This is a genomic window from Roseomonas sp. USHLN139, from assembly GCF_037145735.1.
Lineage (GTDB): Bacteria > Pseudomonadota > Alphaproteobacteria > Acetobacterales > Acetobacteraceae > Pseudoroseomonas.
Window position 1 is genome coordinate 168,822 of sequence record NZ_JBBCWY010000005.1, and the last position, 221,761, is coordinate 390,582.

The following is a 221,761-nucleotide window of genomic DNA, read 5'->3' on the forward strand; positions in this document are numbered from 1 at the left end:
AGGTGATCGCCCGGCTCCGCTGACTGTCCGTTCACGAAATCGCAATCTTGCGGAAAGCCAGGGAATAGCCGCGCCCCTCGCCGCGTAGGTGGGGGGTGCAGCGCCACCCTCGCCGCCGGACCGTCAAGACGGCCCGGCCCCCCGCTCCCGAACCGGCCGACCCTTCCAGTCGGGCGGCAGCGGGGCGGCGGCGTGTGCGCCGCCCCCTGCTGGAGCACCGTTAAGAAACATGGAATGGATCGCCGACCCGACCGCCTGGTTGGGCCTGGGGACGTTGATCGTGCTGGAGCTCGTGCTCGGCATCGACAACCTGATCTTCATCGCCATCCTGGCCGACAAGCTGCCGCCCGAGCAGCGCAACAGGGCGCGCCTGATCGGCCTATCGCTGGCGCTGCTGATGCGGCTGGCCCTGCTGGCCGGCATCGCCTGGATCGTCGGCCTGACCGCGCCGCTGTTCACCGTCGCGGGCATGGACATCACCGGCCGCGGGCTGATCCTGGTCGGCGGCGGCCTGTTCCTGCTGTTCAAGGCCACCACCGAGCTGCATGAGCGGCTGGAAGGCGCCGCGGCCGCCACCGACCGTCCCCGCGTCTGGGCCAGCTTCTGGCAGGTGGTGGCGCAGATCGTCGTGCTCGACGCCGTCTTCTCGCTGGATTCCGTGATCACCGCGGTCGGCATGGTCCAGCACCTGTCGATCATGTACATCGCCGTCGTCACCGCCATGGTGGTGATGCTGGCGGCGTCGCGGCCGATGATGCGCTTCGTCTCGGCGCATCCGACGGTGGTGATCCTCTGCCTGGGCTTCCTGCTGATGATCGGCTTCAACCTGATCGCGGAAGGCCTCGGCCTGCCGATCCCGAAGGGCTATCTCTACGCCGCCATCGGCTTCTCGGTGCTGATCGAGGCTTGCAACCAGCTGGCCCGCCGCAACCAGGCGAAGCGGCAGAATCTGGGCGACCGCCGCCAGCGCACCGCGACCGCGGTGTTGCGGCTGCTGGGCGGCCGCGAGGATTATTCTGCCGGTGCCGAGCCTGGCCCGGCGGCCGAGCCGGCCGTGGCGGAGCCGGCGCCCATCTTCGGCCCGGCCGAGCGCGCCATGGTGCAGGGGGTCATGGCGCTGGGCCAGCGCAGCCTGCGCTCGATCATGACGCCGCGCGCCGAGATCGACTGGCTGGAGATCGACCTGCCCCCCGGGGAGCAGCGCCGCCGGATTCTCGAAAGCGGCCATTCGCGCTTCATCCTGGCGCGCGGCGGCATCGAGGCGGTGGTCGGCGTCGCCCTGGCGCGTGATCTTCTCCGTGACCTGCTCGACCACCAGCGGATCGACGTGGAGAAAAGCGTCCGCCCGGCGCTGCTGGTGCCCGACCGCATGGGCGTGCTGGTGCTGATGGAGAAGCTGCGCGCCGCGCCGGTGCAGCTCGCCGTCGTGGTCGACGAGTTCGGCGGGCTGGAGGGCATCGTGACGCCCACCGACATCCTGGAGGCCATCGCCGGCGGCTTCCAGGAGGGCGGCGCGTTGTCGCCGCTGCTGGTGGCCGAGGGCGAGGATGCCTGGCTGGCCGACGGCCAGATCGACCTGCACAGCCTGGACCAGCAGATCGGCACGCAGCTGGCCGGCCAGGCCGGGCGCTACACCACGCTGGCCGGCTTCGTCATGGGGCGGCTGGGCCGGCTGCCGGTGGCCGGCGACCGCTTCCAGGACGGCCGCCTGGTCTTCACGGTCGAGGAACTGGTCGGCCGCCGCCCGGGCCGCACCCGCCTGCAGCGCGTCGCCGAGGAGGCGGTGGGCGCCGGCTGAGCAGAAAACGCCGGGGCCGTGTCACAGCGGCCCCGGCTGTTCCGTCATGGGTCCGAAGCCTGCATGGTGCAGGCCCGGAGCAGAGACCATGACCCCGCGCATCGCCACCCCCTACAAGCACATCCCCGAAGGCCTCAAGGCCATGATCGCGCTCGAAGCCAGCTTCAGGAGCTCGACCCTCGAGCATTCGCTGCAGGAGCTGGTGAAGCTGCGCGCCTCGCAGATCAATGGCTGCGCCTTCTGCCTGCACATGCATGCCAGCGACGCCCGCGCGCATGGCGAGACCGAGCTGCGGATCTACATGCTGAACGCCTGGCGGGAATCGCCGCTCTACACCCCGCGCGAGCGCGCCGCCCTGGCCTGGACCGAGGCGCTGACCCATGTCGCCGGGACCGGCGCCCCGGATGCCGATTATGCGGCCGTGGAAGAGGAATTCAGCGAGACCGAGCGGGTGCAGCTGACCCTGCTGATCGGCGCCATCAACCTGTGGAACCGCCTGGCGATCGGCCTGCGCTACCAGCATCCGCTCGAGCTGGCGCATGCCGCCGCCTGACGCGGCCATGGAAGCCTTCGCGCGGCAGCGGCCACGGCTGCTGCGCCTGGCCTATCGCATGCTGGGGTCTTCCGCCGAGGCGGAAGACATCCTGCAGGAGGCCTGGATCCGCTGGCAGGGTGCCGACCGCGCGGCGGTGCAGAGCCCGCCCGCCTTCCTGACCCGGGTGGTGACGCGGCTCTGCCTGGACCAGCTCGGCTCCGCCCGCGCCCGGCGGGAGAGCTATGTCGGCAGCTGGCTGCCCGAACCGCTCTACGAGCCGGAGCCGGACGAGATGCGCGCCGACGAGATTACTCTGACCTTGATGCTGGCCCTCGAACGCCTCTCGCCGCTGGAGCGCGCCGCCTTCCTGCTGCACGACGTCTTCGAGGTGCCGCTGCCCGATGTGGCGGCCGCGCTGGGGCGCGACCCGGCGGCGGCGCGGCAGCTGGCGGCGCGCGCCCGGGCGCATGTGAAACAGGCCCGCCCGCGCTACAGCGTCGCGCCGGCCGAGGGCGAGCGCATCGCCGCCGCCTTCTTCCGCGCCTCCAGCACCGGCGATGTCGCGACGCTGCGCGGGCTGCTAGCCGAGGGCGTGGTGCTGCAGGCCGATGGCGGCGGCAAGGTGGCCGCCTTCCTGAACCCGATCCTGGGCCTGGAGAAGGCGCTGCGGCTGTTCGCCGGCCTGGCGCGCAAGCCGCGGCATGAGCCCGCCGAATTCCTCCGCGCCTGCCGCATCGACGGGCTGCCCGGCTATGTCAGCCGCGAGCGCGGCGGGGTGCTGCAGACCACGGCCCTGGCCATCGAGGAGGGCCGCATCACCGCCATCTACATCACCCGCAACCCGGAGAAGCTGCGCCAGGTGGCGGCCGCCCTGGCCGCGACGCCACCTGACGGCCCCTTGAGCTAGCCGCGCTTTACCCCGATCGCCGCCGGGTCGAAGGGCGTGGTCTGGTAGATCTGGTTGATCCAGTTGCCGAAGAGCAGATGCGCGTGGCTGCGCCAGCGGTTCTCCGGCTTCGCCGCCGGGTCGTCCTTCGGGAAGTAGTGGCGCGGCTTGGCGACCGGCGTGCCGGCGGCCAGGTCGCGGAAATACTCTTCCGCCAGCGAGCTGGAATCATATTCGATGTGGTTGAACATGTGCAGCGCGCCGTGCTTCGGGTCGTCCAGCAGGCAGAGGCCGGTCTCCTCCGATTCCATCAGCACGCTCATGCCGCTGTCGGCCGGGATGTCGGCGCGGCGCACCTCGGTCCAGCGCGAGACGGGGATGGAGAAATCGTCGGAGAAGCCGCGCAGATAGGGCGAGGCCGGGGCCAGGTTGCGGTGCCGGTAGACGCCAAAGGCCTTCTCCGCCAGCGGATGCTTCGGCATGCCGTGGAAATGATGCGCCGCCGCCTGCGCCCCCCAGCAGATGGTGAAGAGTCCGTGCACATGGCGCTGCGTCCAGTCGAGGATGCGGCGCAGCTCGTCCCAATAGGTCACCGCTTCGAAGGGCAGGGTCTCCACCGGAGCGCCGGTGATGATGAACCCGTCGAAACGCTCGCGGCGGACGCTTTCCCAGTCGCTATAGAAAGAGAAAATATGCTCGCTCGGGGTGTTGCGGGCGACGTGGTGGGTCATCCGCACCAGGGTCAGCTCGACCTGCAGCGGCGTCGCGCCCAGCAGGCGGGCGATCTGCGTCTCGGTGCGCACCTTGTTCGGCATCAGGTTGAGCAGGCCGATCTTCAGCGGGCGGATATCCTGCCGCACCGCATCCGCCTCGCGCATCAGCATGACCCCTTCGGCGGCGAGCGTCGCGGCGGCGGGCAGGTCGTCGGGGATCTTGATCGGCATGGCGCGGGGCCTCGGCTGGTGGGGGAGCCGGACGGACGCGCTGTGGCAGGGACCCGAATGATTGCCGGTTCGGCCACATCCCCCCTGGCAAACCAGGGAGCGCCACCTTGCCCGGGCGGGCAGGTTGGCGTCGGGCGTCGGCCCAACTCTTGATGTCGCTTCCCTTCTAGGCAGCCGGGCGCGGCTTGGCAATGCCGTGCCCGCCGCCCGGCCGGCCGGGCAGCGTTGCCCCGCCTCGATCCCGGCAGTATTGAGAATGCGTCTCATCTTCATGAAGCGCGCACCCTGGTCTGCCCGGGCGCGCGCACCACATGCCAGCGGAGCAGGGCGCCGGGCGCGCCCATCCAGGACGGAGGATCGCATGCAGAAGCTGCCCATCGGGACGAATGCCACCGGAAGCCGCACTGAGAGCGATTCCATGGGCCAGATCGAGGTGCCCGCCGCGCATTACTGGGGCGCCCAGACCCAGCGCAGCCTGCTGCATTTCTCGATCGGCACCGCGGCCGACCGCATGCCCGCCGGCATCCCGCAGGCCTTCGGCTATGTGAAGAAGGCCGCCGCCCTGGTGAATGCCCGCGCCGGCCGGCTGGACCAGGCCAAGGCCGAGGCGATCGCCGCCGCCGCCGAGGAGGTGATCAGCGGCGCCCTTGACGACGAGTTCCCGCTCTTCGTCTGGCAGACCGGCTCCGGCACCCAGACCAACATGAACGCCAACGAGGTGATCGCCAACCGCGCTTCGCAGCTGATGGGCGGCAGGATCGGCACCGGCCGGCTGGTGCACCCCAACGACGACGTCAACATGGCGCAGTCGTCGAACGACACCTTTCCCACCGCAATGCATGTCGCCGCGGTGCTGGAACTGCGGCATCGCGCCATCCCGAGCCTGGAGGCGCTGGCCGGCGCCATCGAGGATAAGGCGCGGCTCTGGGCGGACGTGGTGAAGATCGGGCGGACCCATCTGCAGGACGCGGTGCCGCTGACCGTCGGCCAGGAATGGTCGGGCTGGGCGCGGCAGATGCGCGACGCGCTGGCCAATCTGGAGCGCAGCATCGACGGGCTGCTGGAGCTTGCCGCCGGCGGCACCGCCGTCGGCACCGGGCTGAACGCGCCGGCCGGCTTCGCCGAGGCGATCGCCGCCGAGATCGCCCGGCTGACCGGCCAGCCCTTCCGCACCGCGCCGAACAAGTTCGCGGCGCTGGGCGGGCTGGATGCGATGGTGGCGGGGATGGCCGGGCTGCGCGGCGTCGCCGTGGCGCTGCTGAAGATCGCCAACGACATCCGCTGGCTGGCCTCCGGGCCCCGCTGCGGCCTGGGCGAGCTGACCCTGCCGGAGAACGAGCCAGGCTCCTCGATCATGCCGGGCAAGGTCAATCCGACGCAGTGCGAGGCCATGGTCATGGTCTGCACCCAGGTCCTGGGCGAGGATGCGGCGGTGGCCTTCGCCGGCAGCCAGGGCCAGCTGAACCTGAATGTCATGCGCCCGGTGATCATCATGAACTTCCTGCGCTCGGCGCGGATCCTGGGCGATGCGGCCGGCACCTTCCGCCGCTACACCATCGAGGGGACCGAGCTGAACCGCACCCGCATCGCCGAGCTGCTGGACCGTTCGCTGATGCTGGTGACCGCGCTGGCGCCGGTGATCGGCTACGACAAGGCGGCGAAGATCGCGCACAAGGCGCATGTCGAGGGCTCGACCCTGCGCGAGGCGGCGCTGGCCAGCGGCTGGATCGACGGCCCGGCCTTCGACGCGGCGGTGCGGCCGGAGCAGATGGTGGGCGAGATGCCGGCCATCTGATCGGAGACCGGGCGGGCCTTCGCAGGCCCGCCCGGCTGTCAGTCAGTCGGCTTCAGGCGGGATGACGTTGGTCGACAGGCCATCCAGCAGAACGTCGCGCATGGTCTCGGCACCCTTCACCCGGATGTCGAGCAGCGATTCCGGCGCGTGGAAGGCGCTGTGCGGCGTGATGATCAGCCGGCCGCGCAGCCATTCCTCCCGCGCCCGATAGGCCTGCAGCAGCGGCGGCTCGGGCAGGGGGACCGGCTCGACCGGCAGCACGTCGAGGCCGGCGCCGGCGAGGTGCCCGCTGCGCAGATTGGCCTCGACCGCGTCGAGGTCCAGCACCGGACCGCGGGCGGTGTTGATCAGCACGGCATCCTTCGGCAGCTGCGCCAGTTCGGCGGCGCCGATCAGGCCGCGCGTCTCCTTCGTCAGCAGGCAGTGCAGCGACAGCACGTCCGACTGGGGAAGCAGCTCCGCCAGGCTGCGGCAGCGGTTGATGCCAAGCGCCCGATCCACCCCGTTGGGCAGCTTCGGATCATAGAAGAAGACCTTGAAGCCCAGCGCCTTGGCGCGCAGCGCGACCGCGGTGCCGATGCGCCCCAGCCCGACGATGCCGAAATTCTGCACGTTGAGCCGGCGGATCACCGGCGCGTCCAGGTAGTTCCAGGCCGCCGGCGGGTCGCTGCGCTGCACGTCATGGTGCAGCAGCAGCCCGCGGCGCAGCGCCAGGGTCATGGCGATGGCGTGGTCGGCGATCTCCGAGGTGCCGTAGTCGGGCACGTTGCAGACCTTGATGCCGCGCGCCGCGCAGGCGGCGCGGTCGACGCGGTCATAGCCGACGCCGAGGCGCACCACGACCTTCAGCTTGGGAAAGCGCTTCAGGTCGTCCGCGGTCAGCCAGTTGCGAAAGACGAAGAGGCCTTCCGCCTGCTCGGCCAGCGCCGGCGGCAGCGCGTCATAGCTGCCGAGCCCACCGCCCCGATGCAGAGAAACGCGCCCGCCGAAGATCGGCGTCTCGAAGGTGTCGTCAGGATAGAGCGCTTCCGGCTCCAGGACGGTGATCGGCGCCATGGTCAGCCCAGCTTGCCGGCGCGCGGGTCGTGCTTCGCCACGCGGGACAGCAGGTACTCGACCTCGGCCTTCGCCTTGGCGGTGAGCGCCGCGCCCGGCTTGCGCTGCGCGTCGGAGGCGATGATGCCGCGGCGGGCCATGACATACTTGCGCACGGCGAGACCCGTCGGGCCCTGCTGCTGCTCGTAGCGGAGCAGGGGGAGGTGGCCGTCGAACAGGTCATGCGCCTCGTCGCGCTTGCCCTCGGCCTGCAGGCGGACGATGTCGCAGAGCATGTCCGGGAAGGCATAGCCGGTCATCGCGCCATCGGCGCCGCGCTCGACCTCGAAGTCGAGGAACAACCCGCCATTGCCGCAGAGGATCGAGATCGGCTTCATCGAGCCATCCGCCTGGAAGCCGCGCAGCGTCGAGATCTTCTCGAGGCCGGGCCAGTCCTCGTGCTTCAGCATCACACACGCAGAATTATCCTGGACGATGCGGCGGATGACGCCGGGCGTCATGACGACGGAGAAGGTCTGCGGGAAGTCCTGGATGACGAAGGGGATCTCCTCGCCGATCGCCTCGCTGGCCTGGCGGTAATAGGTGACGATCTGGTCGTCAGTGCGCAGCGTGTTGGGCGGCGCGATCATCACGCCGGCGGCACCCTTGTCCATCGCCGCGCGGGCGAGGGTCCGCATGGCGGCGAAGCCCGGGGCGGAGACGCCGACGATGACGGGGATGCCCTTGGCGCGGGCGATGAAGCGGGTGGCGAGTTCCAGCGCCTCGGCGCCGTCCAGCTTCGGGGCCTCGCCCATCACGCCCAGCACGGTCATGCCGGTGCTGCCGCATGCCAGGTAGAAGTCGGTCATCCGGTCGACCGAGGCATAGTCGATCCGCCCCTCGGCATCGAAGGGGGTGGGGGCGATGGGGTAGACCCCCTTGGCGGTGTGGTCGAGCATGGCGTGTCTCCTGCCTGGCGTTTTCCGGGCGCGATCCTGGCCAAGGCGGCATCGCGGGTAAACCCCCCTCGGCACCGTCTTCACCGGACGGATTTTCCGTCATCCGGCCTGGACGAGGGGCCTTCCGCATGGCAGCGGGGCGGCATGAACACCCGCTTCCTGGCCACCCTCTGCACCGTCGCCGAGGCCGGCTCGCTGGCCGCCGCCGCCCGGCGCCTCGGCCTTGCCCATGCGACGGTGGCCGAGCAGGTGGCGGCGCTGGAGCGCGAGCTGGGCGCGCCGCTGCTGACCCGCCGCGGCCGCAGCCTGGTGCTGACCGAGGCCGGCCAGGCGATCCTGGAGCCGGCCGCCGAGATCCTGGCCCGCGTCGAGGCGCTGCGCACCCGGGTGCAGCTCGGCGAGCTGCGTGGCCAGCTGCGCGTCGGCGCGATCTCGACCGCGCTGATCAGCCTGGTGCCGCCGGCGCTGAAGCGCATGGCCGAGCGGCACCCTCGCATGGAGATCAAGGTGCTGCCCGGCACCTCGGCGCTGCTCTACCGCATGCTGGAGGCGGGCGAGCTGGATTGCGCGCTGATCGTCGAGCCGCATTTCTCTCTTCCCAAGAGCCTCGACTGGCATCCGGTGCGGCGGGAGCCGATGACGCTGATCGCGCCCGCTTCCATGCCCGGCCGCACGGCGGCCGAGCTGCTCGCCGCCGCGCCGCTGATCCGCATGGACCGCGCCGCCTGGAGCGGGCGGCTGGTCAACCGGGCGCTGCGCGACCTGGCGCTGCCGCTGCGCGAGCTGTTCGAGCTGGATGCGCAGGAGGCGATCGTCATCCTGGTGGCGCAGGGCCTCGGCGTCTCGCTGCTGCCCGACTGGGGCATCAAGCCGCCGGCCGGCCAGCCGATCCGCCGCATCGCGGTGGGGGATGGCGCCTATGACCGCGTCGTCGGCCTGGTGCTGGCGCGCGGCGCGCGCGAGAAGCTGGCGCGCAGCCTGGCGGCGGCGCTGGCGGAGGCCGGACGCGACATCGCCACGGCCGGCGGCCCGACCGGAAACCTGCCGGGGGGCTTGCCGCCGGCCGCCGCCCAGGCTCCGATAACCGCCTGACGCCGCCGGATCCGCCCATGCTGCCACCCAACCCCGCGCCCCGCATCATCTGCCTGGGGCATGCGACGCTCGACCGCTCCTATGTCATCGAGCGCTTCCCGCCCGGCCCCCGCAAGGTCAAGGCGTTGGCCGCTTTCGCCAATGGCGGCGGCATGGCCTCCTCCGCCGCGGTGGCCGCGGCGCGGCTGGGGGCGCGGGTGTCGCTCTGGGGCCGGGTCGGCGACGACGCGCCGGGCGCGGAGATCCGTGCCAGCCTGGAAGCCGAGGGCGTCGCGACCGATGGGCTGCGCTGCGTCGCCGGCGCGGTCTCGGCGACATCCGCGGTGATCATCGACGCCGCCGGCGAGCGGCTGCTGGCGCATCACGATGGCGACCGGCTGGACGCCGATCCCGCTTTCCTTCCCATCGGGCAGGTGGCGGGCGCCGATGCCGTGCTGGCCGATCTGCGCTGGATCGAGGGGGCGATGGCGCTGTTCGCGGCGGCCAGGGCGGCCGGGGTGGCGACCATCCTGGACGCCGATGTCTCCGACATCGCCGACCTGCGCCCGCTGCTGGCCCTGACCGACTACGCCCTGTTTTCCGAGGGCGGGCTGGCGGAGTTCAACGCCGCCCCGGTGGAGGTCGCGCTGGCGGCGGTGCGGGCGGCTGGGCCGCGCCATGCCGGGGTGACGCGGGGCGCCGCGGGCTACGCCTGGCAGGAGGGCGAGGGCGGGCTCCGGCACCAGCCGGGCTTCGCGGTCGAGGTGGTGGACACCAACGGCGCCGGCGACGCCTTCCATGGCGGCTTCGCCTGGGCGCTGGCCGGCGGGCTGGCGGCAGAGGCCGCGCTGCGCCTGGCGACGGCCGCGGCGGCGCTGAAATGCCGCCAGCCGGGCGCCCGGGCCGGCCTGCCGCGCCGGGCCGAGCTTCTTTCCTTCATTGAGGAAGCCGCGATAGACACCTGATCCTGCAGCTTTTCTTCAGCGCGACCAGGCGAGGAAAAGATCGTCGCGCGGAGGCTGGCGGGGCAGCGCCGGGTCGGGCAGCTCGGCGCGGCGGAGATGCTGCAGCAGGCGCCAGGGGCGGGGCGGCGGTGCCTCCCAGGCAGCGGCGAGGTCCAGCGCCAGGGCGTCGAGCGCCACCGGCTCGGTGCCCTCCAGCAGCAGCAGCGTCTCCACCCCCGGCGGCGGCGCGTCGGGGAAGACCGGATAGGCCGCGCCCGGCGCCGTGCTGCCACCCAGCACCACCCCGGTCAGCGTGCCGGCCTCCAGCAGCGCCTGCAGCCGGGGCAGCAGCGCCTGGAACTCGGCGAGCGGCCGGGCGAAGCGCAGCATCGCCATGGCGCCGCCCTGGCTGCGGCGCGCCACCAGCAGGCCGGTGGCCGGCAGGCGGCGGAAGCCGGTCAGATGCGGCCGCATCCGCGCCGACCAGCGGGTCGGCTCGGCCATCAGCGCGGCGTATGCCGGGGTCTTCAGCGCCGCCAGGCTGTCCAGCGTGTAGAGCGTGAAGAAGTCGGTGCCCTGCTCGGCGCGGTAGCGATGCGCGCCGAGGAAGCCCGGGGCGCCGAGCCGCTCCGGCATGTGCTCGGTGCTGTGCCAGGCCTCGTATTCGGCCATGCGCTCGGGCCGCACGCCATTCCACAGCGCCAGGAAGTCGCTCATGGCCGCAGGATGACCTTGCTGCCCTCGCGGGCGCGCAGCAGGTCGAAGCCTTCTGTCGCGCGCTCCAGCGGCAGCCGGTGGGTGATCATCTTCCGCGCCGTCTCAGCGTGGCGCGACAGCAGGGAGAGCACGCGCGGCCAGTCGGCGATCGGCGCGCGATAGGCGCCGAACAGCGTCTGCTCCATTCGCACCAGCCGGGTCAGGTCGAGCGGCGCCGGGCGGGCATGGATGCCGGCCACCACGAAGCGCCCGCCGCGGCGCAGCCGGGCCAGCCCCTCGGTCACCGCCGCGGCGACGCCGGCAGCCTCGATCACCACGTCGAAGCCCTGCTCGCCGAGCGAGCCCTCGGCCAGGTCGATGGTCGCGATGCCGCCGAGCGAGCGCGCCAGCGCCAGCCGCGGCGCGTCCCGCACCCCGGCCAGGGTGACCTCCGCCCCGGCGAGGGCGGCAAAGAAGGCAATCCCGAGGCCGATCGGGCCGGGGCCGAGGACGAGCACCCGCTCGCCCGGCCGGATCGCCGGCAGTTCGGCGGCATGCAGCGAGACACTCAGCGGCTCGGTCATCGCCGCCAGCTCGGCATCCAGCCCCTCGGGCAGGGCGACGCAGTTCAGCGAGGGCACCCGGACATGGCTGGCGAAGGCGCCGTCGCGGCCGATGCCGATGCCGCGGCGCTGGGTGCAGCCATCCGGGTCGCCGCCGCGGCAGGCGGCGCAGTGGCCGCAGACGGTGGAGGGCCGCACCGTCACCCGCTGGCCGGCCGTCCAGCCGGACACCCCCTCCCCGAGGGCGGCGATGACACCGGCGAATTCATGGCCGATGGTCACCGGCATGGCCGCCGTCATGCTCTCATAGCCGGCGGTCCAGTCGGCGATGTGCAGGTCGGTGCCGCAGATGCCGGCCGCCTCGACGGCGACCAGCACCTCGCCGGCGGCGGGCTCGGGCCGCGCCAGGGTGGCGAAGTCGAGCCCCGGGGCAGCGGCGGTCTTGCGCAGCGCCAGCATCAGTCGATCCGCACCTTGGCGTCGGTGATCACCTGCGCCCAGAGCTTCGCCTCGGCCTCCATGAAGGCGCCGAACTCGGCCGGGCCCATCGCGGCGGGGACGGCGCCGAGCAGCCCGAGCCGCTCCTTCACCGCGCCCTCCTGCAGGGCGGCGGCGAAGGCGCTGTCGAGCTTCGCCACCGGCTCGGCCGGCAGGTCCTTCGGCCCGGCCAGCCCGACCCAGGCGGAGACGTCGTAGCCGGCGAGGCCCTGCTCGGCGACGGTCGGCACCTCGGGCAGGCTGGGCACGCGCTGCGCCACGGTGACGGCCAGCGCCCGCAGCGCGCCGCTCTGGATCTGCCCGGCGGCCGAGGCCAGGGTGCAGAACATCACCTCCAGCGTGCCGGCCAGGGTGTCGGTCAGCGCCGGCGCCTCGCCGCGATAGGGCACGTGCTGGGTCGGCACCTGGGCGCGCAGGCCGAAGAACTCGCCGGCCAGATGCGCCACCGTGCCGCTGCCGCCGGAGCCGAAGGTCAGCGGCTCGCCCGACTTGCGCACAAACTCGGCCAGCTCCGGCATGGTCTTCACCGGGGAGGCGGCGCGCGTCACCACGACGAAGGGCAGCTTGGCCAGCAGGGCGACCGGCGTCAGCTCGCGCCGCCAGTCATAGGGCAGGTCGGTGCGGAAGGCCGGGTTGATCACCGTGGTGGTCGGCACCGCCAGCAGGGTGTAGCCGTCGGGGGCGGCGCGGACCACCGCCTGGGTGGCCGGGATGGTGCTGCCGCCGCCGCGGTTCTCGATCACCGGGCGGCGGCCGAGCGGGGTGCCAGCGGCCTCGGCAATGGTGCGGGTGGCGACGTCGACGCCGCCGCCGGCCGCGAAGGGGACGATGATGCTGGGCGGGCGGGCCGGCCAGGCGCCCTGCGCCAGGGCAGGGGCGGCGAGCGTCGCAAGCGGAAGCGCGGGGGCAAGGGCCAGCGTGGCGCGGCGGGTGAGCATGGGCGTAATTCCTCCGGAGGCAGCAGGGTCTGGGGGCCGGGTTTTTCCGGCTGATTGCGCCGCGCCACCACCCCGCGCAACGGCCAAAGCGGGCAGGGGGTATGCCCTCAGGGCAGAGGCAGCCGGGCCTCGACGGCGCGGATGCCCTCCGCCAGCAGCGCCTCGAAATCCGGCAGCAGCCGGGCCTGCAACCGGTCCAGCACGCGGTGCAGATAGACGTCGAAGCGCGCCGCGGCGGTGGTCGGCCGCACCGCCACCAGTTCAGGGCGGATGGCCATGGCGCTGAAGGCATCGATCAGCGCGATGGCGATGCCGGCCTCGGCCAGGGCGGCGGCGGATTCGGCGAAGCGCACCAGGTGCCGCGTCCCCGGCGCCACCGCGCCCAGGAAGCCGTCGACCATCCGGCCATGCACCGCCTGCGGGTCGAAGACGGCGAGCGGCTGGCCGGCGAGATCCTCCGGCGCCAGCCGCGCCCGCCCGGCCAGCGGCCAGCCGCGCGGCACCAGCGCCACCAGCCGGCCCTGGCCGATGTGCTGGCTGTGGATGCCGGCCTGCCGGACGGGGAAGAGGGTGACCGCGACCTCGCCGGTGCCCTCGGTCAGATAGGGCCCGACCTGGCTGACCGAGAGCACGTCGAGCCGCAGCGCCAGCCCCGGCGCCGCCCGCGACAGCCCGGCCAGGGCTTCCGGCACCAGGGCGCGGCCGAGGCTGGGCGAGACGCCGACCTCGAAGCGCTCGCCGCCCAGCCGGGCGCGCCGCGCCGCGTCGTCGACCGCCCGGCGCAGCGCGTCATAGGCACGGTCGATCTCGCCCAGCATGCGGCGCGCCTCGGCGGTCGGGTGCAGCCGGCCGCCGCGGCGGTCGAACAGCGCCAGGCCGAGCACATCCTCCATCCGCCGGACGATGCGGGTCACCGTCGGCTGGGCGATGCCGAGCCCGCGCGCCGCGCCGGCGAGCGAGCCCGCCTGCAGCACCGCGCGCAGCACCTCGATCTGGCGGAGCGTCAACATCGGCCGGTTATGGGCTCAGCGCAGCAGCGACGCCACCCGGCCCGCACGAGACCGGCCGGCTTAGGATCGGCCGGCGCGGCTCAGCGATCCGGCGCGGCGTCCAGCAGCCGCAGCGCATGCGCCGCCACGTCGCCCGGCCAGGCGGCCATCCTCTCTTCCAGCGCCTCGCGGTCATGGGCGAAGAGGGCGCGGCTGGCCTCCTCGAAGCCGGGCAGGTCGCCGGCGATGGCCGAGAGGAAGCGATAGGCCGCCTCCTGCGCCGCGCGCCGCTGCTGGACCGGATCGCGCCGGGCCTGCTCGACCAGCTTGCGCAGGGTCACCGAGGCGCCGCCGGGCTGCGCCGCCAGCCAGTCCCAGTGCCGTGGCAGCAGTGTCACCTCCCGCGAGGTCACGCCGAGCTTCGGCCGGCCCTTGCCGCGCGGCGCTTCCAGCCGGGCGCGGAGCTCCGCCGGCGTGCCGCGCAGGTCGAGGTCGATGACCCGGCCGCTGGCCTCCTCGAAGACCAGCAGGGGCGCCGCGGCCCCGGCGGCGGCGGCCTGGACGGCGAGCGCGACCTCGGCCAGCGGCCCTTCGGCAAGCTTGCGGGTTCCGAGGAAGGCGGCGCAGCGGCGGTCGCTCATGATCAGCACATCCCTATTTACACCCGGGTATAAATACCTCTAGGAGATTTACCAGGGTAAAAATGAGGAGCATAGCCTTGGACCAGGCAGCAAGACGGGCCGCCGTGGCGGCCTGGAAGGAGCGGAAGGTGGTGGGCGGCGTCTATCGCCTGCATTGCGCCGCGACCGGCGAAAGCTGGGTCGGCCACTGGCCGGACCTGGCGACGGTGCGCAACCGGCTGGCCTTCACCCTCGACCGCGGCACGCATCCCGATCCCGGGCTGCAGCGCGCCTGGGCCGCGCGCGGCGGCGCGGCCTTCGCCTTCGAGGTGCTGGAGGCGGTCGAGGAGGGCGAGGGTCCGCTCGCCAGGCGGCCGCGCGAGGAGCGCGCCGCCGCCTGGCGGGAGCAGCTTCGCGCCGGGCGGCTCTAGCTCCCCATCAGCGCCCAGACCCGCGGCGGCGTCAGCGGCATCTGCAGCGTGTCGGCCGCTTCGCGCTTCCCGGCCCGCGCCAGGGCATCGGCCACCGCGTTGACCAGGGCAGGGGTCGCGCCGATGGTGCCGAGCTCGCCCACCCCCTTCACGCCGAGCGGGTTGGTGCGGCAGGGCACCGACTGGTCGAGCGCGGTGACATAGCCCGCCACCAGCCCGGCCCGCGGCATGGCATAGTCCATGAAGCTGGCCGAGAGCGGCTGGCCGGTCTCCGGGTCGTAGACCACCTGCTCGCACAGCGCCTGGCCGAGGCCCTGCAGCGCGCCGCCGGCGATCTGCCCCTCGACGATCATCGGATTGACCACCCGGCCGGCATCATTGACCGAGACATAGGACAGGATGGCGACGTCGCCGGTCTCGGCATCGACCTCCACCTCGCAGATGTGGCAGCCATTCGGCCAGGTGGGGCCGGAGACGCTGCTGGTGCTGTCGATGAAGATGCGGCCCTCCGGCTGGCGCGCCGCCAGCTCGAACAGGTCGATGCCGCGGTCGGTGCCGGCCAGCTGGATGCGGCCCTGCTGGTATTCCAGGTCGCCGGCCGAGACCTCCAGCGCCTCCGAGGCCAGCTCCTTCGCCTTGTCGACCGTCCGGTCGGCGGCGACCTTCACGGCCGAGCCGGCGGTGAACAGCGAGCGCGAGCCGGCGCTGCCGAAGCCGCTGCCGCGGTCGCTGTCGCCGAAGACCACGCGGATCTTCTCCAGCGGCACGCCGAAGACGTCGACGGCGAGCTGGGCGTAGCTGGTGGCGATGCCCTGGCCCATCGCCTGGGTGGTGGCATAGATCTCGATGGCGCCGTCGCCCTGCACCGCGACCGTCACCCGCTCCTCGAAGACATTGCCGCCGGTCCATTCCAGGAAGGTGGCGATGCCGCGGCCGCGTTTCTTTCCGTTGGCCGCCGAGGCGCGGGCACGCGCCTCGAAGCCGTCCCAGTCCGCCAGCGTCAGCCCCTGGTCCAGCATCTTCTCGAAGGCGCCGCTGTCATAGGTCTGGCCCATGGCATTCTTGTAGGGCATCAGCTCGGGGCGGATCATGTTGCGGCGGCGGAGCTCCGCCGGATCAATCCCCATGCGGCGGGCGGCGACATCCATCAGCCGCTCGATCAGGTAGATCGCCTCCGGCCTTCCGGCGCCGCGATAGGGGCCGGTCGGCGCCGTGTTGGTCATCACCGCGGTGAAGCGGAAATCGACCACGCCGATGTCATAGATGCTGGTCGAGACCCAGGGGCCGATCAGCAGCTGGATGGCGATGCCGGAATTGCGCGGATAGGCGCCCATATCGGCCAGCGTCCGCACCCGGAAGCCCAGCACTTTTCCCTGCGCGTCCAGGGCCAGCTCGGCATGGCTCTCGGTATCCCGGCCATGCAGGGCGGCCAGGAAATCCTCCATCCGGGTGGCGGCCCATTTCACCGGGCGGCCGACCTGGCGCGCGGCGAAGGCGACCACCGCATCCTCCGGATAGAGGCCGGTCTTCATGCCGAAGCCGCCACCGACATCGCCGACCAGCACGCGCACGCTGCCCTCGGGCAGGTTCAGCAGGTCGCGGATGGCATCCCGCGCGCCGGAGGGCATCTGGCTGCTCATCGTCACGGTGACCCGGCCGGTCGCCGCGTCATGCGCGGCCAGCACCACGCGCGGCTCCATCGAGACCGGCGCCAGCCGCTGGTTCACCAGATCGAGCGAGACGACATGGGCGGCGCCGGCAAAGGCCGCCGCGGTCGCCGCGGCATCGCCATACTGGGTCTCGGCGACGATGTTGCCGCCCTCCCACAGGGCGGGTGCGTCCGCGGCGGCGGCGCGGGACAGGCCGATGGCGGCCGGCAGGTCCTCGTACTCGACCTCGATCGCCTCGGCGGCATCGCGCGCCAGGGCGGGCGTCTCGGCGATGACGGCGGCGACCGCGTCGCCGACGAAGCGCACCGTGCCGCGCGCCAGCAGCGGCTGTGCCGGCGCCCCCAGCGGCGCGCCGCCCGGCCGCTTGAAGGGCAGGGTGACGGCCATCGGCTTGACGCCGGCCGCCGCCAGGTCGTCGCCGGTGATCACTGCCAGCACGCCGGGCATGGCCAGGGCCGGCGCCGCATCGATCGCCACGATCCGCGCATGGGCATGCGGCGAGCGCAGGAAATACAGATGCGCCTGGCGCTCCGGCGCCAGGTCGCCGGTGAAACGGCCGAGGCCTTCCAGCAGCGCCTTGTCCTCGATCCGCCGCACCTTCTGGCCGCTGCCGAAACGCCCGTAGCCGTTGCCATCCGCCATGCCGTCTCTCCCTCGCGATATCCCGCCGGACCAGCCTAGCCAGCGCGCGCCGGGCCGGACAAGCCGACCAGGCCAGCGGGGTGGGCAAAGGCCAGGCTTCCGGCCACAAGCTGTTCACGATTTCGTGACGATACTGATCCGACCCGTTTTCCTGGTGGGATCGATCGCCGGATGTTCAGTCTCTTCTCGCGCTTCTGCCCCGAGCGTGCCCTGCTGGAGGCAGCGGGCCGCTCCCAGGCGATCATCGAATTCGCCCTCGACGGCACCATCCGCCGCGCCAACGACAATTTCCTCAAGGCGATGGGCTACACGCCGGCCGAGATCCGCGGCCAGCACCACCGCCTCTTCGTCGACCCGCGCGAGGCGCAGTCGGCGGCCTATCGCGATTTCTGGGACGCGCTGCGCCGCGGCGAGCACCGCAATGCCGAGTTCCGCCGCCTGGCCAAGGGCGGCCGCGAGGTCTGGATCCAGGCCAGCTACACGCCGATCCTGAACCGCCGCGGCCGGCCGGTCGGCGTGGCGAAGTTCGCCACCGACGTGACCGAGGCGAAGCGCCGCTCGATCGCCGATGGCGCCCAGGTGGCCTCGGTCCACCGCTCCCAGGCGGTGATCCATTTCCGCATGGACGGCACGATCACCCAGGCCAATGACATCTTCCTGCAGATGATGGGCTATTCGCTGCAGGAGGTGGTCGGCCAGAACCACCGGATGTGCGTGACGCCGGAGCAGGCCAGCAGCGGCGAATACGATGCCTTCTGGGCCCGGCTGCGGCGCGGCGAATTCCAGCGCGCCGAGTACAAGCGGCTGGGCAAGGGCGGGCGCGAGGTCTGGATCCTGGCCACCTACACCCCGGTGCTGGGCCTGGACGGCACGCCGGTGGAGGTGATCAAGTTCGCCACCGACATCACCGAAAGCAAGCTGCGCACAGCCGATTTCGAGGGCCAGATCGACGCCATCAACAAGTCGCAGGCGGTGATCCAGTTCGACATGGCAGGCCAGGTGCTGCAGGCCAACCACAACTTCCTGCAGGCCATGGGCTATGCCGAGGCCGAGGTGGTCGGCCGCCACCACAGCCTGTTCGTCGAGCCCGGCCTGGCGGAGAGCCAGGACTACCAGGAATTCTGGTCGAAGCTGCGGCGCGGCGAATTCCACTCGGCGGTCTACAAGCGGATCGGCCAGGGCGGCCGCGTGGTCTGGATCAGCGCCACCTACAACCCGATCCTCGACCTCAACGGCCGGCCCTGGAAGGTGGTGAAATACGCCTCCGACATCACCGCCCGCATGCAGTCGCGCGCCCAGGCCATCACCTTCGCCGGGCAGACGCTGAGCAACGTGCAGTCGGTGGCCGCGGCGGTGGAGCAGATGAGCGCCTCCGCCGCGCAGATCTCGGAGACCATGCGGCGCTCGCAGACGGTGGTGCAGGACATCACCCGCAAGGCCACCGATGCCGACCAGGCGACGCGCCGGCTGCAAGCGGCGGCGGCGGCGATGGACCGGGTGGTGCAGCTGATCCGCGCCATCGCCTCGCAGATCAGCCTGCTGTCGCTGAACGCCACCATCGAATCCGCCCGCGCCGGCGAGGCGGGCCGCGGCTTCGCCGTGGTCGCGCACGAGGTGAAGCAGCTCGCCAACCAGACGACGGCCGCGACCCAGCAGGTGGCGGAGAATATCGAGGCGATGCAGTCGGTCTCGGCCGAGGTCGGCACGGCGCTGCAGGCCATCGCCGGCTCGGTGGACTCGCTGCTCGACTATGTCGGCGCCGCGGTCGGCGCGGTGGAGGAGCAGGGCAACGCCACCCAGGAGATTTCCTCCAACATGCAGGCGGCCTCGGTCGATGTCGCCGGCATCACCCGCAGCCTGAGCGCCGGCATGGAGGTGGCCGCCTGACGCAGGGCGTCAGGCGGCCGGTTCCGGGCAGCAAGGGGGGAGGAGGGGGGAAGGCCGGTCAGACGGTCCGCGAGGCGGGCCGGGCCCGGCCCGGGGCCTGGGTGCCCTGGGGCTGCGGGGCCGGGGCCCAGGGCAGGTGGACGATCGCCATGGTGAGGTCGGAGAAGGACATGACAGGCAGCTCCTGAAAGGTCGGGGCAGGATGCCTCGGCGTCTGCAGCAGAGACTGGGCCTGGCCGCGCCGCCTGCCCAATTCCCGCTGCTGATGCCGGCTATTCGCCGCCACCCGCGCGCCGCGTCCATCTTCCGGCCATGCCGCAGCCAGGATCAGCCGAGCCCCGGCCCGACCGCCGCGACTTCCTCGGCCACGATCCCCGCCACCGCCTCCAGCCCCGAGGCCGGGTAGAGCACGTGGTAGTCGAGCCGCGGCATCGGCGGCGTGGTCTCGATGATGCGCAGCTGGCCCGAGGCGACTTTCGGCAGGAACTGCGTCCGCGGCATCAGCGCGATGCCGAGCCCGGCGATGGTCATGCCCGACAGCGCGGTCAGGCTGTTGCAGGCCAGGATCAGCTGCGGCCGCTGGCCGTTCTCCAGCAGCCACTCATTGACCACCGCCTGCAGGCCGGAGCGCTGGGTCTGCGCCAGCAGCGGGAAGCGCGCCAGGGCGGCGGCCGGCAGCGGCCCGGGCGGCAGCGGCCCGAGGCTGGCGCCGGCCATCCAGGCCAGCTCCAGGCTGGCCACCTTGCGCGCATGCAGCAGCCCGCCCGGCGGCGGCCCCGGCGCGATCGCCATGTCGCTGCGCCGGTCCAGCAAATCCTGGTGCAGGTCCTCGGCCAGCTTCACCTCGGTGCGCAGGCGGATATGCGGCAGCCGCGCGCGGATCCGGCCGATCAGCGCCGGCAGCACAGTCAGCGCCACCAGCTCGGTGATGCCGATGCGGAACTGGCCGGCATATTCCGCCGGATCGTCCAGCGTCGCGCGCATCCGCGTCCTGAGCGCCAGCATCTCGGCGCAGAGCGGCAGCAGGGCATGCCCATGCCGCGTCAGCTGCGGCGGCCGCGCGCTGCGGTCGAACAGCGGAAAGCCCAGATCGGCTTCCAGCTCGACGATGCGCTTGGAGATCGCCGGCTGCGTGGTGCCGAGCGCCGTGGCCGCGGCGGCGAAGCTGCCGGCCTCGACGATGGCATGGAAGGCTTCGACCTGGCGCAGCGAGACCATGGCTTTCATGCCGGAAAGTTATCGCCAGCGATGAATATATATGACTTTCCAGCAGGGCAAGCCCGGTTAGGATTGGCGGCAACGAGACCATCCACGAGGAAACCGAACAGAATGCTGACCCGCAGGCGTCTTGGCGCCACTGCCCTGGCGGGCGTGCTCGCCGCCCCAGCCATCTCCCGCGCCGACGACGCCTGGCCCGCCGCCCGGCCGATCGAGGTGATCGTGCCCTATCCGCCGGCCGGCGGCATCGACCTGATGGCGCGGCTGGCGGTGAAGTACCTGCCGAAGCACCTGCCGCAGGCGCGCTTCGTGGTGACCAACCGGCCCGGCGCCGGCGGCCAGACCGGCAACGAGGCGATCTTTTCCGCGCGGCCCGACGGCTTCACCATCGGCGCCATCGCCAGCCTGGCGCTGAGCTCGATCCCGCTCGAGCGCCGGGTGCGCTGGAACATTGCCGAGTATTCCTACATCGCCAATGCGGTGGACGATCCCGGCGCCTTCTGGGTGCGCGCGGACTCGCCGATCAAGGACCTGGCCGATCTGCGCGCCCGCGCGGCGGCGAAGCCGGAGGCGGTCTCGATCGGCACCGCGGCCGGCATCGGCTCGGACGACCACCAGCTGCTGCTCGCCTTCGAGGAGGCGACCGGCGTCAAGGCGCTGAATTCCCCCTACAACGGCACGGCGCCCTGCATCCGCGACCTGCTGGGCGGGCAGATCGACGCCGCCAGCTACAACAACAGCGAGGGGCTGGCGCTGCTGCGCGAGGGCCGCACCCGCTGCCTGGGCCAGGCCGCGCCGGCGCGCTGGCAGGCCATGGCCGATGTGCCGACCTTCCGCGAGCAGGGGATGGATGTGCTGGGCGGCTCGGCGCGCGGCTTCATCGCCCCGCCCGGCCTGCCGCAGCCGGTCCTCGACCAGCTGGTCGCCGGTTTCGGCAAGCTGCTGGCCGATCCGGAATTCCTGGCGGAGGCGCAGACGCTCAATCTCCCGCTGCGTCCCATCATCGGCGATGACTACAGAAAGTTCGTCCTCGCCGAGGCCGAGACCGTGAAGGGCCTGTTCGCCCGCCGCCCCTGGAGCCATGGCTGATCCGATGCGCAAGGTCCTCGTCCTGAACCCGATCCATCCCGACGGCCTGGCGCGGCTGGCGGCCGACCCTGGGGTGGAGCTCGTCGGCCCCGGCGACATCACGCCGGAAAACCTGCCCGGCCACCTGGCCGGCGCCGAGGCCATCATCGTCCGCGGCACCGCCATCGATCGGCCGCTGCTGGCCCAGGCGCAGCGGCTGCGCCTCGTCGTCCGCCACGGCGTCGGCTATGATTCCGTCGATGTCCCGGCGCTGCAGGAGCGCGGCATCACGCTCGCCATCACGCCCGAGGCCAATGCGCTGTCGGTCGCCGAGCACACGCTGATGCTGATGCTGTCGCTGTCCCGCCAGATCGCGCGCTTCAATGCCAGCGTGCGCAGCGGCGCCTGGGTGGTACCCGGCCAGTCGCCGACCCGCGACCTGTTCGGCCAGACCGTGCTGCTGCTGGGCTTCGGCCGCATCGGCACGCGGGTGGCGAAGCTCTGCGCCGGCTTCGGCATGCGCGTGCTGGTGCATGACCCGGCGATCCCGGCCAACACCATCCGCGGCCTTGGCTTCCTGCCCGCGCCCGACCGCGCCGCCGCGCTGGCGGAAGCCGAGATCGTCTCGCTGCACTGCCCGTCCAATGCGCTGACCCGCAACATGGTGGACGATGCCTTCCTGGCGCAGATGCGGCCCGACGCGCTGCTGATCAATGCCGCCCGCGGCACGCTGGTCGACGAGGCGGCGCTGGAGCGGGCGCTGGCGCGCGGCCATCTGCGCGGCGTCGGCATCGACGTCATCGCCGAGGAGCCGATGCGCGAAGTCCCCGCCTTCCTGGCGCATGAGCGGGTGCTGGTCACCCCGCATGTCGCCGCCAGCACCGCCGAGGGGCTGCACCGCATGGCGCTGGCCTCGGCCGACAACGTGCTGCAGTTCTTCGCCGGGGCGCTGTCGCCGGAGGCCATCGTCACCGCCTGACCCGGCGCGCCCATCCTTGTGACCGACGGCCGCGTTGACAGCGCGGCCGGGCAGGGCGGTAGCTGGTGTCCGGATCGACGAGGCATTGGCGGACGGCGGATGGACCTGACGGGGCTGCTGGTGATCCTGGGCGCGCTGCTGACCGGCGGCGCGATGCTGGCGGTGCTGGGGCTCTGCGGCCTCTCGGCCCTCGCCCTGCGGCTGCGCCAGAGGCCGCGGCCGCTGGCGCTCTACCAGGCCATGGCAGGATCCTTCGCCGCCGCCCTGCCGGCGGGGCTGGTGCTGCTGGTGCTCTTCGCCACCGACGGCCACGACACGATGCGGCCGCTGCTCGGCGCGGTCGAGGCGGTCTGGCCGCTCAGCCTGCTGCTCTGGCTTGGCCTGCTGGTTCTGGTTTGGTGGGCCGGCGCGCGGCTGCTGCGCCGCGCCCTCCTGCGGGCGGCGTGACGCCATGCGGATCCGCGCCGCCCTCGATCGCGACGCCGCCGCGATCAGCGCGGTGGTGGTGGCGGCGCTGCGGCAGAGCAACGCCCGCGACTATCCGCCCGCGGTGATCGAGGCGGTGGCCGCAGCCTTCGCCCCCGAGGCGGTGCGCGGCCAGATCGCCCGCCGCCGCGTCTTCCTGGCCGAGGCGGATGGCGTGGTCATTGGCACCGCCGCGCTGGAAGGCGATGTGGTGCGCAGCGTCTTCGTCGCCCCCGACCACCAGGGCCAGGGCATCGGCCGCGCCCTGATGGCGATGCTGGAGGACACGGCGCGGGCCGCCGGCGAGACGGCGCTGCGCGTCCCGGCCTCGGTCACGGCCGAGGGTTTCTACGCGCGGCTCGGCTACACCCGGCAGCGCGAGGTGGTGCAGGGGGCGGAGCGGACCATCGTCATGGCGCGGGCGCTGACCGGCTGAATGCAAAGGCCTGGCAGCCCGACGGTCACAATGATATCACTTCGCAACGGTAAGGCGCGCCTGCCTGATTCTCTCTGGATACCTCCCGACCGATGGCCTCGCTGCAAGGAACTGCTGGTGCCGATCTCCTGGTGGGGAGCAATGGCAGCGACCGTCTGACCGGTCTGGCGGGCGATGACGTCCTGCAGGGTGGGGCTGGCGACGACATCCTGGAAGGCGGCCTCGGCCAGGACGTGTTGACCGGCGGCAGCGGCAATGACCGCTTTGTGTATCGGAGCCTGGCCGATCTGGACGGCGATACCATCGCGGATTTCGCCCTGGGCGACCTGCTCGACCTCTCGGCCATCAAGGGGCTGAAGTTCCATTACGGCGAGCCCGCCAATTCCATCGATGGCGGCGCGCATCTCTGGCTGACGTCGGACGAGTACCACGCGTCACTGGAGTATCGTGTGGGCTTGAGCCAGTACGGCCTGCTGCGCTTCGCCGCGGGCATGGCGCTGGAGGAGACCGCCGCCGGCAGCGGCATCCTGCGCATGGCCGTGGGCCGCGACCTGATCGGTAACAGGCACAGCGAGACGCTGACCGGCGGGGGCGGCAACGACACCCTCCAGGGGGGCGGCGGCAACGACACGTTGCGGGGCCTGGCCGGCAACGACGTGCTGGATGGTGGCGCAGGCAATGATCGGCTGGAGGGGGGCGCCGGGGCCGACCGCCTGACCGGCGGCGCCGGCAACGACCGCTTCGTCTACACCCGCCTGGCCGATCTCAGCGATGACACCCTCGAGGATTTCTCGATGGGCGACTTGCTGGACCTGTCGGCCATCAAGGGGTTGCGCTTCTTTCTCAGCGAGCCTGAAACCTATGGCGGAGGGCCGATCGCCTGGCTCGAAGCGCGTGACAGCTATGCCACGCTTTATGTCGAGGATGGCTGGAACGATCGTGTCTGGCTGCACTTCTCCAACGGCGTGGCACTGGAGGAGACTGCGCCCGGCAGCGGCATCCTGCGCATGGCCGCTTCCCGCGACCTCACCGGCACGGCGGCGGCCGAGACGCTGACCGGCGGCGCCGGCAACGACAGGCTGGTCGGCCTCGGTGGCAATGACGTGCTGCTGGGCCTTTCGGGCAATGACCGGCTGGAGGGCGGCGCCGGTCGCGACAAGCTGGAAGGCGGGCTGGGCGCCGATACGCTGTCGGGCGGCGCGGGCAATGACCGCTTCTATTATCGTCAGCTCGCCGAGATGACCGACGACGTCATCCTGGACTTCGCCCCCGGCGACACCCTCGACTTCACCGCCATCAAGGGGCTGCGCTTCTTCCACAGCCGCCCGGACAATATCTGGGATGGCGGGCCGGTGCTGTGGGTGGAGGGCTATGGCAACGACATCCAGCTCCGCTACCAGAATGGCAACAACGACGATGGCTGGATGCAGATCGTCGGCCAGATCGCGCTTGAGGAGACCGCCCCCGGTAGCCGCATCCTGCGCGTCGCGACCCCGGTCCGGCTCGAGGGCACGGCGAAGGCCGACACACTGGTCGGCGGTGCCGGGCATGACCGGCTGACCGGGCTGGCCGGCAATGACGTGCTGCGCGGCGAAGCCGGCAACGACGTCCTGGACGGCGGCGACGGCAACGACCGCCTGGAGGCCGGGGCGGGCGCCGATACCCTGAGCGGCGGCGCCGGCAATGACCGTTTTGTCTACAACGTGCTGAACCACTTGGCCGACGATGTCATCCTGGATTTCACCCGTGGCGACCTGCTGGATCTCAGCGGCATCCCCCAGTTCCTGTTCTCCCATGACCGTCCGGAGAACACCTGGGAGACCAAGAACGGTCCGCTGCTCTGGATCGAGCAGGGCTCCGATCGGACCATGGTGGAATACCAGTACGGCCCGAACGTCTATGGCACTCTGACCCTGATGGGTCGCCTGGCCCTGGAGGAGACCGCGCCCGGCAGCCACGTCCTGCGGCTGGCGAGCCCCGTGGTGAGCAACGGCACGGCCGCAGCCGAGACCCTCACCGGAGGCCTGGCCAATGATCGGCTGAGCGGCGGCGGCGGCGATGACCGGCTGTTCGGCCTCGCCGGCGACGACCGCCTGGATGGCGGCGAGGGGCGGGACGAGATGCAGGGCAGGCAGGGCGACGACCTCTATATCGTCGACAATGCCCGCGACCGGGTGATCGAGGCGGCGGGGGCCGGCGACGACACCGTGCAGGCCTCGGTGTCCTATGTTCTGCCCTCCGAGGTCGAGGCGCTAACGCTGACTGGCACGGCGGCAATCAACGGCACCGGCAATGCGCTGGACAACGAGATCACCGGCAATGCAGCGGCCAACAGGCTGGATGGCAGCATCGGCGCGGATCGGATGGCCGGGGGCGCCGGCAACGACACTTACATCGTCGACAACGATGGCGACTGGGTGGTGGAGCAGGCCGGTGAGGGCATCGACACCGTCTTCGCCAGCCTCTCCTACGTGCTGGGCGCCAATGTCGAGCGCCTGACCTTGACCGGCTCGGCATGGAGCGGCATCGGCAACGAGATGGCCAATCTGCTGACCGGAAACGACCGCGACAACCTGCTCTGGGGCGGCGCCGGCAATGACACCCTGCTCGGCGGCGGCGGCGGCGACATGCTGCATGGCGGTAGTGGACGCGACACGCTGACCGGCGGCGCCGGAGCGGACAGCTTCGTCTTCGACACCGCGCTCGGCAGCAGCAACATCGATGTCATCCGCGACTTCGATCCGGCCGAGGATGTCATCCTGCTGTCGCGGGCGGTCTTCGCCGCCCTGCCGCAGGGCCGGCTGCGCGATGGCGCCTTTGCGACGGGCAGCCGCGCCGGCGAGGCGGATGACCGCATCCTCTATGACGCCGCCAGCGGCGCGCTGCGCTATGATGCCGACGGTACCGGCGCCCAGTCCGCGGTGCAGTTCGCCACGCTGGCCAAGGGCCTGGCTCTGACCGCCGCCGACTTTCTCGTGATCGCCTGAGGTCTTTCAAGCGGGTCCTCCGCCATCCTGGCACCATTGCGGCGGCCGCTGCGACGGGCCAGACTGCCACAACGGCCTCGGCGAGAAGGCCCCAGGGAGGAGGATACCATGCTGTCACGCAGGCAAAGCCTGGTTCTGGCCGGCGCTGGAGGCGTCGCTGCCGCCACCGGCCTGGCGCGCGGTGCGGCGGCGCAGGGCGCGGCGCCCAGCGCCACCCCCACCGTGCGCACGCCGGTGAATTTCGAGGTGCCCCCCGGTGCCTGCGACTGCCACACCCATGTCTTTCCCGACCCGCAGAAATTCCCCTTCTGGAGCGGCCGGGTCTATACGCCGCCGATCGCGACGGCCGACGACCTGCTGAACCTGCAGCGCGCGCTGCATCTCGACCGCGTCGTCATCGTCCAGCCCAGCGTCTATGGCACCGACAATGCCGCGACCCTGGACGGGCTGCGCCAGCTCGGGCCACAGCGGGCGAGGGGGGTCGCGGTGATCGGCCCGCAGACCACGGCGCAGGAGCTCGACCGCATGCAGGCGGCCGGCATCCGCGGCATCCGCGTCAATCTGGAGACCGGCGGCATCACCGATCCGGCGCGCGCCGGCCAGGTGCTGGAGGCGGCGCTGGCGCAGATCCAGGGCCGGCCCTGGCACCTGCAGGTCTATGCCCGGCTGCCGCTGATCGAGGCGCTGCAGGACCGGCTCTCCGGCCTGCCCATGCCGGTGGTCTTCGACCATTTCGCCGGCGCCCAGGCGGCGGCGGGCGTCGAGCAGCCGGGCTTCGCCGCGGTGCTGACGCTGGTGCGCTCGGGCCGGGCCTATGTGAAGATCTCCGGCGCCTACCGCGCCTCGGAGGAGGCGCCGGACTACCCGAAGGTGGCGCCGCTGGCCCAGGCCCTGATCGAGGCCAATCCCGACCGCATCGTCTGGGGCACCGACTGGCCGCATCCGGACAGCGCCGTGCTCGCCGGGCGCGCGGCGACCGACATCGCCGCGCCGGTGCCGGTGGATGACGGGCGGGTGCTGAACCTGCTGACCGACTGGGCCCCGGACGCCGCGGTGCGCCGGCGCATCCTGGTGGACAACCCGGCCCGGCTCTACGGATTCTGATCGGCCGACCGGCGGCGGGCGGGTTGCCCCGCCCCCGCCTCGGGACCAAGCTCGGGGGGTGATCCGCCGCCCGCGAGGAGCCCGCATGTCCCATCCGCTGACCGTTGCCGCCCTCTATGCCGGACGCAAGGCGCGGCGCGACGCCGAAATGGCGCAGCTGCACCAGGCCGATCAGGAGGCGGTGAAACAGCGGGATGCCGAGCATCGCGCCTTCCTGGCCCGCGCCCTGACCGAGGCCGATGCCGCCGAGATCCAGCACCGCATCCTGCGGGCCTTCGGCCGGCACGAGCGGGAAGTGCAGGTGCTGTCCTTCCCCTCGGATTATTGTGACGATGGCGGGCGGCGCATCAACCACGCGCTGCCCGGCTGGGAGGAGCAGCTGCCCGGCTTCGCGCATGCCGTCTATGCCTACTGGTCGCAGACGCTGAAGCCGGGCGGCTTCGGGCTGCAGGCGCGCATCGTCAGCATGGAGGACGGCATGCCCGGGGATGTCGGCCTCTTCGTCACCTGGCCGGACGAAGTCGCCTTCGAGGGCGGCGCCTAGGCGACGACCTGGTCGCGGCCCTGCGCCTTGGCGCGGTAGAGCAGCGAATCGGCCCGCGCCATGCCGATCTCGAGGCCCGGCGCGCCGGCGCCGACCGCGGCCAGGCCCAGGCTGATGGTATAGGGCGGCTGCCCGGGCACGGGCTGCGCCACCGCCGCGCGCATCCGCTGCGCCAGGGCGGCGGCCTGGGCCTCGCTGGTGCGCGGCAGCAGCACCAGGAATTCGTCGCCGCCCAGCCGGAACAGCTCGCCGGCGCGCTCGCTGGCCAGGGCCGCCATGCGCGGGGCGAAGCCGGCCAGCACGGTGTCGCCCGCCGCATGGCCGTGCCGGTCGTTCACCGCCTTGAAGTGATCGATGTCGAGCAGCAGCAGCGTGCCGCCGCGGACGAGGAAGCCGCGCTGCCGCGCCGCCAGGCCGGCGCGGTTCCAGGCGCCGGTCAGCGGGTCGCGCAGGGCCGCCTCGCGCAGGGCGGCACGGTCGCGCTCGCCCGGCACCGCCAGCAGGCCGAGATAGAGCACCGGCAGCAGCAGCTGGTCGGACAGGATCGGCAGCAGCGCGGCGAAATTGGTCGCCGGCACCGCCTGGGTGTCGAGCGCGATGGCGATGCAGTAGCCCGGGATGTAGCCGAGCGTGGCGCAGCCGGCGAGAACGCGGCCGGCACCGCCCGGCGCCGGGCCGCGCCGCGGCGGGCGCAGCAGCACCAGGCCGACCACCAGCGCGTTCAGCAGCAGGCCAAGGCTGCCGGCGATGCGGCGGCCGGTGAAGGGCGGCAGGCCGGCGAACCCGGCCAGCGCCTCGCCGGCCCAGGCGGCCAGGCCCAGCAGCAGCACCGCCAGCATCCAGCCACGCCAGGGCCGGCGGCCATCCGACAGGCGCAGGCCGGTGACCAGCAGCAGGTTGCTGGCGACGATGCCGGTCAGCAACAGGCAGACCGCCGGCAGCGACGGCTCGCCGGCCGGCGCCGTGGCATCGGCCATCACTTCCAGCCCGACCAGCGCCGCGCCATAGGCCACGGCGCTGCTCGACCAGTGCAGCAGATAGCGATCCTCGCGGCGGCCGATCCACAGCAGCAGGAAGACGAGGCAGAAGGCCGCGGTCAGCAGCACGGCGCAGAGGCGCAGCGTGCTCAGGTCGGGCATGGTGATCAGGGGCATGGCGCGGGGGAAGTCGGATCCGATGAGCACGGGCAGCGGCGCTGCTCTTAGCACGTCTCACGGCTTCGTGTGGAAGAATGCAGTGTTCTGCATCCTCTGCTGTGCACGCATGGAACCAATTTCAGCGGCTCTCACGAACAACCATTTTCCTTCCATATTTTACATAACTTCCCTTATGGAACTTATGGTGACGGGTCTCCGGGACGACCCTGGATTGGCGACGGCGATGTGACCGCGCCTCACCGGAAGCTCGCTTGCCCTCGGCCCATGCCTTGGCCAGAGCGGAAGCGCCCATCTGTCCGGAGGCCGTGTGCCGCAGTCCCGCTCCCCTTTCCCTGCCGCCGATCCCGCGGAAGCCTCTTTCTCGCGCTCCTCGGCCGCGGCCATTGCCGGGCTGGCGCTGGTCGCCTTGCAGGGCAGCCTCGCCGCCATGCTGCTGCCGCTGCTCGCCGCCCCCCTGGCGCTGAGCAGCACCGAGCTGGGCTGGCTGTTCAGCGCGCAGCTGGCCGGGATGGTGCTCGGCCTGCTGCCGATGGCCTCGCTGGTGCCCTTGGCCGGGCCGCGCGGCGCCTTCCGCCTCAGCCTGCTGATGGTGCTGGGAACGGCGCTGCTGGCGGCGCTGCCGCTGGGCTACGCGCCGACGCTGGCGCTGCGGCTGCTGCAGGGCATCGCCACCGCCCTGCTGCTGCCGGCCAGCCTGTCGCTGCTGCGGCTCAGCGCGGCCGGCGGACGGCTCGGCCTGGCGGTCGGCGCCGGCGGCCTGGCCGCGGCCCTGTCGCTCTATTTGCCCTCGCTGGCCTGGCTGCTGCTCAACGCGCTCAACCTGCTGCCCACCGGGCTGGCCGCCGCCGTGCTGGCGCCGGTGGCGCTGGCAGGCTGGGCGCTGTCCAGCGCCGCGCCGGCGGCGCGGCAGCTGCCCGGAGGCTTCGATCCGCTGGGCATGCTGCTGTCGGTGGCTACCCTGGCGCTGCTGCTGGTCGGCATTCCCGGCCTGCTGCTGCTGCGCAACCCGCTGCTCGGCGCGCTGCTGCTGGGCGGGCTGGTGCTGCTGGGGCTGTGGATCTGGCAGCAGCGCGGGCGCGAGGCGCCGCTGCTGCCCGGCGACCTGCTGGCCCGGCCGCGCTTCACCGGCGCGCTGCTGGCCCGGCTGCTGGCCACCGCGGCGCTGGCCCTGGCCGAGCTGGTGCTGATCAACCACGTCGTCCGCGGCTGGGGCATTGGTCCGGCGGTGCTGGCGGTGCCCCTTGGCCTGGCCGGACTGCTGGCCGGCGCCGCGGCGCTGGCGGCCGGCTGGCTGCTCGACCGCCGGCCGGCGGCGCCGCTGCTGCCGCTGGCGGCGGTGCTGCTGGGCGCCGGCTATACGCTGTTCGCCGCGCTGCCGCCGGGCGAGGCCGCCGGCCTGCTGCTGCTCGGCCTCCTCGCCCTGGCGGCGGGGCGCGGCCTGCTCGAGGCCAGCATCACCATCCGGCTGCTGCGCAGCGCGCCACCCGGCCGCTCGCCGGCGGCGGCAGCGGCGGCGGCGCTGGTCGACGGCCTCGCCCGGCTGGCAGCCCCGCTGATGCTGGCGCTCGCCCTGGCGCTGCCGACCCTGACCGGCGGCGAGGCGGTGCAGGCGCTCGGCCTGGCGGCGCTCCTGGCCCTGCTGGCCGCCCTGGCCGGCTGCCTGGGCCAGGCCGGGGACGAGGATCTGCAGGGCTCGCAGGAGCCGGATACCCGGGTCTTCTCCGACCAGGAGGACTGACGCGGGGGATCGGGTGTCCTCGGCCGCCTCTCAGGCCCGGCGCGGCGCGCGCAGCGCCAGCAGGAAGCCGAGCTGGCTCAGCACCCCGGCGCTGACCAGGATCAGGCCGACGGCCAGCGCATGGTCGCGGCTGGCGCCCGACAGCGCGGTGCAGACCGCGCCGATCGCCATCTGCGCGAAGCCGTAGAGCCCGCTGGCCGAGCCCGCCACCTGCGGATTGACGCTGAGCGCCTCGGCCAGCGCCGGCGGCCCGGCCAGCCCGGCGCCGAAGGTGAACAGCGCCATGCTGATCACGGTGATCGCCACGCCGAGCGTCCCCGTCAGCACGGCGGCCAGGAACAGCGAGGCGCCGAACAGGCTGACCAGGTTGCCGCGCACCATCAGCCTCGCCAGCCGCACCCGCCGCGCCAGCCGGCTGGCGCAGGCGCTGCCCAGCCAGATGCCGAAGACGACGATGGCCAAATAGAGGCCGACCTCGCCCGAGGACCGGCCGAGCTCCCCGGTGATGATGAAGGGCGCCGCGGCGATGAAGGCGTACATGGAGGTCGTCGCGCAGCCGCCGCCCAGCGCGTAGCCCAGGAAGGCCGGCGAGCGCAGCAGCCGCAGGTAGCTGCGCAGCACCTGGCCGCTATCCTGCCGGCTGGCCGGCGCGACCCCCGCCGGGATCCAGCGCCAGGCCAGCAGCGCGTTCAGCACGCCGAGGCCGCAGAGCGACCACAGCACCGCCCGCCACCCCGCCGCCGCCGTCAGCGCCGTGCCCAGCAGCGGCGCCAGCCCCGGGCCCAGCGCCACCATCAGGTTCATCGTCGCCAGCCGCTGCGCCGCCTCCGACAGCGCCGCCCCGTCGCGCACGATGGCGCGTCCCAGCACCAGCCCGGCGCAGCCGCCCAGCGCCTGGAACAGCCGCGCCGCGATCAGCGAGGCGGCGTCCGGCGCCAGCGCCGCGGCCAGGCCGGCCGTGGTGTAGAGGAAAAGCCCGGCCAGCAGCACCGGGCGGCGGCCATAGCGGTCCGAGAGCGGGCCATAGACCAGCTGCCCGACCGCCAGCCCGGCGATGTAGAAGCTGATGGTCAGCTGCAGCGAGCCGGGGCTCGCCCCCAGCGCCGCCGCCGCCTGCGGCAGGGCGGGCACGAAGACATGCATGGCCAGCGTGCCGCTGAAGGTGATCAGCGCCAGCAGCCAGAGCGGCGCGCGGCGCGGCTCGGGCAGCGGCGTGTCGCTCACGCCTCCCGCTCCGCCAGCGCGGCCAGGATGTTTTCCAGCACCCCCTCGGCGGCTGCCAGCGCGGCGTCGTCGACGCCGGCCAGCACGGCGCCGCGCACCTCGGCCGAGGCTTCCTCGACCTGCGCCACCAGCGCCTGGCCGGCCGCGGTCAGGAAGATCGCCTTGGCGCGGCGGTCATCGGGGTCCTCGCGCCGCTCGATCAGCCCGGCCGCCTGCAGCGCGTCCAGCAACCGCACCACGGTCGAGCTGTCCAGCGCCAGCGAGGCCGCCAGCGCCTTCTGCCGCATCGGCTGCGGCGCACGCGCCAGATGCAACATCGGCAGCCAGGTCGCCTCGGTCAGGCCATAGGCCTGCAGCCGCTGGTCCACCGCCCGCCGCCATTGCCGCGCCACCTGCCCGACCAGCCGGCCGAACCCTTCCCGGCGTTGCGCCGCCTCCGCCATCTGCCCCTCCGCCTGCGGAAAGATGCATCAGCATTAATTTGCAATGCACCTATTGTCGAGCGTCTGCCGCCGCCTCCTCCAGCAGCCAGGCGCGCAGCGCGGCGATCGCCGGCTCCTGCGCCCGGCTGCCCGGAAACAGGAAGAAATAGTCGCCGGCGCTGGGGATGCGGGCGGTGCTGGCGGCGACCAGCGCGTCACCGGAGGGCAGCAGCACCTCCGGCACCAGCGCCACCCCCTGGCCGCGCCGCGCCGCCTCCAGCGCCATGAAGAAATGCCCGAAGCTCGGCTGGCCGGGGGCCGGCGCGCCGCCCCGCACCCCCTGGGCGCGCAGCCAGTCCGGCCAGGCATGCCGCCGCGTCGAGGTATGGATCAGCGGCATCCTGGCGAGCTCCGCCGCCGCCACCGGCGCGCCGCCCGGCAGCAGCTCGGCGCGGCACACCGGCACCAGCACATCGGGGAACAGCGGCTCGGCCACCAGCCCGGTCCAGTCGGCCACCATCTGCAGCTCGATCCGCGGGGCGCGCGCCGGATAGCGCCGCCCCGGCAGCGGCCCGACGCGGATGGCGACATCCATCTCCCCCGGCGCCAGCGCCGCCGGCGCGATCGAGGAGAGCAGCCGCAGCTCCAGCTCCGGATACCGCTTGGCGAAGCGGTCCAGCCGCGGCATCAGCCAGGCCGAGGTGATGGTGGGCAGCGCCCCCAGCACCAGCGGCCGCGGCCCGGCACCGCGCAGCCGCGCCGACCCTTCCTCCAAGGTCGAGAAGACCTCGTCGGCCAGCCGGGCCAGGGCCTGCCCGGCCTCGGTCAGCTCTACCCGGCGCGTCAGACGGCGAAACACCGGCCGACCCAGCCAGTCCTCCAGCACGCGGATCTGCCGGCTGACGGCGCCCTGGGTGACGCCGAGCTCGCCCGCCGCCGCGCTGAAGGAAGACAGCCGCGCCGCCGCCTCGAAGCCGCGCAGCGCATGCAGGGGGGGCAGGTGTCGCCGGGCCATGCATGATCCTAGCTCATGCATCGGCGGCATGGAATTAGGTTGTCGGGCGCGCTGTCCCCCGCTTCCATCGCGGCCATGCCGAAGCAGAACCGCCCGCCCCTCCGCATCGCCATCGCCGGTCTCGGCGCCGTGGGCCTCGCCGTCGCCCGCGCCCTCGACGCCGGCATCCCCGGCTGCCAGCTGGTCGCCGTCTCCGCCCGCGACCGCGAGGCCGCCGCTGCGCGCCTGGCCGGGCTGAAAAGCCCTGTCCCGGTCGTCGCCATCGAGGCGCTCGAGCCGCTGGCCGACCTGGTCATCGAATGCGCCCCCGCCGCGCTGCTGCCCGCCATCGCCGAGCCCTTCCTGCGCGCCGGCAAGACGGTGATGGTGCTCAGCGCCGGCGCCCTGCTGCGCCATGAGCACCTGGTCGCGCTGGCACGCGAGGAAGAGGGCCAGATCATCGTGCCCACCGGCGCCCTGCTCGGCCTGGACGCCGTGGTGGCGGCCGCGGAAGGAGAGATCACCGCCGTCCGCATGATCACCCGCAAGCCGGTGCGCGGCCTGGTCGGCGCCCCCTACCTGGTCGAGAACAACATCGCCATCGAGGATATCCGTGAGCCGCTGCGCATCTTCCAGGGCACGCCGCGCGATGCCGCGGTCGGCTTCCCGGCCAATCTGAACGTCGCCGTGGCGCTGTCGCTGGCCGGCATCGGGCCGGACCGCACCACGCTGGAAATCTGGGCCGATCCGGCACTGACCCGCAACACCCACCGGATCGAGGTGGAATCGGACTCGGCCTTCCTCTCCATGGCGATCGAGAACATCCCGTCCGAGAACCCCAAGACAGGACGGATCACGGCGCTCTCGGTCATCGCCTGCCTGCGCAAGCTCAGGGCGCCGCTGCGCGTCGGGACATGAAAACCCGGGGGGAATGAATTCCCCCCGGACCCCCCTTCTTTTCTTTCTGCACGTTCACGGGCGGGCCTGCGGCCGCGCCCCACCCAAAAAAAACGACGCCGTCACGGCCACACCGAACGAAGGCCGGAACAACAACATGCTTCGCAGAACACTGATCGCCGCGACCCTCGCCGCCCCCGCCATCGCCCGCGCCCAGTCCTGGCCGACCGCGCCCGTCCGCCTGCTGGTGCCCTTCTCCGCTGGCGGCCCGACCGACCTGCCCGCGCGGCTGATCGCCGATGAACTGTCAAAGAGCTTCGGCCAGCGCTTCGTCGTCGAGAACCGCACCGGCTCCGGCGTCATCGTCGCCAGCGACGCGGTGGCCAAGGCGCCGAAGGACGGCCAGACCCTGCTCTACACCACGGTCGGCCACGCGGTCGCCCGCGCCCTCTTCCCGCACCTGCCCTTCGACCCCATCGCCGACTTCCAGCCGGTCGCCCATATCGGCCGCATCCACAACGTCGTCATGGTCAACAAGGACGTCCCGGCGAAGACCCTGCCCGAGCTGCTGGCGCTGTTCCGCGCCAATCCGGGCAAGTTCAACTACGCCAGCAACGGCAATGGCGGCTCGATCCACCTGGCGACCGAGCTGCTGCTCGCCATGGCCGGCGGTCTGGACGTGACGCATGTCGCCTATCGCGGCTCCACCGCCGCCATGCCCGACCTGCTGAGCGGCCACGTCGCCATGATGCTCGACGTCATCTCCAGCGGCATGCCCTTCATCCAGAAGGGAGAAACCCGCGGCCTGGCGATCACCGCGGCGCAGCGCTCGCCGCTGTTCCCGGACCTGCCGACGGTCGCCGAGACCATCCCGGGCTATGAGAGCTTCACCTGGCACATGGTGCTGGCCCCGGCCGGCACGCCGCCGGCCACGGTCGCCCTGCTGAACGCCGCGATCAACAAGGTGGTCGCCGATCCGCGCCACAGGGCGACGCTGCAGGGCCAGGGCATGGAGGTGGTGAGCGACAGCACCCCCGCCAGCAGCGCCGCCTTCCTGCAGGCCGAGATCACCAAATGGGAAGCGGTGATCCAGAAGGCGGGCATCAAGGCGAGCTGAGCGCCGCAGGAACGCGGCGTTATCGCCGGACAGGCAGCCGGCCCCGCTTCCGGGGCCGGCTGAGACCGCGAAGGCGGCCCGCGCCTTATGGCGCGAAAGCCCAGCGCGCGGAGGCGCGCGCCGGCGCCTGAGGCAAGAAAATCACCGCATCGGCAGGGGGTAGTGCAGGCCGCCCTTGGTCCACAGCTCGTTGATCCCGCGCGCCAGGCCGATCGCGGTCTGCGGCCCCATGTGGCGCTCGTAGATCTCGCCGTAATTGCCGACCGCCTTGACGACATTCACCACCCAGGTCGGAGAGATCTTCAGCGCCTGGCCCAGCTCCGGCGTCACGCCCAGCAGGCGGCGGGTGTCGGGATTGGTGCTCTGCTTCCCCATCTGCTCGGCATTCGCCGAGGTGACGCCGCGCTCCTCCGCCTCGAACAGCGCGTTCACGTACCAGCGCACCAGGTCGAACCACTCGTCGTCGCCGCGCCGCACATAGGGGCCATAGGGCTCCTTCGAGAAGCGCTCCGGCAGGATGGTCCAGTCCGCCGGGGTCTGCATCGACGACCGCGCCGCCGCCAGCTGCGAGGCGTCGGTGCCGAAGCTGTCGCAGCGCCCGGCCTGCAGCGCCGCCATCGCCTGGTCGGTGCGCTCGAACAGGATCGGCGTGAAGGGCAGGTTCTGCGTGCGGAAGTAGTCGGCCGTCACCAGCTCGTTGGTGGTGCCGCTGACCAGGCAGATCGTGGCGCCGCCCATCTCGGAAGCCTTGGTGACGCCGCCACTGGCCTTCACCATGAAGCCGTGCCCGTCGTAGAAATACGGCGTGATGGCGCGCAGCCCCAGCGTCACGTCGCGCATCATCGTGTGCGTGCTGGTGCGGAACAGCACGTCGATCTCGCCCGAGCCCAGCGCGGTGAAGCGCGTCGACGAGCTCAGCGGCTGGAACCGCACCTTCGAGGCGTCGTTGAACAGCGCGACCGCCAGCCCGCGGCACATGTCGACATCCAGCCCCTGCCAGCTGCCGCGCGCATCCGGCAGGGCGAAGCCGGCGATGCCGGTATGGATGCCGCAGACCAGCGTGCCGCGCGCCTTGATGGCGTCCAGCGTGGCGCCGGCCTGCGCCGGGGCAGCGGCGCCGAACCAGGTGGCCACCGCCGCGACGGTGGCCAGGATGGTGCGCTTCAGCATGATGAGCTTCCCTGTCGCGTTTTTCTCACGCAAAGGTGCGGACTCGCAACGTTGCCCGTCAAGCCTGCCCGCCCCGGCTTTTTCGCGCTGCGCCGCAGCAGGCCGCGCGAAACGCAGGCAGCCTGCCCAGCCGGCGGTCGTTTCCGACCCGGTGGCGCCCCGCCGTCCGCCGGGGCATGCTGTCAACGACCCGACCGCCAGGACCCCCGCCATGCCGACCCGCCTCGCCCAGCTCATGACCCCTGCCCTGGTCCTCGACGAGGCGCGCATGCTGCGCAACGTCACCCGGCTGGAGCGGCAGCTGCAGCCGCACGGCGTCACCATCCGCCCGCATCTGAAGACGGTGAAATCGGTCGACGCCGCCCGCCGCATCCTCGGCAGCAGCCGGGGCCCGGCCACCGTCTCCACCCTGAAGGAGGCGGAGGAATTCGCCGCCGCCGGCATCACCGACCTGCTCTATGGCGTCGGCATCGCGCCGGCGAAGCTGCCGCGCGTGCTGGCGCTGCGGGCGGCCGGCTGCGACCTGGCGCTGGTCCTCGACAGCCTCGGCCAGGCCGAGGCGGTGGCCGCCGCCGCGCGCCAGGCCGGCGACGCCATCCCGGTGCTGATCGAGATCGATTCCGACGGCCACCGCTCCGGCCTCGACCCGGCCGATCCGCGCCTGGTCGAGATCGGCCGCCGCCTGCACGAGGGCGGCGCCACCCTGCGCGGCGTCGTCACCCATGCCGGCGAGAGCTACGGCGTCTCGGGCGCCGAGGCGCTGGCCGCCTTCGCCGAGCGCGAGCGCCTGGCCGCGGTCACCGCCGCCGAGCGCCTGCGCCAGGCCGGCCTGCCCTGCCCGGTGGTCAGCGTCGGCTCGACGCCCACCGCGCATTTCGCCCGCGACCTGACCGGGGTCACCGAGGTGCGCGCCGGCGTCTATGTCTTCTTCGACCTGGTCATGGCCGGCATCGGCGTCTGCACGCCGGACGACATCGCGCTCTCGGTCCTGACCACGGTCATCGGCCACCAGAAGGAGCGCGGCTGGATCATGGTCGATGCGGGCTGGATGGCGATGTCGCGCGACCGCGGCACCGCGGTGCAGGCGGTCGACCAGTTCTATGGCCTGGTCTGCGACATCGACGGCCGCCCCTATCCCGACCTGGTGCTGAAGGCGGCCAACCAGGAGCACGGCATCGTCGCGCTGCGCCCCGGCAGCACGGCCGCCCTGCCCGAGTTGCCGCTCGGCGCCGTGCTGCGCATCCTGCCCAACCATGCCTGCGCCACCGCAGCGCAGTTCGACGGCTACGAGGTGCTGCCCGCCGACGGCACCCCCCTGACCCACTGGCCCCGCTTCCGCGGCTGGTGATTTTTTCCCGGTTGTTCCGGCCCCCCTTTGCATCGGGGCGGGCCGGAACGGGCGGCTCGATTGGCCAAGCTTGCAGGCGGCAGCGTCCAGGCGCTTGATACCGGGATCCTCCTGGGAGACATCGCCATGCTGCCACTCACCCGCCGCGCCCTGCTGGGCGGCGCCGCGCTGCTGGCCCTTGCCGCCTCGCCGCTGGGCCGGCTCCTGGCGCAGCAGCCGGCCCCCGCCGCGGGCACGCCCACCCGCCTGCGCGGCCGCATCACCGGCCTCGACGGCGCCACGCTGCGCATCGCCACCCGCGAGGGCGGCACCGCCGAGGTGACGCTGGCCGAGAATGCGACCGTCTCCGCGCTGCGCCGCGTGGCGCTGGCCGACATCACCGCCGGCACCTCGGTCGGCGCGGTGGCCGAGCCGCTCGACGGCCCGGGCGCCGAGGGCGCGCTGAAGGCCGTCGCCATCACCGTCCTGCCGCCCGGCATGCGCATCACCGAGCGCCAGGTGGCCTGGGACCTGGCGCCCGGCACCTCGATGAATGACGGCCCGGTCGAGGCGGTGGTCGAGAGCGCCGGCGGCCGCGATCTGCGCCTGTCGATCCATGGCAAGCCGGTGCTGCTGCGGGTCACCCCGGAAACCCCACTGCTGATGCCGATCCCCGCCAGCCGAGCCGATCTGGTCGCGGGTGCCGCCGTCTTCATCAATGCGATGCAGGGCGCCGATGGCCGCCTCTCCGCCGCCCGCGTCATCGTCGGCAAGGACGGGGTGGATCCGGCGATCTAGGACCGGGCGGCAGGCCCGTGCCGCCACGACGGCACGGGCCTGCCGCGTGCCTTGCCGGATCGGCGCGATCAGGGAAGCGGCCGGGGCCGGCGCGCTTCCTCCACAAGCCACGCGTCATCAGTCGCCGCCGTCAACCATCCTTCATGGAATCGGTTTCATGATTGATGACGGCACGATTTTTACGTCGAAGCGGGGGCAGCTTGTCGCCGTGGTGATCCTGTCGCCCCGGCGGCGTCCTTCCCGCCCTGCGGGCCTGGCGGCACCCTCTCGATGCACGGCGCGAAAGCCCGGCGTAAACGGTCGTGCAGGCGGCTCCGCGGCCAGTGCTGACCGCCAGGTTTATGCTTCCTGGCAGCCCGCCATACCCGACCGGGACGGCCAAGCTTGAGCATGACAGCGGCCAAGCCTGGACTTGGGCGTTCGCCGGGATTGTAGATGCCAGGCCGCAAGTCGCCCGATCCGCCGTGATGCAGGGTCCGGGCGGGCATGGCGGGAGGGCTTTCTGGAATTGGTCACACCGAAACATGGCAATGCCTGCCACGAATCTGCCGCACTGCCCGCCGACGGTGCCACCTGGGACAGCGGTGGCCCTTCCCTGCGCGACGCCATGATGGGTGTCTGGCACAGGGGTTTTCGCCGACCGATGTCCAGAGAACCGCGCGCGGCGACCGCCGCCCGTCAGCAAACTCCGTGAATATCGCAGCTTTGCGCTCGCCAGCAGCGGCGCGATTCGCTAGGTTGATGGCCGCGACGGCCACCAGGGGTTTTGGCGGAATCGCACAGGGCTCGGCCCGGTGCTTCGCCCCCTCCCACAGGAAACGGCCGACAGGAACCTTTAGGCATCATGAGCGACAGTCCCGCGGCCCTCCCCAGCCGGTCCGCCCCGTTCGGCGCGGCTGACCCGACCGGGTGTGACCGCGAGCCGATCCATATCCCCGGCGCGATCCAGCCCTACGGCCTGCTGCTGGTGGCCGACACCGCCAGCCTGACCGTCGTCGCCGGCGCCGGCGCGCTGGAGCAGCGGCTGGCCGGCGAATGGCTGGGCCGCAACCTGTCCGAGTTGCTCGGGCAGGACCTGACGGCGCTGCTGGGCGAGGTGCAGCCCGGCCCCGGCGGCATCCTGCACGGCGCCCAGGTGCAGGGGGTGGGCGAACGCTTCGACCTGCATCTGCATCGCCTGAGCGGGCTGATCATGGCCGAGCTCGAGCCCGCCGCGCACAGCCCGATGTCGGCGGCGCAGACCCTGGTGGCGCTGAACAATGCCGGGCTGGCCTTCGACCGTACCGCCAACCTGCAGACGCTCTGCGACCACGCGGCGGTGGTGTTCCGCCAGATCACCGGCTTCGACCGGGTGCTGATCTACCGCTTCCTCGACGACGGCGCCGGCGCGGTGCTGGCCGAGGCGCGCGATCCGGCGCTGCCCTCCTTCCTGAACCACCGCTTCCCGGCCAGCGACGTGCCGGCCCAGGCGCGCCGGCTCTATATCCGCAACCTGGTCCGCGTCATCCCCGACATCCACTACAGCCCGGCGCCGCTGCGGCCGGCCGCCTTCGACCAGGCGCAGCCGGCGCTCGACATGAGCGATCTGGTGCTGCGCAGCGTCTCGCCGGTGCATCTGCAGTACATGCGCAACATGGGCGTCGACGCCTCGGCCTCGATCTCCATCGTCCAGGATGGCCGGCTGTGGGGCCTGGTCGCCTGCCACAACCGCACGCCGCGCGGCATGACCTACGAGGCGCGCGCCGCCTGCTCCACCCTGGCCAGCGGCCTGGCACGGCAGATCCGCGCCAAGGAGGAGGCGGAGGACTACCGCGACCGGCTGCGCATGCGCGGCGTCGAGGACAGCATCCTGGCGCGGCTGCAGGAGCAGGGCTTCGAGCCGGCGGCGCTGGCCGATGCGGCGGAGGAACTGCGCCAGACCATCCGCGCCGACGGCTTCGCCATCGTCAACGGCCATGTCGCGGCCCGCGCCGGCCAGGTGCCGCCGGAGGGCGCGCTGCTCGGCCTGGCCGACTGGGCGCGCCAGCGCGCGGTGGCGGAGCCCTTCCGCAGCCATGCCCTTTCCGCCGTGCTGCCGGCCGCCGCGGCCTATCGCGACCTCGGCAGCGGGCTGCTGGCCGCCCTGCCGCCGGGCGGCAGCGAGGTGCTGCTGCTCTGGTTCCGCGCCGAGAAGCTCGAGGTGGTGAACTGGGCCGGCAATCCGCACAAGGCGGTGCCGCTGGAGCCCGGCGCCACCCTCAATCCGCGCACCTCCTTCGAGGCCTGGAGCGAGACGGTGCGCGGCCAGTCCGAGCCCTGGAGCCTGGCCGACCTGGCCTCGGCCCGGCGGCTGGCCGCCGGCATCGCCACCGGCCGCCAGCAGGAGAAGCTGCGCCGGCTGAACCGCGAGCTGGACGCCGCCCTCGCCGACCGCGAGACCCTGCTGCGGCAGAAGGACTTCCTGATGAAGGAGGTCAACCACCGGGTGCAGAACAGCCTGCAGCTGGTCTCCTCCTATCTCGGCCTGCAGGCGCGCGATTCCGGCGACGAGCGGCTGGCCGACTATGTCGCCGAGGCGCAGCGCCGGCTGGCCGCCGTCTCGCTGGTGCATCGCCGGCTCTACCGCGACGAGCATCTGGAGACGATCGACCTCGGCCGCTACCTCGAGGAGCTCTGCGCCGACCTGCTGGTTTCGCTGGGCGAGGCGTGGAAGCAGCAGATGCGGCTCGACCTGGCGCCCATGCTGATCTCGGCCGATCGCGCCATCAGCCTGGGCCTGGTGGTCACCGAGCTGCTGATCAATGCCGGCAAGCATGCCTATGGCGGCGCCGCCGGCCCGCTCAGCCTGTCGCTGGAGCAGCATGGCGGCACCGCGCGGCTGGTGGTGGCCGACCGCGGCACCGGCAATTTCCGCCAGGGCCGCGGCTTCGGCAGCATGATGATGCGCGCCATGCTGGAGAAGCTGGAAGGCAGCATCGATTACGCCGACGGCGGCCCCGGCCTGCGCGCCTATGTGAGCCTGCCCGTGGAAGGCTGAGGCGCGGCCCGGCCGGCCGTTTTTTTGCGGCACTGCCGGCGTGGCGCGGCGCTTGGTGGCCGGCAAAGGGCTTTGCTAGCGTCTCCGGCGTGATCGGCGAAGGTGCCGGTGCGCCGGCTGGAGGGGCGCCAGGGCGCTTGCCCCATCGTGGCGGCCGCCAGGGCCAGCACGGTTCTTTCTCCTTGTTCCAGCGTGCGCCCGTCGCCGGCGCTTCCACGAGGCATCGATGGCCGTGCACACGCTTCCCCACCGCTTCGACGCCAGGCTGGTCCCCGGCGGCGCCTTCCCCGAGGCGGAGCAGGATGCCGCCTGGATGGCCCTGCTCGCCGCCTCGGAGCGCCTGGCCGCCGCCCGCAGCCTGGATGCCATCATCGCGATCCTGCGGGAGACGGCGCGGCAGATCACCGGCGCCATGGGCATCGCGGTCGTCATCCGCGAGGGGGACCACTGCTTCTACGCCGCCGAGGACGCCGCCCTGCCGCTCTGGGCGGGACAGCGCTTCGCGGCCGACAGCTGCATCTCCGGCTGGTCCATGGTGCACCGGCAGACGGTGCAGATCGCCGACGTCACCGGCGATCCGCGGCTGCCCCATGCGCTCTACGCGGCGGCCCGCGTGCATGCCCTGGTGATGGTGCCGATCGGCGTGCCGGAGCCTTTCGCGGCCCTCGGCGCCTATTGGCAGCGCGGGCAGCGGGTCGATCCGGGCGCGGCGCGGCGGCTGGAGGCGCTGGCCCGCTCCGCCGCCCTCGCCTTCGAGAATCTCCGCCTGCTGCAGGCCGCCCAGCACAGCGACCGGCTGCAGCGCATGGCGGTCGCCGCCGGCCGCCTGGGGGTCTGGACGCTGGACCTGCAGAGCGGCGAGCTGGCCAGCTCGGCGACCTGCCGGGAGAATTTCGGCCGCGACCCGGCTGCCGACTTCTCCTATGCCGCGCTGCGCGAGGCGATCCACCCCGAGGACCGCCCCCGGGTCGAGGCGGCCATCGCCGAAAGCCTCCGCGCCGGCAGCGACTACGACATCGAGTACCGGGTGCTGACCCCCGGCGGCGAGACGCGCTGGATCGGCATCCGCGGCCAGCCCGCCTATGCGGCGGATGGCGCCGCCGTCTCGCTCTCCGGCGTCTCGATCGACATCACCGCGCGCCGCCAGCTCGAGGCGCAACGCGAGGCGCTGGCGCGGCGGCTGGAAAGCCGCGCCCAGGCCACCACGGCCGAGCGCGACAACCTGTGGAATGCCAGCGAGGATTTGCTGGCCATCACCCGGCCGGACGGCACCCTGCTGCGCTGCAGCCCGGGCTGGGAGCGGCTGCTGGGCCTCGCCCCGGCGGCGCTGCAAGGTGCCGGCCTGGCCGGCCTGGCCCTGGCCGAGGATGCGCCCGTCCTGGAGGCGGCGCTGGCGCGGCTGCGGACGGAACACCAGCCGGTCCGCTGCGAGGCCCGGCTGGCCCATGCGGAGGGCGGTTCCCGCCGCTTCGCCTGGACGCTGGTGACGCTGCCGGGCGCGCCGGGGGACGAGGCGGCCGAGCCGCAGCGCTTCGCCGTCGGCCGCGACGTCACCGCCGAGCACACCGCCGCCGAGACCCGCCGGCATCTGGAGGAGCAGCTGCGGCAGAGCCAGAAGATGGAGGCGGTCGGCCAGCTGACCGGCGGGCTGGCGCATGACTTCAACAACCTGCTGACCGGCATCTCCGGCAATCTGGAGCTGCTGGCCCTGCGGGTGGAACAGGGCCAGGTCGACAATCTCGGCCGCTATCTCGACCGTGCCCGCACCGCCGCCACCCGCGCCGCGGCGCTGACCCACCGGCTGCTGGCCTTCTCCCGCCGGCAGACGCTGGATCCCCGGCCGACCGAGGTGAACCGCCTGGTGACCGACATGGCCGACCTGCTGTGCAACACCGCCGGCCCGGCGATCAGCCTCGACTGGCGGCTGGACCCGGCGCTGCGGCCGGTGCTGGTCGATCCCAGCCAGCTGGAGAACGCGCTGCTCAACCTCTGCATCAATGCCCGCGACGCCATGCCCGAGGGCGGGCAGATCGCCATTGCCACCTGCAACGCCGGCGAGGCGGTGGTGCTCGAGGTCGCCGATACCGGCAGCGGCATGACGCCCGAGGTGCTGGCCCGCGCCTTCGATCCCTTCTTCACCACCAAGCCGCTCGGCCAGGGCACGGGGCTCGGCCTGTCGATGATCTACGGCTTCGTCCGCCAGTCGGGTGGCGACATCCGCATCACCTCGAGCCCCGGCCAGGGCACGACGGTCCGGCTGGAGCTGCCCTGCCACCACCCGGCGCCGCCATCGCTGCCGCCGCCGGCGCCGCAAGAACCCTTGCACCAGACGGCGCCCGGTCGCACCATCCTGGTGGTCGACGACGAGGCGGTGGTGCGCGGCATGGTGGTCGAGGTGCTGCAGGAACAGGGCTGCCGACCGCTGGAGGCCGAGGACGGCGCCAGCGCGCTGGAGATCCTGCGCGGGCCGGCAGGGATCGACCTGCTGCTGACCGATGTCGGCCTGCCCGGCGGCATGAACGGCCGCCAGCTGGCGGATGCCGCGCGGCAGCTGCGCCCCGGGCTGAAGGTGCTGTTCATCACCGGCTATGCCGAGAATGCCGCGCTCGACGGCAGCCAGATCGAACCCGGCATGGAGGTGCTGACCAAGCCCTTCAGCGTCGAGCGGCTGGCCGGCCGCGTGCAGGCCCTGCTGGTTTGACCGCGCAGGGCCCGGCGCGCTGCCGCGGCCCTCTCGTTACGCGGAAGGAAATTCTTCGCCCCCGGGCAACCCGCGGGCGTCTCTGCGGCTTGGCTCGGCCATGACGGAAGGGTCGCAGCAGGATCCGGGCTGGCCTGCCATTCCGGGCGAGATGGCGACGCTGATCCGCGCGCAGGACTGGTCGCGGACGCCGCTGGGCCCGCTCTCCGCCTGGCCGCAGAGCCTGCGCACCGCGATCGACCTGCTGCTGGGCAGCGGCTTCCCCACCGCCCTGCAATGGGGCGCCGAGGGCTATCTCATCTACAATGATGCGGCGCGGCCGCTGCTGGGCGACAAGCATCCGCGCGCCCTCGCCCGGCCGGTCTTCGAGAGCCTGCCGGAAACCCGGGAGAGCTGGGCCCCGGTGCTGGCGGCGGTGCTCTCGGGCCGCACCATCACGCTGGAGGATCAGCCCTATCTGCTGAAGCGCGACGGCGCCGTCGAGCAGGCCTGGTTCACCCATTCCTGCAGCCCGCTGCGCGACGCGGCCGGCAGGGTGGTGGCGCTCTGGGCCGTCTATATCGAGACCACCACCCGGCTGCGCGCCGAATGGCGGCGCGACCAGGTCGAGGCCGCGCTGCGCGCCGGCGAGGAGCAGCAGGCCTTCCTGCTGCGGCTGTCCGATGCGCTGCGGCCGCTCGGCGATCCGAATGCGGTGCAGGCCACCGCCGCCCGGCTGCTCGGCGAGCATCTCGAGGCCAGCCGCGTGGTCTTCGTCGACATCCTCGACGAGCGCGAGGCGGAGATCCGCCTCGACTATGCCCGCGGCGTGCCCTCGCTGGCCGGGCGCTGGAAGGCCGATGTCTTCGGCGAGGCGGTGACGCGGCAGCTGCGGCAGAGCCAGCTGCTGGTGATCGACGATGCGCGGCACGATCCGCTGCTGCCCGAGGCCGGCCGCGCGCGCTTCGCCGCGCTGCAGATCGGCGCCACCATTGCCATGAGCCTGGTCAAGGAGGGCCGCTGGGTCGCCCTCTTCGCCGTGCAGAACGCGACGCCGCGGGTCTGGCGCCCGGCCGAGATCGCGCTGACCGAGGAGACCGCCGAGCGCATCTGGGCCGCGCTGGAGCAGGCCCGGGCCGAGCAGGCGCTGCGCCGGCGCGAGGCGGAGCTGGCGCGCATCCAGCGGATCGGCGGCATCGGCGGCTTCGACATCGACCTGCGCCAGGGGCTGGAAGGGCCGCATCTGGTCAGCGAGCATTCGCCGGAATACCGCGCCGTGCACGGGCTGGAGGCCGCCTGGCTGCAGGAGCATCACGACACCTGGCTGCGCCGTCTGCATCCCGAGGACCGCGAGCCCGCCACCGCGGCGCTGCGGGCGGCGCTGGCCGGCGACGGGCTGACCTACGAGAACGAGTACCGCATCGTCCGCCCCTCGGACGGCGCCTCGCGCTGGATCCTGGCCCGCGCCGATATCGAGCGCGACGCGGCCGGCCGCGCCATCCGGCTGATCGGCGCGCATATCGACGTGACGCGGCAGAAGCAGGCGGAAGCCGCGCGGCGCGAGAGCGAGGAGCGGCTGCGGCAGTTCGGCGAGGCCTCGTCCGACGTGCTCTGGATCCGCGACGCCGGCACGCTGCGGCTCGACTACCTGACGCCCGCTTTCGAGCGGATCTATGGCCTGCCGCGCGAGGGCGGCCTCGGCGAGCACGACTTCCAGGGCTGGGCCGCGACCATCCTGGAGGTCGACCGCAGCCGGGCGCTGTCGCATATCGCCCGCGTCCGCGGCGGCGAGGCGGTGACCTTCGAATACCGCATCTGCCGCCCCGACGGCGAGATCCGCTGGCTGCGCAACAGCGACTTCCCGATCCGCGACGGCACCGGCCGGGTGCGCTGGATCGGCGGCATCGGCAAGGACGTGACCGAGGAGAAGCGCGCCGCCGCCCGGCAGGAGGTGCTGGTGGCCGAACTGCAGCACCGCTCGCGCAACCTGCTGGCGGTGATCCGCGCCGTCGCCTGCAAGACGCTCGGCCGCAGCGGCTCGGTCGCCGCCTTCGACCAGCGGCTGGCGGCGCTCAGCCGGGCGCAGGGGCTGCTGAGCCGCTTCGGCAGCGACACCGTCGAGCTCGGCGCCCTGGTGCGCGCCGAGCTCGAGGCGCATGCCGAGCTGGAGCCGCCGCGCATCGACATCCAGGGCCCCGAGGTCAGCCTCTCGGTCGAGCAGGTGCAGACCTTCGCCCTCGCCCTGCACGAGCTGGCGACCAATGCGGTGAAATACGGCGCGCTGCGCGACGACCGGCCGGGGCAGCTGTCGGTGCGCTGGCAGGTCCATGCGGCGGGCGAGGAGCAGCGGCTGCCGCCGCCGCGGGTGCCGGGCCGGCCGTCGCGCCCGGTGCTGCGCTGGGTGCAGCTGGAATGGCGCGAGGTGGGCATCGTGCTGCCGGCCGCCGCGCCGGAGGACAGCCGGCCGCGCGGCTATGGCCGCGAGCTGATCGAGGAGGCGCTGCCCTATTCGCTGGGCGCCCGCACCGACTACGCGCTGCAGGCGGGCGGGCTGCGCTGCCGCATCGCCCTGCCGCTGCGCTGACCACGCCGCCTTCACCCCTGGCCCCGGGAGGTCCCATGTGCCCATCCGCCGCGCCGCTTGCCGGCTTCCGCCTGCTGGTCGTCGAGGATGACTACCACATCGCCTCCGAGCTCGGCCTGGTGCTCGGGCAGGCCGGGGCCGTGGTGATCGGCCCGCATCCGGATGCGGAGAGCGCCCTCGCCGCGCTGGCCCGGGAGCGGCCGGATGGCGCCGTGCTGGACATCCACCTGGGCCCGGGCATCACCGCCTATCCGGTGGCCGACCGGCTGGAGCAGATGGGCGTCCCCTACCTCTTCGCGACCGGCAATGTGCTGCGGCCGCAGGACCCGATGCTGCGCGGCCGGCCCTATCTGGAGAAGCCGGTCTCCGACCGCCTGCTGGTGCGCAGCCTGGCGCAGCTGCTGGCGGCGGGGGAGGCGGTGCCGCCCGGCCGCTGAAAGCCCTGGCGCCGCTGGCCTCGGCCGGGTGACGCGGGAGGCCGTCGCCGATCCCTCGGGCGGTCAGCCGCCACCGCCGGCCGGGTCCGCCAGCACGCCGGCGACCGCCCCCGCCGGCGGCGGCCCTCCCCCGGCGGCGCGCTGCAGCGGCAGCTCCAGCTGGCAGAGCAGCCCGCCTTCCGCCCAGTCCAGGGCCAGGGCGCCGCCGAGCTGGCCGCGCAGCGTCGCCTCCATCACCCGCGCGCCGAAGCCGCGCCGCGCCGGCGGCCCCGGCAGGCGTGGGCCGCCATGCTCCTGCCAGCGCAGGTGCAGCCGCCGCTCGGTGCTGTCGTCGACGCTCCAGGCGATCGCCACCTCGCCCTGCGGCACCGACAGGGCGCCGTGCTTGGTGGCATTGGTCGCCAGCTCGTGCATCGCCATGGCCAGCGGCTGCGCCGCGGCCGCCGGCAGCAGCACCGCCGGCCCCGCCAGCCGCAGCGCCTGGGCGCGGCCGGCCAGGAAGGGCTCGATCTCGCCGCGCAGCAGGGCGGCGAGATCGGCGCCTGCCCAGCGATCCTCGGCCAGCAGCGTCTGGGCCCGCGCCAGCGCCGCCACCCGCCCCTCCACCGCGCGGCGGTAGAGCGGCAGGGTCTCGGCCCGGGTCAGCCGCAGCGCCGCCTGCACCACCGCCAGCGCGTTCTTGGCGCGGTGGTCGACCTCCCGCGTCAGCAGCGCCTGGCGCTCCTCGGCCAGCTTCCGCTCGGTGCAGTCCTGCGCCACGCCGGCGATGCGGCAGGGCCGGCCCGCGGCGTCGCGCTCGGCCACCGCCCCATGCGAGCTGATCCAGATCCAGGCGGAGCCGGCCATCCCCTGCTGGATTTCGCCCGGCTCGCCTTCCGCCCCGCAAGACGCCGCCCCGCAGGCCGCCGCCCCGCCCACCGCCGCACCGGGGCGGCGCACCCGGAACTCGGCGCGGAACTCCTCGCGCTCGTCGCGGGCCAGGGCCTCGAAGCCGGCCTGCACCGCGGCGCGGTCCTCGGGATGGATCGGCGCCAGCCATTCGGCCAGGTCGAAGCCCTCCGCTGCCACCTGGGGCAGCGCCTCGGCCAGCGGGCCGGCGCGGCGGCCGCGGCCGGCGGCGAGGTCGAATTCCCAGGTGCCGAGCCGCCCGGCCTGCAGCGCCAGCCGCAGCCGCGCCTCGCTCTGCCGCAGCGCCGCCTCGGCCGCCTTGCGGTCGGTGATGTCGACATGCGCGCCATAGGTGATGCCGCGCCCGCCGAGCTGCAGCCCATGCACCCGCACCAGCACGTCGCGCACCCGCCCGGCGCGGTCGCGATGCTGCGCCTCGAACTGCTGCACGCCGGGGCGGAGCGTGAAGCCGCGGGCATGGGCGCGGATCGCCTCCGGCTCGCGGCGGGTGTCGATGTCGCCGATGCGCAGCCGCAGGAATTCCTCCCGCGTGTAGCCGTAGCTCTCGCAGGCATTCTCGTTGACGTCGAGCACGGCATGGGTCGCCGTGTCGATGATGATGATGGCGAAGGGGCAGGCGTCGAACAGGGTGCGGTAGCGCTGCTCGCTCTCCTGCAGCGCCGCCTCCATCCGGGCCCGGCGCAGCGCCGCGGCCAGCCGCGCGGCGAATTCGGCCGCCAGCGCCAGCTCGCGCCGCCGCCAGGCGCGCGGCGCCGGCGCCTCGGCCAGCAGCAGCCCGGACAGCCGGCCATCCTCCAGCCGCGGTGCCGCCAGGAGCGCGGGCGCCCCGTCGGGCAGCCGCGCATCCGCCGCCTCGCCGGACAGCGCCAGCGGCTGGCCCTCGGCCACCGCCGCCAGCAGCGCCGGCGGCAGGGCGGGCGGCGCGACCGGCCCTGCCGGGCTCCAGCCGGCGGCGAGGCCCTCCGGCGTCAGCTCGGTGAAGGAGACCCGCGCCAGGCCCAGCGCCTCGCCCAACATAGCGGCCGCCGCCGCCATGGCCTCGGTGCCGCCCAGCCCCTGCAGCCGCTTCTCCAGCCGCAGCAGCAGGGCGTGGCCGGGCGGCGCCGGCTCCGGCGCGGCGGCCAGCAGCCGCAGTGCCGCCTCCAGCACCGCCTCGGCATCGGCATAGCCGCCCGCCGCCAGACGCGCCTGGACCAGGGCGTCCAGCGCCGGGGGAAGCCGCAGCGGGCTGCTGGGGGGGGATGACATGGGCGGAATCGACCGAACGGCGTGGCCTCTGTCAAATGCGGGGATCAGCCGGGCGCGACAAGAGCCGGCGCGCCCGGACCTCCGCCGCGCCGGGCTACTGTCCCGGTGCCCCCGCCTCGCCGAGATCGAAGAACACCCCCGCCATCATCGCCAGCGCCTGCCGGGTCAGCGGCACCAGGATATGCTCGTCCGGCGCGTGCTGCGAGCAGGCGGCATAGGAATGCGGGATCCAGACCGTCGGCAGGCCGAGGATCTCGGCGAAGACGTGGTTGGGCAGGGTGCCGCCGATATTGGGCAGGATGGCGGGCGCCTGGCCGGTGGTGCGCTGGATGGACTCCGCCGCCCAGACCACCCAGGGGCTCTCCGGGTCCAGGCGCGTCGCCGGCGACGGGTCCTGGCGGCGGCTGATCACCTGGATGTCGCCGAAGCCGCGGGCGGCCAGGTGCTCCTGGATCGCCGGCACGATGCGGGTCGGGTCGGTGCCGACGACGAAGCGCAGCTGCACCACCGCCATCGCCGAGGGCGGCACGGCATTGACCGGCGCGGCCGGGTTGCCGGCGCCCATCGCCAGCACCTCCAGCGTGTTCCAGGCGAAGAGCCGCTCGGCCGGGGACAGGCCGGGCTCGCCCCAGCCGGCATCGATCTCGGGGTCGGAGGAGCCGCCGCCGATGGTGATGTCGGCCAGCGCCGCGCGCACCGAATTGCCGATGCCGCGCGGGCGCAGCTCCTCGACCAGCAGCCGGCCCTGGGCATCGACCAGGCTGGCAATGGCGCTGGACAGGATGGTGGCCGGGTTGCGGATGACGCCGCCCCAGTTGCCCGAGTGGAAGCCGCGTTGCCGGGCATCGAGGCGCAGCTCGACATTGAAGGCGCCGCGCGAGCCGAGGAAGATGGTCGGCCGCTCGGCCGAGAGGCGCGGCCCGTCGGAGGCGATCAGCACATCGGCTGAGAGCCTGTCGCGCTGCTGCTCGCAGAAGGCGGCGAGGCCGGGGGAGCCGGTCTCCTCGCCCATTTCCAGCAGCAGCTTGACGTTGAAGCCGAGCTTGCCACCGCGGCCGGCGATGACCTGCTCGAGCGCGGCCAGGTTGATGCTGTGCTGGCCCTTGTTGTCGGCGGTGCCGCGGCCGTACCAGCGGTCGCCTTCCTCGGTGATGCGCCAGGGCGCCAGGCCCTCGCGCCATTCGGCATCCTGGCCGCGCACCGTGTCGCCATGGCCATAGACCAGCACGGTGGGCCGGGCTGGGTCCTCCAGGCGGGAGGCGATCAGGAAGGGCGCCTGGTCGGGCGAGGGGTTCGGCAGGATCTCGGAGGAAAAGCCCATGGCCGCGAGGGCGGGCACCATCTCCTCCTGGAGATAGGCCAGCAGCACCGGCGCGCGCTCGGGATTCTGGCTTTCGGTGGGATAGGCCACCCGGCGCTCGAGCAGGGCGCGGAAGGCGCCATTGTTCATCAGCCCGGCGGCCGCGGCCACCACGTCGTCACGTTGCATCACTCGGTCCATCCCCTCAGTAAGCCGCGGCCCAGCCATCCCGCCGGGGATCGCTGCCCGCCATGCGCACGCCGTTCTCCAGCACGCGGATGCATTCGATGCTGCACGGGCCTTCGAGCGGCGGCACGAATTTCAGCTGATGCCCGCGCGCCTTCAGCCCTTCCACCGTCGCGGCCGGAAAGCCCTCTTCCAGCGTCAGCGCCTCGTTGCCGCCATGCGGCCAGTTGGCTTCCTGGCCGGGCTGGCTGCTGCTCCAGCGCGGCGCCTCGGCGACCAGCTGCGGGTCGAGGCCGAGATCGACCAGGCTGACCACGGTCTGCAGGTTGATCTGCACCTGGTTGTCGGCGCCCGGCGTGCCGAGCACCGCCCAGACCTTGCCGTCCTTCAGGATCATCGGCGCGTTCATGGTGTGGCGCACCCGCTTGCCGGGGACCATCGCATTGGGATGCGCCGGGTCCAGGTGCCAGGTGGTCAGGCGGTTGTTCAGCAGGATGCCGGTCTCCGGCGCCTGCACGCCCGAGCCGAAGGGGCTGTTCAGGCTCTGGATCGCCGAGACGGCGTTTCCTTCCTCGTCGACCACGCAGAAATAGGTGGTGTTGCCGTCATTGGGCATTGCGTGGCGCAGCGGGATGCTGGCGGCGCGCTGCGGGTCGATCCGGGCCGCCAGCGTCGCCGCGTAACCGTCCGACAGCAGGCGGTCGAGCGGCAACGGGTTCGCCTCGGGGTCGCTGGCATGGCGCTCGCGGTCGAGGAAGGCGAGCTTCTTCGCCTCGACCAGGATGTGCAGCAGTTCGGCCGAGCCTTCCGTCATCCCGGCCAGGTCGAAGCGCTCGACGATCTTCAGCTCCTGCAGCAGCACGAAGCCCATCGAGTTGGGCGGCGACTGGCGGATCTCGTAGCCGCGATAGGCAATGCTGATCGGCGCGCTGGCGTCGCCGACCGTCGCGGCCAGGTCCGCGGCGGTGGTGATGGCGCCGACGGCGGCGAGATCGGCCGCCAGCCGGGCGGCCAGGGCGCCGCGATAGAAGGCGTCGACGCCGCCCTCGGCCACCGCCTCCAGCGTCGCGGCCAGGCGCGGCTGGGTGATCAGCGTGCCGAGCGCCGGCACATCGCCATCGCGCAGATAGGTGGCGGCGCTGTTGGCATCGGCGCGCAGCCGGCCGAGCGCGGCCCTGGCGAAGCGGCGGTAGCTATGGGTGGCGGCGAAGCCGTCGCGGGCCAGCGCGATCGCCGGCTGCACCACCGCGGCCCAGGGCAGCCGGCCATGGGCGCGCTGCATCGCATGGATGCCGGCCAGGCACCCCGGCGTCGAGACGGCGCCCGGCCCGGCCTCGGCCAGCCCCTCGGGATAGCGGTCGGCGGTGGCCGCCGCCGGCGCCGCGCCGGAGCCGTTGTAGCAATGGCCCGGACCAGGATCGCCGGCGATGAAGACGGTCGAAAAGCCGTCGCCGCCGAGGCCGGACATGTGCGGCTCGGCGACGCCCAGCGCCAGGCTGATGGCGGCGGCGGCATCGGCGGCATTGCCGCCCTGGCGCAGCATGGCCATGCCGGCCGCGGTCGCCTCCGGATGGTTGGTGGCGATGGCGGCGCGGCGGCCCATGATCAGGGGGCGCCAGGCGCGACGGTCGGGGTTCATGGGCGGGGTTCCAGGCCAGCGGGTGTCGCTGTCCTACGCCCAGCCCGGCAGCAGGGCAAACCGCCGGCGCGGACCCGGTACGGTTAGGCCTTCAGCGGCCGCTGGCGCATCTGCTCGGCCTGCAGCTGGCAGTGGTGGCGATGCGCCAGGGCCTGGTGCAGCGCCTCCGCCTTGGCCTCGAACCGTGCCGCCTGGGCGGGGCCGTCGCGGCCGGCGCTGAGGGCGAATTTGGCGCGCGCATAGTCCTTCATCATCTGCTGCACCGCGCCATCCCATTTCTGGACGCAGGACAAGGCTTCCTGCGCGGAGGCAGGCGGGTGGGGACAGGAGCAGAGCTTGGACGCCACGGCCAGTTCCTGGCAAGGTGACGAGCCTGCCAACAGCTTCCCGCCGGACTGCGGGATGTCGGCAGGCTTAACCTTCGCCGTCCGGACGGGTTGCGCCCGTATCGCCGTTTTTTTGCGGATTATCGCAGCCGGCCGGCCCCCCGGCCAGAGCCGGACCAGGGCCGCCGTTCCGGCCGGCAAGAAACAGCGGCGGATAGCCCCGGCCGGTGCTCCTCGGCGCCTCCACCCCCCGCATCCCCCGCTTGCCTCAGGCGAAATATATAGAATTTTTCATTAAGTACGGCTCATGTTTCTCAAGGAATTACGCCGTATTTTCTTGTAATGTCCAATCGAATACTGAATTGACAACACACCTTCTCGTGAGATCCTGCTCGACAGGAATGATAGAGCTTTGCCGTTACATGGGCAGGTCTATGCTGTTCCTCGCTTTCCCCCTTTCGGGGCCATCCGGCCTTCTCCCTGACCGCAGGATGTCCCCCCGCCTGCAAAGGACAGCCATATGCCTGTCGTCCTGGTCCCCAGCGCCTTGCGCCAATATACCGGGCAGCAAGCCCGGGTATCGGTGCCCGGCCAGACCATCGCCGCCATCCTGGACAGCCTGACGGCCGAGACGCCGGAGATGCGCCGCCATCTCTTCGCCGCCGGCACGCTGCGCCATTTCGTCGTGGTCTCGAAGAACGGCCAGGACATCCGCCTGCTGCAGGGGCTGGCCACGCCGGTCGCCGGCACGGACGAGATCCGCATCCTGGCCAGCATCGCGGGCGGGTAAGGCGCGATGCCCGATACCCTGCCCCCGCTGAGCGCCGCCGAGCTGCGCCGCTTCGGCCGCCATCTGGTGATGCCTGAATTCGGCCAGGCGGCGCAGCGCCGGCTGAAGGCCGGCAGCGTGCTGCTGGTCGGCTGCGGCGGCCTGGGCAGCCCGGCCGCGCTCTATCTCGCCGCCGCCGGCGTCGGCCGCATCGGCCTGGTCGATCCCGACCATGTCGAGGAGACCAATCTGCAGCGGCAGATCGCGCATGGCCATGCGACGCTGGGCCGGCCGAAGACCGAGAGCGCCGCCGCCCGCATGCGCGACCTCAATCCGGAGATCGCCATCGAGCGGCACGACGTCTTCCTGACCGAGGAGAATGCGCTGGATCTCGTCGGCGCCTATGACATCGTCATCGACGGCACCGACAACTTCCCGACGCGCTACCTGGTCAATGATGCCTGCGTGCGGCTGGGCAAGCCCAATGTCTTCGGCGGCGTGCTGCGCTTCGACGGCCAGCTCAGCGTCTTCGATGCGCGCTCCGGCCCCTGCTACCGCTGCCTCTTCCCGGCGCCGCCGCCGCTGGAGCTGGCGCCGAACTGCGCCGAGGCCGGCGTGCTGGGCGTGCTGCCCGGCATCATCGGCACGCTGCAGGCGACCGAGGCCATCAAGCTGCTGACCGGCATCGGTACGCCGATGATCGGCCGGATGCTGATCTATGACGGCCTGACGCTCAGCTTCGACAGCATCGACCTGGCCAAGGACCCGGCCTGCCCCTGCTGCAGCCTGCCGCGCGAGGCGATCGTGCTGCGCAGCGAGCGGATGGTCTGCGCCGCCCCGCCCCCGGGCCGCAGCATGACCGCCGCGGCGCTGGAAGCCGGCCTCGCCGCTGGCCAGTCGTTCCGGCTGTGCGACGTGCGCAACCCGGCCGAATGGGCGGATGGCGTCATCCCCGGCGCGCATCTGCTGACGCAGCCGGCGATCGAGGCGGCGCTGCGCGGGCACCCGCCCGGCGCGCCGCTGCCGGAGCCCTTCGCCGGGCATGACACCGTGGTGGTCTATTGCCAGGCCGGGCTGCGCAGCGCCGCGGTGATCCGCGCGCTGGTCGCCGCCGGGCACGATCCGGACCGGCTGGTGAACCTGGAGGGCGGCTTCGGCGCCTGGCACGGCCCGCGCGCCGCGGCCTGCCCTGCCACCGGATAGCCTCCGCCGCCGCCCTGGCTCTGCCCTGCCTGGCTCTGCCCTGCCTGGCTCTGCCCTGCCTGGCCCTGCCCTGCCTGGCCCTGCCCTGCCTGGCCCTGCCCTGCCTGGCCCTGCCCTGCCTGGCCCCTCGTCGACGCCTTCTCCAGAATCCCCGATCAGGGAACCTTTTGCCATGCCCCCTGCCAGCAGCGCCCTGCTGATCCGCCGCCTCGCCGAACTCTGCCCCCCCGGCACGCCCGCTCCCCTGCCGCCCGGCACACTGGCCGCGCTGCAGGCCACCACCGCCGCGCTGGTCGAGGCCGTGCAGGCCGAGGGCCGGCTGCAGGAGGATCCGCTGGCGCTCGCCCTGTCGCGCAGCGTCACGCTGCAGACGGAGGCGGTGGCGCGGCGGCTGCGCGGGCGGCGCGTGCTGGTGACCGGCGGCTCGGGCTGCGTCGGCACCCGGCTGCGGCAGCTGATCGCCGGTTTCCAGCCGGCCGCCCTGGTCAACCTCGACCGCGTGCCGCACCAGGGCGAGGGCCTCTGGGCGCGCGGCGACATCCGCAGCCCTGACGATCTGGCGGAAATCTTCTCCGCCCACCGGCCGGAGGTGGTCTTCCACCTGGCCAGCATCCGCGAGCCCGGCATGGCGGAACGCATCGTCCGCGAGGCGGTCGAGACCAATGTCTTCGGCACGCGCAACGTCCTCGAGGCCTGCCGCCGCGCCGGCGTGGCGCAGGCGGTCTATTCCTCGACCGGCAAGTGCTATGCCTACCTGACCGATCACGTCTACACGGCGACCAAGAAGCTGGCCGAGGCGCAGTGGATGGCCGCCGCCCGCGAGGCGGGGCCGACGCTCTTCGCCATGACGCGCTTCACCCATGTGCTGGAGAATGGCGTCGTCGCGCGCGAGATCACCGGGGGCATCGCCGCCGGGCTGGTCGGGCTGCACGGGCCGGACCGGCATTTCAACGTGCAGAACCTGCGCCAGGCGACGCATCTGCTGCTGAACGCGCTGGCGCTCGCCGGCGAGCAGGCGCCCGACAGCTTCTGGAGCGCGGCCGATCTGGGCTGGCCGGTCAACACGCTGGAGCTCGCCCTGCACCAGATCGCCGCCAGCGGCCGGCCGGTGGGGCTGCGCTTCCTCGGCGTCCCCTGCGGCTATGACGAAAGCTTCTTCCGCGGCCAGTTCGACTGGAGCGAGCGGTACGATTACCACCCGCTGGTCAATGCGCTGGAGGCGCCGACGCAGTTCGCCGATCGCAGCGGCACCATGATCGGCGCGCGCGTCGCAGCCTGCCCGCCGGCGGCGCTGCAGGCCGCGCTCGGCCGGCTGGGCGAAGCGCTGGCCGCGACGCGGGAGGACCCGCTGGCCAAGCGCGCGCTGCTGCAGGCGGTGCGCGAGGTCGCCGCGGCGAGCCTGGCCGGCTTCTGCCCGCACCGGCTGCTGGAGATCCTCTGGTGGGGCGCGGCGCCGGAATGGGCCGGCGACAGCGCGCAGATGCAGCGCTTCCGGCCGATCATGACGCTCTTCGCCGAGGCGCTGCTGCCGGCCCTGGAGGCCGCGCCACTCCCGCCGGAGGCGGCGCTGCAGGCGCGCATGGCCGAGCTGGCCGGCAGCCTCGCCGCCATTTCCGGCATGGAGGCGCTGGCCGGCCGCTTCGCCGCCGCGCGGCGCGCCCTGCAGGCCGCCTAGAGGTCCGCTCCGCGCATATCTCGCGCCCCTCCGGCGGCGGTGGCGACCCCCCTCTGTCCCGGCGCATCGCTGCACCGCGGGGCGATTCGGTACGGCGCGGCATGCCAATTCTGGCAGCGGCCCTGCCCTGCCGCCGCGGCGTGACCGGCGCTCGCGCAAACTTCAGGAGGTGCATTGTGCTGCAGCGCAGCACGCGGCGCTCAAATCCTGCAGGATTCATTACTCCGGGCGTAAATATTTATACTACCTGCGCCCGGTTTTGACGGTGGTTTACCTCTCGGGTTAACCAAAAAATCCTTTGTTTTCAATTGACAGTCTTCGGCTCTTCGCAAGTATTATTGCCGCGCCGGTCTGGCTTCCCCCGAAGCCCGGGCGGCGTTCGACGGCTCTGCCTCTGATCGGGAGCTCAGCGTATGACGGAAGCCAGCCTGGCCGCTCAAACCTCGCCCATCCGGGGCGAGGGCCATTTCCCCTTGGCAGGGATGTCCGCCCCCGCGGCATCCAAGGCGGCCAGGCCGCGCTCCTGGCAGCATGCCGGGAAGCGCGGTCTCGATATCCTGCTGGCCTCTGGCCTGCTGCTGGCGCTGCTGCCGGTGATGCTGGTCATCACCCTGCTGGTGCTGAGCGACGGCAAGGGCGCCTTCTTCAGCCATCGGCGCGTCGGGCGCCACGGCCGCAGCTTTGGCTGCCTGAAGTTCCGCAGCATGGTGCCCGATGCCGAGGCGGCGCTGGCCCGGCTGCTGGCCGAGGATGCCGAGGCGGCCGAGCTGTGGCGCACCAGCCGCAAGTTGAAGCGCGACCCGCGCATCACCCGCATCGGCCGCGTGCTGCGCGCCACCTCACTCGACGAGCTGCCGCAGCTGTTCAACGTGCTGCGCGGCGAGATGAGCCTGGTCGGCCCCCGCCCCGTGGTGCAGGCGGAACTGACCGAGCATTACGGCCCGCATGCCTCGCATTACCTGGCCGTGCGGCCGGGCATCACCGGCCTGTGGCAGATCAGCGGCCGCAGCGACACCAGCTATGCCGAGCGCATCGCCCTCGACGTCCGCTATGTCGAGCGCTTCTCGCTGTGGTTCGACCTGGTGATCCTGGCCAAGACGGTGCCCGCCGTGCTGGTCCGCCGCGGCGCCTGCTGAGGCGCGCCCGCCGCCCTTCCCCGGCCCGGACCATGACCACCGTTTCCGCCCTTCCCGTCCCGCCCGCCCCGGATTGCCGCGGCCCCCGCGCTGTGAAATTCTCGCAGCCCGTGCAGCCTTGCCCCGCGCCGCGCGCGGTGGCGGGGCATGGGACAGGAACCGCCGCGTGCCCGACCGCGCCCCCTCTCGCCTGGCCCGCTGGCTGCGGCGCCGCCGCCCGCCCGCCGGGCCCGCTGCCCGCGCGGCGCCGGAGCCGGAAGGCCTGCCAGGCGGCCGGGGTCCGGCCTTCGGCATCCTGCTCGGCCTCGTCCTGGCGCTGCTGCTGTGGGGCCTGCTCGCCGCGGTGCTGCTGCGCTGACGCGCCTGCCGAATCGCCGGTGCCGGACCGGCCTGCCCTTGCCACCGATCCGCGGCACGACCGGCCCCAGACGATAAATCGCAGCGCCACGGCACCGGTCCCGGCCGTGGCAGAGGGCGATCATGCGAGCGCCGTCGCGCATCACGTGCAAGACGGCTTGCGCGTGACGCAAATCTGGCGTGCCGCACGCCGCCCCGGGCGGGAAAATCGCAAGATTGGTTTCATGCCAAGCAAACTGTGCGAAATCAACGAAGAAGGCTGGCCGCGCGGCGAGCTGCGCCGTATCTTTCTCGCAATGACGACGCGCACGCCCCTTCGCCGCCGCCCTGGCCTCCGCTCCATGCCGCACCGCCTGGCCTGGATCGCCGGTCTTCCTGCCCTGTTGCTCGGCGCCGCCGAGGGCAGCGCCCAATCCTCCTTCTCGCCCGAGGCCACGGCGCGCGGCGTGACGGTGATGACGCGGCAGCGGCCGGATTACGATCCGGCGGGCATCCGCGCCGGCAATGTCCGGCTCGATGCCGCGCTCGAGGGCGGCGTCGGCTATGACAGCAACCTGGTGCCCGGCATCAGCAACCAGCGTTCCGGCGCCTTCGCCGAGGAGACGCTGAGCCTCGGCGCGCAGACCACCTGGACGCGCCATGCCCTCGGCCTCTCGGCCAGCCAGGCGACCCGGCAGTATTTCCAGGACAGCGACCTCAACTGGAACGACTGGAGCGTCGGCGGCGGCGGCCGCTACGACATCGGCCGCGCCTCCAACATCCGGCTGCGCTACGACCATGTCCGCAGCCATATCGACGTCGACAATTACGACCTGCAGGACGGCAACAGCGGCCGCGTGCCGGTGCCGGTCGATACCGACATCGTCCAGCTCGCCGGCACCGCCGCCTTCAACCGGCTGGAGCTTGGCAGTTCGGTCGAGTATCGCCGCATCCGCTACCAGGACGTGACGGTCAACGGCCAGCGGGACACCGTCTCGAGCAACGACTACAGCACGGTGCTGGGCGAGTTCACCGCCGATTACAGCCTGCTGCCCGGCCGCTCGGTGATCGGCCTGGTCCGGCTGCAGGACATCACCTACGAGCGCAGCGAGCAGCGCGGCCGCGACAGCTTCACCTGGGAGGCGCAGGGCGGTGTCCGCTACGACGCCAACGGGCTGGTGCGCGTCCGCCTGCTGGTCGGCTACCGCAACCGCGACTACGACGAGCCGGGGCTGAAGTCGCTCTCCGGCCCCGCCTTCGAGGGCGAGGTCAGCTGGGCGGTGACGCAGCTGACCACGCTGACCTTCACGGCGCAGCGCAGCATCGAGGAATCGATCCGCGAGAGCAGCGTCAGCTACACCCGCACCGCGGCGCGGGCGCGGGTCGATCACGAGCTGCTGCGCAACGTCATCCTCAGCGGCGAGGTCCGCGCCGAGCGCCGCAAGTATCCGCAGGAGGGCGGCACGGTCAGCGACGGCATCGCGCTGGCCGAGGCGCGCTACCTGATCAACCGCAACCTGGCGCTGGTCGCCACCTACCAGCACACCGAGCGGCTGGAGGCGCCGGAAGGCATCCGCGAATACGGCCGCGACCAGGTGATGCTGCGGCTGCGCATGGCGCTCTAGCGCCACCTCCGGGGGCGCGGCCGCGAGGCCGCGCCGCCCGCCACGACAAGAATTGCCGGGAGGGCGGGTCCGTGCAGGCGCTGCGCGGTGCTGACGGCGCTCGTCCTCCTGGCCGCGGCCGCGGCCCCCTGCCGCGCGCCCTTCGTTCCCCCCGGGCCGCGCGCCGCCAAGGCGCCAGGTCCCCGACGCCAGGAGCCACCATGAGCACCCTTCCCCACCATCCGCTCCCCCGTCTCGCGCAGCGTGCCCGGAAGCTGGCGACCGCCGCCCTCGCCGGCGTGACGCTGACCCTGCTGGCCGCCTGCGGCACGCCGGGCGCCGACCTGGCGCCGCTGCCCGCCCGCGCGCCCGCCGCCTACCAGCTCGGCGTCGGCGACCAGCTGCGCGTCACCGTCTTCAACGACCCGCGGCTGACCGGTGAGTTCCGCATTACCGACACCGGCAACATCGCCCTGCCGCTGGTCGGCGCCATCCCCGCCGTCGGCCGCAGCACCACCGAGCTCGAGCGCTCGGTCGAGGCGGCGCTGAAGGCGCGCAACCTGTTCAACGACCCGGCCGTCGCCATCGAGGTCGCCGAGTACCGCCCGGTCTTCGTCCTCGGCATGGTCGAGCGCGGCGGCCAGACCCCCTACCAGCCGGGCATGAGCGTGCTCTCGGCGGTGGCGATCTCCGGCGGCTTCAACTACCGCGCCGTCACCGACCGCGTCTCGATCACCCGCATCGATGCCGATGGCAAGGCGCGCGAGTATCTCGGCGACCGCCAGTCGCTGCTGCTGCCGGGCGACGTGGTCAATGTCTATGAGCGGGGCCTGTAAGCAGCGGCGGGCGGCGCGCCGGGTCCTCGGCGCCGCCATCGCCCTGTCTGTCACCGGGGGGGCCGCGGCGGCGACGCCGCTGCCCTCGCCGGGCGCGCTCTGCCGCGCCGCCGTGCAGGCGGCCGAGCGCGAGGCCGGCCTGCCGCCGCAGCTGCTGGCGGCCATCGCCCTGGTCGAGAGCGCCCGCCCCGACCCGGGCACCGGCCGCCCCGCCCCCTGGCCCTGGACGATCAATGCCGAGGGCGCCGGGCAGTATTTCGACAACCAGCCGGCCGCGGTGGCCGCGGCGCGCGAGCTGCAGGCACGCGGCGTGCGGCTGATCGATGTCGGCTGCCTGCAGGTCAACCTGCACCACCACCCGACCGCCTTCGGCAGCCTGGAGGCCGCCTTCGACCCGATGGCCAATGCGCGCTACGCCGCCGCCTTCCTGCGCCGGCTGCAGGCGGTCTCGGGCGACTGGGTGACGGCGGCGGGACTTTATCACTCCGGCACCGCCGAGCGCGCCGAGGCCTATCGCCTGCGCGTGCTGGCCGCCTGGCCGGCCGGCGGCGGGCCGGCCCTGGCGCAGCGCCGCCGCCTCCTGCCGCTGCCGCCGCTCGACCCGATGGCGGCGCAGCGCGAGGCGCTGGCCCAGGCCTGGCAGGGGCTGCGGCCCGTGGCCGCGCCGCCCGGGCGCGGCGCCGCGGCGACGCGGCCGGTCGAGGCCATGGCCTCGGCCTGGGGCAGCAGCCAGGCCGGGCTGCGTCCCGCCCTGGCGCTGCAGCCGGCCGCCACGCCGCTGCTCCGCCGCTAGAACCCGCACGACAGAAGAAACCCCGGGCGCCGCGAGGCGCCCGAGGTTTCTTCTGTGCGGTTCTTCGTGTCGAGGCCGCTGCGCCCGGGGGCGCAGCGGCGGGTCATGGGCTCAGTTGGTGGGGGCGGGCAGCCGCGGCAGCGCCCGGCCGCCACCGCTGCGGGCATAGCCGGCATAGTAGCTCAGCGGATCCAGCTTGCCCGGGCTGACGCGGGTCAGCACGGTGGCGGCGCGGCTGCGCACCTCCTCCGGCAGGCGGCGGATCGCCTCGGCCACCATGTCGGCCGGGGTGCGCTCCCAGGCGACGGCCATCAGCACCACGTCGCATTGCGGCGACAGCAGCACGGCATCGGCCACCCGCATGATCGGCGGGCTGTCCAGGATCACCAGCTGGTAGTCCTGGCGGGCGCGCTCCAGCAGGCTGCGGAAGGCCGGCGCCTCCAGCAGCTGCTGCGGGTTGGCCGCGCTGCGGTCGGAGAGCAGGCAGTGCAGCCCCGAGCGCTCGTCGACATGCACGGCGTCGTCGAGGTCGATATTGCCGGCCAGCACCGCCTCGATGCTGCTGTGCCAGCGGTTGTGGCCCAGCGTGTCGGCGATCTTCGGCCGGCGCATGTCGGTCTCGAGCAGCAGCACCTTCATGCCGTCGGCGGCGCAGAGCCGGGCCAGCGCCACCGCCAGCGTCGTCTTGCCGTCGCCGACCGAGGGCGAGGTGATCAGCACGGTATTGGCCAGCCCGTCCGGATTGACCCGGCGCAGGTTGAGCCGCAGCGCGCGCAGCGTCTCGGCGATATGCGAATCGCCCTTGTCGAGCACCAGGTTCGGCATGCCGTTGCGGCGGCCGCTGCCGAGGCGCGGCAGGCTGCCCACGGTCTGCACGCCGGTGATCATGGCGAGCTCGCCGGCGCCGGTGACGGTGCGGCGGCGGCTGTTGCGCAGCACGATGACGGCGGCGGCCAGCAGCAGGCCGACCAGCGCGCTGAAGGCGGCGATCACGCCGTTCGACGGGCCGATCGGGCGGAACGGCACGGCGGCCGGCGAGATCACCCGGGCCATCGGGAACTGCGCGGTGGACAGGCGGGTCTGCTCGGTGCGCACCAGGAAGGACTGGTAGACGGTGCGGCGGGCCTCGGCGTCACGGGTTAGCTGGGCCAGCGTCACGCCGGCCTCGGCGCCGCCGCGAGCGGCGTTGCGCGAGGTCTCCAGCGCGGCCTGCGCATTCTGCAGCCGGGTGCGCGCCGCCTCGACATCGCCGCGCAGCGCGCCGCCCAGGCGGGCAACCTCGGCGCCGATCTCGGCGCGCAGGCCGCGCAGCTCGGATTCCACCGCGACGCGGTCGGGATGGTTGGCGCCGAGCTGGCGGGTCAGCGGCGCGGCGCGCTGCACCAGCTCCGCCTCGCGCGTCCGCAGCGACTGCAGCACCGGGGAGGCCATCGCCTCCGAGGTGGCGCCACGGCTGCCGGTGCGGGTCGAATTCTCCAGCGCCGCCATGGCCCGCGTCAGGTCCTGGCGGGCCAGGGCGACGCGGGTCTGCTCCTCGGTCAGCTGCACCGTGCTGGTGGTGCCGGCCGAGGTCTCCAGCAGGCCGGAGGCACGGCGGAAGGCCTGGATGCGCTGGTCGGCCGCCTCGACCTCCTCGCGCAGCGCGGCCAGCCGCTCGGTCAGCCAGACATTGGCCTGGCCGGTGGCGTCGCGCTTCGCCGCGATGTCGCTGGCGATGTAGCGGTCCATCAGCGTGTTGACGACGCCGGCGGCAATGACCGGCGCGGTGGAGACGAAGCGCACGGCGACGACATTGCTGTTGTCGGTGGTGCGGATGTCGAGATGCTGCTGCATCGCCTCGACCTGCAGCTGCGCCGGGTCGAGGGTGACGGGCGCGGGCGCCGGCGGCGCGGTGTCGACCGGCATGCCGAGGCGGGCGCGCGCCAGGTCGATCCAGCCGCGCACCCGGTCCATCGCCAGGCGCGGCAGCTGGCCGAGCAGGCCGGGCTCCTCGGCGGGCAGGATCGGCGTGCGCTGCGCCACCTCCTCGGCCAGGCGGCGCGAGCGCAGCACATCGGCCTCGGTGCGGATCCGCTGGTTCGGCGGCGCCTGGGCCGGCACGAACTGGTTCAGCTCCGGGATCGGCGCCTGCGGCGCGTCGAAGAGCAGCAGCCCTTCCGCGACATAGCGGCCAGGGGTCGCCTTGGCCGCCAGGAAGCCGAAGGCCCCGGCGGTGAAGGCGACCAGCAGCAGCAGCAACTTGCGCCGCCAGAACAGCGCCAGGATCTCGGTCAACGGCATCTCACTTCACCTTGCCTCGCAAAACTCTGCGGCTGCGCGGCGCCGGGGCCCCGCATGGTCGAGGGGGCCGCACGCGGCGCGGCAATCCGCCCCAGGGGCAGCATACCGGGGAGCGGTCGAGAACAAGAACAATATTATTTCTCGCCACATCACAATTGATCGCGGATTTTGGTCGGGATATCCGACTATGATTACCGACATCGACGAGTTTTTTCATTTCTTATTGAAATACGGGAAATATTTACAGGAGTTTTTACATGAATTGCAAAAAATCGGCCCGGCTTCGCTCCGCATGATGCGCGTCTCCCCCCTCCCCCGCGGCGCGATGCCGACAAATTCGCCAGCGATTCCGCCCGGTTTTGCCGCCGGCCTGCCGCTGGGCAGCTGGCCGCCAGCCGAGGCGCTGCCATTGCCGCCACGGCCGATTCCCGCCGATGCCAGCCAGCTCGCGCACCGGCTGACCGTGGTGCTGCTGCTCTTCGCCACCGTGCTGCAGAAGATCGCCATTCCCGGTACCGGCGGCAGCGAGACGGCGCTGCCGATCAGCCTGCTGCTGCTGCCGCTGCTGATGCTGACCGGCATCGGCTCGGGCGTGATGCTGGTCGACGGCCGGCGGCTGGCCGCCTACCTGGTCTTCATGGCCTGCTCGGCGGTGAGCTTCCTGCTGTCGGAAAGCCTGCGGCTGTCGATGACCGGCTGGATCTTCGTCGCGGTCATGCAGGCCTGCTTCGTCTTCCGCTTCGCCCCCGGCCGCTTCGACTTCGCCCGGACGCTGCGGCTGCTCTCCAGCCTGGCGGTCGCCTTCTCGGTGATCGGCGTCGGCCAGTTCTTCGCCCAGTTCGTGGTCGGCCGCGAGCTGGCCTTCTTCATGGAGCACTACCTGCCGCCCGGCATGCTGATGAGCGGCTACAACTTCATGATCCCGCTGGTCTGGGATTCGCCGGTGCTGAAGAGCAACGGGGTGTTCTTCGCCGAGCCCTCCTTCTTCTGCCAGTTCCTGGCGATCGGCCTGATCGGCGAGCTGCTGCGCGCCGCGCGGCCCTGGCGGCTGGCGGTGATCGGCCTCGGCCTGATCACCAGCTATTCCGGCACCGGGCTGATGACGCTGGCGCTCTTCCTGCCCTGGTACATCGTCGACCGCCGCCGCTACGACCTGATCCTGCTCGGCCTGGTGGGCCTGGCGGTGCTGGCGACGCAGGCGGACTTCCTGCAGCTCTCCGCCATCACCGACCGCACGGCGGAGTTCTCCAACCCCAATTCCAGCGCCTTCGGCCGCTTCTTCTCGATCTTCATGGTGCTGCAGGACTACATCCTGACCGACCTGCCGACGCTGCTCTTCGGCCGCGGCCCGGGCTCGGTGATGGAGTTCTTCAGCCAGCTGCACTACGGCGCCTTCGACCCGACCTGGGGCAAGATCTTCTACGAATACGGCCTGGTCGGCTTCATCGCCTATTTCACCTTCTTCACCATCAGCTTCATGATGGCGCGGCGGGAGCTGCGGGTGCCGCTGGCCTTCACCTATCTGTTCCTGGGCGGCTACCTGGTGAACATCAGCATCCTCAGCCTGCTGCTGGCCCTCGTCAGCCTGCCCGCCCTGCAGCGGGCGGCACCGGGCAGGGGGCCGCGCGCATGACCCGCGCCGCCCCCCTCCTGACCCCAGTGCCGGGCCTTGCCGCCCGGCTGCGCGGCCTGGCCGTCTTCGCCCCCTATGTCGCCGGCGGCGGCCGGCTCGGCGAATACGAGCGCTGGCTGGGACGCCCGGTGCGCGGCGTCGTCGACAATGCCGACGAGATGCATGGCTGGGAGGAGATGGTGCAGAGCGTCACCTTCCTGGCGCGCTCCTATGCCGGCAAGCCGGCGCATCCGATCCTCGGCGTCCCGATGCTGGTGGCCGGCGAGCGCGGCAGCCTGGCGCGCGGCGCCGCCGGCGACTACGACCCCTGGATGCAGCGCGTCGCCCAGCTGCTGGTGCAGCAGGGCCTGGGCGACTGCACCATCCGGCTGGGCTGGGAATTCAACGGCAGCTGGATGCCCTGGTTCGCCGGCAACGACCCGCGCGCCTTCCAGCGCTACTGGCGGCGCACGGTCGACCTGTTCCGCCGCCATTCGGCGGATTTCCGCTTCGACTGGTGCCCGACCCTCGGGCACAAGGACATGGTGACCGAGGCCGCCTGGCCGGGCGCCGACCATGTCGATGTGATCGGCGCCGATGTCTACAACGAGTGGTGGAACCCGCGCTCGCGCGACGATCTCGACGCCCGCTGGCACGACGAGTATCTCTGGACCCGCTTCGGGCTGCAGTGGCACATCGGCTTCGCCCGCGACACCGGTAAGAAGATCTCCTTCCCGGAATGGGGCACGCGGCCGCTCTCGGCGCATGGCGGGCATGGCGGCGGCGACGACCCGCACTTCATCATGCGCATGGCGGCCTGGTTCGATGCCGCTGAGGACATGCTGGCCTATCACGCCTATTTCGAGCGGATCGACGTCGCGCTGAAGGGCGATGCCTATCCGCAGAGTGCCGCCACCTTCCGGCGCCTGTTCGGCGCCTGAAGGCCGCGGCCCGCCTCAGGCGGCGGGCAGCGAGCGGAAGGGACGGCGCATCGCCCGGCCGATACGCCGCGCCGCGTTGAAGACATGCCGCCCCTGCTGCCGGGTGTGCAGCCCGGTGCGCTGCCACGCACCCAGCGGCACGGTGACCGGCGACAGCGTGACCAGCGGCCCGCGCCGCTCGCCGCGGCGCCAGCGGGCCACCTCTTCCAGCGCGGCGCCGAGGTCGAAGCTGACCAGGCTGCGGCCATCCTCGCCGATCGCCGAGGGGGCGTGCAGCGCCAGGCCCAGCCCCTGCGCCAGCAGGTCGCGCAGATTGTCCATGCGGTCGTCGATGAAGGCGGCCTGCTCGCGCGGCACGCCGAAGCGCTCCTCGGCCAGCGGCAGCACCCAGCTCTTCTGCAGCCCGTGGCGGATCAGCCCGAGCGGCCCGCCATGCTTCCAGCCGGCGCGGAACAGCTCCTCCGCCGCCAGCAGCCCGGCGAGCCGCGCGGGGTCGAGGCCGGCCGCCTCCAGGATGCGGCGCGCCTCGGCGCCCGAGCGATGCGTCAGCACCGCGACCTGGCCCGGCAGCGCCTGCAGCAGCGGTCCCAGCCCGGCATGCAGCCGCAGGATCTCCTGCTGCGGCAGCAGCGGCGCGCCGGTCTCGAAGACGACGACGCCATCGAGGTCGAGGAAGAGCAGGGCGCGGGTCATGTCCAGAGCTCCAGGCCCCGGGCGCGCAGCCAGGCCTCGTAGGCGGTGAGATAGGGGCTGCTGCCCGACCAGGGATAGAAATGCACGTCGCGGTGCAGGTAGACGTCGGGCGTCACGGCATGCGCCGGGTCGATCGCCTTGGCGTCGTCCGACCAGCAGATCACGCCGGTGGTGACGCTGGCCGCACCCGCGGCGTGCAGACGGTCCAGCACGTAGCGCAGCGAGCCGCCGCTGACGATGCAGTCGTCGATCAGCAGGACATGCAGCCCGGCGACCGGCACCTCGAAGGAGCTTTCCGACTTCTCGAGCTTGTTGTAGCGCTTCTGGAACCAGTACCAGAACAGGCCGACGGGCCCCCAGCTCAGCAGGCGGGTGGGCACCGGCACCAGCTTGCGGATCGCCTGCAGCCGCTGGATCCAGCGGCTGCCCTGGCGGCGCACCTTGACCATGTGGAAGGGGATGCCGAGCTGGTCCGCCACCACCTGGGTCGGCAGCAGCGCGCCATTGGCCAGGCCGATGATCACGTCATAGGGCGTGCCGCGCGCCGCCAGCTCCACGGCCAGATGGCGCGACAGCTGCTCGGCCTCGACCAGCGTCATGTTGCGCTTGGCCTGGTGCGTCGCATAGCGGTGATGCGTCGCGGCATCCGCGGCGGCGATCGCGTCGCCGGCGGGAGGGCGCGACAAGGCGGCTTGCAGGGTCATGACCGGGACTCCTCGGGCGCGGGGTTCATGCGGGCTGCGCCGCCGGCGAGGCGGCGCGGAGCCCGCGCAGCGTCTTCAGCATCAGCAGGAAATAGGAGGTCGCCTGGCAGGCGTAGATGAGCACGTAGCCGGTGACGAAGGTGTCGATGGTCCAGCCGTTGAGGCCCGAGACGGCGGCGAAGACCAGCATGGCGGCCAGCGCCGTGGTGGCGCGGCGGGCCAGCGGCCGCAGCTCGCCGATGCCGGCGAGGACGGCGCCGCTGACCGCCTTGATCATCATGAAGACCAGCATGAAGCAGATGGCGAGCTGCATCTGGCCGGAGACGATGTCGGGATGGCCGAGCAGCGTGCCGAAGATATGGTCGCCCCAGACATAGATCAGCGTCGAGGCCACCAGGCAGGGCACGGCGCAGAGCGCGAAGGCGCCGCCCATCAGCTTCGTCAGCGTCGCCGTGTCGCCGTCGTGATAGGCCCGCGTCTGGTGCGGCAGCATGGTCTCGGTCACCGTGAAGAAGGCGGTGCCGCCGAAGCGGGTGACCTTGTAGAACATGTCGAAGGCGATCAGCGCCGTGGCGCCGGCCTTGGCCGCCAGCAGGGCGTAATAGGGAAAGATGTAGATCAGGAAGTCGGAGAGCGAGAGGCTGGCGGAGCCGGCGATCTCGCGCCCGTCCTCGCGCAGCACCTGCCAGCCGCGGCGGATGCTGGTGCCGGTGAACAGGCCGAAGCGGTGCTGCGCCAGCCGCGCCAGCACCGCCAGCGCGGCCAGCCAGAGCAGCACGAAGCCGATGCTGTAGTCGAGCAGCGGCAGGCCGAAGGCGAGACCGCCGGTCAACAGCAGCAGCAGCGCGCGGCGGCTGAAATCGATCGCCTCGGTGATGACATACTGGTCGTTGGCATTGGCGGCGATGCGCAGCACCATCCAGGGCAGCGGCAGCACCGAGCCGCCGAAGAACAGGATGATGGCCAGGCCATGCGCCATCGGGCCGAGATCCCAGATCTCCAGCACCAGGGTGAAGATCAGCGTGGCCAGCAGCGCCGCCAGCGAATAGCCGATCAGCGCGGTGACCGCGGCGCTGCGCAGGTCGTCGCGGTCGCCCTTGCTCGGATCGACGAAATTCTGCCGCATCCGGCCGAACAGCCGCACCGAGATGCCGAGATCGGCCTGCAGCACCAGCGAGGCGAAGGCGATCACCGCCGCCAGGAAGGCATAGTCCTGCAGCCCGATCTGCCGCACCAGCGTGTAGGTGAGAAGGAAGCTCCAGACCGTCGCCAGCCCCGTGCTGCCGATGCGCAGGGCGAAGAACAGCAGTGATCGACGCATCCGGTTATCCTTCGGCCTGGTCGTGGGGGAGAAGGCGTGGTGTCACGCCGCGTCGCGCCCGGGCCGGGCGGCCCGATGGGCGAGCAGCGCATCGCGCAGCGCCTGGCCGCGCTCGCGCCAGTCGAAGGCGCCCTCGGCGGCGGCGAAGGCGCCGCGCTGCAGCGCGTCCAGCCGCGGCGCGTCGTCGATCGCGCCCTGCACCTGGCGCAGCAGCCCGTCGAGCTCCGGCGCCAGCAGCATCTGCTGCCGCACCGCCTGCGGCAGGCCGGCGGCGCAGACCTCGAGGGCAGCGACGGGGACGCGGTTGAAGATGTATTCCAGCAGCTTCATCTTGAAGCCGCCGCCGATCGGCTCGGCCACCACCGCCAGCCGCGCCGAGGCGAGATAGGGCGCCGGGTCGTCGACGAAGCCGGTGAACTCGGCGGCGCGGTACTTCTTCGACAGCTCCTGGCGCAGGTCGTCGGGCATGTCGCCGACCACCCGGATGGCGATCCCCGCCTTGGCCAGCACCGGATCGGCCTGGTCGAGGAAGATGCGCAGATTGGCCTGCTTGGCCGACCAGCGGTAGGAGCCGAACAGCACCACGGCGCGCGGCCGCGTCTCGGCCGGGTCGCGCGCCGCCAGCCGGGCGCCGTCATAGCCGGGCAGCAGCGGCAGGATCCAGCGTCCCGGCGCCTGGGTGGCGAACAGATCGGCATCGGCGCGGGTGATGGTGGTGACGACATCGGCGCGGCGGCTGATCCAGCGCTCGAAGCGCGTGGTCTTCAGGTGGTTCTGCAGCAGCGCCAGCCGCTTCGGCAGCTTCTCCCCCCTGTCCTGCCACTGCATCTTGGTCACGCTCTCCTCGTGGTCATGCGTGACGAAGACGACCTGCGGCTTGCCGGCCATCAGCCCCGCATGGTGCAGCACCCAGCCCATCCCGTACTGGTCGACCACGATGGCATCCCAGGGGCCCTCGGCGGCCAGCCGGTCCAGCGCCGCGCGATAGGCCGCCGTCGCATGCCGCGCCGCGACCAGCGGCATGGTGCTGGCCAGCGACAGCAGCTTGTGCCGCTGCGCGCCGGGGATGATGTGCCAGGTGATGCCCGGCACCGGCGGCGGCGGCGCCTCGCCGCCGAGGCCGACGAAGGTCAGGTCGACACCGGCGCCGGCGAAGGCCTCGGCCAGCTTGGCGCTGTAGATGCGGTCGCCCGCCGTCGCCGGGAAGGGCATGCCGCGCGCCAGCCAGAGGCAGCGCAGCGGCGGCGCCTTGGGCGTGGCCATGTCAGCGCGCGCGAGGGGGGGCAGTTCCTGCTGCTCGATCATGCCGCAGCCTCCGTCAGGCCCTGTGCCGTCGCGGTGGCCGCCGTCGCGCGCAGATGCGCGGCCAGGCGCAGCGCCAGCGCCACCACGGTCAGGGTCGGGTTGGCATGGCCGCAGCTCGGGAAGACCGAGGCGCTGGCCACGAAAAGATTGGGCGCGCCATGCACGGCGCAATCGGCGTCGACCACCCCCTCGCGCGGCGAGCTCGCCATGCGGGTGGTGCCGATGTGATGGCCGCCGACCGGGGTCGAGGCCGCGACCGCCTGCTCCAGCGTCGCCGTGTCGAGCTCCAGCGTGGCGCAGCCCGACTGGGCAAAGGCATCGCGGATCAGCAGCATGCTGCGGGTCAGGCTGTCGATATCGGCGCGCTTCAGCCGCCAGTCGACCGAGAGCCGCGGCATGCCATGCGCGTCGCGCTGGTCGGTCAGCGTCACGCGGTTGTCGGCATCCGGCACCTGCTCGGCATTGATGTCGAGCGGATAGGCGCCGGCGCGGCTCGGCATGACGACGAAGGGCAGCTTGCGGCTGGCGAGGATCCGGCGGCGAATCCAGTCCTGGCCGAAATGCGCGACACCGGGCGCGTCGCGCAGCAGGTTGCCCAGATGCCGCGCCCAGAAGCCGGCATCGCGGGTCATGCGGCCGCGCTCGGCGCGCTCCACCGCCGCCAGCTTGCGGCGGTATTCCGGGATGATCAGGTCCTTCACCAGATACATCGCCGAGAGCACGCCGCTGCCATGCGAGGGATCGGCGATCAGCGGGTAATGCAGGCGGAAGATCGTGTTCATCAGCCCCTCGCGCCGCTGCGCCTCGGCGGCGACGGCGAAGCGGCGACGGACATAGATGCCCTCGGCCGTCGTCTCGAAATGCAGCGCGACCGGCCGCTTCACCGGGTCGAAGCGCAGCAGGCCGAGCGTGTTCTCGACATGGCACATGTAGAAGCGGCCAAGCGCGCCGCCCTCGTTGCCGAGGCCGCCGCGGCGCGAGCCGTCGGAGGCCATCAGCAGCCGCGGCACCTCCAGCCCGCCACCCGCCAGCACGTAGCGGCGGGCGCGGATGGTGAAGGAGCGGCCGGGGGCCGAGGCGGCCTCGAGGCGCTCCACCGGGCCGCGCGGCGCCACCAGCTTCAGCGCCTGGGCATGCAGCAACAGCTGCACCTCCGGCGCCGCCGCCAGCCGGTCATGCGCGGCGCGGCCGAAATCGGTCGGCCGGCTGAAGCGCTCCAGCCCGTCCGAGAGGATGTCGGGATGGGCGAAGCCGGCGATGCTGGGCGGCGCGGCCTCGCCCAGCGCCTCGGCCACCGTCGGGCCCCAGGAACCGGCATCGCAGGCCGCCAGCGCCGCCGGGTAGTGGCGCTGCAGCTCTTCCCAGCCGATCGGCCAGCCGCTGTTCTCGACCCAGGCGCGGCGCTCCAGGTCGATCGGGTCCAGCGGCACGCAGCGCCCGCCCCAGATCGAGGTGGCGCCGCCCAGCATGCGGCGGCGGTAGAGGTCGGGCGTCGGATGCGGCGAGCCTTCCGCCACCGCGCCCTGCAGCCCTTCCTGCGCCGCCGGCTCGAAGCGCCGGCCACCGGCCTCCAGCACGATGATCGACAGGCCGGAACCGAGCAGCGACTGCGCCACCGTCAGCCCGGCCGCGCCGCCACCGACGATGCAGAGATCGGCCTGCAGCACCTGCCCCTGCGGCAGGCTGCGTGCGTCGATGATCATGCCGACCTCCTGTGCCAGCCGGCCGTGGCGGCATGGCCCAGCGCCTCGTCCAGATGCTGCGCCGAGGTGGTGCCGATCAGCGCGGTCGCCCCGGGCCAGGCGAGCGCCGCGCCGATCGCGGCCTCGCGCTGCGCCGACCCCGGCGCCTGGCCGGCGAAGAGCTCGCGCAGCAGCAGCCGGCCGCCCCGGCCGGTGAAGGCAGCGATCTCGGGCTGCAGCGCCGGGGCCAGGGCCAGCGGGATCTGCAGCCCGGCCAGGCCCGCCAGGCGCAGCGCGGCGCGGCCGGCCTCGACATCATCGACCGAGATGCCCCAGCCGCCGAGCTTGCCGGCCTGGCGCAGCCCTTCGAGCAGGCCGAATCCCTGCCCCGCCGCGATCGCCGCGGCATCCGGGCTGTGCAGCAGGAAGAGGTCGATGCGCTCGGTGCGCAACCGCTTCAGGCTGCCCTCGATGGCGCGCTGCAGATGCTGCGCCGAATAGTCGCGCGGCAGCGGCGCGGCGCGGCGCGCGGCGATCCCCCGCTTCAGCCCCGGCAGGCTGCGGGCCAGCAGGCCGAGCGGCCGCTTGACCAGCGTCACCGCGCGCTGCGCCCGGGTGAAGCGCTGCCCGGCCTTGGTGACGAGGGTGACGCGGTCGCGATCGGCGGCAAAGGCAGCGCCGATCAGCCGCTCGCTCTCGCCCTGGCCATAGATATCGGCGGTGTCGAAAAGCGTCACGCCGCGCTCCAGCGCATGGCGCAGCAGGCGGATGGCGGCATCGCCGCGCGCGCCGCCCAGAGTGGAGCCGAGGCGCGAGCAGCCGAGCCCGATATCGGCATTGGCGGCGGCCTGGGGCGGCTGCTCAGCGAGCTGCGCGCTCATGAGCGCACCCGCGCCGCGGCGCCGCCGCGGATCGACTGTGCTGGCGCCCAGGTCTGGAAGCGCTCCCCCTTCAGCGAGCGCAGGATGCCCAGCGCCGTCGCGCAGAAGGCCAGCCAGACCTCCCAGAGCTTCTGCGCCGGACCGATGCGGAGCCGGATGGCGGCGGCAGCACCGGCCAGGCCGAGGCCGGTGGCGCCCAGCACCAGCCAGGCCGGCAGCTGCTGCAGCGCCGCGCCCAGGAAGCAGAGCGCCGCCAGCACCAGCAGCGGCGCCACCAGCCAGCGCAGCAGCTTGTGCGAGACATAGCCGTAGAGCGGCAGCGCCGGCAGCCGCTTCAGCCGCGGCCAGAGCAGGCGGTGCACGTTGAAGGCCTGGCAGGAGATGCGCACCTTGCGCCGGAACTCTTCCTTCCTGTCCACCACCGATTCCTCATGGGCCAGCACGTCGGGCGCGCGGATGACGCGGTGGCCGTCACACAGGATGCTGAGCGAGACGAAGAAATCATCGATGATGTCGTCCGGCACCGGCGGGTTCAGCGCGCGGCGCACGGCGAAGAGGGAGCCGTCGGCGCCGATCACCATGCCATGCTCGGATTCGGCCTGCTTGATGCGCTCCTCCAGGCTCCAATAGGCGGAGTTCACCGCGCTGGTGTCGGACACCACCTGGTTGCCGTAGAGCAGATGGCCGCAGACGCAGCCGACGCGCGGATCGGCGAAATGCCGGCGCAGCGCATTCAGCGCCTGGGCGTCGATCATCACATTGGCATCGGTGAAGACCAGCAGCTCGCCGCGCGCCAGGCCGGCAAGGTGGCGCATGCCATGGCTCTTGCCATGCCGCTCGGGCGCGGCGACCACGGTGATGCGGTCGGCGAAAGGCTCGAGCAGCGCGGCGGTCGCATCGGTCTGGCCATCGACATAGACCAGCAGTTGCACATCGCCCGGCGTGGCATCGGCCAGCGCGATCAGGTTGCGCGCCTTGGCCTCGATCACCGCCGCCTCGTTATAGGCGCACATGCAGACGGTGACGCTGGGCAGCGCGCCATCGGCCGGCGGCAGCGGCGCGGCCGGCGGACGGCGCAGCAGCCGCAGCGACAGCGGATAGGTCGTGAAGGGATGCAGCGCCAGCCCGGTCAACAGGGCTCCCGTCAGCAGCAGCATTGCGCCTGTCCTCCTCGGGGCCGCGGCGCAACGCCGGGCCGGAATGCGGTAGCGGGATGGGTCACCGCCGCGCCACGGGCGCGGCGGCGGGGGCCAGCGGCGGCATCGCCTGCCCGGCGGGCTCGCGCAGGGCGTACCAGGGCTGGGCCGATGCGGCGGCGGGCCACAGCAGCATGCCGGACCACCACCTCACAGACGCGGCGCCTCGGCCAGGGTGGCGGCGGCGGCCGGCGGCGCCGCGCCGAACTGGAAGTGCCGCGCCAGCGCGGCACTGTAGGGCGCGACCGCCGACCAGCGCAGATGGATGCCGTCGTAGAAGGCGGCCTCGTCGACGACGCGCGCGCCGTCGCCGTCCCAGAACTCGCCGCCGGACGCCGCGAGAACCTGGCGGACGCGCCGGCCGAACTCGTCCTGCATGGCGTTGTCCGGGTCGTTCAGCCGCTTCCAGGCGGGGTGCATCGGCGTCGAGGCCACCAGCATGCGGCGGCCGCTGCGGTGCATCGCGCGCGCGAAGCGGTCGAGCGCGTCGAAGCAGGCCTGGTCGAAGTGCCGGACGGGGCCGTAGAGCAGCGTGTCGCGCACGCCATGCGTCTCCATCGGCCCGCTGGCATAGCGGTCGAAGACCAGCGGATCCATCACCTCGCCGCCGCCGCGCTGGGCGCCGACGGTCAGCGCGTTGCGCAGCAGCGCGCCGGGCGCGAAGTAGCGGATGTAGTAGGGCCAGCGGGAATGGCCGCCATAGACGAAATCCTCGGCGTCGCGCGGATCGAAGACCTCGGTGCGCGTGCGCGCGCAGTTCTCGAAGTCATGCGGGCTGGCGATCATCACCACCTCGCGCACCGAGGGGTAGTGGTCGAGCAGCCAGCGCCCGGCGAAGGTGCTCTGGTTGGCGGTCAGGCCGCAGAAGGCGCCGTTCAGCGGCAGCGCCTGCGGGTTCTCCTGCCGCACCACATCGCCGTCGAAATGCCGCCAGGCGATCGAGGAGCCGATGACCAGGAGGTTCGGCGCCCCGGGCGGCTCGGCGCGCAGATGCGCGAGCTTCTCGTCGACGCAGATCGAATTGGCGAAGCTCGGCGGCGGCAGGTGGCCGGTGGCACCCAGACCGAACAGGAACAGATAGAACAGCAGGAAACTGCCGCCCAGCCCGCCCAGCAGGGCGAGCAGATAGCGTTTCGGCACCGGTTTCGGGTCGGCCATGGCGTCAGCCCCCGACCTTGCTCTGGATGAGCCGGGCGAAGTCGCCGACATTGTGCAGCGTGTCGAGCTCGGCCGTGCGGAAGCGGATGCCGAACTTCATCTCGACCGCCACGATCAGGCTGACATGCGCGGCGCTGTCCCAGCCCTCGACATCATGCGCGGTGGTCGCGGCATCGACGGTGATGCCGTCATCGTCGAAGACATCGCGGAAGATCTCGTTGAGCTGGCTGTAGACCTGGGTGTCGTTCATGGCGTCAGCACCTGCTCGCGTTGCGTCTGGATGGCGATGGCGTGGGAGGGCAGCGGCACCGCGCCGAGCCGGTAGCGCCAGAAGCGGGCCTCCGGCGCCGCGCCGGGCGGCGGGTCGCAGGGCTCGAAGCCGAGCCGCGGATAATGCGCCTCGACCATGCCGTTGCGGCCGGAGGGGATGTATTCGCCGACAAGCTCGTGATAGCCGCGCTCGGCGGCCGCCTCGGCGAGGACAGCGAGCGTCGCCTCCTCCACCTGGCGGCCGAGCACGCGGCAGCTCATCAGCCAGGTGTCGATGCGCAGCGCATCGCCCGCCGGCTTCGCCAGGATGACGGCGATCAGGCCGTTGTCGCCGAACTTGTCGCGCAGCCGCAGCGACAGCGCCAGGCTGCGCGGATCGGCCGCCAGCGCCTCGACCGCCGCCTCGGTGGTGCGGCGCGTGGTCAGGTTGAACTGATTGGTCTTGTTGACCAGCTGCACCGTCCGCGGCAGCTCGGCCGGGCCGACCTCCTGCGCCTGCAGCACCATGGCCAGGCTCTGCAGGTAGCCTGCCATGTCGGTGGCCTCCTCCAGCGCGGCGCGGCGCTCCTCGCCGGCCGCATAGGCGCGGCCGCGGGCGGCATCGTCAGCGGTGAAGGCGATGGTCTCGAAATAGCCGGCGCCCGCCAGGCAGGCGGCGTAGTCGGCGGCATCCTCGGGCAGCTCGGGCACGGCGACCTCGGGCAGCTCGCGGCGGATGATGTCGCGCTCGGCCGGGTTGTCGTCGAGGAAGACCAGGCTGTCGATGCCGATGTTGAGCCGCTGCGCGATCTGCCGCAGGTTGCTGGCCTTGTCCTGCCAGTTGGCGACGAAGCAGGCGATGTCGCCGCGCTTCAGTGCCATCTCCGGGTGATCGGCGAAAGCGGCCTCGGCCACCGCCAGGTCGTTCTTGCTGCAGACCGCGAGGATCACGCCACGCTGCCCGAGCGCCGCCGCATAGCGTTGAACGGAGAGAAAAGCCTCGCCGGTCGGGCTGCCCTGGCCGAGCTTGATGCCGGCGATGCCGTCGTCGCCGATCACCCCGCCCCAGAGCGTGTTGTCGAGATCCAGCACCAGACATTTCTTCGCCTGCCCGGCCGCCGCCGCCGCGATGCGGGCGACGAGGTCGCCATACAGGGGCGCCAGCGCATGGCTGACCAGCTGCTTCGCCTGATGCCAGCGCACGGCATCGCCCAGCCCCTGACCCTGGCCCAGGCGCGCCGCCTCCCAGGCGAGGTCGAGCAGCAGCACGCCCTCCTCCCGCGCGGCGCGGCGCAGCGCGGCGTTCAGCCGCTCCACCAGCGACCAGGGCGAGGCCGGCACCAGCGCCTCGAAGCTGCCGAACAGCGGCGGGTCCATCGGCACCAGCGTCTGCTGCACCACCTGCGCGGCGAAGCGCGACCGGGCGCGCCGCCACAACCGGCGCAGCTCCTCGACCCGCGCGGCGACGGCCGTCTCCACCGCCTCCTCGGAGGCGGTCAGCGGCAGTTCCAGCGGGGCGTCGCGGGCATCGAGCGCCAGCAGCACCATCTGCGGCGCGAAGGCGGCCAGCGCCGCATCCTCGCCCAGCAGCGCCTGGCGGTACTGGCCATAGGCGGTGGTGTGCACCGCCAGCGCCAGGCGCCGCGACAGGCCGGCGACGCGCATCGCCGGCAGCAGATGGTCGACGGTGTGCGAGGCCAGCACGGCAACGCGGTACGGCGCCAGGCCTGCCGATGCCGGCGCGGCCCCTTCGGCGATGGCGCGCTGCGCCAGGCGATCGATCCGCGCGGTGGCCGAGAAGTCGCGGCGGAAGCCGGCGAGCCGGGCCGCGCTGGCCAGCAGCGTGGCCGGATTGTCCTCCGCCCGGGCGGCGGAGAGCGCCGCGCCAAGGTCGGGATGGGCGGGAAGCCAGGCGAGCTGGTCCATGGGGCTGTCCGATCCGGTCGCGGTCAGAACTGGAAGTACAGGAATTCGGTGGGCGCGGCGGAGAGCGCCCGGGCCAGCGCGTAGAAGCCGACCACGCCGACCGCCACGCCGACCGCCGCATTGGGGCGCCAGCGCAGCCAGGGCAGGTGCTGCTCCATCCAGCTCGACCAGGGCTTCCAGCCCAGCGCGGTGCGGGCGGCGCGCAGCCATTGCTGGCTGTTCGGCAGGGTCCAGCAGAAGGCGAGCAGCACGGCGATCTGCAGCGCCGTGGTCGGGCGGAAGAAATCGGGCTGCGCCACGTTGATGCCGAGCGCCGCGATGATGCTGCCGATCCCCGGCAGCGCCGCCAGCACCGGCGGGAACTCGAAGCCGTGCAGCCCGGCCATGCCGGCGAGCAGCGTCAGCGCGGCGGTCAGGTCCACCGAGCGGAAGAACACCGCGCCCACGACGACGCAGAGGAAGGTGGTGAGCACGGCGATGCCCCGCTTGACCGGGTTGCTGCTGTCGAGAGGCATGCCGCGGCTCGCCTTGAAGGCGCGCCAGCCATGCGCCACCACCAGGTAGAAGGCGTGCAGCGCGCCGAAGGCGACGAACTGCCAGCCAGCGCCGTGCCAGACGCCGGAGATCAGCAGGGTCGCGATGGTCGGCCAGGCGACCAGGTGCAGGAAGGCACCGGGCGACATCTTGCCGCGCTTGGGCAGCGGCTTGCCGGCGGCGACGCGCGCCCGCGTCGCGCGCAGCACCAGCGGCGTGTAGATGTAGGTGGTCAGGAAGCGCGTCAGCGTCATGTGCCAGCGCGACCAGTACTGGATGATGTTCTGCGCCTTGTAGGGGCTGTCGAAATTGGCCGGCAGGCTGATCCCGAACAGCAGGCCGAGGCCGATCGCCATGTCGCTGTAGCCGGAGAAGTCGAAGTAGAGCTGCAGCGTGTAGGACAGCGCGCCGGTCCAGGCGTCGAGCATGGCGAGGGACGCGCCGTCGGCGGCGGCGGCGAAGACCGGCGCGGCCTCGGCGCCCATCGGGTCGGCCAGCACCACCTTCTTGAACAGCCCCATCAGGAACAGCGTCGCCCCCACCGCCATGGTGTCGATGCGCGGGCGGAATCCGTTGGGATCCTCGAACTGCTCCAGCATCTCCTTGTGGTGGGTGATCGGGCCGGCGATCAGATGCGGGAAGAAGGTGATGAACAGGCAGTAGTTGGCGAAGTTGTGCTCGCCGACGGCGCCGTCATGCGCGTCGCTCAGATAGGCGATCTGCTGGAAGGTGTAGAAGGAGATCGCCAGCGGCAGGATGATCTGCGGCGCGCTCCAGCCGGCGCCGGTGACCTGGTCGGCCACCTGCACCAGGAAGCCCGTGTACTTGAAATAGGCCAGCAGCAGCACGTTGGCGGCGATGCCGGCGATCAGCAGCGCCCGCGTCGGATGCCGCCGCAGCAGCCCGCCCAGCCAGAAATTGGCGGTCATGCTGGCCAGCAGCAGCGGCACGTAGATCGGGTTCCACCAGCCGTAGAAGACCAGCGAGGCGGCCGTCAGCCACAGCCCGGCAAAGCGGCGATGCCCGCCGCCGGCCAGCAGCACGAAGCCCAGCAGCACGACAGGCAGGAAGCCGAGGATGAAGCCGGCCGAGTTGAACAGCATGGGGGGGGGATCGCTTGTGTCAGGTCGGGGGAGGGTCGGGGGTCGGGGGTCAGGCGCCGGCGCCGTGGGTCGGCGGCAGCGGCCAGGCGTTCCGCTTCTTCTCCAGCGCCGCCAGGCGGCGCAGCGCCGGCGCCAGGCGCGGGAAGCGGTAGCGCGCGTACATCAGCGCCTCGATCATGTTCCGGCGCATCACCAGCGGGCGGACGGCGCGCCACTGCTCGGGGGGCAGCACGCGGCGCAGCGTCAGCGCCATCGGCAGATGCGGGAAGGTGCGGTAAAGCCAGCGCCGCTGCCCGCGCACCAGGCTGCGGTGGTAGTGGTCCGCCGGATGGTCGCCGCGCTTCAGCAGCACCTCGGGCAGTTCCAGGTACTCGCCCTCCAGCAGGGTGAGCGCCAGGACGATCCAGTCGTAGCCGAAGACGTCGATGCCTTCCGGGAAGCTGCGCTGCAGCGGCGCGGTGCGATAAAGCGAGTAGAAGCGCGAGGCCTCGCCCGGGCTACGGAAGAATTCCGCCAGCCGCTCGGTCGGCGTGCCGCGCAGCGGCTCGGTGCCGCCGGAGGGACGCGAGCCGTGCGGCCCGATCATCGTCACCCGCGAGCCGCAGGCGATGGCCTGGGGGTTGGCCATCAGCTGCGCGTGGTTGGCGGCGATGAAGTCGGGCGCCCAGAGGTCGTCATGGCAGGCCCACATGAAGAAGGGCGTGGTGGCCGCCATCAGCACATAGCGGAAATTGCCGCAGATGCCGCGGTTCTCGGGCTGCTGCACCAGGGTGACGCGGCGGTCGCGCGCGGCATAGTCGGCGCAGATGGCGACCGTGTCATCGGTGGACTGGTTGTCCGAGATGATCAGCCGAAAATCGCCTTTGCTCTGACCGAGCAGCGAGTCCAGCGCGCCTCGGATCTCCTGGCCGCCATTGCGGACGGGCATGCCGATGGTGACGTCGGGTTCAGGGCACATGCCCGGCCTCCACGGGGATATGGAATCCGGGACAGGCCGCGCGCTGCCCATGAATTCCGGCCGGGAACGTAACCAAGGACGGGCCACCTTCCAATATAAAATCGCGGAGCTCTCGAATAATTATTCGGTCGGAAGAGACAAGGATTAGTTTTCATGGAATTTACGCGATGTTTTCCTCTTATTTTAATTCCCGTCCTGGCGAGGAAAGGCGGTTTTCACTGGCGACAATTATGCATTTCCAACGTCATTACGTCTTGCAAATAGCGGCGACCCAGGCATTTAGGCGACAGGCAATGGTCGCCGAATGACAGCCCGCGCGCTGCGGCAAGGATCGGAGAGAAGGCATGAAAGCGGTGATTCTCGCAGGCGGGCTCGGCACTCGCCTGGCCGAGGAAACCTCGGTGCGGCCAAAGCCCATGGTCGAGATCGGCGGCCGGCCGATCTTGTGGCACATCATGAAGATCTACGCGGCGCACGGCATCAACGACTTCGTCGTCTGCCTGGGCTACCGCGGCGACGTGATCCGCGACTATTTCCTGAACTACGGGATGCGGAGCGCCGACATCACCGTCGACCTCGGCCGCGGCGCGGTGCAGATCCACAACAGCCGGGCCGAGGACTGGCGCGTCACCCTGGTCGATACCGGGGCCGACACGCTGACCGGCGGCCGCATCAAGCGCGTGCTGCCGCATGTCGCCGATGACGACGCCTTCTGCATGACCTATGGCGACGGCGTCGGCGATGTCGACATCACCCGCGCCATCGCCCTGCACCGCGCCCAGGGGCGGCTCGCCACCCTGACAGCCACGCAGCCCGAGGGCCGCTTCGGCGCGCTCCGCATCGAGGGCGATGAGGTCAAGGCCTTCAAGGAGAAGCCGAATGGCGACGGCGCCTGGATCAATGGCGGCTACTTCGTGCTGAGCCCGAAGGTCGGCGACTATATCGACGGCGACCACACCACCTGGGAGGACGAGCCGATCGAGCGCCTGGTTGGCGACGGGCAGCTCTCGGTGTTCCAGCACCATGGCTTCTGGCACCCGATGGACACCATCCGGGACAAGACGCACCTCGAGAAGATGTGGACCTCCGGCAAGGCGCCGTGGCGGGTCTGGGAGAACTGAGCCATGCGCATCCTCATCACCGGCAACATGGGCTATGTCGGCCCCGTCCTGGTCCAGCACCTGCGCAGCCGCTTCCCCGGCGCGCATCTGGTCGGGCTTGACCTCGGCTGGTTCGGCCATTGCCTGACCACCGCGGCCCCCCTGCCCGAGCTCGCCCTCGACGAGCAGCGCTTCGGCGATGTGCGCGACGTCACTGCCGCCGACCTGGCCGGCTTCGACGTGGTGGTGCATCTCGCCGCCGTCTCCAACGATCCCATGGGGCTGCGCTTCGAGGCGGTCACCAACGAGATCAACCACGAGGCCAGCGTCACCGTGGCGCGCGCCGCGGCGGAAGCGGGCGTGAAGCACTTCGTCTTCGCCTCCAGCTGCAGCGTCTATGGCTTCGCCGATGACGGCCGGCCGCGCACCGAGGAGGACACGGTCAATCCGCTGACCGCTTATGCGCGGTCCAAGATCGCGACCGAGGTCTCGCTCAAGGCGCTCGACAACGGCGCCATGACCATCACCTGCCTGCGCTTCGCCACCGCCTGCGGCATGTCGCCGCGGCTGCGGCTCGACCTGGTGCTGAACGACTTCGTCGCCGGCGCGCTGGCGAATCGCGAAGTCAGCGTGCTGAGCGACGGCACGCCCTGGCGGCCGCTGATCCATGTCCGCGACATGGCCCGCGCCATCGAATGGGCGGCGACCCGCCCGGCCGAGAATGGCGGCGGCTTCCTGACGCTGAATGTCGGCTGCGCGGCCTGGAACTTCCAGGTGCGCGACCTGGCCGAGGCGGTCGGCCGCGCGGTGCCCGAGGCCAATGTCTCGATCGCCGTCTCGGCGCCGCCGGACAAGCGCTCCTACCGCGTCGACTTCGAGCTCTATGCGAAGCTCGCCCCCGACCACCAGCCGCAGGAGACGCTGGCCGGCACCATCGCCGAGCTGCGCGACCGGCTGGGCGAGGAGGGCTTCGCCGATGCCAACTACCGCAGCTCCTCGGCGATCCGCCTGGTGACGCTGGAGAAGCTGATCCGCAGCGGCGCGCTGACCGAGAAGCTCGAGACCACGCGGGTGGCGGCATGAAGTTCATCGAGACCAAGCTGAAGGACGCTTATATCCTGGAGCTGGAGCCGCGCGAGGATGAGCGCGGCTTCTTCGCGCGCGCCTATTGCGAGGCGGAATTCGCCGCCGCCGGCCTCTCGGCCACGCGCTTCGTGCAGATCAACAACAGCTTCAACCGCCAGGCGGGCACGCTGCGCGGCATGCACTACCAGCTGCCGCCGGCCGCCGAGGTGAAGGTGGTGCGCTGCCTGCACGGCGCGCTCTACGACGTCATCGTCGACCTGCGCCCGGACAGCCCGAGCTATGGCGACTGGCTGGGCGTCGAGCTGACGGCGGAGAACCGCCGCTCGCTCTACGTGCCGCGCGGCTTCGCCCATGGCTTCATCACGCTGCGCGACGATACCGAGACGCTCTACCTCGCCAGCGACGCCTATATGCCCGGGCAGGAGCGCGGGCTGCGCTACGACGATCCGCGCTTCGGCATCGACTGGCCGATGGCGCCGGCGTCGATCTCGGAGAAGGACCTCGCCTGGCCCGCTTTCGACCCGGCCTTCCACCGGCCCGAAGCGCTGCTCGGCCTGCGTTGACCATGGCGGCTCACAACCACCGCTCATCAGGGGCCCTCAAGGGGGATGCGACATGATCTATGACAGGTTGCTCCGCGAGCGGGCCGCCGCCGGCACGCCGATCCGCGTCGGCATGTTCGGCGCCGGCTTCATGGCGCGCGGCATCGCCAACCAGATCGTCAACTCGGTGCCGGGCATGGTGCTGTCGGTGATCTGCAACCGCAGCCTCGACAAGGCGCGCCGCGCCTTCGAGATCGCCGGCCATACAGAGATCGTCGAGGTGGCCGACGATGCCGGCCTCGCCGCCTGCATGGCCGCCGGCATCCCGGCGATCACCCAGGACCCGCTGCTGCTCTGCCGCGGCGACCTCGACTGCCTGGTCGATGCCACCGGCGCCATCGACTACGGCGCCATGATCACGCTCGCCGCCATCGAGCACGGCAAGGACATGGTTTCGCTCAACGCCGAGCTGGATGGCACGGTGGGGCCGCTGCTGAAGCGCAGGGCCGATGCCGCCGGCGTCATCTTCACCGGCTCGGATGGCGACCAGCCGGGCGTGCAGATGAATCTCGTCCGCTTCGTCCGCTCGATCGGCCTGACGCCGCTGCTCTGCGGCAACATCAAGGGACTGCAGGACCCCTACCGGAACCCGACGACGCAGGAGGGTTTCGCCCGGAAGTGGGGGCAGGATCCGGCGATGGTGACCAGCTTCGCCGACGGCACCAAGATCAGCTTCGAGCAGGCGATCGTCGCCAATGCCACCGGCATGTCGGTGCTGCAGCGGGGCATGACCGGCATCAACCATCCCGGCCATGTCGACGAGCTGACCCAGCATTACGACATCGAGGCGCTGCGCGCCTGTGGCGGCGCGGTCGACTACACCGTCGGCAGCAAGCCGGGACCGGGCGTCTTCGTGCTGGCCACGCATGACGATCCGAAGCAGCGCCACTACCTCAACCTCTACAAGCTTGGCGAGGGGCCGCTCTACAGCTTCTACACCCCCTACCATCTCTGCCATTTCGAGGTGCCGATCTCGGTCGCCCGCGTGGTGCTGTGCCGCGATCCGGTGCTGCAGCCGCTGGCCGGCCCGCGCGTCGACGTGGTGACCACGGCCAAGGTGGCGCTGGCGCCCGGCGACGTCATCGACGGGCTCGGCGGCTACAAGACCTATGGCCAGGCCGAGCGCCACGAGGTGGCACGCTCGCAGCGCCTGCTGCCGATCGGCCTGGCCGAGGGCTGCATCGTCAAGCATCCGCTGCCGCGCGATGCCGTGCTGACCTATGACGATGTCGAATTCCCGGCCGAGCGGCTGATCGACCGGCTGCGCGCCGAGCAGGACGCGATGTTCGAAATGGCGCTCTGAACCCTTCTTCAGGCCGCGAAAGGGCCCCGCGCCGTTCTGGTGCGGGGCCCTTTTCTCATTCCGGCGGCGGCTTCGGCAGCAGCGGTACGCCGATCACGCAGCGCACGCCATCCGGCAGGAATTCCAGGTTGGTCTGCGCCTTCAGCTGGTAGGGCAGAGCGCGCTCGATCAGCTCCGTGCCATAGCCGCGGCGGCGCGTGCCGTCGTCGGGCGGGATGGCGACGCCGCGCTCGCGCCATTCCAGCCGCACCATCTGCTGCGTGCCGATGCTCTCGAGCGTCCAGTGCACGGCGAGCGAGGCCCCGGGCCGGGTCAATGCGCCGTACTTGACCGCATTGGTGGCCAGCTCGTGCAGCGCCAGGCCCACCGCCTGCGCCGCCGCCGCCGGCAGGGCGACGGCCGGCCCGTCGATGCTGACCTGCCCGCTGCCCAGCGTGCCGCTGCCATGCGCGGTCAGTTCGGCCGTCAGCAGCGCATGCAGGTCGATGTCCTGCGCATCGCTTTCCGCCAGCAGGCTCTGCACCCGGCCCAGCGCCGAGAGCCGCCCCTTGAACTCGGCGGTGAAGATGTCGAGCGAGGCGGCGCTCTGGATGGTCTGGATGGCGATCGACTGCACCACCGCCAGCAAATTGCGGGTGCGGTGCTGCAGCTCGGCCAGCAGCACCTGCTGGCGGCCCTGCAGGCTGCGCAGATCCTCGATGTCGGTCATGGTGCCGACCCAGTCGGCGCGGTCGCCAGCTTCGGCCGGCGGCATGTCGGAGGCCCGCACTTCGACCGGCCGGGCGCGGGTCTGGTGCCAGCGATACTGCCCGGCCTCGGCGCTCCAGACGCGGTGCTCCATGTAGTATTCGCCGCGCTTCTCGGCACGCTCCCAGGCGGCGCGCGTCGCCTCGCGGTCCTCCGGATGGATCGCCTGCAGCCAGCCGAAGCCCTGGCTCTGCCGCAGGCTGAGGCCGGTGAAGGCGATCCATTGCGGGCTGGCCCAGCTGCGCTGCCCGTCGGGACGGGTGCGGAAGACCAGCTGCGGGATCGAGGTCGCCAGCACGCGGAAGCGTTCCTCGTTGCGGCGCAACGCCTGCTCGGCGCGATGCTGCTCGGTGCGGTCGCGCACGATCTTGACGAAGCCCTGCTGCCCCGGGGCGCCACGCCCGCGCATCAGGGTGAGCGACACCGAAGCCCAGAACAGCGTGCCATCCTTGCGGCGGTACCAGCGCTCGCCGGTCGCCAGGCCTTCGGCGCGCGCCGTCTCGCGCTCGGCGGCGGGAACGCCGGCGACCTGGTCCCGCTCGGTGAACAGCAGGTCGGCGCCCTGCCCCAGCATCTCCGCCGCGGTGAAGCCGAACAGCCGCTCGGCGCCCAGATTCCAGCTGGCCGCCCGGCCCTCGGGATCAAGGGTGAAGATGGCGAAGTCCGTCGCGCTGGCCAGCAATCCCTCGAAGAGCTCCTCCCTCGGGGGGGGCGTCGGCGGCGCGGACGGGATCGGACCTTCGGTCACGATGTCTCCTCTGTGGCTCTGGGTCTCGCTCCATCGCCTCGCGCGACGGCGCCGCCCTGACGGCCCTCTGCGCGGCAGGGCTTTCCGAGGTGGCCAGGGGCGGCCGCTTCCTTCCCACCCCTGCATCCTTGCGCGACTTCCTCGAAGCTTCCTAGCGAAGAATTCCGGTTCATCCCTGGCCTGCACAGCAACGAATCACGATCCCGCGGTGCCGCCGCGGGCTGGCGCCGCCACGGGTGCTGCCGCGTCAGCGCCCAGGGGCGGGTCCAGAACGGCCTCAGCCGGCCCGAGGGGGCCGGCTGAGGCGATTGCGGCAGGGAGGGCAAGAGCGCGGATCAGCGTGGCGACCGGGCCTTCTCGCTGGCCTGGTGCGCCTTGTACTGCCGCCAGCCCGCCAGCAGCGCGCTGAGCTGGTCGGCCTGGCTGGCATTGTCGCGGCGCAGCTTCTGCAGCCCGCGGCGCAGCGCCAGGATCGGATGCCCGGCCGGCAGATCGGCGCCCGTCGCCAGCGCGTTGAGGAAGGCCGGCGCCAGCCGCGGATCGTCCCGCTCGATGACATAGGCGCCATAGCCCATCACCGAGGAACGGCCATATTCCACCATCTTGCGGGCGAAGCCGCGCAGCTCCAGCAGGCGCGGATTCTGCGTCAGGATCTCATGGATCTCGGTCGCCGCCGCCCGCTTGCTGCGGATCGCCGGTGTCTTGCGCTCCAGCCGCCACAGCAGGTTGGCCATGGCGACGGCCAGGGCCTGGTCGCCGAAATTGCCCTCCGCCACCTGGCTGCGCACCAGGCGGCGCGGCTGGGCGTCATAGGTGGCATAGGCTTCCTCGGGCAGGCCGCGCACCACCGGGGCGATGATCTGCCCCTGCGCCGCGATCACCGCCAGCAGCCGGTGCTGGCCGTTGATCAGCAGCCCGCTGCGCGAGAAGCAGATCGGCTGGCCATTGGTCATCCAGCGCCCGCGGCGGATGTCGCGCGCCAGGGCGTCGACATGCGACTTCACCGGACGGCGGCCGGCGACGTTCATGCGGAGATAGCGCATGGCCAGGCTGGCATCGATCGCCTCGACCCGCGCCTCGGCCTGGGGCGGCTCCTCCTCGGCGCCGGGCTCGCCGGCCTCCGGCCGTGCGCCGGTCAGCGCGGCCAGGCCGCGATAGCCCTCCAGCTCCGGGAAGGGTTCGGCCGGGCCCAGCGCGCCGGCGCGCTCGACCCAGGTCAGCCGCCGCAGCTGCTCGTTGCGCAGCAAGGCGTTCAGCGCCTTGATCGACAGCGCGATCAGATGGCTGTTGCTCAGCCCGCCGCGCTCGATCTCGTGGCGCAGCATCACGCCGGGCTCATGCGGCGGCCATTGCCCCGGATACTGCACGGCATGCAGCAGCCGGTCGGTCAGGCCGGGATTCACCTGGTGGCCCATGAACAGGATCATGGTGCGCACCGGCTCCGGCAGCGGCGAGCCCGGCATGGCCAGGCTCTGCGCCAGCGCCTTGCGATGCGCATCCGTATGGGCCAGCAGCTGCTCGAGCTGGGTCCAGGAGGCGCGCGGCGCCAGCGGCTTGGTCATGTTGCCCTCGTCGTAGCGGACGAGGCGCATCAGCAGATTGGCCAGCAGGTGATGGTTGACCACGCCGCGCGGCCGCAGGATGCCGGAGAGCGAGCGCGGCCGGTGCTGGTCGATGGTGTGGAAGGCGGCATCCTCGACACCTTCGACGACCAGCGTGTCGAAAGCGGTCTCCGCCTCGATGCAGGCGGCCAGGCGCTGCACGCCGTCGAGCAGCACGCCCTGCTGCGACATGATCAGCGGCATGCCATTGGCCACCCAGCGACCTTCGCGCATCGCCTCGGCATAGGCGCGCACGGTGGTGTCGATGCGGCGCGCCTGCGGATGCTGCTGCTGCAGCATCTCGGCCGCCGTCTGCGGCGCCAGGCGCAGCTGGCGCAGCCGCAGGCTGGTCTCGGGCAGCAGGTCCTGGCGCAGCGCGCGCTGCCAGCGGAAGGGCTCGCTGCCACCCGACATCTGGGCGGCGCCAGCCCCGCTCATGGAGCCACCCCACGCCGTGAGGAGATGGCCGGCCGCGCTGGGTTCCTCGGCTTTTCCGGGCCGCTGCGCGGGGCGGCGGCACCAGAATGGACGCTTGGGTACATGAATTTTCTCTCCGGCGTCATTCAATCGGCCGTGGAAAAGGGTGGCGGCCGGCGCGGTTCTTGCAGCCATAGAGGCCTGCCCCGTCGATATGAAGTTTCCCAAATAGTTTAAACTACAAAACTGAACCATAACGGGATCGTGAACGGTTTATTCTCGTTATCATAGGTTATTTGCGTGGCGCTTTACTTCCATGCCACGAATTTCTTGGCTCGGCAGTGGCTTAGCGGCCCGATCGCCCGACTGGGCCCGGTTGCGGGAGTCGGAGTGATTCTCCCCGACGCCCTGACCAGGCTGTGGCGGAGCCGGCCATGGCCGCCATCCCATCACGCAGTGCAGCATACCCGGATTCTGTTGTCCTCCTCATGACTCTGGCGAACCGAAAGCCGCAGGAAGGGTTTGCGCGCCGATCTTCAGACAACGTTCCAGCAAGGCTCCAGATGCAAATGGAAAAGGCAGCGTTTTTCAGCAAGGCCGTGACGCGGTTTCTCGCAAGATAGAATCACGACTTCGTGGAAGCTTGGGCAAAGCGCAGTGATAAGTCTTTGAGCTTTTCTTGGGCCTTTTCACCGGAAAATATGTAATGCCACGCAGTTTTTTCGTGCCGCCATAAACGGTATCGACGAACCGGTCGCAGCCCCGGCCATCCGTCTCTACATTTAGATTTAGGCGCAAAAAAAGGCGGAATTGTCGCCATCTTCCTATTTTTGCACGGACGGACAAAACTGCCGATAAAGTGAGGGGCCGCCAGCGCCGGCTGAATCGGCGATGCACCCTCCGGTTACGGACCGGTTACGTGTTCCAGGAAATCGCAAGGCGCTTTTGCCGTGGCCCTTTTCGCCAGGCCAAAATCAGCCCCCCATAGGGTGCAAGTTCCCGGAGCGAGACAGCGGGAGCCGTCGACCTGTTGGAGAAAAGATATCCGCATGACGACACTGAAAGGCCTGCGGCCCCCGCCGCTCCGCCTGCTGTCCGCCAACGTGTCGCGTGCCGACCGCTGCTCGCCACTTTCGCTGTCCCCCACGCAGGAGTTGATAAACTTCCTGCGCCGCAACCGAGCTTCAAGGAGGGCGTCATGACGCTCAAGCGTGGACCGACGCATTCTGACACCGCCATGGGTCGCGAGATCCGCCAGTGCCGCCGTGCGGCCGGCATGACCCAGAAGCAGGTGGCCGCCATCATCGGCGTGACCGGCGCCCAGCTGCACCGCTACGAGACGGGCACGACGCGCATCGCGACGACGCGGCTGATCGCCATTGCCAATGCCCTGGGCGTGCGCCCGGACAGCCTGCTCGCCGCCGCCTCCACCGCGGTGACGCCGGAACAGGTGACGCCGCTGCCCAACACGAACGAAGAGATCATCGCGCTGATCCAGATGTTCGGCAGCATCCCCGACCCGCGGCACCGCAGCGCGCTGGTCGCTGTGGCCCGCATGATGTCGAGCCCGAACGCGCCCCAGCCGCCGATGGAGGAGATGCAGTAGTCCGTCAGCCTGCGTGCCACGGCCGCGGCGCTTCGCGCACCGCGGCCGGCAGACGGCGCCGTCGGAGGCGATCTCTGGGCGGCGCTGAGACGATGCCCCTGCCCTGCGGCAGGGACGGCCGCAACCGCCCTCCCCGCCGAGCTGGCCTGGTGGCCTGCGCTGGTCTGCCCCGCCGGGGCGCCTGAGACGGCAGGGCCCTTGCGCGATCGCTGCCCTGGATGCAGGGCGGCCTGATCCTCCCCTGCGGGCCGGCGCCCGCTTTCCCCTGATGCCCTTCTGACAGCCGGCAGCCCTTCCGGGCTTGCCGGCCGTTGGGCTTGGCCCTGGCGCGGCATCGCCGCGCTGTTGCGCCCCTCTTTCCTTTCCCGCAATTCCCGCCCCCCGCCCCTGACAGGCCTGAGCCCCTCCCCGGGCCTTGCTGGAGGCTTGCGAGAAAATCTCCTTCCGCCGTCTGTCCAGCGGGCCTGAATCGGCGTCGGCGATCGCGCGGCATCGTTCCAACAGCACGAAAGCAGGAATTTGTCAGGCCGCCCAAGTTACGTTCAAGTTGATTTGGAGGACCAGACAGGCCTTCGAGCACTTGCGAGAAAAGGCGTTTGGTAACGGCCGACTCCGCGCTCGATTCGGCGCATCAACCGAAGTAACCCTTCGACGAGTCAAGAAAATTTATTGCGCGAAAAGCAAATTTTTTGCTTTTCTCACGGCTTCGTGAGTGGCTTTTTAGAGCTCGCGATTCCGTGAGGACGACTTGATGACGATCATGGGTGTCTATGTTGGGAACAGCCCGGCCGAGCTCGCCAATTACGAGAGCTGGCTCGGCCGCGATGTCGATGCCGTGCATGGCGTTGTCGGGATGGCCAACTGGAAGGACTACGTCAGCAGCGTCGACTGGATGACGAAGTCGCTGTGGAAGGGGATCGACGCCTCGATCCTCTGGTCGGTCCCGCTGATCGTGACCGATGGCTCCGCTTCGCTGAAGACCGCCGCCACCGGCAGCTACAACGACTATTACGCCTCTGTCGCGAAGAGCCTGCTGGCCTCGCGCGCCGGCGACAACGAGCCGATCTATATCCGCACCGGCTGGGAGTTCAACGGCGACTGGTTCGCCTGGAACGCCATCGGCAAGGAGCAGGATTTCGTCGGCGCCTTCCGCCAGTTCGTCGACAGCTTCCGCTCGGTCTCCAGCCGCTTCAAGTTCGAGTGGAACGTCAACTACGCCGAGGGCGGCATCGATCCGGCCAAGGCCTATCCCGGTGACGCCTATGTCGACATCGTCGGCATGGACTTCTACTGGACCCCGGAATACCAGGGCAGCGACCCGACCACGGCCTTCAACAAGATCGCCAACGCGACATACGGCCTGAAGTGGCTCGAGAGCTTCGCCGCCGCGCATGGCAAGCCCACGTCCTATTCCGAGTGGGGCATCAACTCCGACAATGCCGGCCCCTACCTGAAGCTGGTCAAGGAGTGGTTCGCCACCCACAACGTCGTCTATCAGTCCTTCTGGGACTACACGATGGACAAGGTGACCTCGCTGAGCGACGGCTCGCTGCCGAGCGCCGGCAGCGCCTTCAAGGACCTGTTCGGCCATGAGGATATCGTCGGCGGCACCACGCCGACCACGCCGACGGCCCCCACCACGCCGACCGCCCCCACCCCGGTCGACGACAATGGCCTACCCCTGAGCGGCGCCTGGACCAAGAGCATCACCAGCGGCTCGGGCCGCGACACGATGACCGGCACCGACGGCAACGACCTGCTGACCGGCAATGGCGGCGACACCATGTCGGGCGGCAAGGGCGACGACACTTATATGGTGAACTCGGCCAGCGACCTGGTCGTTGAGAAGGCCGGCCAGGGCATCGACACCGTCTCCACCTGGATCGACGGCTATGTCCTGCCGGACAATGTCGAGAACCTGATCCTGACCGGCACCGGCTGGAATTCGGCCACCGGCAACAGCCTGGCCAACCGCATCATCGGCAATGACTCCGCCAATATCCTGAACGGCCGCGGCGGCAATGACGTCCTGACCGGCAATGGCGGCAACGACACCTTCGTCATCGCCAAGGGCGAGGGCAACGACACCATCACCGACTTCCAGGCCGGCGTCGGCGCGGGCGACGTGATCCGCCTCGACGGCTTCGGCTTCAAGGACTTCGCGGCGGTCAAGGCGGCGGCGGTCCAGTCGGGCAGCAATGTCGTCATCAACCTGGGCGGTGGCCAGAGCCTGACGCTGAAGGGCGTGCAGCTCACCAAGCTGGCGGCCGATGATTTCAGCCTGGTCAACATCACCAGCGGCACCACCACGCCCACCACGCCCCCCGTGACCACGCCACCGGTGACCACGACGCCGACCGCCCCCGCGACCGGCGCGGCCACCAGCCTGGCGGTCAGCGGCGCGACCACCAAGTCGTTCTGGAGCGGCGCCGGCGCCGACAAGATGACCGGCACCGACGGCAACGACCTGATGACGGCCAGCGGCGGCGACACCATGTCCGGCGGCAAGGGCGACGACACCTACGTGGTGAATTCGCTGGCCGACAAGGTCATCGAGAAGGCGGGCGAGGGCATCGACACCGTCACCACCTGGATCGACGGCTATGTCCTGCCCGACAATGTCGAGAACTTCATCCTGACCGGCAATGGCTGGAACTCGGCGACCGGCAATGCGCTGGGCAACCGGATCGTCGGCAACGAGGCGCACAACGTCATCAATGGCCGTGGCGGCAACGACCTGCTGACCGGCATGGGTGGCAACGACACCTTCGTCATCGCCAAGGGCGAGGGCAACGACGTCATCACCGACTTCAAGGCGGGCACCGGCGCCGGCGATGTGCTGAAGCTTGACGGTTTCGGCTTCAAGGACTTCGCGGCGGTGAAGGCCGCGGCGGCGCAGTCGGGCAACGACCTGGTGATCAACCTGGGCGACAGCCAGACGGTGACGCTGCAGGGCGTCAAGCTGGCCAGCCTCGTCGCCGACGATGTCAGCCTGGTGAACATCAAGGCGGGCGCCGCCGCGCCGGTGGTGCCGACCACCCCCAGCGCGCCGACGGCGCCGACCGTCCCCGCATCGTCGCCGACCAGCCTGGCGGTCAGCGGCGCGACCACCAAGTCGTTCTGGAGCGGCGCGGGCGCCGACACCATGAACGGCACCGACGGCAACGACCTGATCACCGCCAGCGGCGGCGACACCATGGTCGGCGGCAAGGGCGACGACACCTATGTGGTGAACTCGCTGGCCGACAAGGTCGTCGAGAAGGCGGGCGAGGGCGTCGACACCGTCACCACCTGGATCCACGGCTATGTCCTGCCGGACAATGTCGAGAACTTCATCCTGACCGGCAATGGCTGGAACTCGGCGACCGGCAATGCGCTGGGCAACCGGATCGTCGGCAACGACGCGCCGAATGTGATCGACGGCCGCGGCGGCGCCGATCTGCTGACCGGCAATGGCGGCAACGACACCTTCGTCATCGCCAAGGGCCAGGGCGGCGACGTCATCACCGACTTCCAGCTGCACAATGGCGGCGCCAATGGCGACCTGCTGCAGCTGAAGGGCTTCGGTGCCGGCGCCACGCTGACCAACGAAGGCAATGTCTTCACCATCCATGGCGCCGATGGCCTGACCGAGACGGTGACGCTGCTGGGCGTGACCAAGCTGGCCGCCGCCGACTACGTCTTCGTCTGACCGGCCGTCACCGGGCGGAACGGGCCGGGCGGGTAAAATCCGCCCGGCCTTTTCACATTCGAATTTCTTGCAGCGTTAAACTGCGGATTTGAGGCCGGTCCTCACGCAGTTTCGCCCTGTTCCTCGCCTTCGCGACATTGATCGAGGACGGAGCCGCAGCCTAGATATCCGCTCCAAGCAGAGCGTGCCGCGGGCGATCTTCGCCAAGGCAGCCTCGAAGGGGGAATGATGCTGCAGCACGTTTTGCTCGCCGAACCGCCGAAGCCTCCGAAGCCGCGCCCGCTCGACCCGCTGGTCCCGACGGTCTTCCATGAGCGCTGGTGGCTGGACGCCATGGCCGGCGAGCGGCTGCAGGAGGTGACCGTCTCCAGCGGCGGCCGCACCATCGGGCGGCTGCCCTTCGTGATGCGTCGCCGCCCCGGCGGCCGCACCCTCTGCGAGATGCCGACGCTGACGCATTTCCTCGGCCCGGCCATCGATGCCGGCAGCGGCAATGCAGCGAACCGGGCGCTGAAGCAGGCGCAGATCACCCGCGAGCTGCTGCAGCAGCTGCCGCGCAGCGGTGGCTTCCACCAGCGGCTGCACCGCGGCATCGAGGAGGTGATGGCCTTCCAGGAGAACGGCTTCTCCGCCTCGGTCGACTTCACCTTCGAGCTGCATCCGACGGACGAGGACCTGCTCTGGAAGGGCATGCGCGACAAGACGCGCAACATGATCCGACGGGCGCGCACGCTCTACACCGCCGAGCAGATCGACGACCCGGAGATCTTCGCCGCCCTCTATGCCGGCAATCTGCGCGCGCGTGGCACCGATTCCTACTACCCGCCCGAGGAGATCATCCGCCTGGTCTCGGCGGCGCAGGTGCGCGACCAGGGCCGCGTGCTGGCGGCGCGCGCCGAGGATGGCAGCCTGGTCGCCGCCATCTTCTATGTCTGGGACAGCCGCAGCGCCTATTACCTGCTCAGCACCCGGCTGCCCGATTCGGACAACAGCGCGGTCAGCCTGCTGCTCTGGGAGGCGATCTGCCACGGCAATGCCGAAGGCCGGATCTTCGATTTCGACGGCGTCTCGTCGCAGGGCAACCGGGTCTTCTTCACCGGCTTCGGCGGCGTCATCCGGCCGCGCTATGTGGTGACGCGGCAGACGATGCTGTACCGCCTGGCCGAAATGGCGACCCACCGCTGCAAGGCGCTGCTCCGGCGGTAGCGGCAGGCCGCCGCCCGGTTCCCTTTCCCGGGCGGGCGCGGCACAGTGGTCCGCGCAACCGTCGCGGGGCCCGCCCATGCGCATCACCGGCCGCCAGCGCCAGGCCGCGATCTTCACCCAGGGTTTCGGCGGCCGCCGCCCGGCCATTCCGGTGGCGGCGGAGGCGCTGGAAGCGGCCGCGCTGAAGAAGATGGGGCGGCGGGCCGCGGGCTATGTGGCGGGCGGCGCCGGGCTGGAGCGCAGCATGGCCGCCAACCGGGCCGCCTTCGACCGCTGGCGCCTCCTGCCGCGGCAACTGCGCGACGTGTCGGCGCGCGACCTCTCCGTCGAGCTGTTCGGCCGCCGCCTGCCGCTGCCCTTCCTGCTGGCGCCGATCGGCGTGCTGGAGCTGGCGCATGCCGGGGCCGATCTCGCCGCCGCCCGCGCCGCCGCGGCGGCCGGCATCCCCTTCGTCACCTCGTCGCAGGCCTCGCGCAGCCTGGAGGACATCGCCGGGGCCGGCGGGCCGCGCTGGTTCCAGCTCTACTGCTCCTCCCGCGACGAGCTGACCGAGAGCTTCATCCGGCGCGCCGAGGCGGCCGGCTACGAGGCCCTCGTGGTGACGCTCGACACCACGCAGATCGGCTGGCGCCCGCGCGACCTGGCGACCGGCTATCTGCCGTTCCTGCGCGGCCGCGGCCTGGCGAACTATCTCTCGGACCCGGTCTTCCGCGACCTCGCCTTCGAGGACCGGGCGCCAGGCGAGCGCCCGCCGATCGGGCCGGGCGCCCTCCCCGCCATGCTGGAGCTGCTGCGCCACTTCCCCGGGCCGATGCGCGGCCCCGCCGACGTGAAGCGCGCCATCCTGTCGATCCGCCGCTTCATCGCCGTCTATGCGCGGCCCGACCTCGACTGGGACGACCTGCCCTTCCTGCGCCGCTGCACCCGGCTGCCGATCCTGCTGAAGGGCATCCTGCACCCGGAGGACGCGGCGCGGGCGGTGGCCGCCGGGATGGACGGCATCATCGTCTCCAACCATGGCGGGCGGCAGGTCGACGGGGCGGTGGCGGCGCTGGACGCGCTCCCGGCCGTGGTGGCGCGCGTCGCCGGCCAGGTGCCGGTGCTGTTCGATGGCGGGTTGCGCAGCGGGGCCGACATGCTCAAGGCGCTGGCGCTGGGGGCGCGGGCGCTGCTGCTCGGCCGTCCCTATGTCTATGGCCTGGCGCTGGGCGGCGAGGCCGGGGTGCGCGCGGTGATCGAGAATTTTGCCGCCGAGCTCGACCTGACCATGGCGCTGTCCGGCCAGCGCGATTTCCGGTCGATGGATGCCGACCTGCTGCAGCGGGCCGGCTGAAACGGAACAGCTGAAACGGAACAGGGGGGCCTGAGCCCCCCTGTCCTGCGTCAGGCGGCGCGGCGCGCCTTGCGCAGCACCATGCTCGCCAAGGGCCAGAGCAGCAGGCCGAGGCCCAGCGTCGCGATGCCGGCGACCAGCGGATTGCTCCAGAACACGCCGAAGGAGCCGTGGCTGATGATCATCGACTGGCGGAAGGCATCCTCGGCCTTGTCGCCGATCACCATGGCCAGCACCAGCGGCGCGATCGGATAGTCCAGCTTCTTCATGCCCCAGCCGACGACGCCGAAGACCAGCATCAGCCAGAGGTCGAAGCCGGCGCTGGCCACCGACCAGGCGCTGATGGTGCAGACCACGACGATCAGCGGCGCCACGATGGTGAAGGGCAGCCGCAGGATGGCGGCGAACAGCGGCACGGTGGCCAGCACCAGCACGACGGCGACGATGTTCGACAGGTACATCGAGGCGATCATGCCCCAGACGAAGTCGCGCTGCTCGATGAACAGCATCGGGCCGGGGTTCAGCCCCCAGATCATCAGCCCGCCCAGCATCACCGCCGCGGTCGCCGAGCCGGGAATGCCCAGCGCCAGCATCGGCAGCATCGCGGCCGTGCCGGCGGCATGGTCGGCGGTCTCCGGCGAGACCACGCCCTCGGCCTCGCCCGTGCCGAATTTGTGCCCGTTGCGGGAGAAGCGCCGGCCCAGGCCATAGGACATGAAGGAGGCCGCGGTCGGGCCGCCCGGGGTGATGCCCATCCAGATGCCGATCGCCGCCGAGCGCGCCAGCGCCACCCAGTGGCGCGGCAGGTCGCGGGCGGCGGCCAGCACGCGCCGTGGCGAGAGCGTGGTCGCGACCGGCTTGAATTCGAGGGAATCCTCCATGGTCAGCAGCAGCTCGCCGATGCCGAACAGGCCGATGACGACGACCAGGAAGCTGACGCCGCGGATCAGCTCCGGCATGTCGAAGGTCAGCCGCATGCCGCCCGAGACGATGTCCATGCCCACCGTCGCCAGGGCGAAGCCGGTGACGATGGAGACCACCGTCTTCATCGGCGCGCCGCCACCGAAGGCGACGAAGGAAGCGAAGGCCAGAAAATAGACGGCGAAATATTCGGGCGGCGCGAAGCGCAGCGCGAAGCTGGTGACAAAGCCGGAGAGCAGCGTGATCACCACGATGCCGACGAAGGCGCCGAAGCCGGCCGAGAGGAAGGCGGTGGTCAGCGCCTCGGTGGCCTTGCCCTGGCGCGCCATCGGATGGCCGTCGAAGGTGGTGGCGACGGAAGAGGGCTCGCCCGGGATGTTGAACAGGATCGAGGTGGTCGAGCCGCCGAACAGCGCCCCCCAATAGGTGCTGGTCAGCAGGATGATGGCCGAGACCGGGTCCATGCTGAAGGTCAGCGGCAGCAGCAGGGTGACGCCGTTCGGTGCGCCAAGCCCGGGCAGCACGCCGACCAGGATGCCGAGCAGCACGCCGCCGATCATCAGCAGGACGTGCTGGAAGCTGAAGGCGACGGTGAAGCCGTGCATCAGCGCTTCGAGGTTTTCCATCGCGCGCTCCTCAGCCCAGGCCCAGCCAGGCCTCGATCGGACCCTTGGGCAGCGGCAGCATGAACCAGTATTCGAAGGCGAACCAGTTGAAGAGGATCGCCGCCACCGCGGTGATCAGGGCGGCCTTCAGCCCATGGCCGTGCCACATCACCATGGCGAACAGATAGATCCCCATGGCGAGGTAGAGGCCGAGCGGCACGGTCAGCGCCACCAGCGCCGCGACCGGCAGCAGGAAGCTGGCGGTCTGCTTCGCCGCCGTCCGGCCCAGCACGACCTGGCCGCCCAGCAGGTCCGACTTGCGCAGCGCCTGGACGGCGATGACCACCGCCGCCGCCATGGCGATCACGCCGAGCCAGAAGGGCAGCGTGCCGGGCTGCGGCCCGTCATCGCCCCAGCCCACCTCGTGCTCCAGCGCGCCCCAGATCACCGTGGCGCCGAAGCCCAGCACCACCAGGGCACCGATCAGCTCCAGCGCCAGGCGCGACAGCAGGGGGGCGTCGCCGCCCCCTGCCTGGCCCGTGCCGGAAGCCTGCGGGCTGCCATCCTGCACCATGCCGTCTCTCCCCGCCGCGTCCGGCTCAGTTCACCAGCCAGCCGAGTTCCTGGAACAGGGCGCGCGAGGCGGCCTCCTCCTTGGTCATCAGCGCGCGCATTTCCTCGGCGCCCAGGAAGCGGGCGGTTTGCAGGGTGCGCTCGGTGAATTCCTTCCACTCGGGCGTGTCGAAGACCTTCTTCATCACCTCGGCATAGTAGGCGGCGACATTCTCCGGCACGCGCGGCGGCAGGAAGACGGTGCGCGGCATCCGGTACTCGGTGATGTTGATGCCCTGCTCGGCGCAGGTCGGGATGTCGCCCCAGCCGACGCCATTGTGCACCGGCGCCGAGGCCGGCAGGCGCTGCGGCGCGAAGACGCAGACCGGGCGGACCTGGCCGCCGCGCCAGCCGCCGATGCTCTCGGAGGGGTTGTTGACGTTGGAATGGATATGGCCGCCGGCCAGCTGCACGCCGACCTCGGCGCCGCCGCGGAAGGGGACATAGGTGAAGCGCACGCCGATGGCGCGCTCGACCATGCGGGCCAGGATCTCGTCGGTGTCCTTCGACTGCGAGCCGCCCATGCGGAACTCGCCCGACCGGCCGGCGCGCAGCGCGGCGACGTAATCGGCCGCCGTCCGGTAGGGCGAATCCGCCTTCACCCAGATGGCGAATTCATCGAAGGCCAGCGCCGCGACCGGCGTCAGGTCGGAGGGCTTCCAGGCCACCTTGGCGACCAGCGGCAGCAGCCACTCGTTGTTGGTGCCGAAGATCAGCTTGTGCGGGTCGCGTTCCGCCAGGCGACCGTAAACAAAACCCTCGGCGCCGGAGCCGCCGCCCTTGTTGGAGACGATCACCGAGACCGGCAGCAGCTCGTACTTGGCGATGATCGACTGCACGGTGCGGGCGAAGGTGTCGGTGCCGCCGCCGGGGCCGGAGGAGACGACGAACTCGACCGGCTTGCTCGGGCGCCAGGCATTGCCCTGGGCATTCGCGGGGGCCGCGATGGAGACCGCGGTGGCCAGGCCGAAGGCAGCGCCGAGCGCTGCGGCGGAAAGACGCATGGAGACGTTCCTCTGCAGTGATGGACGGGGCTCTTCAGGACCCCTGCAAAACCCGTGGCGGGCCACCGAGCCCGCCACCCGAAAAAGAATCAGGCCGCGACCGCGGCGCGGACGGACAGCAGCGTGCCGCCGGCATCCGGCTGGCGACGGCGCTGCGCCGCGCCCATCCGGGCGGCCAGCAGCAGGGCGTTGCGGGTGGCGCCGGGATGCGCCTTGCCCTGGCCGGCGATGTCATAGGCGGTGCCATGCGCCGGGGTGCAGATCGGGAAGGGAAAGCCGCCCATCAGGGTGACGCCTTCCTCGAAGCCGATCAGCTTCATGGCGATCTGGCCCTGGTCGTGGAACATGGTCAGCACCGCGTCGAAATCGCCGCGCCGGGCGCGGACGAAGACGGTGTCGGACGGGAAGGGCCCGTCGCAGACGATGCCGCGGCGCTTGGCCTCCTCGACGGCGGGGCCGATGATGTCGATCTCCTCGCGGCCGAAATTGCCGCCGTCGCCGGCATGCGGGTTCAGCGCGGCGACCGCGATGCGCGGCCGCTCCAGGCCGGAATCCCGCAGCGACTGGCTGGTCAGTTCCAGATTGCCCAGGATGGCGTCGAAGGTGATCAGCGGCGCCACGCCCGACAGCGGCACATGCGAGGTGACGCGGGCGTTCCACAGGCCCGGCAGCACGTTGAACTCCTTCGCCGCGCCCTTGAAGCCGATGAAATGGGCGGTGAAAGAGATCTCGTCGTCATAGCCCGGCACGTGCAGCCGCATCGCCGCCTTGTTGAAGGGCGTGAAGCTGACGGCATCGGCATGGCCCTGCAGGGCCAGCGACAGGGCGTAGCGGAAATTCTCGGCGGCGAAGCGGCCGCCCGGCTCGCTGATCTCGCCGCGCGGGATGCTGGCCGGATCGAGCGTGCCGAGATCGATGAAGACCGGGCGCGACAGGTCGGTCGGCAGCGGCGCGTCCGGGGCGATGGTCGCGATCTGCGGCGCCACGCCGGCGATGCGGGCGCCCTCGTCGAGCACGCGGCGGTCGCCGATGACGATCAGCCCGGCGGCGGCCAGCACGGCCGGATCGGCCAGCATGCGCGCAGTGAGCTCGGGGCTGATGCCGGCAGGGTCGCCCATGGCAAGCGCGATCACCGGAGCGTGAGTGGGGGCGCGGAGGCTCTCGGCCATGGATGTTTCTCCCTCGGGCTGCAGCCTGTCGGGCTGCCGTTGCTTATTCTGTGCTCTGTATGCAGAATAACCGCAAGGGGGTTTCTGTCGTCCGCGGCGGATGGCATGACCCTGGAACCGCTCCGCTGCCGCCGGGCGGAAACACAGCATCGGAAGAGCGCCCATGAGCAGCCGCAGCGCGACCGCGATCGATGACCGGGCCGGCCCGCCGGCCGAACGCCCGGCCGAACGCCCTGCCCTGCCGATCGCGCGGCTGTCGCTGCACGACCAGGTGGTGACGCGGCTGCGCGACATGGTGACCGATGGCCGCCTCGCCCCCGGCCAGCGGGTCAACGAGGTGGCGCTCTGCGCAGGGCTCGGCGTCTCGCGCACGCCGCTGCGCGAGGCCCTGAAGACGCTGGCCGGCGAAGGCCTGCTGGAGCTGGTGCCGTCGCGCGGCGCCATCGTCCGCAGCTTCACCGACAAGGATGTCGCCGACTGCATGATGGTGCTGAAGGCACTGGAGCAGCTGGCCGGCCGGCTGGTCTGCCAGGTCGCTGGCGACGCCGCCATCGCCGGCATCCTGGCGCTGCATGCCGAGATGCAGGACCGCTACGCCGCCCGCGACCGCCTGCCCTATTTCAAGCTCAACCAGGCCATCCACAGCAGCATCGTTGCTGCCGCCGACAATGCCCCCCTGCTGCGCGCGCATGAGGCGCTGCAGGCGCAGATGAAGCGGATCCGCTTCATCGGCCATGAAGGCCCGGAGAAATGGGCCGCCGCCATGGCCGAGCACGAGGAAATGGCCACCGCCCTGGCGCAGCGCGACGGCGAGGCTTTGGCCGAGGTGATCGGCCGCCACCACGACCGCGGCCTGGCGCGAATCCGCGACGTCATCTGACGCGCCGCACCGGCCCAAGACCAGCCTTCGGGAGATCGTCAAGACAATGCAGTTCCAGACCCTGTTCCAGCCGGCGATCGACAAGCCGGTGCGCGCCGCGCTGCTCGGCGCCGGCGAGTTCGGCCTGTCGCTGGTGGCCCAGGCACGCCGCATGCGCGGGCTGGAGATCACCGCCGCCTTCGACCTGGACCCTGGCCGCGTCGCCAAGGCCCTCGCCACGATGGAGGTCGCCCACCGCCGCTGCGCCAGCCGCGCCGAGGCCGAGGCGGCGCTCGCCGCCGGCGAGCTCGCCATCTGCGAGCGCCTCGACGACCTGCTTTCCCTGCCGCTGGACATGGTGGTGGAGGCCACCGGCCATGCCGAGGCCGGCGCCCGCCACGCCGAGGCCGCCATCGCCGCCGGCATCGGCGTCGCCATGGTCAGCAAGGAGACCGAATGCGTCGTCGGCCCGCTGCTGGCGCAGCGCGCCCGCCAGGCCGGCGTGCCCTATACCCTGGTCGATGGCGACCAGCCCTCGCTGCTGATCGGCCTGGTCTCCTGGGCGCGGCTGCTCGGCCTGCCGATCGTCGCCGCCGGCAAGAGCAGCGAATACGACTTCGTCATCGATCCGCAGACCGAAGAGGTCACCTGGCTCGAGCACCGCGTCGCCGCCCCCGGCATGATGGCGCAGTGGCACCTGGCCGATGATCGCGCCGGCACGGTGGCCGCGCGTGAAAAGCTGCTGTCCAGCCTGCCGCTGCGCACCGTCCCCGATTCCTGCGAGATGGCGCTGGTGGCCAATGCCACCGGCATCCTGCCCGACCGCGACAGCTTCCACGCGCCGCTGGCCCGCACCGTCGAGCTGCCCGACCTCTATGCGCCGACCAGCGCCGGCGGCCTGCTCTCCGGCCCCGGCAAGCTCGACGTCTTCAACGTGCTGCGCCGCCCCGACGAGAGCAGCTTCGCCGGCGGCGTCTTCGTCGTCGTGGAACTGGCCGACACCGCCACCGGCCGCCTCTTCGCCGGCAAGGGCATCCCCGTCTCGGCCGACCGGCAGCGCGCGCTGATCTACAACCCGTCACACCTGCTGGGCGTCGAGGCGCCGGTCTCGATCCTGGCCGGCGGCCGCCTGAACCACTCGATCATCGGCCCCGACTACGCGCTGCGCGTCGACCTGCTGGCCCGCACCGACCGCGACCTGCCGGCCGGCCACGTGCTGGCCATCGAAGGCACCCGCCACGCCGTGCCGGGGATCGAGCCGCTGCTGCGCCCCGCGGTGGCCGACGGGCCGTCCTCGCCCCTGCCCTACTACATGGCCGTGGGCCGCGCCCTGACGCGCGCGGTGCCGGCCGGGACGGTGCTGACCTTCGACATGGTCGAAGCCCCCGCCGACAGCGCGCTGTGGCGGCTGCGGGCGGAACAAACGGTGGGGTGAAGAGAAGACAGGGATAGAGAAGCCGGGGGCAGGCCAGGGGAATGAGGGCCTGTCCTCAAACTAGCCACAGGTAGATGGCGGCAGCGTGGACGCCTGCTAGGAAGTTGGCAGCCCGCTTGTCGTAGCGTGTGGCGATGGCGCGGAACTGCTTGAGCTTGCAGAAGAAGTTCTCGACGAGGTGGCGCGCGGCGTAGAGATCGCGGTCGAAAGGCTGCGGTCTTCTGCGATGCCGCTTGGGCGGGATGGCCGCGGTCTTGCCTGCCTGGCGCAGCCGGTCGAGCACGCGCTGATCGGCGTCATAGGCGCGATCGGCGAGCAGCGTCGGCGCCTCCAGTCGAGGCAGCAGCACGTCGCTGCCGCAAAGGTCATGCGCCTGGCCCGGCGTCAGGTGAAAGCTGATCGGATTGCCCAGCGCGTCGACCAGGGCATGGATCTTGGTGCTCAGCCCGCCTCGGGCGGGGCCGATGGCTTCCTCGGCGCGATTTTTTTTGCCGCGCCGGCGCTGTGCTGATGCGCCCGCACGATGGTCGCATCAATCATCGCGTATTCATTGTCGGCATCCGCGGCCAGGGCTTGGAACAGGCGTTCCCAGACACCCCGGTGTGCCCAGCGGCTGAAGCGCGTATGCACGGCTTTCCAGGGACCGTATCGCTCCGGCAGGTCGCGCCAAGGAATACCAGCGCGGTAGCGGAACAGCACCGCCTCGAAGAAGCGCCTGTTATCCGACGCGGGGCGACCGACGCTGCCTGACCGGCCTGGCAGCAGATCCTTGATCCGATCCCACTGATCGTCGCGCAAACCATAGCGCCGCATGCAAAAGGCCTCCGATCACTCGACCGGAGGCCCATGAATCACGCATCAGCCACGTTGAGAATCAGGAATTTGAGGGCAGGGCCTCCTTCACATCCAGGACAATATTGTCGCCGGGCCGGAACGCCAGGCTTTCGGCGAGCAGGGAGACACCCTCGGCGACGCTGGAGACGAAGCCGATATCGCCGGCCTCGACCTGCCAGAGCGCGGCCATGCGCGCGCGCACCCGCTCCACCACCGCCTCCTGCGCGGTGCGGCCGGGCATGCCGGCGGCCTTGTCGCGGGCATAGCGCGCATAGGCGTCGGCATGGCGGCGCAGCAGCGGGGTCTCGCCGCCGGCACAGACATGGGCGACCGCCGGCGGCATCTCGAACGCGGCGGGATCGAAGATCGGCGTCATGGGCGGGCTCCTGTCGCGCCCCGGCAGCCTGGGCCCGCCCCGCCGCCGGCGTCAATGCGCCGAGATGTTCTTGTCGCGCACCACCCCGGTCCAGATCGCCGCCTGCGCGGCCAGGAAGCGATCGAATTCCTCGGGGCTGGAGCCGATGACCTCAACCCCCTGCCCTTCCAGCGGCTGGCGCACCGCCGGCTGGCGCAGCGCCTCGGCCAGCGCCGCCTGGAAGCGCTGCAGCACCGGGGCCGGGATGCCGGCCGGCGCCATGAACCCCCAGAAGGCTTTCGCGGAGACGCCGGCGACGCCGCCCTCGATCAGCGTCGGGATGTCGGGCCGCAGCGGCGAGCGCGTCTCGCCGGTCTGCGCCAGGGCGCGCAGCGTGGTGCCGACCTGGCCGCCGAGGCCGACGACGCTGGCCACCGCCAGATCGACCTCGCCGGCCGAGGCCGCCGCACTCATCGGCCCGCCGCCGCGATAGGGGACGTGGATCAGCTTCGTCCCGGTCGCGTCCTGCAGCCGCTCCATGGTCAGATGCGCCAGGCTGCCGATGCCGATGGTGCCGTAGCTGAGGGTCTCGGGCTTCGCCCGCGCCGCCGCCAGCACATCGGCCAGGCTGCTATAGGGCTTGGCATTGGCGGTCGCCACCAGCATCGGCGCGGTGGCCACCAGCATGACGCCGCGCAGATCCTTCGCCTCGAAGCCGAGCTGCGGGTTCAGCGCCGGATTCACCACATGCGTGTCGAAGACCAGCACGAAGCTCTGCCCGTCGGGCGCGGCGCGCGCGACGCTGGCGGTGCCGAGCGCGCCGCTGGCACCCGGCTTGTTCTCGACGACGATCGGCACGCCGAGCGCCGCCTGCAGCGGGTTCTGCAGCAGGCGGCAGAGCAGATCGGCGCTGCCCCCTGGCGGGAAGGGGGCCACCAGCCGGATCGGCCCGTCCGGCCAGGGGCGCTGCGCCAAGGCGGGGGTGGCGAGGGGCAGCGCGGCCAGCAGCAGGCGGCGGGAGAGTGTCATGGCGTCCCCTCCCCTCAGGCCAGGCCGAGCTCGCGCAGCACGGCTTCCGTCTCCGCCTGGTCGCGCGCTACGAATTTCTGGAAGTCGTCGCCGGTCAGGAAGGCATCGTCCCAGCCGCGCTTCTGCAGCAGCTCCTGCCAGGCCGGCGCCGCCCGCAGCGATGTCGCGAAATCGACCAGCGCCCGCAGCGGCGCGCCGCTGACCTGCGGCGCCGCGAACAGCCCGCGCCAGTTGGTGGTGGTGACGTCGTAGCCGCTTTCCTTCAGCGTCGGCACGTCCGGATGCAGCCGGCGCTCGCCGCTGGTGGCCAGCGCGCGGACGCGGCCGGCGGCGACCTGCTCGGAGAACTCGCCCCAGCCGGCGACGGCGGCCTTCACCTGCGCGCCGATCACCGCCGATTGCGTGGCGCCGCCGCCGGGGAAGGAGACGAACTGCGCCTCCAGCGGCTTGCGGCCGAGCACGGTCATCAGCCGGCACAGCACCACATGGTCCACCGTGCCGCCGCCGGCGCCGGCGATCGGGATGCCGCGCGGCTCGGCCTTCAGCGCCTCGGCGAAATGGCGGATGTCGCGGAACTCGCTGCTGGCGGGGACCACGATGACCGCGGCTTCCTCGGTCAGGCGTGCGACAGGGACGACATCCTTCAGGCTGACCGGCGACTTGCTGGCGATGGCCGCCCCCACCAGGCTGGCGCCGGCGACGAAGAGGCTGTCCGCCCGACCGCGCCGCGTGGTGACGAAGCGCGCGAGGCCCACGGTGCCGGAGCCGCCGGGCAGGTTCTCGAACTGGCAGCGGGCGACCAGGCCGGTGGTGACGCCCACCTGCTCGATGGCGCGGCCCAGCCCGTCCCAGCCGCCGCCGGGCGCGGCGGGAACCAGGAAGTTCAGGCTCGGCAGGGGCTCCGCCGCCCGGGCGGCGGAGAGGAACGGCAGGGCGGCGGTGGCCGCCAGCAGGCTGCGACGATGCATCGGGACGGGGTTTCCTCACGGGACGTGCCCCGGCCGGTCTGGCGCCGGCCTGAGGGGCTTCTGGCTGCGACGGGTCAGTCCGGGCCGGGATAGAGCACCCGGCCCTCCATCAGGCGGCGCGCGGTGCGATAGACCACCGCTTCCTCGGCGATCAGCGCGCCCTCCTCGAGCCGGGTGCGGGCGGCCACCGGCAGGATGCCCGAGGGATGGGCGACGCGGATATCGTCCTGCGGTCCCCGCGGGCGGGCCAGCCCCTCGGCCAGGCTGCCGGGGATGCGCGTGGCGACGGCCAGGCAGAGGGCGCCGGTCAGCGGCGACGCCTTGTGCGGCTGGCCGGCGGAGATCATGCGCACCAGCAGGTCCATCTCGCCGGCGGCCAGGGTGCTGCCATCGGCGGCCGGCGCATCGCGGGGCGCCGCCAGCAGCGCCACCTGCGGCAGGTTCCTGAGCGTCGTCTCGGCCTCGCGTGGCGTGGTGACCAGGCCCATGGCGAGCGCCGCCGCCACGCGGATTCTCTCAAATATCGCGATATGGGCGGGATCGGACAGGGCCGAGGGGGATTCGGTGCCGGTGAAGCCCAGCGAGGCGGCGGCGACGAAGACCACCGGATTGGCGGCGTCGACCAGCGAGGCCTCGATCACGCCGAGCCCCGGCACGTCGAGCCGGTCCAGCGCGCGGCCGGTGGGCAGCAGCCGGCCGGTCGCGGCGCCGCCCGGCGACAGGAAGGCCAGCCGGATCGGCGCCGCGCGCCCCGCCACGCCCTGCAGAAGAAAGTCGCCGTCGACAGCGGGCAGCCCGTCGCGCAGCGGGAAGCGCGCCTCGATGATCTTCGCCGTGTTGGTGTTGTGGATGCGCACCACGGCCTCGTCGCCCTGCGGCGCGATGAGGCCCTCCTCCACCGCGAAGGGGCCGACCGCCGAGGAGATGTTGCCGCAATTGCCGCGATAGCCGACGACCGGCGTGTCCACCTGCACCTGGGCGAAGGTGTAGTCCAGATCGGCGTCGGGGCGCGTCGGCGGCCCGATCACCGCGATCTTCGACAGGGAGGAGATGCCGCCGCCCATGCCGTCGAGCTGCCGCCCGTTCGGATCGGGGCTGCCGAGCGCGGCCAGGAAGATCGGGTCCCACCCGGCCCGCGCCGCCGGCAGGTGGTGCGCATGGAAGAACAGCGCGCGGCTGGTGCCGCCGCGCATATAGACGGCCGGCAGGCGGTGCAGGCGGGTCATGCGGCGTCTCCTTCGGCGGCCAGGGCGCGCAGCATGTAGGGAAGGATGCCGCCGGCGCGCCAGATGCGGGCGTCATAGGCGCTGTCCAGCCGGCAGCGCAGCGGCACGATCTCGGGCGGGCCGTCGGCGCGGTGCAGCGTCGCGCGCAGCAGGGCGCCGGGGCCGGCCTGGCTGTCCAGCGCCTCGATGTCGAAGCGCTCGCTGCCATCGAGGCCGAGCGTCAGCCGCGTGGCGCCGCCGGTGAATTCCAGCGGCAGGATGCCCATGGCGACCAGGTTGGCGCGGTGGATGCGCTCGAAGCTTTCGGCGATGACGGCAGCGACGCCGAGCAGACGCGGCCCCTTCGCCGCCCAGTCGCGCGAGGATCCGGTGCCGTATTCGCGCCCCGCCACGACGACCAGCGGCACCCCTTCGGCGCGATAGCGCTCGGCGGCGTCGAAGATGCTCAGCATCGCGCCGCTCGGCTGGTGGCGGGTCAGCCCGCCTTCGGTGCCGGGCAGCATCTCGTTGCGCAGGCGGATATTGGCGAAGGTGCCGCGCATCATCACCTCGTGGTTGGCGCGGCGGGCGCCATAGGCATTGAATTCCTGGGGCGGCACCTGATGCGCGGCCAGGAAGCCGCCGGCCGGGGAATGCGGCGGGATGGCGCTGACCGGCGAGATGTGATCCGTCGTGATGCTGTCGCCCAGCAGCAGCAGCAGCCGCGCCCCCTGCAGCGAGGGCGGCGGCGGGTCGCCGGCCTGCAGCGCGTCGAAATAGGGCGGGCGGCGGATATAGGTGCTGCCCGGCTGCCAGTCGAACCGCATCTCGGTCGGTGCGGCCAGGGCGCGCCAGTCCTCGTCGGCCTCGAACAGCGGCGCATATTCCTGGCGATAAAGCTCGGGCGTCACCGCGTCCTGCATCAGCGCCGCGATCTCCTCGGCCGAGGGCCAGAGATCCGCCAGGAAGACCGGTGCGCCGTCGTGGCCGGTGCCGATCGGGTCGCGCGTCAGGTCCAGCGTCACGCGGCCGGCCAGGGCGAGCGCCACCACCAGCGGCGGCGACATCAGATAGCCGGCGCGCGCCAGCGGATGGATGCGGCCCTCGAAATTGCGGTTGCCGGAGAGCACGGCGCAGCCGATCAGGTCGCGTTCCCTGATGCGGGCGGCGACGGCATCGTCCAGAGGCCCGGAATTGCCGCCGCAGGTGCCGCAGCCGAAGCCGGTCAGGTGGAAGCCCAGCGCGTCCAGGCTTTCCTGCAACCCGGTCTTCTCCAGGTAGCGCGCGACGACCCGCGAGCCCGGTGTCAGCGAGGCCTTGACCCAGCCCGGCACCCCCAGCCCCCGCGCCACCGCCTTCCGGGCCAGCAGCCCCGCCCCCAGCATCAGCGCCGGGTTGGAGGTGTTGGTGCAGGAGGTGATGGCGGCGATCACCACGGCGCCGTCGCCGAAGCCATCCTCCCAACCCTGCAGCGGCCGCTTGGCGAAGGCCTCCAGGCTGGCGGGGATGTCAGCCAGGGCCAGCCGGTCCTGTGGGCGGCGCGGCCCGGCGACGCAAGGCTGCACCGCGCCCAGATCGAATTCGACCAATTGGGAAAAGACCGGCTCGGGCGCGGCAGGATCGCGGAACAGGCCCTGGGCGCGGCAATACTCCTCGACCAGGGCGCACTGCGCGGCGTCGCGGCCGGTCGCGGCCAGGTAGTCCAGCGTCGCGCGGTCGACCGGGAAGAAGCCGCAGGTGGAGCCGTATTCCGGCGCCATGTTGGCGATGGTGGCGCGGTCGGCCAGGGTCAGCGCGCCATCCAGAGCCGGCCCGGTGAATTCGACGAATTTCTCCACCACGCCCAGCGCGCGCAGGCGCTGCGTCAGGGTCAGCACCAGGTCGGTGGCCGTCGCCCCCACCGGCAGGCGGCCGGTCAGGCGGACGCCCACCACCTCGGGCAGGCGGAAGACCAGGGGTTGGCCGAGCATGGCGGCCTCGGCCTCGATGCCGCCGACGCCCCAGCCCAGCACGCCCAGCGCATTGATCATGGTGGTGTGGCTGTCGGTGCCGACCAGTGTGTCCGGATAGGCCAGGCGGCGGCCGGCTTCCTCGCGGCTGACGACGACCGTGGCGACATGCTCCAGGTTCACCTGGTGCAGGATGCCGCCGCCGGGCGGGGCCACGCGGAAATTGCCGAAGGCGGTCTGGGCCCAGCGCAGGAAGGAATAGCGCTCGGCATTGCGGCGGTATTCATGGGCGACGTTGCGCGCCATGGCGTCGGGGGTGCCGGCGCAATCGACGATCAGCGAATGGTCGACGATCAGGTCGACCGGGATCACCGGATTGACCCGCCGCGCATCGCCGCCGCGCGCGGCGAAGGCATCGCGCAGGGCGGCGAGGTCCACCATGCCGGGGACACCCGTGAAATCCTGCATCAGCACGCGGGCGGGGCGGAAGGCGACGTCGCCGGGCTTCGCCTCGCCCCCGGCGGCGGCGAGCAGCGCGTCGATGTCGGCCTGCCGCACCGTGTCCTCGTCCTGGTGGCGCAGCAGGTTCTCCAGCAGCACGCGCAGGCTGTAGGGCAGCCGCGCCAGCCGTTCCGCGCCGGCAAGGCCGGGCAGGTCGAGGACGTCATGCTCGATGCCGGCGAGGATCATCTTGCGGAAGCGGGTCATGCACAGGGATCCTCGGAAGCAGGGGGGCCGAGCAGCGGGGCCAGCGCCGCATAGGAGGCGGTGACGTGGCGCCGCATCTGCCATTCGGCCATCTCGGCATCGCGCTCGGCGATGGCGTCGAGGATGCGGCGATGCTCCAGCACCGCCCGCGCGCCGCGGCCGGGCACTTTCTTCAGCTGCGAGCGGTAGAGGCGGAGCTGCTGGTAGAGGTCACCGCAGAGCAGCCCGGCCAGCAGGGCATTGCCGGCGGCGCGGGCGATCAGGGCGTGGAAGTCGCGATCCTCGCCGCCGAGCGCATTGGGCGCATCGTCGCCACCACGGGACAGGGCCTCTTCCTGGGCGCCCAGGATGGCGCGCAGCCGGTCGAGGTCGGTACTGCTCATCGCCATGGCCGCGGCGCGGGCGGCAAACCCTTCGAGCGCCTCGCGCACGCCATAGATCTCGCGGAAGGTGGCGGCGGAGAGGCTGACGACGCGGGCGCCGAGGCGCGGCGCGCGCTGCACCAGGCGGCGTTCCTGCAGCCGGTTCAGCGCCTCGCGCAGCGGCGCGCGGCTGACGCCGAACTGGCGGGCGAGGACCGGCTCGCTCAGCTTGGCGCCGAGCGGGATCTCACCCTGGATGATCGCCTCGCTGAGCCGCTGGAACAGCGACTGGGCGAGCGCGCCATCCGCCCGGGCCGTGTCGGCTTCCGGTTCGATGTCGACAGTTTCCACCATTGGCGGGCAGGCTATGCCCGGATCTGCCACCCGTCCAGCGCAATTTTGTCGACAACTATCCCCGCCAGAACCGCGGCATGAACAGGATCAACAGCGTAAAGAGCTCCAGCCGGCCGAGCAGCATGGCGAAGCAGAGCAGCCATTTGGCGCCCTCCGGCATGGCGCCGTAATGGCCGGCCGGGCCGATCACCGGGCCGAGGCCGGGGCCGATATTCGACAGCATGCTGACCGCCGCGCTGGCGCTGGTCAGGAAGTCCAGATCCATGGTGGTCAGCGCGATGGTCAGCACGCCGTAGCAGACGAAATAGAGGGTGAAGAAGCCGACCACCGAGCCCACCACCTCGTCCGGGATCGGCCGGCCGCCATAGAGGCGCGGGAAGACGCCGCGCGGATAGAGCAGCCGCAGGAACTGCACCCGCAGCATCGCCGCCATCACCTGGAAGCGGAAGATCTTCAGCCCGCCGGCGGTGGAGCCGGTGCAGCCGCCGACGAACATCAGCCCGAAGAACAGCCCGGTCGTCGCCCCGCCCCAGATCCCGTAATCGGCCGAGGCGAAGCCCGTGGTGGTGACGATGGAGACGGTGTTCAGCGCCGCATGGCGGAGCGCGTCCAGCGGCGGATAGCGGTCATGCAGCATCAGCCAGCCGGTCAGCAGCAGGATCACCAGGGCCAGCAGGCCGAGCAGCCCATGCACCTGCGGGTCGCGCAGCAGGGCATAGTCGCGCTGCATCAGCCGGATATAGAGGACGAAGGGCAGCGCACCCGCCAGCATGCCGAAGGTCGCGATCCAGTGCACGGCCGGATTGTTCCAATGCGCCAGCGAGTCGTCGGCGGTGGAGAAGCCGGCGGTGGAAATCGTGCTGAGCGCATGCGCCACCGCATCCAGCGGCCCCATCCCGGCCAGGGCATAGGCCACCGCGCAGGCCAGGGTCAGCACCAGATAGGCGACCAGAATACGCGCGGCGATCTGCCGCACCCGCGGCATCACCTTCTCCGAGCGGTCGGAGCTCTCGGTGCGGAACAGCTGCATGCCGCCGACGCCGAGCGTCGGCAGGATGGCCAGCGCGGTCGCGATGATGCCGATGCCGCCCAGCCATTGCAGCAGCGCGCGCCACAGCAGGAGGCCGGGCGGCGCGGTGTCGAGCCCGTAGATCACCGTGGCGCCGGTGGTGGTCAGGCCGGAGACCGCCTCGAAGACCGAATTGGTGATGCTGCCGCCCAGCCCCTCCAGCGCCGAGAGATACAGCGGCACCGCCGCCGCCGCGCAGACCGCCAGCCAGGCCATCGGCGTGAGGAGAAAGGCCTGTCGCAGGCTCAGGCCCTGCGTCAGGTCGCAGCGGGTGGCGCGCAGCAGGGCGGCGGCGGCCAGCACCGTGCCGGCGGCGCTGATGGCAAAGCCGCGCCAGTCGGGATGGCCGGCCGCGGCATCGACGGCGGCCGGCAGCAGCATGAAGCCGCCCAGCACCAGCAGCATACGCGCCACCAGGTGCAGGACGGGACGCAGCGGCGGCGGCGCCCAGGAACCGCGCGGCTGCGGCGGGCGGGCGGGCCTCACTGGCCGGCGCCCGGCGCGCTGCCCGGCAGGGCGATCAGCGCCTCGGCCTCCTCGCGCGCCGCCTGCGCCACCACGGCGATCACCTCGTCGCCGGGCTGGATGCGGAAGTCCGGCTCCGGCAGGCGCGGCTCGCCGTCGCGCAGGATGGCGGCGACCAGCACGCCCCGGGGCAAGGCGAGCTCGCCCAGCGGCGCGGAGACCAGGCGGGACTCCGCCAGCGCGCGCACCTCCAGCACCTCGACCATGCCGTCGCCCAGCGGATAGACCTGCCCCACCGCGCCGCGCCGCACATGGCGCAGGATGGAGGCGATGGTGATGCTGCTGGGGCTGACCACCGCATCGATGCCGAGCTCGTCGACCACGGGGGCATAGCTGCTCTTGTTGACCAGGGTGATGGCGCGGCCGCAGCCGGCGCGCTTGGCCAGCACCGAGACGAAGATGTTGGTCTCGTCGTCATTGGTCACCGCGATCACCGTATCGACGGCGCCGATATTGGCCTCGTCCAGCAGCGCGCGGTCCAGCGCGTCGCCGCGCAGCACGACGCTGCCGGGGCCGAGCGCCTCGGCCACCTGCCCGGCGCGCGCCTCGTCATGCTCGATCACCTTGAGCGAGACCAGCGCGTCGCGCTTCAGCATCTGTGCCAAATGGAGACCCACATTGCCGCCGCCGACGATGACGACACGGCGCGCCTCCTGCTCGCGATGGCCGAAGGCGGCGACGACCGCATCCGCCCGCTCGGGCCGGGCGACGACATAGACGTCATCGCCGGGGGCCAGCCGCTCCTCGTCGCGCGGCATCAGGGCGGCGCCCTCGCGCAGCAGGGCGACGATGCTGAAGCCGCTCGCCGTCGCCTCGCGCCGCAGCGCGCCCAGCGTCTGGCCGGCCATCGGGCAGGCGCCCTCCTCGCAATGGATGCCGAGCAGCTGCAGCCGCCCGTCGGAGAGCGGCGCCATGTCGAAGGCGCCGGGGGTGCGGAGCCGCCGGGCAATGCCGCGGGCGACCTCGACCTCGGGCGAGATGACGACATCGACCAGCGCCCGCTCGGCCGCCTGGGCACCCTGCCAGTTGGGCTGCAGATAGCCGTGGTGGCGGAGGCGGGCGATGCGGCGGCGGACCTGGAACAGCGCCTGGCCGACCAGGCAGGCGACCAGGTTGACCTCGTCCGAGCGGGTGACGGCGATCAGCAGATCGGCTTCCGCCGCGCCGGCCGCCCGCAGCGTGTCGGGATGCGAGGCGAAGCCCACCATGCCGCGCACGTCGTAGCTTTCGTCGGCCCGCCGCGCCGCCTCGGCCGAGGCGTCGATGACGGTGACGTCGTTGCCCTCCATCGACAGATGGCGGGCGATGGTGGTGCCGACCTGGCCGGCTCCGCAGATGATCACCTTCACGCGCCGCTGTCTCCCGTCCCTGGCCGGTGAATGCTAGCGCATCGGCCAGGGTTGCGCTGCAGCGGCGCGCGGGGCCGGGGGGAAAAGCGCCTAGGCGGCGGCGGCCCCGGCCATGCCGACCATGGCGTGGCGCGCCCGGTCCATGTCGTCGAGCGTGCCGAAGGCGTTCATGTAGTGGCCCCGGAAGCCGCGGCGCTCGAGCAGCCCGAACATGGCGCCGAAGTCGAAATCGCCCTGGCCGGGCAACAGGTGCTGCTCATGCCCGTTGCGGAAGCAGTCGGCCAGCCGCACCTCCGCCACCCGCTCCAGCGGGATGGCGTCGACAAAGCCCTCGACGCCGTCCGGCATCAGATGCGCGTGGTTAGCGGTGAAGGACAGGGCGAAGGCCGGGGAGTGGATGCGGTCGTAGTAGTAGCGCCACTCCTCCAGGCTGTGCGCCAGGTAGTGGACCTCGGCATCGGCCGGCTCCTTGTTCAGGTTCTCCAGCAGCAGCAGCGCGCCATGCTTCTCGGCATGCGCCACCATCCGCTGCAGCCGCGCCAGCCCGGCCTCCATCCGCATCTGCACGTCGGCGGTGAAGTGGTAGCCGGCATGGACGACGATCCAGGCGGCGCCCAGCTTCGGCGCCACCTCGATATAGGCGCGCAGATAGGCGTCGACCGCTTCCGACAGGAAGGGCGAGTATTCGGCGACATTGACCGCCGACAGCGTGTGCAGCCCGATGGTCACGCCCTTCGCCGCCGCCTGCGCGCGGATGCGGGCACAGCGGGCATCGTCGAAGGAATCCACCTTGTTGGCCCCGGTGTCGAGCTGGATATCGATATAGCGCACGCCGCGTTCCGCGGCCCAGTCGATGGCCTGCTCCAGCGGTAGGCGGCGGCCGACATCGACGCCGATGCGGTCCAGCAGGGTCTCTTCCATCTCTTCCTCCCCTTCAGGCATTGATCCTGGTCTTCTCCGCGGCCGTCGCGGCGCGCGGCTGGGCTTCCTGATAGGCGATGGCGGTCAGGAAGCGGGCGCGGCCGGAGCGGGTGTGCTGCTCCGCCAGCTGCCGCGCCGAGGCCGCGTCGCCGGCCAGGATGCTCTCCAGCAGGCGGCGGTGCTCGGCATTGGCCTCGGCCATGCTGCCCGCGCGGTCGAAGGAACGGCGGCGCAGCATGGAGAGCTTGCGGGTGTGGTCGACATAGACCGCCTCCATCGCCGCATTGCCGGAGAAGGCCATGACATGCTCATGGAACTCGACATTGCCGGCGAAGAAGCCTTCCGGATCGCCGCCGGCGATGCGCTGGTCCATGCGGTCGACGATGGCGCGCAGCGCCATCGCCTGCTCGCCGGTGCAGGAGACCGCCAGCCGCGCCGCGGCCGAGCCGAACAGCACCGAGTTCAGCTCGTAGATCTGCATCGCCTCGTCGATGGTCAGCGTGCGGACGAAGGCCCCGCGGTTGAGGATGACGGTGACCAGCCCGGTGCGCTCCAGTGCGCGCGCCGCCTCGCGCACCGGGCCGCGGCTGACGCCGAGCTGGCGGGCCAGCGTCACCTCGTTCAGCCGGGCGCCGGGCGGCAGCGCGCCGCTCCAGATCAGGGCCTCGAGCGCCGCCTGCACCTTGCTGGAGAGGGACTGCGCCGCCTCGCGCGCCGCCTGGATTGTAGACATTTTTCCCCCGCCTCGGACCAGGCTTTGTCGGCAAGATTGCTTGCTGCATCTGCTCAGTCGCGCTTTCGCGATCCGCTTGGCCGCGCTGGGCCGGCTTTATTGTTTACATTCCACAGGGTGGGTGGCAAGACTCTTCGCCGGGAGAGAAACGATCGGCGGCACGGCCCGGGACAGCGCAAGGCGCGCCCCGGAAGCGGCCGCGCCTTCTCCCGCCATGGCAGGGAGGACCCCGATGGATATCGAGGCCAGAGGCATCGCCGACCCCCGGATCCTGACGCGGCGCGAGGCCGGCATCGGCTGGATCACCATCAACCAGCCGGAGAAGCGCAACGCCATCGCGCTGGCCATGTGGGACGCGATCGCCGCCGCCGCGAGCGACTTCGCGGCCGACCCGGAGGTGCGCGTCGTCATCCTGCATGGCGCGGGCGGAAAGGCCTTCGCCTCCGGCGCCGATATCAGCGAATTCGACCGCATCCGCGCCGATGCCGCGGCGCAGGAGGCCTATGGCCAGCGCAGCGCCGCGGCGCGCCGCGCGCTGGAAGGCATGGGCAAGCCGCTGATCGCCATGATCCAGGGTTTCTGCATCGGCGGCGGCTATGCCACCGCGCTGATCGCCGATATCCGCATCGCCTCGGAGGACAGCCGCTTCGGCATTCCGGCGGCCAGGCTCGGCATCGCCTATGGCTATGAAAGCCTGGAGAAGCTGGTGGCGCTGACCGGCCCGGCGATGGCGAAGGAGATCATGTTCAGCGGCCGCCAGCTGGATGCCGCCGAGGCGCTGCGCGCCGGCATGGTCAACCGCGTGGTGCCGGCCGCGGAGCTCGAACCGGCGACGATCGAGCTGGCAACGCAGATCGCCAGGAATGCGCCGCTGTCGCTGACGGCGTCGCGCCTGGCCATCGAGCAGATCGCCGGCGACCCGGCGAAGCGCGACCGCGCCGCGGTGGAACAGGCCAACCGCGCCTGTTTCGACAGCGAGGATTACGCCGAAGGCCGCCGCGCCTTCCAGGAGAAGCGGCCGCCCGTGTTCCGCGGGCAATAGAGACAGGGGCGCGCCAGGTGGCCGCAGAGCCGCCGGCGCCGATCCAGCCAGGGAGGATCAGGGATGCGGATGATCAACAGGCGGCATTTCGTGGCGCTGGCGGCCGGCGGCGCGCTGCTGGCGCAGCAGAAGGCGCAAGCGCAGGCACTGCCGGCGCATGAGGCGGCGCTCTACGACGCAGCGAAGAAGGAAGGCGAGATCACCTGGTACACCGGCCAGATGCAGGCCGAGCCGTCGGAAGCCATCGGCCGCGCCTTCGGCGAGCGCTATCCGGGGGTGAAGGTCAATGTGGTGCGCAGCACCTCGCAGGTGGCCTTCCAGCGGCTGGCGCAGGACATGCGCGCGCGGGTCAACCAGTGCGACGTCTTCAGCAGCACCGATTACAGCCATGCCGCGCATCTGAAGCGCGGCGAGCAGCTGATGGCGTACAGGCCGGAGAATGCCAAGGGCCTGATCGAGGTGGCGCAGAAGGCCGCCGATCCGGACGGCTTTTTCCAGATCACCTATCTCGGCCTCTATCTGATGGCGCGGCACAGCGGCAATGTGCCGGAGGCCGAGGCGCCGACATCCTGGCGCGACCTGACCGATCCGCGCTGGAAGGACCGCATTGCCGTCGGCCATCCGGGCTATAGCGGCGCCATCACCGCCTGGTGCCTGATGATGCAGGAGAAATACGGCAAGGTCTACTTCAGGGAGCTGGAGCGCAACCGCCCGCTGATCGGCCGCTCCAGCGGCGATCCGGTGACGACGCTGAATGCCGGGGAACGGATGATCGGCGCGGCGATCCCCTCGGCGACCACGCTGCTCAGCATCTCGCGCGGCAATCCGGTGACGCTGATCTATCCGACCGACGGCACGCTGGTGGTGCCCTCGCCGACCGGCGCGCTGCGCGCCGCGCCGCATCCGAACGCCGCGAAGCTGTTCATGGAATTCGTCACCAGCCCGGCCTACCACGCCGCGACGCGCGAATATTTCGGTGAATCGCTGCGGCCGGAAGTGCCGCCGCCGCCGGGCGCGCGGCCGCTCGACAGCATCGCCCTGTACACGCCGAAGCCCGAGGATGTCGAAGCCAAGGCGCAGGACGTGAAGGACCTCTGGCGCGATACTTTCGGGATCTAGCCCAGCGACACCCCATCGCCGGCCCAACGAGGCCGGCGACCCGGAAAGAAAAAAAAGGAGGGAGGGATGACGGATCTGGGAAGGCGCGGCCTGCTCGCCGCCGCCGCCATCATCGGCGCCGCGCGGCCCGGCCGCGCCGCCGCGCTGCTGCCGCACGAACAGGAGCTCTACGCCGCCGCCCGGCGCGAGGGCGAGCTGACCTGGTATGCCGGGCAGCTCAGCGCCGAGCCCTGCGAGGCGGTGGGCAAGGCCTTCACCGAGCGCTATCCCGGCGTGCGGGTCAATGTGGTGCGCAGCACCTCGCAGGTCGCCTTCCAGCGCCTGTCGCAGGACATGCGCGCAGGTGTCGCGCAATGCGACGTGCTCAGCTCGACCGATTACAGCCATTCCTCCTCGCTGAAGCGCGACGGGCGGCTGCTGCAATACCGGCCGAGGAATGCCGAAGGGCTGCTCGACTTCGTCCGCAAGGCCGGCGATCCGGAGGATTTCTTCCACGTCTTCTATATCGGCGTGCATCTGCTGGCGCGGCGCAACGACCGCGTCTCGGAAGCCGAGGCGCCGAGATCGTGGAAGGCGCTGACCGAGCCGCGCTGGCGCGACCAGCTGGCGGTCGGCCATCCCGGCTATAGCGGCGCGATCGGCGCCTGGGCGGTGCTGCTGCGCAAGCTCTATGGCTGGGACTATTTCAAGGCGCTGGAGAAGAACCGGCCGCAGATCGGCCGTTCCTCGATCGACCCGGTGACCACGCTGAATGCCGGCGAGCGCAGCATCGGCGTGGCGATCCCCTCCGCCAGCACCCTGCTCAGCATGGCGCGCGGCAATCCGCTGTCGCTGGCCTATCCCGAGGACGGCACCGTGGTGGTGCCCTCGCCGAGCTGCATCCAGAAGACGGCGCCGCACCCCAATGCGGCGAAGCTGTTCATGGAATACTGCACCAGCGCCGACTACTTCCGCGTCACCCGCGCCTTCTTCAACGAATCGCTGCGCGCCGACGTGCCGCCGCCCGAGGGTGCGCGGCCGCTGGACCAGGTGAAGGTGATCATGCCGACACCGGAGGAGATCGAGAAGGGCGTGCCGGAGGTGAAAGAGCAATGGCGCGACACCTTCGGAATCTGACCCGCCGCCGTATCGCCGCAGAAGGATCCGCCGGCGCATGACCGAGACCGCGACCCTGACCAAACCGGCCATCGCGGCGCGCCCGCCCGGCGTGCTGACGCGGCTGCGCTATCTCGAGCCGTCCAACCTGCTCTGGCTGCTGCTGGTGCTGATCCTGCTGTTCCTGGTCGCCGTGCCGATCGGCAAGCTGCTGGTCGTCAGCTTCGAGCAGCAGGGCACCGGCGCCTTCACGCTCAGCAACTACGCGACCGCCTATGGCCGGGTGCGCTACCTGGAGGCGCTGGGCAATTCGCTGATCCTGGGCACCAGCGCGGCGCTGATGGCGGCGGTCTTCGCGGTGCCGATGGCCTGGGCGGTGTCGCGCACCGACATGCCGGGCAAGGGGCTGACCTGGGCGGCGGTGATGGGCGCGTTCATCATGCCGCCCTATCTGGGCGCGGTCGGCTGGATCCTGCTGGCGGGGCCGAATTCCGGCTTCCTGAACCAGGCCTGGCGCTGGGTGACCGGGGCCGAGGGCGCGCTGGTCAATGTCTACAGCTTTCCCGGCCTGGCGCTGGTCATCGCGCTGCATTCCTTTCCGTTGATCTTCATCTTCGTCAAATCGGCGCTCGACCTGATCTCGTCGGAGATGGAGGATGCGGCCAACATCCTCGGCGCCGGCACCATGACGGCGACGCGGCGGGTGACGCTGCCGCTGGTCTGGCCGGCGATCCTGGGTGGCGTCATCGTCGTCTTCCTGGAGACCATCGCGCTGTTCGGCACACCGGCGATCATCGGCATCCCGGCGCGGATCAACGTGGTGACGACGCAGCTCTGGCAGTTCTTCGAATATCCGGTGCGCGTCGAGGTCGCCGCCGCCTATGCCATGCCGCTGCTGCTGATCACCATCGGCATCATCCTGGCGCAGAAGCTGCTGCTGGCGCGCAAGGGCTATGTCTCGCAGACCGGCAAGGGCGGCGAGCGCCGCGTCATCCGCCTGGGCGTCTGGCGCTGGCCGGTCTTTCTCTACTGCGCCCTGGTCGGCTCGATGGCGGTGGTGATGCCGGTGGCCGTGCTGCTGCAATCCTCCTTCGCCAAGGCCTGGGGGCGCGGGCTGCTGGCGCCGGGCAACTTCACCTTCGACAACTACACCTACCTGCTGTTCCGCCACGAGATGGCGCTGAGCTCGATCTGGAACACCCTGTGGTACTCGGCGACGGCGGCGACGGCGGCGGTGCTGATCGCCGTGCTGGTGGCCTATATCGTCACCCGCAAGCTGGTGCCCTTCGGCTCGGCGCTGGGTTTTCTCGCCATGGCGCCCTTCGTCATCCCCGGCATCGTCATGGCGATCGGCTTCTACGCCGCCTATGCGGCGCCGCCGCTGGCGCTCTACGGCACGGCGCTGATCATCATCCTGGCCTTCACCGCGCGCTTCCTGCCGATCGCCTTCGCCAATGCCTCGGCCGCCGTGCGCTCGGTGCATCCGGAGATGGAGGAGGCCGCGCGCATCCTGGGCGGCGGCCGGCTGATGACGGTGGCCCGCATCACCGCGCCGCTGATCCGCCGCAGCCTGCTGGGCGGCTGGCTGATCGTCTTCATCGTCGCCTCGCGCGAGCTGTCCTCGGCCGTCTTCCTGGTCGGGCCGCGCACCCGCACCATGGCGGTGCTGCTCTACGACCTGAGCGAGGCGGGCAATTTCGAGGTGCTCTCGGCCTTCGGCGGGCTGCTGCTCGCCATCACCCTGATCCTCGTCGGCATCGGCATGAAGCTGGCCGGCCGCGACTTCATGCTGCGGAGGAACTGACCCCATGCCCCGTCTGACCCTGAAGGGCCTCGGCAAGGCCTATGGCACGCTGAAGGTGGTGGACGATGTCGACCTGACGCTGGAGGAAGGGGAGTTCGTCTCGCTGCTCGGCCCCTCCGGCTGCGGCAAGACCACCACGCTCCGCATGATCGCCGGCTTCGTCGAGCCGACCGCCGGCAGCATCACGCTGAACGGCAAGGTGCTCTCCGCGCCCGGCGCGGTGCTGCCGCCGGAGAAGCGCGGCATGTCGATGATCTTCCAGAGCTATGCCATCTGGCCGAACATGACCGTCGCCGAGAATGTCGGCTTCGGCCTGACCCTGAAGAAGCTGCCGCGCGAGGAGATCCGCACCAAGGTCACCCGCATCCTCGAGGTGGTGCAGATGGCGCATCTGGCCGACCGCTACCCGGCCGAGCTCTCGGGCGGGCAGCAGCAGCGCGTGGCGCTGGCCCGCGCCATCGTGGTGCAGCCGGCGGTGCTGCTGCTGGACGAGCCGCTGTCCAATCTCGACGCCAACCTGCGCGAGGAGATGCGCTTCGAGATCCGCCGCCTGCATGACGAGTTCCGCGTCACCACCGTCTATGTCACCCATGACCAGGCCGAGGCCATGGCGACGGCCGACCGCATCGCGGTGATGCAGGGCGGGCGGATCGAGCAGGTGGACGCGCCGCATGTCATCTATACCCGGCCGCGTACCCGCTTCGTCGCCGGCTTCATCGGCCGCACCAACCTGCTGGAGGGCCGCCTCGCCAATGGCGAGGTCGGGCTGGACGGCTTCGCCCTGCGCTCCGACCAGATCCCCGGCGGCATGCCGGCCGCCTCGCAGCCGATCCTGCTGTCGCTGCGGCCGCAGGGCATGGCGCTGCATCGCGGCCGCCCGGCCGGCGGGCGGGAGGGCGTGCCGCTGCTGGCGGCCACCGTCGCCCAGCGCACCTATCTGGGCGAATCCTGGGACTATGTGGTGCGGCCGGAGGCCAGCGGGCTGAAGCTGCGCGTCACCGCGCCGCCGCTGCAGGTGCATGAGGTGGGCGAGAGCGTCTGGCTGGAGATCGACCCGCAGCAGATCGCCGTGGTGAACTGAGCCCGGAGCCGCCACGGCAGCCAGAAGGAAGCGTTGCCAGACCGGTCCGCTTCGGGCATGGCCCTGGCAGTCCCTTCGGAGAACCGTCTGGCATGCGCACCCTCTTCCTCGACTGCTTCGATGACATGGTCCCGCTGTGGCAGGCCGTGGCGGCGCCCGGCGACCCGGCGGTGACGGTCAACATCGCCCCGGGCCAGCCGGACGACATCCCTGCCCTGCTGGCCGGCCATGCGGTCTGCATCGTCGACCACAGCTATTTCGACGCGGCGCTGCTCGGCCGCTGCCCCGACCTGCGCCACATCGTCTTCCTCGGCACCGGGGCCGGCAGCTTCATCGACCTGGCGGCGGCCGAGCGGCACGGCATCACGGTCCACACCATCAAGGGCTATGGCGACACCACGGTCGCCGAGCACACCATCGCCCTGGCCCTGGCCGCGGCGCGCGGCGTCGCCCGGATGGACCGCGAGGTGCGCGTCGGCCAGTGGCGCCAGGTCGAGGGGCTGCAGATCTTTGGCAAGACGCTCGGCATCATCGGGCTGGGCGGCATCGGGCGCGAGGTGGCGCGGATGGGCCAGGGGCTCGGCATGAAGGTGCTGGCCTGGAACCGCAGCCCGCTGGACAACCCCGCCGCCCCGCTGGCGCCGCTGGAGACGGTGCTGGCAGAGGCCGATATCCTCTGCCTGACCCTGGCGCTGAACGACGGCACCCGCGGCTTCCTCGATGCCGGCCGGCTGGCGATGACCAGGCGCGGGGTGATCTTCGTCAACACGGCGCGGGCCGACATCGTCGACAACGCCGCCCTGGCCGCCCTGCTGCGCGAGGGGCATGTGCGCCATGCCGCCATTGATGTCTTCAGCCAGGAGCCGCCGGCCGCCGACGACCCGCTGCTGGGGCTGGAGAATGTCACGCTGACGGCGCATGCCGGCTTCATGACGCCGGAAGCCACCATGACCATGCTGCGCCGGGCGCTGGACATCGTCAAAGGCCTCGGCGGCTGAGCCATGCGAAAGGGGGGCCGCCCGCGCCGGGCGACCCCCCTCCTTCAGGCCCCTGCGCGCTGGCGGCAGGGTGTCAGCGGTCGTTGACCTCGAGCTGGCGGTTCACCCGCAGCGCGGCCAGGGTGCAGAGCACGCCGGAGAGCAGGTAACCGCCCACCGCCGCCGGACCGATCAGGTCGGACAGGCTGAGCGCCACCAGCGGCGCGAAGGCGGCGCCCAGCAGCCAGGCCAGATCCGAGGTCAGGGCCGCGCCGGTATAGCGGAAGCGCTGCGAGAAGTTCGAGGCGAGCGCGCCGCTGGCCTGGCCGAAGGACAGGCCCAGCAGGGTGAAGCCGATCAGCACGAAGAGGGTCTCGCCGTGGCGGCCGCCATTCAGCAGGAAGGGCGAGGCCAGGGCGAAGCCGCCGATCAGCACCGCGCCGATGGCGAGCTGGCTGCGCCGGCCGATCCGGTCGGCCAGCAGGCCGGAGATCACGACGCTGACCACGCAGAGCCCGGCCCCCATCAGCTGCACCGACATGAAGTCGGCCGGCGAGCGGTCGGTGTTCAGCGCGATCCAGGCCAGCGGGAAGACCGTGACCAAGTGGAACAGGGCGAAGCTGGCCAGCGGCACGAAGGCGCCGATCAGCACGGTCCGCCCCTCCTGGTCAAGCAGCGAGAAGACCGTGGTCGGCTGCAGCTCGTGCTTGTCCAGCAGGGTCGAGAATTCGCGGGTGGCGACCAGGCGCAGCCGGGCGAAGAGGGCGACGACGTTCACCGCGAAGGCGACGAAGAAGGGGTAGCGCCAGCCCCAATCCAGGAAGTCCTGGGTGGGCAGGGTGCCATAGAGATAGGCGAAGAGGCCGCTGGCCAGGCCGAAGCCGAGCGGCGCGCCGAGCTGCGGCATCATCGCATACCAGCCGCGCTTGTGCTGCGGAGCGTTCAGCGAGAGCAGCGAGGCCAGCCCGTCCCAGACGCCGCCCAGCGCGAAGCCCTGGCCGAGGCGGAACAGCGCCAGCGCGGCCACGGCCCACCAGCCGATCTTCTCGAAGCCGGGCAGGAAGGCGATCGAGGCGGTGGAACCGCCCAGCAGGAAGAGCGCGACCGTCAGCTTGGTACCGCGGCCATAGCGGCGGTCGACCGCCATGAAGACCAGCGAGCCCACCGGGCGCGCCAGGAAGGCCAGGGGGAAGATGGCGAAGGCCATCAGCGTGCCCTGCAGCGGGCTGAACTGCGGGAAGAACAGCGCCGGGAAGACCAGGGCCGAGCCGATCGCATAGACGAAAAAGTCGAAGAACTCCGAGGTCCGCCCGATGATGACGCCCAGGGCGATGTCACCGGCGGAGGCCTCGTGGTCATCGGCATTGACCAGGCGGGCGTCGCGTTCCAGCGAGGCCGAATGCAATGCCGCGTCAGGCATTTGACTCATGAATTCCGCCCCTCTTTCAACATTTTAGAATGAGTCGGGCGACGAACATGCCGCCCGCCTCGTTGTAGTCCCGAACCTGTCAAGTCAGGTCGGGCTACAGGAATGCTAACAGGGGCGGCGATAGGACAAAACGTCCAATCCCTGCCGCTATAGCCCCTGCTTAAATAGAGTGCACCGCAGCATGGTTTCCTGAGCGAGTGGCATGCCCCCGAAGATTCTGCGCATCCTGGCCCTGCTTCCGCTGGGCCTCTTCCTCACCGGTTGCAACCTGGTGATCATGTCCCCCTCGGGGGATGTCGCCGCCCAGCAACGTGACCTGATCATCGCCTCCACGGTGCTGATGCTGCTGATCATCGTGCCGGTGATGCTGCTGACCCTGTTCTTCGCCTGGCGCTACCGGGCCTCGAACAAGGCGGCCACCTACGACCCGGAATGGCATCACTCGACCAAGCTCGAGGTGGTGATCTGGGCCGCGCCGCTGGCCATCATCATCGTGCTCGGCGCCATGACCTGGACGGCGACGCATCTGCTCGACCCCTATCGCCCGCTGGCCCGCATCGACGCCGACCGGCCGGTGACGGCGGAGCACAAGCCGCTCACCGTCGAGGTCGTGGCGCTCGACTGGAAATGGCTGTTCATCTACCCCGAGCAGGGTTTCGCCACGGTGAACGAGCTGGCGGCGCCGGTCGATACGCCGATCAACTTCCGCATCACCGCCTCCTCGGTGATGAACGCCTTCTCGATCCCCGCCATGGCCGGGATGATCTATGCCATGCCGGGCATGGAGACGAAGCTGCATGCGGTGATCAACCGCGAGGGCGTCTATGACGGCCTGTCGTCGAACTACAGCGGCGCCGGCTTCTCCGACATGCGCTTCAAGTTCCACGGGCTGAGCCAGCAGGGCTTCGACGCCTGGGTGGCGCAGAACAAGGCGGCCGGCGGCACGCTGGACCGCGCCGGCTATCTCGAGCTCGAGCGCCCCTCGGTGCGCGACCCGGTGCGCCGCTTCGCCAGCCTGGACCCGGAGCTGTTCACTGCGGTGCTCAACCGCTGCGTCGACGCCGCCAAGATGTGCACCAGCGAGATGATGCGCATCGACGCCGCCGGCGGCCTCGGCCCCGCCGGGCTGCTGAACGTCGCCGCCCTGGAATACGACAAGACCCAGCGCCGCGGCGCCGGCAGCCCCGCCGCGGCGGCGCAGCGCAACACCACGCAGCGCTTCGTGCTCGCCCTCTGCACCCCCGCCGATCCGGTCGGCGTGCGGCAGGAGGTGGCGCAGGCCCCCACGGCCGCGACCGCCGCGCCCGCCGGGCAGGTCAACTGAGCCACGCCCACGGAATGACAACGGAACGATAGATTAGCCCCATGTCGCCGCCCCTTCCGGACCAAATCTCGCCGGTGTTCGGCCGCCTCACGCTGAACGCCCTGCCCCTGCACGAGCCGATCCTGGTCGCCACCTTCATCGCGGTCGCCCTTGGCGGCCTGGCGGTGATCGCCGCGCTGACCCGCTTCAGGCTCTGGGGCTATCTCTGGCGCGAATGGCTGACCACGGTCGACCACAAGCGCATCGGCATCATGTATGTCATCCTGGCGCTGGTCATGCTGCTGCGTGGCTTCTCCGATGCGCTGATGATGCGGGCCCAGCAGGCGATCGCCTTCGGCGGTGCCGAGGGCTACCTGCCGCCGCACCACTATGATCAGATCTTCACCGCCCATGGTGTGATCATGATCTTCTTCTTCGCCATGCCGCTGGTGACGGGGCTGATGAACTTCGTGGTGCCGCTGCAGATCGGCGCGCGCGACGTGGCCTTCCCCTTCCTGAACAATTTTTCGTTCTGGATGACGGCGGCGGGTGCGGCGATCGTCATGATGTCGCTGTTCGTCGGCGAGTTCGCGCAGACCGGCTGGCTGGCCTATCCGCCCCTCTCGGGCTCCGCCTACAGCCCCGGGGTCGGCGTCGACTACTATATCTGGGCGCTGCAGATCGCCGGCGTCGGAACGCTGCTGTCGGGCGTCAACCTGGTGGCCACCATCGTCAAGATGCGCGCCCCCGGCATGACCATGATGAAGCTGCCGGTCTTCACCTGGACCTCGCTCTGCACCAACGTGCTGATCGTGGCCGCCTTCCCGGTGCTGACGGCCGTGCTCGTACTGCTGTCGCTCGATCGTTACGTGGGGACCAACTTCTTCACCAACGACTTCGGCGGCAACCCGATGATGTACGTCAACCTCATCTGGATCTGGGGCCACCCGGAAGTCTACATCCTGATCCTGCCGGCCTTCGGCATCTTCTCCGAGGTCGTCTCGACCTACAGCTCGAAGCGTCTCTTCGGCTATACCTCGATGGTCTATGCGACCGTCGTGATCACCATCCTGTCCTACATCGTCTGGCTGCACCATTTCTTCACCATGGGCAGCGGCGCCAGCGTGAATTCCTTCTTCGGCATCACGACGATGATCATCTCGATCCCGACGGGCGCCAAGATCTTCAACTGGCTGTTCACCATGTACCGCGGCCGCATCCGCTTCGAGCTGCCGATGCTCTGGACCATCGGCTTCATGATCACCTTCGTGATCGGCGGCATGACCGGCGTGCTGCTGGCCGTCCCGCCGGCCGACTTCCAGCTGCACAACAGCCTGTTCCTGATCGCGCATTTCCACAACGTCATCATCGGCGGCGTGGTCTTCGGCCTGCTGGCGGGCATCACCTACTGGTTCCCCAAGGCCTTCGGCTTCAAGCTGGACCCGTTCTGGGGCAAGGTCTCCTTCTGGTGCTGGCTGATCGGCTTCTACCTGGCCTTCATGCCGCTCTACGTGCTGGGCCTGATGGGCGTGACCCGCCGCGTCAGCCGCTTCGAGGACCCCTCGCTGCAGATCTGGTTCGTCATCGCCGCCATCGGCGCGCTGCTGATCGCGGTCGGCATCGGCGCCTTCCTGCTGCAGATCGTCGTCAGCTTCCTGCGTCGGGACAAGCTGCGCGACCTGACCGGCGACCCCTGGGGCGGCCGCACCCTGGAATGGGCCACCTCCTCGCCGCCGCCGGACTACAACTTCGCCTTCACCCCGGTGATCCACAGCCATGACGCCTGGTGGCACATGAAGGGCCGCGGCTATGTGCGCCCGACCTCCGGCTTCCACCCGATCCACATGCCGAAGAACACCGGCACCGGCGTGATCCTGGCCGGCCTCTCGGTCGCCTTCGCGGTCGGCATGATCTGGTACATGTGGTGGCTGGCGGCGCTGGGCTTCGCCGCGATCGTCATCGTCTCGATCGGGCACACCTTCAACTATGACCGCGACTTCTACATCCCGGCCGAGGACGTGGCCGCGGCCGAGGACCGTCGCAGCCGCCAGCTCTCGGCGGCGGAGTGAGCAGCATGGCCGCGCATCCGATCGACCCCCCCGACACCATGACCAGCGCCGATGGCAAGCCGCTGTTCCATCTGATGGACGGGCGGGAGACCGTGCACCCCGGCGACGGGACCATGCTCGGCTTCTGGATCTACCTGATGAGCGACTGCCTGATCTTCGCAGTCCTCTTCGCGACCTATGGCGTGGTCGGCCGCAACTACGCGGCCGGCCCCTCGCCGCAGGACCTGTTCGACCTGCCGCTGGTCGCCCTCAACACCTCGATGCTGCTGTTCTCCTCGATCACCTATGGCTTCGCCATGCTGGAGATGGCGCGCAACCGGAAGGGCGCCACGCTGTTCTGGCTGGGCGTCACGGGGATCTTCGGCGCCGCCTTCATCGGGCTCGAGCTCTACGAGTTCCACCACCTGATCCATGTCGGCGCGACGCCGCAGCGCAGCGCCTTCCTCTCCGCCTTCTTCACCCTGGTCGGCACCCACGGGCTGCACGTCACCTTCGGCCTGATCTGGCTGGTGACGCTGATGGTCCAGGTCGGCCGCGGCGGGCTGACGGTGGCCAATCGCCGCCGGCTGAACTGCCTCAGCCTGTTCTGGCACTTCCTGGACGTGGTCTGGATCGGCGTCTTCTCCTACGTCTACCTGATGGGGGTGCTCCAGTGAGCGCGCAGCCGCACGGCCATGCCGGCCACCACGATCACGGGCATGGCCACGGCCATGACGACCACCATGACGGCGCCGCGCATGGCACCTTCAAGGGCTATGTGACCGGCTTCCTGCTCTCGGTCATCCTCACCGCCATTCCCTTCTGGCTGGTGATGGGCGAGGTCTTCTCCAGCCCGCGGGTTACCGCGGCGCTGGTCATGGCCTTCGCCGTGGTGCAGATCGTCGTCCACATGATCTACTTCCTGCACATGAACGGGAAGTCGGAGGGGGGCTGGACCATGCTGGCCCTGATCTTCACCCTGATCCTGGTGGTGATCACCATCGCCGGCTCGCTCTGGGTGATGTACCACCTCGACACCAACATGATGCCGATGGGCGCGCATGACATGCGCAGCATGCCCTAGCACATGCCCCCCGCCGAGCCGGCTGCGGAAGGCCCGCGGCCTTCCCCGCCGGCGAGGATGGGCACGGTCCGGCTGGCCCTGCTGCTGGGCCTGGCCCTCCTCGGCATCGTCGCCCTCCTGGGGCTCGGCACCTGGCAGGTCGAGCGCCGCGCCTGGAAGCTGGCGCTGATCGACCGCATCGAGAGCCGGGTCAGCGCCCCGGCCCTCCCCGCCCCGGGCCCGGCCGAATGGCCCGGCATCGACGCGGCCTCGGCCGAATACCGCCATGTCGCGCTCCGCGGGCGCTTCCTGCCCGGCCCCGACCGGCTGGTGCTGGCGGCGACCAGCCGCGGCGCCGGCTTCTGGGTGCTGGCCCCCTTCCGCACCGAGGCCGGCTTCCTGGTGCTGGTCAATCGCGGCTTCATCGCCACCGACCAGCGCGATCCCTCGGCGCGCGCGGCCCCCGCCGGCCCGCAAACCCTCACCGGCCTGCTGCGCATCACCGAGCCGGGCGGTGGCTTCCTGCGCAGCAACGACCCCAGCGCCGGCCGCTGGTATTCGCGCGACGTCGTCGCGCTGGCCGCCGATCTGGGGATCGACCGCGATCCGGGCGGCGTCGCGCCCTATTTCGTCGATGCCGCCGCCGGGCCCGACCCCGCCGCCCTGCCGGTCGGCGGGCTGACGGTGATCAGCTTCCACAACAACCACCTGGTCTATGCGGTCACCTGGTTCTCCCTGGCCCTGATGCTGGCGGGGGCGAGCACCTATCTGATCCGCGAGGAGTGGCGCGCGCGCCGCCGCTGACGCCGAAGGAAGAGCCGGTGCCGCCTGCCATGACCCCCATCGCCAGCCGGCTGGCCGCCAGCAGCGCCAACATGCACCAGCTGATCCAGCTGCGCTGGATCGCGGTGATCGGCCAGATCGTCACCATCGCGGTGGTCGAATGGGGCTTCGGCATCCGCCTGCCGCTGCGGCTGATGGCCATCATGCTGGCCGTGCTGGTGGCGCTGAACCTGGTCAGCCTGCTGCGCCTGCGGCTGAAAAGCCCGGTGACCCAGGCCGAGCTGTTCCTGGCCATTGCCTTCGACGTGACGGTGCTGACGGTCCAGCTCTATCTCAGCGGCGGCGCCACCAATCCCTTCGTCGCCCTCTATTTGCTGCAGGTGGTGCTGGCCGCCATCCTGCTGGAGGTGCGCTGGACCTGGGCGATGGTGGCGCTGACCAGCCTCTGCTGCCTCGGCCTGACGCTGGCCTATCGCCCGCTGGTGCTGCCGGCGCATCTGGAGGACGACCTGTTCCGCCTGCACCTGCAGGGGATCCTGGTCTGCTTCGTGCTTGATGCGGTGCTGCTCGCCGTCTTCGTCACCCGGATCACCGCCAATCTGCGCGGCCACGACGCCAAGCTGGCGCATCTGCGGCAGCAGGCGGCGGAGGAGGATCATATCGTGCGCATGGGGCTGCTGGCCTCGGGCGCCGCGCATGAGCTGGGCACGCCGCTGGCCACCGTCTCGGTGATCCTCGGCGACTGGAAGCGGCTGCCGGCCTTCCAGTCCAGCCCCGAGCTGATGCAGGAGATCGGCGAGGCGCAGGCGGCGCTGGCCCGCTGCAAGAGCATCGTCACCGGCATCCTGCTCTCCGCCGGCGAGGCGCGCGGCGAGGCGCCGGAGGTCACCACGCTGGACGAGTTCCTCGAGGACTGCATCGAGGCCTGGCGCGCCGCGCGCTCGACCGCGGCGCTGCGCTACGACAACAACCTGGCCGAGGAGATCCGCGTGGTCGCCGACCCGGCGCTGGAGCAGGTGATCGGCAATGTGCTGGACAATGCGCTGGAGGTCTCGCCGCAGCGCGTCCACCTCTCGGTCCGTCGCCTGGACGACGAGCTGGTGCTGGCGGTGAGCGATGACGGCCCCGGCTTCCTGCCCGAGATGCTGGCCGAACTCGGCAAGCCCTATCGCTCCAGCAAGGGGCGGCAGGGCGGCGGGCTCGGCCTGTTCCTGGTGTTCAACGTGCTGCGCAAGCTGGGCGGCAGCCTCGCCGCCCGCAACCGGCCGGAAGGCGGGGCGACCGTCACCCTGACGCTGCCGATCGCCTCGCTCGCCATCGATCCGGAGTTGCCGCATGCCGGCTGACCCACCCGCCGCCCCGCGCCTGCTGCTGATCGTCGAGGATGACGAGAGCTTCTCGCGCACGCTGCGCCGCTCCTTCGAGCGCCGCGGCTACGAGGTGCTGGTGGCCGCCAGCCTGGAGGAGACCCAGGCGCTGCTGGCCGGGCGCAGCCCCGGCTATGCCGTGGTCGACCTGAAGCTGGCCGGCGCCTCCGGCCTGGCCTGCGTGCAGGCGCTGCATGCGCATGACCCGGACATGCTGATCGTCGTGCTGACCGGCTTCGCCAGCATCGCCACCGCGGTGGAGGCGATCAAGCTCGGCGCCTGCCACTACCTCGCCAAGCCCTCCAACACCGACGACATCGAGGCCGCCTTCTCCCGCGTCGAGGGCGAGGTGGAGACGCCGCTGAGCGCGCGGCCGACCTCGATCAAGACGCTGGAATGGGAACGCATCCACCAGGTGCTGGCGGAGACCGGCTTCAACATCTCCGAGGCGGCGCGCCGGCTGGGGATGCACCGCCGGACGCTGGCCCGCAAGCTGGAGAAGCGCCAGGTCAGCTGAGGCGGGATCAGCCGGCGGGCAGGGCGCAGACCGAGAGATCGGGCGCCGGTCCCGGGCGCGGCGCCTCTCCCAGGGCGGCGAGCTCGGCCACCGAGAAGGCACGGGAGCGGGTCAGGAAGCGCCGCTCCCGCCCGTTGTCGAGCGAGAACATGCCGCCGCGCCCGGGCACCACGTCGATGATCAGCTGGGTGTGCCGCCAGAGCGCGAATTGCGCGCCGCCGATATAGACCGGCGCGCCGCCGATCGCGCCGAGCTGCACGTCGCCATCGCCGATCAGGAAGTCGCCTTGCGGGTAGCACATCGGCGAGGAGCCGTCGCAGCAGCCGCCCGACTGGTGGAACAGCACCGGCCCGTGATCCGCGACGATTTCCTTCAACAGCCCCAGCGCGGCATCGGTCGCGCGGACCCTTTCGGGAACCTCGGTCATGCCATGGCCTCCCAACGCGCCGGAGGGGGCCACCGAGCCCCCTCCCCTGACAGAAAAACTCAGAAGAAGCCGAGCTTCTTCGGGCTGTAGCTGACCAGCAGGTTCTTGGTCTGCTGGTAGTGGTCGAGCATCATGCGGTGCGTCTCGCGGCCGATGCCCGACTGCTTGTAGCCGCCGAAGGCCGCATGCGCCGGATAGGCGTGGTAGCAGTTGGTCCAGACCCGCCCGGCCTGGATGGCGCGGCCGAAGCGATAGGCGCGGTTGCCGTCGCGCGACCAGACGCCGGCGCCGAGGCCATAGAGCGTGTCATTGGCGATCGACAGCGCCTCCTCCTCGTCCTTGAAGGTGGCCACCGAGACGACCGGGCCGAAGATCTCCTCCTGGAAGACGCGCATGCGGTTGTGGCCGCGGAACACCGTGGGCTGCACGTAGTAGCCGCCGGCCAGCTCGCCCGGCATCTCGCGGCGGGCGCCGCCGGCCAGCACCTCGGCGCCTTCCTGGCGGCCGATGTCGAGGTAGCTGAGGATCTTCTCCAGCTGCTCGCTGGAGGCCTGCGCACCGATCATCGTGGACGGGTCCATCGGATGGCCCTGGGTGATGGCGGCGACGCGCGGCAGGGCCTTCTCCATGAAGCGGTCGTAGATGCTTTCATGGATCAGCGCGCGCGACGGGCAGGTGCAGACTTCGCCCTGGTTGAGGGCGAACATGACGAAGCCTTCCACGGCCTTGTCGAAGAAGTCGTCATCCGCCGCCGCGACGTCACTGAAAAAAATGTTGGGCGACTTGCCGCCGAGCTCCAGCGTCACCGGGATCAGGTTCTGGCTGGCATACTGCATGATCAGCCGCCCCGTCGTCGTCTCGCCGGTGAAGGCGATCTTGGCGATGCGGTTGGAGGAGGCCAGCGGCTTGCCCGCCTCCAGCCCGAAGCCGTTGACCACGTTCAGCACGCCGGGCGGCAGCAGGTCGCCGATCAGCTCGGCCAGGATCATGATCGAGGCCGGCGTCTGCTCGGCCGGCTTCAGCACGACGCAATTGCCGGCGGCCAGCGCCGGCGCCAGCTTCCACACCGCCATCAGCAGCGGGAAGTTCCAGGGGATGATCTGCCCGACGACGCCCAGCGGCTCATGGAAGTGGTAGGCGACGGTGTCGTGGTCGATCTCGGAGAGCGACCCCTCCTGCGCCCGGATGCAGCTGGCGAAATAGCGGAAGTGGTCGACCGCCAGCGGCAGGTCGGCCGCGGTGGTCTCGCGGATCGGCTTGCCATTGTCCCAGCTTTCCGCCGCGGCCAGCAGCGGGATGTTGTCCTCGATCTTCTGGGCGATGCGGATCAGGCTGTTGGCGCGGTCGGCGGCGCTGGTGCGGCCCCAGGCCTCCTTCGCGGCATGCGCGGCATCCAGCGCCAGGTTGATGTCGGCGGCGTCGGAGCGGGCCACCTCGCAGAGCACCTGGCCGGTGATCGGCGAGGTGTTGCTGAAATAGCGGCCGCCGACCGGGTCGACGAACTTGCCGCCGATGAAATTGCCGTAGCGCTCGGCGAAGGGCGGCTTCGAGCTGCGGTCGAATTGCTGCTGCGTCATGGCGATCGCTCCCCTGTGCGGCGGCCCTGTGGCGGGCGCTTTTCCGTCCTTATCTGGCGTCGCGGCGGCGGGCCTGTCAGCGGGGCGCCTGGCGCCTGGGCCGACGACCTGTCGCAGCGCTGCGACAGATGTGCGGCGCAGCATCCGCCCTGCCGCTCAGTCGCTCTGGCCCCGGCCGCCGAGACCCAGCCGGGCCAGCTTGCGGTGCAGCGTGGCGCGGCTGATGCCGAGCAGCCGCGCCGCCGCCGAGACATTGCCGCCCGAGCGCGCCAGCGCCCGGCTGAGCACGCCGCGCTCGGCCTGGCCGAGCTGCTCCGCCTCCTCCGGCGCCAGCAGGCTGGCGGCGGGCAGGCCGGCGGCGATCGCCTCGGCGGAAATGCCGAAGGCGCGGCGGGCGGCGCGGTTGGCGCCGATCACCAGGTCGTCGCGGTCGAGCGCCAGCAGGGCGCCGTCCTGCGCCGCCTCGCCGGTCAGCAGGATGCGGGCGCCGGCATAGGCCTGGCGGAACTCGGCGGCCTCGATGCGCCGCGCTGCCTCGCCCACCGCGGCGGCCAGCAGCGCCACCACGCCGCGATCGACATCGCCGCGGCAGCTGGAGACGTCGAGGCACCCCACCAGCCGTCCGGCATGGTCATGCAGCGGCGCCGTGCTGCAGGAGAGGCCGGTGTTGCGCGTGTAGAAATGCTGGTCGCGGTGGATGGTCAGCGCCCGCCCCTCGGCCAGGCAGGTGCCGATGCCATTGGTGCCCTCGGCGCCCTCGCTCCAGACGCAGCCGGTCCAGAGGCCCCAGCGGCGGAAGCTGGCATCGTCGCCGGGACGGCCGCGGCGCTCCAGCGGCACGCCTTCGGCATCGGTCAGCAGGATGCAGCAGCCGCTCTCTCCCACCGTCTCCAGCAGCCGGTCGAGCACCGGGCCAGCGGCGCGCAGCAGCGGCCCCAGCCGTTCGCGCGCCTCGCGCAGCCGTGCTTCCTCCAGCCAGCGGGGCGGCCGGGCATCCTCGGGGTCCAGCCCGTGGTCACGGGCCGAGCGCAGCCAGGAGGCGGCGATGCTGGAACGGGCGGCGGCGGAATGATCGCGCAGCATGGCCTGCACGCGCGCGGCATGATGGGCAGGGGTGGCCTGCATCGCTTCCTCCGAACGGGTGACGGGCGGCCCCTTGGGCAGGGCTCTGTCTTCCGCAGAGTGGCATGGCGGCGGCCCGCTGGCCCAGGATTTTTACCGGGTTGCGCGCAGAAGGCGAAGAGAGGGCGGGTATTTTCCCTCAGGAGAGCCTCGCGCGGCCGGCGGCGCGGCAGATTCCGCCCGCCGCGCCGGCGTCCGACCGGGGCTTCCGGTCAGCCGCGCATCAGGCCGGCCAGGTTGCCGCGGATGCGCTCCAGCACCGTGCCCGGCAGCGGCGCCGGGTCGAAGCGCTGGCCGGTGATCGCCTCATAGGCCTGGATATAGACCGCCGCGGTGTCGAGCACGAGCTGCTCGGGGATCTCCGGGATCTCGTCGTGATAGGGATCGCAGCGCGCCGCCACCCAGGAGCGGACGAAATCCTTGTCGAAGCTCTCGGGGCGCTGGCCGGCCTCGAAGCGCGCCGGATAGCTGGCGGCCTGCCAGTAGCGGCTGCTGTCGGGGGTGTGGATCTCGTCGGCAAGGATGATGCGGCCGGTCTCGTCGGTGCCGAACTCGTATTTGGTGTCGGCCAGGATCAGACCGCGCTCGGCCGCCATCTCCTGCCCGCGGGCGAAGAGGGCGAGCGCATAGTCGCTCAGCTGCTGCCACTGCGCCGCCGTCAGCAGCTTGCGCTCGATGATCTCGGAGGGCGTCAGCGGCTCGTCATGGCCGCCGTCGAAGGCCTTGCTGGTCGGCGTGATGATCGGCTGCGGCAGGCGCTCATTGTCGCGCATGCCGTCCGGCAGGGTGATGCCATACATCTCGCGCTGTCCGGCCTTGTAGAGGGTCAGGATCGAGGTGCCCGTCGTGCCGGCCAGGTAGCCACGCACCACGATCTCCACCGGCAGGATCTCCAGCCGCTTGCCGATGACCACGTTGGGGTCCGGGTAGCTGATGACATGGTTCGGGCAGATGTCGCGCGTCTTGTCGAACCAGAAGCGGGCGGTCTGGGTCAGCAGCTCGCCCTTGAAGGGCACGGCGCAGAGGATGCGGTCGAAGGCGCTCAGCCGGTCGGTGGCGATGATCACGCGGCTGCCATCGGGCATGTCGTAATTGTCGCGCACCTTGCCGCTGTAGTGGTTCGGCAGCTCCGGGATGGTGGCGTCGCGGAGGATGCGCTGCGCCGAGGCGCGGAGGGTGGCGGGGTCCATGCTCTTCGATCCTTCTGCGGCGCCGCGGCGGCTGGCGGAGCTTCTAGCCGATCGCCGCCCCGCTGTCAGGCGGGGTGCCCATGCCGCCACCCCTGGCCAGGGCCGCGATGAAGGCGCAGCCTTCCCGCCAGGGTCCTCACCACGAAGGATCCGGCAGGGAGGGGAAGCGCATGGCGGCAGGGGCTTTTTCGCTGGAGGGGCAGCGCGTGCTGGTGACCGGCGCGGCGGGCGGCATCGGCGGCGCGACCGTGCGGCTGGCGGTGGAACAGGGCGCGCGGGTGATCGCCGTCGACCTGGGCGAACCCGCCGAGATCGCCGCGCGCTGCGGCCTGGCGCCCGCCGAGTGCCACCGCCTCGACACCAGCGACCGCGCGGCGGTCGAGGCGTTCGTGGCGCGGGCCGGGCAGATCGACGGGCTGGTCGACACCGCGGCGATCTGCCCGGCCGATGACTGGATGGCGCCCGGCTGGGACGAAGCCTTGCAGCGGGTGCTGGCGGTCAATATCGGCGGGCCGATCAACCTGGCCCGCGCGCTGCTGCCGGCGATGGCGGCGCAGGGCGCCGGGCGGATGGTGTTCTGCGGCTCGATCGCCGGCTGGATGGGCGGCATCGTCTCCGGCCCGCACTACGCCTTTTCCAAGGGCGGGCTGCATGCCTTCATCCGCTGGCTGGCGCGCCGCGCGGCGCCGCAGGGCGTGCTGGTCAATGCCATCGCTCCCGGCCCGGTGGAGACCGCGATGACCGAGGGCCGCGGCTACCGGCCGGAGAACTACCCGCTCGGCCGCATGGCCAGGCCGGAGGAGATCGCGGCCACCGCCGTCTTCCTGCTCGGCCCCGGCGCCGGCTATGCCGCCGGCGCCGTCCTCGACATCAATGGCGCGACGCATTTCCGCTGATCAGCGGGCGGCGCGCGGCCCGCCATAGGTCGAGAGATGCGCCGCCGCCAGCCAGCCGGCATCGACCGGCAGGTCGATGCCGGTGATCGCGGAGGCGTCGTCGGAGAGCAGGAAGCCGACGGCGCGGGCGACCTCCGCCGCCTCCACCATGCGGCCGAGCGCGGCACCCTCGGCCAGCTTGCCGGGATCGCGCAGGCCGCGGTCGATGGCGGCCTGCAGCGGCGGGGTCGCGACGAAGCCGGGCGAGACGGCGTTCACCCGCAGCCCCGAGCGGCCCCATTCGCCGGCCAGGCAGGCCGCCATGTGCACGACCGCCGCCTTGGTCGGTGCATAGGCATGCAGCGGCACGGCGCGGCTGGCGGTGATCGAGCCGGTCAGCACCATGGCGCCGCGGCCGCGCGGCGCCATCCGCCGCCCGGCGGCCAGGCAGGTGACATAGACGCCGCGCAGGTTGACCGCGACGACCCGGTCGAACTCGTCGAGCGGCAGTTCCTCCGGCCGCGCGCCCGGCTGGATCAGCCCGGCATTGGCCATCACCGCCTCGACCGGGCCGAGGTCCTGCTCGACCTTCTCGAACACGGCTTCCACCGCCTCGGCATCGGTGACGTCCAGCGTCACGGCGCGCGCCCCGAGCCGCGCGGCGGCGGCCTCGGCGCGCGGCGCGTCGCGGTCGGCGATCACCACCTGCCAGTTGCGCGCGGCCAGCAGCTCGGCGGTGGCCAGGCCGATGCCGCTGGCGCCGCCGGTGACCAGGGCGAGCCGCCCCCTCCCCTCATCCCTTGTCATGCTTCCGTCCGTTCTTCCCAGGCGGCGCGCAGGGTGGCGGCCGCGAGATCCAGCACCGGCGCCACCGCGCCGATCGCCTTGTCCATGGTCAGGATGGCATGCGCCTCGCCGGAGAGATGCAGAGCAGTGACCTGCACGCCCTCGGCCTGCAGCCGTGCGGCATAATCCAGCCCCTCGTCGCAGAGCGGATCCTGGCCGCAGGTCAGCAGGAAGGCCGGCGGCGCGCCGGCCAGGCTCGGCGCCAGCAGCGGCGAGGCGCGCCAGTCGCTGCGCTGCGCTTCATCCGGCAGGTAGTGGCCGATGAACCAGCGCATGGTGGCGCCGGTCAGGATCATCGCCTCGCTCGGCCGCGGATAGCGGTCCGCCCCCAGCCGCAGGTCGACAGCCGGGTAGAGCAGCATCTGGAAGACGCTTCTCGGCGCGCTGCCGTCGCGGCCCATCAGCGCCAGGATGGCGGCGAGATTGCCGCCGGCGCTGTCGCCGCCGACCGCGATACGGCCGGCGTCGATGTTCAGCGCGGCCGCCTGCGCCGCCAGCCAGCGCAGCGTGGCCAGCGCGTCGTCGAGCGCCGCCGGATAGGGATGCTCCGGCGCCAGGCGGTAGTCGACCGCCAGCACCGCCGCCCCCAGCCGCTGCGCCAGTGCCCGGCACAGCGCGTCATGCGTGGCCAGGCTGCCCAGCACCCAGCCACCGCCATGCAGGAACAGCAGGCAGGGCTGCGGGCTTTCCGACAAGGCGCCGCGGTAGAGCCGCAGCGGGATGCGCCGGTCGGGCAGTTCGACGGCCAGGTCGCGGATCTCGGGCAGGTCGACGCCCGGATGCTGCATCAGCCGGCCGCGCGCGGCATGGGCCTCGCGCGCCGCCTCGGGGGTCAGCGCCTCGAAAGGCGGCGCGCCACCCAGGCGGATGGCGGCCAGCAGGCGCTTCAGGTCGGGGCTGATCCCCGCTGGGGTCCTCGGCATCGTCAGGGGATTCTCAGGGTGTCAGGCGGAAGCCGTCATAGCCGCGCGCCGCGACATCGGCGCAGATGCCGGCATAGCGCGCCATGCCACCGGCATAGGGCATGAAGACGCGCGGCTTGCCCGGCACATTGGCGCCCAGATACCAGGAGGAATTGGCCTGCGGCAGCAGGGTGGCCGCCGCCGCCTCGTTGACATGGGCGACCCATTCCTCCGCCGCCTGCGGCTCTGGCTCGATGGTGGCGATCCCCTTGTCCCGCAGATGGGTGATGCAGTCAGCGATCCAGTCGACATGCTGCTCGATGGCAACCGGCATGTTGGTCAGCACCGAGGGGCTGCCCGGCCCGGTGATGGTGAAGAGATTGGGGAAGCCCGCCACCTGCAGCCCGAGATAGGTCACCGGCCCCGCCGCCCAGGCATCCTTCAGTTTCACCCCGTCGCGGCCCTCGATGTCGATGGCCAGCAGCGCGCCGGTCATGGCGTCGAAGCCGGTCGCGAAGACGATGATGTCCAGCGGGATCTCTTTGTCGGTTGTCCGGATGCCGGTGGGGGTGATCGCCTCGATCGGCGTCGCCTTGATGTCGACGAGATCGACATTGTCGCGGTTGAAGGTCTCGAAATAGAAGCTGTCGATCGGCGGCCGCTTGGTGGCGAAGGGATGGTCGCGCGGGGTGAGCTTCTCCGCCGTCGCCGGGTCCTTCACCACCGCGCGGATCTTCTCGCGGATGAAGTCGGCGGCGGTGTCGTTGGCGGCGCGGTCAACCAGCAGGTCGCGGAAGATCGAGCGGAAGCGCAGCCCCCCCTGTTCCCAGCCGGCCTCGTAGCGGGCGCGGCGTTCCGCCTCGTCGAGCTCGAGCGGCGATTGCTGGCCAAAGACGAAGGGATGGCCGTTCGGCGCGGCGCGCGCCTGCTCGCGGATGGCGGCGTAGTTCGCCTTCACCTCGCGGCGGAACTCCAGCGACACCGGGCCGTTGCGCGCCGGGATGCTGTAATTGGCGGTGCGCTGGAAGACGGTCAGATGCGCCGCCTGGGCCGCGATCACCGGCGTCGCCTGGATGCCGGTGGAGCCGGTGCCGATCAGCCCGACGCGCTTGCCGGTGAAGTCGACGCCCTCATGCGGCCAGCGCCCGGTGTGGTACCAGTCGCCGGCGAAATCGGCGAGGCCGGGGATCTTCGGCACATTGGCCGAGGAGAGGCAGCCGAGGGCGGTGATCAGGTAGCGGGCGGAAAGCGTCTCGCCGGCCTGCGTCGTCACATGCCAGAGGTTGCGCGCCGAATCATAGCGCGCGGCGGCGACGCGGGTGTCGAAGCGGAAGCTGCGGCGCAGGTCGAATTTCTCGGCAACATGGCCGAGATAGCGGCGGATCTCGTGATGCTCGGGATAGCGCTCGCTCCAGTCCCATTCCTGCTGCAGCTCCTCGGAGAAGGAGAAGCTGTAGTAGTAGCTCTCGGAATCGCAGCGCGCGCCGGGATAGCGGTTCCAGTACCAGGTGCCGCCGACATCGCTGCCGGCCTCCAGCCCCTGCACCGACAGCCCGAGGCCGTCGCGCAGCTTGTGCATCTGGTAGAGGCCGGCGAAGCCGGCGCCGATGATGATGGCGTCGAAAGCGGTGTCCTGCATGGCATCGGACTGGATCGCGGCGGACATGCTGGCCCTCCCTGGCAGGGTGCGGCCGCTCTGGCGGGGCCGCTTGCTGGCAAGGCTAGGAGGGGCGGCCGGGCGCGACAATTTCCAAAAGCGCCAAACTGGTGTGAAGATCCGTCACAAGGGAGAGACGGAATGGACCGGCTGACGGAAATGCGCGTCTTCGTCCGCGCGGTGGAGGATGGCGGCTTCTCGGCCGCCGGCCGGGCGCTGTCGCTGACACCCTCCGCCGTGTCGAAGCTGATGGCGCGGCTGGAGAACCGGCTGGGCGTGGTGCTGTTCAACCGCTCGCTGCGCAGCTTGGCGCTGACGCCGGAGGGAGAAGCCTTCTACCCCGCCGCCCTGCAGGCGCTCGCCGCGGTGGAGGAGGCGGAATCCCGCGCCCAGGGCGGCCGGCTGACCGGCGAGGTGCTGCGCATCCGCTCGGTGCCGACCTTCGCCATCCACCTGCTGGCGCCGCTGGTGCCCGAGTTCCGCCGCCAGCATCCCGGGCTGCGGCTGGAATTCCTGCTCGGCAACGAGCCGGGCAATCTGCTGGAAGGCGGCGTCGACCTGGCCATCTCGATCGGCGAGCTGCCGGACAGTTCCCTGGTCGCGCGGCGGGTGACGACGATGCGCTGGATCATCTGCGCGTCGCCCCGTTACCTCGCCGAGCACGGGACGCCCGGAAGCCCGGCGGAGCTGGCCGAGCATGAATGCCTGAACTTCAACAAGCGGATGCCCTGGAGCACCTGGAGCTTTCGCGGTGCCGACCATTCGGTCAGCCGCATTCCGGCGCGCGGCGGGGTGACGGCCAATCAGGGACAGATGCTGATGGCGCTGGCACTGGCCGGCGCCGGCATCGCGCGGCTGGCCGATTTCCAGATCCGCGAGGCGCTGGCGGAAGGCCGGCTGGTGCGGCTTTTCCCCGAGCAGGAGCCGCGGATGGAGGAGGCGATCTATGCCGTCCACCAGGGCCGCCGCCACCCCAGCCCGCGCCTGCGCTTCTTTCTCGACTTCTTGGAGGAAGCCTTTTCCCGCAAGCCCGGGTGAGGGGAATGGCGGGAACCGCCCTCCCCTCCCCCGGCCGCGGTCAGGCCTCGGTCAGCACCGGCACGGTGCTGGTCCAGCCATGGCGGTCCTCGGCGGCGCCATACTGGATGCCGACGATCGCGTCATAGAGCTTCTGCGTCAGCAGGCCGGTCTGGCCATTGCCGATGCTGATCTTCTCGCCCTTGTAGCCGAGCTCGCCGACCGGCGAGACCACCGCCGCGGTGCCCGTGCCCCACATCTCGCGCAAGCTTCCGTCGCGGCCGGCCTGCATCACCTCGTCGATCGAGATGCGGCGCTCGGAAACGCTGACGCCCCAGTCGCGCAGCAGGGTCAGGATCGAGTTGCGGGTGACGCCGTCGAGGATGGTGCCGGCCAGCGGCGGGGTGATCACCTCGTCGCCGATCTGCATCATGATGTTCATGGTGCCGACCTCGTCGATGTATTTCCGCTCTACGCCGTCCAGCCAGAGGACCTGGGTATAGCCGGCGCGCTCGGCCTCCTGCTGAGCGGAGAGCGAGGCCGCGTAATTGGCCGCGGTCTTCGCCTCGCCAAGGCCGCCCTGCACCGCGCGGACATGGTTGTCGGTCGCCAGGATGCGGACCGGCTTGACGCCTTCCTTGTAGTAGGCGCCGACCGGCGAGCAGATGACGAAATAGGTGTAGCTGTGCGCCGGGTGCACGCCGAGCATCACGTCGGTCGCGATGACGGTCGGGCGAATGTAGAGCGACGTGCCCTGGGTCGAGGGCACCCATTCATGGTCGACGCCGACGATCGCCTCGAAGGAGCGGCGCACCAGCTCGACATCCATCTCGGGGATGCAGAGCGCGCGGGCCGACTTGTTCAGCCGCTCGGCATGGCGCTGGGCACGGAACAGGCGGATCTGGCCATCCTTGCCGCGGAAGGCCTTCAGCCCGTCGAAGATCGCCTGGCCGTAATGCAGCACCGAGGTCGCCGGGTCCATCGACAGCGGCGCATAGGGGACCACGCGCGGGTCGTGCCAGCCCTTCCCCTCGACATAGTTCATCATGAACATGTGGTCGGTGAAGACCTTGCCGAAGGAGAGCGAGGCATCGGCCGGGCGCGGCTGCGGCGTCCGGGTGCGGGTCACGCTGATCGGGGTCTGGCTGGTCGAGCTCATGGGGGCCGGTGTCCGCAGTTTTGTTGCGCGTGAGGGCAGTCTAGCGCAATGGCCGTAGGATGCCGCCCCCCTTCCGTCAACATTCCACCCATGCGCCTGGGTTCTGATAGGTCAGGGCGGCTGCCCGATCGGTGAGGACTCCGGCGGGGGTCAAGGCCCAGGACAATGGTCAAGGTCAAGCCAGAGAGGCCGCGGGCGATGATCCGGGCTCTTGCCGCGGGTCTGGCGGGACCATCCCGGGACAGGCGCCGCCGTGAGGACTGTGGCGGGATGGCCCCCACGAGTCGCGTCCAGCATCGGGCGATTCGCACCAAGCCCCTGAAAAGGCTTGTCCCCAGGCGGCCGAGGACTGTGGCGGTGAGACCGAGGACTCCGGCGGGACCGGTCCGACGGTTTTGCTGGGAGTCGCGGCATCCATCCCGAGGACTGTCGCGGGACAGACTAGTATTTAGAATCACTACTAATCCCTAGTAGCTGCCCCGCCAAAGTCCTCGGCGACAAGCGTCTCAAAATGTTCCATTGTGCCGAATGCCTCGATGACTGGTCCCCAGCGAGCCCCGAAGGAGAGAAACCGTGGCCGAAGTCCATGCGATGCTGGAAGCCCATGGGCGCCAAGGGGTTCTGAAGCTCGACTTCGACCGGCGCGTGGTCGATGCCGCGGCCGATTACCTCGGCGACGAGGATGGCGGCATCGGCTTCATCTATTCCGGCTGGGCCCAGGCCGCCCTGCCCCACAAGCGGCTTGCGGATGACGCGCCCTGGCAGGTGCGCACCGACCGCGTCAGCCTGCTGGTGGAGCCCGGCCGCAAGACCCGCAGCGATGGCAGCCTGGAATGGATTGGCGTGCCCTATGGTAGCCGGGCGCGGCTGATCATGCTCTACCTGCAGTCGGAGGCGATCCGCACCAATTCGCGGGAGATCGAGCTGGGCCGCAGCCTGCGCGGCTGGCTGGGGCGGATGGGCATCTCGCCGGGTGGCAAGTCGATCAAGGATGTCCGCGAGCAGGCCGAGCGCATCACCCGCTGCCGCCTGACCTTCGAGGTGCAGCAGGCCGGCCGCTCGGCCCTGGTGCAGCAGTTGATCGTCGACAAGGCGCTGTTCACCGAGGATGGGGACTCCGGCGGGAGCCAGTTCCTCGAGCGCACCAAGCTGTCGGAAACCTTCTTCGACCAGCTGCGCCGCCACCCCGTCCCCATCGAGGAATCGGCGATCCGGGCGATCAACCGCCATTCCATGGCGCTCGACATCTATTGCTGGCTGGCCTACCGGCTGCACGTGCTGCCGAGCCCGCTACAGGTTTCCTGGAAGGCGCTGCACGCCCAGTTCGGCACCGGCATCCGCCGGCTGGACCATTTCCGCGAGACCTTCACCGAGCAGCTGGCGCTGGCCACCGCGGTCTATCCGGCGGCGCAGATCGCCATCAAGCCGATGGGGCTGGTGCTCTCCCCTTCCGCGCCGCCGGTGGCTGCGCGCAAGACCGTGGTCGCCTTCCCCGGCGAGGGACTGTCCTCCCGCCGGAGTCCCCAGCAGCGCACCGGCTGAGCAGGAGCCCCCTGCCCCGCCGGAGTCCTCGGCGGGCGCGGGTCAGACCTCCTCGGCCCGGGCGTCGATGATCTGGCGTTCCAGTTCGGCGAGCTCGGCGGACCAGCGCTCCATCTCCTTGCGGGCGCGGTCGATCTTCCCCTGCAATTCCTCCCGCTTCGCCGCCAGCAGCGCATCCTCGCCATGCGCCGCCAGGCGCTGGGTGCGCAGTTCCTGGCGGAAGCGCTCGATGGCCGAGCGCGGCGTGCCGGGGGCGACCAGGCCGCGCTGGCGCGCCTGCTCCAGCGCATCGGGCTCCAGCGTCACCAGGCGGAAGGCGGCGGCATAGCTGCGGGGCAGATCCGCCTCGGGGACGTAGCCCTGGTCCACCTTCTCGGCCACGGTGCGCAGCATATGCGCGACGGAGCGGTTGAAGGGCAGCTTGGCGACGATGTCGCGCTCGAAGCTGCCGCGGAACTGCCGCTCGGCCAGGGCCAGCAGGCGGCCGATGGAGAGGAAGGTGCGCTGGGCGGTGTCCCAGAGCTTGCCGATCTCCTGGACGACATCGGCCTCGCTGGCCAGGGCGAAGCGCTCGCTGCGCGGCGTTGCCACATCCTCATGGGCGATGGTCAGGATCGAGGCGCGCTTCGGCGCCGCCTTGCGCGCGCCCCACTTCTCCTTGACGTCGATGGCCATGGTCAGCTTTCCATCCCCAGTTCGAAGCGCACGAAGTTCCAGACCGCCTCGTGATCCTCGGCGGCCTTGCGGCCGAGCTTGCCGGTCAGGTCGGCGACCCCCTTGCCCTCGAAATAAGTTCGCATCACCGCCTGCAGCGTGCGCACGTCGTGCGGGCAGAGCTTGCCCATCGAGGACAAATAGTGGCGGGCCTCGCCCAGGCTGCTGACATCGCGCTCGGTCTTGCACAGCAGGAAGAAGGCGGGGCGGTTCTGCTGCCGCACCAGCTTCATCCATTCGGCGACCGATTCCAGGTCCTCGCCGCCCTGCCCCGTCGGGATCAGCACCAGATCGGCGCGGCGCAGCACCTGGCGCAGCTGCTCGGAATCATGCTCGATCCCGGGAGGGGTATCGACGAAGATCAGGTCGAACTCGCCGAGCTCGGTGATCTCCTTCAGCGCCTCGGCGGCCTCCGCCATGGTAACCTTGTCGAAATGGCTGATGGCCGGCAGCTCTTCCGGGCGGCGGTTCCACCAGCGGGTCAGGGTGCGCTGCAGGTCCAGGTCGATGGTGGCCACGCGATAGCCGTCGCGCGCGGCCATCGCCGCCAGGTTGCGGGTGGTGGTGGTCTTGGCGCTGCCGCCCTTGGCACTGGACAGCAGCACCACCTTGGTGGGCACGATCTCCTTCGGCCGGGCCGTCGTGGACCCACTGGATTTGGCGGAACTCGGCTTGCGAGGCATTCTGCTTCCTTGCCTTGCGCGCAACGGCGGCAGCGCAATCTAGGGTGATGTTTGACGCCGTCAAACCTGCTCTGGGGATAAGTTCCGCCAGAGGGCCTGACCCTCGCCTTCCCTATACCAAGGGGCCGCTCTCCCGTCCTGGGCGGATGATCGGTGCGTGCGATTTGCCCCGCATGCTGGCCAGAACACCACATCAATGTTCAAGCCAGGCCGCGGGCGCCTGTCCCATCATGCCGCCGTCACAGCCCCCGCCGCGCCCGTACGGCGGGGGCACAGCATGAAGGATGCGTTTCAATGGACAGCATCACCACCCAGGACGGCACCCGGATCTTCTACAAGGACTGGGGGACCGGCCAGCCGATCGTCTTCCATCACGGCTGGCCGCTGAGCGCGGACGACTGGGATGCCCAGATGATCTTCTTCCTGAACCAGGGCTATCGCGTCATCGCCCATGACCGGCGGGGCCATGGCCGCTCGACCCAGACCACGACGGGCAACGAGATGGACACCTATGCCGCGGATGTCGCGGCCCTGGCGCGCCATCTGGATCTGAAGGGGGCGGTGCATGTCGGCCATTCGACCGGCGGCGGCGAGGTCGCGCGCTACGTCGCGCAGTATGGCGGCGAGGGGCGCGTGTCCAAGGCGGTGCTGGTCGGCGCGGTGCCGCCCATCATGCTGAAGACCGAGGCCAATCCCGGCGGCCTGCCGCTCGAGGTCTTCGACGGCTTCCGCAAGGCGGTGGCCGACAACCGGGCGCAGTTCTTCCGCGAGGTGCCGGCCGGGCCCTTCTACGGCTTCAACCGTCCGGGCGTCGCCACCATTCCCGGGGTGGTCGACAACTGGTGGCGGCAGGGCATGATGGGCGGCGCCAAGGCGCATTACGATTGCGTCAAGGCCTTCTCGGAAACCGACTTCACCGAGGATCTGAAGCGGATCGAGGTGCCCGTGCTGGTGATGCATGGCGAGGACGACCAAATCGTGCCGATCGAGGATTCGGCGCATCTGGCGATCAAGCTGCTGAAGCACGGCACCCTGAAGACCTATCCCGGCCTGCCGCACGGCATGGCGACCACCCATGCCGACATCATCAACGCGGATCTGCTGGCCTTCATCCGCGGCTGAGACGGCGGCCACGCGCGGCCGTCCCGCAGGCCCCGGTGCCCGTCTGGCACCGGGGCCCCAGGGGCGGCGGCCGTCCTGGACCCCGCCATTGTCCTCGCCGCCGGATTTCGCCTGTCCGGGGCGGCGAAGGAGGCTAGACTTCCCCCGCGCCGCCCCGATCCGCAGGGCCGCCGCCGCGACGGAGGGAAGCATGGAGGACAGGACAGTGCCGGCCGCCCTGCAGCCGCAGCCTGACGATTACGACTATGATCTCGACCGTGCCCTGAGCGCGGTGGTGACGCTGCGCACCCGCATCCCCGAGGACGCCTTCACGGCGGAGACGTTGGGCATGGAGCGCCTGGGCAGCGCCGTGCAGTTCCGCGAGGATGGCCTGCTGCTGACCATCGGCTACCTGGTGACCGAGGCGGAGGAGGTCTGGCTGACCACCGCTGACGGCCGGGCCGTGCCGGGCCATGTCGTGGGCTTCGACCAGGTCACCGGCTTCGGCCTGGTGCAGGCGCTGGGGCGGCTCGACCTGCCCGCCCTGCCGCTTGGCGCCTCCAGCACGCTGCAGCCGGGCGATGGCATCGTCTTCGCCGGGGCCGGCGGCCGCGCCGGGGCCCTGGCCGGGCGGGTCGTCGCGCGCCAGCCCTTCGCCGGCTACTGGGAATACCTGCTGGACGACGCGATCTATACCGCGCCGGCGCATCCGCTCTGGGGCGGCGGCGCCATCATCGGGCCGCGCGGCGAGCTGATGGGCATCGGCTCGATCCAGCTCGGCCACGATCCCGGCGACGGCAAGGTCCGTGTGCTGAACATGAGCGTGCCGACCGACCTGCTGAAGCCGATCCTGCCGGAGATGCTGGCGCAGGGGCGGCCGAGCGCGCCGCCGCGGCCCTGGCTCGGCGTCTCGGCCACGGCGGAGGAAGGGCGGCTGGTGCTGATCGGCGTCAGCAGGAAGGGCCCCGCCGCCCGGGCCGGGCTGAAGCGGGGCGATATCGTGCTGGCGGTCGACCGCCAGCCGGTGGTCGACGAGGCGAGCTTCTTCCGCGCCCTCTGGTCGCTCGGCCCGGCCGGGGTCGATGTGCCGCTGGTGCTGGACCGGGATGGCGACCGCTTCGAGGTCACCGTCACCTCGGGGGACCGCAACCTTTTCCTGAAGTCGCGCCGGCTGCACTGACGGGACCGCGCTGGGGCGGAGGGGCCATGGCGAGGCCCGGCCCGCCTGGCCGCGGGACAGGCCCCGCCATAGTCCTCAGGGGAAGGCAGGGAAGCGGCATCGCCCCTGGCGGGGCGGGCGGATGATTTCCTTCGAGGCCCACGCGCTCTACAAGGCGGCATGCCGATCGACCTCATCTGCCTCGATGCCGACGACACGCTCTGGCACAACATGCGCCACTTCCAGGCGACCGAGGCGGCGCTGCTGGCCATCCTGCAGCCCTTCGTGCAGGCGCGGATCGCCCGCGAGGCGCTGGAAGCCTGCGAGATCCGCAACCTGGCGCTCTACGGCTATGGCGCCAAGGGCTTCACGCTGTCGATGATCGAGACGGCGCTGGAACTCGGCGGCGACCGGCTGCCCGTCGCGGCGGTGCAGCAGATCCTGGCGGCGGGCAAGATCCTGCTGAAGCATCCCGTTCAGCTGTTCGACGGCATCGAGGAGACGCTGCAGGCGCTCGCGCAACGCGGCCGCCTGGTGCTGGTGACCAAGGGCGACCTGCTGCACCAGGAGGCCAAGCTGGCCGCCTCCGGCCTCGGCGGGCATTTCTCGGGTGTCGAGATCGTCAGCGACAAAAAGGCCGAGACCTTCCGCCGCCTCTTCGCCCGCTACCAGGTGGCGCCGGAGCGGGCGGTGATGGCGGGCGATTCCCTGCGCTCCGACATCCTGCCGGCGCTGGAGGCCGGCGCCTGGGCGGCCTTCGTGCCGCAGCAGCAGGCCTGGAGCCATGAGGCGGCAGCGGTCCCGGACGCGCATCCGCGCTTCCGCGAGCTTGCCTGCCTGGCTGAATTGCCGGCCTGGATCGACAGCCTGGGCTAGCCGGGCAGGGGACGACGGCGCCGTCCGGCTCAGCCCAGGCCGGTCTCCGCCCGCCGCGCCGAGCGCCGGGCGGCGCTGCGGACCGCTCCGGGCGGCTGGCCGGTGACCCGCTTGAAGGCGCGGCTGAAGGCGGCCTGGGAGGCATAGCCGAGGCGCGAGGCCACCTGCTCGATCGGCAGCCGCTCGCGGCCGATCCATTGCTGGGCGAGGCGCATGCGCAGCTCGGTGACATAGCGCAGCGGGCTGATACCGGTCACCGCCTGGAAACGCTCGGCGAAGATCGAGCGGGAACTGCCCATCTCGGCGGCGAGCTCGGCGACCGTCCAGGCACGGCCAGGCTCGCGGTGCAGGGCGGCCAGCGCGCGGGCCAGGCGGGGATCGCGCATCGCCTCGGCGAGGCCCGAGGCCTGGCCGCAGCCGCTCTCCACCCAGCCGCGCAGGATGGTCGCCGCCACCACATCGGCCAGCCGCGCCAGGATGGCGGCATGGCCCAGGCGCTGCGCCCGCGCCTCGGCCTCCATGGCGGTGAGGATCGGCAGCAGCTCCGGCTGCCGGTCGAGCAGGGTGGTCACCAGCATCACCGGCGGCATCAGCCGCACCAGCCCCTGCATGGCGCCCAGCTCCAGCTCCATGCAGCTGCTGAACAGCAGCGCTCCGCAGGCCTGGCCGGGACAGGAATCGATCGCGGCGACATCCTCGCAGAGCGGGGCGGCCGCCAGCGTGCGGATGTCGCGGCAGGCGAGGGGGCTGGCCGGCTGCCCCGGCGAGACCAGGCGGTGGCCGCAGCCATGCGGCAGCAGCACGGCGGCACCAGGGGCCAGGGTATGGCTGGTGCCATCCCCGCTTTGCAGCACGACCTCGCCGCCGGCGATGAAATGGAACTGGGCGCGGCCGGGATCATCCGGGAAATCCAGGCAGAAGGGCGCGGGCAGGCGGATGCGGCGGTGCTGGATGCCGCGCAGCCGCATGCCCTGCAGCAGCTCGCTCATCAGGTCGGGGGCGGGGCGGTCCATGGTGGCGGCAGTTCCGGCGTTTCGGTCAAAAGACGCGGATGATCTGGCATGGATCGTCCGGGATTTCCACCCTAGCTTCCGGCCCGACCTCCCGGATCGACCAAAGGATCTTTCATGCACGACGCGGCATCGGTGGCCTTGCCCATCGCCCCGCCCGCGGCCGCGGCCCCCGCCGCCTGGCCCGCGGTCTTTTCCCTGACGCTCGGCGTCTTCGGCCTGGTCACGGCGGAATTCCTGCCGGCCAGCCTGCTGACGCCGATGGCGCAAAGCCTGGGGCTCGCCGAGGGCCTGGCCGGCCAGGCGGTGACCGTCACCGCCGCCGTCGCCCTGGCCTCCGGCCTGCTGACGGCGGTGGCCACCCGCGGCATCGACCGCCGGCTGGTGCTGCTGTTCTTCTCTGTCCTGTTGACCGCCTCGAACCTGCTGGTCGCCCTGGCGCCCGACCTGACCGTGCTGCTGCTGGCCCGCGTGCTGCTCGGCATCGCGCTGGGCGGCTTCTGGAGCATGGCGGCGGCGACGGCGATGCGGCTGGTGCCGCCCGCGCAGGTGCCGCGGGCGCTGTCCCTGGTGTTCAGCGGCGTCTCGGTCGCGACCATCGCCGCAGCCCCGCTGGGCAGCTTCCTGGGCGGGCTCTATGGCTGGCGCACTGTCTTCCATGTCGCGGCGGCGCTCAGCGTCGTCGGGCTGCTGGCGCAGCTCGCCACGCTGCCGCGCCTGCCGCCGCAGGGGGTGGCGCGGCTCTCGACCCTGGTGGCGGTGCTGCGGCGGCCGAATGTCGGGGTCGGCATCCTCTGCACCATCCTGGTCTTCGGCGGGCATTTCGCCCTGTTCACCTATATCCGGCCCTTCCTGGAGCAGGTGAGCGGCGTCGATGTCGGCGGCATGGCGCTGCTGCTGCTGGCCTTCGGCCTGGCCAATTTCACCGGCACGCTGCTGGCCGGCCTGCTGCTGCAGCGGAGCATCAGGCTGACGCTGACCCTGATGCCGCTGGTGATCGGCGGCGCGGCACTGGCCCTGCTGCTGCTGCCGAACGGGATGGCGCTGCATGCCGTGCTGGTGGCGCTCTGGGGCCTGGGCTTCGGCGGCGTGCCGGTGGGCTGGTCGACCTGGCTGGCCCGCGCCGTGCCGGACGAGGCCGAGAGCGGCGGCGGGCTGATCGTCGCCGCCGTGCAGCTGGCGATCGCCGGCGGCGCCGCGCTGGGCGGGCTGGCCTATCAGCTGGGCGGCATCGGCAGCGTCTTCGCCGGCGGCGGCACGCTGCTGCTGGCCGCGGCCCTGCTGGTGGCGACGGGGGTCCGCGCACCGCGCTGACCTCCCGCCAAAGTCCTCGGCTTCAGTCCTCAGCCGTCGCCGCCGGTCAGGCGGCGGCGGCGAGGCCTTCCACCACGGCGCGGCGGCTCTTCATCAGCGGCTGGATGCGCTGGCCGAAGGCCTCGATGCCCTCGACGAAATCGTCGAAGGTCAGCATGACGCCGCCGATGCCGGGCACGTCCTCCAGCTCGTCGAGCAGCGCGGCGACGGTCGCGTAGGAGCCGATGAGGCGGCCGATGTTCAGGTTGATCGCGCCCTCCGGCAGGGCATAGCCGCGCACATTGGTGTCGTCGCCGGAGCGCCGGTCGGCCGAGGTCTGGTCGGCCATCCAGGCGATGGCCTCGCGGTCGGCGCCGGCCTGGTAGTGATCCCAGCGCGCCTGGGCGGCCTCGTCGGTCTCGGCGGCGATGACCATGAACAGGGCGAAGGACGAGACCTCCCGCCCGGTCCGGGCGGCGGCGGCCTGCACCCGCCCGGTCATGGCGGCCACCGCCTTCGGCGTGTTCTGCCCCTGGCCGATGCAGAAATTGTAGTCGGCATGGCGCGCCATGAAGTCGAGGCCGGCGGCGCTCTGCCCGGCGCAGACCACCTCGATCGGCTGCGCGGGCAGCGGCGCCAGGCGGCAATCCTCCATCCGGTAGAATTCGCCGCGGAAATCCGATCTGCCGGTCGACCAGAGCTCGCGGATGATGGTGGCATATTCGTCGAGCTGGTCGTAGCGGCGGGCGAAATGTTCGTCGCCCGGCCAGAGGCCCATCTGGGAATATTCCGGCCGCTGCCAGCCGGTGATCAGGTTCACGCCGAAGCGGCCGGGGGCGATGCTGTCGATGGTGATCGCCATGCGCGCCATGATCGCCGGCGGCAGCACCAGCGTCGCCGCCGTGGCGAAGAGCTTGATGCGGCTGGTGACGGCGGCGAGGCCGGCCATCAGCGTGAAGGATTCCAGGTTCTGGTCCCAGAAGCCGGTGGCGCCGCCGAAGCCGCGCAGCTTGATCATCGACAGCAGGAAGTCGAAGCCATACTGCTCCGCCTTCTGCGCGACGGCCTTGTTGAGCGCGAAGCTCGGCGCGTATTGCGGCGCGTTGGACGAGATCAGCCAGCCATTGTTGCCAATGGGAATGAAGACGCCGATTTGCATGGCGGGTCCTTGGGCGTGAGGGTCGCCGTGGGCACCGTTCGGCCCGGGTCTTCCGCAGCGGGACCGGCGGGCCGTCGGCGCCTCGCGGGTGACTGGCGCGACCTCGGCGCCGAGCCTAGCCGGGCGGCGCGGCTTCGCCAACCGCCCGCCGGCCGCGCGCGGCGAGGATCCGCTCCAGCGTCACCGGGCGGAAATCCCAGACATCCACCCCGACATCGGCCTGGCGCGGCAGCGGCTTCAGCCGGCCATGGCTGTGGCCATGCAGGTTCCAGGCGCCGCGCCCCATGTCGCGCCAGCTGCGGAAGGCATAGTGGCAGAGCACCAGCAGCAGCCCGTCGAGCCGCAGCTCGGCATAGGCCTGCACGCTTTCCCAGCCGGGCAGGCGCTGCACGGCTTCGGGGTCGTTGTTGCCGGTGACCAGGTGCTTGCGGCCGGCCAGCCGGTCGAGCAGGGCGGCGGCCGCCTCGGGCCGGGCCGCGCGGCCGAGGGCCAGATCGCCGAGATGCCAGACGGTGTCGTCCGGCCGCACCACCGCGTTCCAGTGGGCGACCAGGGCCTCGTCCATCGCCGCCAGATCGGCGAAGGGGCGGCGATAGAGGCCGCGCGCCCCGCCATGGCCGAAATGCGTGTCGGCGGTGAAGAAGACGGTCATGCCGCGCCTCCCGTCCTTGCCCGGAGCCGCCTCATCGCCGCGGGAGAAGGGGCATCCACCGGATGGCGGCTCACTCGACCCCGGGCACGCCGTGGCGGAAATCCAGGCCGCGGCCGATCTGCGTCAGCGGCCGCAGCGGCTGCTGCGTCAGGGTGACCCAGCGCTTGCGGGTGGCCGTGCTCTCGTTGTTGCCGGTCTCGATGCTGGCGCGGCCGGTGGCGTAGTTGACGCTGAGCTCCTCGGTGGCGCCGCTGTTGCGCTGCATGGAGAACTGGTCGTAGCCGATCAGCACGAAGCGCCCGTCCTGCCAGCGGAAGGTGAAGGTGCGGCGCTCGGCGCCCCAGGAGCCGACGCTGGCGAAGCGGCCGAGCTGCAGCCGGAAGGCCCCGCGCGCCACGCTGATGCCCTTCGGCTCATAAGGGTCGGTGAGGACCGGGTCGCTGCGCCGGCCGATCAGCGCGGCATCCTGCGCGGCCAGGCGAAAGCCGCCGCTGGGCTCGGCGAAGGCGATGGCCAGGAGGCGCGGATTGCTGTCCAGCCGGCGCTCGCCCAGCCCCGCCTCGTTCTCGAGCACCAGGGCCGGATCCTGACCGCGGAACACCATGACCAGGTCGGCGCGGCCATCGCCATTGAGGTCGCCGCTCGCCTGGTCCTCCAGGATCCAGCCGGCGGGGGCGAAGCCGGCGGCCGATTGCGCCTGCTCGGCCAGGCGGGGGATGCTGGCGGGCGGCAGCTCCAGCGGCATGGCCTGACCGGCGCCGGGCAGCAGGGCCGTCATCAGTCCGGGCAGCAGCGTGGCGGCCAGCAGGGCGCGGCGGCGGGGGAGGGGCAGGGAAGGGCGGTAGGGCATCGGGACGGGCTACTCCGGCAGCGTCTCCCCGCCATCCCGCCTGGATGGCGCAGCGACAAGCCTCCGCCATGCCACTTTCGCGTGACGAAAGCGGAGGTGGCCGGCGGTGATCCCGGCCGCGGGCCGGGCTTCAGCCCGGCTGGGTGCCGAGCTGCAGCACCGGGGCACCGATGGCCGGCTCGACGGCGCGTTCCAGCCAGGCCGGCAGCAGGCTAACGGTGAGCTCCAGCGAGCCGCGCCCCACCACGAGCCCCAGCAGATGCCCGCCGAAGCAGCCGAAATCGGCCCCGGCGGCGACGCCATGCGCGTGCAGCGAGGGCTGGCCGTCGCGCCAGGCCAGGCTGCCGGTCAGGCTGGCGATCTCGACATCCTGCCAGGCGCGCGGCCGGTACTGCGCGGTGCCGGCATCGAAGAAGCCGAAGGTGACCTGGCCGGCGAAGCCGAAGCCGCTCAGCGTGGCGGCGGGAATCGCCTCGGCCTGGGCCAGGGCGGTCAGCTGGGCGAACAGGTCGTCGCCCTGGCGCAGCACCATCAGGAAGCCCGAGGGCGTCGGGACATAGCGCTTCTGCTCGGTCATCATCGGCTCCGCCGGGTTCCGCGCCGATCCTGCCTGGCGGCGCGGCGGATGCAAGCCGCGCCGCTACAGCCGCCCGCCCTCGCGCCGCGCGGCATAGGCCTGCAGATGCGCCAGCGCCAGGCGCAGCACCGGCGCGGCGATCCCGGCGGCCAGGGCGCGGCGATGCATGAAGCCGATGATGTGCTCGGCCTCGGTCGGCCCGCCCCGCTCGACATCGCGCAGCATCGAGGTCGCATACTGCGAGCGCCGATCGGCGAAGATCGCCGCGTAGCTGGCCATGAAGGCGTCGCCCGGCGGATGGCCGGCGGCCGCGGCGATGGCGGCGCTCTGCTGCAGCGTCTCAACGAACAGGGCCGCGCCGTCCTCGGCGGCCAGGATCTCGCCGACATGGGCGCGCATCAGGCAGGTCATGGCGGCCGCGGTGGCGAGATGCACCAGCTTCTCCCACATGCGCTGCAGGATGTCGGGCACCGCCTCGCATTCGGCGCCGACCGCCTCGTCGAACAGCGCGGCGAAACCGGTGACGCGGTCCGACATCCGCCCGTCCTGCTCGCCGATGGTGAGGAAGCGCCAGTCGTTGAACTGGCGGATGGCGCCGTCCGCGGTGCGGGTCGCCTGGATGCGAGCGGTGCCGCCCAGCACCCGCGCCGCGCCGAAGACTTCGTTCAGCCGCTCCAGATGGGCGATGCCGTTCAGCAGCGGCAGCACGGCGCCGCCCGGGGCGAGGCGCGGGGCGACGGCGGCGATCGCCGCTTCCAGGTCATAGGCCTTGCAGGTCAGCAGCACGAGGTCGAAGGCGTCCGGCGGGCTCTCGGCGGTGATGCTGCGCAGCGGCAGGGTGGCGTCGCCGAAGGGGCTCTGCAGCCGCAGCCCCTGGGCCAGCGCCGCCTGCCGTGCCGGGCGCAGCAGGAAGGTGACATCCTCCCCCGCCTGCACCAGCCGCCCGCCGAAATAGCCACCGATGCCGCCGGCGCCGAGCACCAGGATTCTTGTCACGCCGCGACCCCGTCTTGCTGCCTCATCCCGCAGTTCGGCCCCGCCCCGGCGGCTTGTCAACGAGGATGCGCAACGACCGAATGACCATTCGGTCATGATCAATTCCCGTTCGGCCGGATTAAGATTTGGGCAATTAAAACGGCGCACAGGCAGCGACCGACAACGAATTCCGGGGACCTGCCGCATGCGTATCCGTAGCTTTCTGCTGGCCTGTTTCTGCGGCGTGGCAGTTCCGGGCGCGGGCGCTTCGCTCTGGCTCTCCTCCAATGCCTTCTCCGCCTGGCAGCGCGCCGAGGCGGCACAGTCGGCGACCAATGCGGTGAGCGACGCGCAGCGCGCGCAGACCGCCATCGCCGTTGAGGTCGGCGCCTTCGCCTCCAACCTGCGGATGCCGGTTGCCCAGCTCGATGTGCTGCGCGCGGCCGCGGTGCAGACCGACCGCCGGCTGCAGGCAGCGGCGGCGACGGCGGCCGGGGCCGGCTTCCAGGCAGACCCGGTGCGCGAGACGCTGGCGCGCATCCAGCAGGTGCGCACCCGCGCGCATGCCGAGATGGCCAAGCCGCTCGAGCAGCGCGACGCCACCCTGCCGAACCTGACGCAGGAGACCCGCAACCAGTCGGTCGAGGCGCTGCGCCGCCTGGCCAGCGAGGCGGCCGACCGCGTCACCGCCACCGCCCCCGGCGCCGCGCTGATGGTCGAGGTGGCCAGCGCCGCGATGGATTTCCGCGACTTCATCGGCCGCCGCAGCGTGCCGGTCACCGCCTGGATCGGCGGGCTGGCGGTGACGCCGCAGAGCTATGACGACATGCTGCTGTTCAGCGGCCGGATGGAGCAGGCCTGGGCCGCCGCGCAGCGGCTGGTCGCCCAGCTGCCGCAGGCGGAGCGGCTGCAGCAGGCGGTGGTGGCGCAGCGCGCCATCCAGGCCGAGCTCGAGCCGCGCTGGCGGCAGATGGTGGCGCTGGGCCGCACCGCGCTGATCGAGGGCAAGGCCGACTGGGGCACCACCGTCGCCGAGTTCCGCCCCTGGTCGGTCAAGTCCCAGGCGGAGATCCTGGCGCTGCGCGACGCGGCGCTGGACGATGCCATCGCCCTCACCGACGCGGCCTCCGACCGCGCGCTCTTCGTCTTCTGCGGCGCCCTGGCCATGGCGCTGCTGGTCGGGGGCGCGGCGGTCCTGTCCGTCTTCCTCCTCCTGAAGCGGCTGGTGGCGCCGGTGCGGCAGCTGACCGCGGGCGTCGGGCGGATCGCGGCGGGCGAGCTGGAGATCGCGGTGCCGCATCGCGGGCGGGCCGACGAGGTGGGCGAGATGGCGGAGGCGGTGGAGGTGCTGCGGGCCAATTCGGTGGAGCGCCGCCGGATGGAGGAGGCCGCGGCGCGCGCCCAGGCCGAGCGCGCCCGCCGCGCGCAGCATCTGGAGGCGCTGGTGCGCGACTTTGAGGGGCGGGTCGGCGAGATGACCTCGATCGTCTCCTCGGCCTCGTCGGAGCTGGAGGCGACGGCGCGGGCGATGAGCGAGACGGCGGCGATGACCAACCGCCAGGCCGGCACGGTGGTGGGCGCGGCGGGCGAGGCCAGCAGCGGCGTGCAGACGGTGGCGGCGGCGGCGGAGGAGCTGGCGGCCTCGATCCAGGAGATCAGCCGGCAGGTCGGCCAGGCGACCGCGGTGGCCAGCCGGGCGGTCGAGGATGCGCAGCGCACCGATGGCGTGGTGCAGGTGCTGGCGGTCGGCGCGCAGAAGATCGGCGATGTGGTCAAGCTGATCAGCGACATCGCCGGGCAGACCAACCTGCTGGCGCTGAACGCGACGATCGAGGCGGCGCGGGCGGGCGAGGCCGGCAAGGGCTTTGCCGTCGTCGCCTCCGAGGTGAAGTCGCTGGCCGGGCAGACGGCGCGGGCGACGGAGGAGATCAGCAGCCAGATCGGCCAGATCCAGCTGGCGACGGGGGAGGCGGTGACGGCGATCGGCGCCATCTCGCGCACCATCGGCGAGGTCAGCAGCATCGCGGTGGCGATCGCGGCGGCGGTGGAGGAGCAGAGCAGCGCCACCAGCGAGATCGCGCGGACGGTGCAGCACACGGCCGAGGCGACCGGGCAGGTCAGCGCCAATATCGCGGCGGTGAGCGAGGGCTCGACCGAGACCGGCACGGCGGCGAACCAGGTGCTGGCCGCCGCCTCGGAGCTGGCGCGCCAGTCGGAGCAGCTCACCGAGCGCGTCGGCACCTTCGTCACCGAGGTGCGGGCCGCCTGAGGCACCAGCGGGGCCGGACGAATATCGCCGGCCCCTGCAACCTTTCGTCCGGGCGGCGGTTGAGGCTTCTGCCATCCTCAGCAGAGACCGCCGCCATGACCCGCCACGACGCGCCGCGCCCGGTGCCCTTCGCCATCCCCGAGCGGGCGGAGCCGGCGGGGTGGTGGCGGCGCAGCTTCGCGCAGGACCCGGCCGCCCGCGCCGGGCAGCCGCCGCGGGTCCCGCTGCCCTTGCTGGCCATTCCCCCGGTTGCGCCCCCTGCGCGGCCGCGCAGCCCGGGCTGACGCCCGGCAGCCAGGCCTGACGCCGCGACGGACGGGCGGAGGCTGAGCATCCTCCTGCGCGGCCCGGCGCCCGGGGTCACCCCACCACCAGGACCATAATCGGAAGAAGGGCAGAAAGAGCCCTTTCGCGCCCTCGTGCCTGCATCCCGCGTTGCTTATCGGGCCGTACTGTCCCATCGTCCTATGATGTTACCCTATGGGACGCCGCATCCTGCCGAGGCGGGAAGGTCCGGGAGGGCCGCTGCCCGCGCATGGCGAGCCGGGCGGGAGGCTCCCTCATGACGCCGCCCGCCAGCGATACGGCACCGTCGCGGGATCCCCTCGTCGTGGTTGTCGATGACGAGGTCGCCTGGACGGAGGAGCTGTGCCGCACCGTCAGCCATTACGGCTTCCGCGGCCGCTCCGGCCATTCCTGGGAGGACCTGCAGCGCATCCTGGCGGAGGAGGCGCCCGACGCCATCCTGCTAGACCAGCGGCTGGGCCGGGTTGACGCGGTCGCCCGCCTGCCCGAGCTGCGCCAGGCCACCGATGCCGCGATCCTGGTCATCACCGCCAATGTCAGCGAGGTCGACCGGATCCTCGGCCTGGAGAGCGGTGCCGATGACTTCCTGCTCAAGCCGATCTCCGGCCGCGAGGTGGTGGCGCGGCTGCGCGCGCGCCTGCGCCGCCGTCCCGAGAGCCATGCGGCCGTGCAGGCCGGCGCCGCCGGCCAGGGCTGGCGCTTTGACCCTGACAGCGGCGGGCTGTGGCGGCCGGATGGCCGCGGCGTGCCTCTGAGCCTGACCGAGATGCGGCTCCTGGCCCTGCTGTACCAGGCCCGCCCGCAGCCGGTCGGCCGCGACGCGCTGTCCCGCGCTGCCTTCGACCGCTCCTGGCAGGCCGGTGACCGCGCGGTGGACAATGGCATCCTCGGCCTGCGCCGCCGGCTGGGCGGCCTGCAGCGGGGCGGGGCGATCCGCAGCATTCGCGGGCTGGGCTATGTCTTCACCGGCTTCCCGGAAGCCTGAGCCGCACCGCAGCGTCGCCTACGGCCCCGCCTGCCGCCGCCGGCTCCGGCCGTGGTGACCACCGGACGAGTTGCCAGGGTCGGCACGCGGCCTATCCTTCCCGTTCCGGCAGGGAGAGAAGCGATGCGGGTGCTCAAGGCGGGTCTGATGGCCGCGCTGGTCACGGCGGGGCTGGGAAGTGCCCAGGCCCAGGCGCCGCGCCAGGACGAATTCTTCTGGCTGGGCGAGATCAACAAGGCGACGGCGGTGATCAACACCGGCGAGGGCCTGCTCGACCGCGCCCTGGCGCCGCGCATCGCGGCCGGGCTGGCCGCCGTGCTGAAGGCCGGGGCAGCGCCGGGCGCGCGCCGGCCCTCCACCGTGATCACCTTCGAGCCGCTGCTGATCGAGGCGGCGGGCGTGGAAGCCACGCTGCTGCATGCCGGGCGCTCCAGCCAGGACATGCACGCGACCTATCGCGCCGCCATCCTGCGCGACGACCTGCTGCAGCTGGCCGAGGCCCTGCGGAAGACGACGGCCACCATGCTGCGCCTGGCCGAGCGCCATGCCGGCACCATCGTGCCGAACTACACCAACGGCGTGGCGGCGCAGCCGAACAGCTACGGCCACTACCTGCTCGGGCATATCGCCGGGCTGCAGCGCGACGCCGACCGCATCCGCGAGGCCTATGCCCGCGTCGACCGCTCGCCAATGGGCACCACCGTGCTGAACGGCACCGGCTGGCCGCTGAACCGGGTGCGCATGGCGGACTATCTCGGCTTCGCTGCGCTGGTGGACAATGCCTATGACGCCAGCCAGATCGCCTCGGCCGAGATGCCGGTGGAGGCCGGCGCCCTGGTCACCGGCATCGCGCTGCATGCCGGCGGCTTCATCGAGGACGTGATGACGCAATACGCCCAGTCACGCCCCTGGATCCTGCTGCAGGAGGGCGGCGGCAACACCTATGTCTCCAGCGCCATGCCGCAGAAGCGCAATCCCGGCCTGCTGAACGACACGCGCAGCCAGGCGTCCACGGTGATCTCGCTGGCGATGGGGCGGGTGATGCAGGCGCACAACATCCCGCCCGGCATGGCCGATGCCAAGAGCGTGCGCGACAACAGCGCCATGGTCGGGGCCGCGGTGCGGCTGCTGCAGCAATGGGACCGTATCCTGGGTGCCCTGGTGATCAGCCCCGAGCGCGCGCTGGAGGAGCTCAACAGCGACTGGACCGCCAGCCAGGAGCTGGCCGACCTGCTGATGCGTGAGCACCGGCTGCCCTTCCGCGTCGGCCATCACTTCGCCTCCGAGATCGTCGACTTCGCCAAGGCACATGACATCCGCCCGAGCGATTTTCCCTATGCCGAGGCGCAGCGCATCTACGCCGAGACGCTGCGCGAGATGAAGGTCGAGGGTGGTCCGCTGCCGATCACCGAGCCGGCCTTCCGCGCGGCGCTGGACCCGGCGGCGATCGTCGCGGCGCGCGCCACAAGCGGCGGGCCACAGCCGGCCGAGATGGCGCGGATGCTGGCCGCCGCCGGCACGGCGCTGGGCGAGCAGGAGGCCTGGATCGCCGGGCGGCGCGGCCATATCGCGGCCTCACTCGCCCGGCTGGATGCCGATTTCTCGGCGCTGCTGCCGCGCTAGCCTGTCGTCGGATCGGGTGAGTCAGACGGTCCGGGGAAGCTGCCTCACCGCGCCACGCTCTACTTCGCCCGCGTCAGCGCGGGCGAGGGGCGGCGCTTGGCAAGCTCCATCAGCCGGGGCTTGACCAGGCGCAGCACGCACCAGGCGGCAATCAGCCCGACCGGTAGCAGGCTGCCCCACAGGCTGTAGCGCCCGGTGGTGGCCAGCAGCCCGGCGCCCACCGCCCAGAACAGCGCGCGGATCATCTCCTTCGGCAGCGTCTTGTGGTCGCCGCCGCTGCGATAGACGATGTAGACGATCCACATCATGGCGACCTGGCTCAGCGCCAGCAGCACGCCCATCATGGTCGGGTGGATCAGGAAGAAAACCGGCAGGTACTTCATCATCTGCAGCACGGCATAGAGCGGCAGCCGCCCCTGCACCGGCTGCTGGTTGTAGAAGTGGAAGGCCAGCCGCAGCAGCACCATCAGGATCACCCAGGCGGTGATCGCCGGCAGCAGCTCCAGGCTCGAGGTGGAGCGGGTGAGGGCCGCCGTCAGGCAGCCGACCACGCCGAGGCCGATCGCCCAGATCCAGCCGGCCGGCTGGATCGGATAGTCGCGGAAGCGGGCGGCCTCCTGGCTCAGCGTCGGCTTGGCCTCGCGCTTCGCCGCCACCATGTCGTTCTCGAAATAGCCCATCTCGTAGACGCAGTGCAGCGACAGCAGCAGGAAGGGGATGCTGATCGCGTGCCGCATCAGGTCGTCGAGATCGCGCGAGGTGCCGAGCAGCAGGATCGCGAAGTCGACCAGCAGCACCTTGTCCAGCATGTGCAGCAGCCCGTATTTGGCGCGAATGCTGTAGCGGAGCGGGAAGTAGCGGCGCTCGGCGGCGGCCACCGCCTCGCCTTGCGGCCGGATCAGGATGCCCTGGCGTGCCGCCAGCAGCAGGTCGCGGTCGTCCAGCGAGTCCGAGATGGCGGTGGATTCAGCCACCGCGTCGCGGCCATAGGCCTCCTGCAGCAGCGCCAGCTTGCCGCGCGAGAAAGCGCGACGGCCCGGCTTCAGCGGCGTCGCCAGCAGCGCGGCGCCCTCCCATCGGCTGCCGCGCAGCATCGGCCGGATCAGCCAGGCCATGCCGAAGCTGACGATGACGCAGCGCGCCGCGTCGATCGGCGCCAGCGCCGCGGCCACGCTGCGGCTGGCCTGCGCCGCGAAGAGCGCCGGCGCCTGGCGGCGCCAGGCCGGCACCGTCCAGGGCATCAGCAGCATCAGCAGCAGGCAGCAGACATAGTCGCGCAGGCGGAACCAGTGCGGCAGGCCGGTCAGCCGCCAGGGGACCAGGTCGCGCACCAGGAAATCGATGGTCGCCGCCATCCAGTGCGGCCGGCAGGACAGGATGTAGAGCTCGGTGCTGTTGCCGCCCAGCAGCGTATGGTCGAAGTCGATGAAGACCGGCGCGGCCTGGGAAGGGGAGTCTTCCGCCAGTGCCGTCGCCAGATCCCGTTGCGGGAGGTGGTCCCGGCCCTGCGTCATTCCCGATCTCCTGCTTCCGTGAAAGAACGCGGACCATGCGAGAGATGCTGCGCAGCGAACAGGCGAAACTGAGCTTCGCGCGCAAGCCACTTGGCGATTTTCCGCGTCACGGGCAGCGAGGCGCGCTTGTTGCAGCGCAACCGTTACCGGTCTCACTGAAGGCCTGGCGTTTGCGAGAATCCGGCCGACAAAACCGCGAGCGAGAGGAGTGGCAGCGTCACCAGGGCCGTTTCTCCCCGGCCGCGGTGAAGGTTTGCCGCGGGTCTGGCAGGTCCGGCAGGGCCTGGCGCAGCACCACCGCCGCGCCTTCGGCGGCGCTGCGCCGGGTGGCCCAGGCCGCTCCGGCGGTGGCGACCGGGCCGGGGCAGACCGCGTTCACCGCGATGCCCTGCGGCGCCAGCGCCTGCGCCTGGCTGAGCGTCAGCGCGTCCAGCGCCGCCTTGCTGGCGAGATACATGGCACATCCCGCCCCCGGCGCGGCCGCGTGCTGGTCCGGGCTGGCGGTGCGGTCGGCGACGTTGACCACCCGCCCGGCGGCCGAGCGCGCCAGCAGCGGCGCCATCGCCGCCGTCACCAGGGCCACGCCGAGCAGATTGACGGAGAAGCTGTCCTCGAAGGCCTCGCGCAGCGTCAGGCCGGGATCGCGCGCCGCATGCACGCCGGCATTGTTCACCAGGAGGTCGAGGCGGCCATATTCGCGGCGGATCAGCGCCGCCAGCGCGGCGATCGACCAGTCATCGGTGACGTCGAGCTGCACCGGCTGCATCCAGCCGGCATCCTGATGCCGCGCCGCGGCGGCATGGCCACGCTCCAGGCAGCGGCTGCCGAGCAGCACATGCACCCCCTGCCGCGCCAGGCCGCAGGCGACCACCAGGCCCAGCCCGCGATTGGCGCCGGTGACGAGGGCGAGGCGTTGATCGGCAGGCATGGGCATCGGCTCCGCGCGGCGGGACCCGGGCGGGCGGCCCGGGAGCTTGCAAGGGCAAGCCGACACCGCCATAGGACCTCAACCAAGGTTGAGGTCAAGAGCCATGGGCGCGACACGGGAGCCGGCGGGCCTGCGCGGCGTGCTGTCGGTGGGCGAGGTGGCGCGGCGCGCCGGCGTCGCCGTCTCGACGCTGCATTTCTATGAGGCAAAGGGGTTGATCAGCGTCAGCCGCAGCGGCGGCAACCAGCGGCGCTACCCGCGCGAGGTGCTGCGCCGCATCGCCGTCATCCGCGTGGCGCAGCGGGCCGGCCTCTCGCTGGCCGAGATCCGCGAGGCCTTCCGCGCGATCCCCGAGGGCCGCGCGCCGAGCCATGCCGAATGGGAACGGCTCTCGGCCCGGTGGCGCGACATGCTGCAGCAGCGGATCGACGGGCTGGTGCAGCTGCGCGACCAGATGGAGCGCTGCATCGGCTGCGGCTGCCTGTCGCTGCCCGACTGCCCCCTGCGCAATCCCGCCGACCGCCTGGCGCAGGAGGGCGCCGGGCCGCGGCTGCTGCAGCCGCAGCAGGCCTGAGCGTCACCGGCGAATCTCGCGCACCCCTGGCGCAGCGGGGCTGTGGCCCGCCGCGCCCCGTGCCGCCGCCGGCGGGCCTGCCGGGTCTATTCCACCCGGGCGCCGGACGCCTTCACCAGGGGCGACCAGACTTTCACCTCCTCGGCGACATAGGCGGCGAAGCGGTCGGGGGTGTAGCCGCGCATGCCGGGGGTGCCGAGCTCGTCGAGCCGCGCCTTGATCGCCGGATCGGCCAGCGCTGTGTCGACCGCCGCCGCCAGCCGCTCCTGGATCGGCTTCGGCGTGCCGGCCGGGCCGAACAGCCCGTACCAGGAATAGGCCTTGTAGTCCGGCAGCCCGACCTCGGCGGCGGTGGGCATGTCGGGCATCAGCGGCGAGCGCTCCGGCGTGTTGACGAACAGGCAGCGCACCGTGCCGGCCTCGTGGAAGGGCTTCAGCAGGCTCGGGATGTCGTGGGTGAACTGGGTCTCGCCGGAGACCAGGGCGGTGAAGCTCTGCCCCGCGCCGCGATAGGGCACGTGCTCGGCCTGGGCGCCGACCTGGCGCAGGAAGTTGCTGGAGGCGATATGGCCGGTCGTGCCGACGCCGCTGCTGCCATAGGAATAGCCGTTCGGCTTGGCCTTCAGGGCGGCGACGAAGCCGGGCAGGTCGCGCACGTCCCAGCCCTTGGTGGTGATGCCGAGGCAGATCGGGATGAACACCGTCGGCGCGATGGCGGCCAGGTCCTTCACCGGGTCATAGGGCAGGTTCGGATAGAGCCCGACGGCGATGCCGGTCGAGGAGAGCGTGGCCAGGACGAAGGTCGAGCCGTCGGGCGCCGACTTGGCGACGAAATCGGTGCCGACGGTGCTGCCGGCGCCGGGGCGGTTCTCGATCACCACCGACTGGCCGAGGATCTCCGACAGTTTCGGCGCCAGCATCCGCATGGTGACGTCGGTGCCGCCGCCGGTGGCGAAGGGCACGATGACGCGGATCGGCCGCGACGGCCAGGACTGCGCCCGGCTGATCTGCGGCATGGCGAGGCCGGCGGCGGCGAGGGCGAGCAGCCCGCGGCGGCGGGGAGCGAGCAGGGTCATGCGCGGATGGTCCTTGGAGAGGCTGCGGGTCAGGAGGAGCCGCCATTGACCGGCAGCACCTGGCCGGTGACGAAGCGGGCGAGGTCGGAGGCGAAGAACAGCACGCTGTCGGCGATGTCCTGGGCGGTGCCCATGCGGCGCAGCGGGATGCTCTCCAGCACCCGCTGCTGCCCCTCGGGGCCATAGCCTTCCCACTGCCGCACCACCGCCGGCACGCCGGTCAGCATCAGGCCGGGGGCGATGGCATTGACGGTGACGCCATGCGGGCCGAGCTCATGCGCCAGCTGCCGGGTCAGGCCGATCACCGCGTGCTTGGCCGCCGTATAGGCCTGGATGCCGGTGCGCGAGGGGCGCAGCCCGGCGCCCGAGCTGATGTTGACGATGCGCCCGGCGCCGGCCTGCTTCATCGCCGGCGCCGCGGCGCGGCAGAGCGCGAAGGCAGCGTTCAGGTTGACGTCGAAGATGGCGTCCCACTCGGCATCGTCCACCGCCTCGACCGGCCGCTGCAACTGGCCCAGCGTGCCGCCGGCATTGTTCACCAGCACGCCGATGGCGCCGCCCGCCGCCTCCTCGACCGCGGCGACCCAGCGCGCGGCGGCGGCGCGGTCGCGCAGATCGGCGACCGCGGTGGCGATGCCGGGCTGGCCGGCGGCCGTGCCGGCCAGCCCCCCGGCATCGATGTCGGTGGCGAAGACCCGCGCCCCGCGCGCGGCGAAGGATTGCGCGACGGCGCGGCCGATGCCGGCGGCGGCGCCGGTGACGGCCACGACGCGGCCGGTGAAGTCGAGGGTCACGGCGTCTGTTCCTGCAGCAGGATCGCCTCGTCCTGGCCATGCCGCGCGGCCAGGATGACCAGGGCGATGGCGGCCGAGGCCTCGATATGGTGGATGCAGGCCGCCTCGGCGGCGGCGGCGTCGCCGGCGCGGATGGCGGCCAGGATGGCGCGGTTCTCGGCCATGCTCTCGGCCAGACGGCCGGGCCAGAGCACCCCGCTCAGCCGGCCCAGCGCCAGGCGGTTGTGGATCGATCTCAGCATGGCCCCGATCACCGCATTGCCGGCGCTCTCGGTCATGGCGGCGTAGAAGGCGGCATTGGCGGCGATCACCGCCGGCCCGTCGAGCGTCTTCGCCGCCGCCTCCATGGCGTCCATCGCGGCATCGAGCGCGGCGAGCTGCGCCGCCGTGCGGCGCTGCGCGCAGAGCCTGCCGACATATCCCTCCAGCACGGCGCGCGCGGCATAGGTCTGGCGCGCCTCCTCCAGCGGCAGCGGCCGCACCATCGGGCCGCGATGCGGGATGATGGTGACCAGCCCCTCGGCCTCGAGCTGGCGCAGCGCCTCGCGCACCGAGCTGCGCGCGGCACCGGTCGCGGCGCAGAGCTCGCGCTCCGGCAGGCGCTGGCCGGCGCGGTAGCGGCCGGAGACGATCGCCTCGCGCAACTGGCAGGCCACTGCGGCGCGCACGCTGCCGGCCGCCTCGGGCTCCGCCGCGATGGATTTCTGGCTGCTGGAAACAGGCATGGTGGCAAGCTTCAGGGCGGCGGGCATGGCGGGAGCCTCGGGCTTCGTCCGACGGGTGTCAATCATTTTGTCAGACGAAATTCCCTGGATTGACGGACATTATCGGCGGGTGCAGAGCAGGCCGACAAGGCAGGGAGATGCGCCATGGCGGAACCGATTACGGACTCCATCATCATCTGGGGGGCAGGGGCGATCGGCGGCACCATCGGCGCGCATCTGGCCCGCGCCGGCCATGACGTCGTCTTCGTCGATGTGGTGGAGGAGCATGTCGCCGCCATCAACGCCGAGGGCCTGACCATCGAGGGCCCGGTCGCGGCCTTCACCGTGCCGGCCCGCGCGGTGACGCCGGCGCAGCTGACCGGGCGCCACCGGCTGATCCTGCTGGCGGTCAAGGCGCACCACACCGAGGCGGCGACGCGCGCGCTGCTGCCGCACCTGGCCGAGGATGGCGCCGTCGTCTCCTGCCAGAACGGGCTGAACGAGCTGACCATCGCCGAGATCGTCGGCCGCGCGCGGACGATCGGCGCCTTCGTCAATTTCGGCGCCGACTATCTCGCGCCGGGCCGCATCACCTATGGCGGCCGCGGCGCCGTGGTGGTGGGCGAGCTGGATGGCGCGACCACGCCGCGCATCACCGCGCTGCACGCGCTGCTGCGGCAGTTCGACGCGGAGGCCGTGCTCAGCGACAACATCTTCGGCTATCTGTGGGGGAAGGGGGGCTATGGCGCCATCCTGAAGTCTTCCGCCCTGACGAATGACTCCATCGCCGATTACATCGCCGATCCCGCGCGGGGAACAATGCTGCGCGCCCTGGTGCGCGAGGTGCTGACCATCGCCCGCGCCGAGGGCGTCACGCCGCTCGGCTTCAACGGCTTCGACCCGGCGGCCTTCCTGGCGGGCGACGAGCCGGCGATCCAGGCCTCGATGGCCGCCATGGAGCGCTACAACCGCGGCTCGGCCAAGTCGCACAGCGGCATCTGGCGCGACCTGGCGGTGCGCAAGCGGCCGACCGATGCCGGGGCGCAGCTGGCGCCGATGCAGGCGGCGGCGCGCCGGCATGGCCTGCCGACGCCGCTGGTCGACAAGCTGGTGGCGCTGATCGCCGCAGTGGAGCGCGGCGAGCGGCAGATCGGCGACGGCCTCGCCGAGGAACTGGGGGCGCTGGCATGAGCGCCGCCCCGACGCCCGGCGCGCAGGCGCTCGCGGCGGAGGTCAGCGGTGCGGCGCTGATGGACACGCTGCGCCACCTGGCGCGCTTCGTGAAGCTGGCCGGCACCCCGGCCGAGCTGGAGAGCCTGCAGGGGCTGCAGGCGCGGCTGACCGCCTATGGCTATGCGACGGAGATCGTCTTCCACGACGCCTATGTCAGCCTGCCCGGCGCCTGCCGCGTCACCGTCGATGGCCGTGCGCTGCGGGCCATCACCCATTCGATGGCGCTGGCCTCGCCGCCCGGTGGCACGCGGGGCCGGCTGGTGCATCTGGGCGCCGGGGCCGAGGCCGATTTCGCCGGCCGCGACCTCGCCGGCTGCATCCTGCTGGTCGAGGGCATCGCCAGCCCGGCGGTCGCGGCGCGCGCCGCCCGCGCCGGCGCCGTGGCGCAGCTGCATGTCAGCCCGCATGAGCATATCCACGAGATGTGCATCTCGCCGCTCTGGGGCAGCCCGTCGCCGGAGACCCTGGCCGAGCTGCCGCGCAGCGTGGCCGCCAGCATCGACCGGGCGGAAGGCGAGGCGCTGATCGCGCGTCTCGCCGCCGGCGAGGCGCCGGAGGTGGTGATCGAGGCGGAGATCGATGCCGGCTGGCGGCCGACGCCGATCCTGGTCGCCGAGCTCGAGGCGCCGGCCGGGGCCGAGGCCCCCTTCATCCTGTTCTCCGGCCATCACGACACCTGGTACGAGGGGGTGATGGACAATGGCGCGGCCAATGCCTCGATGCTGGAGGCGGCGCGGCTGCTGGCGCAGCATCGTGCCGACTGGAAGCGCGGCCTGCGCCTGTGCTTCTGGTCGGGCCATTCGCAGGGGCGCTATTCCGGCTCCGCCTGGTATGCCGACGAGCACTGGGCCGAACTCGACCGCCGCTGCGCCGTGCATGTGAACATCGATTCCACCGGCGGCGTCGGCGCGACCCTCCTGTCCAACGCCCCCGCCAGCCCGGAGCTGGCCGGCCTGGCCGAGGCGGCGCTGCAGGCCGAGGCGGGGCAGTCCTTCGGCGGCAAGCGGCCGGCGCGCAATGCCGACCAGTCCTTCCACGGCATCGGCCTGCCCAGCCTGTTCACCACGCTGAGCGAGCAGGCGCCCGGCGGGGTCGCGATGCGCAACGCGCTCGGCTGGTGGTGGCACACGCCGGACGACCGGCTGGACAAGATCGACGAGGCGCATCTGGTCCGCGACACCCGCGTCTATGTCCATGCCCTGTGGCGGCTGCTGAGCGATCCCGTGCTGCCGCTGGACTACCGCGGCAATGCGGCGGCGCTGGTCGCCGAGGTCGAGGCGCTGGCGGGGCGGCTCGGCGCGGCGCTGGACCTCTCGGCCCTGGCCGCCGAGGCCCGGGCGCTGCGCGATCGCGCCGAGGCGATCGCCACCCTGCCGGCGGCGAGCCGCGACGCCGCGCTGATGCGGCTGTCGCGCAGCCTGGTGCCGCTGGAGCAGACCGGCGGCGACCGCTTCGCGCATGACGCCGCCCTGCCGCTGCCGGCCTATCCGGCGCTGCGGCCCCTGCACCGGCTGGCGGCGGCGGACGCCGGCAGCGAGGCCTGGCAGCAGGCGGCGGTCGCCGCGCGGCGCTGCCGCAACCGGCTGGCCGAGCAGCTCCGGCTGCTGCGCCGCGCCTGGTGAGACCCTGGCCGGGCGGGGATCCCTCCCTCGCCCGGCCGGCGCTCAGGCCGCGCGCAGCGCCGCGGCCAGGTCGGCCTGCAGGTCGTCGGCATGCTCGATGCCGATGGACAGGCGCAGCAGGTCGTCGGGGCAGAGCGAGCTGTCGCCCTCCGTGCTGCGCCGGTGCTCGATCAGGCTCTCGGTCGAGCCCAGCGAGGTCGCCCGGCGGAAGATTTTCGTCGATCCCGCGACCCGCAGCGCCGCGGCCCGCCCGCTGGCTATCTGAAAGGAAAGCATCGCGCCGAAGCCGCCCTCGAGCTGCGCGGCGGCGAGCGCGTGCTGCGGATGCGCGGGCAGCCCGGGATAATGCACCGCCCTGACGGCGGGCTGCGCCGCCAGCCAGGTGGCGAGGCGCAGGGCGGTGCGGCTGGCGGCCTCGACCCGCAGCGCCAGGGTGCGCAGGCCGCGCAGCAGCAGCCAGGCCTCGAAGGGCGGCAGCAGCGTGCCGGCGGCGGTGCGGTGGCGCAGCAGCTCGGCCCAGTCGTCATCGGCGCGGGCGCAGGACAGCGCGCCGGCCACCAGGTCGCCATGGCCGTTCAGGTACTTGGTCGCCGAATGCAGCACCCAGTCGGCGCCGAGCGCGATCGGCCGCGCCAGCACCGGCGTCGCCACCGTCGCATCCACCAGCAGTTTTCCGCCCGCGCCATGCACCAGCTTCGCCAGGCAGGCGATGTCGGGCACCCGCCACAGCGGGTTGGTCGGCAGCTCCGCCCAGGCCAGCCGGGTTTGCCCGGGGCGCAACGCGGCGGCGACGGCGGCCAGGTCGGTCATCTCGACCAGGGTGACCGCGATCCCCCAGCGGGCGCAGAAGCGGCCAATGACCTCGCGGAACTCGTAATAGCCGGCGGCCTCCAGCAGCAGGTGGTCCCCTGGCCGCAGCCCGGCCAGCACCGCCTGGGCGGCCGCGGCGCCGGCGCTGAAGCAGGCCGTCGCCGCCGCACCTTCCAGCCTGGCCAGCAGCGCCTCGGCCAGGTCAGCGGCGGCATTGCCGGAGCGGGCGTAGAAGCCGGCCATGTCGGGCAGCTCCTCCGGGCCATGGCCGAGCGCCGTCACGCCCGGCTGGATCGGCGGCACCAGGCTGCCGCTGGCCGGATCGGCGTAATGGCCGAGGCTGGCCAGGAGGGTGGCGGGCAGGGGGGGACAGGCCATGGCGGGGATCTCCTGGCTTCCCGATAGGAGAGGCATTGTCGATTGTCGATCCTCGGAGACGACTTGTGCACCGGTCTCGCCCATGTCACAGAACTGCCGTCGTTCCGTCCGGCAAGGCCGCGCCCCCATGTCCACGCCCGATCTCCCGAATGATCCCGGCCCGGCGCTCAGCGCCCGGGTGGCCGCCATCGAGCCGAAGCTGAAAGAGATCCGGCGCGACATCCATGCCCATCCGGAGCTCGGCTTCGAGACGGTGCGCACCGCCGCCATCGTCGCGGACGAGCTGCGCCGGCTGGGCTTGGCGCCGCGCACCGGCATCGGCCGCAACGGCGTGGTGGCCGAGATTGAGGGCGGCGCCCCCGGCCCTTGCCTGCTGATCCGCGCCGACATGGACGCCCTGCCGATGCAGGAGCTGACCGGGCTGCCCTATGCCAGCACCATCCCCGGCCGCATGCATGCCTGCGGCCATGACCTGCACACCGCCACCCTGATCGGCGTCGCCGCCGCCCTGCTGGCCGAGGCGCCGCGGCTGCGCGGCCGCATCCGCCTGGTGTTCCAGCCGGCCGAGGAAACCTCTGTCAGTGGCGCCGAGGCGATGATCGCCGACGGGGCCGCGGACGGCGCCGATCTCGCTTTGACCCTGCACAACCGCCCCGAGATGCCGGTGGGCCGCTTCGGCCTGACCCAGGGCGCCAGCACCGCCGCCTGCGACGATTTCGAGGTCACCGTGCGCGGCACCTCCGGCCATGCCGCGCGGCCGCATGCCGCCGCCGACCCGATCGTCGCCGCGGCGCTGATGATCGCCGGGCTGCAGACGGTGATCTCGCGCGAGATGAACCCGGCCGAATCCGCGGTGCTGACCGTCGGCCATATCGTGGGCGGCAGCACCCACAACATCATCCCCGACAGCTGCCTGTTCCGCGGCACCGTGCGCTCCCGCTCGCCGATGGCGCGCGACCGCGCCGAGGCCGGGCTGCGCCGCGTCTGCCAGGGCGTGGCCATGGCGCAGAATGTCGCCGTCGACATCGACTATCTGCGCGGCGTGCCGCCGCTGATGAACGACCCGGCGCTGGTCGCCCGCGCCATGGACTCGCTCACCGCGCAGTTCGGCACCGCGCCGCAGCTGGAGCCCGGCCGCAGCTTCGGCGCCGAGGATTTTTCCTATTTCACCGAGCGCATGCCGGGGCTGCAGCTCTATGTCGGCGCCGGCCAGCCCGGGCGCGACGACCGCGTGCACAATTCCGACTACCAGCCGGACGAGGGCAGCATCGGGCTCGGCGCCACGGCGCTGGCGCGGCTGGCCGTCGACCTGCTTTCCTGACCTCCCGCCACCCACGTTCCAGGGAAACCGCCGCATGACCATCACCCGCCAGACCTTCCTGCGCGCCGGCCTCGCCGCCGGCGGCCTGCTCGCCATGCCGCGCCTGGTCCGCGCCAAGGAGTGGTCGGTGATCCGCTTCGCCACCGAGGGCGCCTTCCCCCCCTACAACCAGACCGCGCCGGATGGCCGCATCGTCGGCTTCGAGCCCGACCTGCTGAAGGACCTCTCGGCCCGGCTGAAGATCCGCATGGATCTGGTGGCGCAGGACTGGGCCGGCATGATCCCGGGGCTGGTCGACGGCAAGTATGACGCCATCATCGACGGCATCTCGATCACGCCGAAGCGGGAGGAGGCGATCGCCTTCACCATCCCCTATACCGCCGGCACCTCCGGCTTCGTCACCATGAAGAACACCGCGCCGAACGGCCTGCCCGGCACCGGCACCCGCGTCTCGCTGACCGACGAGGCGGCGACCAAGGCCGCCATCGCGGCGCTGGCCGAGGCGCTGCGCGGCAAGACCGTGGCGGTGCAGGTCTCGACCATCCAGGCCGACTTCCTGACCACCTACCTGAAGGACGCGGTGACCATCCGCACCTACCAGGCGGGCGGCGACACCTATCTCGACCTGCGCGCCGGCCGGGTCGATGCGGTGATGGCCTCGACCTCCAACATGGCCGCCTTCGTCAAGCGCGCCCGCGGCGAGGCGCTGCAGAGCGGCTATACCTTCGGCGGCGGCGTGCTGGGCCGTGGCGCCGCCATCGGGCTGCGCAAGACCGATCCGGAGCTGAAGACCCTGCTGGATGGCGCCATGCAGGCGGCCATCGCCGACGGCACGCTGAAGAAGCTGTCGATGCAGTGGTTCGAGACCGACATCACCCCCGCCACCTGATCGCGGACCGCGCCGGCTGATGGATTACGCCACCTGATGGACTACGACTGGGAGCTGCTCGGCTTCGGGCCGGAAGGCTGGGGGCCGGTGCTGCTGCGCGCGGCCGGGGTGACGGTGGCGGTCTCCGTCACCGCCTTCCTGCTGGGCGTGGTGCTGGGCACGCTCTGCGCCTGGGCCAAGATCGGCGGCAACCGCCCGCTTCGTGCGGTGGCCGAGGCCTATACCGTCATCCTGCGCGGCATCCCCGACCTGCTGGTCATCTATCTGTTCTATTTCGGCGGGCGGCAGGTCGTCGCCTGGGCCGGCGGGATGCTGGGGCTGCAGGGGCCTTTCGACATCAGCGGCTTCGCCGCCGGCGCCATCGCCATCGGGCTGATCTCCGGCGCCGGCCAGGCCGAGGTCTTCCGGGGTGCCTACCATGCGATCCCGGTGGGCTCGCTGGAGGCGGCGCGGGTCGTCGGCATGCGCCGCTTCCTGATGTTCCGCCGCATCATCGCCCCGCAGGCGCTGTCCACCGCCATCCCGGGCCTGGGCAACCAGTGGCAGTCGGTGATCAAGGAATCCGCCCTGGTCTCGGTCACCGGCCTGGTCGAGACCATGCGCCAGGTCACCGTCGCCGCCGGCTCCACCGAGATGCCCTTCTTCTTCTTCGCGGCCGGCGCGGTGATCTACCTAGTCATCACCTCGATCTCCGGCCTGGTCTTCAAGGGCGCCGAGCTCTGGTCGCAGCGCGGCCAGGCCCCGGCCCGGCTCTGAAAGGCGAGACCCGATGGACTTCGCCTTCCTGAGCGAGACCTTCTTCAAGCTGCTCGCCGGCTTTCCGCTGACGGTCAATCTGGCGGTGCTGTCGCTGGCCGGCGGCGGCGTGCTGGCGCTGCTGCTGAACATGGCGCGCGCCAGCGGCTGGCTCGGCGCCCGTTTCGCCGATCTCTATGTCTTCCTGTTCCGCGGTTCGCCGCTGCTGATCCAGATTTTTTTGATCTACTACGGGCTCGGCAATTTTCCGGCGGTGCGCGAAAGCTTCCTCTGGCCCTTCCTGCGCGAGCCCTATTGGTGCGCGCTGCTGGCGCTGATCCTGAACGATGCCGCCTACACCGCCGAGATCCTGCGCGGCGGCTTCCGCGCCGTGCCGCGCGGCGCGGTGGAGGCGGCCGAGGCCTGCGGCATGTCGCGGCTGACCCGGCTGCGCCGCATCACTCTGCCGATCGCCATCCGCCAGGCCCTGCCAGCCTATAGCAACGAGGTCATCTCGATGTTCAAGTCCACCGCGCTGGCCAGCACGGTCACCCTGATGGAGGTCACCGGCATCGCCCGCGCCGAGGTCTCCGCCACCTACCGCGCCATCGAGATCTTTCTGTGCGCCGCCGTGCTCTATCTCGTCTCGACGCTGCTGATCACCCGCGGCCTGCGCCTGCTGGAGACGCGGCTGTCGCCCTGGCTGGCGGGGAACCGGGCATGAGCGGCGCGGCCATGAGCGGGATGGGCGAGCCCGCCATCGCGCTGCGCGGCATCCGCAAGCGCTTCGGCGAGCAGGAGGTGCTGCGCGGCATCGATCTCGCCGCGCATGACGGCGACGTCATCGCCCTGATCGGCGCCAGCGGCTCCGGCAAGAGCACGCTGCTGCGCTGCATCCCGATGCTGGAAGTGCCGCAGGCCGGCGAGATCTTCGCCGCAGGCGAGCGCATCACCTTGCGCGACGGCCAGCAGAAGCTGGACCGCGCGCAGCAGGCGGCGGTGCAGCGGATGCGGAGCCGCCTCGGCTTCGTCTTCCAGAGCTTCAACCTCTGGCCGCACCGCACCGTGCTGCAGAACCTGATCGAGGCGCCGGTGCATGTGCAGGGCCGCCCGAAGGCCGAGTGCATCGCCGAGGCCGAGGCGCTGCTGGAGAAGGTCGGCCTGGCCGAGAAGCGCGACGCCTGGCCGGCGCATCTCTCCGGCGGCCAGCAGCAGCGCGTCGCCATCGCCCGCGCCCTGGCCCTGCAGCCGCGCGCGCTGCTGTTCGACGAGCCGACCAGCGCGCTCGACCCCGAGCTGGTCGGCGAGGTGCTGAAGGTGATCCGGGCCCTGGCCGAGGAAGGCCGCACCATGATCATCGTCACCCACGAGATGGGCTTCGCGCGCGAGGTCTGCAACAAGGCGGTCTTCCTGCACCAGGGCCGCATCGAGGAGGAGGGCCCGCCTGAGCAGGTCTTCCTCGACCCGCGCTCCGACCGGGCGCGGGCCTTCGTCTCCAGCCATTTCAACCGCAACCGCTGAGCCCGGCATGCCGGGGCCGATCGCCCGCCGCAGCCTGCAGGACGAGGCCACCGACTGGCTGCGGCAGGAGATCCTGCACGGCCGCCTCGCACCCTCGGCGACGCTGACCGAGACGGCGCTGTCGCAGCGCATGGGGGTCGGGCGTGGCACGGTGCGCTCGGCGCTCTTCGCGCTGGAGGCGGCGGAGCTGGTCGGCCGGCTGCCCTATTCGCGCTGGCATGTGGTGCCGCTCGACGCCGCGGTGATCGCCGAGGTCTATACCCTGCGCGGCGCGCTGGAGGAGCTGGCGGCCCGGCTCTTCGCCGCGCGGCCCGATCGCAGCCTGCTGCACCCTGCCTTCGCCCGCCTGGCCGAGGCCGAGACCGGCGATGCCGAGGCCCGGCTGGCCGCCGATCTCGGCTATCACCGCGCCGTGGTCGAGGCGAGCGGGCATGGCCATCTGATCCGCAGCCATCGCGCGCTGTCGGACAAGGTGGAATGGCTCTACCGCTGGTCGGAGCTGCACTGGCCGCAGCGCACGCGGCTGGTCGACGACCACCGCGCCCTGCATGCGGCACTCGCCGGCGGCACGCCCGAGGCGGCCGTCGCCGCCACCCGCGCCCATATCGCCACCAGCCTGCGGCAGGACCTGGACGGGTTCGCGGCGCTGGCCGGCCTTTCGAAGGAAGCCTGAGATGACCCCGGAAATCCTGCTGCTGGATGGCGGCATGGGCCGCCAGCTGTCGCGCATGGGCGCGCCCTTCCGCCAGCCCGAATGGTCGGCCCTCGCGCTGATGGAGGCGCCGGAGACGGTGTTGCAGGCGCATCGGCAATTCATCGAAGCCGGCGCCGAGGTGATCACCACCAACAGCTATGCCGTGGTGCCCTTCCATATCGGCGAGGAACGTTTTTCGTCGGATGGCGCGCGGCTCGCGGCTTTGTCGGGGGAGCTGGCGCGCCAGGCCGCCGACGAGGCGCCGCACAAGGTGCGCGTCGCCGGCTCCTTGCCGCCGCCCTTCGGCTCCTACCGCCCCGACCTGTTCGAGCCCGCCCGCGCGCCCGAGATCCTGAAGGTGCTGGTCGACGCGCTGCGTCCGCATGTCGACCACTGGCTGGCCGAGACGCAGAGCGCCATCGCCGAGGCCCTGGCCGCCGCCCGCGCGGTCGAAGGCACCGGCCTGCCGCTCTGGGTCTCCTTCACCCTGGGCGAGGAGACCGACGAGCAGGGCCGCCCCGTGCTGCGCTCGGGCGAGCTGGTGCGTGACGCCGTCGCCGCCGTCCAGGCCGCTGGCGCCAGCGCCATTCTGTTCAACTGCAACCGGCCGGAGCTGATGGGCGCGGCGGTGGATGTGGCGGTCAAGACGCTGGCGGGCGCCGACATCCCGGTCGGCGTCTATGCCAATGCCTTCGGCTCGCCGCGGCAGAAGCTGGCCCAGGCCAATGCCGGGGTGGCGACCATCCGCGAGGATCTCGACCCGCCCGCCTATGGCGCCTGGGCGGCCGATTGGGCGAAGCGCGGCGCCCGCATCCTGGGCGGCTGCTGCGGCATCGGGCCGGAGCATCTCTGCGCCATCCGCCCGGCGCTGAAGGCCGAGGCGGTGCCGCCGGGCTGAGCCCGGCGGCCTTCCCGCTCAGTCCAGCGTCTGCATCAGGCGCAGCAGCAGCATCGCCCGCGGCACGATGGAGGAGATGTAGAGCTGTTCGTCATGGGTATGGGCGGCCTTGCCGTCCACGCCTAAGCCGTCCAGCGTCGGCACGCCCATCGCCGCGGTGAAATTGCCGTCCGAGCCGCCGCCGGTCGAGAGGTCCTGCAGGTCGAAGCCGATCTCGGCCGCCAGCCCCTGGGCATGCGCCAGCAGCTGCGCGATGGCCGGGGTCTTCTCGAAGCCCGGGCGGTTCAGCGCGCCGGTGATGCTGATGGTCACGTCCGGGTCGTGCGGCTTCAGCGCCTGCAGCTTCGCGATGGCTTGCTCGGCGATCGCCTGGTTGGGCACCCGCATGTCGATATTGGCCCAGGCCTCCTGGGGCACGACATTGGTGCCGCTGCCGCCGCCGATGGTGCCGACATTCAGCGTCAGGCCGGTCTCGTAGTCGGTCATCGCCTCGATCGCCAGGATCTGGCGGGCGAGTTCCTTCACCGCGCTGCGGCCGTCCTGGTGGCGGGTGCCGGCATGGGCAGCGCGGCCCTTCACCTCGAGGCGGAACATCGCCGTGCCCTTGCGGCCGGTGACGATGCGGCCGCCCTCGCGCGCCGGCTCGGTGACCAGGACGAAGCGGGCGCGGCGCGCCTCGCGCTCGATATGCGCGCGGCCGGTGCCGCTGCCGATCTCCTCGTCCGAGACGATCAGGTGGCGGATCGGCAGCGGCGTGGTCTGGCCCGTGGCGATCAGGTGGCGCAGGGCAGCGAGGGCGATCAGCGCGCCGCCCTTCATGTCGTAGATGCCCGGGCCCCAGGCGACATCGCCCTCGACGCGGAAGGGCGCCGGGCCGGCCAGCGTGCCGATGGCGTGCACCGTGTCCAGGTGGCTGAGCAGCAGGATGCCGGGGGTCGTCTCGTCGCCCCAGGGCGAGGTGATCAGCAGGTGGTCGCCGCGCCCCTCGCTGCCCGGGATGCGCTCGACCTTCGCGCCGGCGGCGGCGGCGGTCGATTGCGCCAGGTCCATGGCGCGGTTGACGGCTTCAGCGTCGCGGCTCGGGCTCTCGATCTCCACCCAGCTGCGGATTTCCTCCAGCAGGGCCTGGGTCTCGAAGGGCGGCTCGTTGGCGAGGGTCATTTGGGCAAGGCTCCGGTCTGCGACCCCCGACCAATGCGCCCGGCTGCCCTGCGGGGCAAGTCACCCATCTGGACTTGCCGGCCCCCGCGCCTATCTCCATCGCATGACCGACATGGCCGCGCTGCAGGACTTCATCCATCGCCACCGGCGGATCTTCCTGCTGACCGGGGCCGGGGTCAGCACCCGCTCCGGCCTGCCTGATTATCGCGACGGCGAGGGCGCCTGGAAGCGGCCGCAGCCGGTCACCTACCAGGCCTTCATGAAGGCCGAGGCGACCCGCCAGCGCTACTGGGCGCGCAGCCTGGTCGGCTGGAGCCAGATGGGTCCGATCCGCCCAAACGGCGCCCATCGCGCGCTGGCCCGCCTCGAGGCGCGCGGCGGCGCGGAAGTCCTGGTCACCCAGAATGTCGACCGCCTGCACCAGGCCGCCGGCAGCACCCAGGTGATCGACCTGCACGGCCGGCTGGACCTGGTGCGCTGCATGCAGTGCGAGCGCCGGATGCCGCGCGCCGCCTTCCAGGCCGAGCTCGCCGCCCGCAACCCGGGCTGGACCGGGCTGGCCGCCGCCCGCGCCCCCGATGGCGACGCCGAGCTGGAGGATGTCGACTTCTCCCGCTTCGCCGTCCCGCCCTGCCCGGTCTGCGGCGGCATCCAGAAGCCGGACGTGGTCTTCTACGGCGAGAGCGTCCCGCGCCATCGCGTCGAGACCGCCTTCGCCCATCTGGAGGCCGCCGACGCCCTGCTGGTGGTGGGCTCGTCGCTGATGGTGCGCTCCGGCTTCCGCTTCGTCGAAGCCGCCGCCGCGGCGGGGAAACCCATCGCGGCGCTGAACCTCGGGAAGACGCGGGGGGATGCGCTGTTCTCGTTGAAGGTCGAGGCAGAGAGCGAAGCGGCTTTGAAGTTTTTGGTCGAATAAGGTCGGGGGAAGGAATTGCCCCCCGCAAACGTACACGGGCCTGTCCTCAAACGAACCACAGGTCGATAGCGGCAGCGTGGATGCCGGCGAGGAAGTTGGCCGCCCGCTTGTCGTAGCGCGTGGCGATGGCGCGGAACTGCGTGAGCTTGCAGAAGAAGTTCTCGACGAGGTGGCGCGCGGCGTCGAGATCGCGGTCGAAAGGCTGCGGTCTTCTGCGATGCCGCTGGGGCGTCATGGCCTGGGGCGGGCGCGGGCGCATCCGCTTCAGCTTCCACGGTTACAATGGCGGTGGGGATCTCGCCCGCATCCTGCAGGAATTTCCGGCGCTGTGGCAGGAGGCGCAGCGCGCCGCGGCATGATCGCCGCCGGCCGTGGGTGATTCCCTGGGCAGCAGGAGGGAATCTGCCTAAAGCGCGCCCAGGGCCCGGTCTGGTGGCGGCATTTCGCGCCTTGGCGCGGCTTGCGGCGGCGGCTTCCGGCAGCGGAAGCTCCTCGCCTGGCCACCTGATCAGGAGACCGCCGTGATCCGACCCCTTGCCGCGCTGCTCGGCGCCTTTGCCACCCTCGGCGTCGCCGCCGCCCAGGCGCAGCCGGCCGCCGACACGGTCGCCGCCATCCGGGCCCGCGGCGAACTGGTCTGCGGCGTCACCGGCGTCACCGCCGGCTTCAGCCTGCCCGACAGCCAGGGCGTGATGCGCGGGCTGGATGCCGATGGCTGCCGCCAGGTCGCCGCCGCCATCCTGGGCGACGGCAACAAGGTGCGCTTCGTGCTGACCACCTCGCAGAACCGCTTCCCGGCGCTGCAATCGGGCGAGGTCGACATGCTGGTGCGCAACACCACCTGGACGCTGGGGCGCGAGGCGGCGCTGGGGCTCGAATTCGCCTCGATCAACTTCTATGACGGCACCGGCTTCATGGTGAAGAAGTCGCTCGGCGTCACCTCGGCGAAGCAGCTCGACGGCGCCTCGGTCTGCGTGCAGCCGGGCAGCACCACCGAGCTCAACCTCACCGACTATTTCCGCACCAACAAGCTGCGGCTGAATCCGCTGGTGATCGAAAGCCTCGAGGAGCTGCGCGCCGCCTTCATCGCCGGCCGCTGCGACGCCTTCACCACCGACGCCTCGTCGCTGGCCGCCTTCCGCTTCTCGCAGGGCGCCAATGCCGACCAGTATCTGCTGCTGCCGGAGATCATCTCGAAGGAGCCGCTGGGCGCGGCGGTGCGCAAGGGCGACTGGCGCTTTTTCGACATCGTCCGCTGGGCGCATTTCGCCGGGCTGACCGCCGAGGAGATGGGCATCACCCAGGCCAATGTGATGAGCTTCGCCGACAACCAGAACCCCGACGTGCAGCGCTTCATGGGCCGCAGCGGCGACCTGGGCAAGATGCTCGGCCTGTCGCCGGACTGGGCGGTGAATGTCATCAAGGCGGTCGGCAATTTCGGCGAGATGTGGGAGCGCAGCATCACCCCGCTCGGCGTGCAGCGCGGCATCAACAACCTCTGGACCAAGGGCGGGCTGCAATACGCGCCGCCGATGCGCTGATCATCGTCACCCGGCGAGGGGCCCTGGGCAACCAGGGCCCCTTTTTTGTGCCCCGCGCGGAGCCGAATCGATTCGGTCTGGAATCCGCTTGACCGGGCGAAGCGCCGCGTGACACGGTCCGGAACCGGAAGAAAATCGGGATTCGATATGAAGATCCTGTTCAGCCCGCGCCATGCCCGGCATGCGCCGACGCGGCTGGTGCGGCAGGAAGGCGGCCATGCCATCGGCAATCTCGGCCGCTGCCTGGCCGAGTTTCTCGCGGGGTCCGAGGGCGGCGCATGAGCGCGACGCAGCGCCAGGCGCGCGGGCGGGCGCGGCTCGGGGTGATCCTCGATGCGGCCGATGCCGTCCTCCAGCGGCGTGCCAGCACCGAGCTCAGCCTGCAGGAAGTCGCTGTCGAGGCCGGGCTGCCGGTCGCCTCGGTCTATCACTATTTCCAGGGCAGCCAGGCGCTGCTGCTGGCGCTGGCCCAGCGCTACATGCAGGCCTTCGAGGCGCTGGCGGAAAGCCCGGTCGACAGGGCGGGGATCGCCGGCTGGCGGGACCTGTCGCGGCTGCATGCCGAGCGGTCGCTGGCCTTCTACCGCGCGCATCCGGTGGCGATGCGGCTGCTGCTGGGGCCGGAAAGCGGCTGGCAGATCCGCGCGGCCGACCTTGCCGCCAACCGCCGCATCGGCGCCATCCAGTATCGCCGCCTGCGCTTTTTTTTCAGTGTCGCCGAGAGCGAGACGCTGGAGCGCGCCTTCACCACCGCGGTCACCATCGGCGATGCCGTCTGGGCGCTGGGCTTCGCCGAGGAGGGCGATGTCTCCGCCGCGCGGGCGGAGGAATCGCTGCGGGCCAGGCTGGCCTATCTGCGCCTGTATCTCGGCGAGATCATCGAGCAACGCGAAACCCCCGGAGCGGCAGCATGAGCGCGAACCCCTTTGCCGACGGCGCGGCCTATGTGAAGGGCCGCTTCGTGCCCTTCGCCGAGGCCAGCATCCCGGTCACCGACTGGGGCTTCACCCGGTCGGATGCCGTCTATGACGTCGTCCATGTCTTCCAGGGCGGCTTCTTCCGGCTGGACGACCATCTGGACCGGTTCGCGCGGGCGATGCAGCGGCGGCGCCTGGCCCCGCCGGAGGATCGCGCGGCGATCGAGGCGGTGCTGCACCGCTGCGTCGCGCTGTCGGGGCTGAGCGACGCCTATGTCGCCATGGTGGCCAGCCGCGGCAAGCCGAAGGTGGCGGGCTCCCGCCGCCCGGCGGATTGCGAGAACCACCTGATCGCCTATGCCATCCCCTGGATCGACGTGATCCCGAAGGAGGTGCAGGAGCGCGGCGCGCATCTCTGGATCGCCTCGACGCCGCGGGTGCCGGATGCCTCGGTCGATCCGACGGTGAAGAACTACCAGTGGAACGACCTGACCTCCGGCCTGATGGAGGCGCATGACGAAGGCTATGACACCGCCGTGCTCTGCGATGCGGCCGGCTATGTCACCGAGGGGCCGGGCTTCAACATCTTCATGGTGAAGGATGGCCGCGTGCTGACGCCCGATCGCGGCAGCCTGCAGGGCATCACCCGGCGCTCGGTGCTGGAGCTTTGCGAAGAGCTCGGCATTCCCGCCGAGGTCGCGCCGATCACCCGCGACGTTTTCGAGGATGCCGACGAGATCTTCGCCGCCACCACGGCGGGCGGCGTCATGCCGGTGTCGCGGCTGGGCAAGCGCATCCTGGGCAACGACCGCCCGGGTCCCCTGTCGCGGCAGTTGAAGGAAACCTATTGGCGCCGCCATGCCGAGGGCCGGCACCGGACGCCGGTGCGGCCCCTGGAGGACATGGCGGCGGAATAGGCGGGCCTATTTCAGCCCGAAGCCCAGCGCGGTCAGGGCGGCGCGCATGCGGTCGCGCCCCGACAGCGCCGCCGCATCGGCCAGGCGGGCCAGCATGCGGGGCAGCCAGGGCTGGCTGCCCTGGCCGACGCGCCGGGAGAACTCCTCCATGGCGGCGTCATAGCGGGCGACGGCCGCCGCATCGACCGGCCCGGCGCGGTAGGTCTCGTGGTGCAGCACCACGGATTGCGGCAGGCGCGGCTTGACCGCGCTGTGCGGCCCGGGCACCGGCCAGCCGATGGCCATGCCGAACAGGCCCATGGCGCCGGGCGGCAGGTTCACCGCCTGCGCCACCGGCTCCGGGTGGTTGCGCAGCGCGCCGATGTAGCAGGTGCCGAGGCCCAGCGCCTCGGCGGCGATGGCGGCGTTCTGCGCGGCCAGCGCCGCGTCGATGGCGGCGACCATGAAGGATTCGAGATAGTCGAGGCCCGCCAGCGCGCGGCCCTGCGCGGCGCCCAGCGCCCGGTTGCGCGACAGGTCGGCGACCCAGACCAGGAAGAGCGGCGCCTCGGCGACGAAGCCCTGGCCGCCGGCGAGCGCGGCCAGCCGGGCGCGGCGGTCCGGATCGGTGACGGCGATGACGCTCCAGCTCTGCAGGTTGGAGGAGGTGGCGGCGGATTGCGCGGCCGCCACCAGCGTCTCCACCAGGCCCTCAGGCAGCGGGCGCGCGCTGTCGAAGCGGCGGATGCTGCGGTGCTGCAGCAGGGCGTCGATGACGGGGTGGTGCAGGATGGCGGCGGGCGCGTCGCCAGCCGCGTAGCGTTGTTGCAGGGACATCGGACAAGGCTCTCCGTTTCGGCGCAGGCTAGGCGCAGGTCTTTCCAAGGCCAATGGACAGAAAGAAAAGAAGGGGGTTCCGGGGGAATTCATTCCCCCGGCGCTTCCACTAGATCGTCCGGTCGAATTCCCACGCCGCGTCCGGCGCCAGGGCGAAGAGTCGCGCCGGGCGATGCGCCCCGGCGCGGCGTTCGCCGACGGGGATGATGATTTGCTGTTCCTCGATCTTGCGCCGGAAGGAGGCGGGGTCGAGGCGGGTGCCCAGCACCTGCTCATAGACGCGGTGCAGCTCGGCCAGGGTGAAATGGGCGGGCAGCAGGAAGGCGGGCAGGGCGGAATAGCTGGCCTTGTTGCGCAGCCGGCGGACGGCGGCCGCGACGATCTCGGCATGGTCGAAGGGCAGTGGCGGCAGCGCGTCGACCGGGGCCAGGCGCAGGGCCGGGCTGGCGGCGAGCTCCTCGAGGTTTAGCACGGACAGGAAGGCGACGCTGATCGACCAGCCGCGCGGGTCGCGGGTGGCGCCGCCGAAGCTCGCCAGCTGTTCCAGGCTGCGCGGTGCCAGGCCCAGCTTGTCGCGCAGCACGCGGCGGGCGGCGGCCTCCAGGCTGTCATCCTGCCCGGTGCGGACATAGCCGCCGGGCAGGGCGGGCTGGCCCCGCGCGGGCTCGGCGGCGCGCGGGGCCAGGGCGACCTGCAGGCGGCCCTCGGCCAGGGTCAGCAGCACGATGTCCACGGTGGCGATCGGGGTGGGGTGCTCGGCCATGCTGCTGTTCATAAGCCATCGGCGGGAGGCGGGCCACACGCTTTGGTGTTTTGTGCACTTTACAATTAACTACCATAACCAGGGCCAGGAGGATCAAGCCATGCCTGCCTCGCCCACCGCTTCCGCGATCCTGGCCATGCCGTTGGAGGCGGCGGACCGCCTGTTCCCCGGCGATGCCGCCGCGGTGCGGGCCGGCTACCACCGGCTCGCCATCCAGTGGCACCCGGATCATTGCCGGGCGCCGATGGCGGATGCGGTGTTCAGCCACCTGACCCGGCTGCGCGACACGGCGCTGCGGGCGCTGGCCGATGCGGCGCCGGAGCTGCTGCCGGGCAACGTCCGCTTCCAGCCGCGCCGGCGCCACGCGACCGAGACCGGCACGCTGCTGGTCGGCGACGAGGCCTGGGCCTGGGTGGTCGAGCCCGGCCAGGCCGATCTGGCGCGCAACGCGGTGGCGCGGATCGGCGGCCTGCGCTTCGCCGATGCCGCCATGCGCGCCCAGATGGCGCCGCTGCTGCCGCAGATCCTCTCGGTCGGGGAGGGGATGGAGGGCACCGCCCTGCTGGTGCGCCGCGAGCCGACAGAAATCCTGCTGCGCGACGCGGTGCAGGCGGCGGGTGGCGCGCTGGGGCCGCGGCATGTCGCCTGGGTCTGCAGCGGGCTGCTGCATCTCGCCTGCTTCCTGGCGGTGAACCGCTTGGTGCATGGCGATCTCGGCCTGGACAGCCTGTGCATCGAGCCTGCCAGCCACCGCGTCGGCCTGCCCGGCGGCTGGTGGTATGCGACGCCCGAGGGCGCGCCGATGCCGGCCCTGCCGCTGCGCAGCGTCGATGTCGCGCCGGCCGCGCTGCTGGATGAGGGCCTGGCCGATCCGGCGCTGGACCAGGCGCTGATCCGCCGGACGGGCCGCGAGATTGCCGGGCCGCTCGCGGCCCTGCCGCCGCCGCTGGCCGCCTGGCTGGCACAGGAAAGCTTCTCGGATGCCGTGACCGAGTACGGGCGCTGGCAGCAGGTGCTGGAGGCCAGCTTTGGCCCGCGCCGCTTCGCCGTGCTCGACCTCGATGCCCGCGCCATCTATCGCTGAAGAAAGGACAAGAAGATGGGACACGCCCGCTGGAGCCCGACCGACTGGGCCAGCTACGCCAGCCGCAGCGCCGGCAAGAGCCGCGCCGAGCTGTTCGGCGCCCGCCGCATCGACCCGGCGCTGGACCCCAAGGGGGTGGCGCTGCGCGAGGCGCGCGATTCCGCGCACAACCCGAATTCCACCGGCATCATCATCGGGCTCGACGTCACCGGCTCGATGGGGATGATCGCCGATGCCTTGGCCCGGCACGGGCTGGGCACGCTGGTGGAGGAGGTGCTGGCGCGCCAGCCGGTGCCCGATCCGCAGGTGATGGTGATGGGCATCGGCGATGCCTTCTGCGACCAGGCGCCGCTGCAGGTGACGCAGTTCGAGGCCGATATCCGCATCGCCCAGCAGCTGCAGGCGCTGTGGCTGGAGCATGGCGGCGGCGGCAATGACTCCGAGAGCTACCAGCTGCCCTGGTACTTCGCCGCGCGCCACACCGCGATGGACTGCTTCGAGAAGCGCGGCCGCAAGGGCTATCTGTTCACGGTGGGCGACGAGATGCCGCCGCCGGCCCTGCTGCCCGAGCAGATCGCGCGGATCACCGGCGATGGCGAGGAGCGTCCGCTATCCCCCGAAGCCCTGCTCGCCGAGGTGGAAAAGAAATTCCATGTGTTCCACCTGATCGTCGAGGAGGGCAGCTATGCCCGCGGCAATCTCGACCGGGTGGTGCCGGCCTGGCAGCGGCTGCTGGGGCAGAAGGCGCTGCGGCTGGCCGACCACACCAGGCTGGCCGAGGTGGTGGTCTCCGCCATCCAGGTGACCGAGGGCGTCGATGCCGCCGCCGTCACCGGCAGCTGGGAAGGCAAGACCGCCGCCGTGGTCAGCCGGGCGCTCGGCGCGCTGGTGCCCGAGGCGCCGCGCCGCGGCCTGTTTCGGTTCGGCTTCGGGAGGCGGGGATGAGCACGGCCGAGGCCGTCATCGGCGCCGGCTATGGCGACGAGGGCAAGGGGCTGCTGACCGACGCGCTGGCCGCCCGCGCCATCGCCGCCGGCGAGACGGTCGTCGTGCTCCGCTGCAATGGCGGCGCGCAGGCCGGGCATACGGTGGTGACGCCGGAGGGCCTCCGCCATGTCTTCAGCCATTTCGGCGCCGGCACGCTGGCCGGCGCCGCCAGCTGGCTGGGGCCGGATTTCGTGGCCAACCCGGCGCTGTTCGTGCCGGAGCTGGCGGCGCTGCGCCGACTGGGCGCCGCGCCGCGGCTGCTGGCCGATCCCAGGGCCGCGGTGACCACGCCCTGTGACATGCTGGTTAACCAGGCGCTGGAACAGGCGCGCGGCGCGGCCCGCCACGGCTCGGTCGGCGTCGGCTTCGGCGAGACCATCGAGCGCGGGCTGTTTCCGGAGTTTCGTCTGTCCATCGGCGATCTGGCCGAGGGGCGGGATGGGCTGCGCGCCCGGCTGGAGACCATCCGCCGCGACTGGATGCCGCGGCGGCTGGCGGCGCTGGGCCTAGCGCCCGATGCGACGCTCATGGCGCTGCTGCAGGATGATGCGCTGATCGAGGCCTTCTGCGACGACGCCTTGGCGATGCTCGGCGCGTTGACACTCTGCCCCGCTGCCGCCTTGCCCTCCGGAACAAGGATCTTCGAAGGCGCGCAGGGCCTGCTGCTGGATGCGGAGCGCGGCGCCTTTCCGCATGTCACCCGCTCGCGCACCGGGCTGGCGGGCCTCCTGCCGGTGCTGCGCGCGGCCGGCATCACCCGGTTGCGCGTGACCTATGCGACGCGGGCCTATGTCACGCGGCACGGCGCCGGGCCGCTGGCGCATGCGCTGGACGGGCCGCCGGCGCCGGGCGTGGTCGACCGCACCAACCGGCCGCATCCTTTCCAGGGCAGCCTGCGCTTCGCCCCGCTCGACCTCGACATCCTGCGCGACGCCATCCGCGCCGATCTCGGCGACGCGCCGGACTGGCTGACGGTCGAGCCCGGCCTGGCGGTGACCTGCCTCGACCAGATGGATGCGACCATCGGCGTCTTTGTGGGCGGCAGCGAAAGCAGGCTGGTGCGAGAGGCGCTGCCGCCGGCGGTGGCCGCGCATTGCGGCCTGAAGCTGCGCGCCGTCGCCTCCGGCGAGCGCCGTTCCCGGGTGCAGTTCCACGCCGCCGCGGCGCTGGCGGCGTGAGGCCTCACTCGGCGCGGATGTTGCGCTTGCGGATCAGCGCCCCCCAGCGCTCGCCCTCGGCGGCGAGATAGGCCGGAAAGGCCTCGGCGCTGCCGCCGATGACATCGATCGAGGCGGCATCCAGCTTGGACCGCACGCCGGGATCCCGCAGCGCCGCGGCCGCCGCCTCGGCCAGCTTCTGCACCAGGGCCGGCGGCGTGCCGGCGGGGGCGAAGAAGCCGAAGTCGTTGGTGGCGTGGTAGCCGGCCAGGCCGCTCTCGGCCAGCGTCGGCACGGTCGGCGCCTTGGGGTCGCGGGTGCGGCTGGTCACCGCCAGGCCGCGCAGCTCGCCGGAGGCGAGGTAGGGCAGGGCGGTGACGGAATCGACGAAGCCCATCGTCGTCTCCTTCGCCAGGATCGCCTGCAGCGCCAGCCCGCCGGAGCGATAGGGCACGTGCAGCATCTCGATCCCCGCCATGTCCAGCATCAGCTCCGGTGCCAATTGTCCCACCGTGCCGGCGCCGGGCGAGGCATAGGAAAGCCTGGACGGTTCCGCCTTGGCGGCCGCGACCAACGCAGAGAAATCGCGGATCGGGCTGGCGGCGGGGACGCAGACGAACATGGCGTTGCTGGCCAGCAGCGCGATCGGCGCGAAGGCGGTCGCCGGGTCATAGGGCAGCGGGCTGAACAGGAAGGGGGCGAGGGCGAAGGTGCCGGTCGGCGCCACGTCCAGCGTGTAGCCATCGGGCCGGGCGCGCGCCAGCGCCGCATGGCCGACGGTGCCGCTGCCGCCGGCGCGGTTCTCGACCACGAAGCTGCCGCCGAGCGTGCTCGACAGCGCCTGGGCCAGCAGCCGCGCCACGAAATCGGTGGAGCCGCCGGGGGCGAAGGGCACGATGACGGTGACGGCGCGGCTGGGATAGGGCGGCGTGCCTTGCGCGAAGGCGGGGACGGCGAGCCCCGCCAGCGACGCGCCCAGCAGCGAACGCCGGCCGATGCCGGTCTTTTCCACGATATTCTTCATTGGGACGTTCCTCGGGTGGACTGCGAAAGAGCCTCAGGCGTCGTCGAGCAGATCCAGCAGGGCGCGGACCGCGGTGGCATAGCCGCGCGCGCCGAGCCCGGCGATCACCGCGGTCACCACGCCGGAGACCAGCGAATGCTGGTGCAGCGCGTCGCGGCGGTGGATGTTGGAGATGTGCAGCTCGATCACCGGCTGCGGCACCATGCGCAGCGCGTCGATCAGCGGGATCGAGCGGAAGGACAGGCCGGCCGGGTTGATGATCAGCCCGTCGGCCGGCGCGTCGATCGCCTCATGGATCCAGTCGATCAGCTGGCCTTCCCAGTTGGTCTGGCGGAACACCAGCTCCGCCCCGCCGGCGGCGGCGCGGCACAGCGCCTCGATCTCGGCCAGCGTGGTGCGGCCGTAGATCTCAGGCTCGCGCTGGCCCAGCCGGTTCAGGTTGGGACCGTTCAGGACATGGATGACGGGCAAAGGCGGCTCCTGAGCGCTGCTGGCCGCAGGCTGGCTCATGACAGGACCAGAATCAACCGCTGAATTGAATATCATCGGATGATTCGCCAAAAGACGGAGGATGGTGCCGTCCTCTTGCGCGATGGCCGGCCCGGTGCATGCTGGCGGCAAGGCCAGGGAGGGCGCGGGCATGGATGAACAGACTGTGGGGGAAGGCGCCTATCGCCGCATCCGCGCCGATATCCTGTTCGGCCGGCTGGCACCCGGGCAGCGGCTCGGGCTGGACGCCATGCGCGAGCGCTACGGCACCAGCGTCAGCACCCTGCGGGAACTGCTCAGCCGGCTGAGCTCGGAAGCCCTGGTGGTGGCGGAGGGCCAGCGCGGCTTCGAGGTCGCGCCCGTCTCGGCCGAGGATTTCCGCGAGGTCGCCGCCCTCCGCCTGCTGCTGGAGGAGCATGCGCTGCGCGACAGCTTCGCCGCCGGCGGGCTGGAATGGGAGGGGCGGGTGGTCGCCGCGCATCACAAGCTGGCGGCGCTGGAACGCGCGCTGCTGGCCGGCGAGGCGGCGGAACCCGCGCAGTGGAAGCGCTACGACTGGGAATTCCACCATGCGCTGATCTCCGCCTGCGGCTCGCGGGCGCTGCTGCAGGCGCATGTGGCGGTCTATGACCGCTATCTCCGCTACCAGATGGTGGCGGTGGTCTTCCGCGGCGCGGTGGCGGCGGAGGAGCACCAGCGGCTGCTTGACCACGCCCTGGCACGCGACGTGGCGGCGTCGCAGGCGGTGCTGCGCGCGCATGTCGATGGCTGCGTCGACCAGGTGCTGGCGGCCGGCCTGCTGGACCCCTTCACCCGCCCGGCGGCGGCCGAGGCGCCGCCGCGCCGCCGCCGCGCCGGGTGACGTCGCATCCCCGCTTGCCGCCAGGCCCGCGCTGCGGCAGAGGAACGGACATGAACATCTCCTACCTCTGGCTTGCCATCGCCATCGTGGCCGAGGTGGCGGCGACCTCCGCGCTGAAGGCCGCCGAGGGCTTCACCCGGCTGGTGCCCAGCCTGATCACGGTGGTCGGCTATGCCATCGCCTTCCTCTGCCTGTCGCTGACGCTGCGCAGCATCCCGGTCGGCATCGCCTATGCCATCTGGTCTGGGGTCGGGATCGTGCTGGTCTCGCTGGTGGCCTGGTTCTGGTACCGGCAGAGCCTGGACCTGCCGGCGATGATCGGCATGGGGATGATCATGGCCGGGGTGCTGGTGATCAACCTGTTCTCGCGCACCGCCGGGCACTGAGCGCGCCGGGGAGAGGGGGAGGCCGATGCAGACGATCGAGGCCGGCGGGCTGCGCGTCGCCTATGCCGAGCACGGCCCGGCGGAGGGCTGGCCGGTGCTGCTGTTGCACGGCTTTCCCTACGACATCCACGCCTATGACGCGGTGGCGCCGATCCTGGCCCGGGCCGGCGCCCGGGTGATCGTGCCCTATCTGCGCGGCTATGGCCCGACGCGGTTCCTCGATGCGGCGACACCGCGCTCTGGCCAGCAGGCGGCGCTGGCGGACGACCTGCGGGCGCTGCTGGCGGCGCTGCAACTCGGGCCGGCGATCCTGGCCGGCCATGACTGGGGCGGGCGCGCCGCCTGCATCACCGCGGCGCTCTGGCCGTCGCTGGTCGCCGGGCTGGTCTCGCAGAACGGCTATAACATCCAGGATATATCATCCAGCCTGTCGCCGGCCGCGCCCGAGGCCGAGCTGCGCCACTGGTACCAGTACTACCTGCATGGCGAGCGCGGCGCCCGCGGGCTGGCGCAGAACCGGCGCGATTTCTGCCGGCTGCTGTGGCGGCTCTGGTCGCCGCCCTGGCGCTTCACCGAGGCTGATTTCGAAGCCACGGCAACCAGCTTCGACAATCCCGATTTCGTCGCGGTGGTGCTGCATTCCTACCGCCACCGCTTCGGGCTGGTGGCCGGCGATCCGGCGCTGGAGGGGATCGAGCGGCAGCTCGCCGCGCAGCCGGCGATCGGCGTGCCGGCGATCACCCTGGACGGCGCCAAGGACGGGGTGATGATGCCGGGCGGCACCGCGCAGCATGCCCGGCATTTCACCGGGCCGCATGCGCATCGCGTCATCGCCGGCGCCGGCCACAACCTGCCGCAGGAGAAGCCGGCCGACTTCGCCGCCGCCATCCTCGATGTGCGGAACGGCCGCCTCTAGCGCGGCTTCTGCCAGGACCGCATCATGCGCTGCAGCCGGGTGGCGGCGGCGACCGGGCAGGCCAGCGTGGCGCGCGGCCGCTCCGGCAGGGTGGGGCCCGGGCCATAGAGGCCGAAGCCGACGCCCTCCTGCCATTCGACGGCGGGCGTCATGCCCTCGGCCGCCAGCTCGATCCACCACTGGCCGGCGTGGCCTGGCCCCTCGACTGCCAGCCGCAGCTCGGGGACACGTCGAAAAATCTCGGCGACGAAATCGACCAGGACCAGCGGGGCCTGGGCTTGCAGGGCGGGCAGGGTGGCTTGGGCGCCGTCGAAGGGCATGGCAGGCGGGTCCGGTTGGAGACGATTCGGACCTTGCCAGCGGCTTCGGGCGCAAGATAGGCATCCGATGCCGCAATCGTGACATATTCCGACCTTTTCGGGCTTGACGCCTAGAAAGCGTCGAAGCCGGGCAGCGCCCAGGACCGGCTGGCCTCATAGGCGCGGGCGGCGGCCAGCACGGCGGCCTCGGCGCGCTGCGGCCCGACGATCTGCAGCCCGATCGGCAGGCCGGCGGCGGACAGCCCGCAGGGTATCGAGGCGGCGGGCTGCGCCGTCAGGTTGAAGGGGAAGGTGAAGGGGGTCCAGTCCGCCCGCCATTCGCCGCCCTGGTCGCCCGGAAAGTCCAGCCCCACCGGGAAGGCGGTGCCCGGCATCGAGGGCAGCAGCAGCAGGGGGAAGGTCGCGTGCAGCGCCCGCATCCGCGCGCCGAGCGCGCCGCGCGCGACATGCAGCGCCCGCGCATAGTCCAGCGCCGACAGCCGCATCCCGTCATCGGCGATGATCAGCAGCCCGGGATCGACCAGCGCCCGCTGCGCCGCGCTCATCGGCGCGATGGCGCTGGCCAGCGTCACCGAGAGGATGCGGTAGTAGATGCCGGCGGCATCCGGCAGGTCGAGCGCGACCTCCTCGACGATGGCGCCCAGCTCGGCGAAGCGGCGGGCGGCGGCCTCGACGGCAGCGGCGACCTCGGGATCGACCTGCGCGCCGGAGAGGGTGCGGGCGAAGGCGATGCGCTGCCCGGCGACGCCGGCCTCCAGCCCGGAGACCAGGTCCAGCTCGGGCTCGGGGATCGCCATCCAGTCGCGCGCATCGTCGCCGGCGATCACCTGCAGCATCAGCGCCGCGTCGGCGACCGTCCGCGTCAGCGGCCCGGCCGCCGGCAGCGAGCCGGCGAAACCCTGCGGCGCGGCGGGGACGCGGCCATGGCCGGGCTTGATGCCGAAGACGCCGCAGAAACTGGCCGGGATGCGGATCGAGCCGCCGCCATCGCTGCCCAGATGCAGCGGCCCCATCGCCGCCGCCGCCGCCGCGCCGGCGCCGCAGCTCGACCCGCCCGGCGTCAGGCCGATGTTCCAGGGATTGCGGGTGATGCCGGTCAGCGGGCTGTCGCCGACGCCCTTGTGGCCGAATTCGGTGGTGGTGGTCTTGCCCAGCAGCACCGCCCCGGCCTCGCGCAGCCGGGCGACGGGCGGCGCGTCGACGCGCATGTCCTGCAGGCGCGACACGGTCCTCGACCCCTTCATGGTCGGCCAGCCGCGCGTCAGGAAAAGATCCTTCACGCTGGCGGGGACGCCGTCCAGCGGGCCGCAGGGGGTGCCGCGCCGCCAGCGCGCCTCGGAGGCACGGGCCGCCTGCAGGGCGCTGTCCTCGTCGACCAGGCAGAAGGCGTTCAGCACCGGGTCCAGCGCGGCGATGCGGTCCAGGCAGGCGCGCGTCGCCTCCACCGGCGACAGGCTGCCCTCGCCATAGGCCTGCAGCAGGGCGGTGGCGGAGAGGCGGAACGGCTCGGTCATCGGGGCTCTTTCGGCGGCGGGGCGGCGGCCAGCCTCGGCCCCCGCCAAGCCGCCGGTCAAGCCGGCCCGCAAAACCCTTGCCTTTCCCCGTCCTCGTCCTGATATGGTCCTTGTCCAGATCGGGACGAGGCCAGGGAGGAGAAGGGATGAGCCATCTGACGCTGCTGCCGCCGCCTCCCGGGCTGATACCCGCCGGCCTCGCCGCGGGGCCCGACCGGCTGGAGGCCGGCCGCTTCGCCCCGGCCGAGCGCCGCCGCCTCTCCGCCCCCGGCCTGCGCACCTTCCTGGCCATCGCCGATCTCTGGGGGCTGGACGAGACCGGGCGCCGCCTGGTGCTCGGCCTGCCGCCGCGCTCGACCTTCCAGAAATGGGCCCGCACCGCGCGGGAGCATGGCGAGCTGACGCTCGATGTCGACGTGCTGCTGCGGATCTCCGCCGTGCTCGGCATCCACCAGGCGCTCGGCGTGCTGCATGCCGCCGAGCATGAGGGCGTCGCCTGGCTGCGCCGCCCGCATGCCGCCACCGTCTTCGGCGGCCGCCCGCCGATCGAGCTGCTGACCGCCGGCACCCAGGATGCGCTGCTGACGCTGCGCCGCTATCTCGACGCCGCGCGCGGCGGGATCTTCGCCGCTCCCGGCATGCCCGACGACCAGGCCCCGCCCGCGACCGACGCCGACCTGATCGTCACGTGACCCTGGCCTGATGACCCTGCCTGCCGGCCGCTATGGCCCCGCGCCGCAGCCGACGCACCGGCTGATCCCCTCGCAATTCCCGCCGATCGGGCTGTTCGACACGGTGGCGACGGCGGCCGACGCGGCGGCGGTGATGGAACTGGCCGGCTGGACCAACGACCGGCTGGTGGCCGATCGCCTGCGCCGCCTGCCCGAGGCCGAATGGGTCTATGGCCGCGCCAATGCCAGCGTCGTCATGGCCAGCTTCCTGCACGTCCCGCTGCAGGGGGCGCGCTTCAACAGCGCCGAGCTCGGCGCCTGGTATGCGGCGGCGAGCCTGGCCACCGCCGCCTTCGAGGTCGGCCACCATCTGCGGCGCGAGGCGGCGGCGACCGGCCTGCCGCGCCTGTCGCGCCGCTACCGCGACTATGCCGCCGAGCTCGCCGGCGACCGCTTCCTCGACCTGCGCGGCGGCCAGGCCGACTGGCCCGCGGTCTATCGCCGCGACAGCCATGCCGCCGGCCAGGCGCTGGGCGAGGCGGTGCGCGCCGGTGGCGGCGACGGCGTGCTCTATGACAGCCTGCGCCATGCCGGCGGCGTCTGCATCGCCGCGCTGCGGCCGAGCCAGGTGCTGCAGGTCGCCCAGGCTGATCATTGGGAGGTCACCGTCGAGCCCGGCTCGCCGAAGGTCCGGCTGCACCGCCTGGCCGCCTGATGGACGCGCGGCGGCGGATGCCCTAAGCGGCGCGCCCTTCGCCACGGCGCGTTACACTGCCGCGCCACCCGCACCGATCAGGAGTCGCATCTTGGAGCGCTATTTCGGCCTGGCCGCCCTGGGCAGCACGCCGCGCCGCGAGGGCCTGGCCGGCCTCGCGACCTTCATGACCATGGCCTATATCATCGTGGTCAACCCGGCGATGATGGCGGATGCCGGCATCGATGCCGGCGCCGCCTTCGTCGCGACCTGCCTCTCGGCCGCCATCGGCTCGGCGATGATGGGGCTCTGGGCGCGCATGCCGGTGGCGATGGCGCCCGGCATGGGGCTGAACGCCTTCTTCGCCTATACCGTGGTCGGCGCCATGGGCATGCCCTGGCAGGTGGCGCTGGGCGCCGTCTTCCTCTCCGGCCTGCTGTTCTTCCTGGTCTCGCTGACCCGCTTCCGCGAATGGCTGATCGTCGCCATCCCGATGTCGATGAAGCTCGGCATCGGCGCCGGCATCGGGCTGTTCCTCGGCCTGCTCGGGCTGCGCGGCATGGGGATCGTGGTCGACAGCCCGGCGACGCTGGTCACCCTCGGGCCGTTGTCCGCGCCGACCACGCTGCTCTCCTGCCTGGGCTTCCTGCTGATGGCCGGGCTGGTGGCGCGCGGCATCAGCTCGGGCATCGTCATCGGCATCCTGGTCACCGCGGCGCTGGGCATCCCGCTCGGGCTGACGGAACTCCGCGGCATCGTCGCCCTGCCGCCCTCGCTGGCGCCGAGCTTCTTCCAGCTGGATATCTGGGGCGCGCTGACCCTGCCGGGGATGCCGGCGGTGGTCTTCACCTTCTTCCTGCTGACGCTGCTGGACGATGCCGGCACGTTGATCGCGACGACGCACCGCGCCGGGCTGATGCGGCCCGACGGCACGGTGCCGGGGCTCGGCCGCGCGCTGCAGGCCAATTCGGGGGGCGCGGTGATCGGCGCCGTGCTCGGCACCTCGACCGCCGTGCCCTATATCGAGAGCGCGGCCGGCATCCAGGCCGGCGGCCGCAGCGGGCTGACCGCGCTGGCGGTCGCCGCGCTGTTCCTGGCCGCGCTGTTCTTCGCGCCGCTGGCCACCAGCATCCCGGCCTTCGCCACCGCGCCCGCTCTGCTGCTGGTGGCGGGGATGATGGCGCAGTCCCTGCGCGACCTCGACTGGGACGATGTCACCGAATACCTGCCGGCGATGATCACGGCGCTGGCGATGCCCTTCACCTTCTCGATCTCGACCGGGGTGGGCTTGGGCTTCGTCGTCTATGTCGTGCTGAAGCTGGCGACCGGGCGGGCCGCCCAGGTCAATGGCGCGGTCTGGATGCTGGCCGCGCTGTCCGTGCTGGAATTCGCGCTGCACGGCTGAGGAAGCGAACAGGGCGGCCCCAGGGCCGCCCTGTTGGATTCAGGCCTTCTGGCCGCCCTTGTCGGCCGGATTGGCGCTGTGGTGGCTGTCACGCTCACCACCGCCGCCGGAGACGCGGCTTTGCCGGCCATTGGTCGGGCTGTCCGGGTCGCGGCGCTCGGCGGCCCGCTCGGCCTCGCTCTGCATCGCCCGCTTGGCGCTGCTGCCGGGACCGCCCGAAGCGGCATCCTTGCTGTGATCGCCTCGGCTCATGCTCAACGATCCTGCTGATGGCCCTGGTGGCGGGTGTTCTGCGCCAGGTTGTCGCCACGGCGCAGACCGTTCTGCTCGGCGGTCGAGCGGGCCGCCGGCTCGGCCTGCTGGTCGACGCGCCGCGGCGCGGCATCCTGGCCCTGCGGCGGGCGGCCGGCCGGCGGCACCGGCGGCGGATGGGCATGCGAGCTCATGGTCTTCTCCCTGGCTGGCGACGGCCCAGCGGCCATCGGGGGTGACCCGAAGGGAACCGGCTGGCAGGACCGCGGTTGCAGGGACACGGTTGCAGGGACAGGCGAAATGTCGGCAGGCCGCTGTCCGGCCCGCGGCGAAGTCGAAGCCGGGCAGGGCAGCCGCGTTATCAAATAGAAGAAAACGCTGAAATATGCCGGAAGCGCCCGGCTTCTAGGATGGCCCCTGCCGCCGTCTGAACCGGTGCCGGGGATAGCGGGGTTTTTTCGTGCAGCATTGACGTGCAACTGCCGGCCCTCCCGGCGAATTCACCCATTAATCTTAACATAAGTTGTTGCCCTTCCTGCCGCCCTGCGGCAAGCGCAATGCACCCAGCGGCATCGTGGCCGTAATCGGGGCGGGCAGGAAAGGGGAGGAGATCGAGGCGGCATGACGCTCCCCATCCCGATGGCCGAACCGCTCCCGGCGGCCGCGGCTGCCGCCCTGCTGCAGCATTCGCCGGCGCTGCTGTTCCTGGCCGAGGGCGAGGAACTGGCTTGGCGCTATGTCACCCCGCGCTTCGCCACGCTGACCGAGGGCAGCGCCGCGGCCGCGCTGGCCGGTGGCTGGCGCGACTTCTGCCATCCGCTCGACCTGCAGGCGCTGCTGGCCGCCTGGGCGGCGCGGCCGGAGGGCCAGGGCCTGGCCCAGCCCCTGCGCCTCAGGGCCGGCAGCGGCTGGCGGCATTTCGACTGCCTGATCGAGCCGGTGCTGGGCGGCGGCTGGGTCGGCAGCCTGACCGATGCGCAGGACCGGCACGATGCCGAGGCCCGCCAGGCCCGGCTGCTGCTGGAGCTGCGCCGCCGCGCCACCGGCGCACTGGCGCTGATCCGCTCGATGGTCAGCCGGACGCTGGAGGCCAGCGAGGACCTGTCCCATTTCGCCACGCACCTGTCCGGACGGCTCGGCGCGCTCAGCCGCATCCAGCTGCTGCTTGCTCGGCGCGGCGATGCGCTCGCCTCGCTGGAGGAGATCGTGCGCGAGGAGCTGCTGGCGCAGCAGGTGCGCGAGGCCGCCGCCATCGAGGTCGAGGGGCCGGAGGTGCTGCTGCCCGACAGCGTCGCCTCGGCGCTCGGCCTGGCGCTGCACGAGCTGGCGGTGAATGCCGCCAAGTTCGGCGCCTTGTCGCGGCCGCGCGGCCGCATCGCCGTCAGCTGGAAGCGCCTGGCGCCGCGCCCGCTGCCCGGCGGCGGCAGCGAGCCCGAGCGGCTGCAGCTGCGCTGGCAGGAGAGCCCGGGCAGCGAGCCACCGATCGAGGCGGCGGCGCGCCATGTCGGCTTCGGCCGCGAGCTGCTCGAGCAGGGCCTGCCTTACGAACTGGACGCGGTGACCCGGCTGGACTTCCTGGCCGAGGGCCTGCGCTGCGAGATCATTTTCCCGTTGCCCGCGGCGTCGGCACGGCTGCCGCTGGATGGTGACGGCGTCGACGGGGGCGGCCTGCCATGAACGAGCTGACGGAGACCCGGCTGCTGGCCGGCCGCACCATCCTGGTCGTCGAGGACCAGTACGTCATCGCCGAGGAGCTGGTGCAGCTGCTGCTGGAGCTCGGCGCGACGGTGATCGGCCCCTTCGCGCGGGCCGAGATCGACCTGGCGGCGCAGCCGCGGCCGGATGCGGCGCTGCTCGACATCCACCTGCATGGCCGCCCGGTCTTCGAGCTGGCCGACCGGCTGCGCCAGGCCGGCGTGCCGCTGCTCTTCCTGACCGGCTACGACGCCTCGGTGCTGCCGCCGGCCTATCAGGACCTGCCCTGCCTGCCGAAGCCGGTGGACCCCCGCCGCCTGGAACTGGCGCTGGCCCGGCTGCTGCCGGCGCCGCGCGCGGATCTGCAGGATGCGGGGGAGACGGGCTGATGTTGCCGGCAAGGTTGCATCCGGCGGGCCATGAGGGGCCGCCGCCCGGCGTCGAGGCCCAGCCGCTGCTGCGCCGGCTCGGCCGCCTGGCGACCCTCTCCGCCGCCGAGGTGTCGATCATCACCGAGGCCTGCCGCGGCCCGCTGCGCGAGCTGCCGGCGCGCGGCGAGATCCATGCCGAGGGCGCCTGTCCGCCGCCGGCCGCGCTGGTGTCGGGCTGGGCGGCGCGGGTGCGCATGCTGGCGGATGGCCGGCGGCAGATCGTCGCCTTCCTGCTGCCCGGCGACCTGATCGGCCGGCCGCCGCCCTGCCTGCCGGCCCCCTGTGCGGCGCTGGCTTTGACCCGCGTCCTGCTGGCCGATGCGCAGCCGCTCTTCGCCGCCAGCCGGTTCCCGCAGGCGCCGCCGACCAGCGGGCTGGCCCGCGCGCTGCGCGCGGCGGAGCTGCAGGAGGAGGTGCTGCTGCGCGACCAGGTGGTGCGGCTGGGCCGGCAGACCGCCTATGAGCGCCTGGCCAGCCTGCTGCTGGAGCTGCGCCAGCGGCTGGAGGCGGCGGGCCTGGCCGAGCCCAACCGCTTCGCCCTGCCGCTGACCCAGGAGGTGCTGGCCGATGCGCTGGGCCTCAGCATCGTGCACATCAACCGCACGGTGCAGCAGATGCGGCGCGACCGGCTGATCGAGCTGCGCGGCGGCCAGGTGATCATCCTGCAGCAGGAGACGCTGCAATCGGTGGCCGACTGGCAGGACATGGCCGGGCTGCAGGATTGAGGCGTCGCACGCTTCCGTGAGACTAAACAAGGGTTAAGGCCAGGCCGGAGACCGGCATGTCAGTCTGCCGGCTACCATGAAGAACGACGAGAAGCGGCGCGGCGAAGCGCCCGGCGGGAGGGCGGCATGAAGTCCTTTCCTCTTCAGCGTGCCTGGCCGCGACGGCGCGGCGCGGAACCGCAGCCCGGCCCGGAGGGCCGTGGCGCCGCGGGGCCGGCCGCCGGCGAGGAGGCGCTGCTGTCCGGCCTGCGGCGCGCGCATGGCAGTCTCGAAGCGCTGGGCCAGGCGCTGCCGGGCTGGACCCGGCTGGCGCATGCGCCGGGGCTCGCCGCGCAGCTGGCGCTGCTGGAGAAGGTGGTGGCCGATGCGCTCCACCGCGTCGAGTTCATCCTCTCCCGCCTGGACGAGAGCAGCGAGGCCGGTGCCGTCACCCTGCCCGGCTGGATCACCGCTGCCGAGCTGGCCTATCCGAAGGATGCGGAAGCGGCCGGCGACACCGATCTGGCGGCCCTGGCGCATTGGGCGCTGGGCCGGCTGGCGGCGCGGGGCCTGGCGCTGGCCATGGTCGCACATGAGGCGGGGGCCTATCAGGCCGCGCATCTGCTGCGTCTCTCGGTCGAAGAGAGCCGGGCCACGGCGCGCGGCCTGGTCCGCCACCTGACGCCGCGCCGGACCCTCTCGCCGCCGCGGCTGCACTGAGGCCGGACGGCGCCAGGGTCTGACGGCAGCGCCGGTCAGCTGCTCCTGGCGGGCAGGCCGAGGAAGGCTTCGAACCGCGCCAGCTCGGCGGCGAGCGCGCTGTCGAAGCGCTTCTCGCGGGGTCGGGCCGTGGCGAAGCCCAGCTCTGCCTGCAGCCTGCCGTCGCGGACCGCGCAATTGGCCCAGCCGATGACCTGGTCGCCCCAGAGCAGCGGCAGCGCGTAATAGCCGAAGCGGCGGCGCGCCGGCGGGGTATAGGCCTCGAAGCGGTATTCCCAGCCCCAGAGATGCGCGAAGCGCCGCCGGTCCCAGACGATCGGGTCGAAGGGCGCCAGCAGCCGCACGTCGCGCGGCCCGCGCGGCGGTGCCGCCGGGAAGCCGGCGGGCCAGGCATAGCTTTCGCCCGCCACCCGGGCCTGCTGCAGCCCGCCGTCGCGCAGCAGCCCGGCCAGCACCGGCGGCAGCGCGCCCAGCCCCGGATTGCGCCGGCCCATCAGCTGCAGCGCCGCCCGCAGGCTGGGCAGCGGCACCGGGGCCAGGAGCCGCGCCAGCAGCAGCACCGCCTGGCGGGCGCGCTCGGCCGCGGGCAGGCCCTCGGCCCGCGGCGGCGCCGGCGCATAGACGCGGATCCCCTCCTGCCGGTGGCTGACGCGCAACAGGCCGAAATGCTGCAGTTCCTCCAGCGCCCGCGTCGTCGCCTGGGAGAAGCCGCCCCAGCCATTGACGGCGCGCTGCCGGCCGAAGGCCACCTCCAGCGCGCGCGGATGGCAGGGGCCCTGGGCGCGGACGAAATCCAGCACCGCGGCGGCCAGGCCCTGCGGCCGGTGCCGGCCATCCGCCGCCAGGGCGTCGTGGCGCGGATGCAGCAGCGCCTGGGTCGCCGGCGGCATGAAGCCATAGGCGTGCAGGAAGTCCTCCTCCAGGCCGAGCTGCGGGAAGCGGCGTTCCAGCTGCCCGGCGCGGTAGCCGCGCACCCGGTGGCGCAGGATCAGGTCCTGCGCCCGCGCCGGCGCGCGGATCGGGTCGGCCTGGACGAAGCCCAGCCGGTCGAGGGCGGCGCCCAGCGTCTCCGGCGCGCCCAGCGTCGCCTGCCGCGCCTGGGCGCGCAGCCAGCCGAGATCCGGCCCTGTCATGCGGCGGCGCGCCGGCCGCGGCCGGATTCCCCATTGCCTGCGGCGCGCTTCCGGTCCATGCGGGAAGCCACACGACCCTGTGAGGACCGCTCCCGCCCATGGCCCGGCCCGCCGCCGCCCGCCCTTCGCGCTGAACGCCCGCGGATGCTCGAGCTCGTCGACATCACCCGCAGCTTCCGCGTTGGCCCGGTCACCATGCCGATCCTGCGCGGCGTCACCCTGCGGCTGGAGGCGGGGCAGCTGGTCTCGATCATGGGCGGCTCGGGCTCCGGCAAGTCGACGCTGATGAACATCATCGGCCTGCTCGACAGGCCGACGGGGGGCGAATACCGGATCGACGGCCAGGACGTGCTGCGGGCCGAGGCGCGGGCCCTGTCGGCGCTGCGCAACCGGCTGATCGGCTTCGTCTTCCAGTCCTTCCACCTGTTGCCGCGGCTGAACGCCTGGCGCAACGTCGCCCTTCCGCTGCAGTATCGCGGCCTGGCCGAGGCCGAGGCAAGGCGCCGCGCCATCGCCATGCTGGGGCGGGTCGGGCTGGCCGACCGGGTCGAGCACATGCCGGCCATGCTCTCGGGCGGGCAGAAGCAGCGGGTGGCCATCGCCCGCGCCCTGGTCGGCGAGCCGGCGGTGGTGCTGGCCGACGAGCCGACCGGCGCGCTCGACCCCCGGGTCAGCCAGGAGATCATGGACCTGTTCCTGGCGCTGAAGCGCGAGCTGAACGTGCTGATCCTGATCATCACCCACGATCCCGGCGTCGCCGCGCAATGCGAGCGGCGGCTGCTGCTGGCCGAGGGCAGCATCGCCGAGCAGCCGCCATGCTGAGCCGCACCCTCGCCGAGGCGGCGGCCAATCTGGTGGCGTCGCGGCAGCGCTCGGCGCTCGCCCTGCTCGGCATCCTGATCGGCGCCGCGGCGGTGATCGCCATGCTGAACATCGGCGCCATCGCCCGCAACGAGACGGTGCGGCAGTTCCGCCAGCTCGGCACCGACGTGCTGACCTTGCGGGTCGACGCGCCCTCCGGCCTCGGCAGCTTCCGCCTGGCCGATGTCGAGGCGGTGCCGGCCGGGATCCCGGCGGTGCTCGACATCGCCCCCTTCGTGCTGGGCGGCGGCACGCTGCTGCACGAGGGCATGACGGGGATGGGCACCGAGCTCGGCGTCGATGCCAGCTTCGCCTCGGTCGCCCGGCTGCGGCTGCGCGAGGGGCGCTTCATCTCGGCGCATGACCGCTTCGAGCTCTACATGGTGCTGGGCCACGGGCTGGCGCAGCAGCTCTCCACCCCCTATGCGCCGGTGCGGGTCGGCTCGGCGATCCGCCAGGGGCGCTATGTCTTCACCGTCATCGGCATCCTGCAGCCGGTGCTGCAGAGCCCGATGATGCCGGTCGACATCGACGGCACCGCCTTCGTCTCGATCGCCAATGTGCGCCGGCTGATGCCCGATCCGCAGCTCTCCATGGCGGTGGCGCGGATCCATCCCGAGGCCGATCCGGAGGCGGTGATGGCGGCGCTGCAGCGCTACTTCGCGCCGAAGCTGCGCGACGCCACCCTGTCGCTGCAGAGCGCCCGCCAGCTGCTGGCCGGGATGCAGGGGCAGATGCAGCTCTTCACCCTGCTGCTCGGCACGGTCGGCGGCATCGCGCTGGTGCTCGGCGGCGTCGGCGTGATGAACATCATGCTGGTCTCGGTCGCCGAGCGGAAGCGCGAGATCGGGTTGCGCCTGGCGATCGGCGCGACGCCCGGCGACATCCGCCTGCTGTTCCTGGCCGAGGCGGTCATCCTGTCGCTGGCCGGCGGCGCGCTCGGCGTGCTGCTGGGGCTGGGCGGCGCCTATGCCTTCGCCGGCGCCTCCGGCTGGCACTACATCTTCTCGCCGAGCGCCGCGCCGCTCGGTGCCGGCGTCTCGGTGGCGGTCGGCATCTTCTTCGGCTTCTACCCGGCGGTCATGGCCGCGCGGCTGGATCCGATCGAGGCGTTGCGGTCCGAGTAGGGGAGGGCAGGGTGATGGGCGGATCACCGGTCGGCTCGGCCACCGGCGGCACCGGGAAGGTGCCGGGCGGCAGCGCCATGTCGGGCAGGATGGGCGGCGCGCGCAGCACGGCCGGCTCGGCGCAGCCGGCGAGCGTCACCAGCAGCCCCGCCAGCAGCCCCACCATCCTCCGTCCCGCCCGCCGCATGCCCGCCTCCCCCAGCGGCGCAGACATGCCCGCATTCCGCCGCGCCGGCAATCGGGCGCCGGCTGAAAGCGGCATTGCATCCGGGGGCGGAAGGATGGAATACCGGGGCGACGCGGCGCCCATCCGCGCGGGGAGATGGATCGTGTCGATGCGGCTGCCGGGCGCCCTCTGCGCCCTGCTCCTCCTGCTCTCCGGCGCGGCCGCCGCCCAGGGCAGCCCGGCCGGGGGACGGAACGGGGCAGCGGCCGCTGCCGCGCCGGCGCGGCGCCCGCCGCCCGAGGCGGTGCCGATGACCCTGCCGGAAGCCGTCTTCCTCGGCCTGCGCAGCAACCGCGCCATCCGCAGCGAATACCTGCAGCGCATCGCCGACCGCTTCGCGCTCCAGGTCGCCGAGAGCAGCTTCACCCCGCGCCTGTCGATCGCCGGCAGCGCGACGCGCGGCCGCACCGCCGGTGTCAGCGGCACGCAGCTCAGCCTCGGGCCGGTGGTCACCGTCGACACGCCGACCGGCGCGCGCTTCACCATGTCCTGGCTGGCCAGCCAGACCAACACGCGCGGCACCGATTCCGTGGCGCCCTCGCAGCTCGGCCTGCAGGTGATCCAGCCGCTGCTGGCCGGCGGCGGCATCGACTATGCCATGGCGCCGCGCCGCATCGCCCGCATCGCCGAGCGCAACGCCCAGCTGCGCCTGAAGGGCCAGGTGATCGAGCAGGTCAGCCAGATCGTGCTCGCCTATCGCGCCCTGCTGCAGGCGCAGGAGCAGAACCGCATCGCCGAGGAAAGCCTGAAGCGCGCGCGCGAGCTGGTCGAGGTCAACCGTCTGCTGATCGGCGCCGGCCGGCTGGCGCAGATCGAGCTGGTGCAGTCCGAGGCCGCGGTCGCCCAGCAGGAGCTGTCGCTGGTCGCCTCGACCAACGGCGCCGAGGCGGCGCGGCTCGCCTTGCTGGCGCTGATGGGCATCGACCCGGGCTCGCGCATCTGGGCCAGCGAGCGGCCCAGCGCCCCCTCGGTGCGGGTGGCGATGGACCGGGCGCTGGCCACCGCCTATGCCACCCAGCCGGCCTATCTGGGCCAGCTGCTGACCATCGAGATCAACCGCATCAACCTCGACGTCGCCCGCAACCAGCGGCTCTGGGACATCTCCGCCGTCGCCGGCATCGGCCAGCAGGCCAGCCGCACCCAGCTGATGGAGACGATCGGCGCGCTCAGCACCGTGCGCTCCGACTTCAACCTCGGCCTGCAGGTGAACATCCCGATCGGCTTCCCCTCGCGCGAGCAGCTCGAGGTCAATGCCGGCGTGGCGCTGCGCCAGTCGGAGCTGGCCGCCGACCAGGCGCGCGACAATGTCCGCGTCCAGGTCGAGAACGCGGTGCGCGGCATCGAGGCGCAGCGCCGCCAGGCCGAGCTCGCCCGCCGCGCCCGCGAGCTGGCGCAGCAGCAGCTGGAGGCCGAGCTGCTGCGGCTGCAGGCCGGGCGGTCGAGCAACTTCCAGGTGGTCTCCTTCCAGAGCGCGCTGCAGCAGGCGGAGAGCACCGAGCTCGGCGCCGTCATCGCCTATCTCAACGCGCTGACCACCATGGACCAGGTGCTGGGCACCACGCTGGACACCTGGCGCATCACTTTGAACGAGCCGTGACCCTGCCTTTCGACGATCTGGCGCGCCATGCCGCGCTGCTGACCGGCTGCCGCCGCGCTTTTTTTTCGGTTGGCGGCTCGCTGGCCGCCGGCTTCGGCGAGGTGGCCGAGGGCGACAGCGATTTCGCCGCCCGCGTGGTGGCGGAGGGCTTCGTCGAGGAGACGATGCCCACGCTGCGCGCCGGGTTGCGGCTGGAGGAGGCCGGCGCTGCCCTCTGCGTCGCCGACACCGCCGCCCGCCCGCTGAGCGCGGCGCAGCGCGCCGAGCTGGAGGCGCTGGCGCGGCGGGCGGCGGAGACGCTGGCGGCGCAGGGCGCGCTGGACCGGCTCGACCTCGATTTCAACGCGGCGCTGGACAGCCTGTCCGACGGCATCCTGACCATCGGCGCCGGCGGCGCGCTGCGCGCCATCAACGCCGCCGCTGCCGCGATGCTCGGCGTGACGACGGCGCGCGCCCTCGGCGCGACCCTGGAAGAGGTGCTGCCGGAGGAGGGCAGCGACGCGCTGCTCGACGCCATCCTGGCGCCGCTGGATGCCGAGGCGGCGCCCGAGCGCCAGGTCGTCGACTTCCACGGCCGGCGGCTGGCGGTGCGCGCCCAGGCCTATCGCCTGCGGCTGGGCGCCGCGGCCGGGCAGCTGGCGATCACCGCGGCGCTGAGCGACGTCACCGAGGCCGAGCGCCTGGCCGAGGCCGAGGCGGCGCTGGCCCGCGACCTGGCCGAGCAGCACCGCAAGCTGCAGACCGCCTATCTGCAGCTGGAGCAGTCGGCGACGCAGATCCGCGAGACCGCGCGCCGCATCCGCGCGACCCGCCTGGCCGGCATCGCCGGGCTGGCGCTGCTGCTGGCGGGGCTGGCTGGGTACAGCCTGTGGCCGGCCGCCGACTGGGGCGGCAGCGAGACACAGGCCGCCGAGGCCGGGCTGACGCTGCAGCCGCAGCCGGTCTCGTCGCGCATCGCGGTGGTCGGGCTGCTCGATGCCGGCTCGCTGGTCAGCGTGGTCGGGCCCTTCGACGGGCTCGTCCAGCAGCGGCTGTTCCGCTACGGCGAGCAGGTGGAGCGCGGCGCCGCCCTGCTGCAGCTCGATCTCAAGGATGTCGAGCTGCGGCTGCGCGAGGCCCGCAGCGCCGAGATCCGCGCCCGCCAGAAGGTCGCCGAGCTGCGCGGCTGGGAGAGCGGCTTCGAGGTCGCCCGCGCCCGCCGCGCCGTCGCCGCCGCGCAGCTGGAAGCCGCCGACCTCGCCGCCCGTAGCGCGCAGACCCGGCTGCTGCTGTCGCGCGGCATCATCGCCGCCGACGAGCACCGCGCGCTGGTGCAGCAGCAGCGCAACCAGCAATTGCAGCTGCAGGCGGCGCAGAACGACCTGGAAGCGACACTCGCCCGCGGCGACGCCCAGACCCTGCGCATCGCCGAGCTGGAGCTGGCCAATGCCGAGGCCAAGGTCGCCGAGCTGGAGACCGACCTGGCCCAGGCGACGGTGCGCGCGCCGGTCTCCGGCGTGGTGCTGATGCCGCCCGAGCCCGCCGGCGGCCGCCGCGCCGAGACCGTCGAGGTCGGCTCCCGCGTCTCGCGCGGCCAGACCATGTTCACGCTCGGCGCGCTGGAAAGCTTCCAGGTCCGCGCCATGGTGGACGAGATCGACGTCAACAAGGTGCGCCTCGGCCAGGCGGTGGCGGTGACCGGCGATGCCTTCGGCGGCATCACCCTGCGGGGCCGCGTCACCGGGGTCGCCGCCCAGGCCGCTGGCGATAGCGGCGGCCGCGGCGCCATGCCGAGCTTCCCGGTCACCGTCGCCATCGAGGGCATCCCGCCCGAGCAGCGCCGCCAGCTGGCGGTCGGCATGTCGGCCAGCCTGTCGATCGTCACCTATGACCGCGCCGACGCCTATGTGGTGCCGCCGGGCTATGTCCAGCTCGACGGCGCCGGGCAGCGGGTGATCCGGGTGCGGCGCGACGGGGCGGTGCGCGAGGTCCCGGTGGAGCTGGGGATCTCGGTGCCGGAAGGGATCGAGCTGCGCGGGGCGCTGCAGCCGGGGGATGTGGCGCTGCCGTGAGGGGTAGGGGCTGGTTGGAGACTGCCAAGGTAGCGGAGCTGAGCCTGCTTTCCGCGGCGAGGCCGGCAGAGGATGGGATAGGGCGATGTTAAAATTCATTCAGCAGAATGCGGACTGGAACGCGGAACCGAATGCGCCGAACCCGCAAATCACAAAACATGGCCCGACTCTCAGCATCGCATTCCTCATGCACCCATCATCATTCGGATGGCATGACGAGGAGGACGTTCCAGGCTTGCTGTGCTTCACATCTTGCCGGCGCTGGTGCTGGGACTCAACGAACGATGAGGGCTGGTACGCGGGGGCAGGCCGCTATGCCCGACAGGCACCACGCTGGGGCGAGTTCTACGAGATCATCGGCGGGGAACGATTGGGTGACAATGCGATCCCCGGCAGCGTGAGCAGTAAGATGCCAGTGCGGCATTTCCTGTTCTATTTTCGCGATGAGGTCATCGAGTGCTACGCGGAGGCCTGGGAGCTTCGCTGCGGCGAGCACAGGCGCTCAAGCAGTTGAAGGAAGGCGGCAATCCGCTGGAGGCCGAAGACGCCAGGGGCGATGCCGCTGACCTCGTAGAGGCTGGAATAGGAGTGGCGCAGCGCGGTCATGTAGGCGCGGGTGCCGGCGCGCTCGCCCAGCGGCGGGTCGATGGGCTCGGCGAAGGCGCGGGCAAAGACCACCTGCCGATCGGCCTCCCTATCCCAGGCTAGCCACCTCGGGCAGCGCCGCTCAATCCCGCGGCAGCGCGTCCCGCTTCGTTCCCGGCCGGGCATGCACCGTCAGCGTGCCCGCGCTGGCCAAAGCGTCGAGCAGCAATTCGCGCAGCAGGCGGATGTCGCGGATGCGGCCGAAGCTCGGGCGGTGGACCAGCGCCAGCTGGCGTTCTGGCGAGCTGCCATGCACCAGCCGGTAGGCCACCATGTCATCGAGAAGAGAACCCACCTGCACCGCCAGCTGCGGCAGCAGCGAGCAGCCCATCCCGTGCCCGATCATCTGCCGCAGCGTCTCCAGGCTGGCGGCCTGGCGGCCGGCCTGCAGCCCGGCCTCGACCCCGCGCGGCCCTCGCCGCGCCTGCGGGCAGCAGGCCAGCGCCTGGTCGCGCAGGCAATGGCCCTCGCTCAGCAGGATCAGCTCCTCGACCGGCAGGTCGGCCAGCTCGACGCGCTCGACGGCGGCGAGCGGGTGGTCGCGCGGCACGGCGAGGACCAGCGCCTCGCGGAACAGCGGCAGGGCGGTCAGGCCGGGATCCTCGACGGGCGTGCTGGCGATCACCGCGTCCAGCTCGCCGGCCTCCAGCGCGTGGATCAACGGGCGGGTCATGCCCTCGGTCAGCACCAGCTGCAGCTTCGGGTAGCGCGCGCGCATCGGCCCCAGCAGCAGCGGCAGCAGGTAGGGGCCGAGGGTGGCGATGACGCCCAGCCGGAAGCTGCCGGAGAGCGGTTCCGCCGCCGCCTGGGCCAGCTCGCCCAGCCGGCGGGCCTCGGCCAGGATGACGCGGGCCTGGGCCACCAGCGCCTCGCCGGCGGCGGTGACCAGCACGCCGCGGGCGCCGCGCTCGAACAGCGTCACGCCCAGCATCTCCTCGAGCTTGCGCAGCTGCGCGCTCAGCGTCGGCTGGCTGACATTGCGCGACTGCGCCGCCCGGCCGAAATGCAGGAACTCGGCGACGGCGACGGCATAGTCGAGGTCGCGGATGTTGAGGCCGGCCAGGTTCATGCGCGCGAGGGGTCCCGGAAGGCCGGCGCGAATCGCGGCGGCGCTGGGCGCGGATTATGCCCCGGCCGAGGCCGGTCGCGAAGCGGCCGCGGCGGCGCTCGGCGCCGCGGTGCCGCTGTCCCCCATCCCGGCCAGCAGCCCGTGCAGCCGGCCGCCCGGGGCGGTCGTCACCATCAGCGCGACGGCGGCGGCCAGCAGCAGCAGGGTGCGGATCATGGCGGGGCTCCCCTCGGGCGCGGTGGCGATGCGGCGATCCTGGCGGCGCGGCGGCGGCCGGGCCAGGCGATCCGCTCTATGGCGGCGATAGGCGGCGCCTCTGGTGTCATGGCCGGCTTCGGGGGATGCTGCCCGGCAGGGGAGGAACCGCATGACCAGGACAGCAGCGCCGGCCGCCGCGCGCGCGGTGCGATGACGATCGCCGACCCATGATGCCGCCGCGCAGCCCGACCTTCGCCCCCTTCGCCATCCGCAGCTACCGCTTCCAGTGGTCGGCCGACCTGATGACCTCCTGGGCCTTCGAGATGGAGACCCTGATCCTCGGCTGGTACATCATCGTCCAGACCGAGTCGGTGCTGCTGGTCACGCTGTTCGGCTCACTGCAGTTCCTGGGCACGCTGGTGGCGCCGCTGTTCGGGCTGGTGGGGGATGCGATCGGCCATCGCCGGGTGCTGGCGGCGATGCGGCTGTCCTATGCCGCGATCGCCGCGGTGCTGGCCGTGCTGGCCCTGACCGACAACCTGACGCCGCTGCTGGTGCTGGTGGGCGCCGGCATCGCCGGCATGATCCGCCCGTCTGACCTGGGCATCCGCAACGTGCTGATCGGCGAGACCATGCCGGACGACCGGCTGATGAGCGCGGTCAGCCTGTCGCGCCTGACCACCGATTCCGCCCGCGTGGTCGGCGCCCTGGCCGGTGCCGGCACCGTGCTGGCGCTCGGCATGGGCCAGGCCTACCTGGCCGTGGTCGGCCTCTATCTGGCCGGGCTTCTGCTGACCTTCGGCATCGCCGTGCCGGCCCGCGTGGCGCCCCCGGTCGGCCGCAAGGCGACGCCGCTGGCCGACCTGGCCGAGGCGGCGCGCGCCGTCTGGCAGGCGCCGCCGCAGCTGGCCGCCATGCTGATGGCCTTCCTGGTCAACCTGACCTGCTATCCCTTCACCCTGGGCCTGCTGCCCTATGTGGCGCGCGACGTCTATGGCAGCAGCCAGGCGGGGCTCGGCTACCTGGTCGCGGCGGTGGGGGCGGGCAGCATCCTGGCCTCCCTCCTGCTGAGCGCCATCGGCAGCCGGGTCAGGCCGGCGCGGATGATGCTGGTCTTCAGCCTGGCCTGGCACGCGCTGGTCATCCTGTTCGGCCAGGTGCCGGGCCTGGCCGGCGGGCTGGTGGTGCTGCCGCTGATCGGGCTGGCGCAGATGCTCTGCACCCTGCCGATGTCGGTGCTGCTGCTGCGCGGCGCGCCGCCCGGGCTGCGCGGGCGGATCATGGGGATGCGGACGCTGGCGATCTATGGCCTGCCGGTCGGGCTGCTGGCCTCGGGCCCGCTGATCGGCGGGATCGGCTTCCCGGCGACCACCGCCCTCTATGGCGGGTTCGGCCTGCTGGCGACGCTGGCGGTGCTGGTCTTCTGGCGGCGCCATCTCTGGCCGGTGGCGGCGCCCGGCAACCAGGGCTGACGGCGCGGCCCGCTTTCCGGTGGTTCCGCCGGGGCCGCGGATGGCAGGCTGGCCGCCGACCCGGACGACCCCACACCCTGCGGAGGCCATGATGAAGATTTCTTTCTATGCCCATGCCAGCTTCCGGCTGGAGGCCGACGGGCTGGCCCTGATCACCGACCCCTATACCCCGGCGCGCAGCGGCTTCGCGCCGATCGACGAGCCGGCCGATCTGGTGATCATGAGCTCGGCCACCGACGATTTCCATTCCGACCCCAGCCACGTCCTGGGCTCGCCCACCGTGGTCAATGCGCTGGCGCTGCCGCCGGAAGGGGCAACGGTCAGGGGCGTCACCATCCGGCCCTTCCCGGCCTATGAAAGCCTGAGCTTCGACTACCAGGCCGCTGCCGGCCGCGACCCGGACGCCAATGCGCTCTACCACTTCGCCCTGGGCGGGCTGCGGGTGCTGCACATGGGCGATATCGGCAATCCGGTGGCGCCCGAGCATCTGGCGGCGCTGGCGGGCCAGGTCGACATCCTGCTGGCGCTGACCGGCGAGCACGCCACCATCGCCCTCGACGACCTGGACCGGGCGATCGCCGCGATCCGGCCGCGCGTCATCATCCCGATGCATTACTACAGCCCGCGCGGCGTGCTGCCGATCGAGCCGGTGGAACGCTTCACCGCCCGCTTCCCGGCCAGCGCGGTGACGCGGGTCGGCGGGCCGAGCCTGGAGCTGACACCGGCGACGCTGCCGGCCGGGGCGCCGCATGTTTTCGTGCTGGAACAGTCGCGATAACGTGCGGACCGTGCGGCCCGGCGCCGCGCGGTTTCTCGCGCAAACGTCACGCCCCCGCCGCTTGCCGGAAACGCTGTCGCCCGCTCCATTCCGCGCGCAACGGCTCGAGATCAGTGATGACGACACGGCGCATTCTGTTCCGCCTGGCGGCGGCTTCCTTCCTGGCGACGCCCGTCGCCGCCATGGCGCAGGAGCGGCTCGGCCTGGCCGAGCGCCGCGCCATCGCCGCCTATCGCCAGGACAATTATCCGGCGATCGAGCAGGGCATCCAGCAGGCGGCCGGCTTCCCGGTGCCCGTCGAGGTCGAATGGGACCAGCTGGCGCAGCCGGGCGACGCCGCCAGCTACGCGCGCGACGATTATTTCGGCAAGACGATCTTCGAGCCGCTGACCACGGCGCTGCGCAGCATCACCGGCGATGCCATGGGCCGCGACGCGCTGCGCGCCAAGCTGCAGCGCATCCACATCCGCTATGACGAGAAGACCGCGCCCGCCTCGAACTATCCGCTCGGGCTCGCCTTCAAGGAAGGCGTGCTCGACATCAACTGGCGTCCCTACGCCAATACCGCCGATGTCAAGGAGCGCACCGAGGCGATCACCCAGCTGCTCGAACGCAGCCTGTAGCGCGACCGGGCTTCGGAGCGCCGAAGCCCGATCGCGCCGCCGCCGGCTTTCAGCGGTTGAGTTGCTGCCCGCTGCCGCCACTCGGGCCGCCGCTCAGCGCGCCCGGAGAGCCGGTGGCGGCCCGCGGCGTCGCGCCGCCGCGATCCGAACCGCCGCGCCGCATGTCGGCGAGGCTGACGCTGGGCATGGCCTTCAGGCTTTCCGCCGTGGCGCCTGGCAGGCTCCAGCGGCCGCGCTGCGCGTCATGCTGCAGCTGCGCCAGCGGCACCGCCACATGCCGCTCGCCGACACCGAGGAAGCCGCCGACCGACAGCACGGCCACCGGCGCCCCGCCGCCCTCGGGCAGGACGACATCCTCGATCTCGCCGATCTCGCGATCGCCCTCGCCATGCACATCGGCATCGAGCAGCCGGTGCATGCTGAGGCCGCGGCTGAGCGCGCCGATATCGACATTCTCGGGGGTGCCGCTGGTCGCGCCGGGCCGCGCGGGTGTCTGGCTCTGGCCCTGGCCCTGGCCCTGGCCTTGCGCCTGGGCCGGCAGGGTGGCGACGAGCAGGGTGGCGGCCAAGGCCGCGAGGGCGAGGGGGCGGGTCATCGGCGTCTTCCCATCCTGGTTGATCCTGGTGAGCGGCCCAGGGCCGCGGCGCAGCGGTGTTACGCGGTGTGCCAGGGGGAAGTTTCCGGCGCCCGCCGCCTGCAGGCACCGGCAATGTCTGCCACATCTTCGACCGCCTCTCCGGCGTTCAGCATCACCAGAGACGGGGCGCCGTGCCGCGTCGGCAGCAGGACCGGAAACCGGCACCGAGGGTGATGGCTTCCGGTCCACCGGGAGGCCCCTGCGCATGAGCAAGGAATCACCAGATCTCCGCATCCGGGTGAACCGGGCACCGGTCCTGACCCTGTGGGCCGCCGTGGTCGCCGGGCGCCTGGGGCATCCCCGGGACATGGCGCTCAGCCTGGCCAGCCATGTGGCGGGCACCGCGGCCCAGGCCAAGGCCCGGCGCCTGGGCCTGTCGGAGGACACCCGGCAGAAGGACGGCGTCACCGCCGTGGCCCCGCGGGAGACGGTGCGTCTGCTTGGCAAGGACGTCCCCCTGACCCACGACGCCGATGGCCAGGTGCTGGCGGATGCCGGGGGCGGCAAGCCCGCGCCAGCGGCGCCGGTGGAAGCCTACGTCACCCGTGCCTTTGGCCGCCATCTGCCGGTGGTTGTCGCCGCCATGGAGGCGCTGGCGGCGCGCCACGAGCCGCAGGAGCTGAACCGCATCGGCTTCCGGCTCTACGAGGCCTTCAGGCCCGAGGTTCCCAAGGATGTCACCGGCTGGGGCGCCAAGGGTGAGCTCGACCTCGAGAAGGTCCGGCAGGCTGGCGTGTGAAGCGACAGCCTGTGTCGTCGACAGCGCTGGCGTCGCCTGCTGCTAGAGGGCGCGGGCGATCAGACGAAGCGCCCGCTCCAGCTCGCCTCGATCCTCCGGCGCGCCGAGGGCCAGCCGCAGGCTGTTGGGCGCGCTGCCGATGCCGAAGGCCGCGCCGGGCGAGAGCTTGACCCCCTGCGCAAGCAGGTCTTGCACCAGCGCCTGGGCCATTGTCCTGCGCGGCAGGTCGAGCCAGAGGTGCATCGAGGCAGGGTGCGACGCGGGCGATGCCGCGAGGGGCAGCAGGCGGCGGGCCAGCGCCTGCCGGGCCCGCGCCTCGCGGCGCTTTTCTGCCTCCAGCAGGGCGGCGGTCCCATCCCCCACCCAGAGCGACGCAATGGCGGCCCCGAGCGGCGGCGCCGTCCAGACCGTCGCGCGGACCAGGTTGGCAGCCTGCTCCTCGCGCCCCGGGGGCACCAGCATCCACGCGGCCCGCAGCCCGGGCGTGAAGCTCTTGGAGGTGGAGCGGAGATGCCAGCTCCGCTCCGGCGCCAGCGCGGCGAGCGGCGGGACCGGCGCGTCGTCCTCCGTCAGGAAGCCATAGGCGTCATCCTCGATGATCTGGAAGTCGAGGCGCCGGGCGATCGCCGCCACGGCCTCGCGCCGCCGGGCCGGCATCGTCACGCCGGTCGGGTTCTGCAGCGACGGCATGCAGTAGAGCGCCGCGATCCGGTGCCGCGCGGCCAGCCGCAGCAGCGCGCGGGGACGCAGCCCGTCCGCATCCATCGGCACCGGCAGGACCTCCAGCCCCAGCGCGGCGGCGCTGGCCTTGATGCCCGGCCAGCTCAGCGCCTCCACCGCGATCGTGTCGCCGGGGCGGGCGGTGGCCAGCAGCGCGACCGTGACGGCGTGCTGCGCGCCCGCGCCGATGACCAGGCGCGCCGGATCGTCGGGCAGGCCGCGGCGCGACAGCCAGGCGGCGCCTGCGGCCCGGTCCGCCGCGCGCCCGGCATGCGGCTGGTAGTCGGCGACGGCGCCGCGCTCCCGCCGCAGGACGAGCCGTGCCGCCCGCTCGAAGCGATCGGCCAGGCCCGGCAGGGGCATCACGTTGCGGGACAGGTCAATGAGGCCGGGCCGCGCCTCCTCGATGCGGAAGGCGGCGGCGTCGACATGGCCCGGCGCCCGGACGAAGCTGCCGCGCCCGACCTCGCCGACCACCAGACCCCGCGCCTCCAGCAGGCGCATCGCCGCCGAGGCGGTGTTCAGGGCGACGCCATGGCGGAAGGCCAGCTCCCTGTGCGTCGGCAGCCGAGCGCCCGGCAGGAGCCTGCCCTCCCGGATCTCCGCCTCCAGCATCGTGGCGATGCTCTTCGCGCCCATCGGCCCCCCCCGGCCCGCATTGTCTCTGAGACAATCCTTCCATTGCCTCACCTGGCCAGCGCCGGCAATCAGGCTTCATGAACGACAGCAACCCGACGCCCTGGCACCTGACCGCTCCCACCTTCGCCGAGATCGAGGAGGCGGCCGGACGCATCCGGGGCGTGCTCGTCGAGACCCCGCTGCTGGAGAGCGAGCGCCTGAACGCGCGCCTCGGCGGGCGGCTGCTGGTCAAGGCGGAGGGGCTGCAGCGCACGGGCAGCTTCAAGGCCCGCGGCGCCTGGAACCGCCTCTGCCTGCTGACGGCGGAGGAGGGCGCCCGGGGCGTGGTCGCCTTCTCGTCCGGAAACCATGCCCAGGCGGTGGCCTGGGCCGGGCAGCGCCTGGGGATCGGGACGGTGGTGATCGCCATGCCGTCCGATGCCCCGGCGGCCAAGATCGAGCGCACCCGTGGCTGGGGCGCCGAGGTCGTGCTCTACGACCGGGCGACGGAGGATCGCGAGGCGCTGGGGCGGCGGCTGGCGGCGGCGCGCGGCCTCATCCTGGTGCCGCCCTATGACGACCGCCGCGTCATCGCCGGGGCGGCCACGCTCGGCCGGGAGGTGGTCCGGCAGGCCGAGGCGATGGGCGCGGCGCCGGAGGCCCTGGTGGTGTGCTGCGCCGGGGGCGGCCTGACGGCGGGCTGCGCGCTGGCCCTGGAAGCCATGCTGCCCGATGCCCGCGTCTTCGCCGCCGAGCCGCAAGGCTTCGATGACACGGCGCGCAGCCTGGTGGCGGGGACGCGCCTCGGCAACGCGCCCGGCGCGGCGTCGATCTGCGACGCCGTGCAGGCGCCGATGCCGGGGGTGCTGACCTTCGCGATCAACGCACCCCGCCTCGGCGGCGGGCTGGTGGTCAGCGATGCCGAAGCGCTTGCGGCCATGCGCGTGGCGTTCGAGGAGTTCGGGCTGGTGGTGGAGCCAGGCGGCGCCGTGGCGCTCGCGGCGGCCCTGCACGGGCGGCTGCCCGTGGCGGGCCGCACCGTCGCGGTCGCGCTGACCGGCGCCAATGTCGATCCCGGCATGTACCAGCGGGCGCTCTTCGCCCCTGCCTGAGCGCGGGCGGCCGCGCCGACCCGGATCGGCACCCACCCGCCCTGCTGAGCCGGTGGGCGTGCCATGCCGGAACCTCGCGCCAGCCGTCCGACAGGGTCATGCGGCGGCAGGGCCGCGCTCCTTATTGCCGCACAGCCCGACCGATAGGCTCCGGTGGCGAGGGGATGCGGCCATGGGAAACACGAGACGCCTTCTGGACCTCAGCCTGCTCGCGCTCGCGGCCACCAGCCTCGCCGCCGGCCTGGGCGCCATTTGGCTCGGCCGGGCCGACTGGGCCGCCGGGCTGCTGCTGGCCGGAACGGTCCCGGTGCTGCTGGCGGTGCTGATCGACAGCCTGGCCAGCCTGCTGCGCCGCGAGGTCGGCCTCGACATCCTCGCGCTGCTCTCGATCGGCGGCGCCCTCGCGCTCGGCGAGCATGTCGCCGCTGGCGTGGTGGGCGTGATGCTGTCGGGCGGGCGCGCCCTGGAGGGCTATGCCGAGGCGCGGGCCCGGCGCGAGATGTCCGCGCTGCTGGCCCGCGTCCCCCGCACGGCCAGCCGCTACGCGGAGGGCCAGCTCGCCGCCGTGCCGCTGGACCAGGTGGCGGCCGGCGATCGCCTGCTGGTGCGGGCCGGGGAAGCCGTGCCGGTGGACGGGGTCGTGCTCGAAGGGGCCGCGGTGCTGGATGAATCCGCGCTGACCGGCGAGCCCATCCCGGTCACGCGCGGGCCGGGCGAGGCGGTGCGCAGCGGCGCGGTGAATGCGGGCGCCCCGTTCGACATGCAGGCCCGGGCGAGCGCCGCCGCCAGCACCTTCGCCGGCATCGTGCGCCTGGTGCAGGAGGCGCAGTCCGCCAAGGCGCCGGCCGCCCGCCTGGCCGACCGCGCCGCGCTCGTCTTCACCCCGCTGGCCATCGGCCTGGCGGGCGCCGCCTGGGCCTGGAGCGGCGACCCGGTGCGCGGCCTCGCCGTCCTGGTGGTCGCCACCCCCTGTCCGCTGATCCTGGGCGTGCCGGTGGCCATCGTCTCCGGCCTGTCGCGCTGTGCCGGGCGGGGCGTGCTGGTGAAGGGCGGCGGCGCGCTGGAGGCGCTGGCCCGGGTGCGGACGCTGTTCATCGACAAGACCGGCACGCTGACCGCCGGGCAGGCCCGCCTGGCCGGCATCGAGGCGGCGCCGGGCGTGCTGCCCGACGAGGTGCTGCGTCTCGGCGCCAGCCTGGACCAGAGCTCGCAGCATTCCATCGCCCAGGCGCTGGTCACCGCCGCCCGCGCGCGCGGCCTGGCGCTGGCCCTGCCGAGCGCGGTGGAGGAACAGCCCGGCGCCGGCCTGACGGGCCTCGTGGAGGGCCGTCCCGTCTCGGTCGGCAGCCATGCCTATGTCGCTGCCCGGGTACCGGAGGCCGACTGGACCGGCCGCTTCCTGCGGCGCATGGGCTATGAGGGCGCCGCCGGCGTCTTTGTCGCGGCGGAGGGGCGGATGCTGGGCGCCATCCTGCTCGCCGACGAGATCCGTCCGGACTCGCCGCGCGCCCTGCGCCTGCTGCGCCAGGCCGGGATCACGCGCGTGGTGATGCTGACCGGCGACCGCCGCGACGTCGCCGAGACGATCGGCCTGGCGCTCGGCGTCGACGAGGTGCGGGCCGAGCAGCAGCCGCAGGACAAGCTCGCCGCCATCGCCGCGGCCCGGCAGGCGGGCGAGACCTGCGCCATGGTGGGCGACGGGGTGAACGATGCCCCGGCGCTGGCGGCGGCGGATGTCGGCGTGGCCATGGGGGCGCGCGGCTCCGGCGCCTCCTCGGAGGCGGGCGACGTCGTGCTGCTGGTGGACCGGCTGGACCGGCTGGCCGAGGCGCTGGCCGTCGCGCAGGGGACGCGGCGCATCGCCCTGCAGACCGTCGCGGTCGGCATGGGGCTGTCGGCGCTGGCCATGGTCGCGGCGGCGCTGGGCTTCCTGCCGCCGGTCACCGGCGCGCTGCTGCAGGAGGCGATTGACGTGGCCGCCATCCTGAACGCGCTGCGGGTCCTGCGCCTGCGCATCCCGGGGCGCCCGCGGGCGGCGCTGCCTGCCGCCGAGGTTGCCCGCCTCCAGGCGGAGCACCAGCGGCTGGCGGCGCCGCTGTCCCGCCTGCGCGCCGTGGCCGACCAGCTCGCCACGCTGTCGCCGCGCGAGGCCGCGGCGGCCCTGGCGGGCGTCGAGGAAGTGGTGCGGGAACACCTGCTGCGGCATGAGCGGGAAGACGGCCTGCAGCTCTACCCGGCGGTGGAGCGCGCGCTCGGCGGCGGCGACCCGATGGCCGCGATGCACCGGGCGCATCGCGAGGTGCAGCAGCTTGGCGCGCTGCTCACCCGCATGACCGCCGATCTGCCGGCGGAGGGGCCGGGGCCGAGCGAGATGAATGATTTCCGCCGCGTGCTCTATGGCCTGGACGCCGTCCTGCGGCTGCACTTCGCCCAGGAGGATGAGCTGTATCACAGCCTGGCCGACAGCGAGCATGCAGGGCCGCGGGCTGCTGGCCAGCGACAGCCGGGCCGGCCGTCACCCTGAGCGCGGGATCACCCGGCCTGGCGGTCGCCGCGGGATGCCGTGCCGGGGGCGCTCAGTCTGGCGCCGCCTCGGCCGCGCGCGGCTTCCGGCGGGTGCCGGCGGCGCGCATCCGCTCCAGGATGATGCGGGCGCCGTAGCGCAGGTCATGCACCACCAGGTCGCTCGCCTCATGCGGCGCGCGCCGCTCCAGCGCCTCGACGATCTGGCCGTGCAGGGCGGCGTCGGAGGCGCGGTGGATGGTCTCCACATACTGCCGGCCGACCAGGGGGCCGGTGAGCAGCCAGAGATTCTCGATGGTCCGCACCAGCACCTCGTTGCCGGAGGCGCGGTAGATGCAGAAATGGAAGGCGCGGTTGTGGTTCATCGCGGCCTTCCATTCATTGCCGCGCTCGGCGGCGATGAACTGCCGGTCCAGCGCGCGCAGCTCCTCCAGCATCGCCGTCGTCACCTGCATCGTCGCCAGCACGGTGGCCATGCGCTCCAGCGGCACGCGCACCTCCAGGATGCGCATATAGGCCTCGGGCGACAGCACCGGGACGCGCGGCTGGTATCCCGTCTTCAGCTCCAGCGCCCCCTCGCGGACCAGCTGCATCACCGCTTCGCGCACGGGGGTCGGCGAGGTCTGGCTGAGCTGGGAGATCCTGCGGATGTTCAGCCGGTCGCCGGGCTCGTAATAGCCCGACATCAGGGCGACCCGCAGCTCCGTGTAGATCCTGTCGGAGAGGCTGCTGCGGGCGCCCAGCTCAGCGTCCGGGATGTCGTCAGACAGGGTCAAGGCGTCATGGTTCCTCGAGATCGGCAAGTATGGCAGCTCGCGGCGCGCCCGTCAGCCTGGCCGCTCACGCCGGCGGCGCGCCCGCGGCCTCCGCCGCCCGCACGGCGTCGCGGGCGAGCTGCCCGATGCGCGGCCAGTCGCGGTCGCGGATCGCCTCGGCGGGGGCCATGAAGACGCCGCCCACGGCGAAGACATTGGGCAGGGCGCGATAGTCCTGCAGGTTGGCGGTGGAGACGCCGCCGGTGGGGCAGAAGCGCACCTCCGGGAACAGCGGCTGCATGTGCCGCAGCCAGGCCGGGCCGCCCTGCAGCTCGGCGGGGAAGAATTTCAGCTCGGTGAAGCCGTGCTCGCGCGCGGCCAGGACCTCGCTCGGCGTCACGGCGCCCGGCAGGAAGGGCAGGCCGGCCGCCGCGGCCGCCTGTGCCAGGCCGGGCGTCAGGCCGGGGCTGACCAGGAAGCGCGCCCCGGCCTCCCGGGCCTGCGCGAACTGCGCGGGACGGGTCAGCGTCCCGGCGCCGATCACCGCGCGATCGGCCCGCCGCCGCATCACCTCGATGGCGCCGAGCGCCTGCGGCGACCGCAGGGTCACCTCGATGGCGGGAAGGCCGGCCGCCTCCAGCGTGTCCAGCAGGGGAAGGGCATCCTCCAGGCGATCGACCTGCAGGATGGCGATGAGCGGCGGGCGCCCCGCCAGCAGGGCGGCCAGCGGGCCGGCTGCGGCGGGGGCGGCCAGGGTGTCGGTCGGCGGCATGGCGGTTCCTGTCGCGGGAGAGGGAGGAGGCCGGGCGCGGCCCTAGCGGTGGCGTTCCTGCGTCACCGCCTGGCCGACGGCGGCGACGCCGGTGGACAGCCCGCCATCCACGGCCAGCACCGCGCCGGTGATCATCGAGGCCCGCTTCGAGGCCAGGAAGACCACCGCCTCGGCGACATCGGCGGGATCGGAGATGCGCTGCAGCGGGCAGAGCGATTTCAGCTCGTCGAACAGCCCGGGATTGGCCTCCAGCCGGGCCGCCCAGGCGCGGGTGCGCACCGTCCCGGGCGCCACGACATTGACCCGGACATTGGCGGGGCCGAACTCCACCGCCATCGACTGCGACAGGTGGATCAGCGCCGCCTTGGCCGCGCTGTAGCCGGGAAAGCCATAGACGCCGATGCCGTTGACCGAGGCGATGTTCACGATGACGCCGCCCTCTGCCATCAGCACGCCCTTCAGCGCCTGGATGCAGAGGAAGGCCGAGTCCAGGTTGACGCTGAAATCGGCCCGCCAGGAGGCGGCATCGGTGACGCCCAGGGTGATGGCATGCGCCTTGCCCGCCGTGTTCACCAGGGCGCGGATCTCGCCCAGCGCCCGCGCCTGCCCGACCGCCGCCGCGACCGAGGCCGGATCGGTCACATCCGCCTCGATGGCGACCGCCTGGCCGCCGGCCTGCCGCACCAAAGCGGCGACCGCCTCGGCGCGGTCCATGGCGCGGTCGACGCAGGCGATGGCCCAGCCATCCCTGGCCATGGCCTGGCAGATGGCGCCGCCGATATCGCCGCCGCCGCCGGTCACGAAAGCCCAATGTGTCACGTGAGATCGTCCTTCATGCCAGGATGGCGAGGGGAGGGCGGTGCTGCGCCCAGGGGCGGATCGCCTCGAACTGCGCTGCCAGCTGCAGCACGCCGAGATCGTCGAAGCGGCGTCCGACGATCTGCAGGCCGACCGGCAATCCCTCGGCCGTGAAGCCGCAGGGGATCGAGCAGGCCGGGTTGCCGGAGAGGTTGAAGGGGTAGGAGAATTCCGCCCAGCTCAGCCAGTCCCAGGGATGCTGCGGCCAGTGTTCCGGCTGCAGGCGGTCGGCCGGGAAGGCGGCGACGGAGACGGAAGGCGTCAGCAGGAAATCCCATTCCTCGAAGAAGCGGTGGATCTCGACGCCATAGGCATATTTGCGGATGCGCATCCGCTGGTACTCGGCGACCGTCGTGCCGCTGCCGGCGCGGATGCAGGCGACGAAGCCCGGATCCATCTGCGCCTCCCATTGCGGCAGGAGGTCGCCGAAGCGGGAGAAATGCGCCGGCCAGAAATAGCGCGCCAGCTCCGGACCCTGCGGCCCCCAGGGTGTGCCGGGCTGATCGACCGCATGGCCGAGCGCCTGCCCGATCGCCTCCACCGCCTGCTGCACCCGCTGCGCGACCTCGGGGTCCACCCGCGCATGGCCCAGATCCGGGCTGAAGGCGATGCGCGGCCGGCGCGCGGGCGGCTGCCGCAGCAGCGCCGGGTAATCGGCGGGCGGCGCCTCCAGGCTGGTCGGGTCCCAGGGATGCGGCCCGGCCATCACCCGCAGCATCAGCGCCGCATCGGCCACGTTGCGCGTCATCGGCCCCAGATGCAGCGTGTTGTCGCCGGTGCCGGGCGGATAGACCGGCACCCGGCCATAGCTCGGCTTGAAGCCGAAGGCGCCGCAGAAATGCGCCGGCATGCGGATCGACCCGGCGCCATCGCCCGACTGGTGCAGCGGGCCGTAGCCCGCCGCTGCGGCCACGCCGGCGCCGGCCGAGGAGGCGCCGGCATTGTAGCCCTGCTTCCAGGGATTGTGGGTGATGCCGGTCAGCGGGCTCTGGCTGACGCCCTTCCAGCCGAATTCGGAGGTCGTCGTCTTGCCGAGCAGGATGGCGCCTTCCTGCAGCATCCGCGCGGCCATCGGCGTGGTGAAGTCAGGGGTGTCGCCCTTGCGGGTGAGGCTGCCGAATTCCGTCGGCAGCCCAGCGATCGCCTCGTGGTCCTTGATGGTGATCGGCACGCCATGCAGGCGGCCGAGCGGCGCGCCCTGCATCACCGCCCGCTCGGCGGCGCGGGCCTGGTCCAGGGCCTGTTCCGGCACCAGCAGGGCGAAGGCGTTGAGCCGCGGCTCCAGCGCCTCGATGCGCCGCAGCAGCGCGGTGGTCAGCTCGACCGGCGAGATCGCCTTGTGGGCGACCATCCGCGCCAGCTCGGTGGCCGGCGCGAAGCCGAGATCCTCGTCGCGCATCGCCTCAGCCCTTCTCCACGCCCCAGAACATCGGAAAGCCTTCGACGATGTTGCGCAGGCTCGTGCGGTAGGCGGTCGGCTGGTAGTAGAAGCCGGTCGGGATATAGGGCAGGTCCTGGAAGGCCTGGCGCTGCATCTCGGCGGCGATGCGGCGCTGCTCGGCCGGATCGGTGGCTTCGAGGAAGCTGTCGCGCAGCGCTTCCAGCCTCTCGCTGCTGGGCCAGCCGACCGGGCCGCGCTGGCCGATGCCGCGCATGAAGGAATTGCCGGCCGGGTTCACCGCGACGATGCCGGGCAGGTAGTTGCACCAGACGCTCCAGCCGCCCTTGTCCGGCGCGTTGCGCGAGGAGAGGCGGGGCAGCACGGTGCCCCAGTCCAGCGCCTGGTAGTCCAGGTTGATGCCGACGCGGCGGAACAGATCCGCGGTGATCTCGCTCATCGCATTCAGCGCCGGCAGGTCGCTGGGGACGATGAAGACCACCTTCTCGCCCTTGTAGCCCGCCTCGGCCAGCGCCTGCTTCACGCGGTCCAGGCTGCGCGGGGCGGTCAGCGCCTCCAGCCCCGCCTCGTTCGCCAGCGGCGAGCCGGGGGTGAAGAAGCCGACCCTGTCCTTCCACAGGCTGGTGTCGGACCCCATGGTGGCGATCATGTAGTCTGCCTGGTTGATGCCGGCCAGGAAGGCGCGGCGGATCGCCGGGTTGTCGAAGGGCGGATGCAGCTGGTTGAAGCGGATCATGCCGAGATAGCCGCCCTTGTCCTTCACCTCGACGGCGATGTTGCGGTTGCGCTTCAGCACCGGCAGCAGGTCGGGGATCGGCTGTTCCCACCAGTCCATCTCGCCCGATTGCAGGGCGGCGGCGGCGGTGGAGGCATCGGGGATGGTATGCCATTCCACGCGATCCACCTTCACGACCTTGCCGCCCGCCATGAAGCTGGGCGGCTCGGCGCGCGGCACGTAGCGGGCGAATTTCTCATAGACCGCGCGCTGCCCGGCCATCCGCTCGCCGGGCAGGAAGCGGAACGGGCCGCTGCCGACGATCTCGCTCACCTGGGTGGCGACATCGGTGCGGGCCAGGCGCTCCGGCATGATGAAGCAGGTGGCCGAGGCCTTGCCGAGCGCGAAGGGCAGCTGCGGGAAGGGCTGCTTCAGCCGGATGCGCAGCACCGTGTCGGAGGCGGCGACGATCTCGTCGGCGCGGGCGCGCAGCGTCTGCCCCAGCGCGTCGATGCGCGACCAGCGGTCGATGCTGGCGGCGACGTCGCGCGCCAGCACCGGCGTGCCGTCATGGAAGGTCAGCCCGTCGCGCAGCGTGATGAGCCAGGTGCGGCCGTCATCCTCCACCCGGTGGCCCGCCGCCATCTGCGGCTGCGGCACGAAGCCGGCATCGAGCCCGTAGAGCGTGTCGAAGACCATGGCGCCGTGGTTGCGGGTCACCAGGCCGGTGGTCTGCACCGGATCCAGCAGCGCCAGATCCGATTGCGGGATGAACTTCAGCACCGACCGGCCTTGTGCCCGGCTGATGGCGGGGGCGAGGACCGGGGTGGCCAGGGCGGCGATGGCGGAGTTCAGCACGGTTCGGCGGCGAAGCATGGCGGACGCTCCTCACGAGGCAGGGCTCGAGGCTGGGGCCTGGACGCAGTTTTGACATATCAAAACAAACATTCTTTTCGTGCAATCCCGATTCTCTGCCGGGGATCGCGAATTTCGTGTTGACTCTGATATACGAAAAACCGCCTCATCACCCGGCACTCTGAAAGGTCACGCATGCAGCGCCCGGACGTGAATCGGCTGATCGACCGCCCCCTGACGCTCGGAGAGAGCCCGGTCTGGGACGATCGGGAGGGCGTCCTGTGGTTCGTCGATATCGCCGAGCAGCTGGTGCTCAGCCTGGAGCCGGAGAGTGGCCGGCTGCGCGAGTTCCGCATGCCCGCGCAGCCCGGCAGCCTCGGCCTGGCCACCGGGGGGCGCCTGGTGGTCGCCCTGCGCAGCGGCGTGCACCTGTTCGACCCGCGCAGCGGCGCTCTCGATTTCCTCGTCCATCCCGAGCCCTCGCCGGCCAGCAACCGGCTGAACGATGGCAAGGTCGGGCCGGACGGGAATTTCTGGGTCGGCAGCCTGGACGACCGGGCGGAGCGGCAGCCGGTGGCGGCGCTGTATCGCGTGACGCCCTCGGGCGAGGTCACCTGCATCACCCGCGGGCTGCGCTGCTCGAACGGCCTGGCCTGGAGCCCGGATGGCGGCACGCTCTATCACGCCGACAGCCGCGGCCCCTTCGTGCAGGCCTTCGACTTCGATGCCGCCCGCGGCAGCGCCAGCAACCCGCGTCGCTTGCTGACGCTGACCGAGGCGCAGGGCCTGCCGGATGGCGCCGCCGTCGATGTCGAGGGCTTCTACTGGAGCGCCGGCGTCAGCGCCGGCGTGCTGAACCGCATCTCGCCCGAGGGCGTGATCGTCGAGCGCATCCCGCTGCCGGTGGCGGCGCCGACCATGCCCTGCTTCGGCGGCGCCGACCGCCGGACGCTGTTCGTCACCTCCCTGGCCAGCACCGGCCCTGACGGGCCCGAGCCCGGCACGGTGATCGCCTTCCGCGTCGGGGTCGCCGGGGTGCCGGTCGGCCGCTTCGGCGAGGCGGTGGCGTCGTGACGCCGGAGACCGCGCCCGACGGGGCGCCCTGGGAAGCGCTGCCGCCGCCGCTGTCGGACCTGCACGAGGCGGCAGCGCGGCTGCGCGGCGTCGCGCTGGAGACGCCGCTGCTGGAAAGCGAGCGGCTGAACGCGCGGCTGGGCGGGCGTGTCCTGGTCAAGGCCGAGGGGCTGCAGCACACCGGCAGCTTCAAGCTGCGCGGCGCCTGGAACTACCTGGCGCAGCTGCCGCGCGCGCGGGCGGCAGGCGGGCTGGTGGCGCTCTCCTCCGGCAATCACGGGCAGGCGGTCGCCTGGGCGGGACGGCGGCTGGGCCTCGGGCCGGTCGTGGTGCTGATGCCCCGCGACACGCCGCGCGCCAAGGTCGAGCGCACCCGCTTCTGGGGCGCCGGGGTGGAGTTCTACGATCGCCAGACGGTGGACCGCGCCGCGCTCCTCGGCCACTGGACGTCGCAGCGGGGCTACCATCTGGTGCCGGCCTATGACGACCGGCGCGTCATCGCGGGGGCCGGCACGCTGGCGCTGGAAGCGATGGCGCAGGCCGCGGGGCAGGGCGCGGTGCCGGACCTGCTGGTCGTCGCCTGCTCCGGCGGCGGGCTCTCGGCGGGCTGCGCCCTGGCGCTGCAGGGCGGGAAGACGCGGCTCCTCGCCGTCGAGCCGCCCGGCCATGACGACCTGCTGCGCAGCCTGGAGGCCGGCCGGCGCCTGACGAATGCCGGGAACGTGCCGTCGATCTGCGATGCGCTGCTGGCGATCACGCCGGGCGCCCTGCCCTTCGGCATCCACCAGCAGCATGGCACGCGGGCGGCGGTGGTGACCGACGATC

Annotated in this window: 202 protein-coding genes, 1 pseudogene and 1 riboswitch (2 of these 204 only partly in view); of the genes and pseudogenes, 109 read left to right on the forward strand and 94 right to left on the reverse strand. The window is 71.8% G+C overall.

The window, feature by feature from the left end; translation table 11 throughout:
• The 4 genes from WFI16_RS15655 to WFI16_RS15670 form a co-directional block, all read left to right on the forward strand.
• Window positions 1–23 carry the end of a RidA family protein gene (locus WFI16_RS15655; protein WP_419898760.1) on the forward strand. 361 nt of this gene lie to the left of the window's left edge, so 23 of the gene's 384 nt are visible here — the last part of the coding sequence; the start codon falls outside the window, past its left edge; the stop codon is at window positions 21–23.
• 206 nt (window positions 24–229) lie between these two features.
• Window positions 230–1,798, forward strand: coding sequence for a TerC family protein (locus WFI16_RS15660; RefSeq protein ID WP_419898761.1), 1,569 nt, complete (start codon window positions 230–232; stop codon window positions 1,796–1,798).
• Between the two features lie 88 nt (window positions 1,799–1,886).
• The gene (locus WFI16_RS15665; protein ID WP_419898762.1) at window positions 1,887–2,351 is read left to right on the forward strand and encodes a carboxymuconolactone decarboxylase family protein; all 465 of its coding nucleotides are present in this window, start codon (window positions 1,887–1,889) and stop codon (window positions 2,349–2,351) included.
• Window positions 2,338–3,240, forward strand: a complete 903-nt coding sequence (locus WFI16_RS15670) for a sigma-70 family RNA polymerase sigma factor (RefSeq protein ID WP_419898763.1) — start codon at window positions 2,338–2,340, stop codon at window positions 3,238–3,240. Before WFI16_RS15665 ends, WFI16_RS15670 begins: the two co-directional genes overlap by 14 nt.
• On the opposite strand, the gene WFI16_RS15675 is transcribed toward WFI16_RS15670, so the two are convergent.
• Window positions 3,237–4,163, reverse strand: a complete 927-nt coding sequence (locus WFI16_RS15675; protein ID WP_419898764.1) for a homoserine O-succinyltransferase — start codon at window positions 4,161–4,163, stop codon at window positions 3,237–3,239. The genes WFI16_RS15670 and WFI16_RS15675 overlap by 4 nt on opposite strands.
• Window positions 4,164–4,210: 47 nt before the next feature.
• A riboswitch (SAM-I-IV-variant riboswitch) is annotated at window positions 4,211–4,324 on the reverse strand.
• Window positions 4,325–4,524: 200 nt separating this feature from the next.
• Between WFI16_RS15675 and fumC the strand changes: the two genes are divergently transcribed.
• Complete coding sequence (gene fumC / locus WFI16_RS15680) at window positions 4,525–5,958, forward strand: class II fumarate hydratase (RefSeq protein ID WP_419898765.1); 1,434 nt, start codon at window positions 4,525–4,527, stop codon at window positions 5,956–5,958.
• Window positions 5,959–6,000: 42 nt separating this feature from the next.
• Here the strand turns inward: fumC and WFI16_RS15685 are convergent, their stop codons facing one another.
• Complete coding sequence (locus WFI16_RS15685) at window positions 6,001–7,014, reverse strand: C-terminal binding protein (RefSeq protein WP_419898766.1); 1,014 nt, start codon at window positions 7,012–7,014, stop codon at window positions 6,001–6,003.
• Window positions 7,015–7,016: 2 nt separating this feature from the next.
• Window positions 7,017–7,952 (reverse strand): dihydrodipicolinate synthase family protein, encoded by a 936-nt coding sequence (locus tag WFI16_RS15690; RefSeq protein ID WP_419898767.1) that lies wholly within the window; start codon window positions 7,950–7,952, stop codon window positions 7,017–7,019.
• A 144-nt stretch (window positions 7,953–8,096) separates the two neighbouring features.
• Here WFI16_RS15690 and WFI16_RS15695 point away from each other — a divergent pair, with 144 nt between their 5' ends.
• Window positions 8,097–9,044 (forward strand): LysR substrate-binding domain-containing protein, encoded by a 948-nt coding sequence (locus WFI16_RS15695; RefSeq protein WP_419898768.1) that lies wholly within the window; start codon window positions 8,097–8,099, stop codon window positions 9,042–9,044.
• A gap of 17 nt (window positions 9,045–9,061) precedes the next feature.
• Window positions 9,062–9,988, forward strand: coding sequence for a PfkB family carbohydrate kinase (locus WFI16_RS15700; protein WP_419898769.1), 927 nt, complete (start codon window positions 9,062–9,064; stop codon window positions 9,986–9,988).
• A gap of 15 nt (window positions 9,989–10,003) precedes the next feature.
• Here WFI16_RS15700 and WFI16_RS15705 read toward each other — a convergent pair whose 3' ends face one another.
• From WFI16_RS15705 to WFI16_RS15725, 5 genes are all read right to left on the reverse strand, one after another.
• Window positions 10,004–10,684, reverse strand: coding sequence for a hypothetical protein (locus tag WFI16_RS15705; RefSeq protein ID WP_419898770.1), 681 nt, complete (start codon window positions 10,682–10,684; stop codon window positions 10,004–10,006).
• Window positions 10,681–11,685 carry a zinc-dependent alcohol dehydrogenase gene (locus tag WFI16_RS15710; protein WP_419898771.1) on the reverse strand — a complete coding sequence of 335 codons (1,005 nt, stop codon included), beginning with the start codon at window positions 11,683–11,685 and terminating at the stop codon, window positions 10,681–10,683. Before WFI16_RS15710 ends, WFI16_RS15705 begins: the two co-directional genes overlap by 4 nt.
• Entirely contained in the window at window positions 11,685–12,662 is a 978-nt protein-coding gene (locus WFI16_RS15715; RefSeq protein WP_419898772.1) for a Bug family tripartite tricarboxylate transporter substrate binding protein, read from the reverse strand. Before WFI16_RS15715 ends, WFI16_RS15710 begins: the two co-directional genes overlap by 1 nt.
• Before the next feature lie 107 nt (window positions 12,663–12,769).
• Complete coding sequence (locus WFI16_RS15720; protein ID WP_419898773.1) at window positions 12,770–13,672, reverse strand: LysR family transcriptional regulator; 903 nt, start codon at window positions 13,670–13,672, stop codon at window positions 12,770–12,772.
• Window positions 13,673–13,752: 80 nt separating this feature from the next.
• Complete coding sequence (locus WFI16_RS15725; protein ID WP_419898774.1) at window positions 13,753–14,292, reverse strand: DUF2239 family protein; 540 nt, start codon at window positions 14,290–14,292, stop codon at window positions 13,753–13,755.
• Between the two features lie 104 nt (window positions 14,293–14,396).
• Here WFI16_RS15725 and WFI16_RS15730 point away from each other — a divergent pair, with 104 nt between their 5' ends.
• Window positions 14,397–14,702, forward strand: a complete 306-nt coding sequence (locus WFI16_RS15730; protein ID WP_419898775.1) for a GIY-YIG nuclease family protein — start codon at window positions 14,397–14,399, stop codon at window positions 14,700–14,702.
• On the opposite strand, the gene WFI16_RS15735 is transcribed toward WFI16_RS15730, so the two are convergent.
• The gene (locus tag WFI16_RS15735; RefSeq protein WP_419898776.1) at window positions 14,699–17,014 is read right to left on the reverse strand and encodes a xanthine dehydrogenase family protein molybdopterin-binding subunit; all 2,316 of its coding nucleotides are present in this window, start codon (window positions 17,012–17,014) and stop codon (window positions 14,699–14,701) included. The genes WFI16_RS15730 and WFI16_RS15735 overlap by 4 nt on opposite strands.
• A 171-nt stretch (window positions 17,015–17,185) precedes the next feature.
• On the opposite strand from WFI16_RS15735, the gene WFI16_RS15740 reads away from it, so the two are divergent.
• Window positions 17,186–18,901 (forward strand): methyl-accepting chemotaxis protein, encoded by a 1,716-nt coding sequence (locus WFI16_RS15740; protein ID WP_419898777.1) that lies wholly within the window; start codon window positions 17,186–17,188, stop codon window positions 18,899–18,901.
• Between the two features lie 327 nt (window positions 18,902–19,228).
• Here the strand turns inward: WFI16_RS15740 and WFI16_RS15745 are convergent, their stop codons facing one another.
• Window positions 19,229–20,128, reverse strand: a complete 900-nt coding sequence (locus WFI16_RS15745; protein ID WP_419898778.1) for a LysR family transcriptional regulator — start codon at window positions 20,126–20,128, stop codon at window positions 19,229–19,231.
• Window positions 20,129–20,230: 102 nt separating this feature from the next.
• Here WFI16_RS15745 and WFI16_RS15750 point away from each other — a divergent pair, with 102 nt between their 5' ends.
• The 7 genes from WFI16_RS15750 to WFI16_RS15780 all read left to right on the forward strand — a co-directional run bounded on the left by WFI16_RS15750 (window position 20,231) and on the right by WFI16_RS15780 (window position 27,702).
• A complete protein-coding gene (locus tag WFI16_RS15750) occupies window positions 20,231–21,208 on the forward strand; it encodes a Bug family tripartite tricarboxylate transporter substrate binding protein (protein WP_419898779.1) in 978 nt (325 codons plus the stop codon).
• Between the two features lie 4 nt (window positions 21,209–21,212).
• The gene (locus WFI16_RS15755; RefSeq protein WP_419898780.1) at window positions 21,213–22,166 is read left to right on the forward strand and encodes a hydroxyacid dehydrogenase; all 954 of its coding nucleotides are present in this window, start codon (window positions 21,213–21,215) and stop codon (window positions 22,164–22,166) included.
• 99 nt (window positions 22,167–22,265) lie between these two features.
• Entirely contained in the window at window positions 22,266–22,613 is a 348-nt protein-coding gene (locus tag WFI16_RS15760) for a hypothetical protein (protein WP_419898781.1), read from the forward strand.
• Between the two features lie 4 nt (window positions 22,614–22,617).
• Entirely contained in the window at window positions 22,618–23,067 is a 450-nt protein-coding gene (locus tag WFI16_RS15765) for a GNAT family N-acetyltransferase (RefSeq protein ID WP_419898782.1), read from the forward strand.
• Window positions 23,068–23,159: 92 nt separating this feature from the next.
• Complete coding sequence (locus WFI16_RS15770; protein WP_419898783.1) at window positions 23,160–26,054, forward strand: hypothetical protein; 2,895 nt, start codon at window positions 23,160–23,162, stop codon at window positions 26,052–26,054.
• 108 nt (window positions 26,055–26,162) lie between these two features.
• Complete coding sequence (locus tag WFI16_RS15775) at window positions 26,163–27,158, forward strand: amidohydrolase family protein (protein WP_419898784.1); 996 nt, start codon at window positions 26,163–26,165, stop codon at window positions 27,156–27,158.
• Between the two features lie 85 nt (window positions 27,159–27,243).
• Window positions 27,244–27,702, forward strand: a complete 459-nt coding sequence (locus tag WFI16_RS15780; protein ID WP_419898785.1) for a hypothetical protein — start codon at window positions 27,244–27,246, stop codon at window positions 27,700–27,702.
• On the opposite strand, the gene WFI16_RS15785 is transcribed toward WFI16_RS15780, so the two are convergent.
• Window positions 27,699–28,886: a GGDEF domain-containing protein gene (locus WFI16_RS15785; protein WP_419898786.1), complete on the reverse strand. Its 1,188-nt coding sequence runs from the start codon at window positions 28,884–28,886 to the stop codon at window positions 27,699–27,701. The genes WFI16_RS15780 and WFI16_RS15785 overlap by 4 nt on opposite strands.
• 280 nt (window positions 28,887–29,166) lie before the next feature.
• Between WFI16_RS15785 and WFI16_RS15790 the strand changes: the two genes are divergently transcribed.
• The gene (locus WFI16_RS15790) at window positions 29,167–30,597 is read left to right on the forward strand and encodes an MFS transporter (RefSeq protein WP_419898787.1); all 1,431 of its coding nucleotides are present in this window, start codon (window positions 29,167–29,169) and stop codon (window positions 30,595–30,597) included.
• 30 nt (window positions 30,598–30,627) lie between these two features.
• On the opposite strand, the gene WFI16_RS15795 is transcribed toward WFI16_RS15790, so the two are convergent.
• Genes WFI16_RS15795 through WFI16_RS15805 form a run of 3 tightly spaced genes read right to left on the reverse strand, consistent with a single transcriptional unit; the run spans window position 30,628 to window position 33,258 of the window.
• Window positions 30,628–31,821: a Bcr/CflA family efflux MFS transporter gene (locus WFI16_RS15795; protein WP_419898788.1), complete on the reverse strand. Its 1,194-nt coding sequence runs from the start codon at window positions 31,819–31,821 to the stop codon at window positions 30,628–30,630.
• Complete coding sequence (locus WFI16_RS15800; protein ID WP_419898789.1) at window positions 31,818–32,264, reverse strand: MarR family winged helix-turn-helix transcriptional regulator; 447 nt, start codon at window positions 32,262–32,264, stop codon at window positions 31,818–31,820. The genes WFI16_RS15795 and WFI16_RS15800 overlap by 4 nt, the downstream gene beginning before the upstream one ends.
• Before the next feature lie 49 nt (window positions 32,265–32,313).
• Complete coding sequence (locus tag WFI16_RS15805; RefSeq protein WP_419898790.1) at window positions 32,314–33,258, reverse strand: LysR substrate-binding domain-containing protein; 945 nt, start codon at window positions 33,256–33,258, stop codon at window positions 32,314–32,316.
• 39 nt (window positions 33,259–33,297) lie between these two features.
• On the opposite strand from WFI16_RS15805, the gene WFI16_RS15810 reads away from it, so the two are divergent.
• Both WFI16_RS15810 and WFI16_RS15815 read left to right on the forward strand, forming a co-directional pair.
• Window positions 33,298–34,155 carry an aspartate dehydrogenase gene (locus WFI16_RS15810; RefSeq protein ID WP_419898791.1) on the forward strand — a complete coding sequence of 286 codons (858 nt, stop codon included), beginning with the start codon at window positions 33,298–33,300 and terminating at the stop codon, window positions 34,153–34,155.
• 136 nt (window positions 34,156–34,291) lie between these two features.
• Entirely contained in the window at window positions 34,292–35,251 is a 960-nt protein-coding gene (locus WFI16_RS15815) for a Bug family tripartite tricarboxylate transporter substrate binding protein (RefSeq protein ID WP_419898792.1), read from the forward strand.
• 141 nt (window positions 35,252–35,392) lie between these two features.
• Here the strand turns inward: WFI16_RS15815 and WFI16_RS15820 are convergent, their stop codons facing one another.
• Window positions 35,393–36,421 (reverse strand): amino acid ABC transporter substrate-binding protein, encoded by a 1,029-nt coding sequence (locus WFI16_RS15820; protein WP_419898793.1) that lies wholly within the window; start codon window positions 36,419–36,421, stop codon window positions 35,393–35,395.
• A 211-nt stretch (window positions 36,422–36,632) separates the two neighbouring features.
• Between WFI16_RS15820 and WFI16_RS15825 the strand changes: the two genes are divergently transcribed.
• From WFI16_RS15825 to WFI16_RS15850, 6 genes are all read left to right on the forward strand, one after another.
• Window positions 36,633–37,769: a DSD1 family PLP-dependent enzyme gene (locus WFI16_RS15825; RefSeq protein WP_419898794.1), complete on the forward strand. Its 1,137-nt coding sequence runs from the start codon at window positions 36,633–36,635 to the stop codon at window positions 37,767–37,769.
• Between the two features lie 126 nt (window positions 37,770–37,895).
• A complete protein-coding gene (locus WFI16_RS15830) occupies window positions 37,896–38,546 on the forward strand; it encodes a hypothetical protein (protein WP_419898795.1) in 651 nt (216 codons plus the stop codon).
• An 844-nt stretch (window positions 38,547–39,390) separates the two neighbouring features.
• A complete protein-coding gene (locus WFI16_RS15835) occupies window positions 39,391–41,562 on the forward strand; it encodes a histidine kinase dimerization/phosphoacceptor domain -containing protein (protein WP_419898796.1) in 2,172 nt (723 codons plus the stop codon).
• Window positions 41,563–41,794: 232 nt separating this feature from the next.
• Complete coding sequence (locus WFI16_RS15840; RefSeq protein ID WP_419898797.1) at window positions 41,795–44,263, forward strand: PAS domain-containing protein; 2,469 nt, start codon at window positions 41,795–41,797, stop codon at window positions 44,261–44,263.
• Between the two features lie 100 nt (window positions 44,264–44,363).
• A complete protein-coding gene (locus WFI16_RS15845) occupies window positions 44,364–46,826 on the forward strand; it encodes a PAS domain-containing protein (protein ID WP_419898798.1) in 2,463 nt (820 codons plus the stop codon).
• A 35-nt stretch (window positions 46,827–46,861) separates the two neighbouring features.
• On the forward strand, window positions 46,862–47,263 hold the full coding sequence (locus tag WFI16_RS15850) for a response regulator (RefSeq protein WP_419898799.1): 402 nt from the start codon (window positions 46,862–46,864) through the stop codon (window positions 47,261–47,263).
• A gap of 63 nt (window positions 47,264–47,326) precedes the next feature.
• Here the strand turns inward: WFI16_RS15850 and WFI16_RS15855 are convergent, their stop codons facing one another.
• From WFI16_RS15855 to WFI16_RS15870, 4 genes are all read right to left on the reverse strand, one after another.
• Window positions 47,327–49,420: a PAS domain S-box protein gene (locus tag WFI16_RS15855; protein ID WP_419898800.1), complete on the reverse strand. Its 2,094-nt coding sequence runs from the start codon at window positions 49,418–49,420 to the stop codon at window positions 47,327–47,329.
• A gap of 94 nt (window positions 49,421–49,514) precedes the next feature.
• Window positions 49,515–50,909, reverse strand: coding sequence for a M20 family metallopeptidase (locus WFI16_RS15860; protein WP_419898801.1), 1,395 nt, complete (start codon window positions 50,907–50,909; stop codon window positions 49,515–49,517).
• Window positions 50,910–50,925: 16 nt separating this feature from the next.
• Complete coding sequence (gene ggt / locus WFI16_RS15865; protein ID WP_419898802.1) at window positions 50,926–52,545, reverse strand: gamma-glutamyltransferase; 1,620 nt, start codon at window positions 52,543–52,545, stop codon at window positions 50,926–50,928.
• An 83-nt stretch (window positions 52,546–52,628) separates the two neighbouring features.
• Window positions 52,629–52,892 carry a hypothetical protein gene (locus WFI16_RS15870; protein WP_419898803.1) on the reverse strand — a complete coding sequence of 88 codons (264 nt, stop codon included), beginning with the start codon at window positions 52,890–52,892 and terminating at the stop codon, window positions 52,629–52,631.
• Between the two features lie 499 nt (window positions 52,893–53,391).
• Here WFI16_RS15870 and WFI16_RS15875 point away from each other — a divergent pair, with 499 nt between their 5' ends.
• The 8 genes from WFI16_RS15875 to WFI16_RS15910 all read left to right on the forward strand — a co-directional run bounded on the left by WFI16_RS15875 (window position 53,392) and on the right by WFI16_RS15910 (window position 61,223).
• Complete coding sequence (locus tag WFI16_RS15875; RefSeq protein WP_419898804.1) at window positions 53,392–53,661, forward strand: MoaD/ThiS family protein; 270 nt, start codon at window positions 53,392–53,394, stop codon at window positions 53,659–53,661.
• Window positions 53,662–53,667: 6 nt separating this feature from the next.
• Window positions 53,668–54,843, forward strand: coding sequence for a molybdopterin-synthase adenylyltransferase MoeB (moeB, locus tag WFI16_RS15880; RefSeq protein ID WP_419898805.1), 1,176 nt, complete (start codon window positions 53,668–53,670; stop codon window positions 54,841–54,843).
• Between the two features lie 172 nt (window positions 54,844–55,015).
• Window positions 55,016–56,518: a polysaccharide biosynthesis protein gene (locus WFI16_RS15885; RefSeq protein WP_419898806.1), complete on the forward strand. Its 1,503-nt coding sequence runs from the start codon at window positions 55,016–55,018 to the stop codon at window positions 56,516–56,518.
• 482 nt (window positions 56,519–57,000) lie between these two features.
• Window positions 57,001–57,654 carry a sugar transferase gene (locus WFI16_RS15890; RefSeq protein WP_419898807.1) on the forward strand — a complete coding sequence of 218 codons (654 nt, stop codon included), beginning with the start codon at window positions 57,001–57,003 and terminating at the stop codon, window positions 57,652–57,654.
• Window positions 57,655–57,820: 166 nt separating this feature from the next.
• Entirely contained in the window at window positions 57,821–58,012 is a 192-nt protein-coding gene (locus WFI16_RS15895) for a hypothetical protein (protein WP_419898808.1), read from the forward strand.
• 340 nt (window positions 58,013–58,352) lie between these two features.
• Window positions 58,353–59,615 carry an outer membrane beta-barrel protein gene (locus WFI16_RS15900; protein WP_419898809.1) on the forward strand — a complete coding sequence of 421 codons (1,263 nt, stop codon included), beginning with the start codon at window positions 58,353–58,355 and terminating at the stop codon, window positions 59,613–59,615.
• Window positions 59,616–59,815: 200 nt separating this feature from the next.
• The gene (locus tag WFI16_RS15905; RefSeq protein WP_419898810.1) at window positions 59,816–60,430 is read left to right on the forward strand and encodes a polysaccharide biosynthesis/export family protein; all 615 of its coding nucleotides are present in this window, start codon (window positions 59,816–59,818) and stop codon (window positions 60,428–60,430) included.
• Window positions 60,414–61,223 (forward strand): lytic transglycosylase domain-containing protein, encoded by an 810-nt coding sequence (locus WFI16_RS15910; protein WP_419898811.1) that lies wholly within the window; start codon window positions 60,414–60,416, stop codon window positions 61,221–61,223. The genes WFI16_RS15905 and WFI16_RS15910 overlap by 17 nt, the downstream gene beginning before the upstream one ends.
• A gap of 111 nt (window positions 61,224–61,334) precedes the next feature.
• On the opposite strand, the gene WFI16_RS15915 is transcribed toward WFI16_RS15910, so the two are convergent.
• The gene (locus tag WFI16_RS15915) at window positions 61,335–63,503 is read right to left on the reverse strand and encodes a GumC family protein (RefSeq protein WP_419898812.1); all 2,169 of its coding nucleotides are present in this window, start codon (window positions 63,501–63,503) and stop codon (window positions 61,335–61,337) included.
• A 409-nt stretch (window positions 63,504–63,912) separates the two neighbouring features.
• Here WFI16_RS15915 and WFI16_RS15920 point away from each other — a divergent pair, with 409 nt between their 5' ends.
• The gene (locus WFI16_RS15920) at window positions 63,913–65,136 is read left to right on the forward strand and encodes a hypothetical protein (RefSeq protein ID WP_419898813.1); all 1,224 of its coding nucleotides are present in this window, start codon (window positions 63,913–63,915) and stop codon (window positions 65,134–65,136) included.
• A complete protein-coding gene (locus WFI16_RS15925; protein ID WP_419898814.1) occupies window positions 65,133–66,056 on the forward strand; it encodes a glycoside hydrolase family 26 protein in 924 nt (307 codons plus the stop codon). Before WFI16_RS15920 ends, WFI16_RS15925 begins: the two co-directional genes overlap by 4 nt.
• Window positions 66,057–66,071: 15 nt before the next feature.
• Here WFI16_RS15925 and WFI16_RS15930 read toward each other — a convergent pair whose 3' ends face one another.
• From WFI16_RS15930 to WFI16_RS15985, 12 genes are all read right to left on the reverse strand, one after another.
• Window positions 66,072–66,749, reverse strand: coding sequence for a hypothetical protein (locus WFI16_RS15930; protein ID WP_419898815.1), 678 nt, complete (start codon window positions 66,747–66,749; stop codon window positions 66,072–66,074).
• Window positions 66,746–67,453, reverse strand: a complete 708-nt coding sequence (locus WFI16_RS15935; protein ID WP_419898816.1) for a phosphoribosyltransferase — start codon at window positions 67,451–67,453, stop codon at window positions 66,746–66,748. The genes WFI16_RS15930 and WFI16_RS15935 overlap by 4 nt, the downstream gene beginning before the upstream one ends.
• Before the next feature lie 25 nt (window positions 67,454–67,478).
• Window positions 67,479–68,774, reverse strand: a complete 1,296-nt coding sequence (locus WFI16_RS15940) for a hypothetical protein (RefSeq protein ID WP_419898817.1) — start codon at window positions 68,772–68,774, stop codon at window positions 67,479–67,481.
• A gap of 42 nt (window positions 68,775–68,816) precedes the next feature.
• Window positions 68,817–70,079, reverse strand: coding sequence for a glycosyltransferase (locus tag WFI16_RS15945; protein ID WP_419898818.1), 1,263 nt, complete (start codon window positions 70,077–70,079; stop codon window positions 68,817–68,819).
• The gene (locus tag WFI16_RS15950; RefSeq protein ID WP_419898819.1) at window positions 70,076–71,782 is read right to left on the reverse strand and encodes a GMC oxidoreductase; all 1,707 of its coding nucleotides are present in this window, start codon (window positions 71,780–71,782) and stop codon (window positions 70,076–70,078) included. Before WFI16_RS15950 ends, WFI16_RS15945 begins: the two co-directional genes overlap by 4 nt.
• Window positions 71,779–72,642 carry an aldo/keto reductase gene (locus WFI16_RS15955; protein ID WP_419898820.1) on the reverse strand — a complete coding sequence of 288 codons (864 nt, stop codon included), beginning with the start codon at window positions 72,640–72,642 and terminating at the stop codon, window positions 71,779–71,781. Before WFI16_RS15955 ends, WFI16_RS15950 begins: the two co-directional genes overlap by 4 nt.
• A complete protein-coding gene (locus WFI16_RS15960; RefSeq protein ID WP_419898821.1) occupies window positions 72,639–73,799 on the reverse strand; it encodes a glycosyltransferase in 1,161 nt (386 codons plus the stop codon). The genes WFI16_RS15955 and WFI16_RS15960 overlap by 4 nt, the downstream gene beginning before the upstream one ends.
• A gap of 189 nt (window positions 73,800–73,988) precedes the next feature.
• Window positions 73,989–74,996: a hypothetical protein gene (locus tag WFI16_RS15965; RefSeq protein ID WP_419898822.1), complete on the reverse strand. Its 1,008-nt coding sequence runs from the start codon at window positions 74,994–74,996 to the stop codon at window positions 73,989–73,991.
• Between the two features lie 4 nt (window positions 74,997–75,000).
• Window positions 75,001–75,246: an acyl carrier protein gene (locus WFI16_RS15970; RefSeq protein WP_419898823.1), complete on the reverse strand. Its 246-nt coding sequence runs from the start codon at window positions 75,244–75,246 to the stop codon at window positions 75,001–75,003.
• Window positions 75,243–77,171 (reverse strand): HAD-IIIC family phosphatase, encoded by a 1,929-nt coding sequence (locus tag WFI16_RS15975; RefSeq protein ID WP_419898824.1) that lies wholly within the window; start codon window positions 77,169–77,171, stop codon window positions 75,243–75,245. Before WFI16_RS15975 ends, WFI16_RS15970 begins: the two co-directional genes overlap by 4 nt.
• 23 nt (window positions 77,172–77,194) lie before the next feature.
• Entirely contained in the window at window positions 77,195–78,808 is a 1,614-nt protein-coding gene (locus WFI16_RS15980; RefSeq protein WP_419898825.1) for an MBOAT family O-acyltransferase, read from the reverse strand.
• A gap of 49 nt (window positions 78,809–78,857) precedes the next feature.
• A complete protein-coding gene (locus tag WFI16_RS15985) occupies window positions 78,858–79,766 on the reverse strand; it encodes a glycosyltransferase family 2 protein (RefSeq protein WP_419898826.1) in 909 nt (302 codons plus the stop codon).
• Between the two features lie 344 nt (window positions 79,767–80,110).
• On the opposite strand from WFI16_RS15985, the gene rfbF reads away from it, so the two are divergent.
• From rfbF to WFI16_RS16005, 4 genes are read left to right on the forward strand one after another with little or no spacing between them, the layout of a single operon-like run.
• Window positions 80,111–80,887, forward strand: coding sequence for a glucose-1-phosphate cytidylyltransferase (gene rfbF / locus WFI16_RS15990; protein WP_419898827.1), 777 nt, complete (start codon window positions 80,111–80,113; stop codon window positions 80,885–80,887).
• Between the two features lie 3 nt (window positions 80,888–80,890).
• The gene (locus tag WFI16_RS15995; RefSeq protein WP_419898828.1) at window positions 80,891–81,949 is read left to right on the forward strand and encodes an NAD-dependent epimerase/dehydratase family protein; all 1,059 of its coding nucleotides are present in this window, start codon (window positions 80,891–80,893) and stop codon (window positions 81,947–81,949) included.
• The gene (gene rfbC / locus WFI16_RS16000; protein WP_419898829.1) at window positions 81,946–82,515 is read left to right on the forward strand and encodes a dTDP-4-dehydrorhamnose 3,5-epimerase; all 570 of its coding nucleotides are present in this window, start codon (window positions 81,946–81,948) and stop codon (window positions 82,513–82,515) included. Before WFI16_RS15995 ends, rfbC begins: the two co-directional genes overlap by 4 nt.
• Window positions 82,516–82,567: 52 nt before the next feature.
• Window positions 82,568–83,857: an NAD(P)H-dependent oxidoreductase gene (locus WFI16_RS16005; RefSeq protein WP_419898830.1), complete on the forward strand. Its 1,290-nt coding sequence runs from the start codon at window positions 82,568–82,570 to the stop codon at window positions 83,855–83,857.
• A 55-nt stretch (window positions 83,858–83,912) separates the two neighbouring features.
• On the opposite strand, the gene WFI16_RS16010 is transcribed toward WFI16_RS16005, so the two are convergent.
• Window positions 83,913–85,352 carry a PAS domain S-box protein gene (locus WFI16_RS16010; RefSeq protein WP_419898831.1) on the reverse strand — a complete coding sequence of 480 codons (1,440 nt, stop codon included), beginning with the start codon at window positions 85,350–85,352 and terminating at the stop codon, window positions 83,913–83,915.
• Window positions 85,353–85,687: 335 nt separating this feature from the next.
• A complete protein-coding gene (locus WFI16_RS16015) occupies window positions 85,688–87,391 on the reverse strand; it encodes a hypothetical protein (RefSeq protein WP_419898832.1) in 1,704 nt (567 codons plus the stop codon).
• 1,177 nt (window positions 87,392–88,568) lie between these two features.
• Between WFI16_RS16015 and WFI16_RS16020 the strand changes: the two genes are divergently transcribed.
• The 4 genes from WFI16_RS16020 to WFI16_RS16035 all read left to right on the forward strand — a co-directional run bounded on the left by WFI16_RS16020 (window position 88,569) and on the right by WFI16_RS16035 (window position 95,206).
• Window positions 88,569–88,976, forward strand: a complete 408-nt coding sequence (locus WFI16_RS16020; protein WP_076958926.1) for a helix-turn-helix domain-containing protein — start codon at window positions 88,569–88,571, stop codon at window positions 88,974–88,976.
• Window positions 88,977–89,727: 751 nt separating this feature from the next.
• Complete coding sequence (locus WFI16_RS16025; RefSeq protein WP_419898833.1) at window positions 89,728–92,667, forward strand: glycosyl hydrolase; 2,940 nt, start codon at window positions 89,728–89,730, stop codon at window positions 92,665–92,667.
• A 228-nt stretch (window positions 92,668–92,895) separates the two neighbouring features.
• Window positions 92,896–93,873 carry a GNAT family N-acetyltransferase gene (locus WFI16_RS16030; protein WP_419898834.1) on the forward strand — a complete coding sequence of 326 codons (978 nt, stop codon included), beginning with the start codon at window positions 92,896–92,898 and terminating at the stop codon, window positions 93,871–93,873.
• 76 nt (window positions 93,874–93,949) lie between these two features.
• Window positions 93,950–95,206 carry an alpha-hydroxy-acid oxidizing protein gene (locus WFI16_RS16035; RefSeq protein WP_419898835.1) on the forward strand — a complete coding sequence of 419 codons (1,257 nt, stop codon included), beginning with the start codon at window positions 93,950–93,952 and terminating at the stop codon, window positions 95,204–95,206.
• A 50-nt stretch (window positions 95,207–95,256) separates the two neighbouring features.
• On the opposite strand, the gene WFI16_RS16040 is transcribed toward WFI16_RS16035, so the two are convergent.
• From WFI16_RS16040 to WFI16_RS16055, 4 genes are all read right to left on the reverse strand, one after another.
• Window positions 95,257–96,753 (reverse strand): tripartite tricarboxylate transporter permease, encoded by a 1,497-nt coding sequence (locus WFI16_RS16040; protein ID WP_419898836.1) that lies wholly within the window; start codon window positions 96,751–96,753, stop codon window positions 95,257–95,259.
• A 10-nt stretch (window positions 96,754–96,763) separates the two neighbouring features.
• Window positions 96,764–97,306 (reverse strand): tripartite tricarboxylate transporter TctB family protein, encoded by a 543-nt coding sequence (locus WFI16_RS16045; RefSeq protein WP_419898837.1) that lies wholly within the window; start codon window positions 97,304–97,306, stop codon window positions 96,764–96,766.
• A 25-nt stretch (window positions 97,307–97,331) separates the two neighbouring features.
• The gene (locus WFI16_RS16050; protein ID WP_419898838.1) at window positions 97,332–98,348 is read right to left on the reverse strand and encodes a Bug family tripartite tricarboxylate transporter substrate binding protein; all 1,017 of its coding nucleotides are present in this window, start codon (window positions 98,346–98,348) and stop codon (window positions 97,332–97,334) included.
• Between the two features lie 89 nt (window positions 98,349–98,437).
• Window positions 98,438–99,517, reverse strand: a complete 1,080-nt coding sequence (locus tag WFI16_RS16055; RefSeq protein ID WP_419898839.1) for a 4-hydroxythreonine-4-phosphate dehydrogenase PdxA — start codon at window positions 99,515–99,517, stop codon at window positions 98,438–98,440.
• A gap of 163 nt (window positions 99,518–99,680) precedes the next feature.
• On the opposite strand from WFI16_RS16055, the gene WFI16_RS16060 reads away from it, so the two are divergent.
• Together WFI16_RS16060 and WFI16_RS16065 are read left to right on the forward strand one after the other, a co-directional pair.
• Complete coding sequence (locus WFI16_RS16060; RefSeq protein ID WP_419898840.1) at window positions 99,681–100,397, forward strand: GntR family transcriptional regulator; 717 nt, start codon at window positions 99,681–99,683, stop codon at window positions 100,395–100,397.
• 46 nt (window positions 100,398–100,443) lie between these two features.
• Entirely contained in the window at window positions 100,444–101,811 is a 1,368-nt protein-coding gene (locus WFI16_RS16065) for a homoserine dehydrogenase (RefSeq protein ID WP_419898841.1), read from the forward strand.
• Window positions 101,812–101,866: 55 nt separating this feature from the next.
• On the opposite strand, the gene WFI16_RS16070 is transcribed toward WFI16_RS16065, so the two are convergent.
• From WFI16_RS16070 to WFI16_RS16120, 11 genes are all read right to left on the reverse strand, one after another.
• A protein-coding gene (locus tag WFI16_RS16070) for an IS5 family transposase (RefSeq protein WP_419898842.1) occupies window positions 101,867–102,624 on the reverse strand; the annotation gives its coding sequence in 2 pieces (ribosomal slippage) (window positions 101,867–102,301 and window positions 102,304–102,624; 756 coding nt in all).
• A 61-nt stretch (window positions 102,625–102,685) separates the two neighbouring features.
• Window positions 102,686–103,021, reverse strand: a complete 336-nt coding sequence (locus WFI16_RS16075; protein WP_419898843.1) for a hypothetical protein — start codon at window positions 103,019–103,021, stop codon at window positions 102,686–102,688.
• A gap of 51 nt (window positions 103,022–103,072) precedes the next feature.
• Window positions 103,073–104,029, reverse strand: coding sequence for a tripartite tricarboxylate transporter substrate-binding protein (locus WFI16_RS16080; RefSeq protein ID WP_419898844.1), 957 nt, complete (start codon window positions 104,027–104,029; stop codon window positions 103,073–103,075).
• Between the two features lie 14 nt (window positions 104,030–104,043).
• A complete protein-coding gene (locus WFI16_RS16085) occupies window positions 104,044–104,997 on the reverse strand; it encodes a Bug family tripartite tricarboxylate transporter substrate binding protein (RefSeq protein WP_419898845.1) in 954 nt (317 codons plus the stop codon).
• A gap of 74 nt (window positions 104,998–105,071) precedes the next feature.
• The gene (locus WFI16_RS16090) at window positions 105,072–106,223 is read right to left on the reverse strand and encodes a 2-methylaconitate cis-trans isomerase PrpF family protein (protein ID WP_419898846.1); all 1,152 of its coding nucleotides are present in this window, start codon (window positions 106,221–106,223) and stop codon (window positions 105,072–105,074) included.
• Window positions 106,220–108,859, reverse strand: a complete 2,640-nt coding sequence (acnA, locus tag WFI16_RS16095) for an aconitate hydratase AcnA (protein WP_419898847.1) — start codon at window positions 108,857–108,859, stop codon at window positions 106,220–106,222. Before acnA ends, WFI16_RS16090 begins: the two co-directional genes overlap by 4 nt.
• A complete protein-coding gene (locus tag WFI16_RS16100; protein WP_419898848.1) occupies window positions 108,856–109,575 on the reverse strand; it encodes a GntR family transcriptional regulator in 720 nt (239 codons plus the stop codon). The genes acnA and WFI16_RS16100 overlap by 4 nt, the downstream gene beginning before the upstream one ends.
• 55 nt (window positions 109,576–109,630) lie before the next feature.
• Entirely contained in the window at window positions 109,631–111,130 is a 1,500-nt protein-coding gene (locus WFI16_RS16105; RefSeq protein ID WP_419898849.1) for a TrkH family potassium uptake protein, read from the reverse strand.
• Complete coding sequence (trkA, locus tag WFI16_RS16110) at window positions 111,127–112,518, reverse strand: Trk system potassium transporter TrkA (RefSeq protein ID WP_419898850.1); 1,392 nt, start codon at window positions 112,516–112,518, stop codon at window positions 111,127–111,129. Before trkA ends, WFI16_RS16105 begins: the two co-directional genes overlap by 4 nt.
• 90 nt (window positions 112,519–112,608) lie before the next feature.
• Window positions 112,609–113,439 carry a sugar phosphate isomerase/epimerase family protein gene (locus WFI16_RS16115; RefSeq protein WP_419898851.1) on the reverse strand — a complete coding sequence of 277 codons (831 nt, stop codon included), beginning with the start codon at window positions 113,437–113,439 and terminating at the stop codon, window positions 112,609–112,611.
• A 13-nt stretch (window positions 113,440–113,452) separates the two neighbouring features.
• A complete protein-coding gene (locus WFI16_RS16120) occupies window positions 113,453–114,172 on the reverse strand; it encodes a GntR family transcriptional regulator (RefSeq protein ID WP_419898852.1) in 720 nt (239 codons plus the stop codon).
• Between the two features lie 232 nt (window positions 114,173–114,404).
• On the opposite strand from WFI16_RS16120, the gene WFI16_RS16125 reads away from it, so the two are divergent.
• From WFI16_RS16125 to WFI16_RS16150, 6 genes are all read left to right on the forward strand, one after another.
• On the forward strand, window positions 114,405–115,214 hold the full coding sequence (locus WFI16_RS16125) for an enoyl-CoA hydratase (protein ID WP_419898853.1): 810 nt from the start codon (window positions 114,405–114,407) through the stop codon (window positions 115,212–115,214).
• 69 nt (window positions 115,215–115,283) lie between these two features.
• Window positions 115,284–116,333, forward strand: a complete 1,050-nt coding sequence (locus WFI16_RS16130) for an ABC transporter substrate-binding protein (RefSeq protein ID WP_419898854.1) — start codon at window positions 115,284–115,286, stop codon at window positions 116,331–116,333.
• A gap of 66 nt (window positions 116,334–116,399) precedes the next feature.
• Entirely contained in the window at window positions 116,400–117,449 is a 1,050-nt protein-coding gene (locus WFI16_RS16135) for an ABC transporter substrate-binding protein (protein WP_419898855.1), read from the forward strand.
• A gap of 37 nt (window positions 117,450–117,486) precedes the next feature.
• Complete coding sequence (locus tag WFI16_RS16140) at window positions 117,487–119,232, forward strand: ABC transporter permease (RefSeq protein WP_419898856.1); 1,746 nt, start codon at window positions 117,487–117,489, stop codon at window positions 119,230–119,232.
• Between the two features lie 4 nt (window positions 119,233–119,236).
• A complete protein-coding gene (locus tag WFI16_RS16145) occupies window positions 119,237–120,313 on the forward strand; it encodes an ABC transporter ATP-binding protein (RefSeq protein WP_419898857.1) in 1,077 nt (358 codons plus the stop codon).
• 92 nt (window positions 120,314–120,405) lie between these two features.
• Entirely contained in the window at window positions 120,406–121,311 is a 906-nt protein-coding gene (locus tag WFI16_RS16150; protein ID WP_419898858.1) for a 2-hydroxyacid dehydrogenase, read from the forward strand.
• Between the two features lie 73 nt (window positions 121,312–121,384).
• Here the strand turns inward: WFI16_RS16150 and WFI16_RS16155 are convergent, their stop codons facing one another.
• The gene (locus tag WFI16_RS16155; protein ID WP_419898859.1) at window positions 121,385–122,719 is read right to left on the reverse strand and encodes an MFS transporter; all 1,335 of its coding nucleotides are present in this window, start codon (window positions 122,717–122,719) and stop codon (window positions 121,385–121,387) included.
• 202 nt (window positions 122,720–122,921) lie between these two features.
• Here WFI16_RS16155 and cyoA point away from each other — a divergent pair, with 202 nt between their 5' ends.
• The 7 genes from cyoA (at window position 122,922) to WFI16_RS16190 (ending at window position 129,800) form a co-directional block, all read left to right on the forward strand.
• The gene (cyoA, locus tag WFI16_RS16160) at window positions 122,922–124,043 is read left to right on the forward strand and encodes a ubiquinol oxidase subunit II (protein ID WP_419898860.1); all 1,122 of its coding nucleotides are present in this window, start codon (window positions 122,922–122,924) and stop codon (window positions 124,041–124,043) included.
• A gap of 74 nt (window positions 124,044–124,117) precedes the next feature.
• Window positions 124,118–126,091, forward strand: coding sequence for a cytochrome o ubiquinol oxidase subunit I (cyoB, locus tag WFI16_RS16165; RefSeq protein WP_442970701.1), 1,974 nt, complete (start codon window positions 124,118–124,120; stop codon window positions 126,089–126,091).
• Between the two features lie 74 nt (window positions 126,092–126,165).
• Complete coding sequence (gene cyoC / locus WFI16_RS16170) at window positions 126,166–126,747, forward strand: cytochrome o ubiquinol oxidase subunit III (RefSeq protein WP_442970702.1); 582 nt, start codon at window positions 126,166–126,168, stop codon at window positions 126,745–126,747.
• The gene (gene cyoD / locus WFI16_RS16175; protein ID WP_419898863.1) at window positions 126,744–127,154 is read left to right on the forward strand and encodes a cytochrome o ubiquinol oxidase subunit IV; all 411 of its coding nucleotides are present in this window, start codon (window positions 126,744–126,746) and stop codon (window positions 127,152–127,154) included. Before cyoC ends, cyoD begins: the two co-directional genes overlap by 4 nt.
• Before the next feature lie 3 nt (window positions 127,155–127,157).
• On the forward strand, window positions 127,158–127,937 hold the full coding sequence (locus tag WFI16_RS16180) for an SURF1 family protein (protein WP_419898864.1): 780 nt from the start codon (window positions 127,158–127,160) through the stop codon (window positions 127,935–127,937).
• A gap of 17 nt (window positions 127,938–127,954) precedes the next feature.
• Entirely contained in the window at window positions 127,955–129,262 is a 1,308-nt protein-coding gene (locus WFI16_RS16185; RefSeq protein ID WP_419898865.1) for an ATP-binding protein, read from the forward strand.
• Window positions 129,252–129,800, forward strand: a complete 549-nt coding sequence (locus WFI16_RS16190; protein WP_419898866.1) for a response regulator transcription factor — start codon at window positions 129,252–129,254, stop codon at window positions 129,798–129,800. Before WFI16_RS16185 ends, WFI16_RS16190 begins: the two co-directional genes overlap by 11 nt.
• Window positions 129,801–129,807: 7 nt before the next feature.
• Here WFI16_RS16190 and WFI16_RS16195 read toward each other — a convergent pair whose 3' ends face one another.
• The 4 genes from WFI16_RS16195 to WFI16_RS16210 form a co-directional block, all read right to left on the reverse strand.
• Window positions 129,808–130,227 (reverse strand): DUF779 domain-containing protein, encoded by a 420-nt coding sequence (locus WFI16_RS16195; RefSeq protein WP_419898867.1) that lies wholly within the window; start codon window positions 130,225–130,227, stop codon window positions 129,808–129,810.
• Window positions 130,228–130,286: 59 nt separating this feature from the next.
• A complete protein-coding gene (adh, locus tag WFI16_RS16200) occupies window positions 130,287–131,804 on the reverse strand; it encodes an aldehyde dehydrogenase (RefSeq protein WP_419898868.1) in 1,518 nt (505 codons plus the stop codon).
• A 156-nt stretch (window positions 131,805–131,960) separates the two neighbouring features.
• Window positions 131,961–132,929, reverse strand: coding sequence for a helix-turn-helix domain-containing protein (locus WFI16_RS16205; RefSeq protein ID WP_419898869.1), 969 nt, complete (start codon window positions 132,927–132,929; stop codon window positions 131,961–131,963).
• Window positions 132,930–133,138: 209 nt separating this feature from the next.
• On the reverse strand, window positions 133,139–134,116 hold the full coding sequence (locus WFI16_RS16210; protein ID WP_419898870.1) for a phosphoribosylaminoimidazolesuccinocarboxamide synthase: 978 nt from the start codon (window positions 134,114–134,116) through the stop codon (window positions 133,139–133,141).
• A gap of 170 nt (window positions 134,117–134,286) precedes the next feature.
• Here WFI16_RS16210 and WFI16_RS16215 point away from each other — a divergent pair, with 170 nt between their 5' ends.
• Window positions 134,287–135,012, forward strand: a complete 726-nt coding sequence (locus tag WFI16_RS16215) for an SDR family NAD(P)-dependent oxidoreductase (RefSeq protein ID WP_419898871.1) — start codon at window positions 134,287–134,289, stop codon at window positions 135,010–135,012.
• Here WFI16_RS16215 and WFI16_RS16220 read toward each other — a convergent pair whose 3' ends face one another.
• The 3 genes from WFI16_RS16220 to WFI16_RS16230 are packed head-to-tail and all read right to left on the reverse strand — an operon-like array spanning window position 135,013 to window position 138,405.
• A complete protein-coding gene (locus WFI16_RS16220) occupies window positions 135,013–135,798 on the reverse strand; it encodes an SDR family NAD(P)-dependent oxidoreductase (RefSeq protein ID WP_419898872.1) in 786 nt (261 codons plus the stop codon).
• The gene (locus WFI16_RS16225; RefSeq protein ID WP_419898873.1) at window positions 135,795–136,760 is read right to left on the reverse strand and encodes an alpha/beta hydrolase; all 966 of its coding nucleotides are present in this window, start codon (window positions 136,758–136,760) and stop codon (window positions 135,795–135,797) included. The genes WFI16_RS16220 and WFI16_RS16225 overlap by 4 nt, the downstream gene beginning before the upstream one ends.
• A 13-nt stretch (window positions 136,761–136,773) precedes the next feature.
• Window positions 136,774–138,405 (reverse strand): flavin-containing monooxygenase, encoded by a 1,632-nt coding sequence (locus WFI16_RS16230; protein ID WP_419898874.1) that lies wholly within the window; start codon window positions 138,403–138,405, stop codon window positions 136,774–136,776.
• 132 nt (window positions 138,406–138,537) lie between these two features.
• Between WFI16_RS16230 and WFI16_RS16235 the strand changes: the two genes are divergently transcribed.
• On the forward strand, window positions 138,538–139,434 hold the full coding sequence (locus WFI16_RS16235; protein ID WP_419898875.1) for a LysR family transcriptional regulator: 897 nt from the start codon (window positions 138,538–138,540) through the stop codon (window positions 139,432–139,434).
• Between the two features lie 40 nt (window positions 139,435–139,474).
• Here the strand turns inward: WFI16_RS16235 and WFI16_RS16240 are convergent, their stop codons facing one another.
• The gene (locus WFI16_RS16240) at window positions 139,475–140,572 is read right to left on the reverse strand and encodes a branched-chain amino acid aminotransferase (RefSeq protein WP_419898876.1); all 1,098 of its coding nucleotides are present in this window, start codon (window positions 140,570–140,572) and stop codon (window positions 139,475–139,477) included.
• A 573-nt stretch (window positions 140,573–141,145) separates the two neighbouring features.
• Between WFI16_RS16240 and WFI16_RS16245 the strand changes: the two genes are divergently transcribed.
• Window positions 141,146–142,114 (forward strand): replication protein RepA, encoded by a 969-nt coding sequence (locus tag WFI16_RS16245; protein WP_419898877.1) that lies wholly within the window; start codon window positions 141,146–141,148, stop codon window positions 142,112–142,114.
• Between the two features lie 42 nt (window positions 142,115–142,156).
• Here WFI16_RS16245 and WFI16_RS16250 read toward each other — a convergent pair whose 3' ends face one another.
• Entirely contained in the window at window positions 142,157–142,789 is a 633-nt protein-coding gene (locus tag WFI16_RS16250; protein WP_419898878.1) for a hypothetical protein, read from the reverse strand.
• A gap of 2 nt (window positions 142,790–142,791) precedes the next feature.
• Complete coding sequence (locus WFI16_RS16255; RefSeq protein ID WP_419898879.1) at window positions 142,792–143,448, reverse strand: ParA family protein; 657 nt, start codon at window positions 143,446–143,448, stop codon at window positions 142,792–142,794.
• Window positions 143,449–143,805: 357 nt separating this feature from the next.
• Here WFI16_RS16255 and WFI16_RS16260 point away from each other — a divergent pair, with 357 nt between their 5' ends.
• The 3 genes from WFI16_RS16260 (at window position 143,806) to WFI16_RS16270 (ending at window position 146,647) form a co-directional block, all read left to right on the forward strand.
• Window positions 143,806–144,633, forward strand: coding sequence for an alpha/beta fold hydrolase (locus WFI16_RS16260; RefSeq protein WP_419898880.1), 828 nt, complete (start codon window positions 143,806–143,808; stop codon window positions 144,631–144,633).
• 190 nt (window positions 144,634–144,823) lie between these two features.
• Window positions 144,824–145,792 carry a S1C family serine protease gene (locus WFI16_RS16265; protein ID WP_419898881.1) on the forward strand — a complete coding sequence of 323 codons (969 nt, stop codon included), beginning with the start codon at window positions 144,824–144,826 and terminating at the stop codon, window positions 145,790–145,792.
• A 159-nt stretch (window positions 145,793–145,951) separates the two neighbouring features.
• Window positions 145,952–146,647: an HAD family hydrolase gene (locus tag WFI16_RS16270; protein WP_419898882.1), complete on the forward strand. Its 696-nt coding sequence runs from the start codon at window positions 145,952–145,954 to the stop codon at window positions 146,645–146,647.
• A 29-nt stretch (window positions 146,648–146,676) separates the two neighbouring features.
• Here WFI16_RS16270 and WFI16_RS16275 read toward each other — a convergent pair whose 3' ends face one another.
• A complete protein-coding gene (locus WFI16_RS16275; RefSeq protein WP_419898883.1) occupies window positions 146,677–147,660 on the reverse strand; it encodes an AraC family transcriptional regulator in 984 nt (327 codons plus the stop codon).
• Window positions 147,661–147,774: 114 nt separating this feature from the next.
• Between WFI16_RS16275 and WFI16_RS16280 the strand changes: the two genes are divergently transcribed.
• On the forward strand, window positions 147,775–148,971 hold the full coding sequence (locus WFI16_RS16280) for an MFS transporter (protein ID WP_419898884.1): 1,197 nt from the start codon (window positions 147,775–147,777) through the stop codon (window positions 148,969–148,971).
• A gap of 46 nt (window positions 148,972–149,017) precedes the next feature.
• Here the strand turns inward: WFI16_RS16280 and rutA are convergent, their stop codons facing one another.
• From rutA to WFI16_RS16305, 5 genes are all read right to left on the reverse strand, one after another.
• Window positions 149,018–150,109: a pyrimidine utilization protein A gene (rutA, locus tag WFI16_RS16285; RefSeq protein ID WP_419898885.1), complete on the reverse strand. Its 1,092-nt coding sequence runs from the start codon at window positions 150,107–150,109 to the stop codon at window positions 149,018–149,020.
• 115 nt (window positions 150,110–150,224) lie between these two features.
• Window positions 150,225–150,761, reverse strand: coding sequence for a metallophosphoesterase family protein (locus WFI16_RS16290; protein WP_419898886.1), 537 nt, complete (start codon window positions 150,759–150,761; stop codon window positions 150,225–150,227).
• A 70-nt stretch (window positions 150,762–150,831) separates the two neighbouring features.
• Window positions 150,832–151,611 (reverse strand): hypothetical protein, encoded by a 780-nt coding sequence (locus tag WFI16_RS16295; RefSeq protein ID WP_419898887.1) that lies wholly within the window; start codon window positions 151,609–151,611, stop codon window positions 150,832–150,834.
• 130 nt (window positions 151,612–151,741) lie between these two features.
• Window positions 151,742–152,188: a PPC domain-containing DNA-binding protein gene (locus WFI16_RS16300; protein WP_419898888.1), complete on the reverse strand. Its 447-nt coding sequence runs from the start codon at window positions 152,186–152,188 to the stop codon at window positions 151,742–151,744.
• 63 nt (window positions 152,189–152,251) lie between these two features.
• Entirely contained in the window at window positions 152,252–153,184 is a 933-nt protein-coding gene (locus WFI16_RS16305; RefSeq protein WP_419898889.1) for a 2-dehydropantoate 2-reductase, read from the reverse strand.
• A gap of 184 nt (window positions 153,185–153,368) precedes the next feature.
• Between WFI16_RS16305 and WFI16_RS16310 the strand changes: the two genes are divergently transcribed.
• The 4 genes from WFI16_RS16310 (at window position 153,369) to WFI16_RS16325 (ending at window position 158,346) form a co-directional block, all read left to right on the forward strand.
• Window positions 153,369–155,432, forward strand: coding sequence for a methyl-accepting chemotaxis protein (locus WFI16_RS16310; protein WP_419898890.1), 2,064 nt, complete (start codon window positions 153,369–153,371; stop codon window positions 155,430–155,432).
• A 95-nt stretch (window positions 155,433–155,527) separates the two neighbouring features.
• The gene (locus WFI16_RS16315) at window positions 155,528–155,716 is read left to right on the forward strand and encodes a hypothetical protein (protein WP_419898891.1); all 189 of its coding nucleotides are present in this window, start codon (window positions 155,528–155,530) and stop codon (window positions 155,714–155,716) included.
• Between the two features lie 278 nt (window positions 155,717–155,994).
• Window positions 155,995–156,723, forward strand: a complete 729-nt coding sequence (locus WFI16_RS16320) for a response regulator transcription factor (RefSeq protein WP_419898892.1) — start codon at window positions 155,995–155,997, stop codon at window positions 156,721–156,723.
• A gap of 123 nt (window positions 156,724–156,846) precedes the next feature.
• Window positions 156,847–158,346, forward strand: a complete 1,500-nt coding sequence (locus WFI16_RS16325) for a lyase family protein (RefSeq protein ID WP_419898893.1) — start codon at window positions 156,847–156,849, stop codon at window positions 158,344–158,346.
• Between the two features lie 59 nt (window positions 158,347–158,405).
• Here WFI16_RS16325 and WFI16_RS16330 read toward each other — a convergent pair whose 3' ends face one another.
• Both WFI16_RS16330 and WFI16_RS16335 read right to left on the reverse strand, forming a co-directional pair.
• Window positions 158,406–159,860: a hypothetical protein gene (locus WFI16_RS16330; protein WP_419898894.1), complete on the reverse strand. Its 1,455-nt coding sequence runs from the start codon at window positions 159,858–159,860 to the stop codon at window positions 158,406–158,408.
• 217 nt (window positions 159,861–160,077) lie between these two features.
• Entirely contained in the window at window positions 160,078–160,788 is a 711-nt protein-coding gene (locus WFI16_RS16335; protein WP_419898895.1) for an SDR family NAD(P)-dependent oxidoreductase, read from the reverse strand.
• A gap of 103 nt (window positions 160,789–160,891) precedes the next feature.
• Here WFI16_RS16335 and soxR point away from each other — a divergent pair, with 103 nt between their 5' ends.
• The gene (soxR, locus tag WFI16_RS16340; protein WP_419898896.1) at window positions 160,892–161,362 is read left to right on the forward strand and encodes a redox-sensitive transcriptional activator SoxR; all 471 of its coding nucleotides are present in this window, start codon (window positions 160,892–160,894) and stop codon (window positions 161,360–161,362) included.
• A gap of 86 nt (window positions 161,363–161,448) precedes the next feature.
• On the opposite strand, the gene WFI16_RS16345 is transcribed toward soxR, so the two are convergent.
• The 3 genes from WFI16_RS16345 to WFI16_RS16355 are packed head-to-tail and all read right to left on the reverse strand — an operon-like array spanning window position 161,449 to window position 163,984.
• Window positions 161,449–162,438: a Bug family tripartite tricarboxylate transporter substrate binding protein gene (locus WFI16_RS16345; protein WP_419898897.1), complete on the reverse strand. Its 990-nt coding sequence runs from the start codon at window positions 162,436–162,438 to the stop codon at window positions 161,449–161,451.
• A gap of 29 nt (window positions 162,439–162,467) precedes the next feature.
• On the reverse strand, window positions 162,468–163,232 hold the full coding sequence (locus tag WFI16_RS16350; RefSeq protein WP_419898898.1) for an SDR family NAD(P)-dependent oxidoreductase: 765 nt from the start codon (window positions 163,230–163,232) through the stop codon (window positions 162,468–162,470).
• The gene (locus tag WFI16_RS16355; protein ID WP_419898899.1) at window positions 163,229–163,984 is read right to left on the reverse strand and encodes a GntR family transcriptional regulator; all 756 of its coding nucleotides are present in this window, start codon (window positions 163,982–163,984) and stop codon (window positions 163,229–163,231) included. The genes WFI16_RS16350 and WFI16_RS16355 overlap by 4 nt, the downstream gene beginning before the upstream one ends.
• Before the next feature lie 117 nt (window positions 163,985–164,101).
• Here WFI16_RS16355 and WFI16_RS16360 point away from each other — a divergent pair, with 117 nt between their 5' ends.
• A complete protein-coding gene (locus WFI16_RS16360; RefSeq protein WP_419898900.1) occupies window positions 164,102–165,127 on the forward strand; it encodes a ketopantoate reductase family protein in 1,026 nt (341 codons plus the stop codon).
• On the forward strand, window positions 165,124–166,791 hold the full coding sequence (locus WFI16_RS16365) for a M28 family metallopeptidase (RefSeq protein ID WP_419898901.1): 1,668 nt from the start codon (window positions 165,124–165,126) through the stop codon (window positions 166,789–166,791). The genes WFI16_RS16360 and WFI16_RS16365 overlap by 4 nt, the downstream gene beginning before the upstream one ends.
• 42 nt (window positions 166,792–166,833) lie before the next feature.
• Here the strand turns inward: WFI16_RS16365 and WFI16_RS16370 are convergent, their stop codons facing one another.
• Window positions 166,834–167,979, reverse strand: a complete 1,146-nt coding sequence (locus WFI16_RS16370) for a trans-sulfuration enzyme family protein (protein WP_419898902.1) — start codon at window positions 167,977–167,979, stop codon at window positions 166,834–166,836.
• 127 nt (window positions 167,980–168,106) lie between these two features.
• Here WFI16_RS16370 and WFI16_RS16375 point away from each other — a divergent pair, with 127 nt between their 5' ends.
• Genes WFI16_RS16375 through WFI16_RS16405 form a run of 7 tightly spaced genes read left to right on the forward strand, consistent with a single transcriptional unit; the run spans window position 168,107 to window position 174,037 of the window.
• Window positions 168,107–169,300, forward strand: a complete 1,194-nt coding sequence (locus tag WFI16_RS16375; RefSeq protein WP_419898903.1) for a M20 metallopeptidase family protein — start codon at window positions 168,107–168,109, stop codon at window positions 169,298–169,300.
• 34 nt (window positions 169,301–169,334) lie between these two features.
• On the forward strand, window positions 169,335–170,189 hold the full coding sequence (locus WFI16_RS16380; protein ID WP_419898904.1) for a transporter substrate-binding domain-containing protein: 855 nt from the start codon (window positions 169,335–169,337) through the stop codon (window positions 170,187–170,189).
• Between the two features lie 36 nt (window positions 170,190–170,225).
• On the forward strand, window positions 170,226–170,945 hold the full coding sequence (locus WFI16_RS16385) for an ABC transporter permease (protein ID WP_419898905.1): 720 nt from the start codon (window positions 170,226–170,228) through the stop codon (window positions 170,943–170,945).
• Window positions 170,946–170,958: 13 nt separating this feature from the next.
• Complete coding sequence (locus tag WFI16_RS16390; RefSeq protein ID WP_419898906.1) at window positions 170,959–171,648, forward strand: ABC transporter permease; 690 nt, start codon at window positions 170,959–170,961, stop codon at window positions 171,646–171,648.
• A complete protein-coding gene (locus WFI16_RS16395) occupies window positions 171,645–172,445 on the forward strand; it encodes an ABC transporter ATP-binding protein (protein ID WP_419898907.1) in 801 nt (266 codons plus the stop codon). The genes WFI16_RS16390 and WFI16_RS16395 overlap by 4 nt, the downstream gene beginning before the upstream one ends.
• 7 nt (window positions 172,446–172,452) lie before the next feature.
• Window positions 172,453–173,118 carry a GntR family transcriptional regulator gene (locus WFI16_RS16400; protein WP_419898908.1) on the forward strand — a complete coding sequence of 222 codons (666 nt, stop codon included), beginning with the start codon at window positions 172,453–172,455 and terminating at the stop codon, window positions 173,116–173,118.
• Window position 173,119: 1 nt separating this feature from the next.
• On the forward strand, window positions 173,120–174,037 hold the full coding sequence (locus WFI16_RS16405; protein WP_419898909.1) for a homocysteine S-methyltransferase family protein: 918 nt from the start codon (window positions 173,120–173,122) through the stop codon (window positions 174,035–174,037).
• Window positions 174,038–174,055: 18 nt separating this feature from the next.
• Here the strand turns inward: WFI16_RS16405 and WFI16_RS16410 are convergent, their stop codons facing one another.
• Entirely contained in the window at window positions 174,056–175,198 is a 1,143-nt protein-coding gene (locus tag WFI16_RS16410; RefSeq protein WP_419898910.1) for a M20 family metallopeptidase, read from the reverse strand.
• A 103-nt stretch (window positions 175,199–175,301) separates the two neighbouring features.
• On the opposite strand from WFI16_RS16410, the gene WFI16_RS16415 reads away from it, so the two are divergent.
• On the forward strand, window positions 175,302–176,114 hold the full coding sequence (locus WFI16_RS16415; RefSeq protein WP_419898911.1) for an NAD-dependent protein deacetylase: 813 nt from the start codon (window positions 175,302–175,304) through the stop codon (window positions 176,112–176,114).
• A gap of 46 nt (window positions 176,115–176,160) precedes the next feature.
• On the opposite strand, the pseudogene WFI16_RS16420 reads toward WFI16_RS16415, so the two are convergent.
• Window positions 176,161–176,283, reverse strand: a pseudogene (locus tag WFI16_RS16420) (IS5/IS1182 family transposase); the annotation flags it as partial.
• 352 nt (window positions 176,284–176,635) lie between these two features.
• Here WFI16_RS16420 and WFI16_RS16425 point away from each other — a divergent pair.
• The 4 genes from WFI16_RS16425 to WFI16_RS16440 all read left to right on the forward strand — a co-directional run bounded on the left by WFI16_RS16425 (window position 176,636) and on the right by WFI16_RS16440 (window position 179,489).
• Window positions 176,636–177,655 carry an amino acid ABC transporter substrate-binding protein gene (locus WFI16_RS16425; protein WP_419898912.1) on the forward strand — a complete coding sequence of 340 codons (1,020 nt, stop codon included), beginning with the start codon at window positions 176,636–176,638 and terminating at the stop codon, window positions 177,653–177,655.
• Window positions 177,656–177,802: 147 nt separating this feature from the next.
• Window positions 177,803–177,937 carry a hypothetical protein gene (locus WFI16_RS16430; RefSeq protein WP_419898913.1) on the forward strand — a complete coding sequence of 45 codons (135 nt, stop codon included), beginning with the start codon at window positions 177,803–177,805 and terminating at the stop codon, window positions 177,935–177,937.
• Window positions 177,934–178,569 carry a TetR/AcrR family transcriptional regulator gene (locus WFI16_RS16435; protein ID WP_419898914.1) on the forward strand — a complete coding sequence of 212 codons (636 nt, stop codon included), beginning with the start codon at window positions 177,934–177,936 and terminating at the stop codon, window positions 178,567–178,569. The genes WFI16_RS16430 and WFI16_RS16435 overlap by 4 nt, the downstream gene beginning before the upstream one ends.
• Window positions 178,566–179,489, forward strand: coding sequence for an aminotransferase class IV (locus WFI16_RS16440; protein ID WP_419898915.1), 924 nt, complete (start codon window positions 178,566–178,568; stop codon window positions 179,487–179,489). Before WFI16_RS16435 ends, WFI16_RS16440 begins: the two co-directional genes overlap by 4 nt.
• Window positions 179,490–179,495: 6 nt before the next feature.
• On the opposite strand, the gene WFI16_RS16445 is transcribed toward WFI16_RS16440, so the two are convergent.
• Both WFI16_RS16445 and WFI16_RS16450 read right to left on the reverse strand, forming a co-directional pair.
• A complete protein-coding gene (locus WFI16_RS16445) occupies window positions 179,496–180,305 on the reverse strand; it encodes a nitroreductase family protein (protein ID WP_419898916.1) in 810 nt (269 codons plus the stop codon).
• A gap of 109 nt (window positions 180,306–180,414) precedes the next feature.
• Window positions 180,415–181,068, reverse strand: a complete 654-nt coding sequence (locus tag WFI16_RS16450) for an NUDIX hydrolase (RefSeq protein ID WP_419898917.1) — start codon at window positions 181,066–181,068, stop codon at window positions 180,415–180,417.
• A gap of 100 nt (window positions 181,069–181,168) precedes the next feature.
• Between WFI16_RS16450 and WFI16_RS16455 the strand changes: the two genes are divergently transcribed.
• Genes WFI16_RS16455 through WFI16_RS16465 form a run of 3 tightly spaced genes read left to right on the forward strand, consistent with a single transcriptional unit; the run spans window position 181,169 to window position 184,317 of the window.
• Window positions 181,169–182,152: a hypothetical protein gene (locus tag WFI16_RS16455; RefSeq protein ID WP_419898918.1), complete on the forward strand. Its 984-nt coding sequence runs from the start codon at window positions 181,169–181,171 to the stop codon at window positions 182,150–182,152.
• Window positions 182,153–182,167: 15 nt separating this feature from the next.
• Window positions 182,168–183,097: a hypothetical protein gene (locus WFI16_RS16460; RefSeq protein ID WP_419898919.1), complete on the forward strand. Its 930-nt coding sequence runs from the start codon at window positions 182,168–182,170 to the stop codon at window positions 183,095–183,097.
• Window positions 183,094–184,317, forward strand: a complete 1,224-nt coding sequence (locus WFI16_RS16465; protein WP_419898920.1) for an adenylosuccinate synthetase — start codon at window positions 183,094–183,096, stop codon at window positions 184,315–184,317. The genes WFI16_RS16460 and WFI16_RS16465 overlap by 4 nt, the downstream gene beginning before the upstream one ends.
• 4 nt (window positions 184,318–184,321) lie before the next feature.
• Here the strand turns inward: WFI16_RS16465 and WFI16_RS16470 are convergent, their stop codons facing one another.
• Both WFI16_RS16470 and WFI16_RS16475 read right to left on the reverse strand, forming a co-directional pair.
• Window positions 184,322–185,320, reverse strand: coding sequence for a Bug family tripartite tricarboxylate transporter substrate binding protein (locus tag WFI16_RS16470; RefSeq protein WP_419898921.1), 999 nt, complete (start codon window positions 185,318–185,320; stop codon window positions 184,322–184,324).
• Between the two features lie 33 nt (window positions 185,321–185,353).
• The gene (locus WFI16_RS16475; RefSeq protein WP_419898922.1) at window positions 185,354–185,830 is read right to left on the reverse strand and encodes a type II 3-dehydroquinate dehydratase; all 477 of its coding nucleotides are present in this window, start codon (window positions 185,828–185,830) and stop codon (window positions 185,354–185,356) included.
• Between the two features lie 130 nt (window positions 185,831–185,960).
• On the opposite strand from WFI16_RS16475, the gene WFI16_RS16480 reads away from it, so the two are divergent.
• Genes WFI16_RS16480 through WFI16_RS16490 form a run of 3 tightly spaced genes read left to right on the forward strand, consistent with a single transcriptional unit; the run spans window position 185,961 to window position 187,973 of the window.
• Window positions 185,961–186,671 carry a GntR family transcriptional regulator gene (locus WFI16_RS16480; protein ID WP_419898923.1) on the forward strand — a complete coding sequence of 237 codons (711 nt, stop codon included), beginning with the start codon at window positions 185,961–185,963 and terminating at the stop codon, window positions 186,669–186,671.
• Window positions 186,672–186,721: 50 nt separating this feature from the next.
• Window positions 186,722–187,057: a DMT family transporter gene (locus tag WFI16_RS16485; RefSeq protein ID WP_419898924.1), complete on the forward strand. Its 336-nt coding sequence runs from the start codon at window positions 186,722–186,724 to the stop codon at window positions 187,055–187,057.
• Window positions 187,058–187,082: 25 nt separating this feature from the next.
• The gene (locus WFI16_RS16490) at window positions 187,083–187,973 is read left to right on the forward strand and encodes an alpha/beta fold hydrolase (RefSeq protein WP_419898925.1); all 891 of its coding nucleotides are present in this window, start codon (window positions 187,083–187,085) and stop codon (window positions 187,971–187,973) included.
• On the opposite strand, the gene WFI16_RS16495 is transcribed toward WFI16_RS16490, so the two are convergent.
• Together WFI16_RS16495 and WFI16_RS16500 are read right to left on the reverse strand one after the other, a co-directional pair.
• Complete coding sequence (locus WFI16_RS16495) at window positions 187,970–188,293, reverse strand: hypothetical protein (protein WP_419898926.1); 324 nt, start codon at window positions 188,291–188,293, stop codon at window positions 187,970–187,972. The genes WFI16_RS16490 and WFI16_RS16495 overlap by 4 nt on opposite strands.
• 110 nt (window positions 188,294–188,403) lie before the next feature.
• The gene (locus tag WFI16_RS16500; protein WP_419898927.1) at window positions 188,404–189,807 is read right to left on the reverse strand and encodes an amidase; all 1,404 of its coding nucleotides are present in this window, start codon (window positions 189,805–189,807) and stop codon (window positions 188,404–188,406) included.
• Between the two features lie 146 nt (window positions 189,808–189,953).
• On the opposite strand from WFI16_RS16500, the gene WFI16_RS16505 reads away from it, so the two are divergent.
• The 3 genes from WFI16_RS16505 (at window position 189,954) to WFI16_RS16515 (ending at window position 192,577) form a co-directional block, all read left to right on the forward strand.
• A complete protein-coding gene (locus tag WFI16_RS16505) occupies window positions 189,954–190,499 on the forward strand; it encodes an MbcA/ParS/Xre antitoxin family protein (protein ID WP_419898928.1) in 546 nt (181 codons plus the stop codon).
• A 10-nt stretch (window positions 190,500–190,509) separates the two neighbouring features.
• The gene (locus tag WFI16_RS16510; protein WP_419898929.1) at window positions 190,510–191,193 is read left to right on the forward strand and encodes an RES family NAD+ phosphorylase; all 684 of its coding nucleotides are present in this window, start codon (window positions 190,510–190,512) and stop codon (window positions 191,191–191,193) included.
• Window positions 191,194–191,284: 91 nt separating this feature from the next.
• Window positions 191,285–192,577: an NCS2 family permease gene (locus WFI16_RS16515; RefSeq protein ID WP_442970700.1), complete on the forward strand. Its 1,293-nt coding sequence runs from the start codon at window positions 191,285–191,287 to the stop codon at window positions 192,575–192,577.
• Between the two features lie 39 nt (window positions 192,578–192,616).
• Here the strand turns inward: WFI16_RS16515 and WFI16_RS16520 are convergent, their stop codons facing one another.
• Window positions 192,617–192,829: a hypothetical protein gene (locus WFI16_RS16520; protein ID WP_419898930.1), complete on the reverse strand. Its 213-nt coding sequence runs from the start codon at window positions 192,827–192,829 to the stop codon at window positions 192,617–192,619.
• A gap of 2 nt (window positions 192,830–192,831) precedes the next feature.
• On the reverse strand, window positions 192,832–193,023 hold the full coding sequence (locus tag WFI16_RS16525; protein ID WP_419898931.1) for a hypothetical protein: 192 nt from the start codon (window positions 193,021–193,023) through the stop codon (window positions 192,832–192,834).
• A gap of 427 nt (window positions 193,024–193,450) precedes the next feature.
• On the opposite strand from WFI16_RS16525, the gene WFI16_RS16530 reads away from it, so the two are divergent.
• The 4 genes from WFI16_RS16530 to WFI16_RS16545 all read left to right on the forward strand — a co-directional run bounded on the left by WFI16_RS16530 (window position 193,451) and on the right by WFI16_RS16545 (window position 196,379).
• Window positions 193,451–194,506: a sensor histidine kinase gene (locus tag WFI16_RS16530; protein ID WP_419898932.1), complete on the forward strand. Its 1,056-nt coding sequence runs from the start codon at window positions 193,451–193,453 to the stop codon at window positions 194,504–194,506.
• Window positions 194,503–194,913, forward strand: coding sequence for a response regulator (locus tag WFI16_RS16535; protein ID WP_419898933.1), 411 nt, complete (start codon window positions 194,503–194,505; stop codon window positions 194,911–194,913). Before WFI16_RS16530 ends, WFI16_RS16535 begins: the two co-directional genes overlap by 4 nt.
• The gene (locus tag WFI16_RS16540; RefSeq protein ID WP_419898934.1) at window positions 194,913–195,680 is read left to right on the forward strand and encodes a Crp/Fnr family transcriptional regulator; all 768 of its coding nucleotides are present in this window, start codon (window positions 194,913–194,915) and stop codon (window positions 195,678–195,680) included. The genes WFI16_RS16535 and WFI16_RS16540 overlap by 1 nt, the downstream gene beginning before the upstream one ends.
• A 126-nt stretch (window positions 195,681–195,806) precedes the next feature.
• The gene (locus WFI16_RS16545) at window positions 195,807–196,379 is read left to right on the forward strand and encodes a hypothetical protein (RefSeq protein ID WP_419898935.1); all 573 of its coding nucleotides are present in this window, start codon (window positions 195,807–195,809) and stop codon (window positions 196,377–196,379) included.
• 35 nt (window positions 196,380–196,414) lie between these two features.
• On the opposite strand, the gene WFI16_RS16550 is transcribed toward WFI16_RS16545, so the two are convergent.
• Window positions 196,415–197,512: a DNA glycosylase AlkZ-like family protein gene (locus WFI16_RS16550; protein ID WP_419898936.1), complete on the reverse strand. Its 1,098-nt coding sequence runs from the start codon at window positions 197,510–197,512 to the stop codon at window positions 196,415–196,417.
• 144 nt (window positions 197,513–197,656) lie between these two features.
• On the opposite strand from WFI16_RS16550, the gene WFI16_RS16555 reads away from it, so the two are divergent.
• Complete coding sequence (locus tag WFI16_RS16555; protein WP_419898937.1) at window positions 197,657–198,334, forward strand: ABC transporter ATP-binding protein; 678 nt, start codon at window positions 197,657–197,659, stop codon at window positions 198,332–198,334.
• Window positions 198,328–199,500 (forward strand): ABC transporter permease, encoded by a 1,173-nt coding sequence (locus tag WFI16_RS16560; protein ID WP_419898938.1) that lies wholly within the window; start codon window positions 198,328–198,330, stop codon window positions 199,498–199,500. Before WFI16_RS16555 ends, WFI16_RS16560 begins: the two co-directional genes overlap by 7 nt.
• Here WFI16_RS16560 and WFI16_RS16565 read toward each other — a convergent pair.
• Window positions 199,454–199,714, reverse strand: coding sequence for a hypothetical protein (locus WFI16_RS16565; RefSeq protein WP_419898939.1), 261 nt, complete (start codon window positions 199,712–199,714; stop codon window positions 199,454–199,456). The genes WFI16_RS16560 and WFI16_RS16565 overlap by 47 nt on opposite strands.
• A 121-nt stretch (window positions 199,715–199,835) precedes the next feature.
• On the opposite strand from WFI16_RS16565, the gene WFI16_RS16570 reads away from it, so the two are divergent.
• Together WFI16_RS16570 and WFI16_RS16575 are read left to right on the forward strand one after the other, a co-directional pair.
• Complete coding sequence (locus tag WFI16_RS16570) at window positions 199,836–201,323, forward strand: TolC family protein (RefSeq protein WP_419898975.1); 1,488 nt, start codon at window positions 199,836–199,838, stop codon at window positions 201,321–201,323.
• Complete coding sequence (locus WFI16_RS16575; RefSeq protein ID WP_419898940.1) at window positions 201,320–203,374, forward strand: HlyD family efflux transporter periplasmic adaptor subunit; 2,055 nt, start codon at window positions 201,320–201,322, stop codon at window positions 203,372–203,374. The genes WFI16_RS16570 and WFI16_RS16575 overlap by 4 nt, the downstream gene beginning before the upstream one ends.
• A gap of 459 nt (window positions 203,375–203,833) precedes the next feature.
• Here WFI16_RS16575 and WFI16_RS16580 read toward each other — a convergent pair whose 3' ends face one another.
• The 3 genes from WFI16_RS16580 to WFI16_RS16590 are packed head-to-tail and all read right to left on the reverse strand — an operon-like array spanning window position 203,834 to window position 205,304.
• On the reverse strand, window positions 203,834–204,052 hold the full coding sequence (locus tag WFI16_RS16580) for a hypothetical protein (RefSeq protein ID WP_419898941.1): 219 nt from the start codon (window positions 204,050–204,052) through the stop codon (window positions 203,834–203,836).
• 49 nt (window positions 204,053–204,101) lie between these two features.
• A complete protein-coding gene (locus WFI16_RS16585; protein WP_419898942.1) occupies window positions 204,102–205,088 on the reverse strand; it encodes a LysR substrate-binding domain-containing protein in 987 nt (328 codons plus the stop codon).
• Window positions 205,089–205,142: 54 nt separating this feature from the next.
• Window positions 205,143–205,304 (reverse strand): hypothetical protein, encoded by a 162-nt coding sequence (locus WFI16_RS16590; protein WP_419898943.1) that lies wholly within the window; start codon window positions 205,302–205,304, stop codon window positions 205,143–205,145.
• Window positions 205,305–205,513: 209 nt separating this feature from the next.
• Here WFI16_RS16590 and WFI16_RS16595 point away from each other — a divergent pair, with 209 nt between their 5' ends.
• From WFI16_RS16595 to WFI16_RS16605, 3 genes are all read left to right on the forward strand, one after another.
• A complete protein-coding gene (locus WFI16_RS16595; RefSeq protein ID WP_419898944.1) occupies window positions 205,514–206,758 on the forward strand; it encodes an MFS transporter in 1,245 nt (414 codons plus the stop codon).
• Window positions 206,759–206,849: 91 nt separating this feature from the next.
• Entirely contained in the window at window positions 206,850–207,536 is a 687-nt protein-coding gene (locus WFI16_RS16600; protein WP_419898945.1) for an MBL fold metallo-hydrolase, read from the forward strand.
• A 116-nt stretch (window positions 207,537–207,652) separates the two neighbouring features.
• Entirely contained in the window at window positions 207,653–208,159 is a 507-nt protein-coding gene (locus tag WFI16_RS16605; protein WP_419898946.1) for a hypothetical protein, read from the forward strand.
• Window positions 208,160–208,208: 49 nt separating this feature from the next.
• Here WFI16_RS16605 and WFI16_RS16610 read toward each other — a convergent pair whose 3' ends face one another.
• Window positions 208,209–208,754: a PRC-barrel domain-containing protein gene (locus tag WFI16_RS16610; protein WP_419898947.1), complete on the reverse strand. Its 546-nt coding sequence runs from the start codon at window positions 208,752–208,754 to the stop codon at window positions 208,209–208,211.
• Window positions 208,755–209,001: 247 nt separating this feature from the next.
• On the opposite strand from WFI16_RS16610, the gene WFI16_RS16615 reads away from it, so the two are divergent.
• Window positions 209,002–209,535, forward strand: coding sequence for a hypothetical protein (locus tag WFI16_RS16615; RefSeq protein WP_419898948.1), 534 nt, complete (start codon window positions 209,002–209,004; stop codon window positions 209,533–209,535).
• 42 nt (window positions 209,536–209,577) lie between these two features.
• Here WFI16_RS16615 and WFI16_RS16620 read toward each other — a convergent pair whose 3' ends face one another.
• Entirely contained in the window at window positions 209,578–210,894 is a 1,317-nt protein-coding gene (locus WFI16_RS16620) for an aminotransferase-like domain-containing protein (protein WP_419898949.1), read from the reverse strand.
• A gap of 77 nt (window positions 210,895–210,971) precedes the next feature.
• On the opposite strand from WFI16_RS16620, the gene WFI16_RS16625 reads away from it, so the two are divergent.
• Both WFI16_RS16625 and WFI16_RS16630 read left to right on the forward strand, forming a co-directional pair.
• A complete protein-coding gene (locus tag WFI16_RS16625) occupies window positions 210,972–211,985 on the forward strand; it encodes a threonine ammonia-lyase (protein ID WP_419898950.1) in 1,014 nt (337 codons plus the stop codon).
• A gap of 172 nt (window positions 211,986–212,157) precedes the next feature.
• Window positions 212,158–214,509 (forward strand): heavy metal translocating P-type ATPase, encoded by a 2,352-nt coding sequence (locus WFI16_RS16630; protein WP_419898951.1) that lies wholly within the window; start codon window positions 212,158–212,160, stop codon window positions 214,507–214,509.
• A gap of 52 nt (window positions 214,510–214,561) precedes the next feature.
• Here WFI16_RS16630 and WFI16_RS16635 read toward each other — a convergent pair whose 3' ends face one another.
• The 5 genes from WFI16_RS16635 to WFI16_RS16655 form a co-directional block, all read right to left on the reverse strand.
• Window positions 214,562–215,284 (reverse strand): GntR family transcriptional regulator, encoded by a 723-nt coding sequence (locus WFI16_RS16635; RefSeq protein ID WP_419898952.1) that lies wholly within the window; start codon window positions 215,282–215,284, stop codon window positions 214,562–214,564.
• 64 nt (window positions 215,285–215,348) lie between these two features.
• The gene (gene eda, locus WFI16_RS16640; protein ID WP_419898953.1) at window positions 215,349–216,035 is read right to left on the reverse strand and encodes a bifunctional 4-hydroxy-2-oxoglutarate aldolase/2-dehydro-3-deoxy-phosphogluconate aldolase; all 687 of its coding nucleotides are present in this window, start codon (window positions 216,033–216,035) and stop codon (window positions 215,349–215,351) included.
• 42 nt (window positions 216,036–216,077) lie between these two features.
• Complete coding sequence (locus WFI16_RS16645) at window positions 216,078–216,854, reverse strand: SDR family oxidoreductase (RefSeq protein ID WP_419898954.1); 777 nt, start codon at window positions 216,852–216,854, stop codon at window positions 216,078–216,080.
• A 13-nt stretch (window positions 216,855–216,867) separates the two neighbouring features.
• Window positions 216,868–218,292 (reverse strand): amidase, encoded by a 1,425-nt coding sequence (locus tag WFI16_RS16650; RefSeq protein ID WP_419898955.1) that lies wholly within the window; start codon window positions 218,290–218,292, stop codon window positions 216,868–216,870.
• Window positions 218,293–218,296: 4 nt separating this feature from the next.
• Entirely contained in the window at window positions 218,297–219,883 is a 1,587-nt protein-coding gene (locus tag WFI16_RS16655; RefSeq protein ID WP_419898956.1) for an ABC transporter substrate-binding protein, read from the reverse strand.
• A 174-nt stretch (window positions 219,884–220,057) separates the two neighbouring features.
• Here WFI16_RS16655 and WFI16_RS16660 point away from each other — a divergent pair, with 174 nt between their 5' ends.
• Entirely contained in the window at window positions 220,058–220,936 is an 879-nt protein-coding gene (locus WFI16_RS16660; protein WP_419898957.1) for an SMP-30/gluconolactonase/LRE family protein, read from the forward strand.
• A protein-coding gene (locus WFI16_RS16665) for a threonine ammonia-lyase (protein ID WP_419898958.1) crosses the window boundary here: on the forward strand, window positions 220,933–221,761 show its 5' portion. The gene runs 200 nt beyond the window's last position; only the first 829 of its 1,029 coding nucleotides appear in the window; its start codon is at window positions 220,933–220,935; its stop codon lies beyond the right edge, outside the window. Before WFI16_RS16660 ends, WFI16_RS16665 begins: the two co-directional genes overlap by 4 nt.

Excerpts from the sequence above, each read along its gene's own strand:
- WFI16_RS15660 (WP_419898761.1), top strand. The coding sequence starts at position 230 with ATGGAATGGATCGCCGACCCGACCGCCTGGTTGGGCCTGGGGACGTTG.
- WFI16_RS15665 (WP_419898762.1), top strand. The coding sequence starts at position 1,887 with ATGACCCCGCGCATCGCCACCCCCTACAAGCACATCCCCGAAGGCCTC.
- WFI16_RS15670 (WP_419898763.1), top strand. The coding sequence starts at position 2,338 with ATGCCGCCGCCTGACGCGGCCATGGAAGCCTTCGCGCGGCAGCGGCCA.
- WFI16_RS15675 (WP_419898764.1), bottom strand. The coding sequence starts at position 4,163 with ATGCCGATCAAGATCCCCGACGACCTGCCCGCCGCCGCGACGCTCGCC.
- fumC (WP_419898765.1), top strand. The coding sequence starts at position 4,525 with ATGCAGAAGCTGCCCATCGGGACGAATGCCACCGGAAGCCGCACTGAG.
- WFI16_RS15685 (WP_419898766.1), bottom strand. The coding sequence starts at position 7,014 with ATGGCGCCGATCACCGTCCTGGAGCCGGAAGCGCTCTATCCTGACGAC.
- WFI16_RS15690 (WP_419898767.1), bottom strand. The coding sequence starts at position 7,952 with ATGCTCGACCACACCGCCAAGGGGGTCTACCCCATCGCCCCCACCCCC.
- WFI16_RS15695 (WP_419898768.1), top strand. The coding sequence starts at position 8,097 with ATGAACACCCGCTTCCTGGCCACCCTCTGCACCGTCGCCGAGGCCGGC.
- WFI16_RS15700 (WP_419898769.1), top strand. The coding sequence starts at position 9,062 with ATGCTGCCACCCAACCCCGCGCCCCGCATCATCTGCCTGGGGCATGCG.
- WFI16_RS15705 (WP_419898770.1), bottom strand. The coding sequence starts at position 10,684 with ATGAGCGACTTCCTGGCGCTGTGGAATGGCGTGCGGCCCGAGCGCATG.
- WFI16_RS15710 (WP_419898771.1), bottom strand. The coding sequence starts at position 11,685 with ATGCTGGCGCTGCGCAAGACCGCCGCTGCCCCGGGGCTCGACTTCGCC.
- WFI16_RS15715 (WP_419898772.1), bottom strand. The coding sequence starts at position 12,662 with ATGCTCACCCGCCGCGCCACGCTGGCCCTTGCCCCCGCGCTTCCGCTT.
- WFI16_RS15720 (WP_419898773.1), bottom strand. The coding sequence starts at position 13,672 with ATGTTGACGCTCCGCCAGATCGAGGTGCTGCGCGCGGTGCTGCAGGCG.
- WFI16_RS15725 (WP_419898774.1), bottom strand. The coding sequence starts at position 14,292 with ATGAGCGACCGCCGCTGCGCCGCCTTCCTCGGAACCCGCAAGCTTGCC.
- WFI16_RS15735 (WP_419898776.1), bottom strand. The coding sequence starts at position 17,014 with ATGGCGGATGGCAACGGCTACGGGCGTTTCGGCAGCGGCCAGAAGGTG.
- WFI16_RS15740 (WP_419898777.1), top strand. The coding sequence starts at position 17,186 with ATGTTCAGTCTCTTCTCGCGCTTCTGCCCCGAGCGTGCCCTGCTGGAG.
- WFI16_RS15745 (WP_419898778.1), bottom strand. The coding sequence starts at position 20,128 with ATGAAAGCCATGGTCTCGCTGCGCCAGGTCGAAGCCTTCCATGCCATC.
- WFI16_RS15750 (WP_419898779.1), top strand. The coding sequence starts at position 20,231 with ATGCTGACCCGCAGGCGTCTTGGCGCCACTGCCCTGGCGGGCGTGCTC.
- WFI16_RS15755 (WP_419898780.1), top strand. The coding sequence starts at position 21,213 with ATGCGCAAGGTCCTCGTCCTGAACCCGATCCATCCCGACGGCCTGGCG.
- WFI16_RS15760 (WP_419898781.1), top strand. The coding sequence starts at position 22,266 with ATGGACCTGACGGGGCTGCTGGTGATCCTGGGCGCGCTGCTGACCGGC.
- WFI16_RS15765 (WP_419898782.1), top strand. The coding sequence starts at position 22,618 with ATGCGGATCCGCGCCGCCCTCGATCGCGACGCCGCCGCGATCAGCGCG.
- WFI16_RS15770 (WP_419898783.1), top strand. The coding sequence starts at position 23,160 with ATGGCCTCGCTGCAAGGAACTGCTGGTGCCGATCTCCTGGTGGGGAGC.
- WFI16_RS15775 (WP_419898784.1), top strand. The coding sequence starts at position 26,163 with ATGCTGTCACGCAGGCAAAGCCTGGTTCTGGCCGGCGCTGGAGGCGTC.
- WFI16_RS15780 (WP_419898785.1), top strand. The coding sequence starts at position 27,244 with ATGTCCCATCCGCTGACCGTTGCCGCCCTCTATGCCGGACGCAAGGCG.
- WFI16_RS15800 (WP_419898789.1), bottom strand. The coding sequence starts at position 32,264 with ATGGCGGAGGCGGCGCAACGCCGGGAAGGGTTCGGCCGGCTGGTCGGG.
- WFI16_RS15805 (WP_419898790.1), bottom strand. The coding sequence starts at position 33,258 with ATGGCCCGGCGACACCTGCCCCCCCTGCATGCGCTGCGCGGCTTCGAG.
- WFI16_RS15815 (WP_419898792.1), top strand. The coding sequence starts at position 34,292 with ATGCTTCGCAGAACACTGATCGCCGCGACCCTCGCCGCCCCCGCCATC.
- WFI16_RS15820 (WP_419898793.1), bottom strand. The coding sequence starts at position 36,421 with ATGCTGAAGCGCACCATCCTGGCCACCGTCGCGGCGGTGGCCACCTGG.
- WFI16_RS15825 (WP_419898794.1), top strand. The coding sequence starts at position 36,633 with ATGCCGACCCGCCTCGCCCAGCTCATGACCCCTGCCCTGGTCCTCGAC.
- WFI16_RS15830 (WP_419898795.1), top strand. The coding sequence starts at position 37,896 with ATGCTGCCACTCACCCGCCGCGCCCTGCTGGGCGGCGCCGCGCTGCTG.
- WFI16_RS15835 (WP_419898796.1), top strand. The coding sequence starts at position 39,391 with ATGAGCGACAGTCCCGCGGCCCTCCCCAGCCGGTCCGCCCCGTTCGGC.
- WFI16_RS15845 (WP_419898798.1), top strand. The coding sequence starts at position 44,364 with ATGACGGAAGGGTCGCAGCAGGATCCGGGCTGGCCTGCCATTCCGGGC.
- WFI16_RS15850 (WP_419898799.1), top strand. The coding sequence starts at position 46,862 with ATGTGCCCATCCGCCGCGCCGCTTGCCGGCTTCCGCCTGCTGGTCGTC.
- WFI16_RS15855 (WP_419898800.1), bottom strand. The coding sequence starts at position 49,420 with ATGTCATCCCCCCCCAGCAGCCCGCTGCGGCTTCCCCCGGCGCTGGAC.
- WFI16_RS15860 (WP_419898801.1), bottom strand. The coding sequence starts at position 50,909 with ATGCAACGTGACGACGTGGTGGCCGCGGCCGCCGGGCTGATGAACAAT.
- ggt (WP_419898802.1), bottom strand. The coding sequence starts at position 52,545 with ATGAACCCCGACCGTCGCGCCTGGCGCCCCCTGATCATGGGCCGCCGC.
- WFI16_RS15875 (WP_419898804.1), top strand. The coding sequence starts at position 53,392 with ATGCCTGTCGTCCTGGTCCCCAGCGCCTTGCGCCAATATACCGGGCAG.
- moeB (WP_419898805.1), top strand. The coding sequence starts at position 53,668 with ATGCCCGATACCCTGCCCCCGCTGAGCGCCGCCGAGCTGCGCCGCTTC.
- WFI16_RS15885 (WP_419898806.1), top strand. The coding sequence starts at position 55,016 with ATGCCCCCTGCCAGCAGCGCCCTGCTGATCCGCCGCCTCGCCGAACTC.
- WFI16_RS15890 (WP_419898807.1), top strand. The coding sequence starts at position 57,001 with ATGTCCGCCCCCGCGGCATCCAAGGCGGCCAGGCCGCGCTCCTGGCAG.
- WFI16_RS15900 (WP_419898809.1), top strand. The coding sequence starts at position 58,353 with ATGCCGCACCGCCTGGCCTGGATCGCCGGTCTTCCTGCCCTGTTGCTC.
- WFI16_RS15905 (WP_419898810.1), top strand. The coding sequence starts at position 59,816 with ATGAGCACCCTTCCCCACCATCCGCTCCCCCGTCTCGCGCAGCGTGCC.
- WFI16_RS15910 (WP_419898811.1), top strand. The coding sequence starts at position 60,414 with ATGAGCGGGGCCTGTAAGCAGCGGCGGGCGGCGCGCCGGGTCCTCGGC.
- WFI16_RS15915 (WP_419898812.1), bottom strand. The coding sequence starts at position 63,503 with ATGCCGTTGACCGAGATCCTGGCGCTGTTCTGGCGGCGCAAGTTGCTG.
- WFI16_RS15925 (WP_419898814.1), top strand. The coding sequence starts at position 65,133 with ATGACCCGCGCCGCCCCCCTCCTGACCCCAGTGCCGGGCCTTGCCGCC.
- WFI16_RS15930 (WP_419898815.1), bottom strand. The coding sequence starts at position 66,749 with ATGACCCGCGCCCTGCTCTTCCTCGACCTCGATGGCGTCGTCGTCTTC.
- WFI16_RS15935 (WP_419898816.1), bottom strand. The coding sequence starts at position 67,453 with ATGACCCTGCAAGCCGCCTTGTCGCGCCCTCCCGCCGGCGACGCGATC.
- WFI16_RS15940 (WP_419898817.1), bottom strand. The coding sequence starts at position 68,774 with ATGCGTCGATCACTGCTGTTCTTCGCCCTGCGCATCGGCAGCACGGGG.
- WFI16_RS15945 (WP_419898818.1), bottom strand. The coding sequence starts at position 70,079 with ATGATCGAGCAGCAGGAACTGCCCCCCCTCGCGCGCGCTGACATGGCC.
- WFI16_RS15950 (WP_419898819.1), bottom strand. The coding sequence starts at position 71,782 with ATGATCATCGACGCACGCAGCCTGCCGCAGGGGCAGGTGCTGCAGGCC.
- WFI16_RS15955 (WP_419898820.1), bottom strand. The coding sequence starts at position 72,642 with ATGAGCGCGCAGCTCGCTGAGCAGCCGCCCCAGGCCGCCGCCAATGCC.
- WFI16_RS15960 (WP_419898821.1), bottom strand. The coding sequence starts at position 73,799 with ATGCTGCTGCTGACGGGAGCCCTGTTGACCGGGCTGGCGCTGCATCCC.
- WFI16_RS15965 (WP_419898822.1), bottom strand. The coding sequence starts at position 74,996 with ATGGCCGACCCGAAACCGGTGCCGAAACGCTATCTGCTCGCCCTGCTG.
- WFI16_RS15970 (WP_419898823.1), bottom strand. The coding sequence starts at position 75,246 with ATGAACGACACCCAGGTCTACAGCCAGCTCAACGAGATCTTCCGCGAT.
- WFI16_RS15975 (WP_419898824.1), bottom strand. The coding sequence starts at position 77,171 with ATGGACCAGCTCGCCTGGCTTCCCGCCCATCCCGACCTTGGCGCGGCG.
- WFI16_RS15980 (WP_419898825.1), bottom strand. The coding sequence starts at position 78,808 with ATGCTGTTCAACTCGGCCGGCTTCATCCTCGGCTTCCTGCCTGTCGTG.
- WFI16_RS15985 (WP_419898826.1), bottom strand. The coding sequence starts at position 79,766 with ATGTGCCCTGAACCCGACGTCACCATCGGCATGCCCGTCCGCAATGGC.
- rfbF (WP_419898827.1), top strand. The coding sequence starts at position 80,111 with ATGAAAGCGGTGATTCTCGCAGGCGGGCTCGGCACTCGCCTGGCCGAG.
- WFI16_RS15995 (WP_419898828.1), top strand. The coding sequence starts at position 80,891 with ATGCGCATCCTCATCACCGGCAACATGGGCTATGTCGGCCCCGTCCTG.
- rfbC (WP_419898829.1), top strand. The coding sequence starts at position 81,946 with ATGAAGTTCATCGAGACCAAGCTGAAGGACGCTTATATCCTGGAGCTG.
- WFI16_RS16005 (WP_419898830.1), top strand. The coding sequence starts at position 82,568 with ATGATCTATGACAGGTTGCTCCGCGAGCGGGCCGCCGCCGGCACGCCG.
- WFI16_RS16015 (WP_419898832.1), bottom strand. The coding sequence starts at position 87,391 with ATGAGCGGGGCTGGCGCCGCCCAGATGTCGGGTGGCAGCGAGCCCTTC.
- WFI16_RS16020 (WP_076958926.1), top strand. The coding sequence starts at position 88,569 with ATGACGCTCAAGCGTGGACCGACGCATTCTGACACCGCCATGGGTCGC.
- WFI16_RS16025 (WP_419898833.1), top strand. The coding sequence starts at position 89,728 with ATGACGATCATGGGTGTCTATGTTGGGAACAGCCCGGCCGAGCTCGCC.
- WFI16_RS16030 (WP_419898834.1), top strand. The coding sequence starts at position 92,896 with ATGCTGCAGCACGTTTTGCTCGCCGAACCGCCGAAGCCTCCGAAGCCG.
- WFI16_RS16035 (WP_419898835.1), top strand. The coding sequence starts at position 93,950 with ATGCGCATCACCGGCCGCCAGCGCCAGGCCGCGATCTTCACCCAGGGT.
- WFI16_RS16040 (WP_419898836.1), bottom strand. The coding sequence starts at position 96,753 with ATGGAAAACCTCGAAGCGCTGATGCACGGCTTCACCGTCGCCTTCAGC.
- WFI16_RS16045 (WP_419898837.1), bottom strand. The coding sequence starts at position 97,306 with ATGGTGCAGGATGGCAGCCCGCAGGCTTCCGGCACGGGCCAGGCAGGG.
- WFI16_RS16050 (WP_419898838.1), bottom strand. The coding sequence starts at position 98,348 with ATGCGTCTTTCCGCCGCAGCGCTCGGCGCTGCCTTCGGCCTGGCCACC.
- WFI16_RS16055 (WP_419898839.1), bottom strand. The coding sequence starts at position 99,517 with ATGGCCGAGAGCCTCCGCGCCCCCACTCACGCTCCGGTGATCGCGCTT.
- WFI16_RS16060 (WP_419898840.1), top strand. The coding sequence starts at position 99,681 with ATGAGCAGCCGCAGCGCGACCGCGATCGATGACCGGGCCGGCCCGCCG.
- WFI16_RS16065 (WP_419898841.1), top strand. The coding sequence starts at position 100,444 with ATGCAGTTCCAGACCCTGTTCCAGCCGGCGATCGACAAGCCGGTGCGC.
- WFI16_RS16075 (WP_419898843.1), bottom strand. The coding sequence starts at position 103,021 with ATGACGCCGATCTTCGATCCCGCCGCGTTCGAGATGCCGCCGGCGGTC.
- WFI16_RS16080 (WP_419898844.1), bottom strand. The coding sequence starts at position 104,029 with ATGACACTCTCCCGCCGCCTGCTGCTGGCCGCGCTGCCCCTCGCCACC.
- WFI16_RS16085 (WP_419898845.1), bottom strand. The coding sequence starts at position 104,997 with ATGCATCGTCGCAGCCTGCTGGCGGCCACCGCCGCCCTGCCGTTCCTC.
- WFI16_RS16090 (WP_419898846.1), bottom strand. The coding sequence starts at position 106,223 with ATGACCCGCCTGCACCGCCTGCCGGCCGTCTATATGCGCGGCGGCACC.
- acnA (WP_419898847.1), bottom strand. The coding sequence starts at position 108,859 with ATGACCCGCTTCCGCAAGATGATCCTCGCCGGCATCGAGCATGACGTC.
- WFI16_RS16100 (WP_419898848.1), bottom strand. The coding sequence starts at position 109,575 with ATGGTGGAAACTGTCGACATCGAACCGGAAGCCGACACGGCCCGGGCG.
- WFI16_RS16115 (WP_419898851.1), bottom strand. The coding sequence starts at position 113,439 with ATGGAAGAGACCCTGCTGGACCGCATCGGCGTCGATGTCGGCCGCCGC.
- WFI16_RS16120 (WP_419898852.1), bottom strand. The coding sequence starts at position 114,172 with ATGTCTACAATCCAGGCGGCGCGCGAGGCGGCGCAGTCCCTCTCCAGC.
- WFI16_RS16125 (WP_419898853.1), top strand. The coding sequence starts at position 114,405 with ATGGATATCGAGGCCAGAGGCATCGCCGACCCCCGGATCCTGACGCGG.
- WFI16_RS16130 (WP_419898854.1), top strand. The coding sequence starts at position 115,284 with ATGATCAACAGGCGGCATTTCGTGGCGCTGGCGGCCGGCGGCGCGCTG.
- WFI16_RS16135 (WP_419898855.1), top strand. The coding sequence starts at position 116,400 with ATGACGGATCTGGGAAGGCGCGGCCTGCTCGCCGCCGCCGCCATCATC.
- WFI16_RS16140 (WP_419898856.1), top strand. The coding sequence starts at position 117,487 with ATGACCGAGACCGCGACCCTGACCAAACCGGCCATCGCGGCGCGCCCG.
- WFI16_RS16145 (WP_419898857.1), top strand. The coding sequence starts at position 119,237 with ATGCCCCGTCTGACCCTGAAGGGCCTCGGCAAGGCCTATGGCACGCTG.
- WFI16_RS16150 (WP_419898858.1), top strand. The coding sequence starts at position 120,406 with ATGCGCACCCTCTTCCTCGACTGCTTCGATGACATGGTCCCGCTGTGG.
- WFI16_RS16155 (WP_419898859.1), bottom strand. The coding sequence starts at position 122,719 with ATGAGTCAAATGCCTGACGCGGCATTGCATTCGGCCTCGCTGGAACGC.
- cyoA (WP_419898860.1), top strand. The coding sequence starts at position 122,922 with ATGCCCCCGAAGATTCTGCGCATCCTGGCCCTGCTTCCGCTGGGCCTC.
- cyoC (WP_442970702.1), top strand. The coding sequence starts at position 126,166 with ATGGACGGGCGGGAGACCGTGCACCCCGGCGACGGGACCATGCTCGGC.
- WFI16_RS16180 (WP_419898864.1), top strand. The coding sequence starts at position 127,158 with ATGCCCCCCGCCGAGCCGGCTGCGGAAGGCCCGCGGCCTTCCCCGCCG.
- WFI16_RS16190 (WP_419898866.1), top strand. The coding sequence starts at position 129,252 with ATGCCGGCTGACCCACCCGCCGCCCCGCGCCTGCTGCTGATCGTCGAG.
- WFI16_RS16195 (WP_419898867.1), bottom strand. The coding sequence starts at position 130,227 with ATGACCGAGGTTCCCGAAAGGGTCCGCGCGACCGATGCCGCGCTGGGG.
- adh (WP_419898868.1), bottom strand. The coding sequence starts at position 131,804 with ATGACGCAGCAGCAATTCGACCGCAGCTCGAAGCCGCCCTTCGCCGAG.
- WFI16_RS16205 (WP_419898869.1), bottom strand. The coding sequence starts at position 132,929 with ATGCAGGCCACCCCTGCCCATCATGCCGCGCGCGTGCAGGCCATGCTG.
- WFI16_RS16210 (WP_419898870.1), bottom strand. The coding sequence starts at position 134,116 with ATGGACCCCGCCACCCTCCGCGCCTCGGCGCAGCGCATCCTCCGCGAC.
- WFI16_RS16215 (WP_419898871.1), top strand. The coding sequence starts at position 134,287 with ATGGCGGCAGGGGCTTTTTCGCTGGAGGGGCAGCGCGTGCTGGTGACC.
- WFI16_RS16220 (WP_419898872.1), bottom strand. The coding sequence starts at position 135,798 with ATGACAAGGGATGAGGGGAGGGGGCGGCTCGCCCTGGTCACCGGCGGC.
- WFI16_RS16225 (WP_419898873.1), bottom strand. The coding sequence starts at position 136,760 with ATGCCGAGGACCCCAGCGGGGATCAGCCCCGACCTGAAGCGCCTGCTG.
- WFI16_RS16230 (WP_419898874.1), bottom strand. The coding sequence starts at position 138,405 with ATGTCCGCCGCGATCCAGTCCGATGCCATGCAGGACACCGCTTTCGAC.
- WFI16_RS16235 (WP_419898875.1), top strand. The coding sequence starts at position 138,538 with ATGGACCGGCTGACGGAAATGCGCGTCTTCGTCCGCGCGGTGGAGGAT.
- WFI16_RS16240 (WP_419898876.1), bottom strand. The coding sequence starts at position 140,572 with ATGAGCTCGACCAGCCAGACCCCGATCAGCGTGACCCGCACCCGGACG.
- WFI16_RS16250 (WP_419898878.1), bottom strand. The coding sequence starts at position 142,789 with ATGGCCATCGACGTCAAGGAGAAGTGGGGCGCGCGCAAGGCGGCGCCG.
- WFI16_RS16260 (WP_419898880.1), top strand. The coding sequence starts at position 143,806 with ATGGACAGCATCACCACCCAGGACGGCACCCGGATCTTCTACAAGGAC.
- WFI16_RS16265 (WP_419898881.1), top strand. The coding sequence starts at position 144,824 with ATGGAGGACAGGACAGTGCCGGCCGCCCTGCAGCCGCAGCCTGACGAT.
- WFI16_RS16270 (WP_419898882.1), top strand. The coding sequence starts at position 145,952 with ATGCCGATCGACCTCATCTGCCTCGATGCCGACGACACGCTCTGGCAC.
- WFI16_RS16275 (WP_419898883.1), bottom strand. The coding sequence starts at position 147,660 with ATGGACCGCCCCGCCCCCGACCTGATGAGCGAGCTGCTGCAGGGCATG.
- WFI16_RS16280 (WP_419898884.1), top strand. The coding sequence starts at position 147,775 with ATGCACGACGCGGCATCGGTGGCCTTGCCCATCGCCCCGCCCGCGGCC.
- rutA (WP_419898885.1), bottom strand. The coding sequence starts at position 150,109 with ATGCAAATCGGCGTCTTCATTCCCATTGGCAACAATGGCTGGCTGATC.
- WFI16_RS16290 (WP_419898886.1), bottom strand. The coding sequence starts at position 150,761 with ATGACCGTCTTCTTCACCGCCGACACGCATTTCGGCCATGGCGGGGCG.
- WFI16_RS16295 (WP_419898887.1), bottom strand. The coding sequence starts at position 151,611 with ATGCCCTACCGCCCTTCCCTGCCCCTCCCCCGCCGCCGCGCCCTGCTG.
- WFI16_RS16300 (WP_419898888.1), bottom strand. The coding sequence starts at position 152,188 with ATGACCGAGCAGAAGCGCTATGTCCCGACGCCCTCGGGCTTCCTGATG.
- WFI16_RS16310 (WP_419898890.1), top strand. The coding sequence starts at position 153,369 with ATGCGTATCCGTAGCTTTCTGCTGGCCTGTTTCTGCGGCGTGGCAGTT.
- WFI16_RS16315 (WP_419898891.1), top strand. The coding sequence starts at position 155,528 with ATGACCCGCCACGACGCGCCGCGCCCGGTGCCCTTCGCCATCCCCGAG.
- WFI16_RS16320 (WP_419898892.1), top strand. The coding sequence starts at position 155,995 with ATGACGCCGCCCGCCAGCGATACGGCACCGTCGCGGGATCCCCTCGTC.
- WFI16_RS16325 (WP_419898893.1), top strand. The coding sequence starts at position 156,847 with ATGCGGGTGCTCAAGGCGGGTCTGATGGCCGCGCTGGTCACGGCGGGG.
- WFI16_RS16330 (WP_419898894.1), bottom strand. The coding sequence starts at position 159,860 with ATGACGCAGGGCCGGGACCACCTCCCGCAACGGGATCTGGCGACGGCA.
- WFI16_RS16335 (WP_419898895.1), bottom strand. The coding sequence starts at position 160,788 with ATGCCTGCCGATCAACGCCTCGCCCTCGTCACCGGCGCCAATCGCGGG.
- soxR (WP_419898896.1), top strand. The coding sequence starts at position 160,892 with ATGGGCGCGACACGGGAGCCGGCGGGCCTGCGCGGCGTGCTGTCGGTG.
- WFI16_RS16345 (WP_419898897.1), bottom strand. The coding sequence starts at position 162,438 with ATGACCCTGCTCGCTCCCCGCCGCCGCGGGCTGCTCGCCCTCGCCGCC.
- WFI16_RS16355 (WP_419898899.1), bottom strand. The coding sequence starts at position 163,984 with ATGCCCGCCGCCCTGAAGCTTGCCACCATGCCTGTTTCCAGCAGCCAG.
- WFI16_RS16360 (WP_419898900.1), top strand. The coding sequence starts at position 164,102 with ATGGCGGAACCGATTACGGACTCCATCATCATCTGGGGGGCAGGGGCG.
- WFI16_RS16365 (WP_419898901.1), top strand. The coding sequence starts at position 165,124 with ATGAGCGCCGCCCCGACGCCCGGCGCGCAGGCGCTCGCGGCGGAGGTC.
- WFI16_RS16370 (WP_419898902.1), bottom strand. The coding sequence starts at position 167,979 with ATGGCCTGTCCCCCCCTGCCCGCCACCCTCCTGGCCAGCCTCGGCCAT.
- WFI16_RS16375 (WP_419898903.1), top strand. The coding sequence starts at position 168,107 with ATGTCCACGCCCGATCTCCCGAATGATCCCGGCCCGGCGCTCAGCGCC.
- WFI16_RS16380 (WP_419898904.1), top strand. The coding sequence starts at position 169,335 with ATGACCATCACCCGCCAGACCTTCCTGCGCGCCGGCCTCGCCGCCGGC.
- WFI16_RS16385 (WP_419898905.1), top strand. The coding sequence starts at position 170,226 with ATGGACTACGACTGGGAGCTGCTCGGCTTCGGGCCGGAAGGCTGGGGG.
- WFI16_RS16390 (WP_419898906.1), top strand. The coding sequence starts at position 170,959 with ATGGACTTCGCCTTCCTGAGCGAGACCTTCTTCAAGCTGCTCGCCGGC.
- WFI16_RS16395 (WP_419898907.1), top strand. The coding sequence starts at position 171,645 with ATGAGCGGCGCGGCCATGAGCGGGATGGGCGAGCCCGCCATCGCGCTG.
- WFI16_RS16400 (WP_419898908.1), top strand. The coding sequence starts at position 172,453 with ATGCCGGGGCCGATCGCCCGCCGCAGCCTGCAGGACGAGGCCACCGAC.
- WFI16_RS16405 (WP_419898909.1), top strand. The coding sequence starts at position 173,120 with ATGACCCCGGAAATCCTGCTGCTGGATGGCGGCATGGGCCGCCAGCTG.
- WFI16_RS16410 (WP_419898910.1), bottom strand. The coding sequence starts at position 175,198 with ATGACCCTCGCCAACGAGCCGCCCTTCGAGACCCAGGCCCTGCTGGAG.
- WFI16_RS16415 (WP_419898911.1), top strand. The coding sequence starts at position 175,302 with ATGACCGACATGGCCGCGCTGCAGGACTTCATCCATCGCCACCGGCGG.
- WFI16_RS16430 (WP_419898913.1), top strand. The coding sequence starts at position 177,803 with ATGAAGATCCTGTTCAGCCCGCGCCATGCCCGGCATGCGCCGACGCGG.
- WFI16_RS16435 (WP_419898914.1), top strand. The coding sequence starts at position 177,934 with ATGAGCGCGACGCAGCGCCAGGCGCGCGGGCGGGCGCGGCTCGGGGTG.
- WFI16_RS16440 (WP_419898915.1), top strand. The coding sequence starts at position 178,566 with ATGAGCGCGAACCCCTTTGCCGACGGCGCGGCCTATGTGAAGGGCCGC.
- WFI16_RS16445 (WP_419898916.1), bottom strand. The coding sequence starts at position 180,305 with ATGTCCCTGCAACAACGCTACGCGGCTGGCGACGCGCCCGCCGCCATC.
- WFI16_RS16450 (WP_419898917.1), bottom strand. The coding sequence starts at position 181,068 with ATGGCCGAGCACCCCACCCCGATCGCCACCGTGGACATCGTGCTGCTG.
- WFI16_RS16455 (WP_419898918.1), top strand. The coding sequence starts at position 181,169 with ATGCCTGCCTCGCCCACCGCTTCCGCGATCCTGGCCATGCCGTTGGAG.
- WFI16_RS16460 (WP_419898919.1), top strand. The coding sequence starts at position 182,168 with ATGGGACACGCCCGCTGGAGCCCGACCGACTGGGCCAGCTACGCCAGC.
- WFI16_RS16465 (WP_419898920.1), top strand. The coding sequence starts at position 183,094 with ATGAGCACGGCCGAGGCCGTCATCGGCGCCGGCTATGGCGACGAGGGC.
- WFI16_RS16470 (WP_419898921.1), bottom strand. The coding sequence starts at position 185,320 with ATGAAGAATATCGTGGAAAAGACCGGCATCGGCCGGCGTTCGCTGCTG.
- WFI16_RS16475 (WP_419898922.1), bottom strand. The coding sequence starts at position 185,830 with ATGAGCCAGCCTGCGGCCAGCAGCGCTCAGGAGCCGCCTTTGCCCGTC.
- WFI16_RS16480 (WP_419898923.1), top strand. The coding sequence starts at position 185,961 with ATGGATGAACAGACTGTGGGGGAAGGCGCCTATCGCCGCATCCGCGCC.
- WFI16_RS16485 (WP_419898924.1), top strand. The coding sequence starts at position 186,722 with ATGAACATCTCCTACCTCTGGCTTGCCATCGCCATCGTGGCCGAGGTG.
- WFI16_RS16490 (WP_419898925.1), top strand. The coding sequence starts at position 187,083 with ATGCAGACGATCGAGGCCGGCGGGCTGCGCGTCGCCTATGCCGAGCAC.
- WFI16_RS16495 (WP_419898926.1), bottom strand. The coding sequence starts at position 188,293 with ATGCCCTTCGACGGCGCCCAAGCCACCCTGCCCGCCCTGCAAGCCCAG.
- WFI16_RS16500 (WP_419898927.1), bottom strand. The coding sequence starts at position 189,807 with ATGACCGAGCCGTTCCGCCTCTCCGCCACCGCCCTGCTGCAGGCCTAT.
- WFI16_RS16505 (WP_419898928.1), top strand. The coding sequence starts at position 189,954 with ATGAGCCATCTGACGCTGCTGCCGCCGCCTCCCGGGCTGATACCCGCC.
- WFI16_RS16510 (WP_419898929.1), top strand. The coding sequence starts at position 190,510 with ATGACCCTGCCTGCCGGCCGCTATGGCCCCGCGCCGCAGCCGACGCAC.
- WFI16_RS16520 (WP_419898930.1), bottom strand. The coding sequence starts at position 192,829 with ATGAGCCGAGGCGATCACAGCAAGGATGCCGCTTCGGGCGGTCCCGGC.
- WFI16_RS16525 (WP_419898931.1), bottom strand. The coding sequence starts at position 193,023 with ATGAGCTCGCATGCCCATCCGCCGCCGGTGCCGCCGGCCGGCCGCCCG.
- WFI16_RS16530 (WP_419898932.1), top strand. The coding sequence starts at position 193,451 with ATGACGCTCCCCATCCCGATGGCCGAACCGCTCCCGGCGGCCGCGGCT.
- WFI16_RS16535 (WP_419898933.1), top strand. The coding sequence starts at position 194,503 with ATGAACGAGCTGACGGAGACCCGGCTGCTGGCCGGCCGCACCATCCTG.
- WFI16_RS16540 (WP_419898934.1), top strand. The coding sequence starts at position 194,913 with ATGTTGCCGGCAAGGTTGCATCCGGCGGGCCATGAGGGGCCGCCGCCC.
- WFI16_RS16545 (WP_419898935.1), top strand. The coding sequence starts at position 195,807 with ATGAAGTCCTTTCCTCTTCAGCGTGCCTGGCCGCGACGGCGCGGCGCG.
- WFI16_RS16550 (WP_419898936.1), bottom strand. The coding sequence starts at position 197,512 with ATGACAGGGCCGGATCTCGGCTGGCTGCGCGCCCAGGCGCGGCAGGCG.
- WFI16_RS16555 (WP_419898937.1), top strand. The coding sequence starts at position 197,657 with ATGCTCGAGCTCGTCGACATCACCCGCAGCTTCCGCGTTGGCCCGGTC.
- WFI16_RS16560 (WP_419898938.1), top strand. The coding sequence starts at position 198,328 with ATGCTGAGCCGCACCCTCGCCGAGGCGGCGGCCAATCTGGTGGCGTCG.
- WFI16_RS16565 (WP_419898939.1), bottom strand. The coding sequence starts at position 199,714 with ATGTCTGCGCCGCTGGGGGAGGCGGGCATGCGGCGGGCGGGACGGAGG.
- WFI16_RS16570 (WP_419898975.1), top strand. The coding sequence starts at position 199,836 with ATGCGGCTGCCGGGCGCCCTCTGCGCCCTGCTCCTCCTGCTCTCCGGC.
- WFI16_RS16585 (WP_419898942.1), bottom strand. The coding sequence starts at position 205,088 with ATGAACCTGGCCGGCCTCAACATCCGCGACCTCGACTATGCCGTCGCC.
- WFI16_RS16590 (WP_419898943.1), bottom strand. The coding sequence starts at position 205,304 with ATGATCCGCACCCTGCTGCTGCTGGCCGCCGCCGTCGCGCTGATGGTG.
- WFI16_RS16595 (WP_419898944.1), top strand. The coding sequence starts at position 205,514 with ATGATGCCGCCGCGCAGCCCGACCTTCGCCCCCTTCGCCATCCGCAGC.
- WFI16_RS16600 (WP_419898945.1), top strand. The coding sequence starts at position 206,850 with ATGAAGATTTCTTTCTATGCCCATGCCAGCTTCCGGCTGGAGGCCGAC.
- WFI16_RS16605 (WP_419898946.1), top strand. The coding sequence starts at position 207,653 with ATGACGACACGGCGCATTCTGTTCCGCCTGGCGGCGGCTTCCTTCCTG.
- WFI16_RS16610 (WP_419898947.1), bottom strand. The coding sequence starts at position 208,754 with ATGACCCGCCCCCTCGCCCTCGCGGCCTTGGCCGCCACCCTGCTCGTC.
- WFI16_RS16615 (WP_419898948.1), top strand. The coding sequence starts at position 209,002 with ATGAGCAAGGAATCACCAGATCTCCGCATCCGGGTGAACCGGGCACCG.
- WFI16_RS16620 (WP_419898949.1), bottom strand. The coding sequence starts at position 210,894 with ATGGGCGCGAAGAGCATCGCCACGATGCTGGAGGCGGAGATCCGGGAG.
- WFI16_RS16625 (WP_419898950.1), top strand. The coding sequence starts at position 210,972 with ATGAACGACAGCAACCCGACGCCCTGGCACCTGACCGCTCCCACCTTC.
- WFI16_RS16630 (WP_419898951.1), top strand. The coding sequence starts at position 212,158 with ATGGGAAACACGAGACGCCTTCTGGACCTCAGCCTGCTCGCGCTCGCG.
- eda (WP_419898953.1), bottom strand. The coding sequence starts at position 216,035 with ATGCCGCCGACCGACACCCTGGCCGCCCCCGCCGCAGCCGGCCCGCTG.
- WFI16_RS16650 (WP_419898955.1), bottom strand. The coding sequence starts at position 218,292 with ATGCGCGACGAGGATCTCGGCTTCGCGCCGGCCACCGAGCTGGCGCGG.
- WFI16_RS16655 (WP_419898956.1), bottom strand. The coding sequence starts at position 219,883 with ATGCTTCGCCGCCGAACCGTGCTGAACTCCGCCATCGCCGCCCTGGCC.
- WFI16_RS16660 (WP_419898957.1), top strand. The coding sequence starts at position 220,058 with ATGCAGCGCCCGGACGTGAATCGGCTGATCGACCGCCCCCTGACGCTC.